The 230,686-nt window shown below is 35.5% G+C and carries 218 protein-coding genes, 1 tRNA gene and 2 pseudogenes (1 of these 221 running past the window's edge); 112 read left to right on the forward strand and 109 right to left on the reverse strand.

The window, feature by feature from the left end; translation table 11 throughout:
• The 7 genes and pseudogenes from ABJ955_RS03750 to ABJ955_RS03780 all read right to left on the reverse strand — a co-directional run.
• A pseudogene (locus tag ABJ955_RS03750) lies at positions 1-1,226 on the reverse strand (hypothetical protein); the annotation flags it as partial.
• 139 nt (positions 1,227-1,365) lie between these two features.
• Positions 1,366-1,824: a hypothetical protein gene (locus ABJ955_RS03755; protein ID WP_347373262.1), complete on the reverse strand. Its 459-nt coding sequence runs from the start codon at positions 1,822-1,824 to the stop codon at positions 1,366-1,368.
• A 158-nt stretch (positions 1,825-1,982) separates the two neighbouring features.
• Positions 1,983-2,615, reverse strand: a complete 633-nt coding sequence (locus ABJ955_RS03760; RefSeq protein ID WP_347373263.1) for a response regulator transcription factor — start codon at positions 2,613-2,615, stop codon at positions 1,983-1,985.
• Positions 2,612-2,959, reverse strand: a complete 348-nt coding sequence (locus ABJ955_RS03765) for an ATP-binding protein (RefSeq protein WP_347373264.1) — start codon at positions 2,957-2,959, stop codon at positions 2,612-2,614. Before ABJ955_RS03765 ends, ABJ955_RS03760 begins: the two co-directional genes overlap by 4 nt.
• Entirely contained in the window at positions 2,908-4,656 is a 1,749-nt protein-coding gene (locus ABJ955_RS03770) for a histidine kinase (protein ID WP_347373265.1), read from the reverse strand. The genes ABJ955_RS03765 and ABJ955_RS03770 overlap by 52 nt, the downstream gene beginning before the upstream one ends.
• 43 nt (positions 4,657-4,699) lie before the next feature.
• Positions 4,700-7,351 carry a hypothetical protein gene (locus ABJ955_RS03775; RefSeq protein ID WP_347373266.1) on the reverse strand — a complete coding sequence of 884 codons (2,652 nt, stop codon included), beginning with the start codon at positions 7,349-7,351 and terminating at the stop codon, positions 4,700-4,702.
• On the reverse strand, positions 7,341-8,114 hold the full coding sequence (locus ABJ955_RS03780; RefSeq protein ID WP_347373267.1) for a DUF805 domain-containing protein: 774 nt from the start codon (positions 8,112-8,114) through the stop codon (positions 7,341-7,343). Before ABJ955_RS03780 ends, ABJ955_RS03775 begins: the two co-directional genes overlap by 11 nt.
• A 200-nt stretch (positions 8,115-8,314) precedes the next feature.
• Here ABJ955_RS03780 and ABJ955_RS03785 point away from each other — a divergent pair, with 200 nt between their 5' ends.
• Positions 8,315-9,952, forward strand: coding sequence for a hypothetical protein (locus ABJ955_RS03785; RefSeq protein ID WP_347373268.1), 1,638 nt, complete (start codon positions 8,315-8,317; stop codon positions 9,950-9,952).
• 108 nt (positions 9,953-10,060) lie between these two features.
• The gene (locus ABJ955_RS03790; RefSeq protein WP_347373269.1) at positions 10,061-12,367 is read left to right on the forward strand and encodes a T9SS type A sorting domain-containing protein; all 2,307 of its coding nucleotides are present in this window, start codon (positions 10,061-10,063) and stop codon (positions 12,365-12,367) included.
• Positions 12,368-12,465: 98 nt separating this feature from the next.
• Here the strand turns inward: ABJ955_RS03790 and ABJ955_RS03795 are convergent, their stop codons facing one another.
• Positions 12,466-13,500 carry a hypothetical protein gene (locus tag ABJ955_RS03795; RefSeq protein WP_347373270.1) on the reverse strand — a complete coding sequence of 345 codons (1,035 nt, stop codon included), beginning with the start codon at positions 13,498-13,500 and terminating at the stop codon, positions 12,466-12,468.
• A 173-nt stretch (positions 13,501-13,673) separates the two neighbouring features.
• Between ABJ955_RS03795 and ABJ955_RS03800 the strand changes: the two genes are divergently transcribed.
• From ABJ955_RS03800 to ABJ955_RS03810, 3 genes are all read left to right on the forward strand, one after another.
• Complete coding sequence (locus ABJ955_RS03800; protein WP_347373271.1) at positions 13,674-14,774, forward strand: DUF4407 domain-containing protein; 1,101 nt, start codon at positions 13,674-13,676, stop codon at positions 14,772-14,774.
• 70 nt (positions 14,775-14,844) lie between these two features.
• The gene (locus ABJ955_RS03805) at positions 14,845-15,552 is read left to right on the forward strand and encodes a peptidoglycan DD-metalloendopeptidase family protein (protein WP_347373272.1); all 708 of its coding nucleotides are present in this window, start codon (positions 14,845-14,847) and stop codon (positions 15,550-15,552) included.
• Between the two features lie 19 nt (positions 15,553-15,571).
• Entirely contained in the window at positions 15,572-16,000 is a 429-nt protein-coding gene (locus ABJ955_RS03810; protein ID WP_347373273.1) for a nuclear transport factor 2 family protein, read from the forward strand.
• On the opposite strand, the gene ABJ955_RS03815 is transcribed toward ABJ955_RS03810, so the two are convergent.
• Genes ABJ955_RS03815 through ruvC form a run of 7 tightly spaced genes read right to left on the reverse strand, consistent with a single transcriptional unit; the run spans position 15,997 to position 22,246 of the window.
• The gene (locus tag ABJ955_RS03815) at positions 15,997-16,992 is read right to left on the reverse strand and encodes a metal-dependent hydrolase (RefSeq protein WP_347373274.1); all 996 of its coding nucleotides are present in this window, start codon (positions 16,990-16,992) and stop codon (positions 15,997-15,999) included. The genes ABJ955_RS03810 and ABJ955_RS03815 overlap by 4 nt on opposite strands.
• 10 nt (positions 16,993-17,002) lie before the next feature.
• The gene (locus ABJ955_RS03820; RefSeq protein WP_347373275.1) at positions 17,003-18,775 is read right to left on the reverse strand and encodes a DNA mismatch repair protein MutS; all 1,773 of its coding nucleotides are present in this window, start codon (positions 18,773-18,775) and stop codon (positions 17,003-17,005) included.
• A gap of 16 nt (positions 18,776-18,791) precedes the next feature.
• Positions 18,792-19,151, reverse strand: coding sequence for an MmcQ/YjbR family DNA-binding protein (locus ABJ955_RS03825; protein WP_347373276.1), 360 nt, complete (start codon positions 19,149-19,151; stop codon positions 18,792-18,794).
• Positions 19,148-19,759: a DUF4230 domain-containing protein gene (locus ABJ955_RS03830; protein WP_347373277.1), complete on the reverse strand. Its 612-nt coding sequence runs from the start codon at positions 19,757-19,759 to the stop codon at positions 19,148-19,150. Before ABJ955_RS03830 ends, ABJ955_RS03825 begins: the two co-directional genes overlap by 4 nt.
• A gap of 31 nt (positions 19,760-19,790) precedes the next feature.
• A complete protein-coding gene (locus tag ABJ955_RS03835) occupies positions 19,791-20,537 on the reverse strand; it encodes a cyclase family protein (protein ID WP_347373278.1) in 747 nt (248 codons plus the stop codon).
• A complete protein-coding gene (gene hemW, locus ABJ955_RS03840; protein ID WP_347373279.1) occupies positions 20,534-21,667 on the reverse strand; it encodes a radical SAM family heme chaperone HemW in 1,134 nt (377 codons plus the stop codon). Before hemW ends, ABJ955_RS03835 begins: the two co-directional genes overlap by 4 nt.
• Before the next feature lie 18 nt (positions 21,668-21,685).
• Positions 21,686-22,246: a crossover junction endodeoxyribonuclease RuvC gene (ruvC, locus tag ABJ955_RS03845; protein ID WP_347373280.1), complete on the reverse strand. Its 561-nt coding sequence runs from the start codon at positions 22,244-22,246 to the stop codon at positions 21,686-21,688.
• Between the two features lie 43 nt (positions 22,247-22,289).
• On the opposite strand from ruvC, the gene ABJ955_RS03850 reads away from it, so the two are divergent.
• The 3 genes from ABJ955_RS03850 to ABJ955_RS03860 are packed head-to-tail and all read left to right on the forward strand — an operon-like array spanning position 22,290 to position 25,310.
• Entirely contained in the window at positions 22,290-23,246 is a 957-nt protein-coding gene (locus tag ABJ955_RS03850; RefSeq protein WP_347373281.1) for a hypothetical protein, read from the forward strand.
• Entirely contained in the window at positions 23,243-24,370 is a 1,128-nt protein-coding gene (locus tag ABJ955_RS03855) for a glycosyltransferase (RefSeq protein WP_347373282.1), read from the forward strand. Before ABJ955_RS03850 ends, ABJ955_RS03855 begins: the two co-directional genes overlap by 4 nt.
• Positions 24,371-24,419: 49 nt before the next feature.
• Positions 24,420-25,310: a hypothetical protein gene (locus ABJ955_RS03860; protein WP_347373283.1), complete on the forward strand. Its 891-nt coding sequence runs from the start codon at positions 24,420-24,422 to the stop codon at positions 25,308-25,310.
• Here the strand turns inward: ABJ955_RS03860 and ABJ955_RS03865 are convergent, their stop codons facing one another.
• The 5 genes and pseudogenes from ABJ955_RS03865 to ABJ955_RS03885 form a co-directional block, all read right to left on the reverse strand.
• A complete protein-coding gene (locus ABJ955_RS03865) occupies positions 25,311-25,790 on the reverse strand; it encodes a hypothetical protein (protein ID WP_347373284.1) in 480 nt (159 codons plus the stop codon).
• A 124-nt stretch (positions 25,791-25,914) separates the two neighbouring features.
• Entirely contained in the window at positions 25,915-27,330 is a 1,416-nt protein-coding gene (locus tag ABJ955_RS03870) for a M56 family metallopeptidase (protein ID WP_347373285.1), read from the reverse strand.
• On the reverse strand, positions 27,327-27,695 hold the full coding sequence (locus ABJ955_RS03875) for a BlaI/MecI/CopY family transcriptional regulator (protein ID WP_347373286.1): 369 nt from the start codon (positions 27,693-27,695) through the stop codon (positions 27,327-27,329). Before ABJ955_RS03875 ends, ABJ955_RS03870 begins: the two co-directional genes overlap by 4 nt.
• Positions 27,696-27,822: 127 nt before the next feature.
• On the reverse strand, positions 27,823-28,377 hold the full coding sequence (locus ABJ955_RS03880) for a nitroreductase (RefSeq protein ID WP_347373287.1): 555 nt from the start codon (positions 28,375-28,377) through the stop codon (positions 27,823-27,825).
• 100 nt (positions 28,378-28,477) lie between these two features.
• Positions 28,478-28,656: pseudogene (locus tag ABJ955_RS03885) on the reverse strand (gliding motility lipoprotein GldJ); the annotation flags it as partial.
• A 77-nt stretch (positions 28,657-28,733) separates the two neighbouring features.
• On the opposite strand from ABJ955_RS03885, the gene ABJ955_RS03890 reads away from it, so the two are divergent.
• The 14 genes from ABJ955_RS03890 (at position 28,734) to cysM (ending at position 39,794) form a co-directional block, all read left to right on the forward strand.
• Positions 28,734-29,147 carry an Rrf2 family transcriptional regulator gene (locus tag ABJ955_RS03890; RefSeq protein ID WP_347373288.1) on the forward strand — a complete coding sequence of 138 codons (414 nt, stop codon included), beginning with the start codon at positions 28,734-28,736 and terminating at the stop codon, positions 29,145-29,147.
• 188 nt (positions 29,148-29,335) lie between these two features.
• A complete protein-coding gene (locus ABJ955_RS03895; protein ID WP_347374358.1) occupies positions 29,336-29,503 on the forward strand; it encodes a DUF2061 domain-containing protein in 168 nt (55 codons plus the stop codon).
• A gap of 6 nt (positions 29,504-29,509) precedes the next feature.
• Complete coding sequence (locus tag ABJ955_RS03900; protein WP_347373289.1) at positions 29,510-30,118, forward strand: phosphoadenosine phosphosulfate reductase family protein; 609 nt, start codon at positions 29,510-29,512, stop codon at positions 30,116-30,118.
• A 6-nt stretch (positions 30,119-30,124) separates the two neighbouring features.
• A complete protein-coding gene (gene cysD, locus ABJ955_RS03905; protein WP_347373290.1) occupies positions 30,125-31,030 on the forward strand; it encodes a sulfate adenylyltransferase subunit CysD in 906 nt (301 codons plus the stop codon).
• Between the two features lie 21 nt (positions 31,031-31,051).
• Complete coding sequence (locus tag ABJ955_RS03910) at positions 31,052-32,299, forward strand: GTP-binding protein (protein WP_347373291.1); 1,248 nt, start codon at positions 31,052-31,054, stop codon at positions 32,297-32,299.
• Between the two features lie 17 nt (positions 32,300-32,316).
• The gene (locus tag ABJ955_RS03915; protein ID WP_347373292.1) at positions 32,317-32,667 is read left to right on the forward strand and encodes a 4Fe-4S dicluster domain-containing protein; all 351 of its coding nucleotides are present in this window, start codon (positions 32,317-32,319) and stop codon (positions 32,665-32,667) included.
• Positions 32,668-32,710: 43 nt separating this feature from the next.
• Positions 32,711-34,795 (forward strand): nitrite reductase, encoded by a 2,085-nt coding sequence (locus ABJ955_RS03920; protein WP_347373293.1) that lies wholly within the window; start codon positions 32,711-32,713, stop codon positions 34,793-34,795.
• A gap of 4 nt (positions 34,796-34,799) precedes the next feature.
• Positions 34,800-35,570, forward strand: coding sequence for a uroporphyrinogen-III C-methyltransferase (cobA, locus tag ABJ955_RS03925; protein ID WP_347373294.1), 771 nt, complete (start codon positions 34,800-34,802; stop codon positions 35,568-35,570).
• 3 nt (positions 35,571-35,573) lie between these two features.
• Positions 35,574-36,170, forward strand: a complete 597-nt coding sequence (locus tag ABJ955_RS03930; RefSeq protein WP_347373295.1) for an HPP family protein — start codon at positions 35,574-35,576, stop codon at positions 36,168-36,170.
• Between the two features lie 10 nt (positions 36,171-36,180).
• Positions 36,181-36,774 carry a bifunctional precorrin-2 dehydrogenase/sirohydrochlorin ferrochelatase gene (locus ABJ955_RS03935; RefSeq protein WP_347374359.1) on the forward strand — a complete coding sequence of 198 codons (594 nt, stop codon included), beginning with the start codon at positions 36,181-36,183 and terminating at the stop codon, positions 36,772-36,774.
• The gene (locus ABJ955_RS03940) at positions 36,771-37,823 is read left to right on the forward strand and encodes an NAD(P)/FAD-dependent oxidoreductase (protein WP_347373296.1); all 1,053 of its coding nucleotides are present in this window, start codon (positions 36,771-36,773) and stop codon (positions 37,821-37,823) included. The genes ABJ955_RS03935 and ABJ955_RS03940 overlap by 4 nt, the downstream gene beginning before the upstream one ends.
• An 8-nt stretch (positions 37,824-37,831) precedes the next feature.
• On the forward strand, positions 37,832-38,149 hold the full coding sequence (locus ABJ955_RS03945; RefSeq protein ID WP_347373297.1) for a 2Fe-2S iron-sulfur cluster-binding protein: 318 nt from the start codon (positions 37,832-37,834) through the stop codon (positions 38,147-38,149).
• Positions 38,150-38,157: 8 nt separating this feature from the next.
• Complete coding sequence (gene epsC, locus ABJ955_RS03950) at positions 38,158-38,907, forward strand: serine O-acetyltransferase EpsC (RefSeq protein ID WP_347373298.1); 750 nt, start codon at positions 38,158-38,160, stop codon at positions 38,905-38,907.
• On the forward strand, positions 38,904-39,794 hold the full coding sequence (gene cysM / locus ABJ955_RS03955) for a cysteine synthase CysM (protein ID WP_347373299.1): 891 nt from the start codon (positions 38,904-38,906) through the stop codon (positions 39,792-39,794). Before epsC ends, cysM begins: the two co-directional genes overlap by 4 nt.
• 471 nt (positions 39,795-40,265) lie before the next feature.
• Here cysM and ABJ955_RS03960 read toward each other — a convergent pair.
• The 7 genes from ABJ955_RS03960 to ABJ955_RS03990 all read right to left on the reverse strand — a co-directional run bounded on the left by ABJ955_RS03960 (position 40,266) and on the right by ABJ955_RS03990 (position 48,512).
• Positions 40,266-40,339 (reverse strand) — tRNA-Asp (locus ABJ955_RS03960).
• 214 nt (positions 40,340-40,553) lie between these two features.
• Positions 40,554-41,483: a DUF58 domain-containing protein gene (locus ABJ955_RS03965; protein ID WP_347373300.1), complete on the reverse strand. Its 930-nt coding sequence runs from the start codon at positions 41,481-41,483 to the stop codon at positions 40,554-40,556.
• 29 nt (positions 41,484-41,512) lie between these two features.
• Positions 41,513-41,977, reverse strand: a complete 465-nt coding sequence (locus tag ABJ955_RS03970; RefSeq protein ID WP_347373301.1) for a copper resistance protein NlpE — start codon at positions 41,975-41,977, stop codon at positions 41,513-41,515.
• A 7-nt stretch (positions 41,978-41,984) separates the two neighbouring features.
• A complete protein-coding gene (locus ABJ955_RS03975; RefSeq protein WP_347373302.1) occupies positions 41,985-42,530 on the reverse strand; it encodes an ATP-dependent Clp protease proteolytic subunit in 546 nt (181 codons plus the stop codon).
• A gap of 155 nt (positions 42,531-42,685) precedes the next feature.
• Complete coding sequence (gene trxA, locus ABJ955_RS03980; protein WP_347373303.1) at positions 42,686-43,003, reverse strand: thioredoxin; 318 nt, start codon at positions 43,001-43,003, stop codon at positions 42,686-42,688.
• Positions 43,004-43,104: 101 nt separating this feature from the next.
• Positions 43,105-47,514 carry a DNA polymerase III subunit alpha gene (gene dnaE / locus ABJ955_RS03985; RefSeq protein WP_347373304.1) on the reverse strand — a complete coding sequence of 1,470 codons (4,410 nt, stop codon included), beginning with the start codon at positions 47,512-47,514 and terminating at the stop codon, positions 43,105-43,107.
• A 200-nt stretch (positions 47,515-47,714) separates the two neighbouring features.
• Positions 47,715-48,512: a DUF6252 family protein gene (locus ABJ955_RS03990; protein ID WP_347373305.1), complete on the reverse strand. Its 798-nt coding sequence runs from the start codon at positions 48,510-48,512 to the stop codon at positions 47,715-47,717.
• Between the two features lie 135 nt (positions 48,513-48,647).
• On the opposite strand from ABJ955_RS03990, the gene ABJ955_RS03995 reads away from it, so the two are divergent.
• From ABJ955_RS03995 to ABJ955_RS04035, 9 genes are all read left to right on the forward strand, one after another.
• A complete protein-coding gene (locus ABJ955_RS03995) occupies positions 48,648-49,220 on the forward strand; it encodes a 30S ribosomal protein S16 (protein WP_347373306.1) in 573 nt (190 codons plus the stop codon).
• An 11-nt stretch (positions 49,221-49,231) separates the two neighbouring features.
• Positions 49,232-49,756, forward strand: coding sequence for a ribosome maturation factor RimM (gene rimM, locus ABJ955_RS04000; protein ID WP_347373307.1), 525 nt, complete (start codon positions 49,232-49,234; stop codon positions 49,754-49,756).
• Positions 49,757-49,823: 67 nt separating this feature from the next.
• Positions 49,824-50,537 (forward strand): methyltransferase, encoded by a 714-nt coding sequence (locus ABJ955_RS04005; RefSeq protein WP_347373308.1) that lies wholly within the window; start codon positions 49,824-49,826, stop codon positions 50,535-50,537.
• Between the two features lie 51 nt (positions 50,538-50,588).
• Positions 50,589-51,767 (forward strand): acyl-CoA dehydrogenase family protein, encoded by a 1,179-nt coding sequence (locus ABJ955_RS04010; RefSeq protein ID WP_347373309.1) that lies wholly within the window; start codon positions 50,589-50,591, stop codon positions 51,765-51,767.
• Between the two features lie 147 nt (positions 51,768-51,914).
• Positions 51,915-52,481: an RNA polymerase sigma factor gene (locus tag ABJ955_RS04015; protein WP_347373310.1), complete on the forward strand. Its 567-nt coding sequence runs from the start codon at positions 51,915-51,917 to the stop codon at positions 52,479-52,481.
• A 6-nt stretch (positions 52,482-52,487) separates the two neighbouring features.
• Positions 52,488-52,667: a hypothetical protein gene (locus ABJ955_RS04020; RefSeq protein ID WP_347373311.1), complete on the forward strand. Its 180-nt coding sequence runs from the start codon at positions 52,488-52,490 to the stop codon at positions 52,665-52,667.
• Between the two features lie 12 nt (positions 52,668-52,679).
• Positions 52,680-53,486 carry a small-conductance mechanosensitive channel gene (locus tag ABJ955_RS04025; RefSeq protein ID WP_347373312.1) on the forward strand — a complete coding sequence of 269 codons (807 nt, stop codon included), beginning with the start codon at positions 52,680-52,682 and terminating at the stop codon, positions 53,484-53,486.
• A 402-nt stretch (positions 53,487-53,888) separates the two neighbouring features.
• Complete coding sequence (locus tag ABJ955_RS04030) at positions 53,889-54,785, forward strand: metallophosphoesterase (RefSeq protein ID WP_347373313.1); 897 nt, start codon at positions 53,889-53,891, stop codon at positions 54,783-54,785.
• A gap of 1 nt (position 54,786) precedes the next feature.
• Positions 54,787-55,488, forward strand: a complete 702-nt coding sequence (locus ABJ955_RS04035; protein ID WP_347373314.1) for an SGNH/GDSL hydrolase family protein — start codon at positions 54,787-54,789, stop codon at positions 55,486-55,488.
• Here the strand turns inward: ABJ955_RS04035 and ABJ955_RS04040 are convergent.
• The 7 genes from ABJ955_RS04040 to trmB all read right to left on the reverse strand — a co-directional run bounded on the left by ABJ955_RS04040 (position 55,485) and on the right by trmB (position 60,217).
• Complete coding sequence (locus ABJ955_RS04040; RefSeq protein WP_347373315.1) at positions 55,485-55,814, reverse strand: 2Fe-2S iron-sulfur cluster-binding protein; 330 nt, start codon at positions 55,812-55,814, stop codon at positions 55,485-55,487. The two genes, ABJ955_RS04035 and ABJ955_RS04040, sit on opposite strands and share 4 nt — an antisense overlap.
• 3 nt (positions 55,815-55,817) lie before the next feature.
• Positions 55,818-56,870, reverse strand: coding sequence for an NAD(P)/FAD-dependent oxidoreductase (locus ABJ955_RS04045; RefSeq protein ID WP_347373316.1), 1,053 nt, complete (start codon positions 56,868-56,870; stop codon positions 55,818-55,820).
• A gap of 74 nt (positions 56,871-56,944) precedes the next feature.
• Positions 56,945-57,187, reverse strand: a complete 243-nt coding sequence (locus tag ABJ955_RS04050; RefSeq protein ID WP_347373317.1) for a NifU family protein — start codon at positions 57,185-57,187, stop codon at positions 56,945-56,947.
• Between the two features lies 1 nt (position 57,188).
• On the reverse strand, positions 57,189-58,328 hold the full coding sequence (locus ABJ955_RS04055; RefSeq protein ID WP_347373318.1) for an Mrp/NBP35 family ATP-binding protein: 1,140 nt from the start codon (positions 58,326-58,328) through the stop codon (positions 57,189-57,191).
• A gap of 221 nt (positions 58,329-58,549) precedes the next feature.
• Complete coding sequence (locus tag ABJ955_RS04060; protein WP_347373319.1) at positions 58,550-58,876, reverse strand: MGMT family protein; 327 nt, start codon at positions 58,874-58,876, stop codon at positions 58,550-58,552.
• A 1-nt stretch (position 58,877) separates the two neighbouring features.
• Entirely contained in the window at positions 58,878-59,504 is a 627-nt protein-coding gene (locus tag ABJ955_RS04065; RefSeq protein ID WP_347373320.1) for a LysE family transporter, read from the reverse strand.
• A gap of 38 nt (positions 59,505-59,542) precedes the next feature.
• Positions 59,543-60,217 (reverse strand): tRNA (guanosine(46)-N7)-methyltransferase TrmB, encoded by a 675-nt coding sequence (gene trmB, locus ABJ955_RS04070; RefSeq protein WP_347373321.1) that lies wholly within the window; start codon positions 60,215-60,217, stop codon positions 59,543-59,545.
• A 12-nt stretch (positions 60,218-60,229) separates the two neighbouring features.
• On the opposite strand from trmB, the gene ABJ955_RS04075 reads away from it, so the two are divergent.
• Positions 60,230-61,351: a glycosyltransferase gene (locus ABJ955_RS04075; protein WP_347373322.1), complete on the forward strand. Its 1,122-nt coding sequence runs from the start codon at positions 60,230-60,232 to the stop codon at positions 61,349-61,351.
• On the opposite strand, the gene ABJ955_RS04080 is transcribed toward ABJ955_RS04075, so the two are convergent.
• Positions 61,325-62,362: an ATP-binding protein gene (locus ABJ955_RS04080; protein WP_347373323.1), complete on the reverse strand. Its 1,038-nt coding sequence runs from the start codon at positions 62,360-62,362 to the stop codon at positions 61,325-61,327. The two genes, ABJ955_RS04075 and ABJ955_RS04080, sit on opposite strands and share 27 nt — an antisense overlap.
• Before the next feature lie 5 nt (positions 62,363-62,367).
• Entirely contained in the window at positions 62,368-63,048 is a 681-nt protein-coding gene (locus ABJ955_RS04085) for a response regulator transcription factor (RefSeq protein ID WP_347373324.1), read from the reverse strand.
• A 302-nt stretch (positions 63,049-63,350) separates the two neighbouring features.
• Between ABJ955_RS04085 and ABJ955_RS04090 the strand changes: the two genes are divergently transcribed.
• Positions 63,351-64,172, forward strand: a complete 822-nt coding sequence (locus tag ABJ955_RS04090) for a T9SS type A sorting domain-containing protein (protein ID WP_347373325.1) — start codon at positions 63,351-63,353, stop codon at positions 64,170-64,172.
• Positions 64,173-64,262: 90 nt separating this feature from the next.
• A complete protein-coding gene (locus ABJ955_RS04095; RefSeq protein WP_347373326.1) occupies positions 64,263-65,237 on the forward strand; it encodes an acyl transferase in 975 nt (324 codons plus the stop codon).
• 167 nt (positions 65,238-65,404) lie between these two features.
• Here the strand turns inward: ABJ955_RS04095 and tyrS are convergent, their stop codons facing one another.
• Positions 65,405-66,703, reverse strand: a complete 1,299-nt coding sequence (gene tyrS / locus ABJ955_RS04100) for a tyrosine--tRNA ligase (protein WP_347373327.1) — start codon at positions 66,701-66,703, stop codon at positions 65,405-65,407.
• Between the two features lie 124 nt (positions 66,704-66,827).
• Here tyrS and ABJ955_RS04105 point away from each other — a divergent pair, with 124 nt between their 5' ends.
• Positions 66,828-67,838 (forward strand): NAD-dependent epimerase/dehydratase family protein, encoded by a 1,011-nt coding sequence (locus tag ABJ955_RS04105; protein WP_347373328.1) that lies wholly within the window; start codon positions 66,828-66,830, stop codon positions 67,836-67,838.
• Here the strand turns inward: ABJ955_RS04105 and ABJ955_RS04110 are convergent.
• From ABJ955_RS04110 to ABJ955_RS04120, 3 genes are read right to left on the reverse strand one after another with little or no spacing between them, the layout of a single operon-like run.
• Positions 67,830-68,261 (reverse strand): DUF4296 domain-containing protein, encoded by a 432-nt coding sequence (locus tag ABJ955_RS04110; RefSeq protein ID WP_347373329.1) that lies wholly within the window; start codon positions 68,259-68,261, stop codon positions 67,830-67,832. The two genes, ABJ955_RS04105 and ABJ955_RS04110, sit on opposite strands and share 9 nt — an antisense overlap.
• Entirely contained in the window at positions 68,261-69,601 is a 1,341-nt protein-coding gene (locus ABJ955_RS04115) for a dihydroorotase (protein ID WP_347373330.1), read from the reverse strand. The genes ABJ955_RS04110 and ABJ955_RS04115 overlap by 1 nt, the downstream gene beginning before the upstream one ends.
• The gene (locus tag ABJ955_RS04120) at positions 69,582-70,331 is read right to left on the reverse strand and encodes a polyprenol monophosphomannose synthase (protein ID WP_347373331.1); all 750 of its coding nucleotides are present in this window, start codon (positions 70,329-70,331) and stop codon (positions 69,582-69,584) included. Before ABJ955_RS04120 ends, ABJ955_RS04115 begins: the two co-directional genes overlap by 20 nt.
• A gap of 114 nt (positions 70,332-70,445) precedes the next feature.
• Between ABJ955_RS04120 and ABJ955_RS04125 the strand changes: the two genes are divergently transcribed.
• Both ABJ955_RS04125 and ABJ955_RS04130 read left to right on the forward strand, forming a co-directional pair.
• Complete coding sequence (locus ABJ955_RS04125; protein ID WP_347373332.1) at positions 70,446-71,099, forward strand: DUF4271 domain-containing protein; 654 nt, start codon at positions 70,446-70,448, stop codon at positions 71,097-71,099.
• A 30-nt stretch (positions 71,100-71,129) separates the two neighbouring features.
• Entirely contained in the window at positions 71,130-71,879 is a 750-nt protein-coding gene (locus ABJ955_RS04130) for a uroporphyrinogen-III synthase (RefSeq protein ID WP_347373333.1), read from the forward strand.
• Between the two features lie 72 nt (positions 71,880-71,951).
• Here ABJ955_RS04130 and pckA read toward each other — a convergent pair whose 3' ends face one another.
• A complete protein-coding gene (pckA, locus tag ABJ955_RS04135; RefSeq protein ID WP_347373334.1) occupies positions 71,952-73,553 on the reverse strand; it encodes a phosphoenolpyruvate carboxykinase (ATP) in 1,602 nt (533 codons plus the stop codon).
• Between the two features lie 69 nt (positions 73,554-73,622).
• On the reverse strand, positions 73,623-74,021 hold the full coding sequence (locus ABJ955_RS04140; protein WP_347373335.1) for a DUF423 domain-containing protein: 399 nt from the start codon (positions 74,019-74,021) through the stop codon (positions 73,623-73,625).
• Positions 74,022-74,086: 65 nt separating this feature from the next.
• Between ABJ955_RS04140 and ABJ955_RS04145 the strand changes: the two genes are divergently transcribed.
• Positions 74,087-75,454: a saccharopine dehydrogenase C-terminal domain-containing protein gene (locus ABJ955_RS04145; RefSeq protein ID WP_347373336.1), complete on the forward strand. Its 1,368-nt coding sequence runs from the start codon at positions 74,087-74,089 to the stop codon at positions 75,452-75,454.
• Positions 75,455-75,564: 110 nt separating this feature from the next.
• Here ABJ955_RS04145 and ABJ955_RS04150 read toward each other — a convergent pair whose 3' ends face one another.
• The 3 genes from ABJ955_RS04150 to ABJ955_RS04160 all read right to left on the reverse strand — a co-directional run bounded on the left by ABJ955_RS04150 (position 75,565) and on the right by ABJ955_RS04160 (position 80,086).
• Positions 75,565-76,254, reverse strand: coding sequence for a zinc metallopeptidase (locus ABJ955_RS04150; RefSeq protein ID WP_347373337.1), 690 nt, complete (start codon positions 76,252-76,254; stop codon positions 75,565-75,567).
• A 54-nt stretch (positions 76,255-76,308) separates the two neighbouring features.
• Complete coding sequence (gene leuS / locus ABJ955_RS04155) at positions 76,309-79,152, reverse strand: leucine--tRNA ligase (protein ID WP_347373338.1); 2,844 nt, start codon at positions 79,150-79,152, stop codon at positions 76,309-76,311.
• Between the two features lie 85 nt (positions 79,153-79,237).
• Positions 79,238-80,086 carry a UbiA family prenyltransferase gene (locus tag ABJ955_RS04160; RefSeq protein WP_347373339.1) on the reverse strand — a complete coding sequence of 283 codons (849 nt, stop codon included), beginning with the start codon at positions 80,084-80,086 and terminating at the stop codon, positions 79,238-79,240.
• A gap of 144 nt (positions 80,087-80,230) precedes the next feature.
• On the opposite strand from ABJ955_RS04160, the gene ABJ955_RS04165 reads away from it, so the two are divergent.
• The 6 genes from ABJ955_RS04165 to ABJ955_RS04190 all read left to right on the forward strand — a co-directional run bounded on the left by ABJ955_RS04165 (position 80,231) and on the right by ABJ955_RS04190 (position 84,324).
• Positions 80,231-81,109, forward strand: coding sequence for a permease-like cell division protein FtsX (locus ABJ955_RS04165; protein WP_347373340.1), 879 nt, complete (start codon positions 80,231-80,233; stop codon positions 81,107-81,109).
• A 56-nt stretch (positions 81,110-81,165) separates the two neighbouring features.
• Complete coding sequence (locus ABJ955_RS04170; protein WP_347373341.1) at positions 81,166-81,429, forward strand: DUF3098 domain-containing protein; 264 nt, start codon at positions 81,166-81,168, stop codon at positions 81,427-81,429.
• Positions 81,429-82,223 (forward strand): undecaprenyl-diphosphate phosphatase, encoded by a 795-nt coding sequence (locus ABJ955_RS04175; protein ID WP_347373342.1) that lies wholly within the window; start codon positions 81,429-81,431, stop codon positions 82,221-82,223. The genes ABJ955_RS04170 and ABJ955_RS04175 overlap by 1 nt, the downstream gene beginning before the upstream one ends.
• Positions 82,223-82,912, forward strand: coding sequence for a tRNA pseudouridine(55) synthase TruB (gene truB / locus ABJ955_RS04180; RefSeq protein WP_347373343.1), 690 nt, complete (start codon positions 82,223-82,225; stop codon positions 82,910-82,912). The genes ABJ955_RS04175 and truB overlap by 1 nt, the downstream gene beginning before the upstream one ends.
• A 72-nt stretch (positions 82,913-82,984) precedes the next feature.
• Positions 82,985-83,707 (forward strand): energy transducer TonB, encoded by a 723-nt coding sequence (locus ABJ955_RS04185; protein ID WP_347373344.1) that lies wholly within the window; start codon positions 82,985-82,987, stop codon positions 83,705-83,707.
• A gap of 47 nt (positions 83,708-83,754) precedes the next feature.
• A complete protein-coding gene (locus tag ABJ955_RS04190; RefSeq protein ID WP_347373345.1) occupies positions 83,755-84,324 on the forward strand; it encodes a DNA-3-methyladenine glycosylase I in 570 nt (189 codons plus the stop codon).
• Between the two features lie 16 nt (positions 84,325-84,340).
• On the opposite strand, the gene ABJ955_RS04195 is transcribed toward ABJ955_RS04190, so the two are convergent.
• The gene (locus ABJ955_RS04195; protein ID WP_347373346.1) at positions 84,341-86,089 is read right to left on the reverse strand and encodes an agmatine deiminase family protein; all 1,749 of its coding nucleotides are present in this window, start codon (positions 86,087-86,089) and stop codon (positions 84,341-84,343) included.
• A 265-nt stretch (positions 86,090-86,354) separates the two neighbouring features.
• On the opposite strand from ABJ955_RS04195, the gene ABJ955_RS04200 reads away from it, so the two are divergent.
• A complete protein-coding gene (locus tag ABJ955_RS04200; RefSeq protein WP_347373347.1) occupies positions 86,355-86,687 on the forward strand; it encodes a lipocalin family protein in 333 nt (110 codons plus the stop codon).
• Positions 86,688-86,835: 148 nt separating this feature from the next.
• On the opposite strand, the gene ABJ955_RS04205 is transcribed toward ABJ955_RS04200, so the two are convergent.
• From ABJ955_RS04205 to ABJ955_RS04220, 4 genes are all read right to left on the reverse strand, one after another.
• Positions 86,836-87,417: a pentapeptide repeat-containing protein gene (locus ABJ955_RS04205; RefSeq protein ID WP_347373348.1), complete on the reverse strand. Its 582-nt coding sequence runs from the start codon at positions 87,415-87,417 to the stop codon at positions 86,836-86,838.
• A gap of 38 nt (positions 87,418-87,455) precedes the next feature.
• Complete coding sequence (gene aat / locus ABJ955_RS04210; RefSeq protein ID WP_347373349.1) at positions 87,456-88,106, reverse strand: leucyl/phenylalanyl-tRNA--protein transferase; 651 nt, start codon at positions 88,104-88,106, stop codon at positions 87,456-87,458.
• 86 nt (positions 88,107-88,192) lie between these two features.
• Positions 88,193-88,573: a DUF3127 domain-containing protein gene (locus ABJ955_RS04215; protein ID WP_347373350.1), complete on the reverse strand. Its 381-nt coding sequence runs from the start codon at positions 88,571-88,573 to the stop codon at positions 88,193-88,195.
• A 79-nt stretch (positions 88,574-88,652) separates the two neighbouring features.
• Positions 88,653-89,525 carry a flavin reductase family protein gene (locus tag ABJ955_RS04220; protein ID WP_347374360.1) on the reverse strand — a complete coding sequence of 291 codons (873 nt, stop codon included), beginning with the start codon at positions 89,523-89,525 and terminating at the stop codon, positions 88,653-88,655.
• Positions 89,526-89,623: 98 nt separating this feature from the next.
• Here ABJ955_RS04220 and ABJ955_RS04225 point away from each other — a divergent pair, with 98 nt between their 5' ends.
• Both ABJ955_RS04225 and ABJ955_RS04230 read left to right on the forward strand, forming a co-directional pair.
• A complete protein-coding gene (locus tag ABJ955_RS04225) occupies positions 89,624-90,769 on the forward strand; it encodes a HAMP domain-containing sensor histidine kinase (RefSeq protein WP_347373351.1) in 1,146 nt (381 codons plus the stop codon).
• The gene (locus ABJ955_RS04230) at positions 90,766-91,113 is read left to right on the forward strand and encodes a hypothetical protein (RefSeq protein ID WP_347373352.1); all 348 of its coding nucleotides are present in this window, start codon (positions 90,766-90,768) and stop codon (positions 91,111-91,113) included. The genes ABJ955_RS04225 and ABJ955_RS04230 overlap by 4 nt, the downstream gene beginning before the upstream one ends.
• Here ABJ955_RS04230 and ABJ955_RS04235 read toward each other — a convergent pair whose 3' ends face one another.
• On the reverse strand, positions 91,114-91,509 hold the full coding sequence (locus tag ABJ955_RS04235; RefSeq protein ID WP_347373353.1) for an HIT family protein: 396 nt from the start codon (positions 91,507-91,509) through the stop codon (positions 91,114-91,116).
• A gap of 2 nt (positions 91,510-91,511) precedes the next feature.
• Positions 91,512-91,988 carry a transcription elongation factor GreA gene (greA, locus tag ABJ955_RS04240; RefSeq protein WP_347373354.1) on the reverse strand — a complete coding sequence of 159 codons (477 nt, stop codon included), beginning with the start codon at positions 91,986-91,988 and terminating at the stop codon, positions 91,512-91,514.
• A gap of 188 nt (positions 91,989-92,176) precedes the next feature.
• Between greA and ABJ955_RS04245 the strand changes: the two genes are divergently transcribed.
• A complete protein-coding gene (locus ABJ955_RS04245) occupies positions 92,177-92,614 on the forward strand; it encodes a hypothetical protein (RefSeq protein WP_347373355.1) in 438 nt (145 codons plus the stop codon).
• 5 nt (positions 92,615-92,619) lie between these two features.
• On the opposite strand, the gene ABJ955_RS04250 is transcribed toward ABJ955_RS04245, so the two are convergent.
• Complete coding sequence (locus ABJ955_RS04250; RefSeq protein WP_347373356.1) at positions 92,620-94,812, reverse strand: TonB-dependent receptor; 2,193 nt, start codon at positions 94,810-94,812, stop codon at positions 92,620-92,622.
• 297 nt (positions 94,813-95,109) lie between these two features.
• Between ABJ955_RS04250 and ABJ955_RS04255 the strand changes: the two genes are divergently transcribed.
• Entirely contained in the window at positions 95,110-97,569 is a 2,460-nt protein-coding gene (locus ABJ955_RS04255) for an ATP-binding protein (RefSeq protein ID WP_347373357.1), read from the forward strand.
• Here ABJ955_RS04255 and ABJ955_RS04260 read toward each other — a convergent pair.
• From ABJ955_RS04260 to ABJ955_RS04300, 9 genes are all read right to left on the reverse strand, one after another.
• Positions 97,566-98,945, reverse strand: coding sequence for a sigma-54 dependent transcriptional regulator (locus tag ABJ955_RS04260; protein WP_347373358.1), 1,380 nt, complete (start codon positions 98,943-98,945; stop codon positions 97,566-97,568). The genes ABJ955_RS04255 and ABJ955_RS04260 overlap by 4 nt on opposite strands.
• A 126-nt stretch (positions 98,946-99,071) precedes the next feature.
• Positions 99,072-99,455, reverse strand: coding sequence for a hypothetical protein (locus tag ABJ955_RS04265; protein ID WP_347373359.1), 384 nt, complete (start codon positions 99,453-99,455; stop codon positions 99,072-99,074).
• Between the two features lie 217 nt (positions 99,456-99,672).
• Positions 99,673-100,077, reverse strand: coding sequence for an alternative ribosome rescue aminoacyl-tRNA hydrolase ArfB (gene arfB / locus ABJ955_RS04270; RefSeq protein ID WP_347373360.1), 405 nt, complete (start codon positions 100,075-100,077; stop codon positions 99,673-99,675).
• Positions 100,074-101,600, reverse strand: a complete 1,527-nt coding sequence (locus tag ABJ955_RS04275; RefSeq protein ID WP_347373361.1) for a DUF4301 family protein — start codon at positions 101,598-101,600, stop codon at positions 100,074-100,076. The genes arfB and ABJ955_RS04275 overlap by 4 nt, the downstream gene beginning before the upstream one ends.
• A gap of 1 nt (position 101,601) precedes the next feature.
• Complete coding sequence (locus tag ABJ955_RS04280) at positions 101,602-102,177, reverse strand: ATP-binding protein (protein ID WP_347373362.1); 576 nt, start codon at positions 102,175-102,177, stop codon at positions 101,602-101,604.
• Positions 102,132-102,770, reverse strand: coding sequence for a nicotinamide riboside transporter PnuC (pnuC, locus tag ABJ955_RS04285; RefSeq protein WP_347373363.1), 639 nt, complete (start codon positions 102,768-102,770; stop codon positions 102,132-102,134). Before pnuC ends, ABJ955_RS04280 begins: the two co-directional genes overlap by 46 nt.
• Entirely contained in the window at positions 102,754-103,014 is a 261-nt protein-coding gene (locus tag ABJ955_RS04290; RefSeq protein WP_347373364.1) for a thiamine-binding protein, read from the reverse strand. The genes pnuC and ABJ955_RS04290 overlap by 17 nt, the downstream gene beginning before the upstream one ends.
• A gap of 75 nt (positions 103,015-103,089) precedes the next feature.
• Complete coding sequence (locus ABJ955_RS04295) at positions 103,090-103,782, reverse strand: geranylgeranylglyceryl/heptaprenylglyceryl phosphate synthase (protein WP_347373365.1); 693 nt, start codon at positions 103,780-103,782, stop codon at positions 103,090-103,092.
• A complete protein-coding gene (locus ABJ955_RS04300; protein ID WP_347373366.1) occupies positions 103,783-104,421 on the reverse strand; it encodes a 4'-phosphopantetheinyl transferase superfamily protein in 639 nt (212 codons plus the stop codon). It lies immediately after the preceding gene.
• 96 nt (positions 104,422-104,517) lie between these two features.
• Here ABJ955_RS04300 and ahcY point away from each other — a divergent pair, with 96 nt between their 5' ends.
• From ahcY to ABJ955_RS04325, 5 genes are all read left to right on the forward strand, one after another.
• Entirely contained in the window at positions 104,518-105,834 is a 1,317-nt protein-coding gene (gene ahcY, locus ABJ955_RS04305; RefSeq protein WP_347373367.1) for an adenosylhomocysteinase, read from the forward strand.
• Between the two features lie 139 nt (positions 105,835-105,973).
• Positions 105,974-107,116: a methionine aminotransferase gene (locus ABJ955_RS04310; protein WP_347373368.1), complete on the forward strand. Its 1,143-nt coding sequence runs from the start codon at positions 105,974-105,976 to the stop codon at positions 107,114-107,116.
• 134 nt (positions 107,117-107,250) lie between these two features.
• A complete protein-coding gene (gene katG, locus ABJ955_RS04315) occupies positions 107,251-109,530 on the forward strand; it encodes a catalase/peroxidase HPI (RefSeq protein WP_347373369.1) in 2,280 nt (759 codons plus the stop codon).
• A 71-nt stretch (positions 109,531-109,601) separates the two neighbouring features.
• Complete coding sequence (locus tag ABJ955_RS04320) at positions 109,602-110,069, forward strand: ankyrin repeat domain-containing protein (protein WP_347373370.1); 468 nt, start codon at positions 109,602-109,604, stop codon at positions 110,067-110,069.
• A gap of 3 nt (positions 110,070-110,072) precedes the next feature.
• Complete coding sequence (locus ABJ955_RS04325) at positions 110,073-110,849, forward strand: amidohydrolase (protein WP_347373371.1); 777 nt, start codon at positions 110,073-110,075, stop codon at positions 110,847-110,849.
• On the opposite strand, the gene ABJ955_RS04330 is transcribed toward ABJ955_RS04325, so the two are convergent.
• Together ABJ955_RS04330 and ABJ955_RS04335 are read right to left on the reverse strand one after the other, a co-directional pair.
• Positions 110,836-112,440: an Ig-like domain-containing protein gene (locus ABJ955_RS04330; protein ID WP_347373372.1), complete on the reverse strand. Its 1,605-nt coding sequence runs from the start codon at positions 112,438-112,440 to the stop codon at positions 110,836-110,838. The genes ABJ955_RS04325 and ABJ955_RS04330 overlap by 14 nt on opposite strands.
• A 75-nt stretch (positions 112,441-112,515) precedes the next feature.
• On the reverse strand, positions 112,516-113,178 hold the full coding sequence (locus ABJ955_RS04335) for a phosphoribosyltransferase family protein (protein ID WP_347373373.1): 663 nt from the start codon (positions 113,176-113,178) through the stop codon (positions 112,516-112,518).
• A 100-nt stretch (positions 113,179-113,278) separates the two neighbouring features.
• Between ABJ955_RS04335 and ABJ955_RS04340 the strand changes: the two genes are divergently transcribed.
• Entirely contained in the window at positions 113,279-114,166 is an 888-nt protein-coding gene (locus ABJ955_RS04340; protein ID WP_347373374.1) for a hypothetical protein, read from the forward strand.
• A 73-nt stretch (positions 114,167-114,239) separates the two neighbouring features.
• Positions 114,240-115,775 carry a glycine--tRNA ligase gene (locus tag ABJ955_RS04345; protein WP_347373375.1) on the forward strand — a complete coding sequence of 512 codons (1,536 nt, stop codon included), beginning with the start codon at positions 114,240-114,242 and terminating at the stop codon, positions 115,773-115,775.
• A gap of 49 nt (positions 115,776-115,824) precedes the next feature.
• On the opposite strand, the gene ABJ955_RS04350 is transcribed toward ABJ955_RS04345, so the two are convergent.
• The 3 genes from ABJ955_RS04350 to ABJ955_RS04360 form a co-directional block, all read right to left on the reverse strand.
• Positions 115,825-116,208, reverse strand: a complete 384-nt coding sequence (locus ABJ955_RS04350; protein WP_347373376.1) for a hypothetical protein — start codon at positions 116,206-116,208, stop codon at positions 115,825-115,827.
• A gap of 105 nt (positions 116,209-116,313) precedes the next feature.
• Positions 116,314-116,718: a hypothetical protein gene (locus ABJ955_RS04355; protein WP_347373377.1), complete on the reverse strand. Its 405-nt coding sequence runs from the start codon at positions 116,716-116,718 to the stop codon at positions 116,314-116,316.
• A 10-nt stretch (positions 116,719-116,728) separates the two neighbouring features.
• Positions 116,729-120,193: a hypothetical protein gene (locus ABJ955_RS04360; protein ID WP_347373378.1), complete on the reverse strand. Its 3,465-nt coding sequence runs from the start codon at positions 120,191-120,193 to the stop codon at positions 116,729-116,731.
• Positions 120,194-120,317: 124 nt separating this feature from the next.
• On the opposite strand from ABJ955_RS04360, the gene ABJ955_RS04365 reads away from it, so the two are divergent.
• Both ABJ955_RS04365 and ABJ955_RS04370 read left to right on the forward strand, forming a co-directional pair.
• Positions 120,318-121,082 carry an exodeoxyribonuclease III gene (locus ABJ955_RS04365; RefSeq protein ID WP_347373379.1) on the forward strand — a complete coding sequence of 255 codons (765 nt, stop codon included), beginning with the start codon at positions 120,318-120,320 and terminating at the stop codon, positions 121,080-121,082.
• Positions 121,083-121,102: 20 nt separating this feature from the next.
• Positions 121,103-122,140 carry an aldo/keto reductase gene (locus tag ABJ955_RS04370; protein ID WP_347373380.1) on the forward strand — a complete coding sequence of 346 codons (1,038 nt, stop codon included), beginning with the start codon at positions 121,103-121,105 and terminating at the stop codon, positions 122,138-122,140.
• Here ABJ955_RS04370 and ABJ955_RS04375 read toward each other — a convergent pair.
• Together ABJ955_RS04375 and radA are read right to left on the reverse strand one after the other, a co-directional pair.
• Positions 122,137-123,501 (reverse strand): acyl-CoA dehydrogenase family protein, encoded by a 1,365-nt coding sequence (locus tag ABJ955_RS04375; protein ID WP_347373381.1) that lies wholly within the window; start codon positions 123,499-123,501, stop codon positions 122,137-122,139. The genes ABJ955_RS04370 and ABJ955_RS04375 overlap by 4 nt on opposite strands.
• A 134-nt stretch (positions 123,502-123,635) precedes the next feature.
• The gene (radA, locus tag ABJ955_RS04380; protein ID WP_347373382.1) at positions 123,636-124,997 is read right to left on the reverse strand and encodes a DNA repair protein RadA; all 1,362 of its coding nucleotides are present in this window, start codon (positions 124,995-124,997) and stop codon (positions 123,636-123,638) included.
• 229 nt (positions 124,998-125,226) lie between these two features.
• Between radA and ABJ955_RS04385 the strand changes: the two genes are divergently transcribed.
• Together ABJ955_RS04385 and ABJ955_RS04390 are read left to right on the forward strand one after the other, a co-directional pair.
• Positions 125,227-127,251, forward strand: coding sequence for an ATP-binding protein (locus ABJ955_RS04385; protein ID WP_347373383.1), 2,025 nt, complete (start codon positions 125,227-125,229; stop codon positions 127,249-127,251).
• On the forward strand, positions 127,244-127,894 hold the full coding sequence (locus tag ABJ955_RS04390; protein WP_347373384.1) for a response regulator transcription factor: 651 nt from the start codon (positions 127,244-127,246) through the stop codon (positions 127,892-127,894). Before ABJ955_RS04385 ends, ABJ955_RS04390 begins: the two co-directional genes overlap by 8 nt.
• Positions 127,895-127,992: 98 nt before the next feature.
• Here the strand turns inward: ABJ955_RS04390 and ABJ955_RS04395 are convergent, their stop codons facing one another.
• Entirely contained in the window at positions 127,993-128,910 is a 918-nt protein-coding gene (locus ABJ955_RS04395) for a T9SS type A sorting domain-containing protein (protein WP_347373385.1), read from the reverse strand.
• A 412-nt stretch (positions 128,911-129,322) separates the two neighbouring features.
• Between ABJ955_RS04395 and ABJ955_RS04400 the strand changes: the two genes are divergently transcribed.
• Positions 129,323-132,094 (forward strand): GEVED domain-containing protein, encoded by a 2,772-nt coding sequence (locus ABJ955_RS04400; protein ID WP_347373386.1) that lies wholly within the window; start codon positions 129,323-129,325, stop codon positions 132,092-132,094.
• 115 nt (positions 132,095-132,209) lie between these two features.
• Here ABJ955_RS04400 and ABJ955_RS04405 read toward each other — a convergent pair whose 3' ends face one another.
• The 4 genes from ABJ955_RS04405 to panC all read right to left on the reverse strand — a co-directional run bounded on the left by ABJ955_RS04405 (position 132,210) and on the right by panC (position 135,619).
• Complete coding sequence (locus tag ABJ955_RS04405; RefSeq protein ID WP_347373387.1) at positions 132,210-133,358, reverse strand: alpha/beta hydrolase-fold protein; 1,149 nt, start codon at positions 133,356-133,358, stop codon at positions 132,210-132,212.
• A gap of 79 nt (positions 133,359-133,437) precedes the next feature.
• Positions 133,438-134,385 carry a lysylphosphatidylglycerol synthase transmembrane domain-containing protein gene (locus ABJ955_RS04410; RefSeq protein ID WP_347373388.1) on the reverse strand — a complete coding sequence of 316 codons (948 nt, stop codon included), beginning with the start codon at positions 134,383-134,385 and terminating at the stop codon, positions 133,438-133,440.
• A gap of 25 nt (positions 134,386-134,410) precedes the next feature.
• A complete protein-coding gene (gene panD / locus ABJ955_RS04415; RefSeq protein WP_347373389.1) occupies positions 134,411-134,761 on the reverse strand; it encodes an aspartate 1-decarboxylase in 351 nt (116 codons plus the stop codon).
• A gap of 12 nt (positions 134,762-134,773) precedes the next feature.
• Positions 134,774-135,619, reverse strand: coding sequence for a pantoate--beta-alanine ligase (gene panC, locus ABJ955_RS04420; protein WP_347373390.1), 846 nt, complete (start codon positions 135,617-135,619; stop codon positions 134,774-134,776).
• A 129-nt stretch (positions 135,620-135,748) separates the two neighbouring features.
• On the opposite strand from panC, the gene ABJ955_RS04425 reads away from it, so the two are divergent.
• The 12 genes from ABJ955_RS04425 to ABJ955_RS04480 all read left to right on the forward strand — a co-directional run bounded on the left by ABJ955_RS04425 (position 135,749) and on the right by ABJ955_RS04480 (position 150,088).
• Entirely contained in the window at positions 135,749-136,558 is an 810-nt protein-coding gene (locus ABJ955_RS04425) for a glycogen/starch synthase (protein WP_347373391.1), read from the forward strand.
• A gap of 55 nt (positions 136,559-136,613) precedes the next feature.
• The gene (locus ABJ955_RS04430; protein ID WP_347373392.1) at positions 136,614-138,155 is read left to right on the forward strand and encodes a DUF4270 domain-containing protein; all 1,542 of its coding nucleotides are present in this window, start codon (positions 136,614-136,616) and stop codon (positions 138,153-138,155) included.
• Between the two features lie 9 nt (positions 138,156-138,164).
• Positions 138,165-140,012, forward strand: a complete 1,848-nt coding sequence (gene glmS, locus ABJ955_RS04435; protein ID WP_347373393.1) for a glutamine--fructose-6-phosphate transaminase (isomerizing) — start codon at positions 138,165-138,167, stop codon at positions 140,010-140,012.
• Between the two features lie 127 nt (positions 140,013-140,139).
• Entirely contained in the window at positions 140,140-140,862 is a 723-nt protein-coding gene (locus tag ABJ955_RS04440) for a sulfotransferase family protein (RefSeq protein ID WP_347373394.1), read from the forward strand.
• A 1-nt stretch (position 140,863) separates the two neighbouring features.
• Entirely contained in the window at positions 140,864-141,757 is an 894-nt protein-coding gene (locus ABJ955_RS04445; protein ID WP_347373395.1) for an aminotransferase class IV, read from the forward strand.
• A gap of 169 nt (positions 141,758-141,926) precedes the next feature.
• Positions 141,927-143,432 carry a F0F1 ATP synthase subunit beta gene (gene atpD, locus ABJ955_RS04450; protein ID WP_347373396.1) on the forward strand — a complete coding sequence of 502 codons (1,506 nt, stop codon included), beginning with the start codon at positions 141,927-141,929 and terminating at the stop codon, positions 143,430-143,432.
• Between the two features lie 77 nt (positions 143,433-143,509).
• On the forward strand, positions 143,510-143,785 hold the full coding sequence (locus ABJ955_RS04455; RefSeq protein ID WP_347373397.1) for a F0F1 ATP synthase subunit epsilon: 276 nt from the start codon (positions 143,510-143,512) through the stop codon (positions 143,783-143,785).
• A gap of 178 nt (positions 143,786-143,963) precedes the next feature.
• Positions 143,964-145,781 carry a TonB-dependent receptor gene (locus tag ABJ955_RS04460; RefSeq protein ID WP_347373398.1) on the forward strand — a complete coding sequence of 606 codons (1,818 nt, stop codon included), beginning with the start codon at positions 143,964-143,966 and terminating at the stop codon, positions 145,779-145,781.
• 318 nt (positions 145,782-146,099) lie between these two features.
• Positions 146,100-147,401 (forward strand): amidohydrolase family protein, encoded by a 1,302-nt coding sequence (locus ABJ955_RS04465; RefSeq protein ID WP_347373399.1) that lies wholly within the window; start codon positions 146,100-146,102, stop codon positions 147,399-147,401.
• 174 nt (positions 147,402-147,575) lie between these two features.
• The gene (locus tag ABJ955_RS04470) at positions 147,576-148,151 is read left to right on the forward strand and encodes a hypothetical protein (protein ID WP_347373400.1); all 576 of its coding nucleotides are present in this window, start codon (positions 147,576-147,578) and stop codon (positions 148,149-148,151) included.
• 2 nt (positions 148,152-148,153) lie between these two features.
• Complete coding sequence (locus tag ABJ955_RS04475; protein ID WP_347373401.1) at positions 148,154-149,569, forward strand: SPFH domain-containing protein; 1,416 nt, start codon at positions 148,154-148,156, stop codon at positions 149,567-149,569.
• Between the two features lie 177 nt (positions 149,570-149,746).
• Positions 149,747-150,088, forward strand: a complete 342-nt coding sequence (locus tag ABJ955_RS04480) for a hypothetical protein (RefSeq protein ID WP_347373402.1) — start codon at positions 149,747-149,749, stop codon at positions 150,086-150,088.
• A 128-nt stretch (positions 150,089-150,216) separates the two neighbouring features.
• Here the strand turns inward: ABJ955_RS04480 and ABJ955_RS04485 are convergent, their stop codons facing one another.
• The 3 genes from ABJ955_RS04485 to ABJ955_RS04495 all read right to left on the reverse strand — a co-directional run bounded on the left by ABJ955_RS04485 (position 150,217) and on the right by ABJ955_RS04495 (position 153,041).
• A complete protein-coding gene (locus ABJ955_RS04485) occupies positions 150,217-150,690 on the reverse strand; it encodes a regulatory protein RecX (protein WP_347373403.1) in 474 nt (157 codons plus the stop codon).
• Positions 150,691-150,838: 148 nt separating this feature from the next.
• A complete protein-coding gene (locus ABJ955_RS04490) occupies positions 150,839-152,383 on the reverse strand; it encodes a ribonuclease E/G (RefSeq protein WP_347373404.1) in 1,545 nt (514 codons plus the stop codon).
• A 367-nt stretch (positions 152,384-152,750) separates the two neighbouring features.
• Positions 152,751-153,041: an HU family DNA-binding protein gene (locus ABJ955_RS04495; RefSeq protein WP_347373405.1), complete on the reverse strand. Its 291-nt coding sequence runs from the start codon at positions 153,039-153,041 to the stop codon at positions 152,751-152,753.
• A gap of 129 nt (positions 153,042-153,170) precedes the next feature.
• Here ABJ955_RS04495 and mutY point away from each other — a divergent pair, with 129 nt between their 5' ends.
• From mutY to rpmA, 7 genes are all read left to right on the forward strand, one after another.
• Entirely contained in the window at positions 153,171-154,235 is a 1,065-nt protein-coding gene (gene mutY, locus ABJ955_RS04500) for an A/G-specific adenine glycosylase (RefSeq protein ID WP_347373406.1), read from the forward strand.
• A 110-nt stretch (positions 154,236-154,345) separates the two neighbouring features.
• On the forward strand, positions 154,346-154,801 hold the full coding sequence (gene ssb, locus ABJ955_RS04505; protein ID WP_347373407.1) for a single-stranded DNA-binding protein: 456 nt from the start codon (positions 154,346-154,348) through the stop codon (positions 154,799-154,801).
• Between the two features lie 21 nt (positions 154,802-154,822).
• Positions 154,823-156,139 (forward strand): gliding motility-associated protein GldE, encoded by a 1,317-nt coding sequence (locus tag ABJ955_RS04510; RefSeq protein ID WP_347373408.1) that lies wholly within the window; start codon positions 154,823-154,825, stop codon positions 156,137-156,139.
• Entirely contained in the window at positions 156,129-156,692 is a 564-nt protein-coding gene (gene gldD, locus ABJ955_RS04515) for a gliding motility lipoprotein GldD (protein WP_347373409.1), read from the forward strand. The genes ABJ955_RS04510 and gldD overlap by 11 nt, the downstream gene beginning before the upstream one ends.
• 91 nt (positions 156,693-156,783) lie before the next feature.
• Entirely contained in the window at positions 156,784-157,239 is a 456-nt protein-coding gene (locus tag ABJ955_RS04520; protein ID WP_347373410.1) for a DUF4199 domain-containing protein, read from the forward strand.
• 106 nt (positions 157,240-157,345) lie between these two features.
• Positions 157,346-158,044 carry a 50S ribosomal protein L21 gene (rplU, locus tag ABJ955_RS04525; protein ID WP_347373411.1) on the forward strand — a complete coding sequence of 233 codons (699 nt, stop codon included), beginning with the start codon at positions 157,346-157,348 and terminating at the stop codon, positions 158,042-158,044.
• Positions 158,045-158,079: 35 nt separating this feature from the next.
• Positions 158,080-158,343 carry a 50S ribosomal protein L27 gene (gene rpmA, locus ABJ955_RS04530; protein ID WP_347373412.1) on the forward strand — a complete coding sequence of 88 codons (264 nt, stop codon included), beginning with the start codon at positions 158,080-158,082 and terminating at the stop codon, positions 158,341-158,343.
• Between the two features lie 58 nt (positions 158,344-158,401).
• Here the strand turns inward: rpmA and ABJ955_RS04535 are convergent, their stop codons facing one another.
• The gene (locus ABJ955_RS04535) at positions 158,402-159,058 is read right to left on the reverse strand and encodes a transglutaminase domain-containing protein (protein WP_347373413.1); all 657 of its coding nucleotides are present in this window, start codon (positions 159,056-159,058) and stop codon (positions 158,402-158,404) included.
• A gap of 66 nt (positions 159,059-159,124) precedes the next feature.
• Positions 159,125-160,105: a DUF1028 domain-containing protein gene (locus ABJ955_RS04540; protein WP_347373414.1), complete on the reverse strand. Its 981-nt coding sequence runs from the start codon at positions 160,103-160,105 to the stop codon at positions 159,125-159,127.
• A gap of 158 nt (positions 160,106-160,263) precedes the next feature.
• Between ABJ955_RS04540 and ABJ955_RS04545 the strand changes: the two genes are divergently transcribed.
• On the forward strand, positions 160,264-162,453 hold the full coding sequence (locus tag ABJ955_RS04545; RefSeq protein ID WP_347373415.1) for a response regulator: 2,190 nt from the start codon (positions 160,264-160,266) through the stop codon (positions 162,451-162,453).
• 52 nt (positions 162,454-162,505) lie between these two features.
• Here ABJ955_RS04545 and ABJ955_RS04550 read toward each other — a convergent pair whose 3' ends face one another.
• The 5 genes from ABJ955_RS04550 to ABJ955_RS04570 all read right to left on the reverse strand — a co-directional run bounded on the left by ABJ955_RS04550 (position 162,506) and on the right by ABJ955_RS04570 (position 169,322).
• Positions 162,506-163,252 (reverse strand): succinate dehydrogenase/fumarate reductase iron-sulfur subunit, encoded by a 747-nt coding sequence (locus tag ABJ955_RS04550; RefSeq protein ID WP_347373416.1) that lies wholly within the window; start codon positions 163,250-163,252, stop codon positions 162,506-162,508.
• Between the two features lie 39 nt (positions 163,253-163,291).
• Positions 163,292-163,510 (reverse strand): four helix bundle protein, encoded by a 219-nt coding sequence (locus ABJ955_RS04555; protein WP_347374361.1) that lies wholly within the window; start codon positions 163,508-163,510, stop codon positions 163,292-163,294.
• A 184-nt stretch (positions 163,511-163,694) separates the two neighbouring features.
• Entirely contained in the window at positions 163,695-165,698 is a 2,004-nt protein-coding gene (locus tag ABJ955_RS04560) for a fumarate reductase/succinate dehydrogenase flavoprotein subunit (protein ID WP_347373417.1), read from the reverse strand.
• 11 nt (positions 165,699-165,709) lie between these two features.
• Positions 165,710-166,372 carry a succinate dehydrogenase cytochrome b subunit gene (locus ABJ955_RS04565; RefSeq protein WP_347373418.1) on the reverse strand — a complete coding sequence of 221 codons (663 nt, stop codon included), beginning with the start codon at positions 166,370-166,372 and terminating at the stop codon, positions 165,710-165,712.
• Between the two features lie 109 nt (positions 166,373-166,481).
• Entirely contained in the window at positions 166,482-169,322 is a 2,841-nt protein-coding gene (locus tag ABJ955_RS04570) for a glycosyl hydrolase (protein WP_347373419.1), read from the reverse strand.
• Between the two features lie 465 nt (positions 169,323-169,787).
• On the opposite strand from ABJ955_RS04570, the gene ABJ955_RS04575 reads away from it, so the two are divergent.
• On the forward strand, positions 169,788-170,168 hold the full coding sequence (locus ABJ955_RS04575) for a hypothetical protein (protein ID WP_347373420.1): 381 nt from the start codon (positions 169,788-169,790) through the stop codon (positions 170,166-170,168).
• Positions 170,169-170,189: 21 nt separating this feature from the next.
• Here the strand turns inward: ABJ955_RS04575 and argH are convergent, their stop codons facing one another.
• From argH to ABJ955_RS04615, 8 genes are read right to left on the reverse strand one after another with little or no spacing between them, the layout of a single operon-like run.
• Complete coding sequence (gene argH, locus ABJ955_RS04580; protein WP_347373421.1) at positions 170,190-171,479, reverse strand: argininosuccinate lyase; 1,290 nt, start codon at positions 171,477-171,479, stop codon at positions 170,190-170,192.
• A 3-nt stretch (positions 171,480-171,482) separates the two neighbouring features.
• Positions 171,483-172,544: a M20 family metallo-hydrolase gene (locus tag ABJ955_RS04585; protein WP_347373422.1), complete on the reverse strand. Its 1,062-nt coding sequence runs from the start codon at positions 172,542-172,544 to the stop codon at positions 171,483-171,485.
• The gene (gene argB / locus ABJ955_RS04590) at positions 172,541-173,320 is read right to left on the reverse strand and encodes an acetylglutamate kinase (RefSeq protein ID WP_347373423.1); all 780 of its coding nucleotides are present in this window, start codon (positions 173,318-173,320) and stop codon (positions 172,541-172,543) included. Before argB ends, ABJ955_RS04585 begins: the two co-directional genes overlap by 4 nt.
• Complete coding sequence (locus ABJ955_RS04595) at positions 173,310-174,260, reverse strand: N-acetylornithine carbamoyltransferase (protein WP_347373424.1); 951 nt, start codon at positions 174,258-174,260, stop codon at positions 173,310-173,312. The genes argB and ABJ955_RS04595 overlap by 11 nt, the downstream gene beginning before the upstream one ends.
• Positions 174,257-175,390, reverse strand: a complete 1,134-nt coding sequence (locus ABJ955_RS04600) for an aminotransferase class III-fold pyridoxal phosphate-dependent enzyme (protein WP_347373425.1) — start codon at positions 175,388-175,390, stop codon at positions 174,257-174,259. The genes ABJ955_RS04595 and ABJ955_RS04600 overlap by 4 nt, the downstream gene beginning before the upstream one ends.
• A 1-nt stretch (position 175,391) precedes the next feature.
• Positions 175,392-176,366 (reverse strand): N-acetyl-gamma-glutamyl-phosphate reductase, encoded by a 975-nt coding sequence (argC, locus tag ABJ955_RS04605; protein ID WP_347373426.1) that lies wholly within the window; start codon positions 176,364-176,366, stop codon positions 175,392-175,394.
• Entirely contained in the window at positions 176,363-177,556 is a 1,194-nt protein-coding gene (locus tag ABJ955_RS04610) for an argininosuccinate synthase domain-containing protein (RefSeq protein WP_347373427.1), read from the reverse strand. Before ABJ955_RS04610 ends, argC begins: the two co-directional genes overlap by 4 nt.
• Positions 177,546-178,214: a GNAT family N-acetyltransferase gene (locus ABJ955_RS04615; RefSeq protein WP_347373428.1), complete on the reverse strand. Its 669-nt coding sequence runs from the start codon at positions 178,212-178,214 to the stop codon at positions 177,546-177,548. Before ABJ955_RS04615 ends, ABJ955_RS04610 begins: the two co-directional genes overlap by 11 nt.
• 18 nt (positions 178,215-178,232) lie before the next feature.
• On the opposite strand from ABJ955_RS04615, the gene ABJ955_RS04620 reads away from it, so the two are divergent.
• From ABJ955_RS04620 to ABJ955_RS04630, 3 genes are all read left to right on the forward strand, one after another.
• Complete coding sequence (locus tag ABJ955_RS04620) at positions 178,233-178,436, forward strand: hypothetical protein (RefSeq protein WP_347373429.1); 204 nt, start codon at positions 178,233-178,235, stop codon at positions 178,434-178,436.
• A gap of 221 nt (positions 178,437-178,657) precedes the next feature.
• Positions 178,658-179,947, forward strand: coding sequence for an aminopeptidase P family protein (locus ABJ955_RS04625; RefSeq protein WP_347373430.1), 1,290 nt, complete (start codon positions 178,658-178,660; stop codon positions 179,945-179,947).
• Between the two features lie 74 nt (positions 179,948-180,021).
• Positions 180,022-180,795, forward strand: coding sequence for an alpha/beta hydrolase (locus tag ABJ955_RS04630; RefSeq protein WP_347373431.1), 774 nt, complete (start codon positions 180,022-180,024; stop codon positions 180,793-180,795).
• A 17-nt stretch (positions 180,796-180,812) separates the two neighbouring features.
• On the opposite strand, the gene thiL is transcribed toward ABJ955_RS04630, so the two are convergent.
• Entirely contained in the window at positions 180,813-181,868 is a 1,056-nt protein-coding gene (thiL, locus tag ABJ955_RS04635) for a thiamine-phosphate kinase (protein WP_347373432.1), read from the reverse strand.
• A gap of 181 nt (positions 181,869-182,049) precedes the next feature.
• Between thiL and ABJ955_RS04640 the strand changes: the two genes are divergently transcribed.
• The 15 genes from ABJ955_RS04640 to ABJ955_RS04710 all read left to right on the forward strand — a co-directional run bounded on the left by ABJ955_RS04640 (position 182,050) and on the right by ABJ955_RS04710 (position 195,369).
• Positions 182,050-183,468 carry a choice-of-anchor B family protein gene (locus ABJ955_RS04640; protein ID WP_347373433.1) on the forward strand — a complete coding sequence of 473 codons (1,419 nt, stop codon included), beginning with the start codon at positions 182,050-182,052 and terminating at the stop codon, positions 183,466-183,468.
• Positions 183,469-183,490: 22 nt separating this feature from the next.
• Entirely contained in the window at positions 183,491-184,858 is a 1,368-nt protein-coding gene (locus ABJ955_RS04645; protein WP_347373434.1) for a hypothetical protein, read from the forward strand.
• Positions 184,859-184,883: 25 nt separating this feature from the next.
• The gene (locus ABJ955_RS04650; protein WP_347373435.1) at positions 184,884-185,720 is read left to right on the forward strand and encodes an MbnP family protein; all 837 of its coding nucleotides are present in this window, start codon (positions 184,884-184,886) and stop codon (positions 185,718-185,720) included.
• A 9-nt stretch (positions 185,721-185,729) separates the two neighbouring features.
• Entirely contained in the window at positions 185,730-186,836 is a 1,107-nt protein-coding gene (locus ABJ955_RS04655; RefSeq protein WP_347373436.1) for a cytochrome c peroxidase, read from the forward strand.
• 129 nt (positions 186,837-186,965) lie between these two features.
• Positions 186,966-187,295 carry an iron-sulfur cluster assembly accessory protein gene (locus ABJ955_RS04660; RefSeq protein WP_347373437.1) on the forward strand — a complete coding sequence of 110 codons (330 nt, stop codon included), beginning with the start codon at positions 186,966-186,968 and terminating at the stop codon, positions 187,293-187,295.
• A 12-nt stretch (positions 187,296-187,307) separates the two neighbouring features.
• On the forward strand, positions 187,308-188,756 hold the full coding sequence (gene sufB / locus ABJ955_RS04665) for a Fe-S cluster assembly protein SufB (protein WP_347373438.1): 1,449 nt from the start codon (positions 187,308-187,310) through the stop codon (positions 188,754-188,756).
• 49 nt (positions 188,757-188,805) lie between these two features.
• Positions 188,806-189,213 carry a hypothetical protein gene (locus ABJ955_RS04670; protein ID WP_347373439.1) on the forward strand — a complete coding sequence of 136 codons (408 nt, stop codon included), beginning with the start codon at positions 188,806-188,808 and terminating at the stop codon, positions 189,211-189,213.
• 1 nt (position 189,214) lies between these two features.
• The gene (sufC, locus tag ABJ955_RS04675; RefSeq protein ID WP_347373440.1) at positions 189,215-189,964 is read left to right on the forward strand and encodes a Fe-S cluster assembly ATPase SufC; all 750 of its coding nucleotides are present in this window, start codon (positions 189,215-189,217) and stop codon (positions 189,962-189,964) included.
• Between the two features lie 38 nt (positions 189,965-190,002).
• Positions 190,003-191,316 carry a Fe-S cluster assembly protein SufD gene (gene sufD, locus ABJ955_RS04680; RefSeq protein ID WP_347373441.1) on the forward strand — a complete coding sequence of 438 codons (1,314 nt, stop codon included), beginning with the start codon at positions 190,003-190,005 and terminating at the stop codon, positions 191,314-191,316.
• 14 nt (positions 191,317-191,330) lie between these two features.
• Positions 191,331-192,548, forward strand: a complete 1,218-nt coding sequence (locus ABJ955_RS04685) for a cysteine desulfurase (RefSeq protein WP_347373442.1) — start codon at positions 191,331-191,333, stop codon at positions 192,546-192,548.
• A gap of 57 nt (positions 192,549-192,605) precedes the next feature.
• Positions 192,606-193,046, forward strand: a complete 441-nt coding sequence (locus ABJ955_RS04690) for an META domain-containing protein (RefSeq protein ID WP_347373443.1) — start codon at positions 192,606-192,608, stop codon at positions 193,044-193,046.
• 3 nt (positions 193,047-193,049) lie between these two features.
• A complete protein-coding gene (locus ABJ955_RS04695; RefSeq protein WP_347373444.1) occupies positions 193,050-193,475 on the forward strand; it encodes a SufE family protein in 426 nt (141 codons plus the stop codon).
• Between the two features lie 4 nt (positions 193,476-193,479).
• Complete coding sequence (locus ABJ955_RS04700; RefSeq protein WP_347373445.1) at positions 193,480-193,803, forward strand: iron-sulfur cluster assembly protein; 324 nt, start codon at positions 193,480-193,482, stop codon at positions 193,801-193,803.
• Positions 193,804-193,849: 46 nt separating this feature from the next.
• Complete coding sequence (locus ABJ955_RS04705; RefSeq protein WP_347373446.1) at positions 193,850-194,356, forward strand: DUF2480 family protein; 507 nt, start codon at positions 193,850-193,852, stop codon at positions 194,354-194,356.
• Between the two features lie 86 nt (positions 194,357-194,442).
• The gene (locus ABJ955_RS04710) at positions 194,443-195,369 is read left to right on the forward strand and encodes a DUF3078 domain-containing protein (RefSeq protein ID WP_347373447.1); all 927 of its coding nucleotides are present in this window, start codon (positions 194,443-194,445) and stop codon (positions 195,367-195,369) included.
• 72 nt (positions 195,370-195,441) lie between these two features.
• Here ABJ955_RS04710 and hflX read toward each other — a convergent pair whose 3' ends face one another.
• The gene (hflX, locus tag ABJ955_RS04715; RefSeq protein ID WP_347373448.1) at positions 195,442-196,653 is read right to left on the reverse strand and encodes a GTPase HflX; all 1,212 of its coding nucleotides are present in this window, start codon (positions 196,651-196,653) and stop codon (positions 195,442-195,444) included.
• 87 nt (positions 196,654-196,740) lie between these two features.
• Between hflX and ABJ955_RS04720 the strand changes: the two genes are divergently transcribed.
• Together ABJ955_RS04720 and ABJ955_RS04725 are read left to right on the forward strand one after the other, a co-directional pair.
• Positions 196,741-197,715, forward strand: coding sequence for an endonuclease (locus tag ABJ955_RS04720; protein ID WP_347373449.1), 975 nt, complete (start codon positions 196,741-196,743; stop codon positions 197,713-197,715).
• A gap of 3 nt (positions 197,716-197,718) precedes the next feature.
• Positions 197,719-198,642, forward strand: a complete 924-nt coding sequence (locus ABJ955_RS04725) for a type IX secretion system membrane protein PorP/SprF (protein ID WP_347373450.1) — start codon at positions 197,719-197,721, stop codon at positions 198,640-198,642.
• Positions 198,643-198,672: 30 nt separating this feature from the next.
• Here the strand turns inward: ABJ955_RS04725 and ABJ955_RS04730 are convergent, their stop codons facing one another.
• Together ABJ955_RS04730 and ABJ955_RS04735 are read right to left on the reverse strand one after the other, a co-directional pair.
• Positions 198,673-200,112: a DUF5689 domain-containing protein gene (locus tag ABJ955_RS04730; RefSeq protein WP_347373451.1), complete on the reverse strand. Its 1,440-nt coding sequence runs from the start codon at positions 200,110-200,112 to the stop codon at positions 198,673-198,675.
• Positions 200,113-200,130: 18 nt separating this feature from the next.
• Positions 200,131-202,965 (reverse strand): carboxypeptidase-like regulatory domain-containing protein, encoded by a 2,835-nt coding sequence (locus tag ABJ955_RS04735; RefSeq protein WP_347373452.1) that lies wholly within the window; start codon positions 202,963-202,965, stop codon positions 200,131-200,133.
• Positions 202,966-203,079: 114 nt separating this feature from the next.
• Between ABJ955_RS04735 and ABJ955_RS04740 the strand changes: the two genes are divergently transcribed.
• Positions 203,080-204,132 carry an endonuclease/exonuclease/phosphatase family protein gene (locus tag ABJ955_RS04740; RefSeq protein ID WP_347373453.1) on the forward strand — a complete coding sequence of 351 codons (1,053 nt, stop codon included), beginning with the start codon at positions 203,080-203,082 and terminating at the stop codon, positions 204,130-204,132.
• Positions 204,133-204,171: 39 nt separating this feature from the next.
• Here ABJ955_RS04740 and ABJ955_RS04745 read toward each other — a convergent pair whose 3' ends face one another.
• The 8 genes from ABJ955_RS04745 to uvrC form a co-directional block, all read right to left on the reverse strand.
• Entirely contained in the window at positions 204,172-204,612 is a 441-nt protein-coding gene (locus ABJ955_RS04745) for a hypothetical protein (protein WP_347373454.1), read from the reverse strand.
• A gap of 97 nt (positions 204,613-204,709) precedes the next feature.
• On the reverse strand, positions 204,710-207,343 hold the full coding sequence (locus ABJ955_RS04750; protein ID WP_347373455.1) for a carboxypeptidase-like regulatory domain-containing protein: 2,634 nt from the start codon (positions 207,341-207,343) through the stop codon (positions 204,710-204,712).
• 184 nt (positions 207,344-207,527) lie between these two features.
• Entirely contained in the window at positions 207,528-208,751 is a 1,224-nt protein-coding gene (locus ABJ955_RS04755) for a peptidoglycan DD-metalloendopeptidase family protein (RefSeq protein ID WP_347373456.1), read from the reverse strand.
• Positions 208,752-208,777: 26 nt separating this feature from the next.
• Entirely contained in the window at positions 208,778-209,551 is a 774-nt protein-coding gene (locus ABJ955_RS04760) for a DUF3108 domain-containing protein (RefSeq protein WP_347373457.1), read from the reverse strand.
• Between the two features lie 101 nt (positions 209,552-209,652).
• On the reverse strand, positions 209,653-210,813 hold the full coding sequence (gene hppD / locus ABJ955_RS04765) for a 4-hydroxyphenylpyruvate dioxygenase (protein WP_347373458.1): 1,161 nt from the start codon (positions 210,811-210,813) through the stop codon (positions 209,653-209,655).
• 18 nt (positions 210,814-210,831) lie between these two features.
• Entirely contained in the window at positions 210,832-211,992 is a 1,161-nt protein-coding gene (locus tag ABJ955_RS04770; protein WP_347373459.1) for a homogentisate 1,2-dioxygenase, read from the reverse strand.
• A gap of 116 nt (positions 211,993-212,108) precedes the next feature.
• Positions 212,109-214,346, reverse strand: a complete 2,238-nt coding sequence (locus ABJ955_RS04775) for a patatin-like phospholipase family protein (protein ID WP_347373460.1) — start codon at positions 214,344-214,346, stop codon at positions 212,109-212,111.
• 49 nt (positions 214,347-214,395) lie between these two features.
• Positions 214,396-216,189, reverse strand: a complete 1,794-nt coding sequence (gene uvrC / locus ABJ955_RS04780) for an excinuclease ABC subunit UvrC (RefSeq protein ID WP_347373461.1) — start codon at positions 216,187-216,189, stop codon at positions 214,396-214,398.
• A gap of 172 nt (positions 216,190-216,361) precedes the next feature.
• On the opposite strand from uvrC, the gene ABJ955_RS04785 reads away from it, so the two are divergent.
• From ABJ955_RS04785 to ABJ955_RS04820, 8 genes are all read left to right on the forward strand, one after another.
• A complete protein-coding gene (locus ABJ955_RS04785; RefSeq protein WP_347373462.1) occupies positions 216,362-216,736 on the forward strand; it encodes a hypothetical protein in 375 nt (124 codons plus the stop codon).
• A 156-nt stretch (positions 216,737-216,892) separates the two neighbouring features.
• On the forward strand, positions 216,893-219,115 hold the full coding sequence (locus tag ABJ955_RS04790; RefSeq protein WP_347373463.1) for a TonB-dependent receptor plug domain-containing protein: 2,223 nt from the start codon (positions 216,893-216,895) through the stop codon (positions 219,113-219,115).
• A gap of 57 nt (positions 219,116-219,172) precedes the next feature.
• Positions 219,173-220,048, forward strand: coding sequence for a RimK family alpha-L-glutamate ligase (locus ABJ955_RS04795; protein WP_347373464.1), 876 nt, complete (start codon positions 219,173-219,175; stop codon positions 220,046-220,048).
• Between the two features lie 129 nt (positions 220,049-220,177).
• Entirely contained in the window at positions 220,178-220,603 is a 426-nt protein-coding gene (locus ABJ955_RS04800) for a RimK/LysX family protein (RefSeq protein ID WP_347373465.1), read from the forward strand.
• A complete protein-coding gene (gene rimK / locus ABJ955_RS04805; RefSeq protein ID WP_347373466.1) occupies positions 220,600-221,472 on the forward strand; it encodes a 30S ribosomal protein S6--L-glutamate ligase in 873 nt (290 codons plus the stop codon). The genes ABJ955_RS04800 and rimK overlap by 4 nt, the downstream gene beginning before the upstream one ends.
• A gap of 2 nt (positions 221,473-221,474) precedes the next feature.
• Positions 221,475-222,476, forward strand: a complete 1,002-nt coding sequence (locus ABJ955_RS04810; RefSeq protein ID WP_347373467.1) for a succinylglutamate desuccinylase/aspartoacylase family protein — start codon at positions 221,475-221,477, stop codon at positions 222,474-222,476.
• 18 nt (positions 222,477-222,494) lie between these two features.
• Positions 222,495-223,058, forward strand: a complete 564-nt coding sequence (locus tag ABJ955_RS04815; protein WP_347373468.1) for a 5-formyltetrahydrofolate cyclo-ligase — start codon at positions 222,495-222,497, stop codon at positions 223,056-223,058.
• Positions 223,059-223,112: 54 nt separating this feature from the next.
• A complete protein-coding gene (locus ABJ955_RS04820) occupies positions 223,113-223,403 on the forward strand; it encodes a CD225/dispanin family protein (RefSeq protein WP_347373469.1) in 291 nt (96 codons plus the stop codon).
• Positions 223,404-223,800: 397 nt separating this feature from the next.
• Here the strand turns inward: ABJ955_RS04820 and ABJ955_RS04825 are convergent, their stop codons facing one another.
• From ABJ955_RS04825 to ABJ955_RS04845, 5 genes are all read right to left on the reverse strand, one after another.
• Positions 223,801-224,418 carry a lipoprotein signal peptidase gene (locus ABJ955_RS04825; RefSeq protein WP_347373470.1) on the reverse strand — a complete coding sequence of 206 codons (618 nt, stop codon included), beginning with the start codon at positions 224,416-224,418 and terminating at the stop codon, positions 223,801-223,803.
• 77 nt (positions 224,419-224,495) lie between these two features.
• Positions 224,496-225,125, reverse strand: coding sequence for a hypothetical protein (locus ABJ955_RS04830; RefSeq protein WP_347373471.1), 630 nt, complete (start codon positions 225,123-225,125; stop codon positions 224,496-224,498).
• Positions 225,126-225,190: 65 nt separating this feature from the next.
• Positions 225,191-225,574 carry a TraR/DksA C4-type zinc finger protein gene (locus tag ABJ955_RS04835; protein ID WP_347373472.1) on the reverse strand — a complete coding sequence of 128 codons (384 nt, stop codon included), beginning with the start codon at positions 225,572-225,574 and terminating at the stop codon, positions 225,191-225,193.
• 2 nt (positions 225,575-225,576) lie between these two features.
• Positions 225,577-228,981 (reverse strand): isoleucine--tRNA ligase, encoded by a 3,405-nt coding sequence (ileS, locus tag ABJ955_RS04840; RefSeq protein WP_347373473.1) that lies wholly within the window; start codon positions 228,979-228,981, stop codon positions 225,577-225,579.
• Positions 228,982-229,138: 157 nt separating this feature from the next.
• On the reverse strand, positions 229,139-229,654 hold the full coding sequence (locus tag ABJ955_RS04845; protein ID WP_347373474.1) for a hypothetical protein: 516 nt from the start codon (positions 229,652-229,654) through the stop codon (positions 229,139-229,141).
• Positions 229,655-229,968: 314 nt separating this feature from the next.
• On the opposite strand from ABJ955_RS04845, the gene ABJ955_RS04850 reads away from it, so the two are divergent.
• On the forward strand, positions 229,969-230,686 hold the 5' end (the start) of the coding sequence (locus tag ABJ955_RS04850) for a cytochrome c biogenesis protein CcdA (protein WP_347373475.1). The gene runs 1,349 nt beyond the window's last position; 718 of the gene's 2,067 nt are visible here — the first part of the coding sequence; it begins with the start codon at positions 229,969-229,971; the stop codon falls past the right edge of the window.

The following is a 230,686-nucleotide window of genomic DNA, read 5'->3' on the forward strand; positions in this document are numbered from 1 at the left end:
GCGTTTCCATTGGCGTCTAGTTGAACCGTAAAGGGTGCGGCACAGTTAGCCACGGGCGCTATATTGTCTTCTACTGTTACTATCGTAGTACAAGTAGCAATGTTTCCATTAATATCAGTCACCGTTAAGGTTACTGTGTTATCACCTATATTGCTACAATCAAAATCTGTTATGTCGATTGATGTACTTGCAATTCCGCAGGCATCAGTAGAACCATTTTCAATATCGGCTACTGTGATACTCGCGTTTCCATTGGCGTCTAGTTGAACCGTAAAGGGTGCGGCACAGTTAGCCACGGGCGCTATATTGTCTTCTACTGTAACCGTAGCGGCACATGAATCTGTAACACCATCACTATCCATAACCGTAAGTGTTACCGTATTTGGCCCTATATTACTACAATCAAACGCATTAATATCTATAGACAAAGTTACAGGTCCTTCAGCATCACTACTACCACCGTCTACATCAGCAGCAACAATAGTTGCATTTCCAGAAGCATCTAACTGTACTGTTATGTTTTGGCATACGGCTGTTGGAGGGGTGTTACAACTACCAAATTCAAAATTTTCAATTAATTCAGCAGCTTTATTAGCGGCCTCGATTTCTATTCTGCCAATAGGTGTATCTGTAATCACTCCAAAGAAGATTTCGGCACTACTACTAGTCGCCAATGTGAATGTGTCGGTTAAAACTCCGCTGGAATCATATACACGAAAATCTGTACTGTCTGCAAAACCCAAAATATCCATACCAACGGAATGTATAGTAGAATCTGTAAAGGTAATTACTGTAAATCTATGGAATTCATTGGCACCAACTGCATTATCTGTAGCTCCTCCAGCTCCTATTCCCAATGCAGCAATTTTACCTGAGGATGCTGTAACAATAAAACCAGGTAAAATCTCATCTGCTGGATAACAATCACTACCAGCACTGCTAATTTCGGAACAATCAATAACATCCCCTGAACTAGGCCCTCCTGCAAAATCTTCTAAGGACAATCCAGCACAAGCTGCTTGAAAGGCAGCTCTAGAAGTAAAACTTGATGTAACAGCTCTGGTCTGTACAGCAATTACTTCGCTTTGCTTATTTAGTGTAGTTTTGTTGTGGGTATTTACTAAGGTTGCTAAATCTGCATTCATAAAGGATGTTGCTTCTTGCGCATTTAATGTGGCTATACAACACATTAATCCGAATAAAAGCAATAAGGTATTTTTCTTCATAATAACTTGATTGTGATTTTGTTATTTGTTTTTAATATTTGATTTTAGTTGTTCTTCTTTAGATTACATTTCGGTTGGCAAACTTCTATCAATTTAATTTTTGTGTAATAAATGCACTACATATAAAGTACGTAGTAAACTACGTGGTAGGTTGGTTTTTTTGATGAGCATTATAAAAAAGATCGCCTGAGGAAATTCCTTCTGGGTAAGAATCAATATTATGTCCAACAAAATAGCCATCGAATGTAATACATTCATTTCTAATTGTATATTGACCCCCGGTTGTGATATTTGCTAAAGAAGCAAATGGAATATATATCTCTCCTCTAGTGGAAATTGTATGCAATGCTGAAGCACCTATTTCTACTACTCCTGCCTCTCCGTCATAGATTCGCAACCTAACATCACCAGACGTAGTTATACTAAAAACATTAACTGAAATACCTTCAATAGGACCCGAACAGCTAGCCTTAAAACTTGTATCACTTAAATTGCTTCCAGACCCACATTGCGCCTGAAATTGCCAAACACAAAATAGTAAAGCGATGGTAAGAAAAATTTTTGTGGTTTTTTCATGGTTTGTTTTATTTAAATTCAAGGGCAACCACTGCTACTTCGATTGAAAATAAAACCTTTAAGGGTTAAGTTATGCAGTTGGTATTTTTAAAAAAAATCCCCACCCAAAATTATAGATCGGTATTCTTAAAAAAAATACGTAGTTCTACGTAATACCACAAACAGTTTGAAATTCTTAAATTATTCTTCGAAAAGATTGCTATTTTGATTTATCCAAACCATAAGGGAATATGGATTATTCTGTAAACCAAGCTTTTTAATAATATTACTTCTATGTTTTTCAACAGTTCGAATTGATATAAAGAGACTCTCTGATATTTCTTGTGAAGAAAAATCTTTTCGTAAATAATGAATTATTTTTAATTCGGATGGAGTTAGTTTTTGTAACTCTTTATGCTTAGAAGTGAATAGATTTTCTGCATCTATTTTTTTGCTTACAAAGGTTTTATTTTCTTGAATTGCTTGCAAGCATTTCAGTAAATCTACAATAGGATCTTCTTTAAGTAGGTACGCATCGATTGTTTTCCCTACTGTTTTAAAAATTTCTTCTCTTTTATAAACTGAAAAAATTACAATTTTTGTTTTTAGTTTTTTTCTTTTACAATTAAGAGCAACTTCCATTCCGCTAAGAATAGGCATGTCCATATCTAAAATGGCTATGTCTGGCTGCATTTTAGAAATGTAATTAAAGGCTTCATTTCCATTGGTGGCGGTATATATCACATCGTAATTATGCCTCTTTAGCAATGTTTTATTTCCTTCTAAAATAACAGGATGATCGTCCGCAATAAGAATTGTGGGCTTTTTAATCATATTTTGGGGATTTTTATACACACGGTAGTTCCTTTACCTCTTATAGAAGTTACAGTCAATTTTGCCTCAATAATTTCAGCACGCTCTTTAAGGGTTTTCATTCCTAAAGAATTGAGTTTATTCTCATTATTTTTTAGGTCGAACCCAATTCCATTATCTAAAATTTTAAATAGAACACAATGAGTTTCAGCATATATTTCTAGTTTACAAGCTTTGGCTTTGGCATGTTTAAGAACATTGTTTAATGCCTCCTGAACCATTCTAAAAATATAAATGTGTTTTTCTTTATGAATCATACTTTCAATGCTTTCCTCATCAGTAATTTCATGTGAAAAGAAAACCATTGAACTTTTTGAAGCGTTTCGATAGTATTTTTAAGGGAATTTATTAAGCCTATGTTTTCAAATTTATAGGGATGTAGATCTTGCGAAATTTCACGCACTTCCTCAAGAGCTTTGTCTACAATAGTGCTATCTTCTATATTCTTATCTGTTAAAAATTTATTTTTAATAATCAGAAGGCTTTGTCCAATACTGTCGTGTAAGTCGCCCGCAATGCGCTTTCGTTCTTTTTCGATAGATTGAATTAAATTTTGGGAATAAATTTTTTGAAGTTTTTGATTTCGTTTTACAAAAGCACGTGTTCTAAATAAATATATTGTCAAAAACAGTAAGATAAACCCAATACCGCCAAATAACATCCATTGTGTTTTAATTCTGTTTTCAGCATTCAGCAAGGCAATGTTTTTTTTCTGTTTGTTAATTTGAAAATCTTTTTTCTCAAGTTCAAATTCATTATGTACATAAACAAACCGTTTTTGTGACCTCGTTTTTTGAATTGAATCCTTTAAATTTATATAATTCTTAAAATGCACAAGTGATTGCTTTGTGTTTCCTAACTCTTCATATGATTGCGCCAGCAAGTGTTCGTAATCCATAATAATCTCTGGCTCCTTAGATTTTTTTACTGCAGCAAGAGAACTTAGAATACTATTTATTGTCTTTAAATAATCTGCATGTGCATAGGCATTTTGAGCTTCAGCTAAGGAGTAATATGTTTTTAAGAAGCTATTGTTTTCAAAACCTACTACCGCACTTTTTAATTGCTTTAAATTTTCATCTGATTTCTTTAAAAAACCTTGCCTGGCATATGTGTATGTGGCACAGGCATTTGCAAGAATTTCAATAATTGGCTTAATATCTGAACTCATTTGGTCTTTTAGCAAAAGTGCCTGCTCTGTATGACACAATTCCGCTTCGGGTAAATCTTGCATCGTTGCTTCAATAGCAGCAGTAATGTGCGCCATTACAACTACATCTATCTGACTTAAGGCATCTTGCCACAAAAAGATAGTTTCACGAGCTTTAACGGCTTCATCAAATAAGCCATAGTTTCCCATTAAGCGACTTAATCCATTCTGAGACCACAAATAGGGAATGGTATCTTTTTGTGCGATATATAACTCTGATGCTTTTTTAAAATAGCCTGCGCTCTTAATAATGTTATTTATTTTTGAACTATTTTCACCCGCAGTAAGATGCATATCTGCATATTGACGGATTTCTGTTCTTGCTTCACTTTCTAGAAACAAAATACCCTCCATCAAAATATCAAGTGATACTTTATACTCTTGCATATACGTAGCCGTTTCAGCGTATATAAGGTAAAAATTGGCAATTTCTTCAATAGAACTTGCCTTGTTAAGATTGCCTTTATAGGCACTTAAAAGGTGGTATGCTTTTTTAGGGTTTGCTGTATCAAAGAGTAGGTAGGTTGCTAATGTATTTTTAAAAACTAATGCATTCTCCCAATCGGAGTTTGCAATAGCTAGAGTAATATAACTTTCTAGAAGCGAAATATACCCCTCGTCTTTTGCAATTTTGTTTTCAGAAATTTTTTTAGCAAAAACAGCAAGCCTTTCACTTTCATCAGAAAAGGTTTGTAAATAGGCTTGTAAAGAATCAGAGGGAGTTGGGTCTTGACCGTGAAAAATCGAGGTAAAACCAATAATAAAGTATAATAAAAGCGTCTTTTTTATCACGCTATAAAGATATTTATTCTAACAAAAAAATCTCTAATAAGCTTTATATTTCTTCTATTGTAATCTCTTCGCCTTGTGCATTGAGTTGTTTTTCTAGATAGAAAAGCCCATTTAGTGTAGGGAAATAAAAGTATTCGGCTATGCCTTGAGAATCCTCTACAAGGTCTCCATCGGCATTGTATAAAGAAATTCGCAGTGTTCTACCGCTTTCATCAATTTGGTATACAAAATCTGCTACACCTTCTTCATTATTCATTAATTTTTGATCTGTACCGTAAGTAGATGTACGCACCACCTCATCCATATCATTATAATGATTTTGCACACTATGAACCCCTTCCGGGCCAATTACTGGGTTTTTATATTTATCGTAATAAGCATAACTGCGTATGTATCCAGAAAAATTTAAATTGATTTCCATAGTCGAAATACCTTCAATATTATTCACTTTTTCACCATTCTTGCCATAATATGAATATCCAGTATACCTATCAAATTTATCATGTTCATAAACAATTTTGTGAACACCCGCTTCATTAAGAATCGCTTGATTATTTCTATTAAAAGAGCGTTCAGAAATAAGAATTTCACGCGGATTATAGTCATATTTTATAATGCCAGCCCCATTAATAATCTGGTTATTCACAGCATACATAATAACAATGGAATCATTCCCAAACCGATTTAAAATGCTTGTTGTTCTATAAGCACCATCAAAAAGGCATGGCTTATTGTTTTTGTCGTAATTGGTACGTTCAATAAAATTATTGTTTTCATCATATGTAAACCCTAGAGTACTCGCTCCTTGCACTGCATTTGCCAGTTCATTGTTTTCTGTGAAATAAATCGTTTTAATTCTATTGTTATTCTTGTCATATTCCCAACGACTGATTGCTACGTCTTCTTCCCAAGCGCGAATTTTTCCAAGGGAATCAAACGCTGTCATTTCTATTTGATTGCCGCGTTCATCATATTTGTATTTGTAAGAAACTACTCCACTTGGTGTTTTCGCCCAAGAGCCTTTAACGTCAAAAAATTGTTCGTCCACAATATTTTTTTGAGCATTTAGAAATTGCTTTGTTAATGAAACCCCTGTATCATCCGGCCCTTCGTCACCATAGGCATCAACATTCTTTATATTAATTATACTATCGCCTTCGTATATGTAAGCGGTAGCACCCACCTTATTTTCAGTGAATTTTAAAACATAACCTGGGTCGTATTTTGCAGAAAATGTAACTCTTTCTAATGAATCAATCAAAACTACAGAATGATGAAAAGCATCCTGTCCTTTTGTAGGAAGCCCCCGAACATTAAACTTTCGCAAATCGGTACAGTTGCCATACTGATCGTAACTATAGGTATATTTTTGAACCCCATTAGCATCCACTGTTTTGTTACCTAATGAATCGAGATAGGCTATAGATTTTATTTTGCCACGGGCATCATAATCATAAACTGAACTATACCCTTCAGCATAAATAGCGTATGCGCCATCTACATCAAACCATTTAGCGGTTGTTATCATTAAATTAGCATCGGTTTCATATTCATAAGTAGAAATAAAATATTTGTCGCGCATGGGTTTACCCCCTTTATCGAAATAGGAAATTCTTTTAGAAAATTTGTTAGATCCCATTTCCCGAAGTTCATAAAAAGCACCCCGGCGTGTTACATGGTTTCCATGTTCATCATAATAGCTAGAATACATACTTTTTTGAGCATCATTCCAAATTCCTTTTTGAGTGAACACACCTTCCTTTGAAATCTGTTTCCCCTTCGCGTCATAATACGTACGAATTAAATTTCCGTCTTTATCGGTAATATTTCGTGTTATTGGAACTTCTGTTTTAGAGGAAAAAGGAGCTCCATTTGAATCAAAAAGATGCACTTCGCGGGTTGCAGTATTTGGAAAAGTAATAATACACAATGGCGCTTCATAATAACCGCCAGCAGTAGGTTTTCCGTTCTTAAAATACTTTATTAGGATACTGTCCTTTTTTCGAGTTATATGATAAACCTCACCAAAACGACTGTTTTTTGTGTTTTCTGGATAAAACGAAAGTAACTCCCCGTCTAGGGTAGTATAAATTTCTCGGTACCATTGAGTTTCTTCTTCCAAAAAATCCTGATAATGATAAAGATTTTCTTCAGCAAAATAAGCGGTTTCACGCAACAAACCTGCTATGTGTAGTTCCCAATAGCGCTGTTTTTGCCATTCTGTATTGTGCTTGGACTCCCTATCATATACATCCTGCATCACGTTTATTTTTTCTAAATATTTTTTCCCTAAACGCTGTAAATCACTATTATTCAGGTTTTCTTCACCAATACTAATGACTTCTTTTCTAAAAAGTCGGGCGTAATATTCTGTTATATTGAAATGATTTTGCTCGTGAATCAGCAATTGCTCCATATCGGTTTCATCTTCAATCACCCTTGCTGATAAGTGAGGAATCATTTGAGCAAAAATACGGAGTGATTTGTCGTCTCGGTTGCCTTCAAATTGTATGTTAGAATAAACCATGGCGTGATAATCACCTGGTATATCGTCAATAATAGGAAAATCGTCCCACCTAAGAAGGCGTTCGCTCCAATGGATGCTTTTAACTACTTCTGATTTTTTTGTATATGCCAAAAGTGCCAAACCGGCAAGCGCAATGCACGAAATTAGTATATGGTATTTAAGCTTCAAGCAAAATAGAATTAGGTTTTTTTAATGTTTTATAGAAATAATAAGGAACATATGTAAGTATAAAAAATGATAGTATGTAAATTATATCTCCTCCAATTGCACTATAATTTATATTAGAAATGTTATTGCTATACATTTCATATAAAGAAATAATTAGATGCAAAACAATACTAAAAATAGCGCGATGCACTACAAAGTAAATTGGTGCTTTTGGAAGCGGTTTAAATTTAAAACTCAAAAGAAGCACTGTGAGATAGCCCGTCATTATTAGGATGCTTTCAATACTAAAATACACCCAGTCGTCGTCATCTAGCAAATAACTAGCTACTGCCAAAACTAAAGCTGTAAGTAATGTGCCACTTACCAATTCGCTACCCATGGTTTCAAAATCCTTTGCTATAGGCAACTTGAAACCAGTTGCATTATCATTTAAAGGGTTTTCTGCATTTTGCAGTTCTTCAAGTTTGGGATCAGGGCCATATTTATTATTTCTATTTTGCCCTTCACTAAAAAGAAGCACAAAAATATAAAAGGGAATGATTTGATAAAAACCGTTATTTCCAAGATCGTGACAACGCTTTGCCCCTTGTGAAAATTGAAACCAATACGCGGCACCTAATATTATAAATAATTGGTATCCACCCATATTCAAAACCTCCATCAGGGCTATAAAACCGTATATAAAAACAAGAAATAAAATATAACTAATACCAAATTCAGTCCTACGAATACGGCCATTAAATGAAAACGAGTTCTTAAACATTTGTTAAAATATACGGTATGCAAGATAGAACAAGGCAAGGCTAATTTCCAAATAGGAGTCGCATAATTTATGAATGCTATTATTTTTACATTTTATTTTAGCGGTAAATAGTTTTAAACAGCTATGTCTAGAAAACAAAAATTCTTTTAAATTATGTCTTCTTTGAGATATAGGCTAACTTCACGCACTTTATAAGTTATATGAAAGTTTTTTTTAGATTATTAATTTTTCTTTTCTCCTCATTTCTAGTTGCTCAAAACACGGCACAACTAGACAGTCTTTTAGTTCAAGGTATAGATGCAAGAAGTAATAAAGAATATACTTTATCACTCGAATTGCTAACTAAAGTACGAACTATTGCTGAAGAAAAACAATTGTATAAACAACAGTTTTTGGCTCTTAATAATATTGGAGCAAATTATTATTCTATGCTAGATTATGGAGAAGCACTCGATACTTATTTAGAAGCATATACTATAGCTTTAAAGCACCTCGATGAAAATGAAGAGATGATTGTGCTTAATAATATTGCCATTTTATACATTAAAGAAGACGAACCGGAGAAAGCTGAAGAATATTTTTCTAAGGCCTATAAATTAGCGCAGGAACATAAAGAACCCATAAAAATAGGGTTATATGCCGTAAACTTAGGCATGTTAGCTAATCAGCAAAACAAACCAAATGTGGCTGCAGCTTATTTGGCAGAAGCCAAAGAAATGCTTAAAAACCAACCTGCTCTACTTATTTTAGTTGAAATAGCTTTAGCAGAAAATTATTATAAACGAGGAGAACTAAAAAAAGCAAAAGTCTTAGCAGACTCGATATTTCCTAAGTTAGAAACTGTTACACATAGTGATGAGCGAATTTCAACCCTTATTTTATTGTCTAATATCGCAACAGATGAAAATGATATATCTAAAGCAATTGGGTATGGTCAAGCAGCTTTAAAAGCAGCTATAAACCCAGAAAATCGAATAAGCGCATACCAGCAATTAGCAGAAATTTACATTAAAAATGGATTGTACACCAATGCAATTGAAGCAAAAGATTCCATTATTTCACTTACAGAATCGTTAAACCAATTAAAAAACGGGCGTTTATTTGAAACAAATAGAGTGAAATTTGAAATAGCCGATTATAGACGAGAGCTACAGCGAAGCTCAGAATTAAGAGCACAAGAACGCAACACTCTTTATAGTCTTTTGGGTGTCTCATTTCTTATAATATGCTTAATTACCTGGGCATTATACAACAGTTTTATAAAGAATAAACAACGAAAAATTTTACACCAGCGCAGTAAAGAATTTATAGAATTGGAACTTCAAAAAAAGGAAAGCGACAACCTTTTATTAGAAAAACAATTACACGCAAAAGAGGCTATGGCTTTGCTTGAACAGGAGCGGCTTAAAAATGAAATTGAAAACAGAAATAGAAAGCTTGCAGCCAAAGCACTACAAATATCTGGTAGAAATGAATTAATTAAAGAGGTAATTAATAGCTTAACAAATCAATCAGAAATTACACGTAATGCTTTTTTAACAAACAAAATAAAGGAACTAAAAAAGTTACTAAAAAACGATTCCGAATGGGATAGTTTTCTCACCCATTTTGAAGAGGTAAACCATGGTTTGCTTACAAAATTGCGTACCAATCATCAGGAATTAACCGCAAATGATATTCGTTTCTTGAGTTATCTGTATATGGACCTTACAATAAAGGAAATTGCATCCCTCTTTAATATTACTGTTGAAGCAACACGCAAACGGAAAGAGCGAATTAGCAACAAAATGGGGCTAGAAGACAGCACAGCGCTATATCGCTACATCACAACGATTTAACAGCACATGTCACGCTTTTTCTGAATCCCGTCGCACTAATTAGGAGACTTTTTTAGTATGCTTCCTTATAATTTTCAGAATATTGGGAGCTACTTAAAACCCTAAATTATGAAAAAAACGATAACTCTTTTTTTATTCACATTACTATTTTCTTTTCAACCTACATTCGCACAATTTGAGGTGACTGGTTCTATTGATTTTGGTCGTATTTACGATCTTACCTATGATGCCGTTGTGCCAAATAAAGTATATGCAGTAACTATGGGAAACCATATTATAGTTTCTGAAGATAATGGCGCTAGCTGGAATATTTTGTATTCGTTACTTATTGGCAAAGGCGCACGCATTAAAGATTTAAAGCTTTCTGCTGATGGAACTGCGCTTACTTTTTCAAGCTACCTTCCAAACACTCCTTTAAATGATATTAGAGTGTATGATATTGCTTCTTCGTCTATAATTAAAACATTTCCCTTACCCAACCAAGCTGATAATAGCTATGTAACATCCTATGATTTTTACGATCAAGATATGGATGTATTACTGGTAGACACTAATTTTCCTGGAGGTATGAATCATGAAGGAAAAACATTTTACACCGCAGATGGAGGTACTACGTGGAGTTTGGTATACCACACTAATGATTATGACACTGTTTTTATTAACGATGTAGCCATAAGCCCAGCCGATCCTGAAAAACTTTTTCTTACACGCGGCCAAGGAAGTACAGGTGTAGAAGGCGGTCTTTTTATTTCTGAAGATGCGGGCCAGACTTGGGAAGAAAGACTACGAGGAATCATTTTGGACCCGATTACATTCGACCCAAGAAACGCCCAAAATATACTTTTAGGTACAGGGATTAGTTTCGGCAGTACAGTTGAAAACTTATATAAATCTATAGATGGCGGTGCTACTTTTACGATTGAACCTATTACGTGGACTAACGGAATTTTGAATTCTATAAATGTAATACGCTATAATGAAGCGAACCCATCACAAATTATTATTTTGGAAGAAAACGAAATTGTAATCTCTGAAGATGGCGGAGTTACTTGGGAAAACTTTGTATATCCAGACGAAAACCCTGAAAGCTATTTTTATGGCTTGAACGCAAGTTACAATCCTAATAATTCAAATGAAGTTTTTATCAGTGCGGATTATGTCCCACTATTTTCTTCAGATGGAGGAAAAACTCTTTCTTGGTCTAAAAGCCCATATTTTACAAGTACAGGAAATATGGATCTTTATAAAAATGGTACTGATTTAAATCTTTATTATGGCGTTCAATTTGGGTATGTACATCGCGATTTAAACGCTGGGACTGATACTCCATACGATATTATGCCTTTAAATATCTTTACTAGCAATCCCGGGCAGACGCAGTATGCAGATAAAGTTACGCCAAATAGAATATACACTTTCACCTCAAGTTTTATGGGGTCAAGTCTTAAAGTAAGTAATGACAATGGCGCGAACAAAACGGAGCTTATATCAATCTTTTCAAATAAATTCACTGCAGTTGCTACTTTCCACCATGCTCCAGAAACGATTCTGGCTGCGTTTGCCGGCTTCGACCCAAGTGAAACGAAACTGAAACAAATAGATTTCAGTGATATAAATAATGTGATTGTTACGGATATAACCTTGCCTAATCTCGATTTTATACACAAAATAATAATTGATGAAACAGATAAGATTACAATCACTGTAGGTATTGAAGTATATACATCAACAGATGGTGGCGCAACTTGGACTAACACAAGTACTGGGCTTGAAGTAATGAATGCAAACGATCTTATTTTTGACCTTCAAAAAGACCCATTAAATGAAAACCGTTTGGCTTTAGCTAGCTCAAAAGGAATTTTTATTTCTGAAGATGGTGGCGCAACCTGGGATAGAAAAACTAGCGAATTGGTGTTTAATGTAGCTTTTTCAACTGAAACAGAAGGTGCTATGACGGCTTCAACCTATAGTTCACAAGTTTCTGAATTTGCCTTGCATTATTCCACAGATAGTGGGGAAACTTGGGAAACCATAAATAATGAGCAATTACTTGCCATAGGCGCTGTTTCCAGTACATATGTGTTTCGTGAAAATGCAGTAAAAGCCTACATTGGCACTTTCGATCTTGGTCTCGTAGAATACACAATCGACCTAACCGTTTTAGGCGCCCCAGGATTTGAAAATAATTTAAATGATATTGCAATCTACCCTAATCCTGCGAGCGATATAGTGAATATTCACCTAAAAAACTCAACGGTAAAACAAGTGGCTGTTTATTCTTTAAATGGGATACAGGTTATGCAAGCAGATACTAGTACGAAGCTAAACCTTGCGGCACTTGAAGCTGGGATTTATTTAGTGCGTATACAAAACAATGCTAATGAAGTGTATTTTAAAAGAATACTAAAACAATAAGTACTTCGAAGTTTTGAATATAAGAACTCCTCAGAAATTAATTTCTGAGGAGTTCTTTTTTAAGTAAAAGATAGAAAAATAACTTCTGTGAAATACTTTTATTCCATGTGAGTAATCAGATGATGAAACGCAAGTGGATCATTTCCTAAGCCCATTTTTCTTTTTAATAGGGTTATTTTTGATTCAATTTCATCTTCGCTCTTTCCCATAAGGGACGCAATTTCTGGAACAGAAACCTGTAATTTTAACATACAACAAAAAGCTATGTCGTTTTCAGATAAACTAGGAAACATTTCACTTAATAAAGAAGCAAAATGGGGATGTACTTCAATAAATTTAACTTTAAAATACTTCCAATAATTCTTTTTATTCAATAATGATTTTAAGTTTTCTACCAACTCTTTAAAATTACCATCTGTTTCCCAGCGGTTTATCTCTTCCATTAATTTATTCTGAAGATCAGCCATTTCTAATGAAACTTCCACCAATTGCTTTTCCTTATTTGCAAAAGTTCTCCCTCTTTCTATATGTAACTTCGCTTCTAATCTTTGTTTATCTTCCAATGCTCTTTTAGACATCTTTAAATTAGCAAGCATTTTCTTTTGAAATCGAATTTTATTTCTATTTGTAATAATAAGCACAATTCCTATTGCTATAACAAGTAAGAAAATGAAAATACTTAAAATTAAAATTTTATCTTTTTTTGTATTGTTTGCTACTAATAAATTTTTTGTTTTCGTCAAATTAAAATGCCTCTCGTTTTTTAAATTATTTAAATTAATCGAATCCGATTCATAAGTTACAAACCGAAGTGAATCTTTTAAAAAACGCATACGAGAATGCAATAAAGGATACTCTTGAGAAGCTATAATGGCTTTACGATAATAAAAATCAGCAGAATCTTTTACTCCTAGTTTGGTATATAAAACACCTAAGTCGCCGTATACTTTAACTTTAACGGTATCTGAAAGCTTATTTGAAGAGGTTAAAAGATGCAACAATTCAATCTTTTCATAATCCGAAAAAGTAGATGCAACACTATTAATCGTATGAGAAGCTGTCTTAGTTTTAGAAGTTTGGCAAACTGAACTAAAAAATATCAATAAAAAAAATCCCTGAAATATTAATTTCATACTAAAGTAAATTCTAAAGTAAATATAGGTTTTTTCCTACATATAGAATCTTTTAATCCCCCTTACCCTACAAGAAAATTAAATGAAATTACATCCATTTAGTAAGTTTTTACAACCAGCCTGTAACAAACTGATTCAAATAGCGTTATATAGTTTCATCAATCTAAATCTTTATGTTACAACGTTTTTTCATCTTCTGCTCTGGCGCAGATACCGCCATTCTAGACGACTGCTCTCCTGGGGAACGCACAAAATACGCGGGTATTGGAGCCACTGTTTTCTTTACAGCACTACTAGCTACAATTGCAGCTGCATATGCACTTTACACTGTTTTTGATACTTATTTTTCAGCCGTATTCTTTGGAATTATTTGGGGATTATTAATATTCAACCTAGACCGATTTATAGTATCAACTATCAAAAAACGCAATAGTTTTTTTGATGAATTATTACAAGCTTCTCCTCGAATTGCATTGGCGATACTCATTGCCATTGTTATTTCAAAACCATTGGAGATGAAAATTTTTGAAAAGGAAATCAATCAAGTTTTACTTACAGAAAAGAATGAAATGACACTCGCCAACAAAGACCAATTGGCACTACAATTTACACCTTCCATTAAGGCTTTGGAAACAGAAATTCAAAACTTGAAGAATGAAATAATAAATAAGGAAAGTGAAGTAAATACACTTTATGAAACCTATATCGCTGAAGCAGAAGGTCGAAAAGGCACTGAAAAGCTTGGAAAAGGACCCGTTTATAAAGAGAAAAGAGAAAAACATGATGCCGAACTCGTTGCCTTAACCGATTTAAAAAAAGTAAATACCGAAAAAATAACTGCAGCCGAAGCTAAAATCGCAACCCTTGCAACCGAATACAACACTAAAGTTGCCAGTAGCCAGCCTGTAATAGATGGGTTTGATGGTTTAATGGCACGAATTGAAGCATTAAATAAACTTCCATGGTTGCCATCACTTTTTATCTTTTTATTGTTTTTAGCCATTGAAACTTCCCCAATTTTAGCAAAATTATTATCCCCAAAAGGGGCTTACGATTTAAAACTCGAAACACAAGAAAGCGCCCTAAAATCTTGGGTAATGCAACAAAAATCGCAGCGTGATATCGTAGTAACTACAGATAGAGACATCAATAACCGCGTCTATGCAGATATTTCTGAAGAACAGGAACTTTACGACTACAAGCGCAAAAAAGCGCGTGAGTTAATGCAATTACAAGCTGATGCCTTTTACAAGAAACAAAAAAGTGTTTTATAAGCGTAAGTGACACCTCTTTTTTGAACTAGAATTGCGATGTTTGTATTGAATAAAACATCGGTTTTTAAAAATGTCAAAAAGCAACTTAATCTCCCTAGTAGAATTTAAGAATATCGCCAAAAGTAAAGCGGTTACGCTTCAAAGCTTATTTCCTGAAATAGCATTTTCAAAGGTGCTTAAAATGGATATGAATACAGAGGTTTTACCCGACTCCAATTACGATACTGTTCTAGAATTAGGTAAAGCAATTGCTACAATACAATTAAAAAATCCAAGGTCGCTGCTAGCAAATGGCTATCTTGAAAAACGGAAATTTTATACCACCGATGCTTATAAAAGAACGCTTGAAAACCAAACCGAATACCGAAATATACACCTTGGAACCGACTTCTGGGTACAAGAAAACACAACTATTTGCGTCCCGTTTGCTGGCAAAATCGTGATTAAACAGGACAACAATTTTCCAAAAGATTACGGTCCTACCTTGGTTTTAGAACACACTTTTAAAGATTTAAAATTCTACACCCTATACGGGCATCTTTCACGAAGCAGCTTGGGTTTTCATAAAGAAGGAGATTTTCTAAAAGCGGGAGATTTTCTTGGCCACATTGGAACTGCTGCAGAAAATGGCGGCTGGGAGCCTCACTTACACTTTCAGGTGATACTGGATTTATTGGGAAACACTAAAAATTTTCCTGGAGTAGCATTTCCATCTGAAATAGAAAAGTGGAAGAGTATATGCCCAGATCCTTCACTACTATTTACTGAGAATTTTTAAAACCCTTAACACGATTTACATGAAAAATACACTGCTTCTTTTTTTACTTATTATTTCATTAAACAGCCTTGCTCAAACTGAAACTCAAGATAAAAAAGCGATTCTTAAGGTATTAAAAACACAAGAAGACGCATGGAATCAAAATAATCTTGAAAACTTTATGCACGGATATTGGAAAAGCGATTCATTAAAATTCTATGGTAGTAACGGAGTAACATTTGGTTGGCAGAATACATTAAACAATTACCTAAAAGGATATCCGACGAAAGAATATACAGGAACACTTTCATTTACCATTGATGCCATCACCAAAATTGAAAATGCTTCTTATTATGTAATGGGACAATATCATTTGGTGCGAAATGCAGGAAATGCAAATGGTGTTTTTCTAATTATTTTCAGAAAAATAGCAGGTGAATGGAAAATTATTGCAGATTTAAGCTGTTAGTTTCCTTGTATCCGCTCCCAAAGGTTTGAAAGTATTTTTTTGGCATCGCGTGTATCCTTAGGCTCTTCCATCACTTTTAGTGCTCCATCCTCTTTTTTAAGTAAAAAACTAAAAGCATATTTAGGTTTAGAAAGATCTGCGCTCAACATTCCAAAACGAAGATCGTTTAAATAAACCCCATCTTCTCTTTCAGTAACAGTATACCATCCTTGTGTAATTTTTATAAGCCGCTGTACTCCCGCTTCATTTCTTAAACCTCCTAAGGCTTCGTGATTTTTAGGATGTACTGAAAACTGGATTGGTTTTGTATCAAAAAAAGAATAATCGCCTATTAAAAAGGCATCATCCGTTTCCACATTTGCCGTCCATAAAATAGTATTCATCGGGCTAGGCTTTGTTTCCAAAGCAGTGTATTCTATATTTTGATTGCTAAGTGCGGCTTCAAATTTATAAAAGGAAACTCCTTTTAAAATTAAGGTAAGTAGCATATAAGCACTACTCACAATTAAACCGAGATTATTAAACTTTCTTCTTTTTAAACTTTCTCTTTTTTGAAACATTGCCAGAAGTAAAAACACCAGAAAAGGCAAGGTGTACAAGGGGTCGATCACAAAAATATTTTTATACGCCAGTCGCAAATCAAAAGGCCAAAATAGTTGTGTTCCCCAAGTGGTATGTGCGTCAAGCAAGGGATGTGTAACAAAGCATAAAAACCAAAACCAAGACCATTCTTTTACAGAAGCCCGTTTATCCCAAAGTGAGAGTAACCAGCCAAAAAGCAATCCAAAAACTACTGCAAAAACGATGGAATGGGTAAAACCCCGATGAATTTCTAATGCTGAAACGGTATCTGTAAAATTAGTCGCAATTACATCTAAATCTGGAATAGTGCCCGCAATAGCACCTAAAACCATCGCTTTATTGCCAATTTTTTTTCCTAAAACTGCTTCACCAACTGCGGCGCCCAATACTATCTGTGTTACTGAATCCATTTTGAGAATTTTAATCTACTATTTCCATTTTTTTTAGTAAAAACGAAGCATTCATATTTTGGCAAATCCCAGGTTTAAACTTATAGTCGAAAAAGAGTTCATCATTTTCAATACGTGCATCAAAATAATAATTTTTAACATCAGAAAGTTCTTCGGAAACTGTACAAAGGCTTAAATCGTGGGTAGCAATAATACCTGTGGAATTACTAGCAACAAGCTTTTCAACAAATTTTTTAGACCCTATTGCTTTATCCGTACTATTTGTTCCTTTTAAAATTTCATCTAAAATTATAAAATAACGCTTGGTTTTTATTTGGTCTACAATAAATTTTAAACGTTTTAATTCACTAAAAAAATACGATTCATCATCCGTTAAACTATCTGTGGTACGCATACTTGTTATTAGTTTAATCGGATTGTATTCTGCAGTTTCAGCACAAACAGGCAATCCCATATTTCCCATTACTATTTGCAGTGAAACAGTTCTTAAAAAAGTACTTTTTCCAGCCATATTAGCTCCAGTTATTATAAAAAATTCCTCCGAATTTATTTGAATATCATTATATACCATCGCAGATTCCTTCAATAAAGGATGCCCAGCGCCTTTCACTTTTAAAACGGGAATAGCATCGTTTATTTGTGGAAAAACATAGTTTTGATGGTTAAAAGTAAAGTTCCCCAAGCTGTTATAGGCATCAAAAAAAGTAATAACATCAAACCAAATTGGAACACTTTCTTTGTGTTTTTCTATCCATAGTTCAATATTGTAGCATTGGCGTAGATCACGCAGCATAAATCCATTTGCCACAATACCAATCAGCATATTACTACGTTGATCTAAGGCATCTAAATGTTTCGCAAATTGCTTTAAAATAGCAGAAGCTTTAGTTGAAGTACCAACTATTAAATTTCGTTTTTCAGTAAGAATTGCTGAAGAAAACTCCTGATTTTCAATTTCTAAAATAAGTTTATGAAACTGCTCGAAAGTGCTTTGAATTTTTGAGGTATGCGATGATAAGTCATTCACATTTTTTAAATAGCGGCCTGAAATAATCAAACCCAAGAAGAACCATCCACCAATTACATAACCAGAAATTAAATCTAGATAATTCAATACAATCAATACTACAGATAGGATTGAAAACACAACTGAAACAGGCTTAATCCACTTAGGAACAAATGTTTTATAATCTTTCAACCACTTTGTTACTTCTAAAGCAGAAACCTCTGTTTTCACTAATGAGGCGGTTGCAGAAAACTGTTGCCGCCAACTTGCAATTTTTGAAAGTTCATTAATTGCGTCTTGCTTTTCTGTGATAGAATCTATTTTATTTTCAGTAAAAAGTTTCGCTAAAAAATCGGAGCCACTTTCTAAAGCGGTTCTATTTAGGTATTGAAAAAAAGAACCTTTACCAAAAAGATCAATATCCTGACTGTAAAAATGAAGCGGATCATTGTATTTTTCGCCAGAAGGTAGCTGATGAAAAACACGATTTAAAACCTGAAGTTCGGTTTCATTTTGCGCGATTAAAACTTTCCTTAAGTCACGTTTGTATTGCAATTCACTATGTTTTGTAACCAAATAAATAAAAGTAGCAATTGCAAGAATTATAATAGGAATGACAATTTGGACGTTGCCAAAGAAAAAGTAAACACCCGCGCACGCAAGAAGAAAAACCACTAGCCGAATGCTACTGGAAACCGCAAGCTTTTGCTTTATTTTTTGTAATTCTTCGGTATGGAATTCAATTTGTTGGGTATAAAAATCTGAAGGAGAATTCATTTAATTTTTTAAGATTTTAAAGTGAGGCAAGGTCAGCTTGAAGTTTTTTTGTGAGGCTTTTTACAACCAAATTATACGAATGGTCTATCAATTCTATAATAAGTTCGTGGGGCAAATTAGTTTCCAAAGCAATCGTATTCCAATGTACTTTACTCATATGGTATCCCGGAATTATCAAGCCATCAAATGTTTCGCGCAGCTCAATGGCACGTTCTGGGTCGCATTTTAAGTTTGCTGCAACGGGATGACGCTCCAAGCTTGTTAACGCAAACATTTTGCCCATTACCTTAAAAACAAGGGTTTTTTCATCAAAAGGGAAAGATTCCGTAACGCCTTTTTTTGAAATGCAATACTCCCGAAATTCTTCTATGTTCATTCTTTTAACTTTGGGCTCTCTATGGAATCAAATAATGCGGTATAATCTAACCTCCAATTTATGGTTTCTACCAATTTTTCAACTAGTTGAATAGTTTCTAATGCCTGTTTTGAAGCTTCGGTATACAAGCCACTTCCTGGAACTTTATCTACAATATGCTTTTTTGCTTCTTGGTTAATTTCTGTAAGATCTGCAGCTGTAAAAGGATTTGCCCAACCTTCACGTTTGTCATAATACTTAAAATCTGTTTCAATAGTAAGTAATTCTGGTTGTGGAAAATTTGTTAAAATGATGGTTTTATTTTTGGTGTCAGCCTCCATTTTCAATTTTGTAAGATCAAAACCAATATGTGCTTTTGCTTCAATTAAAACCAGGGCTTTCTTTTTCCCTAAAAGTAAATTAAGCCATTTATCCTTTACATTTTCATAATAGAATATTTCAGAAAAATCGCCTTCCACAGTAATAAACTTGCAGACACTCCTAATTTTCTCCATCAGGATAACAGACTGGGTATTTGTTTTCTCTTTTTTACCTACACCCCCAAAACGGCCATAAATAAAGTAAGCCAATACAGCTCCTACTGCTAAACCTATAAAAAGTTCTTCCATTTGGTAAAGATAAAACAATTGAAAATGAATTCTATAAAAGTTTATAGAGAACAGGTTTGCTAGGCGATGCATCGTTATGAAACGAAGCCATTTGAAGGTTTAACAGATAGCTACCGTCTTTTATGGAATCTAAAACGAAAATAAATTCCGTAATTGTAGCATCTTTACGCGGTTTTTCGGGGTAATTCCAAAATGCTTTATGCGCTAGCAGCTTGCCTTCGTCGCGTTCTTTATCAACCGAAGGAAGATCAATCAATAAATGTTTTACGCCTATTTCCCTTAAAAACAAAGCTGCCTTTTCGTCAAGAAAAGGCCAGTTTGTATCCGACCAATATTTAGATTTTTTTTTAGAATCATTCGGAAGTGTTCTAATTACAACTGCTTCGGGCGTTTTTCTATTTAATGCTTTTATAATACTTTCCTTTAAAATAATTTCATCCGCCCCTACTTTTTCTGGTATTACAGAAATAACTTCAGCTAAAAAAAAGAAGGTTTTTAATGCTTCATTGACAGCGTAAAATTCTTCTGAAATATGCCCGAAACTTTCGGTATGTGTACCGTGTGCGTGGGGGTTAAAAAAAATATTATTAAAATTTACCGAAGCACCCTCAGCAACTTTCCCCGTCCAATCGCCCATTTTAACAGGTTCTATGGTGGGTTTGTTTAAATACCACGCCAAGGGATTTTTTTCCGTAGCCTGCAATGGAATTGAAATATCCAAAGGTTTGGAAAGATCTACTTGTATGGTCTCGGCATGAATTTGAATCGTTGTTTTCATCCATCTAAATTTACTAAGAATAAATCTGCCGCAATTCCATCACTTAAAAATTTTCCTGCTTTAGAGATTTTCAAGCTTTCATTTTCACGAATCAACAGCCCTTTTTCTATATTATTCTTGGCGTGTTTTAAAATATATTCTAAATAATCGCTTCCAAAATCAATTTCAATTTTCTCTAACGAAATACCCCATTTTGTGCGAAGACCAGTCATTATATATTCGTTATACCTGTTCTCCTTTGAAAGTATTTCACTTTCTGAAGGCAGTATTCCGGCTCCAATACTTTTACTATATTTTGTGTTGTTTGAAACATTCCAACTACGTGATTTTCCAGTATAACTATGTGCCGACGGACCGATTCCCAAATACGTTTTCCCTTGCCAATACGCAGTATTATTACGAGAATGAAAGCCTATTTTTCCGAAATTTGAGAATTCGTAATTTTCATAAGTTGCTTTTTCAGTTTTAGAAAGTAGCAATTCATAATGCTGCTTCGCAACTTCTTCATCTACCGCGGGCACAATTCCTTCAGCGATAAATTTTTTTAAAGCTGTTTTTGGCTCGACTGTTAAAGCATAACACGAAAGGTGTGGCACGTCTAATTTTAAAGCTATTTCAAGATTTTCTTGCCAACGTTCATTGCTCATTCTCGGAATTCCATAAATTAAATCGATGCTAATATTTTCAAAATATTTCTTTGCTTCCTGGATACAATGCAAGGCTTCAGAAGCATTATGGGCGCGATTCATCAGTTTTAAATCCTCTTCAAAGAAGGATTGAACACCAATACTCAGTCGATTTACAGGACTTTTCGACAATTGGAGTATCACTTCTTTGGTTAAATCATCTGGATTGGCTTCAAGAGTGATTTCTGGGTCTTTAGAAACGGAATAATTTAAGAAAATAGTTTTAAAAATCTGATCTAAGTCTTCAGAAGAAAGCAAACTCGGTGTTCCTCCGCCAAAATAAATGGTTTCTACGTCTTCATTTAATTCATTTTTTCGAAGTACTAATTCTTTACAGAGTGAAGCGACCAATTCGCTTTTTTTCTTCAAAGATGTAGAAAAATGAAAATCGCAATAATGGCAAGCTTGCTTGCAAAAGGGAATGTGAATGTAAATTCCGCTCATTTTATTCTAAATTAAACATCATTTCTTGACTCTTGATTCGTTTTGTTTTACAAAAGCTGCCCAGCCAGTGTAATTTTTTCCTGTCTCAACTTTTCCCGAATTATAAAAATGACAAACCGCAGCGGCAAGCCCATCGGTGCTATCCAAGTTTTTAGGTAATTCTTTCAAGTTCAATAAACTTTGAAGCATTTTTGCTACCTGCTCTTTACTGGCATTTCCATTTCCTGTTATTGCCATTTTAATTTTTTTTGGAGAATATTCGGTTATTGGAATTTGACGTGACAACCCCGCTGCCATTGCAACACCTTGAGCTCTTCCAAGTTTTAACATCGATTGAACGTTTTTTCCAAAAAAGGGGGCTTCAATAGCTATTTCGTCTGGATTATGAGTATCTATAAGTTCAATTGTGCGTTCAAAAATTAATTTCAATTTTAAATAATGATCGTCATATTTTTGAAGTTGCAATTCGTTAAGTTGCAAAAACGCCATCTTTTTACCAACCACTCTTATAAGTCCAAACCCCATAATTGTGGTTCCTGGATCTATCCCCAAAATTATTTTTTCTGTTTTTTGCTCCATTCTAAAAAAAATCTGCTTTCAAGGGAATTCGTATTTTAGCACCATGATTACCCTATCCTACAAAGCTAAACAATATCTGCTTGCCGCTGCGAAAGTTTTAGTTCTCGCCATAACTTTTGGGTATATCTATTATAAAATGAATGCTAACCCTGCTTTAAATTTTAAAGAATTTACAACAGCATTTTTTTCTAAAGGAATTACTTCTAGTTATTTGCTTTTATTGTTTACATTTCTCGCCGCCGCAAATTGGTTTTTTGAAATCTTAAAATGGAAAACTTTAGTTTCAAGTTTTGAAACTATTTCGATGCGAACTGCACTAAAACAAAGTTTAGCATCACTCACGGTTTCATTGGCTACGCCAAATAGGGTGGGCGAATATGGTGCAAAAGCGTTGTTTTTTGACCCGCAAAAGCGCAAAAAAATTTTATTGCTAAATTTCTATTCAGGGGCTTTACAAATGTTGGTTACAAGTATTTTTGGCACTGTTGGGTTGTTTTATTTTGTGCAAAAATTCAACATTGCTTTTTCAATAGAAAGTATATTAATTATTGGTTTTATACTCCTTCTACTACTTGGGGTTGCTTATTGTTTTAAGGAAAAAGAGTTGCTTTTAAAAGGTTTTTCAATTGCAAAAACAGTTCGGTTTTTTAAAACCATTGCGGCAGTCATAAAAGTTAAGGCATTTCTTTTTTCCATAGTGCGCTATACTATTTTCAATTTTCTTTTTTATGGACTACTATTATTTTTTGGAGCTCAAATTAATCCTTTTGAAGCCTTTCCACTGCTATTTGCAATGTATTTTTTGGTTTCCATCCTACCTACCCTTTTTATTTTCGACCTAATTATTCGCGGGGGGGTGGCGGTTTGGGTGTTTTCGTATACTGGGATTCCAGAATTGGTAATTGTATCAACTGTATTTACAATGTGGCTTTTAAATTTTGTATTGCCTGCCTTTATTGGAAGTTTTTTCGTACTCACTTATCAACCTACAACCCGATGATGTGGGCTTTGATATTCCTTTTCTCCTGCTATTTTAGTGGTATGATGGCAATCGTTTATGGGTTTAGAAAACTACCTTTATTTTCTTCAGATGCAATAGAACCAATAATACATTTTAGTGTAATAATTCCTTTTCGAAATGAAGCAGAAAATCTTCCAAATTTGTTAAACACCATTGAAGCTTTAAACTATCCTTCAGCACTTTTTGAGGTTATTTTTGTAAATGATGCTTCCGAAGATAATTCTGAAAAAATAGTTGGTGAAGCAATTGAAAAAAGTAAATTTTCATTAAAACTGATTCAAAACAATCGCCTTTCAAATTCTCCAAAAAAAGATGCAATTACAGAAGCTATCCGTATATCAAAAAACCAATGGATGGTTACAACCGACGCAGATTGCGACCTTCCAAAAAATTGGTTAAAAACCTTAGACAATTTCATTCAGAAAAAAAACCCTGTGATGGTCTGCGGCCCAGTTATTTATAAAACATGTGGTAATACTCTTGAAAATTTTCAACAAGTAGATGGGTTTAGTTTACAAGCGATAACTATTGGTAGTTTTGGTCTTAAAAATCCACTGCTTAGCAACGGGGCAAATCTAGCGTACACTAAAGATTGTTTTTTGAAAGTAAATGGATTTACGGCTAACAATCACATAGCGAGTGGCGATGATATTTTCTTGCTTGAGAAGGTAAAAAAAACATTTTCTAAGCAAATACATTTTTTAAAATCTAAAGATTTCATTGTTTCCACCAAACCACAAAAAAAATGGAAAAACACTATAAACCAACGAGTTCGTTGGGCTTCAAAAACATCTAAACAGAAAAGTATCGCTTCACTTATTTTGGGCTTGTTAGTTTTAGTGGTAAATATTATCTTTTTGACACTTCCCTTTTTTATGATTTTTGATTATGAAAATATAGCAATTTATATTCTTTTACTCTACTTCAAAATAATAATAGATTATAGCGTTGTGTATCCATCGGCAAAGTTTTTCAGTAAAGAATTTAAGTTTTGGAGCTTTCAATGGCTGCAAATAGTATATGCTTCAATTATAATTATTATTGTTCTAAAAAGTCTTCGAGGTCGTTATTATTGGAAAGGACGCGCCTTTGTAAATCAGTGATTAATAGATTTAATTTTTTACCTTAGCCATTCCTAAAAACCACGTATTTATGAAATCGTTCCTTTCGCTTTTCATCATTTTTCTTTTATACTCCACAGGAAATATTCAAGCGCAACAACAGTATAAGATTGCTGGAAAAACTTATAGCTTACATACAGAAGTTGAGGGACCGCTAACTTTATTATGGAATTCAATTGAAGGGGAATACCAATATTTTGTACAAAAGGATAACGTTATTGTAGCGCTTAAAAACACCAAAAAAGAAGGCAATTATCAAGAAGAATATAAAGAAACCTTACAGCATTTAACGGATGACGCCATAGTTTCAACTGCAAAAGTGAAATTTACACTCGCTAGTTTGCAAGCTTTTTGTGTGGAATACAACACGAAAAGAGACCCGAGTTTTAATAGTAACGAAAAATCTATTGGCCTTAAACTTCGGCTTGGTGTTTTTGCTGGAGTAACAAATAGTATTTATACTGAAAACCCAACAAATGCCATTCAACCATTGGCTGGAGTAGATTTAGAGTTAATTGATAATGTAAAGCTGAAAAGACACGCCATGGTAGTACGCTTTAAACAGGTTTTTGAGAGTAGCGACTACAGCTATTCTGCATCACAATTATCCTTAAATTATCGTTTTAAATTTATTAAAACATCCAAATTTGATCTATATGTAAATTGCAAGTTTGTATCTTTTACTCACTCAAAAAAAGAAGTCACCTACCTTACTACTGATCAACCTGCCCCACAGGTTTTAATTACAGAGACTCAATCTGGCAGTGATTTTAACACTCCTGTTACCCTCGGAATTGGCGCAGATTATAAGATTGGCAACGGCTTTATAACTTTCAATTACAATGATTTTGTGGGCTTAAGTGTGGAGAGCAATGACGAATTTCCTATAGCTTTTACACTAGGTTACAAATTCAACCTTTAATTAATTGGTCTGGATAACAACAGGCAATACAAACTGTGTTTTCACAGGAATCCCTCTTTTATAGGCCGGAGAAACGGGCTGTAAAGAATCTATACTTTCCAACAACCATTGTTCTAAATTTGGAAATTCTTTTTGTAAAACGGTGTCCATTTTTATTTGAAGAATTGATAATTTACCATTACTACTCACTTCAAAATTTACCATTACAGTATCGTAAACCTCTCGAGCAGCAACCAAGCTTCCGTGACTAATGGACTGATGTATTTGGGTGCGTATTGTATTTATAAAACAATTTTTTTGTTCTGGTTTCTCCAGAGAATCTTCGCAGTTTGAAAAATAGGGGTAGCGATCTACGTCTTTCCAGTTTATAGCTTCAATCTCTTCAGTATAAATTTTTTCCGAAGAAACTCTTTCAGTCTCAAAAAACTGGCAAGAAGTTGCCAGAAACATTAAAAAAAGTAAAAGAAAACTGTGTTTCATTTCAGAAATAATTCGACTTGAAAAGTACAAATTTACAGAAACTTAACGTCTTGCAAACACAAGTAATTATTGATTCTTAAAGCCGAAGAATATCTTCGGCTTTAAGAATGCAATGTTTTATGATTTATTTTACTTCAAAAATAATTGGCAATGAATAAAGTACTCCAACTTTTTCTCCTTTTTGTTCGCCAGCTTCCATTTGTGGAAGCATTTTAATTACACGAATGGCTTCCGCCTCTAATTCTGGTTTTGGTGCTCGCGCACGCACATCTGTAACCCTTCCAGTATTATCAACTTTAAACTGAACAGCAATCCGTTGCTGGCCAGAAAGGTTTAGTTTATCAGCTAGTTTGATGTTAAAATTGGTATTGACAAAAGCTGCAATATTTTCAGAAAAACATTTTTTCATCGCTTCCCTATCGCCTGAACACCCTGGATAAGTCGGCACTTTTTCAATCGCAGAAAAGGGGACATCTAGAGTGTTGGCCTCCTTATTTTCATCTAAGTATTCTTGTACAGAACTGTAAACTTTGTCGCCAGGTTCCGCTTTTGTCGTTAAAAACTTAAGCGCTTTTTCCTCTTCCGCTGTCATATCACCCTTTTTCATAATAGCTTCGGCCAGTTCGTTAATTTTGGTCATCACTTCGGAGTCTGATTGTGAAACAATTTGTGTTTCATCAACTTTAGGGGCATCGCTACAAGCGGTGTAAACTAACATGCCGCAAATAATTGGAAGTATTAATAAATACTTTAATTGGGCGGTTTTTCTTGATTTTGATTTTTGTAACATACGAATTCGTTTTTTGATTAATGATTGATTGAAAAATGTATTGATGAATGAAATTTTTTCTGTTTGAAAAACTTCAGAAAGAAGGTTTTGATAGTATTGTTTTTTGTCCTTTTGTGCAGTCACTTTAGCATCTGCGATATATTCATGAAGTATTGTAATTCTGCTTTGAAACAAATAAATCATTGGGTTGAACCAAACCAAAATGCGAAGTATTTCAAAAAAAAGCAAGTCTAGGGTATGTCTTTCCTCAATATGAATTTTTTCGTGAGCGATAATGCTAACTTTAGTCTCTTTAGAAATATGCTCCCCTAAAAAAATAGTGCTAAAAAATGAAAACGCAGTATCGGTTTTTGGTAAAATGACAACATTAAATCCAGCGCATTTTTCTGTTTTTCCAGTACGTTTCAGTTTTAGTATTTTATATAGTTTCAAAAAAAAAAATAGGGTGCTAACAAACGCGCCCACAATCCAAACGTCTATTAAACTAGGCATCCATAGGTTGTCTACACTTAAAATTGTATCCGAAATATTATTTCCGACGACTACAGCTGGAAGCTGAATTATATATTCTTGCGGAATGTTTTTTTGAATAAAACCTAAGCTAATAAAAGGTAAAACAAATCCAAAAGTGGAAGTTAGTAGCAAGTATATTCTATTGATTCCAAAAAACGTTTCTTTCTTTAGAAAAAGATCATAAACGGCCAAAAACAAGATTTGGAAAACAAGAATTTGGATAATGGAATGTATCATTTTTCAGACTTTTCAGAGTTAATTTCATTCATAATAACCTCCATTTCTTGAATACTGATATCGTTTTTTTTCATAAAAAAAGAAACCATACTCTTAAAGGAACCTTGAAAATAGCCGTCCATCAACTTATTTAAAGATTGGTTGCTATACTCTGTTTTTTTAACTTTTGGAAAATATACGTGTCCGCGACCTTCTTTTCTATAATCTACAAACTCCTTGCTTTCAAGAATCCTGACAATCGTGGAAACGGTATTGTAGGCAGGTTTAGGGTTTGGTAATTCTTCAATTATTGATGCTACATTGGCTTCTTTCAAATCCCAAAGAATCTGCATTATATCCTCTTCTGCTTTTGTTAATTGTTTCATAGTTATTTATAAATGAGTTCAAATATAACTAAAATTTTAGTTTAAACTAGTTTTTTAGTTATACTTTTTAAAAAAAAAACCTCAAAAGCAATAAATAACTTTGAGGTTTTTTTGGTTACGTTTTATTTTAAATCCACGTAGTTTTTTCTTCAATCGTGCTTTTTCGGGTACCTTCAGGGAGTGCTCCGTCATACTTTCCTAAGTATAAAAAACCTAAACATTGTTCCCCTTCTTCCATTTGAATCATTTTATTCATAAATTTTATAATCCCTGGAGATGACCAATACGCGCCAATTTTCAGTTCATGAGCAGTAAGCCACATATTTTGCACTGCCATAGCTGTTGCGGCAACCTCTTCCCATTCTGGGAGAATTCCGTTTGTGTCGCGCTGCATACATATTGCCAGTACACATCCTGCTTTTACAGGATTGTTCGTAAGCTTGTTAAATGTAAATTCTGAATAATTTTCAGTAGTTTCTTTATAGGTCTCAGCGAGAAATTTTCCAAGTTCTATTTGTGCTTCGCCATGAAAAACCTTAAAACGCCAAGGTTCCGTTCGTTTATGAGTAGGAGCCCAATTAGCAGCTTCAAGGATGTTTAAAATCTCTTCTTTCGTAATTTTCTGGTCGTTATACTGTGCCGGAAAAACGGAACGACGGCTTTTAATAAGTTCTAAAATCATTTTATTTTTTGTAGGTGAATATACTAAATGCGCCTTTTATAAAAAATAGTTTTAGTTTAAATTAAGGGTTTAAAATTACTTAGAAAGCCAGTAAATATATCTACCTGCGTGGTGGTTTTTTTTTATCAGCTTTAGACCCAATTTTAGACATAGCACATCTAAAACCAATAAAATCTGTAGCCAGCTATTGTGGCAAAAACGTCTTTATGAAGGATCTAACCAATATTCTTTGTTACACCAAGAACCTTCTTTATAAACACGAGCTTCATCATTACTTAACTAAAGACAGTCAACGCTATTTAGGGAAGTTCAAACTAAGCATTGTGTTGAAAATTAAAAAATAGTATTTTAGCGGCATGCTATCAAAAAAAACAAAATATGGCATTAAAGCCCTTACCTTCCTAGCAAAACAAGAAGGGAGAAAACCTGTTAGAATTGCGGAGATTTCTGAGAGTGAGAACATTTCTTTAAAGTTTTTAGAAAGTATTTTATTAACGCTAAAAAAAAATGGTTTTTTAGGAGCTAAAAAAGGGCAAGGAGGAGGTTATTATCTTCTCAAAGATGCAAAAGACATAAAAATGACAGAAATTATGCGTGTTCTAGAAGGTCCCATTGCAATGGTACCCTGTGTAAGCCTAAATTTTTATGAAAAGTGCAACGACTGCCCTGATGAAAACCTTTGTGCAGTACACAGTCTAATGATTCAAGTACGCGATAGTACCCTAAACATTTTCAGAAACACAAGTCTTGCCGATTTAATTAAATCCTAAAAAGCAATTTTATTACGATTATTTGCAATTAGATTTTGTTAAGTTAATAATTGTATTTATGTTTGTACCCTATTTATCCGATAGGATAAAAAGACTATAAATTAAATACAACAATTATTGCCACTTTAAAGCTAAATAGCACTAAAAATATAGAAGGAGAAAATGTAAAACGTAGTCTTTTAAAAACAATAAGTTGGCGCGTAATTGACATATTGGACACCATAACTATATCCTGGTTAATCACAGGTACATTAGCCTTAGCTTTTTCTATTGGTTTGGTAGAGCTCGCTACAAAAATGGTGCTGTACTACTTTCACGAACGCACTTGGAATAAAATAAAATGGGGAACAAAATAAGATATTATGGATATACAAAAGTTAAACAGTAGATTAAGCAGTGCTACACCTCAAGAAATTATTTCTTGGGCTTTATCTGTAGCTAAAAAACCAATTATCACTACAAATTTTAGTCCGTATTCTGCCTCTATATTGCACGCAGTAGTTACACAAAAACCAACTATTGAAGTGGTTTGGGTAGATACGGGTTATAATACATCACAAACCTATAGCTATGCGTTACGTGTAATTGAGCAATTACAACTCAATGTACACACTTATGTTCCTAGGCAATCTGCTGCGTTTAGAAATGTTCAATTAGGTATTCCGTCTGTAGAGGATCCCAAACACACTTTGTTTACAGAGCAGGTAAAACTAGAGCCTTTTAGAAGAGCAATGAACATACATAAACCAGATGTGTGGTTTACAAACCTTAGAAAAGGGCAAACAGCTTTTAGAGATAGTATCGATGTTTTATCATATTCTAAAGATGGTGTACTTAAAGTGAGTCCTTTCTATAATTTTTCTGATGCAGAATTAGATGTATATCTATCGCAACACAAGTTACCCAATGAGTTCAAATACTTTGACCCAACAAAGCAATTAGCCAACAGAGAATGTGGCTTACATATTTAAAATCCTATGAAAAAAAATACATTGCATATAAATCCGCTAGAGAATGAAGCCCTTTATATTTTAAGAGAAGTGGCTGCGCAATTTGAAAAGCCTGTATTGCTTTTTTCGGGAGGAAAAGACTCTATTACTTTGGTACGTTTAGCTCAAAAAGCATTTTATCCAGCAAATATTCCGTTTCCATTATTGCATATAGACACAGGGCATAATTTTCCAGAAACCATAGAATTTAGAGACCAACTTGTTAAAGAATTAGACCTTAATCTTATTGTAAGACACGTACAAGACACCATTGATAGTGGTAAAGTAAAAGAAGAATCTGGCCGTTATGCCAGTCGTAATAATTTACAAACAATCACATTATTAGATGCTATTGAAGAGTTTAAATTCGATGCCTGCATAGGTGGTGCCAGACGCGACGAAGAAAAAGCAAGAGCCAAAGAACGTGTGTTTTCTGTTCGAGACGATTTTGGACAATGGGACGAAAAAAATCAGCGTCCAGAACTTTTCGATATGCTTAATGGACACATAGAGCTTGGGCAAAATGTGCGTGTATTTCCTATTTCTAATTGGACAGAGCTAGATGTTTGGTCTTACATTCAAAAAGAACAAATAGAAATTCCATCCATCTATTTTGCGCATACCAGAGCCACGTTTCTTAGAGATGGCTTAATATGGTCATCAGACGATTCTATAGTGTATCGCGATAAGAATGAAAAAGTAGAAAACCGATTGGTGCGTTTTAGAACCGTTGGCGATATGAGTTGCACGGCTGCGGTACTTTCTAATGCTACAGACATTGATACTGTAGTAGAGGAGATAAAGGCTTCAACCATTTCAGAACGTGGTGCACGTATAGATGACAAACGCTCGGAAGCTGCAATGGAAAAAAGAAAACAACAAGGGTATTTCTAAAAGACTAAAAAAATAAAAAAAATGAACGTTTTAAAAATAGCAACGGCAGGTAGTGTAGATGATGGGAAAAGCACACTTATTGGGCGATTACTTTACGATACAAAATCTCTTACAACAGATAAGTTACAATCCATAAAATCCAAAAGTGAACAGCTAGGTTACGATTATTTAGATTTTTCTCTTGCTACAGATGGCTTGGTGGCTGAACGCGAACAAGGTATTACCATCGATGTGGCTCATATCTATTTCTCAACCCCAAACAAAAGCTACATTATAGCAGACACGCCTGGGCACATAGAGTACACACGCAATATGGTTACAGGAGCCTCTACTTCGCAGGCGTCTATCATACTAATCGATGCCAGAAAAGGGGTAATTGAGCAAACGTACCGCCACTTTTTTATCAATAATTTATTGCGCATAAAAGAGGTGGTTGTCGCTATTAATAAAATGGATTTGGTCGATTTTTCCGAAAACGTTTTTAACGCCATAAAAGCAGATTTTGAAAAACTTTTAGCAAAACGAGACTACAAAGACCAGAAAATAACCTTTATCCCAATAAGTGCTTTAAATGGAGATAATGTAGTGTCAACATCAAGAAAAACACCTTGGTACAAAGGGCAAAGTGTTTTGGAACATCTCGAAAGTTTAGATAATGGAGACATCTATAATGCTGGGACACCACGTTTTCCTGTCCAGTATATTATAAGACCAAAAACCGAAGACTTTCACGATTTTAGAGGATATGCAGGGAAAATCTATGGTGGAGATTTAAGTGTAGGAGATCAGGTGATAGTGCTACCCTCTAACACCACATCAAAAATTAAAGAAATTTATGTGTACGACCAAAAGTACCAAACCGCGTCACGACGTTCTTCAGTTACCATTACACTAGAAGATGATATTAATATATCGCGAGGCGATATGATTGTTAAGGCAAATGATAAACCCACAATCGATAAACAATGTAACGCCATCATTTCCTGGATGGATACACAGCCTTTACAAGCTGATAATAAATACATAATTCAACACGGCGTTAATAAGGTCTTGGGTAAGGTAGAAAATATAACACATAAAATTAGTCCAGATTATTCGGGTATAGATACGTCGGCATCATTGCTTCATCTCAATGATATAGCGCTAGTCAATTTTAAATTTAATAAACCCTTGTATTATGATGCTTTTAAAAAACACAGAACCAATGGTTCATTTATTCTTATCGATAGCCTGTCTAATAATACCGTAGGAGCAGGATTTATTCAGTAATACAAATGAAGTAGAAAATGGCAATTATTATCACAGACGAATGTATTAACTGCGGTGCTTGCGAACCAGAATGTCCAAATACAGCTATATATGAAGGTTCTGAAACTTGGAAATACAAAGATGGCACCAATCTCGCAGGCAATACCGTGACCCTGCCTAATGGAGAAGTTATCAATGCAGACACAAAACAAGAACCTATCTCCGACGAGGTTTATTTTATTGCGCCTAACAAATGTACAGAATGTATTGGCTTTCATGAAGAGCCACAATGTGCTGCTGTATGTCCAGTAGATTGTTGTGTGCCAGATGAAGACCACGTAGAAACAAGAGAAGAGCTATTGGCAAAACAAGCTTTTCTTCACCAATAAAAATTAAAAAATTACAGTACTGTAGTTATAAGCTAACTAAAAAATGCAAAGTTTTAGAACCGAAATAGAAAACCCTGTTGTAGAGAAAGATATTATTGAATTGGCCAATAAAATCGAATTATTCCAACACGGGAAAATAGACGAAGAAAAATTTAGAAGTCTTCGTTTGGCAAGAGGTGTTTATGGGCAACGACAAGCAGGCGTACAAATGATTCGTATAAAATTACCATACGGAAAAGTTACGACTAAGCAATTGATGCGCATTGCAGATGTCTCTGACGAGTATTCAACAGGTCGCTTGCATATTACCACGCGCCAGGATATTCAAATTCACTATGTAGACCTAAACCGTACACCACAACTTTGGGCAGAGCTTGAAAAAGATGCGGTAACACTTCGTGAAGCTTGCGGTAATACTGTAAGAAATGTAACCGCTTCAGAAACAGCAGGTATTGATATCAAGGAACCTTTTGATGTTTCCCCCTATGCAGAGGCTGTCTTTAAATTCTTTTTACGAAACCCTATCTGCCAAGAAATGGGCAGAAAGTTCAAGGTATCCTTTTCGGCTTCAGATGAAGATACAGGCTTGTCCTATATACACGACCTTGGATTTATTGCCAAAATAAAAGGCAATGTAAGAGGCTTTAAAGTGCTAATTGGTGGTGGCTTGGGTTCACAACCAAGGCACGCAGATGTACTTTACAATTTTTTACCTTCTGAAAAAATAATTCCAGTAATGGAAGGTGTTTTACGCATTTTTGACCGCTATGGAGAACGTAAAAGCCGAGCCAAAGCAAGGCTTAAGTATTTAATAAAAGATATTGGCCTTGAAGCTTTTAGAGACTTAATAAGCCAAGAACAAAAAGCAATTGCGGATGCTATTGTGCCTATAGACCCTGCAACATATAAAGCTTCAATACCTAGAGATGTTGAGGTGCCAAAAGTGGTGCTCGAGAACGCGCTAACTTTTGAAACATGGAAAGCTACAAATACGGTTTCGCAAAAACAAAAAGGCTATGTAGCCATAGGGATAAAAGTGCTTTTAGGTGATTTTTATACTGATAAGGCTCGTGTTCTTGCCAATTTGATTGATACCTATGCTGCAGGCGAACTGCGTTTTACCTTGCGTCAAAATATTCTTATCCCTTTTGTTAAGGAAGCTTTATTGCCTTTTTTTTATCAAGAACTTTCAAAATTAGGTTTTACAGAGTTAGGGTATAATAAAGCGGTAGATATTACAGCCTGCCCAGGCACAGACACCTGTAATTTAGGCATAGCAAGTAGTACAGGTATTGCAGAAGAGTTGGAGCGCGTTATTAAAACTGAATATCCTCAATACCTGAACAACAAAGATTTAGTAATTAAAATTAGTGGCTGTATGAATGCCTGCGGCCAACATAATATGGCTAATATTGGTTTTCAAGGTATGTCAATTCGTACGAAGGATAAATTGATAGCTCCTGCGCTTCAAGTTTTATTAGGCGGAGGTAACTTGGGCAAAGGAACCGGCGTCTTTGCAGATAAAGTAGTAAAAATACCTAGTAAAAGAGGGCCAGAAGCCTTACGCAGAATTTTAAACGATTTTGAAACCAATGCCAACAGATTACCTTTTGTAGCGTATTACCAACAACAAGGCGAAAAATATTTTTACGAGCTTTTAACAGATTTGTCCAATACAGATAATCTCACCCAAGATGATTTTATCGATTGGGGAAATGAGCATATATATGAAAAAGCCATAGGTATTGGCGAATGCGCAGGTGTAATTATAGATTTAGTGGCAACGCTATTTTTAGAAAGTGAAGAAAAAATAGCCAATGCTAAATTAGAGTTAGAGCAGAAATTATTTTCTAATGCTATCTATCTAGCCTATAGTTCAATGGTAAATTCTGCCAAAGCCATTTTAATTTCAGACAATGTAAAAACCAACTCACAAAATAAAATTATCTCAGACCTTGATGAATTGTATATTACTTCTGGCAAGATTAAATTAGGAGTATCCTTTTCAGATTTGGTGTATCAGTTAAAGTTCTTTCCACCTACGGAAGAGTTTGCTGCTAAGTATATAAATAATGCTCAAAGCTTTTTAACAAAAGTAAAAGCATACAGAGCAAACACTAAAAATTAAAGTAATGAAAAAACCTAAATTAACTGTTGTTGGAGCAGGTCCTGGAGATATAGATTTAATTACCATAAAAGCAATAAAAACTTTAAAAACTGCCGATGTAGTTTTATACGATGCTTTGGTAAATGAAAAACTGTTAGAATATATTAACCCAAAAGCAGAAAAAATTTTTGTTGGCAAGCGTAGAGGATGTTATAAATATAAGCAAGAACAAATTAATGAATTGATTGTTGCTCGAGCAAAATCTTATAAACATGTAGTGCGCTTAAAAGGAGGCGATCCTTTTATATTTGGTAGAGGTGCAGAAGAAATGGAGTATGCTGCAAGTTTTGGGTTAGATGTTGCAGTTGTACCAGGAATATCATCGGCATTGGCAGTAGCAGCCTATCAAAACATACCCTTAACAAAACGTGGAAGTTCAGAAAGTTTTTGGGTAATTACCGGAACCACAAAAGAGCATAAAATTTCTAGAGATATTGAGTTGGCAGCAAAGTCTAATGCAACGATAGTTGTTTTAATGGGGATGAGTAAATTACCTCAAATTGTTAAATTATTTCAGGCAGAAGGTAAACATAATTTGCCTGTGGCAATTATTCAAAACGGAACAACATCTAAAGAAAGAATAGGAATTGGTACTGTAGATACTATAGAAAAAGTTGTTGCAGAAAAAGCTTTAGAAAACCCAGCAATAATTGTGTTAGGTGAAGTGGTAAAACATAGAGATTTGTTGCATAAAGTTTTAGAAAAAGAGACTTTAAACGCGGCCTTAGAAGTATAGGTAATGGTAAAAGAAAAAGTTAACAGATCTATAAGGATTACAAAATATGTTGTCTATAAAGAAACTTCATTTAATTACAAAGAAGGATTTTATTCGTTTTTTGGTGCCTTTTTTGGCATCGGTTTAATAGCTTTTATACAATCGTTTTATTTATCTGATGTAGAAAACGTTTTTTTAATAGGATCTTTTGGCGCTTCTTGTGTTTTAATTTATGGTGCAGTTCAAAGTCCGTTAGCCCAACCTAGAAATTTAATTGGTGGCCATGTAATATCAGCATTTGTGGGGGTTACAGTATATAATTTAATGCCAAATATTATTTGGCTTGCAGCTCCGTTGGCAGTTTCATTTTCTATTATTTTAATGCAATGGACAAAAACCTTACATCCACCAGGAGGAGCTACAGCTCTAATAGCTATTATTGGTACAGAAAAAATTAAATCATTAAGCTATATGTATGTTTTTTCGCCAGTGTTAACAGGAACCCTTATTTTGTTTTTAGTAGCTCTTGTTGCTAATAATATGAATAAAAACAGGATTTATCCTGCTAACGGAAAGTATATAAACAAAGTTAGAAAAAGAATGCTAAAAATTGAAAGTTAGATTAAATGATATGAATGAAGATAGAAATAATTTATATCCCATTTTTTTAAAAACATCGCAATTAGAAACATTAATTGTTGGTGGTGGTTATGTAGCATTAGAAAAATTATCTTTTTTGTTAAAGTCTAGTCCCAACTCTAAAGTAACCATGGTTTCTCCTTTTTTTAGAGAGGAAACAATAGTGTTGGCAAACAAGTTTGATGTTAAAATGATTGTTGATGATTACAAAAAATTATACCTATTAAATAAACATATTGTAGTAGCAACTACAGATAAAGTTGATGTTAATGTTAATGTTTATAAAGATTGTAAAGAAAGAAATATATTGGTTAACGTTGCTGATAATCCACCATATTGCGATTTTTATATGGGAGGTATTGTAACCAAAGGTAATGTGAAAATAGCCATTTCTACCAACGGAAAATCACCCACAACTGCCAAACGTCTGCGGCAATTTTTTGAGGATGTTATACCTGAAAATATTGATGATTTAGTTAAAAATTTAAACGTTTACAGAAGAACTATAAAAGGCAACTTTGAACAAAAAGTTGAAAAATTAAATGATTTTACTAAAGGATTAGTAGAAAAAATAGAAATAAAATGATAACGACAGATATTTTAATTATTGGAGCAGGCCCCACAGGATTATTTACGGTATTTGAAGCTGGTTTATTAAAGCTAAAGTGCCATCTTATTGATGCTTTACCACAACCAGGTGGGCAATGTTCAGAGTTGTATCCAAAAAAACCTATTTATGATATTCCAGGTTTTCCAGAAATACTTGCAGGCGATTTAACAAAAAACCTATTAGAACAAAGCAAACAGTTTGAGCCAGGTTTTACTCTGGGGGAACGCGCAGAAACCATTGAAAAGCAAGAAGATGGACGCTTTATTGTGACAACAAATAAAGGCACTCTCCATCAAGCACCAGTTGTTGCCATTGCAGGTGGATTAGGATCTTTTGAACCTAGAAGACCATTAATTGATAACATAACACACTACGAAGACAAGGGAATAGAGTATTTTATTAAAGACCCAGAAAAATACCGAAATAAAAAAGTAGTTATTGCTGGCGGCGGTGACTCTGCATTAGATTGGAGTATATTTTTGAGCGATGTGGCCGATAAAGTAACCTTAATTCATAGAAGAAATGAATTTAGAGGAGCGCTTGATTCCGTTGAAAAAGTGAGTGAACTAAGGCAAGCAGGTAAAATTAATTTAATTACTCCAGCAGAAGTTACAGACATTTTTGGCATCAATAAAGTAGAAGCCATTGTGTTTACCAAAGAAGGAGAAAAACAAGTGATAGAAACAGACTACTTTATCCCTTTGTTTGGGCTTTCGCCAAAATTGGGTTCTATAGGCAATTGGGGGTTAGAAATAGAAAAAAATGCTATTAAAGTAGATAATGCCTTAGACTATCAAACCAATATCCCTGGAATATTTGCCATAGGCGATGTTAATACTTATCCAGGAAAACTAAAGCTAATTTTATGCGGTTTTCATGAAGCTACCTTAATGTGTCAAGCCGCCTATAAAATTATCAACCCTGGTAAAAAATACGTTTTAAAATACACAACCGTTAGTGGTATAAATGGTTTTGACGGAACGAGAAAAGAAGCGCCAAAAGCTGTAGTACAAGCAATTAACTAAAATGTAAAATGGACGTAAACATACATATTAAAGACAGAACCGGAGCGATACATACCGTACAAGCACCTACCGATATGGCAATGAACTTAATGGAAGTTTGTAAAGCTTATGAATTGCCTGTAGAAGGCACTTGTGGTGGTATGGCAATGTGTGCCTCTTGCCAATGCTATGTGCTTTCAGACACTGCATTGCCAGCAATACAAGATGATGAAGAAGCAATGCTGTCTGAAGCTTTTTATGTTAAAGAGAATAGTAGATTAGGATGCCAAATTCCCATTACAGTAGATTTAGAAGGACTTGAAGTGGAATTGGCACCAGAATATTAAATAATATAATGAATGCCATCACTTTAAAAACATACCCAATAAAACTAAAAGGTAAGTCAAAAACTTTCAGCAAACTCTTGTTTGAAGCGTTATTTTCAAATAAAGCACAACAAACACGCTTACTTGAACGTGCTCGTAAAATCATTGAAGATTATGCAGAAGTATTTGGAGAAAAGAAACACATAATTAATGCTTATGAGGTTTTAACAAAAGAGCTCCCATCCACTAGGCAACAGCTCGATTTAGACGCGCTTGCCTTTGAAAAAAATGACCCTGCAGTAAAAAGTATGGAGGAAATTTATTTGGCATATCCAGGCTTTTATGCCATCACTATATACAGATTAGCACACAGGTTAGACCAATTAAATGTAGCTCTTTTACCACGATTAATGACTGAATATGCCCACAGCAAAACAGGCATTGATATACATCCATCTGCGGTTATTGGCCATTCGTTTTTTATAGACCACGGCACTGGGATTGTTATAGGTGAGAGCACCCAAATAGGTAATAACGTAAGTATCTATCAAGGCGTAACATTAGGTGGGATTAAAGTGGTTAAAAGCATGGCAAAAGCAAAAAGACATCCTACTATTGAAGATAATGTTACTATTTATGCCAATGCTACCATTTTAGGTGGAGGTATTACTATTGGTGCTAATAGCACTATAGGTGCTAATGTTTGGATAACAGAATCCATATCACAAAATAGTTTAGTAACCTATAAAACTAGTATTAAAATAAAACGCAAAAGATGAGAAATAACATCGGTATTTTAAAACATATAGGTAATACACCACTTATTGAAATTAGTGGGTTGATTTCAAACCCAAATTTGCGTTTGCTTTTAAAAATGGAAGGACACAATCCAGGAGGAAGTGTTAAAGACCGTCCAGCTTTTAATATGATTTATGAGGCATTACGAAGAGGAACCATTAAAAAAGGGAGTCATTTAGTGGAAGCTACTAGTGGTAATACAGGTATTGCACTAGCCTATGTGGCTAATTTATTAGGCGTTAAAATGACCTTGGTTATGCCTGAAAACTCTACCGATGAACGTATTAAAACAATGCGTGCTTATGGTGCTACTGTTGTATTAACAAGTGCAGAAAAGGGTATTGAAGGGTCGCGAGATAGTGCTCTAGAGTTACAAAAAACAAAAGGCTATGTAATTCTCAATCAATTTGAAAATAAAGATAACTGGAAAGCCCATTACAAAACCACAGGACCAGAAATATGGAAAGATACCAAAGGCACGGTAACGCACTTTGTATCTGCTATGGGCACCACAGGTACGATAATGGGAGTATCTACATTTCTCAAAAAACAAAATAGTGGTATTACAATTGTAGGAGTACAACCCAAGGATGGTTCAAAAATTCCTGGCATTAGAAAATGGTCTCCCGAATATGTACCTAAGATTTTTAATCCAAAAAAAATAGATAAAATTATAGAAGTAAGCGAAAGCGATGCTAAGAAAGTTACTCAAAAATTGGCTAAAGAAGAAGGTATATTTGCGGGTATGAGCAGTGGAGGTTCAGTCTATGCCGCCTTAAAAATCTGTGAAACCCTAAAACAAGGTGTGGTAGTAGCTATTGTATGCGACCGTGGCGATAGATATTTATCATCAGATTTGTTTGAATAAAAAAGAAAATATCAATACTACTGACTTCTTAGATATAAAAGCTTATTTGAAAAAAGGAGCTACACTATTAGATTTAAGAACACATGAAAGAGCATCATGCAGGTCAACATTGAAGGTGCTCTACATATTCTAAGATGATTTAGAATTTGAAATAGAGCAAATAGATAAACCTATTATAACCTGCTCTAGCAATGGTGTACGCAGTGAGCGTGCCAAAGAGCTACTTCTTTCATACATCCAAAATTAGTCATTATCAAACCAAATGTAATCATACAAAAAATGTATGGTTATTTTCATAATTGAGGGTTTTAGTTAATAGATTACATGTGTGGTACACTTCAATTAACAAGTTGACTTTTGGGAGATGACATTAGGAAATACAAAAAAAGCCCATCCATTTGGATAAGCTTCTCATCGGTCTATTTCTAAACCACAAGCCACTTTAAGTGACTCAACACAACATTTTAGTTGCGGTCTGGACGAGACTCGAACTCGCGACCCCCTGCGTGACAGGCAGGTATTCTAACCAACTGAACTACCAGACCAAATTTTCAATCTCTTTTTCAAGAAACCTCAACAACAGTTGAGCATAGTGAAAAATTGTTACCATACATTTTGGAATAAATTCCTTGCCGTATTAAGCGGTGGCAAATATACCACTCCATTTCATTTTCGCAAACTATTTTTTAAAAAAAATATAATTATTATTTAATATTTTTACTTTACGTAATCTGAACATCTAATTTCAACTAATTTGAATTATCCAAACTTCTGACGTTCCACTAAATAAGTAGTCAGAATTTTATTGAAACTTTCATTACTATCTGCCAAAACATATTTAATTCGGTATTGTGCGCAACGTAATTGTAGCTCAAAAAAATAATCCGTCACCGCCTTTTCATAGGCTTCCTTTACATTTTCTGCATAAAGATTGATATGCGCTCCCGTTTCAACATCAACAAATCGCTTTGGACGGTTATTAAAATCGAAACGCATCTCTCGTTTTTTATCGAAAGTATGAAAAAGCACAACTTCGTGTTTGTTATATTTTAAATGTTGAAGTGCCTCAAAAAGCTTTTCTGCCTCTGTATCGTTTTGAAACATATCCGTAAAAAGAAAAACCAAAGAACGTCGTTTTAGCTTTTCAGCAATCAAATGAAGATGTTCGTAGGTGTTTGTTTGAATTTTTTCTTTTGAAGAAAGCAGGGCCTCATTTAACTTTTGCAATATCATTTGGTGATGCCGCTCGCTACCCTTTTCAGAAGTATAAAACTCGTATTCATTGCTATAAATGCTCATCCCAACAGCATCGCGCTGCCGTTTCATCAAATTCATAATTGCCGCGGAAGCCAAGACAGAAAATCCAATTTTATTCAATGAATCAATATGAAACTCTTTCAATTTTGGGTAATGCATCGAACTGCTATTGTCTATAATGAAATGACAGCGCAGGTTTGTTTCTTCCTCATAACGCTTGGTATATAGCTTATCCGTTTTTGCAAAAAGCTTCCAGTCTATATGCTTTGTACTCTCGCCATTATTATAAATTTTATGTTCTGCAAATTCTGCCGAAAAACCATGAAACGGACTTTTATGCAGTCCAGAAATAAAGCCTTCTACCACTTGCTTTGCAAGTAGCTCTAGGTTTTTAAAACCCGTTATCTGGTTTATTTCATTTTCTATATTCATAGTATCATCCTGAGCGTGTCGAAGGGTGGTTAATTTATTTTTTTTAAAACATACATAGCTTCTAGATTGCCTGTAATAATTTCACCTGCATTATCTAATTGCCACAATTGATTTTCGCCAACTTGATACTGAAAGGTTTCATCGCCTGCTTTTAAAAGCACTTTAGTACCCGTTGGATCCCAAACAAAATCTCCCTTTTGAATAAACTCATTCCTGCTTTCTGGCTTTCCTAAGTAGGTTTGTAAAATACTATATGTTTTGTCTTCAGTAAGTGTTACCACGGTTTTAATCCCGTCACAATCTGCACAGGGTGTAGTACCTTCGTATACACCAGCCCAATCTAAAGCATTTTCAGAAGTATGCGAATCTACTACTTGCGGGCTTGTTGTTACAGTCTCCTCAATTTCTTCTGAAGCTACCGCCTTCTTTTCTTGGTTCTTGCAACCTACTACTAGTAAAACAGTGGCAGCACATAGATATATTAGTTTCTTCAAAACCATGTTATTTAGATACCTTATCAACAATTCCGTATGCCACAGACGCTTCTGCATCCATCCAGTGATCGCGGTTAAAATCTTTCATTACTTTTTCAAATGATTGTCCGCAATTTTCAGCTAGAATTCGTGCGCTTATTTCTTTCGTTTTTAGTATTTCTTGAGCGGTTATTTCTATATCGCTGGCTACTCCTCTTGCGCCACCACTAGGCTGGTGTATCATAACACGAGCATGAGGTTGGATAAAACGTTTGCCTTTTTCGCCTGCTGAAAGCAATATACTCCCCATAGAAGCTGCTAAGCCAGTACAAATTGTAGAAACTGGACTTTTAATTTCTTTTAGGGTATCATAGATTGAAAAACCAGAGGTAACATATCCTCCTGGGCTGTTTATATAAAATTTAATTTCGTCGTGGCTCAGGGCATCAAGATACATAAGGCGCTCCACAACGTGACGCGCACTTTTATCATCTACCATTCCCCAGAGAAATACTTTTCGTTCTTCCAGTAATGTGCTGTCAATTTTATCCTGAACTTTATTTGATTTCGTCATAATTTTAAGTCTGTTCTCTTGCGTACAGTCAAGAGTTTTTATGCATACTATTTTATAAAAAGGGACAACTGTACTCGTCCAGAGAATGCTACTAATATAGAAAAAGGCTTAGCAATACGCCAAGCCTTTTATTGTTTAATTTTTTTATAAGTATATTATAATAGTGCATCGATTGCCTCCGCATAAACATTTTTTGGAGCAACGCCTACTTGACGTCCTACTACTTCCCCGTTTTGGAATACCAAAACAGTTGGAATGTTACGCACCCCATATTTTGCAGCAAAATCTTGGTTAGCATCTACATCTACTTTTCCTACAACGGCTTTTCCGTCATATTCTTTACTTATTTCTTCAATGATGGGTCCTACCATTCGGCAAGGTCCGCACCAAGCCGCCCAAAAGTCAACCAATACAGGTTTGTCACTCTTTAATACGGTTTCTTCAAATGTTGCGTCTGTTATTTCTAAAGCCATAATCTTTGTTTTTTAATGATTGTCAAAAATAGTTATTTTTTTTACTATACTGTAGTTGTTAATATTTGTTTAGGATATAAGGGTATTGATTATCTCTATTACTAATTTAATTTATAACTTACCTGTTCGCGTTCAAGCTCGTCCAGCAATTCTTTCGAAATATTAATTTTATGCTTTCGGCTTGGCATGGTTAATTGAATTTTTTCACCTTTTTCATACACCACAAAAAACAATTGTTTTTCACCCTTATGTGTTTTTACTATATTTTTAAGCGAATCAATTCGTCCCTCTTTCAAATCACTTAAAGGAATATGTAGTGTCAGTTTTTTTCCTTGAATTTCCATAACATCGTGGAGCAACTGAATATTGTTATACTGAAGCCGTGGATCGCCTTTCTTACCCGTTTCACGATTTGTCCAGCCTTCTTTCACAAAAACACGCCCATAAATAAAGCTATTTGGAACTAAAAAATGGCGCCATTTTAAATATTCTTCTCCGAAAATTTTAAAATCATAACTGTCTTCATAATCTTCCACCGTAAAAATAGCCCAGCCTTTTCCTGCCTTGGATTCACGGTGTTGTACATCGCTCACTATCCCACCAAAACACATTTCTTTATTAACGAAATTTTCCAGTCGGTTAAAGTCTGAAACCTTACAGTTCATAAAACTTTTCATCTCAATCTTAAAATCATCCAGCGGATGACCCGAAATATACACCCCTACCACTTCCCGCTCCTGCCTCAATTTTTTCATCGTCCCCCATTCTTCACAAGGCGGGACTTCTGGCTCGGGAATCTGCACTTCGCTAGCGTCACCAAATAAACTTACTTGTGAAGAATTCTGCGTTTCCTGGTATTTTGCAGCATAGCGCAGCACTTTCTCAATAAACATTACGCCATCGCCATCATCATGTAGGTATTGCTCGCGGTGGGTATCAAAACTATCAAAACCACCTGCAAGTGCTAGATTTTCAAAAGCCTTTTTATTGGCAGCACGCAAATCAATACGTTTCGCCAGATCGAAAACCGATTTGTATTTCCCATCCTTTCGATGTTCAACTATAGTAGCCACAGCGCTGCTGCCAACGCCTTTTACAGCTCCCATTCCAAAGCGTACAGCACCTTTATCATTTACAGTGAATTTATGAAAAGATTCATTTACATCAGGCCCCAAAACGGTAAGCCCCATGCGTTTGCATTCATCCATAAAAAAGGTTACCTGCTTAATATCACTCATATTATTACTCAATACCGCAGCCATGTATTCCGCAGGGTAATGCGCTTTTAAGTAAGCTGTTTGATATGCAATCCAAGCATAGCAAGTAGAGTGCGATTTGTTAAAAGCATAACTTGCAAACGCCTCCCAATCCTTCCAGATTTTTTCAAGTTTTTCTGGATCATGGCCTCGTTCTGCAGCTTGAGCAACAAATTGCGGTTTCATTTTATCGAGGACTGCTTTTTGCTTTTTTCCCATTGCTTTTCGCAAAACATCGGCTTCACCTTTTGTAAATCCTGCTAGTTTTTGCGATAAAAGCATCACTTGCTCTTGATAAACCGTAATACCGTAGGTTTCTTCCAAATACTCTTCCATTGCTGGAAGGTCATACTCAATTTCTTCCTCACCGTGTTTTCTACGTACAAAACTGGGGATATACTCCATCGGTCCAGGACGATACAATGCGTTCATTGCAATTAAATCTGCAAAAACCGTGGGCTTTAATTCCTTCATATACTTCTGCATTCCAGCAGATTCATACTGAAAAATTCCTACCGTGTCTCCTCTTTGGAAAAGCTGATAGGTTTTTTCATCATCCAATGGAAATTCATCGGGGTCAAGGTCAATATTGTGCTTATGCTTTACAAGTTTTACGGTATCTTTTATCAGCGTTAATGTTTTCAGCCCCAAGAAATCCATCTTCAATAAGCCAGCGCTTTCAACAACAGAGTTATCAAATTGTGTTACATACAAATCTGAATCTTTTGCAGTGGCAACGGGCACGAAATCGGTAATATCACTCGGTGTAATAATTACCCCACAAGCGTGGATTCCAGTATTTCGAACGGAGCCCTCCAAAATCTTTGCCTGATTTATGGTTTGCGCCTCCAGATCACTTCCTTCAGAAAGGTTTAAAAGCTCGTTAACTTTTGGAAGTTCATCACTCCGAAAACGGCTTCGCAATTCCGTATCACTCAAACCAAATATCTTGTTTAGTTTGGTCATATTCGGTATAAGCTTCGAAATTCTATCGGCTTCATTTAATGGCAAGTCTAACACCCGTGCAGTATCGCGAATGGAAGATTTTGCAGCCATGGTTCCGTATGTGATAATTTGTGCTACTTGGTTACTTCCGTATTTATTGATTACATAATCCATAACCCTACTTCGTCCTTCATCATCAAAATCAATATCAATATCGGGCATACTCACACGATCTGGATTCAAGAAACGCTCAAAAAGCAGGTCGTATTTAATAGGACAAATATTGGTAATCCCCAAACAATACGCCACGGCGCTTCCCGCCGCAGAGCCACGCCCTGGACCAACAGAAACGTCCATTTTTCGGGCTTCGGCAATAAAATCCTGTACAATCAAGAAATAACCTGGATAGCCTGTATTCGCAATAACCTCGAGCTCAAAATCAAGGCGTTGCTTTATTTCTTTTATGCGTTCAGAAGCATTTTCTGGCACTTCAGAACCGGTTAAAACCTCATAAGAGACTTCGGTTAATTCTGGATAACGTCTTTTAGCACCTTCATAGGTTAAGTGCCTCAAAAAAGCATTTTCCCCACGCTTGCCGCCGTCTATATCTTCAGCATCTAAAAAAGCTTCAGGAATACCAAAATTAGGAAGTAAGACATCGCGATGTAATGAATAAGGTTCAATTTTTGAAACTACCTCTTCAATGTTTACAATCGCCTCTGGCAGATCTTTAAACAAGGCCTTCATTTCCTCCTGTCCCTTAAAATAATACTGTTGGTTGGGTAGCCCATAGCGGTAACCACGGCCTCTTCCAATTGGTGTCGCCTGCTTTTCACCATCTTTTACACAAAGTAAAATATCGTGTGCATTGGCATCTTCCTCCTTAATATAATAGGTGTTATTACAGGCAACGAGTTTTACATCGTTCCTTTTTGCCATAGCAACCAAGACATCGTTTACACGTTTTTCGTCTTCCTGATCGTGACGCATTATCTCTACATAAAGGTCGTCACCAAACATTTCTTTCCACCAAAGCAATGCTTCTTCAGCTTGCGTTTCTCCAATATTTAGAATTTTTCCCGGCACTTCGCCATAAAGACTTCCCGTTAAAACAATAAGGTCTTCCTTGTATTTTTCAACTATTTTTTTATCAATTCTAGGCACGTAATAAAATCCTTCGGTGTATGCGATGGAAGCCATTTTTGCCAAATTATGATAGCCATTTTTATTTTTGGCAAGCATCACGATCTGATACCCGTTATCCTTATGGCTTTTATTTAGGTGGTCTTCGCAAACAAAAAATTCGCAACCCACGATTGCCTTCAACTCCTTATTTTTATCGTCTTCTGAAAGTGATTTATTATGATTAGCAACCGCTTGCACAAAATGAAAAGCCCCCATCATATTGCCAGAATCGGTTAAAGCAACCGCTGGCATATTATTTTCTACGGCAGCATTCACCAGATCTAATGTACTGGATGTAGACTGTAAAATTGAAAATTGCGAATGATTGTGAAGATGTGAAAACGGGGCATCTTCAAGCGTAGCGATATTTTCTTTAATCGCTTCGGAAGAAATTGTTTCTGTTTCCGAAGCCGCTTGCATTTGCTTACGGATTTTTTCAGAAGCTTTTTTAAGATTGATATGCTCCAGCCCAATCAACTGAATTGTTTGCGGGTTTTCCTTTGAAAAATTTTCAAAATAATCCGGCTGTACATCAAGTGCTTCTTTTGTAAAAATCTGACGACGAACCAATTCAAAGAAACAACGCGTAGTAGCCTCAACATCTGCTGTTGCATTGTGTGCTTCGCCAAAAGCTTCATTAAAAAGGTATTCGTGAAGCTCGGTTAAGGTCGGCAATTTAAATTTTCCACCTCGTCCTCCAGGAATTTGACAAAGTTGGGCAGTTGTTTCGGTACAGGTGTCTAAAACAGGAAGTTCTGGCATGGGGTTTTCGATACCTAGCCTAAAAAATTCTGCCCCCATTATATTTAAGTCAAAACCTACATTTTGACCAACAATAAATTTTGTTTTAGAAAGTGCTATTTTAAATTTCTCACACATTTCTTCCAAGGAAATTCCTTCTGCCATTGCCAATTCGGTAGAAATTCCGTGGATTTTTTCAGCGTCAAAAGGTATGTTAAAACCCTCTGGTTTTATTAAATAATCTTGGTTTTCGATTAAATTTCCCATGGCATCGTGAAGTTGCCAAGCAATCTGGATACAGCGTGGCCAGTTATCGCTATCGCTCACAGGAGCATTGAAACGTTTAGGGAGCCCCGTGGTTTCTGTATCGAAAATTAAATACATTGGTGTTGAAGATTTTAGATTGACACTTGCAGGCTTTAATATTTAATAAAGACCTACTCAGGAAAAATTTTGGAAAAGTAAAAATAGAAAAATCCTCCCCTTTTAAGAAGTTAAATTGTTACGAGTTGTTCACAAAAACTACATTTAAAAGGAATGCTTCAAAAATCAAGAAACTTTAATCGTTTCAACTTTTTATCCAGCTACTTATAGTTAATACTAAACGCACCTTCGGTAATATCAGAACGGCGTGTCATAAAATAGAAATCACCTTTAATAAGCTTATTCGCAATATCGTGTTCTGTAATATTTATTAGGCCTTCTAGCGCATTTTCTAGGTCAGCCCCATTTTGGTAACTCCCATTAAAACCAGCTTTTGGCAAAATATATGCCCCAACTTCAACTGCTAGCGGAACCGAAATAAGCATCTTTGCATTTGCAGTACTCCCTGAAAGCAGTATTCTATTTGCCGTACTCCGACCATTAACGATAAATGGAAGAAATGGAACGCCATCAACCATAGCACGAAACGTACCCTGAGTTGTTGGGTCTGTTACCGCTCCCCCTGCATACGAAACGTTGTAAAACACACCTTTTGAAACATACACTGTGTCTATTCCTGCTAAAAAAGCATTAAACTTAAAAGTTCCACTAAGTGTTTTATTGGTTCTATTGACTTCTGACAGTACTACCACCCCCAAGCCCTCTGGTTTTGTGGAATATATATTTCCGCCCACATCTTCATAAACCGCATAATTTGAGCTTTCTTTAGCAATTTCAAAACTCCCTTCTTCCAAGCTGGAAAGACGCATTGTTATAGATTCCACTTCAGTAAAACCCTGTATAACGATACCTCCATCTTCATTTAGTGAAGCTCTAGCATCAGCAGACAAATACAATCTATCATCAATCTTTGCTTGAAGCGCTATTTCATTCGTCTGTATATCTTCGCATGAAAAAAGTGACAATGCAATTAAAAGTGCAAATAGTATATTTTTCATAAGTCAAAGATTTATAGAGGTTTATACAAATGTAAAAGAAAAACTTTAATTGCTTGAATTTCAAAGAGAAAAAATATTATCTTTGCCCACCTTAAATTATAACCGGGGTCGGGAACCCCAAAAATTAATTAAAACATGCCTGTAAAAATCAGACTACAAAGACACGGAAAGAAAGGAAAGCCTTACTTCTGGATCATCGCGGCAGACAGCCGTAGTAAAAGAGATGGTAAATTTCTTGAAAAATTAGGATTTTACAATCCAACAACCAACCCTGCACAGATTGACCTTAACGTTGACAGCGCTGTAAAATGGCTTCAAAATGGAGCACAACCTACAGATACTGCACGTGCTATTCTTTCTTACAAAGGAGCATTAATGAAAAATCACCTTGCTGGTGGTGTTCGTAAAGGCGCTTTAACGGAAGAACAAGCGGAAGCAAAATTCAACGAATGGTTGGAAAGTAAAAAAGGATCTATTGATCATAAGAAAGCAACCCTTTCTGAAGCACAACAAAAAGCAAAAGCTGAAGCACTTGCTGCTGAAAAAGCGGTAAACGAAAAACGTGCTGCTGATGCTGCCGCTGCCGCAGCTCCTGCTGTTGAAGAGGCTGCTGAAGAAGTTGAAGCTGAAGCTGCTGAAGCAACTGAAACTGCAACAGAGGAAACGCCAGCTGCAGAAACTTCTGCTGAAGAAGAAAAAGAAGCTTAAAATTAAAGACGATGCAAAAGGAGAATTGCTTCTACTTAGGCAAAATCGTTAAAAAATATAGCTTTAAAGGGGAACTGCTCATTAAACTTGATACAGACGAACCTGAACTTTTTACTGAAATGGAATCGGTTTTTGTGGAACGACGCAAAAACTTGATTCCATTTTTTATTGAAGAAAGCTCGCTACATAAAAGCGAATTACTCCGTGTACGTTTTGAAGACGTAGCCAATGAAGAAGATGCAAACGCTTTAATAGGGGCACACCTTTACCTTCCGTTAGAATTTCTCCCCCCCCTTAGCGGTAATAAATTTTATTATCATGAAATTATAGGCTTTACAGCCGAAGACGAACGTTTTGGGAAAATCGGAAAAATTACCGGTGTTAACGATACAACTTCGCAAGCATTATTCGAAATTGACCGCGACGGAAAACAGATCTTGATTCCGATGATAGATCATTTTATTTTAAAAGTAGATCGCCAAAACAAAGCAATATTTTTAAATGTTCCCGAAGGCTTGATTGAAATGTATTTATAAAAAAGGTTCGGAAGTAAGCATAAGGCTCTCTTTATTCTCCACACACTTACCCAACCTTATATCTAAAATGAACCAACCTTTTAAATTTAAAAAATTTACCGTAGCTCAAGACCGCTGTGCTATGAAAATAGGCACAGACGGGGTTTTGCTTGGTGCTTGGACTTCCATAAAACACACTCCTTTTTCTATTTTAGATATTGGCGCTGGCACGGGCATAATTGCCTTGCAGTTAGCACAACGAAGCAATGCTGAGCTCATAGATGCCATAGAAATTGACGAAAATGCCTACGAACAGTGCGTTGATAATTTTGAAAATGCGGCTTGGGGCGATCGCCTTTTTTGTTATCACGCTTCTTTAGATGAATTTGTGGATGAAATTGAAGATAAGTATGACCTTATCGTTTCCAATCCGCCATTTTATTCCGAAGATTATAAAACAACTAGTGAAGCGCGAGATTTAGCACGATTCAATGAGGCGCTTCCATTTGATGAATTAATAACATCCGTATCTCGATTGCTTTCAGACGAAGGAATATTTTCGGTAATTATTCCTAAGAAAGAAGAAGAAAACTTCATTAAAATGGCTGCTAAAGTAAATTTATTTCCAAAAAGAATTTGTAGTGTTCGCGGCACAGAAACTTCCGAAATAAAAAGAAGCATGTTGGAGTTTTCATTCACAGAAACTACTGTTGACTTAGAAAATTTAACCCTCGAAATTTCAAGGCACAAGTATACGGAAGACTACAAAAAGCTGGTAGCGGATTTTTATCTGAAAATGTAGGTGTTTATAGTTGTGATTTCTACATTTGTACTCCTTACTAATTTATAAACTATGAAACCAGATTTATTCGAAGCACCAGATTATTACAATCTTGACGAACTTCTTTCCGACGAACACAAGTTGGTACGCCAAGCGGCCCGAGATTGGGTAAAAAGAGATGTATCACCTATCATAGAAGAATATGCTCAAAAGGCAGAATTTCCTTCACAAATAATAAATGGCCTTGCCGAGATTGGTGCTTTTGGCCCCTATATTCCCGAGCAATACGGTGGCGCTGGGCTTGATCAAATTTCATATGGACTTATAATGCAAGAAATTGAACGTGGCGATAGTGGCGTTCGGAGCACTGCTTCTGTTCAATCTTCATTAGTAATGTACCCCATCTGGAAGTATGGAAATGAGGAACAACGAAAAAAATACTTGCCAAAACTAGCATCTGGCGAATGGATAGGTTGCTTTGGACTTACAGAGCCAGACCACGGTAGTAATCCGGGGGGCATGACCACTAATTTTAAAGACAATGGAGATCATTATCTATTAAATGGTGCTAAAATGTGGATTAGCAACGCGCCTTTTGCACAGATTGCTGTTGTATGGGCTAAAAATGAAGAAGGTAGAATACATGGATTAATCGTTGAGCGTGGCATGGAAGGTTTTAGCACCCCAGAAACTCACAACAAATGGTCACTACGCGCTTCTGCTACAGGTGAACTTATCTTTGATAATGTAAAAGTGCCTAAAGAAAACCTTCTACCTAATAAATCTGGCTTGGGGGCTCCCCTTGGCTGTCTTGATTCTGCACGTTATGGAATTGCATGGGGTGCAATCGGTGCCGCCATGGACTGCTATGATACGGCGCTACGGTATTCAAAAGAGCGAATTCAGTTTGGCAAACCAATTGGACAATTTCAACTGCAGCAGAAAAAACTAGCTGAAATGATTACTGAAATTACCAAAGCACAATTATTAACATGGAGGTTGGGCGTATTGCGAAATGCCGGAACTGCAACTAGCGCTCAGATCTCAATGGCAAAACGAAACAATGTAGACATGGCAATACATATTGCAAGAGAAGCAAGGCAAATGTTAGGCGGAATGGGTATAACCGGCGAATATAGTATTATGCGTCATTCCATGAACCTTGAAAGTGTTATTACCTATGAAGGAACACACGACATACATCTGCTCATTACGGGGCTTGATATTACCGGGCTCAACGCTTTCGGATAACAAAGTACAAAACGGCCAACTTAAAAGTTTGGCCGTTTTTGATTAAGAATATCAATTAAATAGCTTAATTTAATGTTTTTTCTAAAATACATGTGACTTTTAAGTTTTTTTGTGTCCAATGATATGGATATAATACCCAGGCAATAAATGCAGTCCCATAAAAAAGATATTGAATTAGATGATGCAGAGCTGGTCTCAAAAATTGTTGCCAGAAACGACACTCATTTATTTGCAATATTATATGACAGGTATGCGAAAGCTGTATATGGCAAATGCTTTAGTTTTTCAAAATCTGAAGAAGAAGCCCAAGATTTAACCCATGATATTTTTATAAAATTATTTTTGAAACTCCGCACTTTTAAGGGGGATTCGAAATTTTCCACTTGGCTTTACTCCTTTACCTATAATTTTTGCTTGAACTATGTTACACGAGATCAAAAAAAGAAAAAGGATAAATTTACGCCATTACTACACGAAAATTACAACATCCACAATGAAGTTCCCGATGAGGATATATACCAATTAAAAGCAGAAAAGCTTTTACTTTCATTAGAAAGAATAGAACCAAACGATAAAATGATTCTACTAATGAAATATCAGGATGATTTTACAATTCAAGATCTTCAAAAAGGATTAGGAATTGGTGAAAGCGCTGTAAAAATGCGCTTAAAACGAGCAAAAGAAAGATTAATACAGGTTTATAACGAAATATAAGAGATTATGGAAAACCCGTTTAAAACGATAATTGCAGACAATAAACTGCCAGACACCTTAAAAGATAAGGTGCTAAACAATGTTGCAGTTATTAAATTGATTTTGGACATAGCAGACTTAACTTTAATAAAGTATCCATCAACAATTGAAGACTTATATAAAACTACAAAACCTAAAAAGAAATAAATCAACCATACCATGAAAATAGATCTAACTTTATTTGACGATTTACAAGCGTTTATCATGAATAGTCTCCCGCGAATAATTGGAGTTATAGTGTATATAATTTTAGCTTGGCTTATTTTAAAAATCCTTCAAATAACATTTAAAAGGATACTAAAATCATTAAAAATTGAGGCTTTAAACAACAAAATCAATGACAATGATTTTATAAAAGAATTTCGATTTGATATAAACCTCACCAAGATTATTCTATTTTTTATAAAATGGATAACCATATTAGTGCTGATCATTATTGGTGCGGATCTCTTTAATATGGGAAAGGTATCTGAAGGAGTCGGAGAAATTATCAACTTCCTTCCCACCCTATTTTCCGCACTTTTAATAGCTATAGTCGGAATATTTTTAGGGTCATATTTTAAAAAAGGAATAAAATTAATGCTCACTTCTTTTGACATTAATGGATCAAATGCAATAAGCTCGATAATCTTTTATATCATTCTAGTAATCACTTTTATTATCGCTCTAAATCAGTTAGGCGTTAATACCGATATTATTACTAACAACCTTACTATCATTCTCGGTGCTTTATTGGCAGCCTCTACCCTCGCTATTGGCTTAGGTTCTCGGGATGTTATACAAAGATTAATTTTTGGATTTTATTCAAGAAAAAATTTTGAAATAGGTCAAAAAATACGAATCAAAAATCAAGAAGGATATGTTGTTCATATAGACAATATTACGCTTACCCTACAAGCAGAAGACAAGAAAATTGTATATCCTATAAAAACAATCGTCAATCAAAAAATAGAAATTTTAGATTAATTTTTAAAAAATAAGTGACTTTTTAAAAAACCCTGTGTCATACTATATAAATAAGGCAATCTAAACCTCAACTAAAGATTGCATTTAAAAAATTTATATATGATGTTATTTTATCCAATTTTAGCTTTTGGGATAGTTATTTTGATACTATTGATCATATTTTTTATTAAAAGTATTAAAGTAAATAGAGAAATTAGAAAAGCTCCTTATTTCACAGAATATAAGAAAGCAAATAAATAAAAAAACCTTACACTTAAACAGTTATCCCCTGGTTATATAAATATCCATAGATTTATTTAACCTCTCAAGCCCAGTAAAATGGGCTTTTTTTATTTTTATACATTTCATCAATCAGACATTTTTTCAAGATCTTTTCAAATTGTATCTTTAAAAAAAAATGATATGTCTTCAAAATCTAGAATGTACCGCGCTTACAAAACTGCACGGCGTATAACATTCAATAGCGATTCAAAATTTATCATCTTTAGTGATTGCCATCGTGGCGACAACAGTTTTGCGGATGATTTTGCCAACAACCGCAATATTTACTTTCATGCACTTCAAGATTACTATAAGAATGGCTTCACCTATTGTGAATTAGGAGATGGTGATGAGCTTTGGGAAAATCTTTTCTTTAAAGACATTTTTGAAGCACACCAAAATGTTTTTGAATTAATGAAGCTTTTCTTTGTAGAAAACAGACTCTATCGATTAGTCGGAAATCACGATATGATTTATTCCAATAAAAAATATGTAGAAAAGAATCTCTATACCTATTTTGATAAAGTTACTGGAAAAGAGGCCCCTCTTTTTCCTGGTATTGAACTTACAGAAGGTTTGATTTTAGAACATGAAGAAACTGGACAAGAAGTTTTTATGATGCATGGTCATCAAGCAGACTGGATGAATTATGTAGGTTGGAAATTGAATCGGTTTATGGTTCGCGCAGTTTGGCGACAACTCCAAATATTTGGTATTAGCGACCCCACAAGTCCTGCGAAAAATTACAAAGAACTCATTAAAGTAGAAAAACGTACTAAGAGATGGATTGTTGAAAATAAAAACCTCTTTACAATAATTGGCCATACCCATCGCCCGCGCTTTCCGGAACCGGGTGATATCGCGTTGTTCAATGATGGGAGTTGTGTTCACCCACGAAGCATTACGGGATTAGAGATTGAAAACAATGAAATTTCATTAATTAAATGGCAAATTTCAACAACAGAAGAAGGCGTCCTAAAAGTTTCGAAAGTGCTACTTGAAGGTCCTCAAAAATTAATTGATTATAAAACTGGATAGTATGATGCACCCAATATACTTCAAAATCGCGCTTATTATAGGCCTGTTTATTCCTCTTTCGTGTGCTGTTTCAAAAAAGAACATTTCTTCGGAAAAAGCAGCCTATAGCTACTTAGCGCTCGGCGATAGTTATACCATTGGTGAAAGCGTATGCGTTGATGGCAATTATCCGACACAGTTAGCAGCTAGTTTGAATAAAACTTTAAAAGAAAAAACTTCAGTAAAAATAATTGCAAAAACAGGCTGGACAACTACCAATTTACTTTCCGCAATTGCGCATGAAAATCCTACAACAAACTACAACTTGGTTAGCTTGCTTATAGGCGTAAACAATCAATACCAAGAAAAACCATTTTCAATCTATGAAAAAGAGTTTCCAAAACTTGTTGATATGGCAATAAATTTTGCCGGTGGAAACCCTAAAAATGTAATTATCCTTTCTATTCCAGATTATGGTTTTACGCCTTTCGGACAGGAATCTGGGAAAGCCGAAAAAACTACAGCAGAACTAAAGCGTTATAATAACTTTGCAAATAAAATTGCTAGTGAAAAAGGCGTACAGTTTAAAAACATAACTCCAATAACTCAAAACGGATTGGCAAACCCTGAGTTAGTTGCTTCAGATGGTTTGCACCCCTCTGAAATTGCTTATAAAAAATTTGTTGAAATAATTTTTAAGAGTGCTTTAAAAATAATCCGTTAAGCTTCAGGAGCTAGTGCCACCCGCAATCCAGCAAGTTCTTCCTTTATAAAAATTTGACACCCAAGACGGCTATTTTCTTTAACATGAAACGCTTCAGCAAGCATTAAATCTTCATCATAACTTAGCGCTGGCAATTCATGATCACTTAAAATATAGCATTGGCAAGAGGCACACATTGCCATTCCTCCACAAATACCAATAGTTCCTTCTGCTGCCAATTCATAAGAACGCACCACCTCCATCAAGTTCATATTCATATCGGTGGGAGCATCTACTTGGTGTTCCACACCTTGACGGTCTATGATTGTAATTTTAATGTCGCTCATTTTTTAATTAATTGACTTAACAACTGCTTTTGGGGCTTCTTTTTTACTGCCATCAAATCCTTCAATCCCACCAACGGTTGTGTATTTCATTACATAACGTTTGTCTGGAAAAATGCGCTGATAGGCACCTTGACACATTAAGGTAGCCTCATGAAAACCGCAAAGAATGAGTTTTAATTTTCCAGGATATGTATTTACATCTCCTATTGCGTAGATGCCAGGAATATTTGTTTGGTAGTCTAAGGTATTATCTACTTTAATTGCATTTTTTTCAATTTCAAGTCCCCAATCTGCAATCGGTCCAAGTTTTGGTGCTAATCCGAAAAGAGGAATAAAATGGTCACATTCCCGATTAATAACAGTTTCCCCTTGTTTTATAACAACTTCCTCTAAGACATTGCTTCCAACTAAGCCAACAACCTCAGCAGGGGTAATTAATTCAATCTTTCCAAGATTTTTTAGTTCTTGTACTTTATCTACACTATCCAACGCACCTCGAAATTCATTTCTTCTATGCACTAAGGTTACGCTTTTAGCAACATCCGTTAAAAATATACTCCAATCTAAGGCAGAATCGCCTCCTCCAGAAATAACTACATTTTTATTTCTATATAATTCAGGATCCCGGATTATGTATTCAACCCCTTTATCCTCAAAATTTGAAATATTAGTAAGTGGTGGTTTGCGAGGTTCAAAACTTCCTAATCCACCAGCAATTGCAACAATTGGCGCATGGTGTTTTGTACCTTTATCAGTTGTAACTATAAAAGAGCCATCCTCTAGTTTTTCGATGGTATCAGCGCGTTCACCCAAGGTAAAACCTGGTTGAAAAGGCTCGATTTGTTTCATCAAATTTTTCACCAAATCGCCCGCAAGAACTTCTGGGAAGCCTGGAATATCGTAAATAGGTTTTTTGGGATATATTTCAGAACACTGTCCGCCAGCTTGGGGAAGTGCGTCAATTAAATGACATTTTAGTTTAAGTAATCCTGCTTCAAAAACAGCGAAAAGACCAGTGGGTCCAGCGCCTATAATGAGAATATCTGTTTTTATCATAAAAGACTATCTCTTAAATTTTATATCAGAAAGTTAGTTGAATGAACATTGTTCAACAAAATCATTACCAATCATTATTCCGATACATTTATCACTTTTTCAATTTGCGGCGCGAATTTTTTAATGGTCATTTCCACACCACTTTTCAGCGTCATTTGGTTTACGGAACAGCCAACACAAGCACCTTGTAATTGTACGTTTACTATTTTCCCATCTTCAATGGAAATAAGCGAAATATCGCCTCCATCATTTTGCAAAAATGGACGGATTTCGTCTAAAGCTTCTTCTACTTTTGTGTTTAGTTCCTGCGTTGTCATATTATTTTTTTACGGCGCTGCAACCTGCCATGGTTGTAATTTTAATTGCTTCTGTAGGAGGAAGGTTTTCGTTTCTACGAACCGTTTCTTCCACTACATTTCTTGTTATTTCCTCAAAAGCTTCCTCCGTTGGGGTTGCCGTTTGCAATGCGGCAGGTCTACCTACATCGCCTGCTTCACGAATGCTTTGCACCAATGGTATTTCTCCCAAAAACGGAACATCTAAATCTTCAGCTAGATGTTTAGCGCCTTCTTTTCCAAAGATATAATATTTATTTTCAGGAAGCTCAGCTGGCGTAAAGTATGCCATGTTTTCAATAATTCCTAAAACAGGAACATCTATATTTTCTTGCTGAAACATAGCCACACCTTTCCGTGCATCAGCCAAAGCAACATTCTGAGGCGTACTAACCACAACGGCCCCCGTAATAGGCAGGGATTGCATAATACTTAAATGAATATCTCCAGTACCGGGCGGAAGGTCTAACAACATAAAGTCTAATTCACCCCATGCTGCATCAAATATTAACTGGTTTAATGCTTTTGCAGCCATAGGCCCTCGCCAAATTACGGCTTGATCCGGTTGTGTAAAAAACCCGATTGAAAGAATTTTTACTCCGTAATTTTCAATAGGTTTCATTTTGCTTTTCCCTTCAACATTTATTGAAAGTGGCTTTTCCATGGCAACATCAAACATAATTGGGATTGAAGGACCGTAGATATCTGCATCTAGGATTCCAACTTTGAAACCCATTTTAGTTAGCGTTACAGCCAAGTTTGCAGTAACGGTAGATTTACCAACTCCTCCTTTTCCGGAGGCCACCGCTATAATATTTTGAATTCCCGGGATTGGTTTTCCTTTAATTAGATTTGGGTTTTGTGGTTTTGCAGGAGCCTCAACTTTAATATTTACTTGCACTTTCGCGCTTGCATTCACTTTTTCATGAATTGTTTTTACAACATCTGCTTCTGCTCTTTTTTTTATGTGAAGTGCTGGTGTGGATAATTTTAAATCCACAATAATTTCATCGGCAAAAGTTACTACATTTTGCACGGCACCGCTCTCCACCATATTTTTTCCTTCACCTGAAACAGTTATAGTTTCAAGGGCTTTAAGGATCTCTTGTTTTGAAATGCTCATTTATTTTCTCCTAATATTTAGATTGATTCTAAAGTGCAAATATACTAAAATAAGTTGGCAGTAATCAGTGACAGTTAGCAGTAAATTTTATTGAAATTATCCCCTATTGTTTGTAAGTCTTTCAAAAATCAGAAATTCAAAATTTTAGATGCTTTAACCCTTCCAGCATTTATAATGTGGGAAGGGTTTGGTTGAAATGTGATGTTTGTAAGGTGTATTTTTCAGCTAAGCTCCTTTATAGGATCCCAAAAAAGCGTCTCAAAATTTTGAATTTTATTGTCAACAACTTCAATGCCCTCATTTTCCAAAAGCTGTTGCATCAAGTTTGTTCCTTGAAAATGATGTTTTCCGGTAAGCATCCCATTTCGGTTCACAACTCTGTGTGCAGGAACTTCTTTTTTCTTACTTCCGTTCATGGCCCAACCAACCATTCGTGCACTTTTGGAGGCTCCTAAGTAGTTCGCAATTGCGCCATAAGATGTAACCCTTCCGTAAGGAATGCGCATTGCTACTTGATATACTTTATCAAAAAAACCTTCGTTGGCCATTTTAAAATTCCTTTACTATTTTTAAAAAAGTAAATAAAGAAATAATAGCGGTAACTAAACCAATAACGTAATTCATATTAAGTTTTAGCTTACGCGAATGTTCTTTGGGTCTAAAAAACTGAACGTACAAAGCTAAACTTGCATAAGTACCTATTCCTGCAGCTAAAACAGCCATATATATTTCAGGAGAAGAAAACGAAAAAATACCAAAAGCTGAAAAGGTTATCCCCAGATACATCCAATAAGGCAGTGGTAATAGGTTAAGCAAAGCGATAAAAATTCCTAAAAAAAATCGATTGGTTTTCGATGGCGCTTCTCGATCGTGCAATTCCCGTCGCGTATCCTTTGCAATAAAGAAAAAGTAAATGGTAAGGCTAATAAAAATGCCTAAGGCTACTTTCTGAAGAATATTAACAATCTCGGGATGTTTTCCGATATAGCCTGCAAAAAGCAACGCAATAAAGGTTTGAATCATCACGGTTATGCATACACCAACAGAAAAAAGCATCCCGTTTTTACGGCCATCTTTCATACTTATTTTGGCGGCATACATATTAATTAACCCCGGAGGAAGCACTCCAATAAACGAGCCAAAAAAACCTATAAGTAAATTGTAAATTATTGCCATTCAGGGCTAATATTTATGTGAATATACCAATTTTATCCCTAACGGAACTTAAAACGGATATAGGTTATTTTTTTTCCTTGCTCTAAATATTGGTTTTCATAAAACGTTTGAATATTGGTTACAGCCTCAGGCGCACCATGACTTCCATAAACATCGTGATGTGCGTATTCAATATTTTCGCCCAAGCCATGAAGGAGGCCAAGGGTATACCCATGCATAAATTCGCTATCCGTTTTTAGGTGCATTACGCCATCTGGTTTAAGTACTTTTTTGTATTTCTGAAGAAATTCTTCATTGGTCAAACGGTGTTTTGTTCGTTTGTATTTAATTTGAGGGTCGGGAAAAGTAATCCATATTTCATCTACCTCATTTTCGTCAAAAATATCGGCTACAAGTTCTATCTGAGTTCGCAGAAAGCCTACATTCGTTAGCTTTTCTTCTAAAGCAATTTTTGCTCCCCGCCAAAAACGAGCACCTTTAATATCTATTCCTAAAAAATTTACATCAGGATATGCTTTTGCAAGGTTCACTGAATACTCCCCTTTGCCACACCCTAATTCTAAAACCAAGGGGTTTTCATTTTTGAAGAAATTTTTTCGCCAATTTCCTTTTAGCTTAAGTGAATCGCTCATCACCTCTTCACGTGTAGGTTGCACAACATTGGCAAATGTTTCATTCTCCCTAAAACGTCTCAATTTATTTTTACTACCCAAAATTTTAATTTTTTGGTAAAATTAAGGAAATATACCTCTGCAGCAATTATAGCTACCTTTGTTTTTATGTCTAAAAAGAAAACAATCCTTGTTGCACCTTTACATTGGGGCTTAGGGCATGCTACCCGATGCATTCCTATCATCAAAGCACTGTTAGCGCATAACTTTAATGTTTTGTTGGCATCAGATGGGGGCGCACTTTTACTACTTCAAAAAGAATTTCCAGAATTGGAATCTATTGAATTACCTTCTTACAATATTACCTACCCTAAAAAGGGAAGTCATTTTAAGTGGAAAATCTTACTGAAGTTACCTCACATAAAACAAACGATGGATGCTGAAAAGGATGTTGTAAAAAAACTTGTAACAACTGGAAAAATTCACGGGATTATCAGCGATAATAGGTTTGGTGTAAGGAATAAAGCGGTTCCATCTGTTTTTATCACCCATCAATTAAATGTTTTAACGGGCAGCACAACAGTTGCAACTAGCAAAATGCATCAAAAAATCATTAAAAAATTTGATGTGTGTTGGGTGCCTGATGTTGAAGCTAAAACGCTAAACTTAAGCGGAAAACTTGGTCATATTAAAGGAGAACCTTTTCCTATAAAATACCTAGGTGTGTTAAGCAGAATGAAAAAAAAAGACCTTCCTAAAACAATTGATATTCTCGTTTTACTTTCTGGACCTGAACCCCAACGTTCCATTTTAGAAGAAAAACTCAAAGAGTCATTAAAAAACAATAAAAAGGAAGTTTTAATTATTCAAGGAATTGTTGAGAAGGAACAAAAATGGCGGCAATTTAAAAATATTAAAATTGTAAACTTTATGCAGAGTGCAGAGCTGGAAACAACCATAAATAAAAGTGAAATTGTGGTTTCTCGTTCAGGTTATACCACCCTTATGGATTTGACTGTACTTGAAAAAAAGGCATTCTTTATACCTACACCAGGGCAGTATGAACAGGAGTATATAGCAAAACGACTTAAGAAGCTATCGATTGTACCTTCGTGCAAACAGGAAAAATTCACGGAAAAGAAACTTAATAAAATTGCTGATTATAACGGATTAAAAACAGTAGCGACGCCAGAGTTAGATTTTTCAGCCTTATTCGCCCTTTTCCAAGGTAAATGAAAACTCTGAACCAATTCCGAATTGACTTTCAACATATATTTTTTCATTATGGGCTTCCACGATATGTTTAACAATTGAAAGCCCCAGGCCACTCCCACCTTCTTTGCGAGAGCCACTTTTATCTACTCGGTAAAAACGCTCAAAAATACGCGGCATATTTTCTTTTGAAATCCCTTCGCCATTATCGGTAACACGGACAAGAAATTTATTCTTTACAATGCTTTCAATACTAACTTCAGTTGTACCGTCTTGTTTTCCATATTTCAAGGAATTAACAATCAGGTTTGTCAGTACTTGCTCAATACGCTCGCGATCTGCTTTTACAATAATACTTTCGTTGTATTTTTTATCAAAAACCAACGAAATATTTTTCTTCGCGGCTTTCATTTCAAGAAGGTCAAACACATTTTGAACCAGTTCCAAAATATTAAAACTTTCAGTATTTAACACAAGACCCCCAACTTCCAGTCTTGTAATCATATCTAAATCTTTAATAATGTAAATTAAGCGCTCTACTCCTTTATTTGCACGCTGTAAGTATTTTTTTCTAACGCGTTTATCTTTCATTGCGCCGTCTAGCAGGGTTAAAATATACCCTTGAACAGTAAAAAGCGGCGTTTTTAGTTCGTGTGAAATATTTCCCATAAACTCTTTTCGATAATTTTCGCGAACATTTAAGGTTTCTATCTCAAGTTTTTTATCATTTACATAACGTTCCACTTCACGCGTAAGCACGTCCATATCTGTAGTTACAGAGAGTTTTGGAAAATCTTGTTCGTTTAATACCCGAACGTCTTGATAAATTTTTTGTATTCTAAAATAGATGAACTTTTCAACACGATACTGAAGAATAAAAAACGAAAGAATAAAGGAAACTAAGAAAAATGGCAGCAACCATATAGATATAATTTTTAAAAAAGCATACAAAAATATGCCTGCTGCAATTGTTAAAAACAAAGCAATGAGCAACGAAGTAGATGCTGCAAAGTTGTATTTTGTAGAAAGTTTCATTTATGCTAAACTACAAACTTATAGCCAACTCCTTTCACTGTTTTAAATTTATCGTCTCCAATTTTCTCGCGAAGCTTTCTAATATGGACATCTATGGTACGGCCGCCAACAATTACTTCATTCCCCCAAATACTGTCTAGAATATCTTCTCGTTTAAAGACTTTCCCTGGTTTTGAAGCTAAAAGTGCTAGTAATTCAAACTCTTTACGAGGCAGCACCATTTCTTCTTTGCCGAGTAAAATTTTATACTCTTCCCGATTGATGGTCAAATTTCCTAGCTTAATTTTTTCATCCTCTTCTTCTTCTTTAAACCTTCGTAATAATGCCTTTACTTTACTCACTAAAACCTTTGGTTTTATGGGTTTTGTAATATAATCGTCCGCCCCAGCCTCAAAACCAGCCATTTGCGAATAATCTTCTCCACGTGCAGTTAAAAAAGTAATTACTGTTTCCGAAAGTTCTGGAATGTTTCTTATTTTTTCACAGGCTTCAATGCCATCCATTTTTGGCATCATTACATCCATGATAATAAGGTGGGGCTTTATTTTTTTTGCTTGTGCAATGGCTTCAACTCCATTTTCGGCAGTTTCAACATTATAGCCTTCAGAATTAAGGTTATATCGTATTATTTCTAGAATATCTGGTTCATCATCTACCAATAATATTGTTATTTCCTTTTTTCTCATTTGTAGGTTTTTAGTTTTAATGCAGTATTCTTATACTTTATATTCCCCTGAAGACTATTATAATAGTAGTTTTTTAAGGAAGAAATTTTACATTTTTTGATGTGCCAAAGATACTCTTAATTAATCTTAGTAATGTTTAGCTCATTTATTTTTAATGTTTTGATAACGATTTAGTAATATCAACTCACGATTATCGGCATTAATCTCAGGCTTAAATTACAATTTTTAAAATACTTTATATTTAATTTTTTTTCTAAATAATTAACGCCTAACTTTAATAAGAAACTTAAAAACAGGCAGTTATGAAAAAACTTATTTTACTTACAAGTGTACTATTCTATGCCTTTTCTTTTTCACAAATACAGATTAATGAAGTAGATGTAGATCAAACAGGAACAGACACCACAGAATTTATCGAAATTAGCTCCGATACTCCAAATTTTCCTTTAGATGGGTACCTCGTTGTACTCTATAATGGAACTGACGACCAAAGTTACAAAACAATAAATCTAGCTGGTTACACAACAGACCCAAATGGGTTTTTTATTATTGGAAGCAACAATATCCCAAACGCCGATATTACTATAGGTAATAGCAATATTATACAAAATGGCCCAGACGCCATTGCTATTTACCAAGATGATGCTGCTAATTTTCCAAACGGAACAGCTGTTACAAGCACTAATTTGATTGATGCAATCGTATACGGCACAGATGACGATGATGATATTGGGCTTTTAGACGGGCTACTTCAAACTATTCAGTACGATGAAGATTTAAATGGAAATAAAGATGCAGAATCTATTCAGAATGATGGCTTCGATAGCTTTTGTGTCGATCTACCCACATTGCGAAGCCCTAATTCTTGTGTTTTAGGAGTCCCTGAAATGCAGTCCGAGTCTATCAAAATATATCCAAATCCAGTGACCAAAGGCTTTGTAAATATTACTTCAAATGTAAGGGGGATTAAAAACATTTCTATTTATGATGTGCTTGGGAAGCAAATTATAAACATTCTAATGCATGGTGAAAAGTTAGATATTTCAGCTTTAAGAAGCGGCATCTATATTCTCAAAATTGAACAAGGAAAAACGACTACTTCTAAAAAATTAATCGTCAAATAATTTAAGTTTAAAATTAAGTTTAAAGCTTCTGTATCTGCAGAAGCTTTTTTATTTAACTATTTTTGAAGTCAAAATAGTATTCTAAAAACTATGCTCGAAAAGGAAATCTTTACTATCAATTCTTCTGAAGATTTTAACCGTCTTGCTTTAAAGGTATTCCACTTTCAATATGAAAATGTGTCTGTATATAGAAACTTCTGTGATTATTTGAAAACAGATATTTCTAAAGTAAAAAACATTGAAGACATCCCTTTTCTACCAATACAATTTTTTAAGAATCAGAAAATAATTGCGAAAAATTTAACCGAACAAATAATTTTCACTAGCAGTGGAACTACTGCTAGTATAAGTAGTACACACTTTGTAGCAAGCATAAAAGTTTATGAAAAAAGTTTTTATAAAGCTTTTAAAAACTACTATGGCAACCCAGAAGAGTATACAATTTTAGCCCTTTTACCTTCCTATTTGGAGCGTGAAGGCTCTTCTTTAATTTATATGGTTGAACATTTAATTAAAAAAAGCAACAATCCAAATAGTGGTTTTTATTTATATGAAACTGAAAAATTGATTGAAAAATTGATTTTTTTAGAGAAAAACAATCAAAAAACAATCCTCATTGGTGTTTCCTATGCGCTTTTAGATTTAATTGAAAAAAGAAAGTTTCAGCTTAAAAATACCATAGTAATGGAAACTGGCGGTATGAAAGGTCGCCGAAAAGAAATGATAAAACAGGAATTACACGAAATTCTAAAAAAGGGATTTGGAGTTTCAAAAATTCATAGTGAATACGGAATGACCGAATTATTATCACAGGCATATTCTATGGGTGATGGAATTTTTACTTGCCCGCCATGGATGAAAATCTTGACACGCGACCCAGAAGACGCATTAAGCTATAATTATGGGAAAACGGGCGGCATAAATGTTATTGATCTTGCAAATCTTTATTCCTGTGCTTTTATAGCAACTCAAGATCTTGGAAAAACACATAAAAACAACACTTTCGAAATTATGGGGCGTTTTGACTCCAGCGATATTCGCGGCTGTAATTTAATGGTTTTATAGGGAAATATTTAACACAATTACAACAGAAAGGCACGTAAGCTTAACGGTAATGCTACGTCTGAATTGGTATGGGAAAGTGATTTTTCATAATTTAGTTGGTTGGTTAATTAAGAAATCCCCGTGCAAAAACTTGCCGGGGATTTTTTTATTGAAAGTTTTCAAAAAAACTAAGCCACTTTAATAATAAAATAATTTTTTTTTCCGCGTTGCAATAACACAAACTGGCCACTAATTAAATCGTTTTCAGTTACTGTAAAATCAGCCGCAACCTTTTCTTTATTTACTGAAATTGAATTTTCTTTTAATGCTCTTCGCGCTTCCCCATTAGATTTTAAAAAACCGGTTTTTTCAGCAAGTGCACCAATTATATCTATTCCATATTTTAAATCTTCTTTGGAAACAGTTGCTTGAGGCACACCATCAAATACTTCCAGAAAAGTTTTTTCATTTAGCATTTTTAAGTCTTCTGAAGTAGAGTTGCCAAACAATATTTCTGAAGCTTTTACAGCGTTTTCATACTCTTCAGCACTATGAACCGTCGTTGTTACTTCCTGCGCCAAACGTTTCTGAAGCAAACGCATATGCGGGGCTTCTTTATGCTCAGAGACTATGTTTTCAATAGTTTCTTTATCTAAAAAAGTAAAAATTTTAATATACTTTTCAGCATCATCGTCACTGGTATTCAGCCAATATTGGTAAAATTTATACGGAGAAGTTCTATTTGCGTCAAGCCAAATATTACCGCCTTCACTTTTACCAAATTTACTGCCATCGCTTTTAGTAATCAGTGGACAGGTTAAGGCGTAGCCTTTTCCACCACCAATTCTTCTTATTAGTTCAGTTCCAGTAGTAATATTTCCCCATTGGTCGCTCCCGCCCATTTGCAGTGTGCAGTCTAAATTTTTATATAAATGAAGAAAATCGTAGCCTTGGATCATTTGGTATGTAAACTCTGTAAACGAAAGTCCTTCCGCACTCTCACCACTCAATCTGGTTTTTACAGAATCTTTCGCCATCATATAATTTACGGTGATATGCTTCCCTACATTTCTGATGAAATCAAGAAAAGAAAATTCTTTCATCCAGTCGTAATTATTAACCAAAACAGCTTGATTCTCTGCTCCTGAAGTAAAATCTAAAAATTGTGAAAGTTGATTTTTCACACATTCTTGGTTATGACGCAAGGTATCTTCATTTAATAAATTTCGTTCTGCACTTTTACCTGATGGGTCACCAATCATTCCAGTAGCACCACCAACCAACGCAACAGGTTTATGTCCACAGCGTTGATAAAAAGACAAAAGCATAATAGGAACCAAGTTGCCAATGTGTAAAGAATCTGCAGTTGGGTCAAAACCAACATACGCAGCTCTCATTGTTTCCATAAGATGGGTTTCTGTATCGGGCATCACATCGTGTACCATCCCGCGCCATTGTAGTTCTTCAACGAAATTTTTCAGCTTCATTTTATAAATTTTGTGCAAAGATAGGGTTCTCACTTAAAGATTCAAGACTCTAAGCTCAAAAATGGAAAGAAAACAGCTGCCTTTTCGCTTTTAATTTTGATTTCATTTTGAGTATTTTCGCTATATGATTTTAGTAACTGGCGGAACGGGCATGGTGGGATCTCACCTTTTGTATTTTCTAACCATGGAAAACACAAAAGTGCGAGCTATACACAGAAAGAATAGCGATATAGCATCAGTTAAAAAAGTGTTTGCACATTACAGTTCAGATGCAGCCACACTTTTCAATAAAATTGAGTGGACGGAGGCTAACATCACAGACATTCCCGCACTTACCGATGCTTTTAAAAATATTACACAAGTGTATCATTGCGCCGCAATTATCAACTTTGATCCTTCAAAATACGAGATTCTTAAAAAAGCAAATGTAGAAGGAACTGCGAATATTGTAAATTTATGCCTCGCAAAAAAGGTTAAAAAAATCTGTTACGTAAGTTCGGTCGCCACGTTTGGAGTTACCCGTAACGAGCAGCTAATTACCGAAAAAACACCTTGGAATCCAGATGAAAAAAACAGCGTGTATGGCATTACAAAATACGGAGCTGAAATGGAGGTTTGGCGCGGCACACAAGAAGGTTTGAATGCAATAATAGTTAATCCTGGGGTTATTTTTGGAGCTTCTCCAACTAGTGGCGGAAGTGGCGCTCTAATTTCAGTTGGTGCAACTGGAATTCCTTTTTACCCTTCTGGAGCAATGGGCGTTATTGACGTAAAAGATGTAGTAAAAGCAATGCTTAGCTTGATGAAAACTAATATAAAAAACGAACAGTTTATATTGGTGGCAGAGAATATTTCGTATAAAAAATTCTTTACCATCTTAGCGCCTTTGTTTGGGAAAAAAATTCCTACTAAAAAACTTCCGAAAAAAATAATGTTCTTTTTAAGTACTGTAGATGGGGTATTACATACACTTTTCGGAATGAGAAGAAAATTACCAAAAGCAACAGTACGATCTATGTTTACAACATCGCTTTATGATGCTTCTAAAATAAAAAATGTAATTGGATTACAATTTACTCCCATACAAGAAACGTTAACACGAGTAGTAGAGGAAAATAAAAAAAGATCAAATTAGACTGTCTTTTTCAATTTCAGCAAACTTCTTTCTTTTTAGTAATCTAGCATCAGTGCTATCTTTTGTAGCTTCTTTTAAATCTTGAATGCTATCCATTCTTTTTTGCATTGCCGTAAGTCTAATTTCAATTTTTTTAAGAATATCCATATAAGTATTTACATCTGACGCATAAAAAGCATTGCTTTTTGCAAATTGTAAACTATCCACTCCAAAGTTTTTATAAATCAATGAATCCATCTTTACTCCTTTCGAAATAATCGACCTATTATCTACACTACGAGCAGCATTTGCCAAATAAGCTTCAGTAAGTATATCGACCATTTTGTCGGTACCTATTAGGTTTTCAGGCTTTTCAGGCTGCTTAACATCTTGGCAACCAAGCAACCCTAAACTAAGTATTAAAAGAGCTATAAACTGTTTCATTATCTATTAAAGCTAAGTCTTTCTGGATTGCTTTTATTGGGGAATTTAGCGTTTTCATAAACCAAAACCCCATTTACAAAGGTATGGGTAACCCGCGATTTAAAGATTGTACCTTCAAAAGGAGACCACTCACATTTGTATAAAATATTCTCCTTTTTAACAGTCCAAGGAGCGTTTAGATCTACCAAAACCAAATCTGCCTTATATCCTTTTCGAATGTAACCACGTTCTTTTATTTGAAATAAAATGGCGGGATTATGCGCCGTTTTTTCTACAATTTTTTCCAAAGAAATTTTTCCTTTATGATACATTTCTAGCAAAGCAACCAACGCATGTTGCACCAATGGCCCCCCAGATGGCGCATTTAAATAGGTGTTGTTTTTTTCTTCCAGCGTATGTGGCGCATGGTCTGTAGCAATAACATCAATACGATCGTCTAGCAATGCTTTTAACAAACCATCTTTATCCTTTTGAGTTTTTACAGCTGGATTCCACTTAATTTTAGTGCCTTTTGTTTTGTAATCGTCATCGGTAAACCACAAGTGATGAATACACACCTCAGCGGTGATTTTCTTTTCAGAAAGTGGTTTTTTATTGTCAAAAAGATGGGTTTCTTTTTCTGTAGACACATGAAAAACGTGGAGACGTGCACCCGTTTTTTTTGCAAGTTGTATAGCGTTTGAAGAAGAAATATAACAGGCTTCTTCGCTACGTATTTTTGGGTGTAGGGCTATTGGGATATCTTCCCCATATTCCGTTTTATACGTTTCTAAATTTTGCTTTATCGTTGTTTCATCTTCACAATGTGCAGAAATAAGCAACTTCGTTTTACTAAAAATTTCTTCTAAGGTTTTTGGATTATCAACCAACATATTTCCAGTTGAAGAACCTAAAAATAATTTCAATCCAGCAACTTTCTGTGGGTCTACTTTTAAAATTTCATCCAAATTGTCGTTTGTTCCTCCAAACATAAAAGAGTAATTGGCCCAAGAAGTTTTTGATGCGATATCAAATTTCTCCTCTAGCAACTCAATAGTAGTAGCTTGCGGAACCGTATTTGGCATTTCAATAAAGGTGGTAATCCCACCTGCCACAGCAGCTTTAGACTCAGTTTCAATAGTTGCTTTATGCGTTAGCCCAGGCTCACGAAAATGCACTTGATCATCAATCATTCCTGGCAACAAATAATAACCGTCTGCGTCTATTATCTTGGTGTCAGCAGATTTCATGCTAATGGTTTCAGATATTTCTGCAATACGACCATCTTGAATAAGAACATCAGCTTTTATGATTTTCCCTTCATTTACAATATTTGCATTCTTAATTAAAACTACTTTCATTAAATTTTTTTCTGTTAAATGCACTTTTAAATTTCATTGCTATCACCCCAAAAATAGCTTCAGAAATAATCCCTGAACTCATTTTGGACTCTCCTTTTGTTCGATCTGTAAATATTACAGGCACTTCTTTTATTTTAAATTTACTGATATGTGCTTTAAATTTCATTTCAATCTGAAACGCATAGCCCACAAAACGAATGTTATCGAGGTTTATTTTCTGTAAAACATTTCTTTTATAGCAAATAAAACCCGCGGTGGTATCATATACCTTCATCCCCATTACAAACCGCACATATTTAGAAGCCAACCAAGACAGTAAAACCCTACTCATTGGCCAGTTTACCACGTTTACACCTGTTACATATCGCGATCCAATTGCCAAATCATTCCCGTCTTTTTGGCAGGCATTATACAACCGAATAAGGTCGTTTGGGTTGTGAGAAAAATCTGCATCCATCTCAAAAATATAATCGTAATTATTCTCCAGCGCCCATTTGAAACCCGCAATGTAAGCTGTACCCAGCCCGCATTTTTGAGGTCGATTTAGTAAAAAAAGCTTGTTTTCGTATTTTTCGAAATTTGCCGTTACTACAGCTGCAGTGCCGTCCGGGGAATTATCATCAACAACTAAAACATGAAACTCACGTTGCAGTGAAAAAATGGTACGGAGCAAGCGCTCTATGTTTTCAATCTCATTGTAGGTTGGCACCACCACTACCGCCTTAGACATACTGCAAGTTTAAGGCAAATGTACCTTTTTTTGAATAAATAAATGTGAAGGAAAATCTAATTGATAGCATGAACAGGAAATTAATTTTGCTTTACCTTTACAAAAAAAACAAAAGTGGATTTCAGTGAAAGACTTATCGAATCAAACGATTGGGCTACTTTTTTATTAGGAGGCTGCTTTGTTCTTTTTGCACTTTCTAAATATTTCTACCCAAAACGATTTCACGAATTTTCGTTATTGCCAATAACCAATCAATATTTCTTTGTTCATGGAAAAAATGATGAATTAAATCATCCCTTCAACATGCTTCTTTTTGTTGCTCAAATAATTAGTGTTTCTATTTTTGTTTTTTTGCTTTTTGAAGTTTTTAATCCCACTAAAGTAAAACAAAATGAGTGGTTATTCATTCAAATTTGTACCGCTTACACCGCCTTCATTTTAATTAAATATTCGTTAGAAAAAATTGTTGGAACTATTTTTTCTTTAGATGAAATGATCAACCAATATCTTTATCAAAAATTGAGTTATCGCAATTTTCTCGGAATATTATTCTTTATAAGCAACCTATTTTTTCTTTACATTGTTACTCCAACAGCCACAACCTTACTCGTTTTTTCTTGTTGTATTGTGCTTTTAAACGCTATTGCATTGCTTTACAGCTATAAAAAAAGCGGAAATTTAATATTGCGCAATTTCTTCTATTTTATTTTGTATCTTTGCGCACTTGAAATTTCACCTTATATTATCCTCTACAAAACGTTTGTTTAAGAAGATAATATTTAAAAAATCAGGACATCTATGAAAGTGAAAACTATTTTGGTTTCCCAGCCCGAGCCTAAAATTGAAAATTCTCCTTATTTTGATCTTATTGAAAAACAAAAAGTCAAAATAGACTTCCGCCCTTTTATTCATGTTGAGGGGGTTTCTGGCAAAGATGTTCGTTCCCAAAAAGTTGATCTTTCAAAGTATACAGCTATAATTCTTACTAGCCGAAATTCTGTAGATCATTATTTTCGAATTGCGGAGGAGCTTCGTTTTAAGGTGCCAGACACCATGAAGTATTTTTGTTTAAGTGAAGCTGTTGCTTACTATCTACAGAAATATGTGGTGTATCGAAAAAGAAAAATTTATGTTGGGAAAAGAACCTTTCCTGAATTAGCTCCTTTGATAAAAAAATATAAGAACGAAAAGTTTTTACTCCCTACATCAGATAAGCTTAAACCGGAAGTACCTCTTGTTCTTAATGAGCTTAAAGTAGATTGGAAAGAAGCCACTTTTTACAAAACCGTAATTAGCGATCTTTCTAGCCTTCGCGATGTTTATTATGATATTTTGGTGTTTTTCAGCCCTAGCGGAATTGAATCGCTATTTGAAAACTTTCCAGACTTTAAACAAAACGATACGCGTATAGCCGTTTTTGGAAATACTACAGTCAAAGCAGCCAACGAACAAGGTTTACGGGTGGATATTCAAGCACCAACCCCTGAAACACCATCCATGACGATGGCTTTAGAAAAATACATTAAAGAGGTTAACCATAAAAAATAAACTTCATTAATTGCAATAAAAAAGGCTTGCCAGATTTGGCAAGCCTTTTTTGTATATTACATTTTTAAAATCTTATCCTAAAGCCGGTGCTCCTGAAAGAATTTCTTCATTTGCATATGCTTCAAACTTAGCAAAATTCTCTTTAAAAGAGTTTGCCAATTCTTTTGCTTGAATGTCATACGCTTTTTGATTCTTCCAAGTATCCTTTGGGTTTAAAACTTCCGTTGGTACACCTGGACATTCCTTGGGCATCATTAAATTGAAGATGGGGTGTTTCTCAAACGCCACATCTTTCAACTTACCTTCAAGGGCAGCTCCAATCATTGCGCGGGTAAACTTTAACTTCATTCTACTCCCCACGCCGTAAGGACCGCCAGTCCATCCAGTATTTATCAACCAAACGTTTACGCCAGCATCTTTCATCTTTTTGCTTAACATTTCAGCATATTTAGTTGGGTGAAGCGGCATAAATGGGGCTCCAAAACACGCTGAAAAGCTAGGTGTTGGCTCATTAATCCCTTCTTCGGTACCAGCTACTTTTGCAGTATATCCACTAATAAAATGATATGCTGCCTGCCCTGGAGTTAACTTTGAAATAGGAGGCAAGACACCAAATGCATCTGCAGTCAGGAAGAAAATATTCTTCGGATTCTGACCAATTGATGGCTCTTGGATGTTGTTAATATGATAAATTGGGTAGCTTACTCGTGTATTTTGTGTAATTGAAGTATTCGTAAAATCTACCGCTCCTTTTTCATCCATTATTACATTTTCCAATATTGCACCTGGCTTTATTGCATTGTAAATATCTGGTTCGTGTTCTTCAGTAAGGTTTATCACTTTTGCATAACATCCTCCTTCAAAATTAAAAATAGTGTTATCTGGAGTCCAAGCGTGCTCATCATCACCAATAAGTTTACGATCTGGATCTGCAGAAAGAGTTGTTTTTCCTGTCCCTGAAAGTCCGAAGAAAATTGCTGTTTCGCCATTTTCGCCAACATTTGCAGAACAGTGCATAGGCAAGGTATTTTTATCTACCGGCATAATGAAGTTTAGCGCAGAAAAAATACCTTTTTTAATTTCACCAGTATATCCAGTACCACCAATTAAAGCAATCTTTTTTGTAAAGTTTAAGATTGCAAAATTGTGCTGACGAGTTCCATCAACTTTTGGATCTGCCATAAAGCCTGGCGCATTTATTACTAGCCAGTCTGGCGCAAAGTTTTCCAACTCGCTATCTGTTGGCCTTAAAAACATATTGTGGGCAAAGAGATTAGACCAGGGTGTTTCGGTAATTACACGGATGTTAAGCTTGTAGTTTTTATCTGCACAAGCATAGCTGTCGCGAACATAAATTTCTTTCTCAGAAAGATAAGCTACAACTTTGTCATATAGCGCAGTAAACATGTCTGGCGGAAAAGGAATGTTTATATTTCCCCACCACACTTTATCGCGCGTAATGTCGTCTTTTACAATAAACCTGTCTTTTGGGGACCTGCCCGTAAATTCTCCTGTGTTTATAGCTAAAGCTCCGTTGTTTGCTTCTTCACCCTGCCCCTTATTTAGGGTTTCGCGGTGAAGCTCTTCTGAAGAAAGTTGATATTTAACTTTTGCATTTTTAATTCCGTATTTGTCAACCGAAATCGTTTTCATAGCTTGGTTTTTATCGACCATACATAATTTAATTTTGTAGAGTACAAAAGTAGGAAATCTTAAAGAAATTGAGGAAAATATAAAAATATTTTACTGCTTCTTTGATTTTAGCAGTGAATACGCGAGCCTAAGCCATCCAATTATAAATAACAACCCTCCTATTGGGGTTATAAATCCAATTTTTGCAGTATTAAAAGGCAAAATACTATTCAATGCAAGAAGATAAATAGACCCTGAGAAAAAGAGGATTCCTAGTATAAAAAGCCAAAAAATAGTTTTCTTAATTGGTATAGAAATGCTAGGCGTAAGGCCAAGGGCAAAAATAGCGAGACAATGATACACTTGATACCGTATTCCAGTTTCAAAAGTATGGAGTGCTGCTGCAGCTACCATATTTTTTAAACCATGAGCGCCAAATGCACCCACAGCAATAGTAATAGCCATAAGAAAAGAAGCTGTTACAAGTATATTTTTATCGAAAACAGTCATTTTTAATATTTGGAATTAGTAATTTCGTTCTTTACTCCAATCCTCAAAGTTAACAAAAATCTTCCATGAGAAACATATTAATTATAGGCGCAGGGCGATCCGCAACAAGTTTAATTCGGTATTTATTAGACAAAAGTGAAGCCGAAGAACTCTTTATTACCATTGGTGATATTTCGATACAAGCCGCGCAAAAATTTACACAAGAACATCCCAATGCCCGTGGAATTATGCTTGATGTTTTTAACGATATTCAACGTAAAAAAGCTGTTGAAAATAGCGATTTGGTAATTTCGATGCTGCCAGCGCGCTATCATATTGATGTAGCAAAAGATTGCCTTGAATTTGGCAAACACATGGTTACAGCCTCCTATGTAAGCGAACAAATGCAAGCCTTAAACCACAAAGCACAATCTAAAGGCTTGGTTTTTATGAATGAAATTGGTCTAGACCCAGGTATAGACCATATGAGCGCCATGCAAGTTATTGATAGAATTCGTGCCAAAGGGGGTAAAATGCTCCTTTTTGAATCTTTCTGTGGCGGTTTAATTGCTCCAGAAAGTGACGATAATCTCTGGAATTATAAATTTACGTGGAACCCTCGAAATGTGGTTTTAGCCGGTCAAGGTGGCGCTGCTGAATTTATTCAAGAAGGGAAATACAAATACATTCCATACCACCGTCTTTTTAGAAGAACTGAGTTTATAAATATAGAAGGCTACGGAAAATTTGAAGTATACGCCAACCGAAATTCACTAAAATATCAATCCATCTATGGGCTTGAAAACATTCTAACTTTATACCGCGGAACCATTCGCCGGGTAGGTTTTAGCCGTGCTTGGAATATGTTTGTACAGCTTGGTATGACCGACGACAGCTATACAATTCCAAATTCTGAAGCTATGAGCTATCGAGAATACATAAACCTTTTTCTTCCCTATTCCCCTTCAGACACTGTAGAATTAAAACTTCGCCACGCTTTAAAGATAGATCAAGACGACCTTATGTGGGAAAAATTGGAAGAGCTGGATCTTTTTACAAATGATAAAAAGCTAGGTATAAAAGATGCCACACCAGCAATGGGGCTTCAAAAAATACTGGAAGACAAATGGACACTTGCTCCAAAAGATAAAGATATGATCGTAATGTATCATAAATTTGGATATGAAATTGATGGGAAACAATACCAAATTGACAGTCACATGGCATTAATTGGGGAAGACCAAACCCATACTGCAATGGCCAAAACAGTTGGATTGCCCGTTGCAATTGCGGCTATAAAAATTCTTAATGAAGAAATAACAACTCCAGGAGTGCAACTACCAATGACCAAAGAAGTATACGAACCCATCTTAAAAGAATTGGAAGCACACGGAATAATCTTTCACGAAGAAGAAGTGAAATACGCAGGCTATAATCCTGAAAGTGTACACTAAGTTAATGAGGAATGAGGAATGAGGAATGAGGAATGAGGAATGAGGAAAAGTTAGTTATAAAAAATAAGCCCGCATGATGCGGGCTTATTTTTTATAAAATTACAAATTCTTTATCTTCTTCCTAGAAAAATAGAGATAAAATAAAGCAATGTTGCTAAAGATCCAAGTGCAGCCACAACATAAGTTCTTGCCGCCCATTTTAAAGCATCTTTTGCGCCTGCGTGTTCCTGTGGCGTAACCATATTACTGCTTTCTAACCACACCAAAGCGCGCTTACTTGCATCAAATTCTACCGGAAGTGTTATAAAAGTGAAAGCTGTTGTTACAGCAAATAGCAAAATTCCAATTCCAAAAACCCACGTTCCAAATGCTGTTCCCATTGCGAATAGCACAAGTCCCGCCATTATCACAAAATTAGATAATTTACTAGAAACACTTACCGCAGGAACGATTGTAGAACGTAATTTCAACCAACTATACGCAGTTGCATGTTGTATTGCGTGCCCACATTCATGAGCAGCAACCGCAGCTGCCGCAGCATTACGTTGCATATACACTGGTTCACTTAGGTTAACCGTTTTCTTTGTAGGATCGTAATGATCCGTTAACTGACCAGCCACCGAAATAACCTGTACATCAGTAATGCCGTTATCAGCAAGCATTTTTTCGGCTATTTCTTTCCCACTCATTCCATTTTGAAGGTGGATTTTGCTGTACTCTTTAAATTTACTTTTAAGCTTGTTGCTTACATACCAACTTACTAAAAAAATTAATCCTGCAATTATATAATATCCAAACATTGTTTTTATTTTTTAATTTCCTACTTCAAATTTAAGCAAAAAGCGTGCAATTTTTTAACCAACAATATTTACAATTTTTCCAGGTACGATTATCACCTTTTTCGGCCTTCTTCCCTCTAAATACTGAGCTGTTTTCGCATGTGCCATTACGGCAGATTCTATCTGATCTTTAGTTAAATCTAACGGCAACTCCAATGTAAATCGCATTTTTCCATTAAAAGAGATCGGATATTTCTTATTCGCTTCCACCAAATACATTTTTTCAAATGTTGGAAACGGTGCTGTTGAAATACTTTCCGTATGCCCTAATTTCTCCCAAAGCTCTTCCGCAATATGAGGTGCATAGGGTGAAATAAGAATCGCCAATGGCTCCAACACCTCACGGGAGTTGCATTTTTGAGACAAAAGTTCATTCACCGCAATCATAAAGGAGGAAACTGAGGTGTTAAAACTGAAATTTTCTATGTCTTCCTGAACTTTTTTAATGGTTTTATGAAGCGTCTTTAAACTGTCTTTTGAGGCAGCTTCATCGGTAACATAAAAACTTTCGTTTTCACCAGAATGGTATAATTTCCAAAGTTTTTTTAGGAATCCATGCACACCAGTAATTCCAGCAGTGTTCCATGGTTTTGCTTGTTCTAATGGGCCAAGGAACATCTCGTACATACGCAAAGTATCAGCGCCATACTGCTCGCAAATATCATCTGGGTTTACCACATTGTATTTGCTTTTGGACATTTTTTCTACTTCGCGGGAAACTTTAAATGTGCCGTCCTCTTCAGTTATAAACGCGGCATTTTTATATTCTTCACGCCAGTTTTTAAAAGCTTCAATGTCTAGCTCATTACTAATATTAACAAACGAAACGTCTGCATGTATTGGTTGGGTAGTTTTATTTTTTACCAATGAAGTCGAAACAAATGTATTTTCACCTTCTATTCTATGAGCAAACGCACTCTCCCCCAAAATCATCCCTTGGTTTATCAGCTTTTTAAAAGGCTCCTCCACAGGCACCAAGCCGCGATCGTGCATAAACTTCACCCAAAAACGACTGTATAGTAAATGCCCGGTGGCATGTTCGCTTCCGCCAATGTATAAATCCACATTTTGCCAATAATCCAATGCTTCTTTTGAAGCAAAAACTTCATCGCGCTTTGCAGCTTCCATATATCGGAAAAAATACCAACTGCTTCCTGCCCAACCTGGCATGGTATTTAATTCTAAAGGATATATCCCGTTATCATCGCCTTCGACTGCGCTCAGGCTGACATTAGCAACAATTTTTTGATTTTTTTCATCCCAACTCCAATTGTCGGCACGACCTAAAGGTGGTTCCCCTTCTTCCGTTGGTAAATATTTTTCAACTTCGGGAAGATGCAGCGGCAAACATTCCGTTGGTACGGCTTGTGGCATACCATCTTTGTAATAAATCGGGAACGGCTCCCCCCAATAACGCTGGCGGCTAAAAACAGCATCGCGCAAACGGTAATTTATCTTGCCTTCGCCAACTCCTTTTTCTTCTAAGGCAGCGATAATTTTTTCGGTAGCTTGCTTATAATTTAAGTCGTTTAAAAAATCGCTATTCGTAATAACGGTATTTTCCTTATCTGAATACGCTTCTTTAGCAATATCCGCATCCTTAAATATATTTGGAATTGGGATATTGAAATGTTTTGCGAAATCATAATCACGCTGATCGCCACAAGGCACGCTCATTACAGCGCCTGTGCCATAGCCGGCCAAAACGTAATCACCTATCCAAACGGGAATTTCTTCACCAGAAAAAGGATGCACGGCATACGCGCCTGTAAAAACCCCCGTAATGGTTTTTACATCTGCCATACGCTCCCGTTCACTTCGTTTTGCAGTGGCTTCAATATAGTTTTCTACAGCTTCTTTTTGTTCTAAAGTGGTGATTTTTGAAACCAAATCGTGTTCTGGTGCCAAAACCATAAAGCTCACTCCAAAAATGGTGTCGGGTCTTGTGGTGAATACGTCAATTTTGGCATCGTGCTCCTTAACATTAAAACGTACACTCGCTCCTTTACTTCTTCCTATCCAATTGGTTTGTGAATCTTTAAGGGGTTGTGGCCAATCAATTTTATCAAGTCCGTCAAGCAAACGTTGGGCGTACGCGGAAATTCGCATACTCCATTGTTTCATTTTTTTTCGGATTACAGGATAACCACCACGTTCAGAAACACCGTTTACTATTTCGTCATTTGCTAAAACAGTACCCAGCTGTGGGCACCAGTTTACTTCAGTTTCAGCCAAGTAAGTAAGGCGGTATTTTAAAAGTATTTCTTGTTTTTTAACTTCTGAAAACTCCAACCATTCGGAAGCAGTAAAATGCTCAATTTCGTCATCGCAAACTGCATTAGTTTTTAGATTTCCTTCGGATGAAAAAACAACCTGAAGCTCTTCAATAGCACGTGCTTTATCTAAATTTTTATCGTACCAGCTTTCAAAAAGCTGAAGAAAAATCCATTGCGTCCACTTGTAATATTCAGGATTACTAGTGCGCACTTCTCGGCTCCAATCGAATGAAAAGCCAATTTTATCGAGTTGTTCGCGATAACGCGTAATATTTACTTCGGTAGTTGTTGCAGGGTGTTGCCCTGTTTGTATTGCGTATTGTTCTGCTGGAAGCCCAAACGAATCATACCCTTGCGGATGCAACACATTAAACCCTTGATGGCGTTTGTAACGCGCATAAATATCGCTGGCTATATACCCAAGCGGGTGCCCCACGTGTAAACCCGCCCCAGATGGATAAGGAAACATATCCAAAACATAATATTTTGGTTTTTCGCTATTATTTTCTGCCTTAAAAGTCTTTTTTTCGCGCCAGATTTCCTGCCACTTACCTTCTATATCGTTAAAATGATATTTGCTCATCCGCTTTACTTTCTTTTCAAAATTATGCCCGATAGGGAAACAGCTGCAAATTTAAGGTTTATTAGAAGAAGTAAAACCCTATAATTTAAAAATTTGGATGTAAAAGATTTCCGGAATAAAGGACCCAAATTAGAGAAAGAATGGCAGCGATATTAATTGCATAGCCAAAAAATTTCATTTGTTTAATAGTATAGGGGTTATCTTTAAAAAAGATAAACACATCTAAAATTAACCACAATGTAACTAATGCTAAAAATGATGAAAGCACCCAGTCATCAAACCAAAATTTTAAAATATACGCTTCAAAAGCCAAAAGAGAAATCATTAAAAATTTTGACTTTTTTCTTCCTATTAAAACTGCAGTAGTTTTCTTTTTCGCCAAAATATCTGGCTCAATATCCATAATCTCTCCCGCAATATGTGCTTGATAAGCGAAAAGCGTCAAGTAAAGTATGGTTTGCCAAGAAAGCATATCTAGATTGTTTAGATGAATGCTAAAAAGCGCTGTAAAAACATATCCTACTTGGAAAAAAATTTCGAATGGCGGGCGTTCTTTAATTCGAAAGGGCTTGTAGTTATAAGTGATATATACAACAATCATAAACAGCAATAAAATAAAAAGCTGCGTACCGCCTACATATGAAAAATAGCATAGAAACGGCACAATGATAAAAAACAAGGACCTAGGGACACTTGCTAATTCTTCTTTACTGAATTTAGCGCCAAACAAATAATTACCTTTTCTTGGATTTAAAAAATCTGCTTTGCCATCTGTAAAATCGTTGAGCCCATAAAGCATACAGTTTAATGGAAAAGTAACAAAAATTAAACCAGACCAAAATAAAGGCTTCTCCCAAAAATTTGAAGATAAATTAAAAGGAACAAGATAAATCCAAACGGTTGAAAACCAAAGACCTGGTCTAGAGATTTTCAATAAATTAAGTAACTTAGGTATAATTATCAAAAAGATTTAGAAACTTCAAATAAAATGTTAGTATAACAAAACTGAAACTTTCAGCGTTGTTTAACACAAGATACAAAATTACTTGTATTTTTACAGCAAAATTAATAAAACTCTATGAGTTCTTCTTTTGAAAAATATCAAAAACGCAGGTTGATTTCCTCTTATTTTTCAGTGGTAATCAGTATTTCATTAGTGCTTTTTCTTTTGGGCCTGTTAGGCTTACTCGTTTTGAATTCAAAAAAAGTAGCCGATTACTTTAAAGAACAAATTGCTATAACTGTTTTCTTAAAAGACAGCGCAAAAGAAGTTGAAATCACCCAACTTAAACAAAGTCTCGCCTTAGCAGAATACACAAAAAGCGCAGATTTTGTTTCTAAAGAAGCTGCTGCAAAGGAACATCAAGAAACTTTAGGCGAAAATTTTATAGAATATCTAGGTGAAAATCCACTTCAAAACAGTTTAGATGTTTACATTTTGGCAGATTATGTTACGCCACAGAAAATGGAGGAAATCACAAACGAGCTAAAAAGCAAAGATTTTGTGGACGATGTAATTTACGACAAACCTTTGATTGCACAGCTTACTGAAAACGTAAAACGCATTAGTTTTTGGGTTTTGGTAATTAGTGGAATCTTTACTTTTATTGCGGTATTACTTATTAACAGCAGTATTCGCCTTTCAATCTACGCAAAAAGATTTACCATAAAAACCATGCAAATGGTGGGAGCAACCAAAAAATTTATCCGCAAACCTTTTGTCTGGAAAAGTGTTCGATTTGGAATTATTGGGGCGCTTGTAGCAATGACAGGCATGGGCTTGGTGCTCTATTACCTCAACCAAAGTTTTCCACAATTACAATTATTGAGCGACCCAATTTTGCTTTCCATACTCTTTGCTTTTATCCTTTTAATGGGTATACTAATCACCTGGTTAAGCACCTTTATTGCCACACAACGATTTTTGAACCTTCGCACAGATGATTTATATTATTAATTACGGTAGCCTAAAAGGCTAAAACTTGTAACTTTGAACCTGAAATCTTATTAATAATGGGAGAAAAAAAACGTAAAGAAGAAGTAAAAGCAGAATTTGTTTTTGAAAGAAAAAATTACAAATTCATGCTTATTGGCATTGCCTTTATCGCTTTTGGTTTTATATTGATGACGGGGGGCGGAAGTGATGACCCGAACGTGTTTAATCCTGCTATTTACAACTGGCAACGCATCCGTTTAGCTCCTGCATTGGTTCTTTTAGGATTTGCAATTGAAGTATATGCCATTTTATTGAAACCAGATAGCAAAAAAGACAACTAGTGGATTATTTAGACGCAATTATACTCGGTGTAATTCAAGGTTTTACCGAATTTTTACCCGTATCATCTAGTGGTCATCTTGAAATAGGAAAAGCAATTTTAGGTGACACTTCAGTGCCCGAAGAAAGTTTACTTTTTACGGTAATCTTACATTTCGCTACTGCTTTAAGCACCTTGGTAGTTTTCAGAAAAGACATCATTGAAATATTCAGTTCCATCTTTAAATTTCAATGGAATGAAGAAACACAATTCGCTTTAAAGATTATACTTTCAATGATTCCAGCCGTACTTATTGGGCTGTTTTTTGAAGAAGAGCTCGAGTCATTTTTTGGAGGTAACATTGCCTTTGTTGGTGCTATGCTTATTGTAACCGCCTTACTTCTCTGGATGGCAGATCGCTCAAAAAACACTGGAAAACCAGTAACCATAAAAGACGCAATCATTATCGGGATTGCCCAAGCTTTAGCAATGTTACCTGGAATTTCCAGAAGTGGCGCCACAATATCTACTAGCGTATTGTTAGGAAACGATAAAACCAAAGCCGCACGATTTTCATTTTTAATGGTAGTTCCATTAATATTTGGGAAAATAGCAAAAGACCTTTTAAGTGGTGAAATTTCGATGCACAACACTCATATGGGAGTTATGGGAGTAGGATTTGTTGCTGCTTTTATCTGTGGCCTTATTGCTTGTACTTGGATGATTTCATTAGTCAAAAAAAGCAAGCTACGCTACTTTTCAATCTATTGTGTTCTTATAGGTGTTGCTGCAATAATTACAAGTTTTTATAGTTAATGACTGCTGAAGACTACAAAGAAGGTCAAGTAATTTTGATAGATAAACCGCTGGAATGGACCTCTTTTCAGGCAGTTAATAAAGTACGGTGGTTAATCCGGAAAGCCTTTGAAATAAAAAAAATTAAAGTTGGTCATGCAGGAACACTCGATCCGTTAGCAACAGGACTTTTAATAATCTGCACAGGCAAATTCACAAAAAAAATAGACACGTTTCAAGCACAAGAAAAAGAATACACGGGAACTTTTACTTTGGGAGCAACCACGCCAAGTTATGATTTGGAAACTGAAATTGACAACACTTTTAATATTTCAGAAATTACTTCAGAAAAAATTTATGAGGCTACCAAACAGTTTTTGGGGGAAATACAACAACAACCGCCTATTTTTTCAGCTTTAAAAAAAGAGGGAAAACGCTTGTATGAATTTGCCCGTAATGGGGAAGAAGTTGAAATTCCATTTAGAACTATTACCATTTCAGAATTTGAAATAACAAAAATAGCGTTGCCTAGAATAGATTTTCGTGTCGTTTGTAGCAAAGGAACTTACATACGCTCATTAGCACACGATTTTGGAAAAGCATTAAACAATGGCGCCCACCTTTCTGCACTTCGAAGAACTAAAATTGGAACTTTTTCTGTTAAAGACGGAATTGGAATTGAAGAATTTGAAGCTGCTTTGCCAAGTTAAAATATCGCCAATATCTCTTAATATTTAAGTGTTTATGTGGATTTTTGTTCAAAAATTCAGTACTTGCAACAAATGAATTTTAAGTATTCATATAGGGCTTTTCTTATAACTTCTCTGCTTACCGGCAGCTTGGTATTATTTCTATTTAGTGTCTCGCTTTCTAAAGTACAAGAAGAAAACAATGAAGAAACTTATGATGTGGTTATGGCTCCCGAAGAAATAATCCCTGAAGAACTTGCTATTGCTGAACGTACTCCGGAGAAAGTAAAAATAGAAACCAACCGCGCCTACAATGAAGCTGAAAAATTTATTTCTTCCATAGAAAATGAAAACCAAGAATTAACAGAAACCACAGAAGGCAAGCTGCAACAAATGAGTGATGCTATAGAAGAAGCTAACAATAGTTGGAGCAAAGGAATGTCTTTTACAGAAAAACCTAAAAAAGAAAAAAAAACTAAATTTTCTAATAGTGAAAGTGCTAAAAAAAACGAAGCTGTTGTAAAAGGCGGAAATAGAAATACGACAATTAGTTATCAGCTTGTAAAAAGAACGGCAATGGATTTACCTAACCCAGTGTATACATGCTACGGTTCAGGAAAAATTGTTATAAATATTGAAGTGAATAGTCTAGGGAAAGTTGTAAAAAACTCTTACAATAAAACGGCTTCTACCACCGGCAATAGTTGTTTGATTGATGCTGCATTGGACTATTCTAAACACGCGCGCTTTAATACAGTTGCTTCCAAAGCAAGTCAATTAGGAACCATTACCTTTAATTTTCCGGGGCAACAGTAAAAAACAAATAGTGGCTGTTATCCGTTTTTTTTAAATAAGTATAAATTATGAATTCAGAAAAAAAACGTTGTGCTTGGTGTGGAACAGACCCTCTTTATGTAAAGTACCACGATGAGGAATGGGGCACCCCTGTAAAAGATGACGAAACACTTTTTGAATTTTTAGTTTTAGAAACATTTCAAGCGGGATTGAGTTGGATTACAATTCTTCGAAAGCGAGAAAATTTTAGAACTGCATTTGACGATTTCAACTACAAAAAAATTGCTAAGTACGACCAATCAAAAATTGATTCGTTACTTCAAAACGAAGGGATAATTCGCAACAAGCTAAAGGTGCATTCAGCTGTTTCGAACGCGCAGGCTTTTATGGAAATTCAAAAAGAATTTGGGACTTTTAGCAACTATATTTGGGACTTTGTAAATCATAAACCTATAAAAAACGTTTTAAAATCACATAAAGATGGCCCCGCAACCACTCCATTAAGCGATGCTTTAAGCAAGGATTTAAAAAAACACGGCTTTAAGTTTGTTGGCAGTACCGTTATGTATGCGTTTATGCAGGCCACAGGAATGGTTAATGACCATATTGACAGTTGCTTCCGTTATAATGAAGTTTGATTATTTCAGTTGAGAATTATAGTTTAATTACTTTTTTATAAATTTTCCCAAAATCGCCTTCAAAAGTTATAAGTAAGGTTCCTTGCCAATTTTGATTAAGACTTAAGGTAATCTTTCCATTTCCGTTTTCAACTTTAGCTTCGTATAATTTTTGCCCTAAAAGGTTATGAATTTTTACATTTATTGGTCCTGGAATAGCATTCATATTAAAAGAAACTTTTTCTGTCGTTGGGTTTGGATATGCCGCTGAAATATTATTCTGCGCCCACTCGTCTACAGAAAGCAATTGTGCTTCAAGGGTCCAGTATCCTTCTGGCGCAACGATTGGACGATTTAATTCTTTTCCTGAATTTGCTTTAGCCCATATGTAATATTCAATATTCACAGGATGGCCTGGAATGGTTAAATCTGCTGCCCAATTATCGCCAGTTGTGGGAGCCATTGCAATTTCATTATAGGTACTAGCACCTTCTTCTCTCCAAAAAACTTTTGCTTGTGCCACTCCTGAAATATGTTTTATCATAGCTTCAATAGTAACGGTGCTGCCTGTGCTGGCGTTATCAATGGGTTGATGTACAATCCAGAGTGGTTCTGCAACCCCAATAGTATGTGTTATACAGTGTATTGCTCCAGATAAATTAATGAGGTTTTCCCCAGGATTATCCACATCTATACCCACCACATTATACCCGGGCAATAGCTCTTGGTATTTTGCCAATGCAGGCGCATCTACAGCGGCACGGTACGTTGGCACCATAATGGTTTTATTTACAAAAACGGCATTACTAAATGTATTATAAGGTCCGCCAGAATCTGGATAATTACCGTTTATACTTGGCGGAGAATCTATCCATTCAATAGTATATGGAGTACCAAAAGGAGATTGAAAATTATCCAAAACGTATTGGATATTTTCTTCAATTTGTGGCCCATCTGCAACTCCAGGAGGGTATTTACTAACTAAAATAGTTTCTTCATCCAGCAATTTCATATGCATATCTATATGATGAATCTGATCATAAGGAAGGGTCGTCATCTTTATAAACCGATTAATACCCATATACTCTTGCATAATTCCATCTATTTGAGCCTCCGTTTTTACACTTACACCATATGGATTTCCAGGAGCATTTTCTTCTAAAATTAATTCAGATGCAAAGGCATTTCCCATACCATCACTCATATAATTTCCGCCGGTATTTACCAAATCATTGGTGCCAGAATTGGTCGTATACAGTGGAATTCCCGCTTCATTGGCATGTGCAATTGGCATAACATCGTCGTTAGGGCGCGGACGATTGTATATCCAATCTGTTAAAGCAAGCTCCCCAACATCGTTAGAATAAATTGTATTTCCCGCATAATCGCGAATCCAAATACTATCCCAAGGAACATTAATAAACGACACATTTGTTAAATCTACCCCATTGGCAGTTAGATAATTTGCTACAGAAGTTTCATTTTGAGTGGTGATTATCACCTTACATTCCTCCACTCCAGCCTGTACTATTTGCCGAAGAATATTTGGGTATGAAGGCATCCAAGTTACCAATAAATATTCTACCTCCTCCCACTCTGCTGCAGCTCTAACAGGCCCTGAAGGGGGTAATGTAAGCTGCGGATTCTTAAATTGAAAATCCGAAATAAGGGCTTTCTCTGATGCCGTTAGCTTATGGGAAAGAATTGGTTTCTCTTGTGAAATAGCAAATGTTGTTTGCAATACCATCAGTAGAACCAATAGGTATTTTGGGTAGTTATTTTTCATTGTATTAATAAATAGTGGATTACGAAGATAAGGCTTTAAGGTATTTGTTAAAAACAGTTTGTAATATTTAAATGAAACCATTACTATTTTTGAATGCTAAACACCGTTAATCGTTGATTCCGTATGTTCATCGAAAATATTGCATTTTTTTATTAAAACAAATCCACAGACAACTAACTATCTTATTTTTATAGCTTCAAAATAATTAACCTTAATAAAATATAATATGCAAGCTAGAAAGCTTCTAAGACCTTTCATTTTAATTTTGGCAGTAACTTCCATACTCTCTTGTAGCAAAGATGATACTACCATAGAGCCAACCGCTACAATAATTGGCGAATGGCAAAGAAGTGATGTTAATGAAGCATTTGAAAACAAACTAACTTTTAATGATGACAATACAGGTGCCGAGGTTAATTGGGAATCAACTTTAGAAGGTCAAATTTCTAGTCTTAGAGCATTTAATTGGACATTAAACGAGAGTACTATAAATATTAATTTTGACGGAGAAATAATTACAAGCAAGTTTTATATTAATTCTGATGGCCAGCTATATTTAAATGAAATTACGAATTTATATTTTATCAGACTCAAGTAATTTAATAACAGTATAAAAACAAATCCTTCTAAAGTTAAACTCTTAGAAGGATTTGTTGTGAAAATAAGATAGGGCTTCATATTATTTTAATAACTAAAAAGCTGTTACCCATACAAAGGAATAAAAAGCGTATATTTTTCACTTTATTTTACCCTTCCACATCAATTGTAATATTGTATTTGGTTAATAAACCCGCAACTGTCGAAAAGGAAAATTTAGCTCCATTTATATTATTATTTTCCGGATCTATCGAAAACTCATAAGAACTTCTAAAATCAACATCTTTTAAACTTGTGTTGCTGAATACTGCATTCTGTAGGTTGCAATCATTAAAATTTGCTAAATGTAAATTACATTCAGAGAAATCAACTTCTAAAAATTTGCAGTTGTTAAACTTCGTTTTAGGTAATTTAAGTCCATAAAAGCTGGAATAATTTAACTGAGAGTTATCAACTTCTATTGAAAACCCAAAAGTATCGCATTTCTCAAAATGAAGTCCAAACATTTTACAATCTATAAAAACCACTGATTGAAATCCAGTTTTATTTAATTTTGCTGAGCTCAAATTGCAATTTTTAAACTCACATTCTATAAATCTTATTAGGGATAAATCAATATTTGAGAAATTACAGTTTAAAAAAACACATAATTCGTAATCCCCTTTTTCAAGGCTGTCCTTGGAAAAATCGACACCTTCAAAAGTCTGTTCTTCAATAAATTGACGCTCCATTTGTTATCTTTAAATTTAATTAAAACGTGCTCCGAATCTTAATTATTAGTTGGAAGAAGTACGTTTAAAAACTCCGCTCTTTCAATCTCCTCCGCCCCCAAACTCTCCAAATGTTTATTATGAATTTGACAATCAATAAGCTTATACTTATTAGCTTTTGCGTATTCTGAAAGCTGATAAAATGCTACTTTTGATGCATCACTCACCAAACTAAACATACTTTCACCACAAAATACTTTTTTCTGCGGAAGATCAACACCGTAAAGTCCGCCAACCAATTTATCATTTTCCCAGACCTCAACAGAAATAGCATGAGCTGCTTTGTGTAAAGAAATATATGCAGCTTGCATTTCCGAGGTTATCCAAGTACCTGCCTCGCCCTTTCGTGGAACACTAGCGCAAAATTTAATAACCTCCGCAAAATTTTGATTGAACGTAATTTTAAACTTCTTGCTTTTTATAGTTTTTTGTAGACTTTTAGAAACCTTGAATTTTGTAGGAAACAGAACCATGCGTGGGTTTGGGCTCCACCAAAGTATAGCTTCTCCAGTTTCATACCACGGAAATATTCCTGAGTTATAGGCTAGCATTAATCGCTCAACAGATAAATCGCCTCCAATTGCCAGCAAACCCTCTTCAGTGGCTTCTTCTGGATTTGGAAACCCTATTTTTTCAGTTAAAAAATGCATCTTTCAAAATTGCTAAAAAATTCTTCATAAAAAAACCTCGAAAAGACGCTAAATCTCCTCGAGGTTTTTCCTTTATATATAATTAATTAAAACGGAAGATCGTCGTGATCTTCTTCTTTAAAATCATTTGCTGGCTCAAAAGCTTCAGCTGGTGGCATAGGTGGCATTCCAGCATTACCTGCTGCTGCTTGCGATAAATTTTCAATACGCCATCCTTGAATGCTATTAAAATATTTTGTTTCTCCTTGTGGATTCACCCACTCACGCCCACGAACATTGATGCTAACTTTTACGTCTTGCCCAACCTTATAACTATTTAATAAGTCTGTTTTATCCTGTACAAATTCAATCATTATTGTTTGTGGATACTGCTCCTCGGTGGTAATTACCAGCTCTCTTTTTCTAAACCCATTACTACCATACGTTTTAGTTTCATCTATCACTTTAATTTTTCCTTGTAGTTCCATCTTTTTTAATATTTATTCTTTAATTTTTATGTGCTTAATTATTTTATTGAAAAGAGCATCCTATCTAATGGTTGGGCTTCTACTTTCCTAGCAAAATTTTCCACGCTTCCTCAACTTTTCCATCGCATAAATAGCTTTGTGCCTTCTGGTGAATTGCTTCAATATTTTTACTTGCGCAAAGGTTTTTTAGTTCTGCTGAAGTATTTATAAAGGTATCAATTTCTTTTGAACTCGGAAGCCTTTCTACATTGCCCAACATTCCTAAATCGTTGCCTGTTAGTGTTTTGCTATTTTTAATTTCATCCGGCAGTAAATCCACGCCAATACCCAAAGTTGATAAAGGTTTTGGTACTTCAAAAAGCCCAGCTTTAGCGCGGCTGTACCAATTGCCACCAAGCCTTGAAACAGCATCGATTTTAATAGGGTCTATATTGCCCGCTGCATCAAGAATTTCTTCTTTTATATGAATTTTTACAACTTCACAGATGACCAAATTACCTGCTCCGCCTTCGGTTCCAAGGGCAATAACATCATTCACTTTACATTCTAATTGTACAGGAGCTTCTGCAACGCGTGGGGGTTTTACAATATCGGAGGCCAATTCTGTAAATCCTGCTTTTTCAAATTCATTTACACCTTTAGCATATTCGGTTGAAGAGAGAGACATTTGTTGCACCATCTCAAAACTTACAATGTTTATTACCACTTCGGGCAGCTCTAAAACATTTTCGTAGGTGTGCTTTGTAGTATTATCGCGGCCACGCCTAGCTGGTGAAAATATTAAAATTGGCGGTTTTGCGCTAAAAACATTAAAAAAACTAAAAGGTGAAAGATTCACCTTTCCTTCTTTGTCAATAGTACTTGCAAAGGCAATTGGTCTTGGTGCTACAGCCCCTAATAGGTAACCGTGCAACTTTCCTGTGGTTAATTCGTGTGGTTCAATAGAAATCATTGCTTGCAAATGTACCCAAAGATTATAGCTTGTAAAAACTTGATTGTACAATAATATCAACATATTTGCTTTATATTTAAACAGGAAAAAAAATCTTTATGTTGAGTAACAAAACGCTGTCTCGTTGGGGTTTTATTATAGCCTCCCTACTTATTATAAGTCTGATTTTGTGGAATACGTATATTTTCTTTAACCAATTAAAGGAAAATGAGCGTACTAAAATGGAGATTTGGGCAGCTGCATATAATGATTTGCTTCAAAATTCGACGGTTGGCGAAATGATTTTAACAGTTATACAGAGCAATACTAGTACGCCAATGATTCTCTATACTGAAAAAGAAAAAGTCTATACCCATCGAAATATTGACTCTTTAGATATAAATTCTATCGAAAAAAACCAGAAGCTGATAGCACAATTTTCATCAGAATACACCCCTATTGAAATTAGAACCGAAGATGAATTATTGTCAACAATATATTATGGGAACTCCCCCTTAATTAACAAACTAAAGTACTATCCTGCATTTTTAATTTTAATAATTTTTCTTTTCATTTTAGCTGTATATCTTTTTTATAAAACTTCAAAATCTTCCGAACAAAACCGCCTTTGGGCAGGAATGGCTAAGGAAACAGCGCATCAAATTGGTACGCCCTTATCTTCCTTAGTGGGGTGGGCAGAAATTTTGAAAACGGAAAATGTGAATCCAGAATATATTTTGGAAATGGAGAAAGATATTACCCGTTTGGAAACCATAACCGATCGTTTTTCAAAAATTGGTTCTATTCCAAAATTGGAACGTTGTGATTTAGTTTCGGAAACAAAAGCTACTTTTCATTATTTAAAAAAACGCAGTTCGAAGCTTATTGAATTTCAACTCCATATTCCTGAAGACCCGATTTACGTTCAAATGAATCCACAACTTTTTAGCTGGACACTCGAAAATTTAGTAAAAAATGGCATCGATGCCATGAAGGGAAAAGGGGCAATACATATTGCAATTGAAAAAAATTCAAAATTTGCATTGGTACACGTTACCGATACTGGAAAAGGACTTACAAAAAGTGAATTTCGGAAAATATTTACGCCTGGCCATACCACAAAAAAAAGAGGTTGGGGCTTGGGGCTTTCATTAGCAAAGCGTATTATTGAGGAATATCATAATGGGAAAATTCGTGTTTTAAAAAGCATTCCCAACCAAGGCACTACAATGGAAATTGCCTTAAAGACTGAAAATTCAATATGAAAAAAAAGCTGCTAACACTTCATACTGCCCGTTTAAACAACAATTGCCCTACTTGTTTTGGAACAGATGGGTTAGAGTTTACGTTTGTTCAAGAAAAAACAGAAACCCTTTTTTTTAAAAAACCAGCAAAACAGATAGATAAAAAACTGTATTGCCATACGTGTAAAAATATAATTTACCCCGTAAATTGGACGGAAGATATTGAACGTGTATATGCGTACAACAAAAAAATAGCGGAAACCAATAAACACTATTTAAAGGTAAAACCGCTATTTTATATTTTAATTATCACAGCACTTATTGTGGTTGCTGCAATTGCCTATATTTTAATCTCTAATCTCTAATTAAGATTTCAATTTTTCAGAAATCAATTCTGCTAAAGCTTCAAATTCTTCTGAAGACATTTTTACCTTTTTAGTAAAGCGCATATCATCCATTTCATTTAAAGGAATAAGGTGAACGTGTACATGTGGCACTTCTAGGCCAACAACCGCCATTCCAACACGTTTACAGGGAACGGTTTTTTCGAGTGTGCGAGCAACTTTTCGTGAAAACTGCATTAATTGTAAATACATATGCTCTCCCATATCAAAAACCTTGTCTATTTCCTGCTTTGGAACACAGAGTGTATGCCCCTTTGCATTTGGGTTTATATCCAAAAAGGCGATGAAATTATCATCTTCAGCAATTTTATAACACGGTATTTCTCCTTCAATTATTTGTGTGAAAATAGAAGCCATAATTAATCTCTTGATATTTCTAGGATTTCAAATTTAAGAACCCCATTTGGCACATTTATTTCAGCCACTTGTCCAACTTTTTTTCCTAACAATCCATGACCAATAGGGGAATCGACAGAGATTTTCCCTGTTTTCAAATCAGCTTCACTCTGAGCAACTAGTTTATAAGTCATTTCCATGCCGTTGGTTTGATTTTTAATCTTTACGGTAGAATGCACTAAAACCTTACTCAAATCTAGTTGAGATTCGTCTATTAAACGGGCGTTTGCAAGAACTTCTTCAAGTTTTGAAATTCGCATTTCTAGCATTCCTTGAGCTTCTTTCGCGGCATCATATTCAGCATTTTCACTTAAATCTCCTTTATCGCGGGCTTCAGCAATTGCATTAGAAGCTTTAGGTCGCTCTACGTCACGTAGGTAATCTACCTCTTCTCGCAATTTTTTTAATCCCTCAGCAGTGTAATAAGATACTTTACTCATAACTTCGTCGTTTGTGTATGCAGAACATACATATTCTTTAATATAATAAAATCCCGACTATAGACGGGACTAACTTTAATAAACTGAAAAAATCCCATGCGATGACGGGATTGTTTTCAACAAATATACTAAAAATTTACTTGTTCTATTATTTGTTGTAATTTCGGTCTTAAAATTTAATAGTTTCCATGAAAAAAATAACGTTCCTTCTTCTAATTAGTATGCTTACACTTTCTTGTTCAAAAAATGATGACAAACAAGAACGCAATCCATTTTTAACAGATCCACTAGTCAGTTTAAATTTAAATTTAAACCTCCCTGAATACAATGCCTTAAAGTTTCCTGGTAGTTCAATTACTACCAGTCAAGGTATAAAAGGTATTGTTGTTTTTTGCGTTAGTGAAACACAGTATTTTGCTTTCGATCTTACAGACCCAAACCACATTCCAAGCGATTGTTCGCGCATGGAAGTGGATGGTCCAATTGCCACTTGCACTTGCCAAGATGACGATAATGAATACAATATCGTCAATTTAGGAAGGCATACTACCGAACCGGATGCTAAATACCCAATGCAGCAATACCGTGCCGTACGGAGTGGCAATAGTATTTTAATTAGCAACTAATAATTTTAAAATTTTACTGTAGCTCCAACTAAGAAGTTAATTGTTGCCTGCGGATAATATCCAGCTCCTTCAACTGTAGTAACAGTTCCTGGGTTGCTAAAATCATCATCGTAGGTGTAAAAATAGCCGTTAGAGATATATTCCACATTAAAAATATTGTTCACCAAAGCCGAAAAAACAACTTCCTTTATCCACGGAAGACCATCAACTGTATAGGCAATATTTAGGTCGTTGATAAAGTAACTTTCCAGTTTCGAAGCTTCACTATCAATATTACCCATATACTGCTCTCCTACAAATTTTGAAAGAAAACCTAGCTGTAATTTCTTTATCGGTGAATACTCTAGCATATTTCCAGCAACTACGGAAGGTGAAAACGAAGTATTTGTGTTCCCTAAATTCACCAATTCCCCATCACGTGATGTAACAAAATCTACATTTTTATTAGTGCTTAAAGCAATGTTAGGAAGCGCTCTCAAGTTTTTTAATAGCTGTATTTCGGCATCTACCTCTACCCCTAACCTATAACTTTTTCCCGTACTGGTTCGCAAGGCAGCTCCTACATCGTTTAATTCGCCAGAAAGCACTAACTGATCTGTATAATTCATATAGAAAACATTGGTATTAACTTTCGCTTTTTCTGAAGCAAAACGCCAACCAAGTTCAAAATCATCTAATTTTTCTGGCGTAATTATGCCTTGTTCATAATCGTTTCGAGAAGGTTCACGATGTGCTTTTCCATATGAAAAATAAAATTGATTTGCAGGGTTCAATTTATAAGTTAATCCCGCTTTTGGATTAAAGAAAGAGTAGCTTTCATCAACATTCATTGCTTCCAAATCTGAAGTAATTCCAGAAGTTTTATAATTTAAAAACCTAGCTTGTAAATCTCCAAAAAAGCTCCATTTTTCATTCACTCTATACGTTGCTTTTGAAAAAACGGTAAATTCACTTTTTGTTCCATTTCCTTCATAATAACGATCTCTAATTTCTGAATTACTTGCATAACGTGCCCAGATTACTTCACCATAATGGTCGCCAGTGTAATAACTGTAAAAAGCGCCACCGGTAAAATCAATTGTATTGTTTTTATAATTTACGTTCGCATTTGCAGCATAAAAATCGTTATCTAACCATCTACGACGAATCAAATCTGTTGTATTTATTATGTCTCCACCCATTTCTATTGGATCAAAACCATAGGTTTCAAAATCCTCATCTTCTTTATATTGTTCAAAATACCCACGCCCTTTTGTATAATTAAAAGAAAGATTGGTACTCCAAGAGGTATTAAAGCGCTGATTCCATAGCAATTGATAATGATCTTGCGCATAATCATCTACTTCATTATCATAAAACTGTGTATTCCCGTTTTCATCCGTGTACTCTCCCACAGTATTATAGGTACGGTCATTTTTAAGTTTTTCGGGATCTTCCAAGCCATTCCATGACTGATATGTTATTTCATGACCCCCAAAAGCAAGCGCTTTAATCAAGGTATTTCTATTTACATAAGCTCCTTGCAAAAAATAGGATTTTAAGTCTGAACTGGCTCTGTCAATATATCCATCAGACTGAATAGTAGACACCCTTCCTGCTAATTCAAAATGATTGGAAAGCAAGCCAGTGCTGAACTTTACATTATGTTTGTGTGTATTATAACTTCCGAAGGAGTTTGCAATTTCGCCATAACTTTCATTTGAAACGGCATCACTCAACAAGTTTAAACTCGCCCCAAAAGCACCAGAACCATTTGTAGAAGTACCAACCCCACGTTGTAATTGCAGGCTTTGCACAGAGGAGGTGAAATCGGGTAAATTAACCCAAAAGGACCCTTGACTTTCAGAGTCATTATACGGAATACCATTAAGTGTAACATTCACCCTAGAGGCATCACTTCCGCGAACCCTCATCGCTGTGTAACCCACACCAGCACCCGCATCACTTGTGGTAACCACCGATGGCAAATAATTGAGCATATACGGAATATCTTGCCCAAGATTTCGTTTTTCTAGCTCTTCCTTGTCTAGATTTGAGTGTGTAATTGGAGAATCGGCATTCACGCGGACGGCATGTACCAAAACTTCGTCCAAGGTTTCTGCTTTGGTGGAATCTTGAATCTTTTCTGGGAGTGTTTCCTGCGCAGAAACAGAAAGAAACAGTGCAGTAAATACTGCGGAAATCAATAACTTTTTCATTCGTAATATTTTAAATTTTACGAATAAAAGGGGCGTTATTCTTGTTAGTTAAATGGTTATAAAAAAAATCCCTGATAATAGTGCGTCGCGCATTATTACAGGGGGTTCCTATTTAGTATCCCTTGGCAGCATTACCCGCCCAGGTTCTTTGGGTATAATCTCAGCTTTCATAATTAAAAATTATTCCAGCACCCCTTTGAGATGTCCGGCAAAGATACAATTCATTTTATTTATTCAAGCTAAATTTTTATCATATCCTTAATACTTCGCTTTTTTATTACTCTTTACATTTGAAACATGGCAACATCCAAAAATAAGTTTACCTTAAAGATAATTCTCAGCTACCTCATTCTGGTAGCCTTAGCTTTTCTTGTTGGTGCTTTTTTGTATTCTGAATTTAAAAAATACAATACCGAAGCAAATGAAAAGCAAGGTGAAAAAAAATTTATTGAAACCGGAATGCTTATCAATTTAGTGTACGAAACCGATGGTTTTTCTAGGCTCGCACTTTTAACTGAAAGTGATGCTGATTTTGAAAAGTATATGTCTAAAACCGATTCTCTTTTTAGTAAAATTGAAGAAATAAAATTACTTAGTACCAATACTTTTCAGGTAAAACAATTGGATAGTGTAAAAAAATTAGTTGCAGAAAAAAATCGAAATATTGAGCAATTACGGATTCTTCGATTGACCAATAAAAAAGACACTTCCTTGGATGATATTATGCGTGAAGTGCGAAAACTAGAAGCTTCTATTGGTTTAAACTCGGTTGAATCAATGGTAAAAAACCCATCAAATCTTAGCAATCGAGATCGAAAAATTTGGCAAGCCTATGCCGAATATCTCAATAGCAGTTCGTTACGAGACACATCTACTGTAAAATCTAAAACTGTCGATTCCATGCTTACTGCTTCACGCTATATTGTTGCCGAAGCAAAAAAAGAAAACTCAAGAATTCGAGAATCTTTAATGCAAAAAGAAAATGAGTTAATTAAAAATGATCTTAATATCTCGGAACGTCTGCGGGAAATAATTGCCAGCTTTGACCGTGAAATTGCAAAAAATAATAACCTTGAAAAAAAACAACGGGCAGCCACTATTTCACGAACTAGTGAAATTTTAAAATTTGCAGGCATTCTGGGAGGGATTGTAGTGCTGCTATTTTCTTACTTTATATTATCAGATTTTTTTAAGGCGGAACGCTTTAAAAAAAATCTAGAAGAATCAAAAAACTATGCCGAATCCTTACTTAAAAGCCGTGAACAATTAATTTCAACAGTAAGCCACGATTTAAAAACACCCTTAAATACCATTAGCGGTTATTCTGAATTATTTGAAAATTCAAATTTATCTGCAAAACAAAAATATTATTTATCACAAATTACATCTAGCTCTCATTTTATTTCACATTTGGTTGATGATTTATTGGATTATTCAAAACTTGAAGCGGGCAAATTACCTATTGAAAGCATCCCTTTTTCACTAGAAAACATAATAGCCGATGCGGCAAATGCCGTTAAACAGCTCTACCTTCAAAAGCCAATTTCTTTAAAAATTTCATTTCCAGACGAATTAAAAGGAGCCTTTTTTGAAAGTGATCCATTACGCATTCGGCAAATACTAAACAATTTAGTTGGGAATGCATTTAAATTTACAGAAGCTGGAACGATTGAAATAAAAGTGGAAGAAATTGAAAAGCTTGACACACTTTCAAAATTAAAAATCGCTGTAATTGATACAGGAATTGGTATTTCACAAGAAAAGCAAGAACTTATCTTCAATGAGTTTACACAAGCTGAAACAGACACAGCTGCTAAATTTGGGGGGAGCGGCTTAGGATTAGCGATTTCTAAAAAACTCACCAATCTGCTTGGCGGAACACTTCAAGTTGAAAGCGAACTTAATAAAGGAAGCGCCTTTATACTTGTGCTTCCAATGAAAAAAACCACACGGATTTTATCTAAAAACACATCTGAAAAAGCTCAAACTTTACCCAGTTTAAAAGCAGTTATTATTGATGATGATGCTGCAATGCGCTCCCTTTTAACTGAATTTTTTGAGCAACTGAATATTTCTTCAAATACTTTTAGCAGTTTTTACAATTTCGCCAATTCCAAAGTAATTGACGATTTTGATTTTTTATTAACCGACATACAAATGCCAAATACTGATGGTTTCACTGTCTTGAAAAAATTAAAAAATGGAGAAGTTACTTTCTATAACGATCAACCTATTATAGCAATGACTGGAAGCAGAGAGCACAATAGTGACTTTTATTATGAAAAAGGATTTGCTGAAATGCTGTCTAAACCTTTTTCAAAAAAAGAGCTTCTCAGCGTTTTAGAAAAACTATTTTCTGCTAAAATAAATTCCTCAGCAGCACAAAATTGGAGTGAAAAAAGTCGAAAAAGTTCGGTGCAAACAGAAAAATATGACCTTTCTCTTTTAATTTCTTTTTTAAACACCCCGCAGGCGCTCGAAGAAGTTCTTGAAATATTTAGCAGTCAGTCTGAAAAGGATTTACAACACATAAAAAAATACATTTCAGAAAAAAACATTCAAGAAATCCAAGAAATAACTCATCGAATGCTAACTATGTTTCGTCAATTAAAAGCAAAAGAAGTAATTCCTATTTTAGAAAAAATGGAACATTACTCATCACAAAACACAGATGTTGTTAGCATGAAGATGGATTTTGAAAAGCTATCTATGAATGTTAGCGCTTTACAAAAAGCACTTGAAGTTAGAAAATATTAAAGCTCTATTTGGTACTGTTCAAGTTTATTATAAAGTGTTTTCCGAGTAATATTAAGCAATTTCGCAGCTTTAGTCTTGTTAAAATCTGCTTGTTTTAAGGCATTTAAAATAAGTCGTTTTTCATTACTTTCTTTTGAAAAATCTACCATTTGCTTTTCTTCCTTCTTCGCAAAAAGCACCTCTCTAGGAATCACTTCTAAAGGGATCATGGTTGCATTGGTTAATAAAACAGAACGTTTAATTACGTTTTTTAACTCCCGTAAATTACCAGGCCAGTTATAATTTTTAAAAGCTTCCTCAACTTCTTTAGACAGCCCCATTACCTCTTTCCCTAAAGCGGTATTTGCTTCGTTTAAAAAATATTCAATAAACAGAAAAAAATCTTCTTTTCGTTCCTGAAGCGAAGGAATATGGATAGAAAACTCGTTTAAACGGTGGTATAAATCTTCGCGAAATTTACCTTCAGCAACAGCCTTTAACAAGTCTTCATTTGTTGCTGAAAGGATGCGTACATCTACATCAATTTCAGTATTGCTTCCCACTGGTTTTATTCTTCGCTCCTGCAAGGCACGCAATAATTGAATTTGATTTTCATAGGAAAGGTTTCCAACTTCATCTAAAAAAAGTGTGCCGCCATCAGCTGCTTCAAAATGCCCTTTCTTATCATTTACAGCTCCTGTAAAACTTCCTTTACTATGGCCAAAAAATTCACTGGCCGCAATCTCTTTCGGAATTGCCCCACAATCTACTGCAACAAAATTTTTATCTTTTCTGTCACTATAATTATGAATAGCTTTTGCAGCAACCTCTTTTCCAGTTCCACTTTCACCCTGAATTAGCACACACATAGTTGTAGGGCCAACGAGTTTAATATAGTCATTAAACTTTTTAGAAGACTCACTAATTCCAACTACAAAATGTGGTTTCTCGTTATTGACATTCGCTGAGGGGCTTTGTTTTGTTTGTATCGGATTTAAAGCAGCATTATGTGAAAATTTTTTCTCAGAAGTTTCTGTTTTATGCGTATTTTCTTCAATAATCATAAGTAATTCTTCTGGACGAAAAGGCTTCGAAATATAATCTAATGCGCCTTTTTTAATAGCTTTAACAGCAGTATCTACTTCAGCGTAACCAGTCATTAAAATCACTTTAGTATTCGGCGAGGTTTTGTAAGTATACTCTAACAGATCTAAACCTGAATCATCCGGTAGTTTTAAATCTGTTATTAAAAATTCAAATGTATTTTGACTGATAGTCTTTCTAGCATTTTCACCTGTAAGGGAAACCGTAACCAGAAATCCTTGTCGTTCTAAAAAAGACGTAAGCATTTTACCAAAGGCTACGTCATCTTCAACTATATGTATTTTCTGCACCATTCCGTTTTATATGAACGTAAAAATAGTAAGGAAATAAGTGGGCAAACTTTAAAATTATCATAAAAAAAAGGTGTCCAAAATATGGACACCTTTTTCAGAAGTATTGAATCTAAAAATACCTACAGCTTACTGCTTCTTTGTTTCATTTTTAATCCACTCACCACTTGCATTTGCGTATGCAGTTGCAGCTTTTTTACCAGCTGTTGTAAGTTCGATTTTATATTCCCCATTGGCATTCACATAAGCTTTAGAGATGGTTGCACCGTTAAAATCTTTAGCTACTGCGTCTTTAACAGCTTGTGGTACTTCAGAAGTGTTTACTTCTTTATAATCTTGAACAGGTTCAGCAATTATAGCAGCATCTTGAGCAGCGTCCAAATTGCTTTCAACTTGTGCTTCAACAGCTGTTTGCTTTTGCTCATTCATTGCTGTTGGGTTCTTCTCTGTTTGCGCTGTTGCTGCGGTTAAACCTCCTAATACGATTGCTGTACTTAAAATTAACTTTTTCATAATGTTTGTTTTTGTTTTTAAAAAATATTTATTCGTTTCTAAGTTTGTTTGTTGCTCTGTATATAGAAAAAGTAATGCCATAGAACTTAAGCAGTATAACAATCAGTTAAAACGCTAAAAAACAGGATTTTAAAATTTTAAAGTTTTTTAAACTAAATAGAAAAGTGTGTAAAATGTAGGACAAGTGTGTAAAAAATACACACTAACTGTATAAAAGCTACTCAATTTTTGGGGGTTTCCGATTGGATTTTTTAAAAGCGTGCTCTTTTTTTGATTTTAAACGTCTTTCGATAGCGCCTTTTGAAGGTTTTGTTTTTTTGCGTGGTTTTACCACTTTTAGATTTTGATGCAGTAAAGCAATCAATCGCTCTATAACAATTGTTTTATTGCGGTGCTGGCTTCGAGTTTCGCCACATTGTAGGACTAGAATTCCTTCGGAAGAAATTTTATTAGAAAGTTTATGGAGTAGTCTTTCTTTTTCATTTTCTGAAAGTGCATCTGAAGATTCTAAATGAAAAGCAACCTCAACTTTTGAAGCCGTTTTATTAACGTGCTGCCCGCCAGGCCCACTACTGCGGATGGCTTTAAAGGTTAGTTCAGAAATTAAAATAGCGGTATTCATTTTGGCTGGTGTACATCATTCAACAAATCATTCACCGTTTTTACAGGATTAAAGGTACAAAGTGGTACTTCCACAAAAACAGTATTCCAATTAGCCATAGCTCCATTCCAAAGTCCAGGCATTTCCAGAGCTTTTATTGTTTTCCCTTGAAATGATTTTTCTGAAATAAATCCTGAGTCAGGATCGGAAAACTCCAAAAGATTAAATTTTTCACCCTTATAATTACGGACCCCACACACCAAATCTACAGGATTAAAATGCGTAGCCTTTTCAACCAAACTTTTTTGAGCAGGGTTTTTTATATCAATTTGAGACATTTCAACAATTTGATACGATTGGTTTCCATTTTTATTTTTAATCAAAAAAGGACCGCCACCAGGAGCTCCCGTATTTTCAACCACGCCACAAATACGTGTTGGACGTTCCAATATTTTTAGAATTGCTTCTTTATTACTAGGAGTATTTTTTAATTTTAATTCTTTAGAAATAAAATCTGCTGCTTCTTGTAATAGATTTTCTGAAGCATTTTCTAAAGAGAGTTTTTCTACAAAATTAAAGGTTTTCTGCTGTAATGAAAGTAATTTTCCTGCAAGTACTTTTTTCTGAAAAGCAACGGTTTCAATATATTTTTCTGAAACCACGTTGTCTATATTTTTTATAAAAATAACATCCGCATTTACATCATTCAAATTTTCTAATAAGGCGCCATGACCAGAAGGACGAAAAATCAAATTTCCATTTTCATCAATAAAAGCTTTGTTTTCAGGGGTTGCGGCAATAGTATCTGTTTCTTTTTTCTGAAAAGAGTAGGAAATATTATACTTCACTCCTGTTTTATTTTCAACAGAATGCTTTATTTCGTCAAATCGCTTTTTAAATTTTTCTTCGTGTTTCGCAGAAACCGTAAAGTGCAAATTTGCACGCGCTTTTGAGGTAGCATAAAAAGCCGCTTCATATAATTGCTCTCCAAAAGCGGTTATATAATTCGCTCCATATTTATGAAATGGAACAAGTCCTTTTGGCGTATTGCTATAATTTAAACCAGATTCTTCCAGCATTTCTTGAACAAAATAATAGTATTTCTTTTCCAGCGAGAGTTCTTGATAATCGGGGTATTTAGTTTCTAATTGTTTAATTATCAAGTCTGAAAAGGCAAATTTTTCAATTGAACTAAAAAATGTATTTAAATTTTTGTTTTCTTCTTTTTCTAGAAAAACAGCTATTGCATCAGTTTCTGGATTAAAATTCTCTAAAAATTGATGTAAAAATTTAAACATTCGTGTTGCAGCTCCAGAAGCTGGAACAAATTTTACTATTTCAAGCTTCTCTTTTTCCTTTTCAAACAAAGAAGCATAATGCTGTTGTTCTTTCTCTGAGAATTTTTCAATTCCACTTCCAACTCCAGCGGGTTCAACTATATTGGTGAAGGGAATTCCTTTTTTAAAAATAGTAAGTTGATGGGTTACTGTTGCTGCCGTAAGTCCGTGATTCTTTATTTGGTGAAGGTTTTTTTCAGTGAGCATATTATTTTTTCTTCAGCAATGTGTCAATAATTTTGACTGCTTTTTCAAATCTTTCTTTTTCGTTTCCTATTAAAATTTGATACGGAAATTCATTTTTAATTAATTCATTTTCAAAAATATAAAACATCTCTTCGCGATTATTTGGTCTGTCACGCAAATCGTCTGCTTCCCATGGGGTATCAATATAGGTTAAAAGGTAGATGCTATAATTGTGTTTGGTTGCTTCGTTTTTTATTTCAGGAGGGCAAAACCCGTTGTAATAATATTCAGAATACACTTTCAACTCCAGCAAATTTGTATCGCAAATTAGCAAGTTATCAACCTCTTGTGCGGTTTTATTTTCAAATTTTAATTGTCCTTTTGCAATAGGAATTAAATCCTCCTTTTCAACTAATTTTTTTTTAAAATCCCACTTTTCTTGAAGGTATTCGCGCATAAACTCGGGCACCCAAAGTGTTTTGTAATGTGCCGCCAAATGTTTAGCCAAGGTCGTTTTTCCAGTAGATTCTGGGCCGTAAAGCACTACTTTGATTAATGTATCAAGCTGGTTTCGGGTTTGTTTATGTTTTTCTTCCACGCGCGGTATCCGTAAATTGAAATAATAACAAATAATATAAATTGAAAGGATGTAAAAATCAATCCTTTGTAAAAATACAGCGGGATTGAAATTACATTCCCGAGTAGCAAAAATATCCAGTTTTCTAGTTTTTTTCGAGCTAAAAGCCACATTGCTACAAAAAATATAGCAGTAGTTAGTGTGTCAACATATGCGGTCCAACTCGTCCATTTATCGAAAACTTCGTAGATTATATATATAAAAACTAAGGTGGCAATAAATATAGAAAGTGCTATTTTCTTTTCTTTTGAATTCGTTGTGGTTATCGGTGTATAATGGTCTGCATCAACCTTTCGCGTCCAAACATACCATCCATAAATACTCATTGAAAAATAATAGGCATTTATAACCAAATCGCCTAAAAGTTCATAATAAGCAAGGATGTACACGAAAATAGCCGTGCTCAAAATTCCTGTTGGATAGATCAGAATATTGTTTTGTTTAGAAAACCAAGCACTCAATATGCCGAATCCTATTCCAAGAAGCTCAAGAACTATAATAAATGTTGGAACGGCATTGTATTGTGCAAAAAACCAATCAAAAATGTGGCTCATAATCGCTTCTATCAGATTTTACAATTTTTATATAAAGCAAGCCTCTCTCAACAGCTTCTAAAGCAATTTTCATTTCTTTTTGAAGTAAATTCATAACCGCATCATACTCGCCATAAACTTGTGTGCTTAAAGGATTTTCCAACACTGTAAGGCCAGAATTACGTAGGTTTTTTATAAAATTGATAATTGCAGGTTCAAAATCGTCTTGCAATGGGCTAAGGGTCAGTTCTACTGAGATATTCATTTTCATTAAATTTTCATTCAAAGTTACAATTATAAAAGTATTCCGGCAGCAATGGCAGCTGGCAGGTTTCGAATTTCATTCATATGCCGTTCCCATTACAACCATGGTCGCCCCCGCGCTGTATGCTGTCTCTTTTTGCTCTTCTGTTTTTATCCCGCCACCTACAATTAATGGAATGTTGATTGCCTTATTTACTTCGGAAATAATTTGAGGATTTACGGGAAATTTAGCACCGCTACCTGCTTCCAAATAAATTAATTTAGCGCCCATAAATTGTCCCGCAAGTGCCGTATGTACAATCTGTTCTATATTTTGCTGTGAAAGTGGTTCGGTATTGGTAACCTTTGAAACTGCTGAAACATTTCCGCCATCAATTAAAATATAGCCTGTCGGAATTATTTCCAATGCAGAATTTTTTAATTTCGAAATTGATTTAAGCTGCTGCCCTATCAAATATTCAGGATTTTTTCCAGAAAGCAAACTTAAAAATAACAGCGCATCTGCAAGTGTCGTAATTTGTGAATAATCTCCCGGAAACAAAAAAACAGGAAGATTTGTTGCAGCTTTTAATGCGCTTACCGTTTGTGCAGTCACACCATTTGCAACGGTACTTCCTCCTACAAAAAGATGTGTGGTTTCTTTAGGGGTTTTCTTTAAAAAAAATGTCGTTTCAGAAGAAGAAAACTTGTCTGGGTCAATTAGAATAGCAAGTTGTCTTTCTTTTTTAGTAACAGCTTTTAAAATGGAGTTGTAATAAATTCCTTCCATTTACTGCTTTTCAGAAATAAGAGCATATGCACAAGTAAAGCCATCAAACTCTAAGAAATCCACATCGTATTTTTCGTGTTTGTTATCAAAAGTAACAGCAGCAGTAGTTCTAGAATCATCAAGCATAAACTCTTCCACATAAATATTTTCTAAAAAACTCACTCCTTTTTCGGCAAAACATTTATAAAGTGATTCCTTAGCGCACCAAACTATGGTAAGTTTGCGCATCATTGCATCTTCATTTGCAATGGTTCTGTATTCTTCAATAGGCGTAAATTTATGTGCAATTCGAAGAATTTTATTTCGCTGCATTTCTATATCAATTCCTACTTCGGTATCGCTAATAATTATTGCTGAATAATTAAAAGAATGGGTTATCGAAATATGCTTTTCATCTTTTAAATGTGGCTTCCCATTTTCGTCATAATACAAATCAAAATCGGTATAACCTTCCAAAGCCAACAAATGCCGAATACTCATAAATCCACGCCGATGTAAATCGCTTTTCATAGAATCTACCCTGTTTGCACAGTTTAGGGTAAGATTTATACCTTCTGAAAGAAATTCAAAAGATTCTTCAATCTTCCAAATGAAGACTTTAGTGTGTTCGTTAACTGTTATAGTTTTGTAAAGTGCCATAGACTTTCAAAGGATATTTCGTATTTTTGCAGACTTAAAACTAGAAAAATAAATTTTTAATACATGCCTGCCTTAGCGGGTATAAATATAACAAATATGTCAACGAAAACTGTGCCTTACACGGCGTTTAAAGTAAAAGATATTGCCCTGGCAGATTGGGGAAGAAAAGAAATTGAGCTTGCCGAAGCAGAAATGCCAGGACTTATGTCGCTTCGTGAGGAATATGGAGCAGAACAACCTTTAAAAGGTGCGCGAATTGCTGGATGTCTTCATATGACGATTCAAACCGCAGTTCTTATTGAGACTTTAAAGGCTTTGGGAGCAGAAGTTACTTGGAGTTCGTGCAATATCTTTTCAACTCAAGACCATGCTGCTGCGGCAATTGCTGCTGCTGGAATTCCAGTATATGCTTGGAAAGGAATGACTGAAGAAGAATTTGACTGGTGTATTGAGCAAACACTTTTCTTTGGTGAAGAACGTAAACCCTTAAACATGATTCTTGATGATGGAGGCGACCTTACCAATATGGTTTTAGACAAATATCCAGAGCTTGCCGCTGCTGTGAAAGGTATTTCTGAAGAAACAACTACGGGTGTTCACCGTCTTTATGAGCGTGTAAAAAAAGGAAGCTTACCAATGCCAGCTATCAATATTAACGATAGCGTTACCAAAAGTAAATTCGATAATAAATACGGATGCCGTGAAAGTGCTGTAGATGCAATTCGCCGTGCTACTGATATTATGCTAGCTGGAAAACGCGTTGTGGTTTGTGGTTATGGGGATGTTGGTAAAGGAACTGCCGCTTCTTTTAAAGGTGCTGGAAGTATTGTTACCGTTACTGAAATCGACCCAATTTGTGCACTACAAGCCGCAATGGACGGTTTTGAAGTAAAAAAATTAGAAACAGTTATTGGCAATGCAGACATCGTAATTACTACCACAGGAAATAAAGATATTGTACGTGGAGAGCATTTTGAAGCGATGAAAGACAAAACCATCGTTTGTAATATTGGGCATTTTGACAACGAAATTGCCGTTGCTTGGTTAAAAACAAACCACGGAAAAACGCATGTGGAGATTAAACCTCAGGTTGACAAATACACTATAAACGGGAAAGACATTATTCTTCTTGCTGAAGGTCGTTTGGTAAACCTTGGTTGTGCTACTGGCCACCCAAGTTTTGTAATGAGTAATAGCTTTACCAACCAAACATTAGCGCAAATTGAACTTTGGAAGAACGGTGAAAATTATGAAAATGAAGTGTATATGCTTCCAAAACATTTGGATGAAAAAGTAGCCAAACTTCACCTTGAGAAAATTGGAGTAGAACTTACAGAGCTTCGCCCAGATCAAGCAGAATATATTGGCGTTGCCGTAGAAGGACCTTTCAAACCTGAATATTACAGATACTAGTGATTAACGATTGTAGATTTTAAGTCTGCGATTTTTTAAACTTGAAACCCTTGCTCCCGATACCTATCGGGATCGTGAGGGTTTTTTTGTTGAAAATACTTACCTTTTACCAAACAAATATTATCACTGTTTTAATAAAATGAGTAAAAGCACAAAACTCCCAAACATCCCACAATCCATTTTCTCCGTAATGAGTAAAATGGCTGCAGAATACAACGCTATAAACCTTTCGCAAGGATTTCCAAATTTTCCTAGCGATCCTGCTTTAAATGTTTTGGTAGAGCAAGCGATGAAAGACGGTTTTAATCAATATGCCCCCATGCCAGGCGCTATTGGACTGCGGATGGAAATTTCAAAAAAAATTGAAACACTCCATAATCACTTTTACAATCCAGAAACCGAAATTACAATCACCGCGGGTGCAACACAGGCAATTTTCACGATAATTGCAACAATAATAAGCAAAGGTGACGAAGTGATAATCTTTACCCCTGCCTATGATTGTTATTCCCCTACCGTCGAATTATTTGGCGGAAAAATAATTCCCGTACAACTAAAACCTCCTCTTTATAAAATAGATTGGCAGGAAGTTGCAGCTAAAATTTCTTCACAAACAAAAATGATACTCATTAACAGTCCGCACAACCCAACTGGGATGCTTTTCTCTAAGGAAGATATGCTCCAAATACAGGATTTGGCAGAGAAAAATGATTTGTTGGTTTTAAGTGATGAAGTTTATGAACATATTATTTTTGATAAAAATACCCACCAAAGTGCCTCAAAATTTGAGGCTTTAGCTGGACGAAGTTTTATTATAGCTTCCTTCGGAAAAACATTTCATAATACTGGATGGAAAATGGGATATTGTGCTGCTCCAGAAAAATTGATGAAAGAATTTCAAAAAGTACATCAATATGTCGTTTTTTGCGTGAATCATCCTATTCAAAAAGCATTATCCACTTATCTAAAAAATCCGGAACACTATTTAAAGCTTTCACATTTTTATCAGCAGAAAAGAGATTTCTTTCTTCAATTAATGAAAGGTTCCAATTTTAAAATTATCCCTTCAAAAGGAACCTACTTTCAATTGTTAGATTTTTCTGAAATTTCAGATGAAAGTGATATTGCTTTTGCGGAAAGACTTACTAAGGATCTTAAGGTTGCCACCATTCCAACTTCCGTTTTTAATATAGGCAAAACAGATTTCAAACAAATTCGTGTATGCTTTGCAAAAAATGATACAACCTTATTGGAAGCAGCTACTATTTTGAAACAATTGTAATTTCTAAAAACTATTAAAAACCACATAAGCATAAATTTTATTGATTAAAATATTAAAACATACAATTGTTAATTACCTGAAAGAGAAATTAAAAGCTGTATTTTCGTATGCATACCTCTTAAAATCAAAAAGTAATGGAAAATAACAAAGACAAAAATTATCATAAAAGTGGAAATCCTAGTGGAAATCCAAGCGATGTTTGGGAAATAAATGCTGCTGCTAGCGCAGGAGAATGCCCCTATTTTGGAGGAACTCAAAATCACGTTGCAGGCGGCGGAACCACTAATAGTGATTGGTGGCCCAATAAATTAAGGTTGAACGTACTACGCCAACAAAGTAAAAAGTCTGACCCAATGGACCCCAACTTTAATTATCAAAAAGAATTTAAAACCTTAGATTATGCGTCTTTGAAAAAAGATCTTGTAGCCTTAATGACAGATTCGCAAGATTGGTGGCCAGCAGATTATGGACATTACGGAGGATTATTTATTAGAATGGCTTGGCATAGCGCAGGAACGTACCGTGTGACTGATGGACGCGGTGGTGGAAATACCGGAAATCAACGTTTTGCGCCCCTAAATAGCTGGCCAGATAATGGTAACCTTGACAAGGCACGTTTATTATTATGGCCCATCAAACAAAAATATGGCAAGAAAATTTCTTGGGCAGATTTAATGATTCTAGCTGGAAACTGTGCTCTAGAATCTATGGGATTCAAAACTTTTGGATTTGCAGGTGGGCGTGAAGACTTTTGGGAACCAGAACAAGATATTTATTGGGGTTCAGAAACGCAATGGCTGGGAAATGATGAACGCTATAAAGAGGAGGGAAAATTAGAAAAACCTTTGGGCGCAGCACATATGGGGTTAATTTATGTAAACCCTGAAGGCCCAAACGGTGTGCCAGACCCATTAGGATCTGCACACGATATTAGAGAAACGTTTGGACGTATGGCAATGGACGATTATGAAACAGTAGCCTTAATCGCTGGCGGGCATACGTTTGGGAAAGCCCATGGAGCTGCAGATCCTGAAAAATATGTGGGTGCAGAGCCAGAAGGCGCTGCAATTGAACATTTGGGGAAAGGCTGGATAAACAGCTACAAATCTGGGTTTGGTGATGATACTATTACAAGTGGTATTGAAGGCGCTTGGACTCCTGTTCCTAATAAATGGGATCACGATTATTTTAGAGTATTATTCGATTATGATTGGGAACTAACAAAAAGCCCAGCTGGAGCACACCAATGGAAACCTACGGAAGCTTCCAAGGCACATAAAGCTCCGATGGCACATGATGCTTCAAAAACACAGGATTTAATGATGTCTACGGCAGATATGGCACTCAAAATGGATCCGATTTATAAAAAAATATCATTAAACTTCCGTGAAAACCCAGCAGAATTTGAAAATGCGTTTGCCCGCGCATGGTATAAATTAACACATCGAGATATGGGACCAATTTCACGATATTTAGGCCCAGAAGTGCCAAAAGAAGAATTGCTTTGGCAAGACCCTATTCCGGAAGTTAATTATACTTTAATAAATGAGAATGATATTGCCTCATTGAAAAAAACAATCCTTGCCTCTCATTTAACTATTTCACAATTAGTTTCTACCGCTTGGGCTGCTGCTTCAACCTACCGCGGTTCTGATATGCGTGGCGGTGCAAATGGCGCAAGAATCCGTTTAGAACCCCAGAAAAATTGGGAAGTAAACAAGCCTTCAGCATTAGCTAAAGTTATAAACACCCTTGAAGAAATCCAAAAAGATTTCAATAACCAAGACAGTGAAAAGAATGCCTCTCTGGCAGATTTAATCGTTCTTGGTGGATGCGCTGCAATTGAAAAAGCTGCAAAAAATGCTGGCCAAGATCTAACAGTTCCTTTTACTCCAGGGAGAGGGGATGCTTCACAAGAACAGACCGATATAGCATCATTTGCTCACTTAGAGCCTGTTGCTGATGGGTTTAGAAATTATTTAAAACCAAATCAACACGCTTCTTTTGAAGAATTATTGGTTGACAAAGCACAGTTATTAACGCTAACTGTTCCTGAAATGACGGTTCTTGTAGGTGGAATGCGCGTTTTGAAAACTAATTTCGATGGTTCAGACCACGGAGTTTTTACAGAAAATCCAGAGGCATTGACTACTGATTTCTTTGTGAATGTTTTAGATTTAGGAACAACTTGGAAAGCTATTTCTAATGACGATAGAATCTTTGAAGGCCGCCATCGCGCAACAAATACTTTTAAATGGACAGGTACCCGAGTGGATCTTATTTTTGGTTCTAACGCAGAGTTAAGAGCAATTTCAGAAGTTTATGCTTCTCAAGATTCTCAAGAAAAATTTGTAAATGATTTTGTGGCAGCTTGGAATAAGGTGATGAATCTGGATCGTTTTGACTTAAAATAATTTAATTTTTTAACTACAATTTAAACAGAGTTGCAAAATTATGTGACTCTGTTTTTTTACTTTTATACCTTATGAAAGAAAGTCTTTTTAATGCCATACGCCTAAAGGAAACTTCGGAAGTAGAAAAAATTTTGAAACGCAATCCAAAGTTAGTGTCTCAGAAGGATACTCGGGGTTCCACGCCGCTACTTTTGGCTACTTATTATGGTCTTTTTGATATTTCAGAAGTTATTTTGAGATACCCACAAAATATAGACGCACAAGATGCTTCTGGAAATACAGCATTGATGGGGGTGTGTTTTAAAGGTTATGATACACTCGCAAAGCTTTTATTACAAAAAGGTGCAAATCCAAACATCACAAACTTTAATGGCGCATCACCGCTTATTTTCGCCGCTACATTTGGTAAAAAAGAAATTGCACAAATGCTTTTAGAAAACGGAGCTGATAAAACCCTAAAAGACGATCGTGATTTTACTGCAGCCGATCATGCTAAAATGCAGGGAATACGCGAAATAATTGAATTGCTTGAAAATTAATTTTTGGAAAAAAATCTTAAAATAACAATAGTTCAAAGTGAATTACACTGGGAAAACGCAGTTGCAAATCGAACTATGTTTTCTAAGAAAATTCAAAATAGTGAAGAAAAAACAGACTTGTTTGTGCTTCCTGAAATGTTTACTACGGGTTTTTCTATGCATGCCGAAAAGCTCGCAGAACCGAATGATGGTGAAACATTGCAATGGATGATTTCTGAAGCAAAAAAGCACAATACAGCTATTACCGGCAGTGTTATTATTTCTGAAAACAATATTTTTTACAATCGTTTATTTTTCGTTTTTCCCGATGGTAGTTATAAAAAATATGACAAAAAACACACTTTTACCTTAGCGAAGGAAAACGAAACATATTCCGCAGGAAAAAAACGTTTAATCGTTGATTATAAAGGTTGGAAAATTTGCCCGTTAATTTGTTATGACCTTCGTTTTCCCGTTTGGGCAAGAAATACAGACAATTATGATGTTTTAATCTATGTTGCCAACTGGCCAAAAGCACGTATTTTAGCTTGGAACACCTTGCTTCGTGCTCGTGCAATAGAAAACATGGCATATTGCGTTGGCGTAAACAGAACAGGTTTTGACGAGAATAATCATGAATATAACGGTCATTCTGCCCTGTATGATGTTTTAGGAAAACAGATTTCCAACTCACATACTGGGGAATTTATTGAAACTATTTCTTTAGACAAAGAACATATTCAAAACAACCGAAAGCAGCTTCAATTTTTGAATGACCGAGACGAATTTACTTTAAAATAAAAGTTTCATTCAAACTCCAATTGGCACGAACTTCTATCTGAGTAGGATAATAAATAATTTTTTCAGGCTGCAAACGGTTTAAGAAACTTCCTGAATCCCATTTATGATTTTGGTTATCATCATAAATAATTCGTAAGAAATATTTATTTGGCGAAAGTGCATCAAAAAACACATTTTTAGCTTCAGACAGGTATTCTTCCCCCACAATCCTATACTTATTGTCCAGAATTTGTACAATAATAGGATATTGAACTACATTTTTTATAGTGAGGCTCAATGTTCCATAATCTGAGACAACACGAGTGTTTACATTAAATTGAAGTGTGTCGTTTGTACTGTCAAAAAAATCTGTAACTGCTCCAGGCAATAATTTTATAGTATATCGTTGATCTTCTTCTTTCGGAAAAAACACTTCAGCCCAGTTATATTCTTTATTTAGTTTTACAGCTGGCTGAATAAATGAAGAATCTTTTCGCATCACCTGGAATTTTTCAGCATCAAGAGAAACCAAAGGAATATTTGCTCTTAGTTTAAAAGTGTCTTTTAGCTTAATAGTTCCTGATTTTAAAGCCGAAATATTTAATGAATCTTGGTAAAACTCGCGAATACGTACCCTGGTTGTATCGATACTATTTTTGTTTGCAACTTTAAAAACAAGTGAATCGGTTTCAATTACAGGTTTAAACCAATAGTGAAGTGTATCTTTTACTTCGTCTTTAAAAATTGTTGAAGTATAATCTTCTGAAACCTCTGAAAGCACCGAAATATCAAGGCTGTCAGCAACACCAGTATACCCAAACACAATATGATTGCTCCCCATATGGCTCGGTCTTGCAAGTTTATAATCGGGTGTTTCTTTAAAAAGAGTTAGTGAAAAAGTAGAATCAGTAGGTATTGAAATTAATTCTTTTACAAAACCTATTTTATCAGTTTGCGGTTGAAAAGTGTAATTGCTATTTGTTTCTTTCAAGGCTAAAAGCAAATATTTACCTTCTTTAAGATTACTTAACTCAAAAACCCCTGTGCTATCTTTCGTTACAGTTATATAAGTAGGTTTTTCAGTATATATAAGCGAATCGGCAAATGTTTCATTTGCTTCATAAAGCATTACCGTCGTTGGAATTTCGGGGGCTATAAGTTGCGCGTCTTTTACTTTTCCAGAAATTTTTAGACTATCAATATAGCTGCCAGTAGCAAAAATATATTTAAAATATTCAAACTCATTCCCTTCATTATTGTCTACGATACTTTTCCCAAAGTTGAAGGAATATGTGGTATTGGGCTTTAAGGTATCGAGTATTTTTATTTTTAAACTTTTGGAAGTACTAAGAGGTGTAATTACCGGAGCATATTTCATTGGGGGTGAAATTATAAGCTCTGTATTTATATCTTTTAGCTTAATATATTCATCAAAGCGAATTTCAATTTCAGTTTCCGTAAAATTTGTAGTGTAATTTTCGGGAGTACTTTTTAAAATTATTGGCGGAATGGTATCACTTGGTCCACCAGAAGGGGTTCCTTTTTTTGCACAATCCACAAAGGAGAGCATAAACAAAAATGCAATGGGTATATAAAGTAAGCGGTGCTTCACGGATTGATTTTAAAAAATTACTCGTGTTTGAGTTTTCAAAAATAAACAATAACCAAATACTATTTAGAAATAACTTTAGCTTGTTGCAATTGTAGCAATGCTAAAGCTAACATTTTCTCCCTTTAGCAGTTGTATTGCACATTTTTCAAGGGTTGCGCCGGTAGTTATTATATCGTCGACCAACAGTATGTGTTTGTTTTCAATCAACTCCAAGTTTTGGACGGTAAAAACTTCTTCGGTCTCAAAACGAAGCACTCGCGTTTTAAATACCTGCGAACCCGTTTTGGATACTTTTATTAAAATAGCATCACAATAGGGAATATTTAAAGCCAGCGCAATCGCTTTCCCAAACCCTTCAACTTGATTATAACCCCGTATTTTTAGTTTCTGCTTGTGCAAGGGGACGGGAATTACCATTTCTATTTTGCTATAGGAAATGTTTTCAGCCAATTCTGCTCCCAACCATTTTCCAAAGAAAGCGCTTATTTCTCTGCTTCCACGATATTTCAAATTATGTAATAAGGCTTGGGTTATTCCTCTTTTCTGAAAATAAATAAGAGCTGTGGCGTTTTCCAAAGCAAATCTTCCATAAAATTTATCCTTTAATATTTCACTATTATTCCTGTGAAATGAAGCGATAGGAAGTTCGTGAATGCATTGCAAACAAAGCACTTCTTCGTATTTCAGGAGTTGCTGTTGGCAGCCTGCGCAGACTCTAGGAAAAAGTAGATTTAACATACTTTAAGAATTTTTACCATTTTATAAACGTTTGTTAAAGAAATACCTACCTACATTTACCCCCACAATCATCAACTAAATATAACTTAACTTATTAACTATGAGTACAGAAAATGAAAATAACAGCGGCAAGTTTAAGATCCTTATTGGAGTTCTTTCTGTTTTGCTAATTGCATTAGCGGTTTATACCGTTACACTATTTAACGATAGTAAAAATGAAGTTTCGAGCTTAGAATCTCAAAAAGCGGTTATTCAAGAAGAATTGGAAGGCCTTATTGCAAATTATGACGAAGTAATTAAAGATAATGAATTAAAGGATAAAGACCTTCTTTCTGCACGCGAACGAATTACAGTTCTTTTAGATTCTGTAAAAGATGCCAAAGCTAATGTTGGATTAATTGAAAGGTATAAAGTTGAAGTAGGAAAACTTAAATTAGAGCGTAAAATGCTATTTAAAAGAGCAGACAGCCTAATTGCTGCCAATAAGCAACTCGCAATGGAACGCGATAGTACCTACAATGAGCTAAGCAATACTCGAATGGTAGTAGATTCTGTAAATCAAGAAAACATGGCCATGAACCAAACTATTAAAAAAGGTTCTATCGTTAAAGCTACAGACCTTCGTGGAGAAGCTGTAATTATTAGAAATAGCGGTAAAGTTGTTGACACAAAACGCTCTAGTAGAGCCGATAAGATTAGAACTTGTTTTACATTAACCTCTAATGCTATTGCCCAAAAAGGTGATAGAATCCTTTATGTACAAGTTATTAATCCAAAAAATAAAATGATGGGCGATAATGTAGTAAAGCAATTTGAAGACAAAAACCTTAATTATAGTGCATCAACAAATGTTTTTTATGAAAACGATGAATTGGATGTTTGTATTTTGGTAAATGCATCAGAATCTGACCTTGTGGAAGGTAGATATACAATCAATCTTTTTGATGGCGCTAACCAAGTGGCAACTTCTACAATGGAACTTAAATAAATTTATTTTTTTTAATTTCAAAATAATTGAAACCGTCGTGAACTTATCACGGCGGTTTTTTTATTTTTGCGCTATGGCAAACAATGATGATCAATTTAAAAAAGTAGTCTCTCACGCAAAAGAGTACGGTTATATTTTCGCTTCAAGTGAAATTTATGACGGTCTTAGTGCCGTATACGATTACGCCCAAAATGGGGTTGAGTTAAAGAAAAATATTCGTGAATATTGGTGGCGAAGTATGGTATACATGCACCAAAATATTGTAGGTATCGACTCCGCAATATTAATGCACCCCACAACCTGGAAAGCTTCTGGCCACGTTGATGCATTTAACGACCCCTTAATAGACAACAAAGATTCTAAAAAAAGGTATCGTGCAGATGTGCTGATTGAAGATTATGCCGAAAAACTTTACCAGAAAGCGCAAAAAGAAATTGTAAAAGCAAAAAAGCGTTTTGGTGATAGTTTTGACGAAGAACAATTTATTGCCACAAACCCTCGTGTTGTAAAGTATTTGGAAGAACAACGTACTGTTTTAGAACGAATGGCGCGTTCACTCGAAAATGAAGACTTAGCAGATGTAAAAGCGCTGATTGAAGAACTTGGTATTGCAGATCCTGACACAGGTTCTAAAAACTGGACAGAAGTACGTCAGTTCAACTTAATGTTTGGCACAAAACTCGGTGCTTCAGCAGATAGCGCTATGGATCTTTACCTTCGTCCAGAAACCGCGCAAGGTATATTCGTTAACTTTCTAAACGTTCAAAAAAGCGGAAGAATGAAAATTCCTTTTGGAATTGCTCAAACAGGAAAAGCGTTTAGGAATGAAATCGTTGCACGTCAGTTTATTTTCCGTATGCGGGAATTTGAACAAATGGAAATGCAATTTTTTGTGCGTCCTGGCGATGAACTAAAATGGTATGAATACTGGAAAGAGACACGTATAAAATGGCATTATTCTCTTGGTATGGGGGAAGAAAACTATCGTTTCCACGACCATGAAAAACTAGCACATTACGCCAATGCCGCTTCCGATATTGAGTTTAATTTTCCCTTTGGTTTTAAAGAATTGGAAGGAATACATTCCCGTACCGATTTCGATTTAAAAGCACACGAAAAATTTTCTGGAAAAAAACTACAGTTTTTCGATCCAGAATTAAACGAAAGCTATGTGCCGTATGTAGTTGAAACCTCTATTGGCCTTGACAGAATGTTCCTTGCTGTTTTAAGCAACTCCCTTCAAGACGAAACATTGGAAGATGGAAGTGTGCGTACCGTACTTAAAATCCCCGCAATTTTGGCTCCAGTGAAAGCAGCCGTGCTTCCATTAATAAAAAGAGATGGCTTACCAGAACTAGCACATAAAATAATTGAAGACCTTAAGTGGGATTATAACGTAATTTATGACGAAAAAGATGCTGTTGGTAGACGTTATCGTCGTCAAGATGCTGCCGGAACACCTTTCTGCATCACAGTAGATCACCAAACTATTGAAGACAATACCGTAACAATACGCTATCGCGACACCATGAAACAAGAGCGTATTAAAATTGAAGAAATTTCAGAAAAAATGAAAGAAACCATTTCATTCCAAAGCTGGCTTTCGTAACTTTTTTTAAGTAGTTAATTCTATTATTTATAAGGAGGAGGATCGTAGGTTATCCTCCTTTTTTTATGTCAAGTATTTCAGCTGGTGTTGCTTTATCACAACGATTCATTCTTCGTAAACCAGCAAATTTTAGCCATACTTTTTGCCCATCTTTTTTATAGTTTTCTTCTAGGTTTATAGGGTCCAAATAGTAATATTCCATTTTATCTCCTGGCATTTGTATCGTGTATTCACAATCACCCTCTTTGTCAGAATAAACAACTGTTCCCAGTAAATACCCAGCTTGAGCCATTTTCTCTGGATTTACACTTCCTGTATTGGTAGTTGTTTCTGAAGGTGTAGTGGATACGGCTGTAGTAATAGTTTGGTTTTCTGTTGTACCACAGGAAAGAATTACTACTGAAAAAGCTAACAGACTTATTTTTAAAAGCATTTTAATTTGTTTTAAAGTGAATACTGAAGTTACAAAAACTAGAGGTTTTCAATTTGATTTTAGCATTATTTTGTGAGCCAACCCTTTTTATCTAATAAATACTTTTTATTCGTCTCTATTTTCAATTTCAATAATACTTACGGGAGCTGCTTTTTCGCAACGATTCATTCTTCCAAGACCTCCATATTTTACCCAAACAGTTTGCCCATGTGTATGAAATTTGTCACTTAGATTGATGGGATCTACGTAATAAAAACCCCGCACCCCATCGTTAAGCTGAATTGTATATTCGCAATCTCCTTCCAAATCTGAATAAATAATGCGCCCTGGAATATATCCGGCAGCCATTTTTTCTGCTGCGGCAATTTTTTTAGCCTCAATTTCTTCAGGGCTATTTGTTTCAATATTTTCGGGTAGGTTTTGAGTGGAAACACAGGAAATCATTGCCAACATAAAAGAAATAAAAATAATCTTTAGGAACATGGTTTTTGAGGTTTTATGAAGTTTCAAGATACAAATTTTAAAAATACGCCCGCAATTGAATGCTTCCTGTATGCACTGTTTTAGTGGTTTCACTTTTTCTACCAAAATAAGACAGATTGGCGTCCAAATATTTTGTTATTCGCTTTTGAAAAAGTAAACGCCAGGTATAGTTTGTGCCTGGTTGCAATCCTTCCAGCATTTGGTATGCCACAGGCGAAAACGGACTTCCTTCAAATTGGTTGGCTATATAATTGAATTCTCCATTAACTGAAATTTTTTCAGCATTGGTATATGCAAAAGAAAAACCGATGGTTTGCTGTTTCAATTTCTCCATTTCGCCTAATTGATTGTCTTGGTTTGCAAATTCATAAAACACATCAAAACGAGTCTGCTGGTTAAGTAAATATGAAATTTTTGGGTTAAATTCATAGGAATCTAACAGATAATTTCTGGTGGCAAAACTCTCCGAAAGGCTTTCATTACTGCTTTTAGCTCCTTTAAAATTCAACAACCAACTTTCCCAACATTTATGGTTAAAATTAAATTGGTGACTTTTAAGCTCGTTACGCTGTAAGCCCACGGCAAGCAAATTATCACTTGATGTAGCAATAAAAGTATAGCTAGTGGTAAAGTGCTGTTTCCCGCGATTAAAGAATAATGCATTTCGAAAATTAAGTGTCAAGCCTAACTGATCGTCGCCGCCATCCTCAAACGGGTTTATGTTAAAACCATCATTTTTACGCTTCACTTTCCGATCCAAAACATACGAAGTCTGATTGTAAAAATGTGAAAGCAACTTTTTAAAACCTTCTTTTTTCGACCAACTTTGAGGATTCAATGTAAGGATTTGACTAAATTTATTCTGACGAATTTTTAAAAATATTTGATTGGGAAGCAAAATCCGAATATACTCCGCTTGGTCTTGAAACTGCGCAATTTCAAACTCTTCCAGCTCCTGAATTCCGTTGCCATTATAATCTATCCATGTATAAACGCCTTGCCCAGCATCGGTTTTTACATATGTAAACTCCTGTTGCGGAATTACTCCGTTGTTAGACTCCAAAGTAGTATTCCACCGAATACCGTTATCAAACAACGATTGGTTATAAATGATTCTTGAATTTAAGGAACGTTCCATTTCCCGTTTGTCTATAAAGGAAGGAAGCGTGTCATTAGGGTCAAAACCAGTTTCAGACTTAGGTTCATATTTTAAAGTTCTATAATTTGCAAAAGCAGAAAGCTCCGTATTTTCAGTACTTATAAGTTTTGACTTAATAAAATAAGTATTGGACGAATTTACTTTTTGAAGCAAATTATCCCGCACACTATCGTTAACTCGAAATTGATATCCCGCTTCCACAAATACTTTGGTACTGTCGCCAATGCCTGAAAACACTTCATACGAGCTAAATTTCTGGCTTATAGGTGAAATACTATCACGATCCACATCCCTTATTTGGTTGTCTTCCACAGCTATTTTTCCGCCTACCCAAGTTTTATCAAAAGAATAGGTTGTGGTGTTATTCAATCGTAAAAATTTGGAAGAAATAGAATCCGCTTTACTGTTCAAATAACTTCCGTAGGTTACAAATTTGAGTTTTTTAAGTTTTAAAGCTGAAGCAACAACATGCCGTATTCCATTGAAATTTTCCGAATAATTTAAATTTTGAAACTCATAGCGTCCACCCCCAATTTTAGGATGTGAAACTTCAACCCCCGAAATAACAAAACGTTGATTCCCCAATGGATCTGTAAGGTTCCAGTCTCTATTAAATTCAATGTTATAAAGTCTTTCAATAGTTTTAAAATCTTTCTGCACAAAATCTAACGACCCAAAAGCGTCCACTTTAAGAGTATCTGCCGTGGTTAAAACTCGTTGCTTGAAAGCCAATCTTCCTGCAAAACCATCATTATTAGAATCGTCAATATTGCTAAAAAGGTTGAGGTCATTTTTACTCCCTGCAACTTCAAAACCAACACGTGTTTTTTCTGAAGGATGGAAGCTTCCATTAAGGCCACCAACCTGTAGTTTTAAAGGTGCGTTCAGCCTAATAACGGGAGCATAATTTCCTTGTGGCAATCCATTTATTGGCGCTACATATTCAAAAATTCGGCTTATAGCATTATTATCACTAAGTACATAATTTCCGTTATTATTCCCAACAAGCGAAAAGCGAACACTAAAAAGCTCATCTTCGGGATTGCTTGAAAACACAAATATTTCTGCCCCATTTAACACTTCTTTTTTATAGAGAATTTTATTTTCAGAATAGGTGTCAGGAACTGCAGAAGGTGCATTCATCAAATCACTATCATCGCCGGCCGCTTGTAAAATAGCCACTTGTTCTTCGGTAAGATTTTGTTGAAGGGGTTGGTTTTTTGCGTCATTTTCAGAATAAACATACACGCCCAAATCCAGATTTTCGCTTGTATAATTTCCACCACCATAACCAATGAAACGCGTATAACTCCTATCGGTATATTGATATTCCACCGAAATACGCATATTGCTATTTATAGGATACGTAGGATTGAACTTTATTTCGCCCGCATTGTAATCAATTACATAATCTTCGTTTTCCCCCCGTTTTAAAAGCAATCCGTTTACATATACACGTTCACTGCCCGAAACAACCAGAATATACAGTTCGCCATTGGGGCCAACCAATTTATACGGCCCTTGATTACCTTCTTGACCTAAAAATTCACTTTTAGAAAAAACGCCCCGCACCAAGGCGCCAGATGCAAAGGCAGAAATTTTTGAACCATCGGCATTATTAAACCTTCCGCCGAGTGAAATTCCTTGAACTTTTTTTGTAAATCTTCCGAAGTAACTGTTGTTGTTTTCCAAATCGATATCTCCCGCACGAATGTTCCAATTTTCACCAAAAAGTTCAATAAAAATCTGGTCAAATTCATTTAAACTTTGCGAATAACCCCCTTCTTGAGTAGGAATATTTGCATCTTGAATGGACGCACGAATAGAAACCTTATCGCTTAACTTTCCGGTAATTTGAAGGTCCAATTCGCTATTTACCACGGCATTTTGATTGTTTCCAATTGTAATCCCGCGCGAAATACTTCCTGAAGTGTTTAACCCATCAAAAGGGGTGAACATATTTTGATTATTATTTTCTTGTAGCGAATAAAGTTTGTCTATTTCACCCGTATTTTCAACAATTATCTTTGGGTCGAGAGCAAAATAAGCTCTTGTTAAAAAATCAGGATACCGTAAATATTGAATTGTTAAGGAATCTTTTTCTTGCTGTAATTCTTTAGAAAAAATAATTATTCCCTTTTTAAAATCTATTCGATAACTAAAAGGATTCGGAGCATTTCCATCTTTATCGAGGACTGCAAACCGTTTTGGGTTAATACTTACACTATCCAAAACCACGGTATCCTGCACCGCCACTTTCTTTTCACGATAGTTTGAAGAAACGTCCTGCGCATAGCCAATGGCCATAAAAAAGAACAAAAAAGCAGAGAGGTATAACTTCATTATCAATATAACTTACTATAGCGTTTTATATTTTGTGAATATATTATGAAAATCTTTAGGCGCACAAGTCCTGTAAAAATACAATGTTAATTAACTTAGTACCCTATAATAAACGCTACTTACAATGAAAATAATATCGTACAACGTAAACGGAATACGCGCTGCAATGCGAAAAGGCTTTATTGATTGGCTAAAGGCCGCAGATCCAGATGTGGTCTGCCTTCAAGAAACCAAAGCTACTTTTGACCAAGTAGAAGTGGAAGAAATAGAAAAAGCTGGGTATCCATTTCATTATTGGTATAGTGCAGAAAAAAAAGGATATAGTGGCGTTGCAATATTTTCAAAAGTAAAACCAAATCATATTGCATATGGAACGGGGATTGATTATATGGATTTTGAAGGCCGTAATATTCGCGTAGATTTTGACACTGTTTCGGTGATGAGTTTGTATTTGCCAAGTGGAACAAATAGTAATCGTTTGGAACATAAACTCACTTATATGGCCGATTTTCAGAAATATATTGATACTTTAAAAAAGGAAATTCCAAACTTGGTTATTTGTGGTGATTATAATATTTGTCACAAAGCGATTGATATTCACGACCCCGTAAGAAATAAAAATGTTTCTGGGTTTTTACCAGTAGAACGGGAATGGTTGGATGGATTTATGAAAAGTGGCTTTATAGATAGTTTCCGTCATTTTAACAAAGAACCACACAATTACACTTGGTGGAGCTACCGCGCGAATGCTCGAAATAATAATAAAGGATGGCGAATAGACTATAATTTGGTTTCTGAACCGCTTCAGAAAAATTTAAAACGAGCCGTTATTTTACCAGACGCAATGCACAGTGATCATTGTCCGCATTTGGTGGAATTGGAATTTTAAATTAAGGCTATTAATTACTCATGAAATATACAATCTTTCCAAACACAGATTTAAAAATCAGCAAACTCTGCCTTGGCACCATGACTTGGGGGCAGCAAAATACAGAAGCCGAAGCCCACGAACAACTTGATTTCGCAATTGAAAAAGGAATCAATTTTATAGATTGCGCCGAAATGTATCCCGTTCCGGCAAACCAAAACACGCAAGGAAGAACGGAAACCTATATTGGTAATTGGTTCGCAAAAAAGAAGAATCGAGAAGATTTAGTTTTGGCTACAAAAATTGCTGGTCCAAGCCGAAGTATGGATCATATTCGGCAGCCGTTAGATTTCAGCAAAAAATCTTTGGAAGACGCCATCAATAAAAGTTTAACACGCTTGCAAACCGATTATATTGATTTATACCAATTGCATTGGCCAGAACGGAGCACAAATTATTTTGGGCAACGTGATTATACTAGAAATGAAGCTGAAAATTGGGAAGACAATTTTTCGGAAGTATTGCAACATTTAGAAGGCTTTGTAAAAGCAGGAAAAATACGCCACATAGGGCTTTCAAACGAAACTCCTTTTGGCGCGATGCGGTGTATGGAAGAAGCGCGAAAGGGAAAATTGAAGATGGTTTCCATTCAAAATCCTTATAATTTATTGAATAGAAAAGATGAAATAGGGCTTTCAGAAATTCTTCATCGTGAAAATATTGGCTATTTGCCTTATTCCCCTTTAGGTTTTGGGACACTTACCGGTAAATATTTAAATGGAAAAGCGGATGAAAATTCGCGTTTAAACCAGTTTAGGCAATACAATCGCTATAGCAATAAGTCTGCCATTGAAGCCACAGAAAAATATTTTGAGATTGCCAAAAAACATAATTTAACTTTTACACATTTGGCTTTGGCTTTTATACTTCAGAAGAAATTTGTGACAGCACCAATAATTGGAGGTACGTCTATAGTACAACTTTCAGAAAATATTGAAAGCATCGATGTGGTTCTTTCCAAAGAAATTTTAAAAGAAATTGATGAAATTCACAATCAAATTCCGAATCCTGCGCCTTAAACAAATGCGCTATAGCCAGTAATTGCACGACCCACAATTAAGGAATTAATTTCTTTGGTGCCTTCATAACTATAAATTGCTTCGGCATCAGCAACAAAACGCGCCACATCATACTCTAATAAAATACCGTTTCCACCCATAACTTCACGAGCTTGGCTAACAACATCTCGGGTTCGCATGCTGCAAAATACTTTCGCCAAAGATGCGTGTTCGTCGGTTAACAAGCCTTCATCTTGCAATTCAGATAAACGAAAACACATCGTTTGCATGGCGGTTAAATTTGCTACCATTTCTACCAAATGATTTTGCACCAATTGAAAGGATGCAATTGGTTTTCCAAATTGTTCGCGTTTTTTAGCGTATTTAAGTGCTGCCTCATAAGCGCCGCGAGCACAACCCACGGCTTGCCAAGCTACACCTGCGCGAGTCATTCTTAATACTTTTGCTGTATCTTTAAACGAATCACATTTCTGAAGCCTATCGCTTTCCGGAACACGGCAATCAGCTAGGGTTATCAACGCATTTTGCACGGTACGAAGGGCCATTTTATTTTCAATTTTTTCCGCTTTAAATCCAGGATTCCCTTTTCGAACTAAAAATCCCTTTACCTGATTGGTAGCTTCATCACGGGCCCAAATAACGGTAACATCTGCAAATGTTGCATTGCCAATCCATTTTTTTTGTCCGTTTAAAACCCAAGTGTCGCCATCTTGTCTACACGTTGTTCCTAACCCCCCTGCGACAGCAGAACCTACTTCGGGCTCGGTTAAACCAAAGGCTCCAATTAATTCCATACGTTGCATTTTTGGCAGCCATTCTTGCTTCTGTGCTTCACTTCCGCAAACGTAAATTGAGCCCATCGCCAACCCACTATGCACTCCAAAAAAGGTGGAAATAGAAACATCTACTCGCGCCAATTCCATCGCTATAATTCCTTCCATTAAAAATGGCTGTTTGTATTTCCCGATGCCTTCGTATGAAATACCACAAATATCTAACTCCGCCATTTTAGGAATTATATGAAAAGGAAACTCGGCTTTATTCCAATATTCATTGGCTATTGGCTTAATTTCGTCTTCCATGAAATTTCTAACCTTTATTTGTAGTTCGCGTTGTTCGGGACTCAGCTTTAAAGCCAAGTTATAAAAATCACCATCGATTGGCGGTAATTTATGTTGTCCTTTTTTTCCGCTTTTATGCTTTAGCATTTTCATTAAACCAGCCAATTGGCGTTCATCGAGCTCACCAACGGTTTTCATTATTTCAGAAAGATCTACTTTTTGTGAAAGTTTCCCCAGCGCATCAAGATCGATGTCCTTCATTAAGTGAATGGTTTGTTTGATTTTTGAAAATATAGACATCCTGATGTTTTTTAGAATTGAATCCTAAAGATACCATTAAGGAATTTTCCTTTTGACTAAAAAAAAGTTAATTTGAAGGGAGTGGTTATATAAAAGCTTCAACAATCAGCTTTTTTGTTGAACTAAAATCAAAATTACCCAAAAAGATGATGCACCACATCATGAACTTTTGCCACTTTTATAATAGTAATATGAAAATCGTTCTTTGGAATTTTACAATATTTTGAAATTACAATTGAAGTAAAACCAAGTTTTTCTGCTTCCAAAATACGCTGTTCAACTCTAGTAACGGGGCGCACTTCGCCAGCAAGACCAACCTCAGCGGCAAAACAAAGGCGTTTATCAATAGCAATGTCAATATTTGAAGAAAGCACAGCTGCAACAACAGCCAAATCTATTGCGGGATCGTCTACCGTAATTCCTCCTGTTACGTTTAGGAAAACATCTTTTGCGCCCAGTTTAAAACCTGCTCTTTTCTCCAAAACGGCAAGAATCATATTTAAGCGTTTGGCATTGTAGCCTGTTGCACTTCTTTGTGGCGTACCGTAAACCGCACTACTTACCAACGCTTGGATTTCAATCATTAAAGGACGCATGCCTTCTAAAGTTGCAGAAATTGCGGTGCCGCTTAAATCTTCTTCGTTTTTTGAAATTAATATTTCAGAAGGGTTTGAAACTTCACGAAGACCGCTGCCTTGCATTTCGTAGATGCCAATTTCATTTGTGCTTCCAAAACGGTTTTTGTTGGCACGCAGAATTCTATAAATATGATTTCTATCGCCTTCAAATTGAAGTACGGTATCTACCATATGCTCCAAAATTTTAGGTCCAGCGATGTTTCCATCTTTGGTAATATGACCAATTAAGATAACAGGTGTCGCAGTTTCTTTAGCAAATTTTATAAGCTCTGCAGTAGTCTCTCGAATTTGCGAAATACTTCCTGCGGTGCTTTCAATATAATCTGTATGTAGGGTTTGAATGGAATCTATAACAACAATATCTGGTTTAATTTCTTCAATATTCCTAAAGATATTTTGGGTTTTTGTTTCTGTAAGAATAAAACAATTTTCTGAAATAGGCTGGATACGTTCCGCACGCATTTTTATTTGCTGAGCACTCTCTTCACCAGAAACATAAAGCGTTTTATAAGGGAGTTGAAGGGCAATTTGAAGCATCAGTGTACTTTTCCCGATTCCAGGCTCTCCGCCTAAAAGTGTTAAAGAGCCTGGCACTAACCCACCGCCAAGCACACGATTAAGCTCATTATTTTTGGTGTTTAAACGGGCTTCTGCTTGGGTAGATATTTCTGAAATTCGTTGGGGTTTTGCTACTCTTTTCGATGTATTTTCAGGAGATTTCCAACTTACCTTTTCGGCTTTCTGGATTACTTCTTCAGCAATTGTATTCCATTGCTTACACGAATTACACTGCCCTTGCCATTTGGCATATTGTGCCCCGCAATTTTGACAGAAAAAAGTGGTTTTTGTTTTGGCCATAATTAGAAGGGTAAAGATACATTATTTTCTGTGCTCGTTATTTTTGAAAAATTCTATCATCTATAAATATATTTAAAATCGATAATATTAAAATGGCTTATATTTAATCGAGAATACATGGCTTACAGTCACTATTCCAATAAAGTTAATTGTATTTCACTGTATACTTAAACCTAAATTTAGCTTAATATTTTTTAAATAATATCTTTACCCGTACAATCATTAATAAATGAAAAAACTCCTATTCATTTTCTTCTGCGTTATTTCAATAATTACTACTTCAGCTCAAAAAACTGAACAAGTAATTATTGAAATAACACAGAAGGTTAATGTTGCTTCTGAAAAAGGAGAAAAGCTTAAGTGGTTGGATAGTCTTTCAACTTATATTAGGGAAGAAACTAATTTTCAAAGTGATTCAATTGCGAAAATAGCTTTACAGTATGCTCTAGATTTAGATTCAATAAATATTGCTACTAAAAACACTGCTTATTTAATTTATTTTCAAAACAATATTACTGGAAATTTAAAAGAAGGGAATAAGATTTTTTTAAATTTTTTAGATAATGCCAAAGTTTGTCGTAATCATTTAATTCTCTCAAAATTTTATTTGGAAGGTGCTGATACATATTTTTATCTAGAAGATCAAAAAAAAGCTATTGACTATTATACACTTAGTGAGAGAGAAGCAAATCTTGCTAATGATGATTTGCAAATTGGTCTTGCAAAAATGTATAAAGGAAACGCTTTAAGTTATATGGGAGAGTTTTCTGAAGCCTCGAAAGAACTCCAGGATGCTATTCAAATATTTCAAAAAGAGGATAACACATATTATATTATTAGCGCTAGAAATTTACTATCTATATTATACAGTCAGAATTCATTTTTTGAAGAAGCTAAAAAAGAAAGAGATGAAGCTATTTTACTTGCAAAAAAAATTAATAGTTATGGGCATTTAAGTGCTTTTTATTATAATGCTGCTGCAGACAATAGTAGTCAAGGAAACTTAATTGAAGGAGTTGAAAATTTAAAAATGGCATTGGCAGCTTGTAAAAAAACAGACAATCCTAAATTTTATGAATCTACAATGCTAGTAGGGTTGATTATAGCTTATTCTAAAATAGATAGTATTCCTCAGGCCAGTTTTTATTTAAAAGAGTTTGAAGAAACTTATAAGGATAGAATTGAAAATGTAAAAGAACCCTACCTAGATGCTTTAAAAAATTTAGCATTTGCAAAGAAAGAATATACTTTAGCATTAAAATATGGAAAAGAACATTTAGACATAAAACTAAAAGGAACACACTATGGAAATATCCAAAATGCAGAGTTATTTATGGCAGATGTTTATGAAGCCTTAGGAGACTTAAAAGAAGCATACGTACATTTTAAAAAATATTCAGATATAAATGACTCCATAGGTAGAATAAAAAAAATAAAGACTCTTTCATATTATCAAACCGTTTATGAAACAAGAAAAAGGGATTTAAAAATAAAAGAACAACAAAACAATATTGTTCTTTTGGACACAAAAAATAAACTTTACAATCAGTTATTACTTTTTGGCGGACTTGGATTATTATTAATTTTTGGTTTTATAATCATGATACGTTCACGAAATGCGGCAAATCGAAGACAAAAAATGCAAACAGCTTTCTCACAAAGCTTAATTAATGCTCAAGAAGAAGAAAGAATAAGAATTGCCAGAGAGCTACATGATAGTGTTGGACAAAAAATAATGTTACTTACCAAACAAACAAAAAAGTATGGGAATCTAAATATGGAATTACTTGCAGCTGATACTCTTGATGAATTAAGAACAATATCCCGTGGATTACACCCAGCTACTTTAGATAAATTAGGCACAACCGCTGCTATTGTAGGAATGGTAAATGAAGTAGATGCAAATACAAATATTTTTTTCACAAATGAAATAGAATATATTGACAAATATTTATCTAAAGATGAATCATTACATTTATATCGTATTCTTCAAGAAATACTTAGTAATATGGTAAAACATGCAAATGCTAATGTAGCTTCGGTTAAAGTTAAGGTTAAAAAAAAGAATATTAAAGTTGTAGTAAAAGACAACGGAAAGGGATTTGAATATTCAGAGAAGTTAAAACTTAATGCTAATTTAGGCATGAGAACCTTAATGGAGCGGGCAAGTATATTAAATTCAAGTTTAGATATTAAATCTAAGATAAATTTTGGAACAACAGTAATATTAATAATACCTTATAAAAATGTTTAACAAAAAAGACATATCTATTGTAATTGCTGATGACCACCCAATGTTATTGAGAGGCTTGCTCGATGAATTTGAAGCTAATGGCTACAATGTAATTGGCAATTCAGCAAACGGAACACAGGCTTTGGAGCAAATACTAAATTTACAACCAACTATTGCTATACTAGACATTGATATGCCATTATTGAGTGGTTTTGAGATTGTTAAAATGGCAAAGGAAAAATATGTTAAGACAAAGTTTATTATCTTTTCATATCATAGAGAAGCAGAATTTGTTATCCAAGCAAAATCTCTTCAAATTGATGGGTATTTATTAAAAGAAGACCCATTCATTGAAATAGAAAAATGCATGGATGCCGTTCTAAATGACAAAGTGTATTTCAGCTCATCTTTTAATTCCCAAAATTTAAATGATGTTTCAAATGAAATAAAAAAATTGAATTGGTTAACGCCTTCCGAAATAACCATATTAAAATTAATTGCTCAAGAAAAAACCAATACTGAAATAGCTGATATATTAAGTATTTCTGTAAGAACAGTAGAGAAACACCGAAGTAATATAATTTCAAAAATTTGGAATAACAAAACCAGCAAAACATTGAGTGCATGGGCGATTACCCACAAAAACCTCATTATTAATTATTAATAAGTACAACGTGTTCTGAATGTTAATAAAAAAGGGACTAACTTATACCATGTATAGAGTTAGCCCCGCATTGTTAAAATTAACTATAATCCCAAATTTTAATTTTTAATGATTTTTTTATTTAGTGTCCCTTCTGAAGTTTCAATATTCAATAAATAAACACCTTTTGATAATAACGAAATATCTAATATTCCATTTTCTAATTGAATATCATTCATTTGTTTTCCAGTAATATCCATTAAAGTCGTTTTAAATATTTCAATTGTTTTAGGAATAATAACATTTATAAAATCTGAACTTGGATTTGGATATATTACTATTTTTGAAATCGAATTGTTTTCAGTGCCTAAAATTTGTTCTTCTCTCATAGTCCAAGAAAAACTTTCGTATAACACTCCAGAAATAGATTGAATATCCGTCCATACTGTCCAAGGTCCTCCTAAAACATTGCCCGGATCTATAAAGTGAGGAGGGTGAGGAGATGCTGTAGATTCCTCCCTACATGGTCGCCAAACCCACAAACCATTTCCATCTGGTTCTCCAACAACAGTTGGAAAAGCAGAAACCCAATAAGTACCAGGAGGCAGTACTACTTGCTCTCCGCCATTTGCATCTGTAATTCGAATATTGCTAAAGTCTGAGTGACGCCCACGCTCATATTCAATTAAAGAATAATGAACAGGGTCTATATTAGATAACTCAACGACTCCAGCGCCAGATTGTGAAGGATTTCCCGATGGCTTACCATTGTCATCAACATAAATAAAAACATTAAAAGCCACTTCTAAAGAACCTAAATTTGAAACATAACCATTTCCTCCATAAAAATCTAATTCTCCAATTGCTGTCACTTCATCTAATATAAAAGAATCTGCAGTATAAAAACCTGTTCCATCGGTACCTTGTGTAGAATAAACCCAATTGTCAGGATCAGGAGGAGTTCTATCTATAATTATATTTTGAGATATACAAGTAAAGCTTATTAGTAAAAAAATAAAGAGTGTAATTTTTTTCATATTTATAATAATTTAAAAGTTTAAATAAGGATTATTTTTAATTAAAGAAAACACTGTTTAGATTTCCTTTTTCATTTTACAAAGTATATTATTAATTTGACAAATTAAAATACGTAGTGTCACGTATATACTACGTAGACAAACGTATGATTTTGAATATTTAGCAACTTTATTACCTCAATAAAATAAATATTATTAATCACCAATATTTAAATCACAGATTAATCAAGTTGTTTATTAAAATTAATATAGTGTTGTTGTTGTTTAATTAAACAAATATATCTTCTTGAATTATTTTAATTAAAAAAATAATGGTAGTAGTTCTGCGTAGTATATACGTGATACCACGTATATTTCCAAAGATTTTTACGCCATATATTGCATTGAATAAAAATTAAATAAAAATCAATCAATGATGAAAAAAATTACATTAGTAGTCACTATTCTTATAGGGATAGTAAATAATTTACAAGCACAAATAAATTTGAACCTGAATGGAGAAAAAAATTTAATTGAAAATACAAACACCTCCTCAGATGAAGAGTTATTTGAAAGATTTAAGGGAAGTAATAATATTGATAAAAATCAATTTACAACAGTTGAACAGTTCCGTTTATCTAATTACCTGAAAACGAAATTCCAAAATCGGCATCTATCCCCGACAAAGAATAATTCAAAAAACCCTGAAGGAACAAATGCATATTGCGGACCTCTCGTTTTTCCGACTGCTGTTGAGCCAATTACTTTGGTAGATTTTGCAGGGATTAATAATGCTACCAATGCAACAATTAATGGCACGCCATCTAACGAAGACTTTACCGCAATTATTGGAAATGTGTATAAAGAAACGAACTATACTATTACTTTAGAAGGCAATACAAATGGCAATAACACCAATAGATTTGTAGTGTTTATAGATTGGAACCAAAATGAGATATTTGACGATCCAGGAGAAGTCTATGAAATTTCAGAGACTATTACAAATTCTACAGGTTCTGATGGTATTCAGGCAACAGGGGATATTTATGTTCCTTATGAGTCTGAATATGGACCTACTAGAATGCGGATTAAAAAAATATTGGGAACTACAGATTATTTAAACCCATGTTTAGGAGCAGATAATGGGCAGGCAGAAGACTATACCATAAATGTGAATTTTATTTCTGAAACTAGATTATATACCGTTAGTAATAGAGACCATATAATTTCTAATATAAAACCTAATTTTCCAAATTTTTTGATAGATTCAGGTTCTTCATCCCTAACCAATGAAAATGCAGGCGCTATTGACCCTAATGAGACAAATTTCGGATATGTATTTAATGACGCAGGAGATTTTTATAAAGTAGACATGGAAACCATAACCTATACTCAAATAGGAAACATCCCCGGTAATTGGGTGGGTGCAGAGTTTGATACCTCAACAGGCGTTTTATATGCCATAACTACCACGGAATTGTATGTAATTGACCCCATCGCTGTAACAGCCTCACTAGTTGGCCCTTTGGGTTTTACAAATGGAGAAAAACCTGTTGCTTTAGGAATTGATGGAGGGAGTGTTGGCTATACTTTTGATGTAGAAGGAGATAACTCTTATTCAATTGATTTGAATACCGGTACAGCTTCTTTAATAGGACCTATGCAAAGAGAAGGCTCTTATGAGGGCGGCATGGCGTATGATATAGAGTTTGATGTTTTGTTCATAATAATGCAATATGCTGGAACAAATAAACCAATGTTAGGTCAGTTCAATAAAACTACTGGAAAAATAGAACCTTTATATCCTTTAGATGTAGTAGGTCGAAAACCAAGTCACGGTTGGCTTTCTGCCGGTATTTCATATCCTCCAGCGGCTTGCGCTCCTCCAGAAGCAGTTCAACTAGATACTGCCAGTGACACTGTTGCATATATTAGCTGGATTGACTGGTATTACTGGAGAGCTGTAAATGGATATTCTTGGGAACTTTATTATCAAAACGATGACCCCGCAACAGCCACTCCAGTACAAACAGGGCAGACAGGAATTTTTGAATGGGGAGCTACTATTGAAGGATTAGAGGAAGGTTACAATTACGATTTTTATGTAAGTGTAAATTGTGCTGATGGAGTAGGCAACCCATCTCATAGACTTTCTTTTCAAACCAATAGATATATACCACAGAATTGTGCAGATGGGCGTAAATATCTAGATGAGGGTGGTGCCAATGGCAATTATCATGTTAATGAAAGTCAACATCTAAGCGTATTTCCTGAAAATTCTGGTGAGGGGGCAGTAGTTACCTTTTTAGATTTTGATGTATTACCAGATGAAGATGCATTATATATATATAATGGCCCCAATGAATTTGCTCCACAATTCGATAGCGGAAATCCAGCTACCTCCAGTGGTTTTCCAGCAGGGGGCTTTTACGGAACTGATCTTCCTGGGACTTTCAAATCAACTCACCCTACTGGTAGATTGACTTTTATATTTAGAAGTGACGCAGAAGGTACGGCAAGAGGATGGGAAGCCGAATTCAGCTGCTATCAGTTAAGACCGGAAAACGATTTAATAGAAAACGCTATTGATGTTGACGAAATGGGCTTTCCTTATAGAGATCCTCAAAACATATTACAATGGGCTACAGAAGAATTGGAAAACCCTATTGGGTGTAGCATTTTTAACAAAAAAGGTGTTTGGTATAAATTTATTGAAAATGAAAATAGTTCAGTAACGGCATCGGTTATTAATAATGCAGGTGAGACAAATATAACTTTTTATACAGCTCCAAATGAAAATGCTTCTATTACTGATTTAACTTTTGTTGATCAGCCAACCAATTATTGTGATCCAAGTAATACTTCAACAATAACCACAGTAGCTGGGCAAGCATATTATGTGTATGCTGTAAATACAGGAGGACCAACAGATGTTTTATTTAACAAATCAACTTTAAGTATATTAGACAATAATATAGAAGGGTTTAATTACTATCCTAATCCAACAACTGGGTTATTATATTTAAAAGCTATAGATAACATTAATAATGTAAGCATATATAACCTTTTAGGTCAAAAAGTAATAACTAAGGAAGTTCAATCCATGAATACTCAGATAGATCTTTCTGGATTAACTTCAAGTATTTATTTAATGCAAGTAGAAGTAAATGGGCAAACAGGAACTTATAAAATAGTAAAAGAGTAGATTATATAAGTTGATTTTTTTAGTTAGTAAAAAAGCCACCTATACTATTTATAGATGGCTTTTTTATTAATACTCTGGGTGATTTTAGAGAAAGAATGCTCAAAATGACATCAAGTTAATACCCAAAATCATTCTTTATTTTGTCTGCTCTATCCAATAATTTATCTATTGTTATAAAGTCAACTTCCTCTTTATCATAGGCCCCTTGAAAAGTTTTCATTGCTTTTTTTGGTTCGCCCATTTCTTCAAAATAGCGCCCTAAATAATAATCTCCAAGAACTGTATTTGGGTATTGTCTTTTTGCTAAGGTTGCAATTTCACGTAGGGAATCCCATTCTTTTTTCTTTTCTGCTGCAGTGGCAGTAGCGATAAAATCGTTTACCCGAATGTTATTTGTAATTCCAAAAAGATCTTCAATAACCTTATACTTATCTAAGAGATATTGGCTAACTGGGGTTTCCATTTTTAGCAAAACATCTGAAAATTCTTTTTTACTGATAGGCCTATAAACTGAAAATATTTTTTCTAATGCATTCGGAATTCCACGGCCTCCCAATGAATAATGCGTAGCACCTTCAAAATTATCAAAGTAATAATTAAATTTTGGACTTCTTAACCCGCTTAATTGCGTGTCTAAATCTTGGGTAGACTCCATTAAGCCTTTAATATCGTCGGTTCCTGTTGCCAAATAATAGAATAATTTTTCAGAAATATTTGGAATTCTTTCAATAAGTCGTTGATCCATCAAAGGGGCCAAATCGGGACTCAAGTTTATATATCCGTTTAATAGAGGTGGGTCTTTAAAAAGATAATAGTTTAAAAAATTGGCTGTAAAGTCATGCCCTACACCAATTATAAATTTTGCTGTTCTATATTTTTTATCAATATACGGTATTAATTCAAGGCCAATAAACTCAAAAAACTGAGCACCTGTATCGCCTGGCATAAAAGTATTATCATCGTATGCGCAATCATCATAACGAGAATCTCCCTGCATGATACCTACCACGATAGACTCTGGCATATCTTCCCAATAGCTGAAATAATCTACATTTCCAGCAACAGGCTCAAAAAGGTAATCTGCATCCAGCACTAAAACGATTGGGTATTTTTTTTCGACATTCGCTTCGTAATTTCTAGGAAGTTGAATTTTCAACCTTCGGGTTTCACCGAGTTTACTAGAGTTGAATTCTTCATAAATTATTTGGGAAAATGAGGCGTAATTAATCAAAACGCAAATTGCGAATAGGATGATTTTTTTCATTGCTTAGGTTTTTTTTGCTTCGGAAAGATAGCAAATTTTGAATGTTTCCCTTTTTTCGGAAGAAGAAAAAATGTGAAAATTATAATTTTAGACGTTTTCTATTATAGATGGGAAGCAATACCAATGAAAGCACCCCAAATAAGACAATAGAACTCATATTTGAAATCCAAACAATCCAACCAAATGCAACACCTACGGTCTTTGCAATTCCAAACACGCTTAAAATTCCTGCAACGGCAGCGGGGTATGTTCCAAAACCGCTATTTGTAAACGCAAACGTAAAACTTCCAACCACAAATGTGATTATAATTGTACCAAATGGAATGTTTGCCGTTTCGGGGAGTGCGTGAAGTGCGGTATAAAAAGAAAGCAAATAAAGTCCCCAAATTATAAATGTATGAAAAATAAAAGCACCTTTTCTCCGCATTTTTAAGATACTAAAAACCCCTTCTTTTAAACCAATTACAAAATCTTTTAGCTTTTTATTTATATTCGATTTTGAAAATTTTATATAAAGCGGAATCATTATTAAAGCTGCAATAATCCCGATAACCAGCACATAAAGTGCAGATTTTGGGATGCTTTCAATAACATATCCATAAAGCGCATCAAACTTTATGATTAGCGCTGCAATTGTAAAGATGAGTAGAAAAATAAGGTCTACAACTCTTTCAGAAATAATGGTTCCAAATCCTTTTTGAAAAGGAACGCCTTCATATTTGTCTAAAATAATTCCTCGGGAAACCTCTCCGCTTTTTGGAATAAAAACATTCATTAAATAAGCGACAGAAATCGCCATAAAATTATTAGCTAATTTGGTTTTATACCCCAAAGGATCCAACATAAAATTCCAACGATACGATCGTGATAGGTGACTCAGAACACTAAATATTACAGAAAGCAATACAAACCCATAATTAGCATCGGCAAAATATTTTTGCGTTTCAGCTAGTTGTTGCGGTGAGAAAGATTGATACACATACCATATCAAGAAAACACCCAAACCCAGGGGGATTGCAATCTGCAAAAACTTTGAAAGAGACCGATTCAAATTAACGAAGCAGGTTAGTTGCTTCGTCTGGGAACACCAAAGCAGGCTTAAACGTTTTAGCTACTTCCAATTCCATCAAAGCATAGGTAATTAGAATAAGAATATCACCTGGAGCTACACGTCTTGCTGCAGCACCATTTAAGGTTATTTCACCGCTATTGCGTGGCCCAGGAATAGCATACGTTTCCAAACGTTCGCCATTATTATTATTTACTATTTGAACTTTTTCGCCTTCAATAATATTGGCGGCATCCATTAAATCTTCATCAATGGTAATACTACCGATGTAATTTAAATCAGCACCGGTAACTTTTACTCTATGAATTTTAGATTTTACTACGTGTATTTGCATGGTGCAAAGGTATTAATTTAAAGGCATATTATCTATCAATCTAATATTGCCAGCAAAAGCGGCGATAAAAGCCCTGTATTTAGAACTCTTATTTTTTCGCTTTGCAGTTTTCAATGTTTTTTCGTTGGCAATCTCAAAATACTCTAATTCTAAATGAGGATTTTGCAAAAACCGTTCCGCAACTAAAGCGTTTAAATCTGCAATGGAAGTTGTCCTAAATTTTGCCTGCACCTCTTCTAAGGTTTTATAGATTAGTGTTGCTTCATCAAATTGCTTTGGGCTTAGTCGTTTATTTCTTGAGCTCATTGCAAGACCATTGGGTTCTCTTAAAATAGGGCATCCAATTATTTTTACTGGAAGCTTCTCTATGGCAGTTAGTTTTTTAACGATTTGCAGTTGTTGAAAATCTTTTTCGCCAAAATAAGCGGTATCGGGATTTACAATTCTAAAGAATTTATCGAGAATTGTCCCTACGCCATCAAAATGTCCGCTTCTGTGTTTTCCTTCCATTTCATTTTCAAGTCCACCATAATTATAGCTTTTAGCTAAAACTGAACCTTCGTATAGGTCTGAAATTTCTGGTAAATAAATAATTATATCGTTATTTAATTCTTTTAAGAGCGAAATATCATCCTCGGGAGTGCGTGGATATTTTTCCAGATCTGCACTGTTATTAAACTGTGTAGGGTTCACAAAAATACTTACAACCACAAGGGTGTTTTCTTCTAATGCTTTTGCCACCAAAGAGATATGCCCTTTATGTAATGCCCCCATAGTTGGCACAAAACCTATTTTTTCATTTTTATTTCTGAAAGACAGAGCCTTTACCAATGTTTCTTTCTGGGTGTGTATTACCATAAAATTGGGTTACGAGCAGGCAAAATTAATATATTAAAGACAATCTACATAAATTTTCGTAATTTTGCGTGTTTTTAAAATCCACACTATTTTGTGGTTAATTACAACTAATACCTAAAAACCTTATAGATGAAAGATAAAAGAGTCTTGTATGTGTCTTCAGAAGTAATACCCTACCTTCCTGAGACCGAGATTTCTTCGATGTCGTTTGAAGCTCCGCGAATGATCAACAATAACGATGGTCAAATACGCATCTTCATGCCCCGCTACGGCAACATTAATGAAAGAAGACACCAATTACACGAAGTGATCCGCCTTTCTGGAATGAACCTTGTAATAAATGATCTAGATATGCCTTTAATTATTAAGGTAGCCTCTATTCCGAAAGAGCGTATTCAGGTTTATTTTATTGATAATGAGGATTATTTTAAACGAAAAGCAACCTACGCAGATGAAGAGGGAAACTTCTATAAAGATAATGATGAACGTGCCATTTTCTTCGCAAAAGGAGTTATTGAAACCGTAAAAAAATTGAATTGGGCGCCAGATATTATTCATGTGCATGGCTGGCTGGCATCTTTTTTACCATTATACTTAAGAAACTACTATGGCAATGAGCCATTATTTGAAAACAGTAAAATAGTTACCTCTGTATACAATCAAGGCTTTGATGGAACGTTAGCTAAAAATACAATCGATAAAGTACGGTTTGATGCTATTGACGATGAAGCTATTACAGAACTTGAAGATCCAAGCTATGTAAACCTAATGAAAATCGCGATTAATAACTCTGACGCTATTATCGTGGGTTCTGAAGAAATACCTAGTGAGCTTCAAGAATATCTTAACACTCTTGACAAACCAGTGTTAAAGTATCACAATATGGAAAGTTTTTCGCAAGCATATTTAGATTTTTACCGCACAAAAGTTCTAAATTAAAATTTTGTGGAAATGTGTCCCCAACTTTTCACTCTAAAAACAATTAAATAAACTGATGAAAATTAAAAATTTACTGCCTATTGCTGGCACTATTTTGTTTATCATAATTGCACTATCTTCCTGTCAAGAAGATATAAGTACAATTGGATCTGAAATTTTGGGAGACGAAACCCCAACTGGTATTTTAGATGAGTCGCAAACTATTATTTCGTACAGTAGAAAATTAGGCCCAGTGCAGAGCAATAGGTTGCCTGCGTATCAGCTTGGTATATACAACGACCCTGTTTATGGAAAATCAACTGTAAATTTACTTTCACAACTTACCCTATCAAGCAGCAATCCAACCTTTGGTGAAAATGCAAAAGTTGATAGCGTATATGTATACTTACCGTATTTTAGTACGGGTACAACTGTAGATACAATTACAACCTACACGCTGGATTCAATTTATGGATCTACGCATGTTAATCTTAATATATACGCTTCAAATTACTTTTTAAGAGAATACGACCCAAGTACTGGCTTTGAAGAATTTCAAAGTTATTATACAACCCAAGGTCCAACTTTTGAAGATTATTTGGATGTAGAACTAGCAGCTGTTGAAAATTTTATACCTACCACAAATAGCTATGAATTTTATAGTGGAACAGATGATGAAGAAACCCTAACGCCAGGATTACGTGTAAAATTAGATTCTGATTTTTTCCAAACTAAAGTTTTAGATATGGAAGGAACAGAAGAATTGCGAAATAGCAATAACTTCAAAAACTTTGTTAGAGGGCTTTATTTCAAGGTAAGCTCTCCACAAAATGACGGAAACTTGTTTATTTTTGACGCAACGAAAGGACATGTTTCCATATTTTATAGTTTTGACGATGAAGATGATCCAGATGAAAGAGACAATTCTGTTTTTAAATTAAATTTTGGCGGTATTAATGTAAATACATTTGAAAACAATTTACCATCACATATACAAACCGCAGTAGACAACCCAAACATCCAAACTGGAAATGAAAACCTCTACCTACGAGGTGGCGATGGAATAATTTCAGTTGTGGAACTCTTTGGAAAAGACAATGACAACAACGGGGTTGCAGACGAACTTCAAGTACTACGTGATAAAAAATGGATTGTTAACGAAGCAAATCTAATCTTTTATGTTAACCAAGATTTAATGGTGGGCGGTACAACAGAACCAGAAAGAATTGTAATTTACGACCTCAAAAATAGTAATGTTTTGGCAGATTACAACCTAGACCCAACAAATGGTCTTGAAGCTATAGATGCTTTAACCAACCACTACGGTAGGTTGCAAAAAGGAAGTGATGACAATGGCGAATATTACAAATTGAAAATAACGAATCACGTAAGTAATTTGATTAATAAAGACAGTACAAATGTACCTTTAGGTATTGTAGTTTCACATAATGTATTAATTCAGACTACTTCCAAATTATTAAACCCAATGGAACCAGAAATTGAAGAAGTTCCTGCAGGTAGTGTTATATCGCCAGAAGGAACGATTCTTTATGGAAATGCAACACCAAATCAAGAAAAAAGATTAAAGCTCCAAATTTATTATACTGAACCCAAATAAACACCGCTTATGTGTGGAATTGTAGGCTATATTGGCAAAAGAGAAGCATACCCAATTATACTCAACGGATTAAAACGCTTAGAATACAGAGGATACGATAGTGCTGGAATAGCACTTTTTGACGGTACCAACATTCAACTTTGTAAAACAAAAGGGAAGGTTGTAAATCTCGAAGAAAAAGCAGAAAAAGAGATTTCTCGCAATGGAAATCTTGGTATTGGCCATACTCGCTGGGCAACACATGGCGTTCCCAACGATGTTAATAGCCACCCTCACTACTCCAACAGTGGCGATTTGGTTATTATCCACAACGGTATCATAGAAAATTATGACGCCTTAAAAAAAGAATTAATTAAGCGTGGTTACACCTTCAAGTCTGATACCGATACTGAAGTTCTTGTAAATCTAATTGAAGAAATTCAGAAAACTGAAAAGGTAAAACTAGGAAAAGCAGTTCAAATAGCGTTAAACCAAGTGGTAGGCGCATATGCAATTGCTCTTTTCGACAGAAAAAAACCAGATGAAATTGTTGTTGCAAAATTAGGCAGCCCTTTAGCTATAGGTATTGGTGACGACGAATTTTTTGTAGCAAGTGATGCGTCCCCTTTTATTGAATTCACTAATAATGCTATTTATCTTGAAGACGAAGAAATGGCTATTATCCGTCTTGGACGCGATGTAAAAGTACGTAAAATAAAAGGCGATAAACCCGTTGCCCTCTCTATCCAAGAGCTTCAACTTAACCTTGAGCAAATTGAAAAAGGTGGTTATGACCATTTTATGCTAAAGGAAATTTACGAACAACCCGCAGTTATTAAAGATACCTATCGCGGAAGACTTCTTGCTGAAAAAGGAATTGTAAAGCTTGGCGGACTGGAAGAATACATTGAAAAATTCATCAATGCAGACCGTATAATCATTGTTGCTTGCGGAACCTCTTGGCATGCAGGATTAGTGGCTGAATATATTTTTGAGGAAATGGTTCGTATTCCCGTTGAGGTGGAATACGCTTCCGAATTCCGCTATAGAAATCCAATTATTTCTGAAAAAGATGTTGTTATCGCTATTTCTCAAAGTGGGGAAACCGCAGATACACTTGCCGCAATAAAACTTGCAAAATCTAAAGGTGCTTTTGTTTACGGCATTTGCAATGTTGTTGGCTCTACTATTTCAAGAGAAACGCATAGCGGTACTTATACGCATGCTGGCCCAGAAATTGGTGTTGCTTCAACCAAAGCATTTACAACACAAATCACTGTTTTGGCAATGATTGCGCTTCGTTTGGCTAAGGCAAAAGGAACTATTTCGCAAAGAGACTTTATGCTTTACTTACGTGAATTGGAACTTATCCCCAACCATATTGAAGAAGCATTAAAAACAGAAGATAAAATTAAAGAAATAGCGGCTGTCTTTAAAGATGTTCGCAATTTCCTTTACTTAGGAAGAGGGTATAACTTTCCGGTTGCTTTAGAAGGCGCATTAAAATTAAAAGAAATTTCATACATCCACGCAGAAGGGTATCCTGCTGCTGAAATGAAACACGGTCCAATTGCCTTGATTGATGAGCATATGCCTGTTGTGGTTATTGCTATAAAAAGTGATCATTACGACAAAGTAGTGAGTAATATTCAAGAAATAAAAGCAAGAAAAGGAAAAATAATCGCTGTAGTCTCTAAAGGCGACACCGCGGTTAGAGAAATGGCAGATTATGTTATGGAGGTACCACAAACTCCTGAAGCTTTAACCCCTTTAGTGACTACCATTCCATTGCAATTATTATCGTACCATATAGCCGTAATGCTGGGTAGAAACGTAGATCAGCCACGTAATTTGGCAAAATCTGTTACCGTAGAATAAGGGAAAAAGTATACTTTTCTAAAGAAAAATTTAACGATTAGCATTGCTAACCTATTTAGTAGGACAGTAATGCTAATTTTTTTTGTGCTAGAATCATTGTAAACTTAAAAATCTTTATTTTTAGGAAATGAAAATTATCAATCTCATTTCTGGGCCTCGAAACCTCTCTACAGCACTTATGTATTCCTTTGCGCAGCGTGAAGAAATGACGGTTTTAGACGAACCTTTTTACGGCTATTACCTTCATAATGCTACGATAGAAACCGAGCACCCTTCTCAAAAAGAAATTCTTCAAACAATGGATTTGAAGAGAGAAAATATAGTGAATACTATAAATTCACTATCCGAAAAGAAAAATGTTTTTGTAAAAGGGATGGCACATCATTATTTGACAGCTACACCTACATTTATCCTACAGTGGAAAAATGTAATTTTAATTCGTCATCCAAAAAAATTAATTGCCTCCTTTTCAAAAGTAATTCACACACCAACTTTAAATGATATTGGCATCAAAAAAGCTGCAGAATTATTTTTATTTTTAGAAGAAAGCGGACAAACACCAATTGTGATTGATAGTGATGAACTTCTTAAAAACCCTGAAACCTATCTCAAAAAACTCTGCTCCTTACTAAACCTTCCTTTTTCAAAAAAAATGCTTCAATGGGAAAAAGGCGGCATTCCAGAAGATGGCATATGGGCGGAGCATTGGTATACAAATGTTCATAATTCTAAAGGGTTTGCCCTACAAAAAAGCAGTTCCCAGCCTTTACCAGAACATTTAGAACCAGTACTAAAAGAGGCTTTACCTTATTATGAAACACTAAAAAATAATATTTTAATCAACGATTAATATGCTCCAAAAATCCAATCCTAAAAACGACAACATTCAAGTATTTATAAAAGACACGCTATATCCACGAAGCGAAGCCAAGGTTTCGGTTTTTGACAGCTCCGTACAAGGCGGCGATGCCGTTTGGGAGGGATTGCGCGTTTATCCTGAAGGCGTAGTTTGCTTAGACAAACACTTAACCAGACTTCATGAATCTGCAAAAACTTTGGCGTTTACAGATATTCCTTCTAAAGAATTCATCAAAAAAGCTATTAAACAAACGCTTGACGCAAATGGCATGACAGACGACACACACATTCGCCTCACATTAACACGGGGCGAGAAAATAACCAGCGGCATGGATCCGCGCTTAAACCAAAATGGTTCATGCCTAATTGTTTTGGCAGAATGGAAACCTTTGGTTTATGACAATAGCCATGGTATAAAAGTAATTAGCACCAGCCAACGCAGAAATTCGCCACAATTTTTAGATAGTAAAATTCATCACAACAATCTACTCAATAATATAATTGCAAAAATTCAGGCAAATATTGCTGGGAAAGATGCGGGCTTAATGCTAGACGATCGCGGTTTTATAGCCGAATTAAATGGTAGTAATCTTTTTATGGTAAAAAATGGAAAAGTTTTTACTCCATACGGTCATGCTTGTTTACCCGGAATAACACGCAATTCCGTAATGGAAATATGTAAAAAAAACAATATAGAAATTGTTGAAGCAGACATTACTCTTTCGCAATGTTATAATGCAGACGGCGTTTTCGCAACAGGCACAATGGGTGAATTAACGCCAATTGTTGAGATTGATGGTCGAATTATTTCAAAAGACGATACCCTTCAGCAAAAAATTATTGCCCTTTTTGCAAAAGAGGTTCGTAGTCTTTGTGAAAAGCTTTGATTTTATCGGGTTTTACAAGGTTTAGCCCTCAGAACTACATTTTTATTAAAAACTACAAATTTTTTAAATCGTGACGTTGCAATTTTAATTTAGAAAAAACTATCTTTGCACCGTTCAAAACAAGGGTGTTTTTATCGCCCTTAGATAACTATAAAATAAACAGTTACTCATGTCACAAAGTACAGGAAAAGTTGCACAGATTATTGGCCCGGTGGTTGACGTTGCGTTTGATAGCGGATCGGAACTTCCAAAAATATACGACTCGTTAGAGGTAAACAACCACGGAAACCTATTGGTTCTTGAGGTTCAATCTCACATTGGTGAAAATATGGTACGCACCATATCAATGGATTCTACTGATGGTTTAAGCCGCGGTGTAGAAGCCGTTGCTACAGGAGCGCCAATTCAAATGCCAATTGGCGATGATGTTTACGGTCGACTTTTCAACGTAATTGGCGATGCTATTGACGGTATTGGAAACTTGCCAAAAGCGGGCGACAAAGGCCTTCCAATTCACCGTGATGCTCCAAAATTTGAAGATCTTTCAACTTCTACTGAAGTTCTTTATACCGGTATTAAAGTAATTGACCTTATCGAGCCTTATGCAAAAGGTGGTAAAATTGGTCTTTTCGGGGGTGCTGGTGTTGGTAAAACAGTACTTATTCAAGAGTTAATTAACAATATCGCAAAAGGACACGGAGGACTTTCAGTTTTCGCTGGTGTAGGGGAACGTACTCGTGAAGGGAACGATTTGCTTCGCGAAATGTTGGAGTCTGGTATTATAAAATACGGTGATGACTTTATGCACTCTATGGAAAATGGTGGATGGGACCTTTCAAAAGTTGATAAAACTGCAATGAAAGATTCTAAAGCTACTTTCGTGTTCGGACAGATGAACGAACCACCTGGAGCACGTGCACGTGTTGCGCTTTCAGGACTAACAATTGCTGAGTATTTCCGTGATGGCGCAGGCGATGGACAAGGAAAAGACGTACTTTTCTTCGTTGATAACATTTTCCGTTTTACACAAGCAGGTTCTGAGGTTTCTGCACTTCTAGGGCGTATGCCTTCAGCGGTAGGTTACCAACCAACTTTGGCAACAGAGATGGGTGCAATGCAAGAACGAATTACTTCAACAAAAAGAGGGTCTATTACTTCTGTACAAGCGGTTTACGTACCTGCAGATGACCTTACGGATCCAGCACCAGCAACAACATTTGCTCACCTGGATGCGACAACCGTACTTTCACGTAAAATTGCCGAGCTTGGTATTTACCCAGCAGTAGATCCATTAGACTCAACTTCTCGTATTCTTTCTGAATCTATTCTTGGAAAAGAACACTACGGTTGTGCACAGCGCGTAAAAGAGCTTCTACAACGTTATAAAGAATTACAAGATATTATCGCCATTCTTGGGATGGAAGAACTTTCTGAAGAAGATAAAATGGCTGTAGGTCGCGCACGTCGTGTACAGCGTTTCCTTTCTCAACCCTTCCACGTAGCTGAACAATTTACAGGTATTCCAGGGGTTTTGGTTGATATTAAAGAAACAATTAAAGGTTTCAACATGATTATGGATGGCGAATTAGACCACCTTCCAGAAGCCGCCTTTAACTTAAAAGGAACAATTGAAGAAGCTATCGCAGCTGGTGATAAAATGCTTGCTGAAGCTTAAAATAGTAATTAGAAGTTAGTATTGAGCATCCCTTTGCATATTCAATACTAACTTCTCAATACGCAATACTACAAAATATGTACTTAGAAATAGTAACCCCCGAAGCATCTTTAGTTGCTGGAGAAGTAGAAAGCATAACCGTTCCAGGTGTTGAAGGAGAATTTCAATTACTGAATAACCACGCTCCTATTGTTTCTGTTTTACAAGAAGGAAAAGTGAAATTTAAAGGAAATCCAACCATCGCGGAAGGTTTTCAAAACAAATTCACCAAAGAAGATGGTAAATGGGTGCTGCAAATTTCTGGAGGAACCATTGAATGTAACAACAATCGTGTGATGGTTTTAGCTGATTAAGCTACCCACAACAACAATAAAGTATAAAGTCCCAAATTCCTAAATAATGGAATTTGGGACTTTTTTTGATAAATTAGATTAACATCAAGTAGTTAATTTCTTGAAAACCATTGCGATATAAATTACTTTTCACTAGTTCTTTCCGCAAGACTTAACTAAGTTTGCTAGCATAAAAAAAATGAAAACAAAGCTTCTAATAGTATTCAGTTTTATTTCAGCAATTAATTTTGCACAAGAAGTTCCTCCAAAAGAAGAACAATTGGATGAAATAATTGTTTCGGCATCTAGAATAGAAATTCCATTTTCTAAAGATTCTCGAACTATTACCGTTATTACTTCTAAAGAAATTCAAAAAAGTGCAGCATTAACTGTTTCGGACATTCTAAAACAAGTAGCTGGTGTAGATGTAAGAAGTAGAGGCGCCTATGGAACGCAAGCCGATTTGTATATTCGTGGTGGTGGCTTTGATCAAACACTTTTATTAATTGATGGCATAAAAGTAGACGATTCCCAAACTGGTCATCATACTCTCAATATGGCCTTACCTCTGGATGTAATTGAACGAATAGAAATCATAAAAGGTCCTGCAGCTAGAATTTATGGTCAAAATGCTTTTACAGGAGCTATAAATATTATCACTAAAAAGAAAGCTTCAGCATTCGTTTCTGTTGGTGCAAGAGGCGGTTCAAACCAAAGTTTGAGCGGCGAAGTGACCGCAAATACCAATTTTGAAAACTCTTCACATTTGGTGCATTATTCTAGGAATACGTCTAAAGGGTATCGTTATAATACGGATTATGATACTCAAAATTATTTTTTAAAAAGTACTATTAATTCTGAAATAATTCCATTTGAGATATTAGCAACTCATTCAGAAAGAAAATTTGGAGCGAACGGTTTTTATGCTACAGCTTCCGCAAAAGATCAATACGAAGAAACACAAACCAGTTTAATAGGGTTTTCATCCCAGTTTAAAATAGCCAATTTAAAGCTTTCCCCAAGACTATATTGGAGACGCAATCAAGATAAATATGTGTTTTTACGCCACGATCCTTCTGTTTATAGGAACCTACACATTACCAATAAAATTGGGGCTGAAATAAACGCAAGCTATACATCAAATATTGGAGTTAGTGGTTTTGGAGTAGACATAGCAAAAGTTTTTATCGCCAGTAATAATTTGGGAAATCACAATCGATTTATGACCACCTTATTTTTGGAACATCGCTTTCAATTTTTAAATAACAAACTAGACGTTACTCCTGGAATTGCCGCAACTTATTTTTCAGATTTTAAACTACATGCCTTTCCAGGGGTAGACATAGGCTATGCATTTTCTAAACAATGGAAAATATACGCCAATGCAGGATATACCTATAGAATTCCAACGTATACCGATTTATATTACAGCGATCCAACTTCATTGGGGAATGAAAACTTAGCCCCTGAGGAAGCTATTTCAGAAGAGATAGGAATTAAGTTTCATCAAAAAAAAATAAATATAAATATCGCTTTATTTAATAGGGATTCTAAAAACCTTATTGATTATGTAAAAAACATCGAAACAAATCCTTTTGTAGCAACAAATATCCGAACGCTTAATACCAAAGGATTTGAAGCCAACTTAGACTATCAGTTTTCGTTTGCTGGTTATACGCAATTTTTAAAAACAGGATACACTTTTATTAATGATGAAGTGAAAAGCTTAGACATTAATTTTTCTCGATATGCTATTAATTCTTTAAAGCATCAAGTTACAGGAAGTTTTAGATCACAATTTTTAAAAAATCTCTCACAAACTTTAGTATACAAATATGCTGAAAAAACTGCTGGTGAAAGTTATAGCATAGTGGATGCTTCAGCGATATTTCAAGTTGTAAAATTTGAAATTTCTGTAACCGCCCAAAATATTTTTAATAAAGAATATACTGAAACAAACTTAGTCCCCATGCCGAAAGGCAATCTAATTTTTGGGCTTAAATATACTTTTGATTAAAATTCATCTTGATCGCATCTCCACTATAGGCTTAACTAAAAAAAAAATTGCGAAAGCCCTGTATTTTTAAACAGGTTTTTTAATCTACGCAACTACAACGAATAGATTGAGTAAAATCCATTACCAAAGAAGATGGTAAATGGGTGCTACAGCTTTTTGGCGGAACCAGTGAATATAACAACAATCGTGTGATGGTTTTGGCTGATTTAGCTACCCAAAAAAACAATAAAGTATAAAGTTCCAAATTCCATTATTTAGGAATTTGGAACTTTTTTCATAAATTTTAAATAACTTTCCTTGTTTTAAAATTTTCAAATTATGCAAAAAAATAGCTTCCTTACTTTTCTTTTTGTGTTTTGCGGACTTTCAATACTGCTAGCACAACAAAAAGAGGTTTATATAAAAGCAGGTTTTCTATATGATAGCGAAGAAAACACCTTATTAAAAAACCAATCAATTCATATAGAAGGAAACAAAATAATAGCTGTTGGAGGTTTTAATTTAATACCCGCAGATGCAAAGGTTATTGATTTATCTGAATACACAGTCCTACCAGGGCTTATTGACGCACATACACATGTGCTTTTTTCACAAGAAGCCAAAGATGATTTTTCTGAACATAGCATTCACTCACTCACCATGGAAAGTGATGCGTTACGTACACTGCGTGGCGCTAAAAGAGCCAAATCATACCTCGATGTAGGCATAACTAGTATTAAAGACCTTGGAAACTCTGGTTTATATCTAGATGTTGCACTTCGTGATGCAATAAATGAAGGTACCATTGAAGGTCCACGAATTTTTGCTTCCGGTCCTATTTTAGCTGCTATTGGAGGTCAAATGTATGGCGTTTCACCTAAACATCAAGACTTAATCGACCTCGAATACAGAATTATTAAAACAGTAGAAGATGCTAAAAATGCTGTTCGCGAACATCAAAATCAGCAGGTAGATTTAATTAAAATATGTGCAGACAACATTCCAAACAACACACGCTTAACAATCGAAGAAATTAAAGCTATTGTGGAAACTGCGCATTCATATAATCTTACAGTAACCGCACACTCCACAAACAATCAATCCGCATGGAATGCCATAAAAGCAGGCGTAGATGGCATAGAGCACGGTTTTAACTTGGCAGATTCTACATTAGTTTTAATGGCTAAAAATAAAGTATTTCTTGTTCCTACAGAAAATAGTAGTAATTATATGGATACCTACAATAAACTTGCTGGCTATGATACAGAAAATACAGATTGGGTAAAACAGTATTTATCGAAAATGAAAAGTAGGCTACAAAGAGCTATAGCCAATGGCGTTACTATCGTTGCGGGTTCTGACAATTACACCGCTCTTGGTATGCCTCGCGGAAATTCTTCAAAAGACATGCTTCGCACTTATTTTGAATCAGATATGAAACCGCTAAATATTTTACGATCTGCAACCTATCTTTCAGCCCTTCATTTAAACAAAGAAACTAAAATTGGCGTTATTAAACCCAACGCATACGCAGATATAATAGCCGTAAAAGGAAACCTATTAAATGATTTCCTCCATACCATGGAAAATGTGATTTTTGTAATGAAAGATGGCGAAACATATATTGAAAATTTCAATTAAACAAGCTCATACGAATCCCACAATTCACATCACATTAAAATTATTCAACTTAAAAAAACACTAAGACCTTTGAATTTTAAACAATTGAAAAACAATAATATTTTTTTCGAATTATTGCACTCTGTCTATAAAGTTCCTATCTTACCAAGATTAACCAAAAAATAATTTCAACTAATGAACGAATGGTATGCAGCTTTTGAATCTTTTGAAAAGGTTTATTGGACTATCGCTTTAATCGCTTCGGTAATATTTGTAATCTTAATAATTCTAACCTTTGTCGGTGGTGAATTTGACGATACGGGCGATGTAGATTCAGACATAGAGGGGGACACTGGGATTCACTTTCAATTTCTTTCTTTCAAAAATTTAATCGGCTTTTTTACTATTTTCGGGTGGACGGGTATTGCGTGTATCGGTGAAGGGCTTTCTAAAGGCTTAACCATTTTAATCTCTACCGTTTGCGGCCTATTGATGATGTTTATCATGGCTTCCTTATTTTACTATTTAGGAAAATTAAACAGCAGCGGCTCTTTAAAAATTAACAATGCCCTAAACCAGATTGGCGAAGTTTACCATACCATAGGCGCCAAACGTTCAAAAATTGGTAAAGTACATATCAACATTCAAGGAGGTATGCGCGAACTAGAAGCACTTACAGACGAAGCTACAGACCTTCACCAAGGAGATATAATAACCGTAACCCAAGTTACAGGAACAGGAATTTTAATCGTAAACAAACACACCGCCTAATCATGTTTTTACCACTTCAAATAGAATCTTTCGCACCATTGTTAGCCATAGGATTCGCAATTTTATTTGTTTTTATTATTCTTATCACCTTTATAAGAAGGTATAAACGATGTCCTTCAGACCGTATTTTAGTAATTTACGGTAAGGTAGGCACAGGAAACTCGGCACGTTGTATTCACGGGGGTGCTTCATTTATATGGCCTGTAATTCAGGATTACGAATACTTAGATCTAACCCCTATTTCTATTGAAGTAAACCTGGTAAACGCCTTAAGTAAGCAAAACATCCGTGTTAATGTACCTTCTCGTTTTACCATTGGTATCTCTACAGAACCTGGCATTATGCAAAATGCCGCAGAGCGTTTATTAGGTCAAGGTTTAGAGCAAATTCAAGAACTCGCTAAAGAAATTATTTTTGGCCAGCTGCGTTTGGTTGTGGCTTCAATGGATATTGAAGAAATAAACAACGATAGAGATAAATTTTTAACCAATATTTCAAACTCTGTAGAATCTGAACTTAAGAAAGTAGGTTTAAAGCTTATCAACGTAAACATAACAGATATAGTAGACGAATCTGGTTATATTGAAGCCTTAGGTAAAGAAGCAGCAGCTCACGCAATTAATGCAGCTCGTAAATCTGTAGCTGAGAAAAACAGAGATGGTTCTATTGGGGAAGCAAATGCAAAACAAGATGAACGTACCCAAGTAGCCGCAGCAAATGCACAAGCTGTAGAAGGTGAAAACATCGCAAAAATAAATGTTGCCAACTCAGATTCCTTACGTCGTCAACGCGAAGCAGAAGCAGAAAGAGTAGCAATTGCTGCCGAAAAAGTACAATCGGCAAAAGCGCTTGAAGAATCGTATATAGCAGAAAAAGAAGCCGAAATTACGCGTGCTGAAAGAGAACGAAGCACTCAACTTGCAGATATTATTGTACCTGCAGAAATTGATAAAAAGAAGGTTGAGATTGATGCCGAAGCCGAAGCCGAAAAAATAAGACGTCGTGCAAAAGGTGAAGCGGATGCTATCTTGTTTAAAGCCGAAGCTGAAGCAAAAGGTATTTTTGAAATCCTTACCAAACAAGCCGAAGGTTTTGACAGAATTGTAAAAGCTGCCGGCGACAGCTCTAAAGATGCAGTGCTTTTATTAATAGCAGACAAACTTCCAGAATTGGTTAAGCTTCAAGCTGAAGCCATTAAAAATATTAAGATAGACAAAATTACTGTTTGGGAAAACGGGGCTTCAAAAGACGGGAAAACAGCTACTTCAAACTTTATTTCGGGTATGTATGGCTCTGTACCGCCACTTCAAGAAATGTTTAATATGGCCGGTATGGAATTGCCAGAATATCTAAAGGGAAAAAAGGTTGAAGATAAAGATGATGATGCCTCAACAGACAATGGCAAGTCATTGAATTAGTAACTTTTAATTAAAACTTATAGAATTTCGTTTCACTTGTTTTTTTTTAACAAAAGACAACTGCATTTTACAAACGGAAATCCTTAGAAAATAGCGACAATACTTTTTAAAATAGCCCCTTTTATTTTTAAGGGGCATACACTAATATAATCCCTCACTGCTCACCCAACTTACAATATGGAACAATCTGAATTCTTAGAAAAAAATGTGTTTACTGATTTAAAAAACCTGAACAATGGTTCTGACAAAGAGAGTGTTCAACATTTTTCTGAATCAGATTTTGAGCTTGTTCTCCAGCGAGTAGAATATTTCGGGATAGGAATTTATGGAATTGAAACTTGGCTTAATGGCAAAAATACCGATGTTACAACAAATGAAGCTTTTAGAAAAAAGGCTACAGACCCACAATGGTATAAAAAAGCATTTTTATCATTTAAACATCGCCAGGTTGGAGCTACTTATTCTGCGACTTACAAAGTTTCAAATAAGCTTTTAGCACGAGAAAATACTAGCGAATAACAAATTATTATTAAAGTTAGAACTTATTAAGGCATTAACGAATGCTATACGCTGTAAAAATACTGGCTTTCAGAATTAGTGTAAACTTTGAATTATAAAGCAATCTTTTCCATTTATAATTTTGAACGCTACTTTACTTCACTTACCTTGCTATAAACCAATTCTGGCTCCCAACCTCTATAAAATAGATAATCTGCCAATTTTTTTCGCTTTTTTTGTAAATTTTTTTCTGAATCTAATTGTTGCAAACGTTTTTCTGCCAAGGCATCAAATGTTTTGTAATACTCAGCAGCTGGAATTTCTTTTAAGGCTATCTGAAGGTTGTATTTAGAAATTTCACGTTGCTTTAGCTCAGCGACAATTCGACGTTTGCCCCATTTTTTTGTTCTAAATTTTCCACGAGCAAAAGCTTGTGCAAAACGAGTTTCGTTCAAAAAATTATGTTGAAGTAAGTGACTAAATATTTGATCTACTGCATCGGGAATCATACGCATCTCATAGAGTTTTTTACTCACTTCCTTATGGCAACGTTCCTGATACGCACAATAACGTTCCATTCGCCTTATAGCTTCTGCTACGGTATATGTTTTATATGTATTCAATGATCAATCTTAATTTTAAAGTGAAGATAAAACTTTTTAATTAGGCAGAAAAGAGCCTAGGCACTAGCAACAACAGCATCCACAACTATTAAAAAAATAACGCACAAAAAAACCCCTGATGAAGTAAACCTTCAAAAGGGGTTTTTGGTTATTTTATCAATTCACCATCTTTATCGTGAAAATGATATTCGAGATATGTATAGGCATCTCGAGGTTGAATTTTTACCCATTTTTTGTGTTCTAAAAACCATTTGGTTCGCACACTCGGGAATCCTTTTGTTAAAAAGGCCGCTATAAAAGGATGTGTATTAAGTGTTATCTTTTTATAGTCTTTTTTGAAAAGGCGTTTCACCTCATCATTAATTCTATTTATAACGATAATAGGCGCTTCTATTTCACCGTTGATCACATTACTTGGATCTTCTTCACGGGTTTTAATATTCATTTCTGGCCTAACGCGTTGGCGGGTTATCTGTATTAACCCAAATTTACTTGGGGGTAAAATCTTGTGTTTTGCTCTATCGTCCTTCATTTCATCACGAAGGTGATTATAAAGCTCTTTGCGATGATTGGCGTTTGCCAAATCTATAAAATCGACCACAATAATTCCTCCCATATCGCGTAACCTTAGTTGTCTTGCTACCTCAGTAGCTGCAATCAAATTCACCTCCAGCGCTGTGCCTTCTTGTGTTTTTTGTTTGTTGCTTCGGTTACCGCTGTTCACGTCAATTACGTGCATTGCTTCGGTGTGTTCAATAACAAGGTAAGCTCCTTTGCTCCCTGATACTGTTTTTCCGAAGGAAGTTTTAATCTGCCGCTCAATGCCGAACTTTTCGAACATTGGCACATTAGAATCATAAAACTTTACGATATTGTCTTTTTTAGGTGCAATTTCCTGCACATAATCTTTTATTTGCAAGTATAGGTTTTCGTCGTCAATATGTATCGCAGAGAATGAGTCGTTAAACATATCGCGAATAATTGAGGCTCCCCTATTTAGCTCGCTTAGCACTTTTGAAGGGTGGTGCGCCCCTTGTAGCTTCTTACACATCGCCGTCCAGCGATCCATAAGGGTCTGTAAATCTTTGTCCAGTTCTGCTACTTTTTTGCCCTCGGCTACAGTGCGTATAATTACGCCAAATCCTTTTGGTTTTATACTTGTTATCAAGCGTTTTAACCTGTCTTTTTCTTCATTGCTATCTATTTTTTGCGAAACAGAAACACGATCCGAAAACGGAACCAACACAATGTATCTTCCGGCTATCGAAAGCTCGGAGCTAATACGTGGTCCTTTGGTGGATATGGGTTCTTTTACAATTTGAACCAAGATGGATTGATTGCTCTTTAAGGCATCATTTAAGTTACCGTGCTTATCAATCTCTTTTTCAAATGGAAAATTAGTTAAGGAATAATCCTTCAATTTACCACTGCTTACATTTTTCACAAATTTTAATTGTGAAAGTATCTTTGGACCAAGATCATGATAGTGTAAAAAACCATCTTTTTCGTAGCCCACATTCACAAAGGCGGCGTTTAAACCAGGAACTGTTTTACGTATTTTAGCGAGAAAAACATCGCCTACCGTAAAATTGTTCCCCTCTTCCTCTTTGTGAAGCTCTAGTAGCTTTCCATCTTTTAAAAGGGCAAAATCAACTTCTTGTGAACCGGACCTTATAAATAATTCGTAGTTCACGTTACATTAATTTTGTTGCCCCGAAATAAATGTCGGGACGTATTAAACAATATTTTTCACAGGTTTTATTAAAAAACCCGGCGAAATTACACCAAATCCAAAAGCAGGATGTTGCAATTTCATTTTCAAAGAACGATTTTTATTTGTTCCTTCCTATTAAATAGCACCCATTGGCTACGTTTAGGAAACACTTTTAAAACAGAAAAAGTAGTTGAGAAACTACTTTTTCTTTTTGTGGCGGTTAGCGCGTCTTCTTTTTTTGCGCTTGTGAGTCGCTACCTTATGTCTTTTTCTTTTTTTACCGCTTGGCATACTAAAGTTGTTATTATGTTCAATCCCGAAAATTATAAGATCGAACGGATTATTACTATTTTACGTCCACGTTGGTTTTTACACCTTCAACAAAAACTTTTGCTGGTTTAAAAGCCGGAATATTGTGGGCAGGGATTTTTATTGTTGTATTTTTTGAAATGTTTCTTCCTGTTTTTTCAGCTCTAGTTTTAATAATAAAGCTTCCAAAACCTCTTAAATAAACATTATCTCCACCTTCCAAAGAATTTTTTACTTCGTCCATAAAGGTTTCGACAGTAGCTTGTACTTCATTCTTTTCCATTCCTAATTTTTCTGAAATCTTCGCTACGATATCTGCTTTCGTCATTACTTATAAATTTTAATTAATTATTCTTTACCAGGTTTTTTTTTAGAACCGCAAATATACATATTTTAAAATCAATAAATCAAACCTTAATCCTTTAAAATTTAAAGGGATATAGATTAATTTTACCCCATGCCAAAAATAACCACATCCTTTTCCAACAAGCTTATATACTGGTATTTGCAAAACAAACGCGAACTTCCCTGGAGAAATACAATAGCCCCATACCCTATCTGGCTATCAGAAATTATGCTGCAACAAACCCGTGTTTTGCAAGGTTTACCCTACTTTTTAAAATTTATAGAAGCCTATCCAAAAGTTGAAAATCTAGCAAATGCTTCCGAAAGTGATGTTTTAAAACTTTGGCAAGGCCTTGGGTATTATTCCCGAGCTAGAAACCTTCACGCAACCGCAAAAAAGGTAACTAAAGAAATGAATGGCCGTTTCCCAAACAACTACAAAGACTTATTAAAGCTTAAAGGTGTTGGCGATTATACCGCCAGTGCAATAGCCAGTATCTGTTTTAATCAAGCTGAAGCTGTTGTAGACGGAAACGTATACCGTGTGCTTTCCCGCTTTTTTGGAATTGCTACACCTATTAATACAACTACTGGACAAAAAGAATTTAAGCAACTTGCCCAAAAGTTGATAGACAAAACCCAACCAGGCACATTTAACCAAGCAATTATGGAGTTTGGCGCCCGCTATTGTGTGCCTCAAAACCCAGATTGCGATCAGTGCATTTTTAATGATAAATGCACTGCTTTTCAACAGAAAAAAGTTTTAGAATTTCCCGTAAAAATAAAGGCGAAACCAATTAAAAAGAGGTATTTTAATTATATGGTTGTTCTTTCTAAAAACGAACATACATTGCTTCAACAGCGCACAGAAAAAGGAATCTGGCAAAAACTATATGAGTTTCCGTTACTTGAAACTTCAAAAGAAACAGATCTTTCTACCTTAAAAAAACTTCCTCAGTTTCAAGCATTTTCTAAAACATTAAAAATTGAATCTATTACTCTCTTTAATGAAAAACCAGTGCTTCATAAACTTTCGCACCAGCATTTACACACACGTTTTTGGCTTATTGAAACTTTTGATGAAACTAAAAACTCGATTCCAATTTCAAAAATAAATAGCTACGCAGTTCCAGTTTTAATAGCAAATTTTGTTTCAGAATTCTTTGAAAATTATTGATTCGTATTTTCACAATCGTTTATGTACAAATCAATTCATATAAAAATTTAAAAAATCCTTATATTTAAAACGCAAAATCTACCTTTGCATAAATTGAAAAAGTAATAATTATGAGTGGAACATTAAACAAAGTGATGTTGATTGGGCATACAGGCGATGATGTAAAAATGCATTATTTTGAAGGAGGAAACAGCTTGGGCCGTTTTCCACTTGCCACCAATGAAACATACACCAACAAAACTACAAACGAGCGCGTTACCAATACCGAATGGCACAACATTGTCGTGCGAAATAAAGCTGCGGAAATCTGTGAAAAATATTTGAAAAAAGGTGATATGGTATACATCGAAGGGCGCTTAAAAACCCGCAAGTGGCAAGACGACAAAGGCTTGGATAGATACAGCACCGAAATACATTGTACAGATTTTACATTCCTTACTCCAAAAGGAGAAAGCAATCCCTCTGGCAACAATCAAAATACACAAAACGCTCAAAGCACTCAATCTTCAGCTACATCGCAAAACAACAATGCAGTTGCTGATGAAGGAGACGACTTACCGTTTTAATGTTTAACTAAAATCTTCAAATTGGACACGGAGCCCCCTGGTTTATTTTTATTTACCGCTTTGGATTTTACCCAGATAACAAGTGGCGTTATCTTGTTTATTTTATTGTTTTGCTCTGCCTTAATTTCTGGTGCCGAAGTAGCTTTCTTTTCATTAACACCTTCAGATTTTGAAACCAATGAAGAAAAAACAATCGCAAAAAAGCTAGGAATCGCACAACGTTTATTAGCAAAGCCAAAAAAATTGCTCGCAACAATTTTAGTCGCAAATAATTTTATAAACATTGCTATTATTTTACTTTTTGACTCTTTGAGCGATGTTCTTTTCTCGAGCATTAAATCGAATTTTTACGGAATTGACGTACGTTTTATTGTTGAAGTAGGAGTTGTTACCTTTTTTATATTGCTTTTTGGCGAAATTCTTCCAAAGATTTATGCAAACCGCAACCGTATTTCGTTTGCAGTTTTTATGGCGCAGCCACTTAATATATTGGATACTTTACTCGCGCCAATAAGCTTACCCATGCGTTCTGCCACACTATTTTTGCACGCACGCTATGGAAAACAGAAATCTAATATTAGCGTCGACCATCTCTCTCAAGCCTTAGAACTTTCAAATAAAGACACCACACACGAGGAACAAAAAATTCTTCAAGGCATTGTAACCTTCGGAAATACAGATACCAAACAGGTAATGAAAAACCGAATGGATATTTTTGCACTTAATGAAGACCAGACTTTTAAAGAAATTCTACCCGAAATAATCCAACGTGGCTATTCACGAATCCCTGTATACAAAGACAGCATGGATCATATTACTGGTATTCTTTACGTGAAAGATTTGATTCCGTATACAGACCGGAAAATATTAGACTGGAAAACATTAAAACGCCAAGCTTATTTTGTGCCTGAAAACAAAAAGCTGGACGATTTATTAAACGAATTTAAAGAAATGAAAATGCACCTCGCAATAGTGGTTGATGAATATGGCGGCACGAGCGGACTTATTTCTTTAGAAGATATTATTGAAGAAATAGTTGGTGAAATTAGCGATGAGTTTGACGATGAAGACCTAATATTTTCAAAACTAGACGACAACACCTTTGTTTTTGAAGGAAAAACACCCTTAAAAGATTTTTATAAAGTAATTAAACCTGAAAATCTAGAAATTTTTGAAGATGAAAAAGGCGAAGCAGAAACACTAGCTGGTTTCCTTTTGGAAATTTCTAAAGGTTTTCCGAAGAAGAACGAAGTACTATCTTTCCACAATTATGCGTTTACCATTGAGGCCTTTGAAGGCAAACGTATCAAACAAATAAAACTTACCATTGAAAATTAAAAGCTTCTTTCTCCTAGTATTTGCATCACTCTTTATCCTTACATCCTGTAAAGATGACGCTTTGGTAAAACCATCCGCACTACTTCGTTTGGACTACCCCCAACCCGTATATAAAACTGTTGATACAGATTGCCCCTATACTTTTTCAATGAATGAAATTGCTACATTAATCAAAAAAAAACAGTGCGGCATGAATATAACGTATCCAAATATGAAGGCTACGCTATATTTAACTTACCAAGACATACGAAATAATAATTTAGATTCATTGCTGCAAGATGCTCAAAAACTAGCGTATGATCATACTATAAAAGCAAATAGCATCCCGGAACAACCCTTTATAAATCCAGAAAAAAAAGTGTACGGTATGTTTTATATGATTAATGGTAATGCTGCGAGTCAAACCCAATTTTATGTTACTGATAGCGTAAACCACTTTTTAAACGGTGCTTTATATTTTGAAGCAAAACCAAACTTTGATTCTATTTATCCAGCAGTAGTATACCTTCGTGAAGATATCCGTAAATTAATGGAAACAATTTCTTGGAAATAATCTATTTCTAGCAAACGGCTAAAAAAGTTAACAAAGCATTTGCAAAAGGTTCCGTAAGATTTCGTAACTTTTGACTGTAAAACAAGCTATTATGGTCAAAGTATATTCTCGTTTCGGCATTTATATTGCAATCCTCTTGATTGCATATTTTCTACTTTTAAAATTAATTGGCTTGCACCAATACCCAGTTTTAAGTGCAGTAAATGGATTAATTTTCGGCTTCGGAATCTATATGGCTCTGAAGAGTTATGCTTCCCGGAAAAATAAATTTAAATACGAAAAAGCGTTTGAAGTAGGCTTACTCTCTGGTGGAATTGCCACCATACTTTTTACAGCGTTTATGGCTGTTTATATGTACCAAATAGACATGGAGTTTGCAGCCGCTATAATGGATAGGTGGAACCTAGAATACAACTTGGGCACCCTTATGCTGCTATTGTCTATTCTGCTTATGGGCTTTTCAACCAGCTTGGTTTTAACACTCACATTTATGCAACTTCTAAAAAAATCTTGGAACACTCAAGATGGAAACAGGAATACCCTGTAAATTAACAAGAAAAGACTTTGTTGTTTGATTTTTAAAAATTATATTTGCACCCGCTTTTACCGGACGGTAAGAGCATTTTGTTTAACTAATTAATAAACGATTCGCTATGTACGCAATTGTAGAGATAGCAGGGCAGCAAGTAAAAGTTGCGAAAGACCAAAAGGTTTTTGTTAATCGTTTGCCAGTTGAAGAAGGAGAAAAAGTGTCTTTTGACAATGTACTTCTTATTGGTGACGGAGACAATATTACCATTGGCGCCCCGGCTATAGACGGAGCTCAAATAGGAGCAAAAGTCGTAAAACACCTAAAAGGTGACAAGGTTATAGTTTTCAAAAAGAAAAGAAGAAAAGGTTTCCGTAAGAAAAACGGTCACCGTCAGTATCTTTCTGAAATTGTAATTGAGAGCATTGTAGCTTCAGGAGCTACACCTGCTAAAAAGGAAGAAGCTAAGAAAGCTGCTCCTAAAAAAGAAACGAAAGCTGCTGCTCCAAAAGCAAAAGCTGAAACTAAAGCACCTGCTAAAAAAGCCGCTCCTAAAAAAGCAGCGAAAGCAGATGATCTTAAAAAGATTGAAGGTGTTGGACCAAAAGCCGCTGAGGCTATGGTTGCTGCTGGATTAGATACTTTTGCTAAAGTTGCAAAAGCAAAACCAGAAGCTATCGCCACTATTCTTTCTGAAGCTAGTTCAAATTTAGCACATTTAGTTACAGACACTTGGCCAAAACAAGCCAAATTAGCTGCTGACGGGAAATGGGATGAACTAAAAGAATTGCAAGACAATTTAGACGGTGGGATCGAGAAATAATCCTGCTTAAGTATAATATTTAAAACCGAAACAAAATGGCTCACAAAAAAGGAGTTGGTAGTTCCAAAAACGGTCGCGAATCAGAATCGAAACGTCTAGGCGTTAAGATTTTTGGTGGACAGGCTGCTATCGCTGGAAATATCATTGTAAGACAAAGAGGAAATACGCATCACCCAGGTGAAAACGTATATGGTGGTAAAGATCACACCTTGCACGCGCAAGTTGACGGCCTTGTAAAATTCACTAAGAAGAAAGACAACAAGAGCTACGTTTCTATCGTTCCTAACGCTGAAGCATAGTAATTACTTTCTATCCTGAAAACAAAACCTTCGCATTATTTGTGAAGGTTTTTTGTTTTTAAGGATTTCCTATTCTTTGAAATTCTTCAAAAGATTGCGGATACTTTAAAAGTGTCCATCTTGAATTTTTGGGGTAATGTGAATACATAAAATCGGTAGGAGTTGTTAAAAACCAAAAATTATCTGGATTTTTACCATCGCCATTACTAATAGCCCAAGTTATATCTAGCAAGAACCATTTATTATTCAGTTTTACGGCATTCCAAGTATGCTTCGGTTTTTCATCTATTTGAGTTTTACTGGAATAATTTTTAGTGAATCCATGAATCACCTCAACAGCAATGCCAACTTCAGCACAAAGTTGCTTGTATAAAAAAGCAAACCCTCCACAAAGTGCCATTTTTCGTTCCAAAACTTTTTTAATTACATTTTCTTCGGAAGTATAAAATTGCTTTTGAAGCATTTCACTGTGCATTAACTCGTGATCGTAAGCGATATTTGAAACAATCCAGCTGTAAATTGCAGTTGCTTTATCTGTGTCGGAAATTGCATTTTTTGTAATTGTAAAAGCGAGCTTTGCCGTTGAAAAAGCGGGCTTAGTTTGCTGGGAAATAGGCCTACTATAAGCGGTTTCAGCTCCAATTATAGAACCTATCTGCCCATAGGACCCTACCCAAGCACATATAAAAAATAAAAAAACAGATTGTTTTCGCATAAACCTTAAGTGATTCAATTGAAAACGTGAATTATTAAATAATATTGAAAATGAAGCTGTTAAAACTTACTTGAGTAGCATTTTTAAATCTTTTTCTAAAACATTTAGCAAGCCAACTTTAGGCAGTCGTCTTGTAAGTTCGCGCCAATTAGCATCTTTCTTATAAATACTTTGAAGCATTTTTGAAGCCGCTTCCAGTTGCTTATCATTCGCTAGCGTTATTGCCGTCCAGTATTGCATCTCCAAATTTTCTGGAAACATCTTCATAGCAGCATTATAGGCGTCCATAGCACTTTTCATTTCATTCTTTTCAACATAAAGATCTCCTTGATTCATATACTCATATGCGCGAAAAACGGTTAGTAACCGCTCTAATTCCCTTATTGGATTTTCTGAGTCATCTACTCGCAAATCTAAAACTTTGTCGTTCCACGGCTCCTTGGTGGCTTCGGCAGCAACAATCATTAATGCAGCTGATTGCTTTCCACGAATATCGCCGCCAGCATTCTGAGCCGCCTGTAACACAGCAACCATTCTTTCCGCTAAGCGCATTTCGTTATTTGCTTTCCATGCAAGTTCCATTGCTGAAACCACTTTGTCATTAAGCATCATATTCGCCTGAACTGAAAAATTTTCCCCATTTGCATGCCCTGCAAAATCAATACAACTTGAACCAGTGTGCGTAGCAACTCTTCCTTGGTTGTCTAAAATGGCAACTTGCCTAAATTCTCTTCCTTCATCTTCATTTAATAAAATGTTTAAGGCTTGTTGTGGAGATTTTTCTTGTTTTAATAATTCCAAACCACGGATGCCAAAAGATTTATTTACAAAACTTTGCGTGGCAACAACCCCAACTCCAGCTTCTCCCCAAGAAACGGCTGTGCCCACACTAAACCAATGACTTTGTACAGCAACAGCCATTTCTCCAGTTTTAGCATCACGTGCTACTATAGAAAAAGTATGTGCTAGCGGAGCATTGGGCTTTAAAGTTTGTGCCATAGTTGTAAATATTGAAAATATGCTAAAAATTACGAAGGTATATTTCATTGTATTATGATTTACACTTAAAGATAGCTAATTAATACACCTAAAAGCTATTAAGTAATTTAATTACATTAATTTAGTATGCCTTAAAATCTTTTTTTTTGAACTATTTCGCACTTATAATATTTATTATTTCTTATTTAGGCCATTCGCAAAACAGCTTGAACACGACATCAGTCCAAAAAAGTGCGGCGCATGCTGCTCTTAAAGACTCCTTACGAGCTATGGTTGCCAAGACTGATGATTATTGGTTTAAGGGGAAATACGACAAAGCTATTTCACACTCCATTACCAATATTAAGTTTGCTGAGAAAATTGGAGACAGTGCCTTAGCTTATTATTCAAGATATGTAATGGCGGCTGTATTTATGCATCTAGAAGATTATAAAAACGCCCACGATTACGCCAAAATTTACACGGATTATGCCGAACGAGAAAAAAATGCTTTTATAATCTCGCGTGCGTATAATTTATTGGGAGTGCTCTATACTATGGAGAAGAAATATGATATGGCTTTGCCTTATCTAGAAAAAGCACTTCCTTTATCTATAAAACAAGGCGATACTGTTGAAACATCAATAATCTACTACAACTTATCTGAAATATATTTAAATAAAAAAGACACAAAAAAGGCAAATATTTATATTGAAAAAGCAAAAAAAGACTTAGCAGCAATTAATCATAAAGCCTATGAACCTGATTTATATCTGCTTGAAGGAAAAATAAACCTTGAAGAAAACAATCCAAAAACAGCTGCAGAAAACCTAAAGTTGGCTATAACTATTTTTGAAAAAGGGAATTATAGCGACGTCCGTCTAATAGAATCATATAAAGAGTACAGCAACGCGCTATATACAAGTGGCGACTTTAAAGAAGCTTTTCTAGCACGAAAAACATTCGATAGCCTTAGTGCCATCCAGTTTAAGAAAGAAAAAGTGATGTCAATCCAAAATGCGAATGCGCAATTTGGTGTAAATCAATATAAAAAACAAGCAAAACAAGCTGAACTTGAAAAAGAGCTAATTATAGAAAAAGCGAAACGCAGCACTATATTACTTTACTTTTTTATTGGTGCCGCAATCTTTTTAGGCGTATTTATTATATTCCTTTATCGTGGCAATAAAAGAAAAAAAATACTAACACAAACCTTAAAGGAAAAAAACATAGAGTACCTAAAGGCGAAAGAAGAATCAGAGCAACTAGCTAAAGCCAAAAGTAAATTTTTCTCTACGGTAAGTCATGAATTAAGAACCCCGCTCTATGGTGTAATTGGGTTAACGTCGATACTATTAGAAGACAAAACACTTAAAAACCATCGCACAGACTTAAAAAGCCTTAAATTTTCAGCAGATTATTTATTAGCACTTATAAATGATGTACTACATATTAGCAAACTAGAGTCAAAAACCATCGAAGACATTCAAATACCTTTTAACCTTCATGAGCTTATAAAATCTATTACTTCTTCCTTTCAATATGTTTTAATTCAAAATAAAAACAAGTTGGTGCTGGATATTTCTAAAGAAATTCCAAAGACCATTATCGGAAACCATGTTGTTCTTTCACAAATTATAATGAATTTATTAGGAAATGCATCCAAATTTACCAATAACGGAGAAATTCGTATTTCTGCCAAAAAAGAAGCTTTAACAGAGGAAGACATTACCGTTACATTTAACATTCAAGATACAGGCGTTGGGATACCAAAAGAAAAGCAATTACACGTTTTTGAAGAATTTCAACAAGTAGATTCACAGCGTCATAAACAACAAGGCACTGGTCTTGGACTCCCAATAGTAAAAAAACTACTAGAAGCCTCAAATGCCACCATTCAGTTAGAAAGTGAAGTTGGCAAAGGATCTACCTTTACTTTTACACTAAAATTTAAAAACTCAAAAGAATTACATACAGAAAAATTAATTCAAAATAACAAAGGGTTTCTAGAAGGGAAAACAATTTTAATTGTTGATGACAACCGAATTAACCAAATTGTTACAAAGAAAATTCTTGAAAAGCACAAACTGAATTGCTTTATAGCTGAAAATGGTGACCAGGCGATAGAAAAAATTAAAGAAGTGCCTTGCGACCTCATTTTAATGGATATTAACATGCCTGGAAAAAATGGAATTGAAACAACAAAAGAGATTAGAGAATTTAATAAAACCACTCCTATTCTTGCATTAACAGCTATTGAAGCGGAAGAAATACGCGAAAAAATTAAAAATGCAGGGATGAATGGTATAATTATAAAACCATATAATGTAGATCAATTTTTAAACATTATTCTACGTACCCTAACCAACAGTCCAGAAACACTAAATACGGAAGAATACGTTTATTATTCCCAATAAAAAAAACCCTACACATGCAGGGTTTTTTTGACTATTATAAAATTTTAAAATATTATCCTTTCAAGCTTGCGCCTAAATATTCACGATTCATACGCGCTATATTTTCAAGTGAAATACCTTTTGGACATTCTATTTCGCAAGCACCCGTATTACTACAGTTTCCGAAACCTTCTTTGTCCATTTGCGCAACCATATTTAAAACACGCTCAGTAGCTTCTATCCTTCCTTGTGGAAGCAAAGCAAACTGACTTACCTTAGCTGATGTAAAAAGCATTGCGCTTGCATTTTTACATGCCGCTACACACGCCCCACAACCAATGCAGGTTGCTGCGTTGAATGAATCATCCGCATCGTGTTTGTTTACAGGAATTGAATTAGCATCAATGGTATTTCCTGAAGTATTTACAGAAATAAATCCTCCAGCCTGTTGAATTCTATCGAAAGAGCTTCTATCTACCACTAAATCTTTTATTACTGGAAATGCCTTAGCGCGGAACGGTTCAATAACAATAGTATCGCCATCGTTAAACATTCGCATATGCAGTTGGCAGGTAGTAACCAAACGGTCTGGACCATGAGGTTCGCCATTTATTTGCAGCGAACAACTTCCGCAAATACCTTCACGGCAATCGTGATCAAAAACTACAGGTTCTTCACCGTTGTTTATTAAACCCTCATTGAGAACGTCTAGCATTTCTAAAAAAGACATATCCCCTTCTACTCCGTCAATAGGATATGTTTTTAGTTCTCCTTTTGTAGCTGCGTTTTTCTGACGCCAAATTTTTAAAGTAAGTTTCATTTTATAAAGGATTTAGCGATTAGCGAAAAGTGAAGCGAATCATTCTTTTTCATTTAAGCTTTTTATCAAAGCATTCAACATTTTGCTAATTTCAACTATTAAACTTTCAATATTTTCGTTTCTAGTATTATACTTTAAATCAATTGATCTAATAATTTGTGTTTCCAATTCATACAAAGAGCCTCTGGCAATTCTAAGGAATTGAATGTAATTGTTTTTTGATATTCTACCCCAAGCTTCTGCAATGTTTGAAGAAATTGAAAATAGATGAACACCTCATTTGCGAAATCAATCCAAATTTTTCCTCTTCAGGGAATGCACCTTTAAAAACAAAAATCTCCTTTACAAGAAGTATTGCTTTTTGCCAAACAAGTAATTCTTTATACGACTTCAAAGAGTCCTATTTAAAAATCCCTCACTCCTCATCCTTCTTCGCTCTTTATTATTTATATGATCTCGATTTAACTTCAATATTTTCGTACTCCAATGCTTCTTTATGTAGCACTTCATTTCCTGGATCTCCAGTGTATTCCCATGCGGCAACGTACATAAAGTTTTCGTCATCGCGAAGGGCTTCTCCTTCTTCAGTTTGGTATTCTTCTCGGAAGTGACCTCCGCAAGATTCGTTTCTATGAAGCGCATCTTTCGCAAATAATTCACCCAACTCTAAGAAATCTGCTACACGTGTTGCTTTTTCAAGCTCTGCATTCATTTCGTCCATACCCCCTGGAATTTTTACATCTTTCCAGAATTCTTCACGAAGCGCTCTAATTTCTGTCATTGCAGATTTTAAGTCTTCCGCATTACGTGCCATCCCACACTTATCCCACATAATGTGGCCTAATTTTTTATGGAAATAATCTACAGAATGTGTCCCATTATTATTAACCAACTTTGCTAAAAGTTCACGAACTTTATTTTCAGCCTCGTCAAATTCTTTGCTGTCGGTAGGTATTTTTCCTGTTTTAATATCCTTTGAAAGGTAATCACCAATTGTATATGGTAAAACAAAGTAACCATCTGCCAAACCTTGCATCAATGCCGAAGCTCCCAAACGGTTAGCACCGTGATCGCTAAAATTAGCTTCACCAGTAACATAACAGCCTGGAATGGTAGATTGCAAGTTGTAATCCACCCAAATACCGCCCATGGTATAATGCACCGCAGGGTATATCATCATTGGACTTTCGTATGGATTTTCATCTACGATCTTTTCGTACATCTGGAATAGGTTTCCGTATTTATTTTCGATAACCTGTTTTCCTAATTTTGTTATTTCTTCTGAACTCGGGTTGTGGTTTCCGTGAATTGCAGCTTGTTCTTTTCCGTAACGTTCAATTGCAGAAGCAAAATCAAGAAAAACAGCTTGTCCAGTTTTATTTACTCCATAGCCTGCATCACATCTTTCTTTTGCAGCACGCGACGCAACATCACGCGGCACCAAGTTTCCAAACGATGGATATCTTCGTTCTAAGTAGTAATCCCTTTCATCTGCAGAAAGATCGTTTGGTTTTTTACTCCCATTTCTAATGGCTTCAACGTCTTTTTTATGTTTAGGCACCCATATTCTACCATCATTTCGAAGCGATTCAGACATTAAAGTCAATTTACTTTGGTGATCACCAGAAACAGGAATACAGGTTGGGTGAATTTGTGTGTAGCAAGGATTTGCGAAATACGCCCCTCTTTTATGAATTTTCCACGATGCAGTAACGTTACTTCCCATGGCGTTGGTTGAAAGGAAAAATACATTTCCATAACCTCCAGAAGCAATAACCACAGCATGTGCGGAATGCCTTTCAATTTTTCCAGAAACTAAATCGCGGGCAATAATCCCTCTTGCTTTACCATCTATGATCACTAAATCGAGCATTTCATGACGGTTATAAGGGGTAATTTTTCCACGGTTAATCTGACGGTTCATTGCAGAATACGCGCCAAGAAGTAATTGCTGACCTGTTTGTCCTTTGGCATAAAAGGTACGGGAAACTAAAACCCCTCCAAAAGAGCGGTTGTCTAGCATACCACCATATTCACGTGCAAAAGGAACACCTTGGGCTACGCATTGGTCAATAATATTTGCTGAAACCTCAGCAAGACGGTATACGTTTCCTTCACGGGAACGGTAATCGCCCCCTTTTACGGTATCGTAAAACAACCTATAGTTTGAATCGCCATCGCCTTGATAATTTTTCGCGGCATTAATACCTCCTTGCGCGGCAATAGAGTGCGCGCGACGTGGAGAGTCTTGATAGCAAAAGGTTTTTACGTTATAGCCTAATTCGGCAAGTGTTGCTGCGGCACTTCCACCGGCAAGACCTGTTCCCACAACAATTATATCTATACTACGCTTGTTGGCAGGGTTAACTAGATTAATATCATTTTTATGATTTGTCCACTTCTCTGCTAAGGGTCCTTTTGGAATTTTGGAATCTAATTTCGACATCGCTTTTTCTTTTAGTGGATTTGATTAAAGTGAAGGTAAAGGGCAATGAAAATAAACCCTAACGGAATAAATACTGCGTAAAACTGTGTAAACCTTCTAAGTCCTTTTGAATATTTATTGTTCCAGCCCATACTTTGGAAAGACGATGAAAAGCCATGCCAAAGGTGAAGCATTAATAAAACGAAAGACAAACAATAAAGACCCGTACGCACTGGGCTTTCAAATTTATGAACCAACTCAGGGTAATAACGTGTTGCGTCCATCGGGTTACTTTCTATGTATTTATGAACTATTTCTGGAAACCAGAAATCGTAAAAATGAAGCCCTAAAAACGCTAAAATCACCAAGCCACTAATAATCATATTTCGCGAAGCCCACGTTGAGTTTTTATGCCCTTTGAAGGATTTATACTTTATCTGTCTTGCATTATTGTTTCTAATTTCAAGAACAATCCCCATTACAAAGTGAAAAATTACTCCTATAATTAATACGGGTTGTAATATGCTCTGCACCAAAAAATTGTGTCCCATAAAATGCGACAAGCTATTAAAGGTGTCCGGATCAATGACCGAAGTGATGTTAATTACAAAGTGTTGTGCTAAAAAGAAGACAAGAAACAGGCCGGAAAGTGCCATTGCTACTTTTCGTGCAATTGTTGAAGTTAGTATTGCCATTTTGGTTATAGTTCTAGAATAGTTACACAAAAATACACCTCTATCGCTTTGTCGCCAAACATTCTTTTGTTTTTGAAAACTATTTAGAATAAGTTTAAATACATCCTCCTTATTTAAGCTCTAATTCTGTAGCCGCATTTTTGTCTTTAATTGCTACTGTTATTGTGTATTTCCCTTTTGGAAGATAGTACGCCCCATTTTCAGCCTTAGTAACGTTCGCTTCCGTTTTATCAAACAGTTTCCTGGATTTCTCTGAAATAGAAAGATTATAACCTACTGTATTAATGCCCTTTGAAGCATTTACTGTAAATTTATGCACTTCTTTTTTAGCTTCGTGTTGGATGCTAATTAGTGCTTCTCCAGCATTAGGAGTGTAAAATTGCAAGGTTGTTTTGGACTCGTACACATCTCTCCACGTACTAAATTTACTTCCCCAGCGCGGTGAAAAATGTATGGGCGCTAGTTCTGAAACCAATATTTCATCCATGGTGTTTTTTGTTATTTTTTGAAGCAACGAAATGTCAGCACGATAAAGTGAGCGCCCATGGGTTCCTAAAATTAAGTGTTTCGCTTCTGGCTGTATCACTAAATCGTGTACCGCCACATTTGGCAACTCATTAGAGAAAGCCTCCCAACTTTCGCCACGATTAAAAGAAACATATGCCCCATTATCAGTCCCTAAATACAATAGATCTTCATTAACAGGGTCTTCTTTTATAACATTTACGGGAGAAGCTGGCAAATTGCTGCTAATGTCTTTCCAGGTAGCACCATAATTATCGCTTACATACACATACGGCTTAAAATCGTCCCAACGGTAGCCGTTTAAGGTAACATAAACCGTTTCTTTTTTATGGGAAGAAGCAATCACGCGGCTTACCCAAAGGTCTTTCGGAAACGATTCCGAAATAGCCGTCCAAGTACCGCCGCCATTTTTTGAAATATGCACCAAACCATCATCGCTACCCGTATAAAGCAACCCAAACTGAAAAGGAGATTCGCTAATGCTTGTTAATGTGCCATAAGCTACATTGCCGGGTTTTCCACCCTTGGTTAAATCATCAGAAATAGCTACCCAATCATCTCCTTGATTCATGCTACGCATCAATTTATTTCCACCTAGATATAAAATGTCTTGATTATGCTCACTTAAAAGTATGGGCGTTTGCCAATTAAAACGATACGGGCTTTCACCCAACTCATGTTTTGGTTGAATATAGACTGGTGCGCCTCCATTTCTATGCAACCTAAAATAATTTCCAAATTGATAGCCTGTATAAACAATATTACTATTCCTACTGTCTATCTGCACGTGCATGCCATCCCCTCCAAAAAGAAACTCATATGGATATTTTCCGGTTTGGCGCCACCCTGGACTTTTTTCGTAGGTATGTGGGCCAACCCAAACTCCGTTGTCCTGCAACCCGCCATACACACTGTAATTTTTTTCAAGATCTACGTTTACAGCATAAAACTGACCCACGGCTGGCGCATTATTTTTAATCCACGTTTTACCGTCATCATAACTAATGTTAACCCCGCCATCATTTCCGTTAATTAAATGACCGGGTTTTTTGGGGTTTATCCAAAGTGCATGGTGGTCTACGTGTAGGTTATCGGCATCTATGCTTTCAAAGGTTTTTCCACCGTCTGCAGATTTTAAAATTGGCACGCCATACACATAGATTTTATTGGAATTGTTAGGGTCAACGTGAATTTTTCCGAAATAATATCCATACGAATAATACAAATCATCTAAATACCCTTCATGTGTTTTCTGCCACGTTTTTCCGCCATTAGTGCTTTTATAAACTTCTGCGCCAATAACAGGGGTGTCAAACAATTGGCTGTTTGCATTTTCTAGATATTTCGCCAAATCTTCAGGTTTTACAGTACCTACCCGAATCATTTGTTTTATGTTTTCAGCACGGTATTTTTCCTGAAAGCCATTCATTTTTAAAAATTGATTTAGCTTTTTATCCTCTAAATCTAGAAAATCTGCCACCGCCATTGTTTTAAAATCGTCTTTGGTAAGGATGTCTGTTTCTTCCTTTTTCGGCTCCTCTTTTCGATGAAATTGGTTGTCTACAATTAAATACACCGTATTATCATCCACAACGGCAGTACCCATACGGCCCATGCCTTTTCCTATAGGTAACCCACTGGTTTCGGTAGCAACTTTTATCCAACTACTTCCTGCATCGGTGCTTTTATAAATCCCACTACCCGCGCCACTACCATCAAAATTCCATGCCTTACGGTCTTTATCCCACGCAGCTGCATAGAGCGTCTTAAAATTTTTAGGGTTGCTAGAAATTTCAATAATCCCCGTTTCATCATTTATAAAAAGTGTTTTATTCCACGTTTTTCCGCCATCAATGGTTTTAAAAACCCCGCGTTCTTCATTATCAGAATACAAATGCCCCACGACTCCTACTATAATTTCATTGGCGTTTTCAGGGTTTATAAGAATACTGCTTATATGATGGCTGTCTTTAAGCCCCATGTTTTGCCATGTTTTGCCTTTATCATCACTTTTTAGCAATCCAATACCAGCGTAGGAAGAACGCGACGCATTAACCTCGCCTGTACCAACCCAGATGGTGCCATTTTTCCAGTTTACCGCAACACAACCCACATTTTGTGTAGGACTACTATCCATTACAGGTGTAAAGGAAGTGCCGTTATTATTGGTATACCAAAGCCCACCGCTAGCATAACCCACATAAAACTCTGTAGGGTTATCGGGGTTTACCGCAAAATCGACCACACGACCACTCATAATTGTAGGCCCAATACTTTTGAAAGGTAGATTTTTTACTGTAGCATTTTGAGCTAACCCATTTTTTTGTTGCAGTCCATTTTGAACTGTAGCTGCAGGTGTAGCTGGTTGTTGTGAAAAAACTACTGCAGTAGTAAGAAAGAGGACGGTACCTAAAAGGTTTTTCATGGCTTTAATTTTTAAAAAGCTGAAAGTAATTAAATGTGATGGCTTTTGCAAGGGTAAACGTATGAAGAAGGATATAGCTTCAAAAGACTTTTTGGCTATCCCTTTTTTCACCCACTTTTACCACCAACACCCCCGTTACAAACCCGCAATGCCCAACTGGAAGAAGAAAACAAAATGCTACTTGTTAAAGTAGAAACATTTATAGCAGTAGTGCGAAAAAATTAATTTGGTATATTAGCGAGGGATTGGGGAGGAGATAATTAGGTGATTGTGATTAAAATCAGAACGTAAATGAGTTTCTTAAAAGCCAGATTCTATAATGCTTGCAGAAGGTTCAGAAATAACAGTTGAAAATAAAAAAACAATAACAACAACACCTCAACAATGGCTCTAAGTAATTGCTTGTTCTCACCTACAAACTAGCCCTAAAACTTCAGCATGGTTTAAATTAATTACTAATACCTTATGAAAAACCTTCTACTTCTAGCAGTACTTTTTACTTTCGCGACGCTTTCTGCTCAAGAAAACTGTGACAATTTTAAAACAGGAAATTTCAGAATGAGTGACCCCGCCATAAGTTTTGAATGCACCATAACCCGAAATGATTCCATACAAGTTGAAAAAATTGTTGGCACCAACGAGCTATCTACCTATAAAGTGGCGTGGCTCACCCCTTGCGAATACACCTTACAACTAATTGATGGCCCGCCAGAAGCAGTTGCCTTTTACAAAGACAGGTTTTTAAAGGTTAAAATAACTTCAACCCATGAAGACAGCTATACTTTTGAAGCAAAAATGGACGGGATGGATTTTGTTGCCACCCAAACAATTTATAAAGTGGAATAAGCCGTTTGGCTTCTGCATGGGCTAGTCCCACTTTTTATAGTTTTCAAATTTTAGCTGTATTGCTTCCAAGCATAAATTGCCGATACTTCCTTCATGGGTATGGTTTAAGGTTCTATCTGCCAAAAACTCGTCTTCCATAATTTGTTTTCCAACCGCTTGGTACGCATCTCTAAAAGAAACGCCCTGCATTACTAATTTATTTACTGCTTCAACAGTATATAGGTGATTGTACTTTGGGTCCTCCACGATGGATGGGTTTACTTCAATATGCTGCAACATAAAGGCTGTTACTTCCAAAACATCTTTTAGCAAATCGATGCTCTGTATAAAATTTTCCTTGAGCAACTGAAAATCTCTATGATACCCGCTAGGCAGGTTGTTGGTAATCATCATAATCTCTGAAGGCAATTGCTGAATTTTATTCGCTTTAGCACGAATTAGTTCAAATACATCTGGATTTTTTTTGTGAGGCATAATGCTGGAACCCGTTGTTAACTCCTTCGGAAAACTGACAAACCCAAAGTTCTGATTGCTGTACAGGCAAACGTCTGTAGCAAATTTTGCTAAGGTTCCCGCCACCGCTGCCATTGCAAAAGCAGTTGTTTTTTCTAGCTTCCCCCTACTCATTTGTGCAGCTGTAACATTGTATTTTAAAGTACTAAACCCTAATAATTCTGTGGTCATTGTACGATCTATTGGAAATGAGCTTCCATAACCCGCAGCCGATCCTAAGGGATTTTGATCTGCAATTTTATAGGCAGCCTGCAACATAATAACATCGTCTATCAAGCTTTCCGCAAAGCCAGAAAACCACAAACCGAATGACGACGGCATGGCAACCTGCATATGTGTATAGCCTGGAATGATAATGCTTTTATGTTTTTCGGCTAACTTTAAAAGGGTGTCGAAAAGCTGTTGGGTTAGCTCTTTTAAAACCACTAATTCTGCTTTGGCATACAGATGTAATGCCACCAAAACTTGGTCGTTCCTAGAACGAGCCGTATGAATTTTTTTTCCAACGGCTCCTGTTTTTTTAATCAGTTCGAATTCTATTTTACTGTGTACATCTTCAAAATTTTCTTCTATTTCAAATGCGCCAGAAGCAATCGTGGTTTCAATTTCACTTAAAGCAGTTAGCAGTTTTTGAAGTTCTTCTTCTGTAATAATCCCTATTTTTTGCAACATCTGCGCATGTGCTTTACTGCCTTGCACATCATATTTTGCTAGGTGTAAATCTAAGATACGGTCGTTGCCAACAGTAAATTTATCTACAATATTATTTACGGTATATCCTTTATCCCAAAGTTTCATCTGTTATAGTATTTTGTTGAATAGATTAATATAAATTTCAATGCCTTCTTTTATTTCATCCATATAGATAAACTCATCCGCGCTATGTGAACGGGTAGAATCGCCAGGCCCCATTTTTAGGGAAGGACAACTTAAAACCGCTTGGTCAGAAAGCGTTGGCGACCCATAGGTGTTTCTTCCTAAAGCGATACCGGCCTTCACAATTGGATGGTTTAATGGAATGGCAGATGAATTCAGCCGAAAAGACCGCGCCTTTAGTTCTGACTTGGTATTAGCTTGTAAAAAATTAAAAACCTCACGGTTGGTATAGGCGTCCGTTATACGAATATCTACTACAAAATGACATGTGGCTGGAACCACGTTGTGTTGTTCTCCAGCCTCAATTTGTGTGACATTCATTTTTATCTTCCCCAATGCTTCAGAATGCTTTGGGAAGTTGTAATTTTTAATCCATAAAATATCTTCCAAAGCATTATAAATAGCGTTTTCGGTATTGTCGTGTGCCGCATGGCCTGCAATTCCGGGGGCATAAGCATCCACAACCAAAAGTCCTTTTTCAGCTACAGCCAGTTGCATTTGCGTAGGCTCGCCAACTACAGCAAAATCAATTTCTGGGAGTTTGGGCAATATACTATTTAAACCGTGGTTGCCAGAATTTTCTTCCTCCGCACTCGCTACAATAATTAGGTTATACTTTAAATCTTTTTTATCATAAAAATAAACAAACAAGGCCATCAATGAAACCAAGCAGCCACCCGCATCATTACTACCAAGACCGTATAATTTACCATCTTTCACAAATGCCTTAAATGGGTCGTTGGTATAGGCTTTGTTTGGCTTAACAGTGTCGTGATGTGAATTTAGTAATACAGTCGGTTTTTTGGAATCGAACATTTTATTCTGCGCCCAAATATTATTTTTATACCGCTGCGTAGGTATATTATAGTGTTGAAGCCAAGTTGTAATACGTATTGCTGTTTGGTCTTCTTCCTCCGAAAAAGAAGGGGTTTCAATTAACGAATGAAGCAAGCTTATCGCTTCGTTTTGTAATGCTACTATCTTCATAATTTTAATGTTGTAAATTGTTTGTGGGTTTCATTTAAAACTTCTGGTCCTCCAATAATTACTTTTGAAACATTATTATTTAGGGCGTGAAAACAGTTCTGCACCTTGGGAAGCATTCCTCCTTTAATTGTTCCAGCCGCCTTTAAGGTTTCATATTTAGCGGTGTCTATGGTTGCTATTACAGCGTTTTCATCTTCAACATTTTCCAAAACACCTTGCTTTTCAAAACAGTAAAAAAGTTCAACTTCATAAAAGAAGCTCATGGCAATCGCAATTTCTGAAGCTACGCTATCGGCATTGGTATTGAGTAATTGCCCTTTATTATTATGACTTACCGCACAAAACACAGGTGTTAAATCTGCCTTTAAAAGCTTTTGTATTAAAGCTGAATTAATTGCTTCAACATCTCCCACCAGTCCAAAATCTATAGGCTTTTTAGGACGAATAGTTGCTAAAATAGTATTGCCGTCAGCGCCAGAAAGACCTATAGCATCGCAGGCTAACGCTTGCAAACTTGCCACCATGTTTTTATTGATTAAGCCTGCATAAACCATCGTGATTACTTGAATCTCTTCTGCTGAAGTAATTCTTCTTCCATCGATTAAACGACTTTCAATTCCGAGTTTTTTACTTGTTTCAGTAGCAATTTTTCCCCCGCCATGCACCAGAATTTTAGGTTGTGGTAGTTTGGCAAAAGCGTTTAAAAAAGACCTCAGCTTTTTAGGATCATCAATCAGGTTTCCTCCTACTTTTAGTACACGTAGCTTAGTTTTCATAGCCTAAAAGTTTTAGTAAAACTGTTTGCGCGGCAAACGTTCTGTTATTCGCTTGTTGAATTACCAAGGAGGAATCACCGTCCAAAACCGAATCGGCAACCACCACATTTCTTCGAATAGGCAAGCAATGCATAAATTTTGCTTGATTGGATAGTTGCATCTTTTCAGAAGTTATTTTCCAATGCTTGAATTGAGCAGTTGTTTTTCCATACGTGTCATATGCAGACCAGTTTTTGGCATACACAAAATCTGCGTTTTTTAAAGCTTCATCCTGATTGTGATAAACCGTTACATTTTCTGTAAATTTTTCTGAGAGATCAAAACCTTTAGGGTTTGCAATAACAAACTCATAGTCTGTAGCACGCATCCATTGCGCAAAAGAATTTGGCACCGCTTGCGGAAGCGCTTTTGGATGCGGAGCCCAAGTCAAAACAACTTTTGGCTTATTGGTTTTTTTATGTTCTTCAATCGTTAAATAATCTGCGAAAGACTGCAAAGGATGCAAAGTGGCGCTTTCTAAGGAAACCACAGGCACCAATGAATGCTTCATAAATTTATTAAGGAAGGTTTCTGAATAATCTTCTTCTTTATTCGTTAGCCCTGCGAATGTTCGTACCCCTATAACATCACAATACTGCGAAATTACTGCAGCAGCCTCCTTAATATGCTCCTGTTTTCCTTGGTTCATTACAGTTCCGTCTTCCATTTCTAACGCCCAGCCGTCTTTATCGATATTCATAACCATTACATTCATACCAATATTAAAGGCAGCCTTTTGCGTGCTTAACCGCGTACGTAAACTGGGATTGAAAAACAAAAGACCCAAGGTTTTATTTTTCCCATACTTCTTATAGGCGAATGGATTTTGCTTTACATGTAACGCCAAGTTTTTAAGTTGGTCTAAATAATTAACATCGTTTAGGCTTATAAAATTTTTCATGATAGTAGACTTTTAAGGGCTTGGGTAAATTTTTGAAGTTCTTCTTTCTGAATTGATAATGGGGGAAGAATTCGCAACACATTTGGATTGGCGGAAGAACCTGTAAAAATATACTGTTCGTTCAATAAGCTGTTTCGCAATTCTTTAATGGGGAAATCAAATTCAAGCCCCAACATCAAGCCTTTTCCTTTAATCTGTTTTACTTTTGGAATCGCCGCAAACTCCTGAATAGCAAAGGAGCCCATTTCTTGTGCATGCACCACCAAGTTTTCTTTTTCAATAACCTCTACTACGGCAAGAGCAGCTGCACAAGCCAAATGATTTCCGCCAAAAGTAGTGCCTAGCATCCCTGATTTGGCTTTAACTTTTGGGTGAATTAGCACGCCACCAATTGGAAAGCCATTCCCCATTCCCTTGGCCATTGTTATAATATCTGGTGTGATATTAGCGTATTGATGTGCGAAAAATTTACCGCTTCTACCATAGCCACTTTGAATTTCATCGAGGATTAGCAATGCATGGTGCGACGAACAATTTTTTTCAAGAAATTTTAAAAACGCTTCCGAAGGCATATCTAAACCTCCTACACCCTGAATACCTTCAATAATTACGGCACAAACATCTTTTAGTTTTAAAGCCTCCAAAAGCTTCACTTCATCGTTTAAATCTATAAATACAACCTCAAAATTATGCAGGTTTAAAGAAGCCGAAAGTTTTGGATTATCAGTTACATTTAAAGCTGCGGCGGTTCTTCCGTGGAAACTGTTTTTAAAGGCTATTACCTTCTTTTTTCCCGTATGAAAAGATGCAAGCTTCAATGCATTTTCATTGGCTTCTGTACCACTGTTACAAAAAAATAATTGATGCGTATTACAACCACTAAGCTGCTGTATTTTCACTGCCAATGCTTCCTGTAAAGGCATTTGAACAGCATTGGAATAAAAACCAATTTTCTCAAGCTGCTGCTGTATTTTTTCAACATAATAGGGATGCGAATGACCGATAGAAATAACGCCATGCCCTCCGTATAAATCCAGGTACTTCTGGTTATTTTCATCAAACACATACACCCCCTTTGCAAAAGTGGGTGTTATATTGAATCTTGGGTACACATTAAATAAACTACTCATATTAAAAATAATTAGCTTTAAATTGAAGTCCCATGGTTTCGGGAAATCCAAATAATAAATTCATATTCTGAATGGCCTGCCCAGCGGCGCCTTTCAATAAATTATCAATCACTGAAGTGATCAAAACTTTTCCTTCAACTTTTTGAATCTGCAAAAAGGCATTATTTGTATTTACCACCTGTTTTAAATGCACAACCGCATCGGTTACAAATACAAAAGGGGCTTCCTTATAATAGGTTTTGTACAGTTGTAGCAATGCGGCTTCATCGAGGTCTGTTTTCATATATACAGAAGCAAAAATACCTCGTGTAAAATCACCCCGTAGCGGTAAAAAATTGAGAGGTGTCTGCCAATCGTTCTGCAAGCTTTTTAAGGTTTCATGTATCTCCCCCAAGTGCTGATGCTGAAAAGCTTTATAAATAGAAATATTTTGATTTCGCCAACTAAAATGAGACGTTTCCGTTAAGCTTTGTCCCGCCCCCGTGGAGCCAGTAAGCGCATGAACATGAACCTCTTCCTTTAAATGTTTCGCTTCTGCCAACGGAAGCAATGCTAACTGAATTGCAGTTGCAAAACATCCTGGATTTGCAATGCAATCTGCTTTCTGAATGATTTCTTTCTGAGCTTCTATAAGTCCATAAACAAATTTTTTATTTTGAAAAACAGCGTCTTTTTCGAGCCTAAAATCATTGCTGAGGTCTATAATTTTTGTGGTGAGTGAAAACGAATGTTTTTCTAAAAATTTTTTTGAATTTCCATGTCCTAAACAAAGAAAAAGCACATCAATTTCTGAGTTTATTGTGTCGGTATATTTAAGCGCCACATTTGCTAAATCCTGATGTACTTTTCCAATAGCTTCTCCGGCTTGGGAGTGGCTGTAGAGAAAATCAATTTTCACATTAGGGTGCTGAAGCAAACATCTAATTAATTCACCTGCAACGTAACCGCTGCTTCCTATAATTCCTATTGTTATCATTTTTTTTGATTTACGTGTGTATGAATCTGCATGGCATTGGCTAGAATTTTTGTAAATCCTTTTACGTCATCACCAGACCAATTTTTGTTCATTTCCCCATAGTGCCCAAAATCTGAAGTCATTAAATCATGTGAAGATTCAATTCCTAAAATATTAAAACGGTATGGGTGAAGTTCAATAAAAACGGTGCCACTTACAGTGGTTTGTGTATCCTGAAGAAAGCTTTCAATGTTTCGCATTACAGGTTCAAAATATTGGGATTCGTGGATAAACATACCATACCAATTTGCCAATTGCTCTTTCCAATGCAACTGCCATTTAGAGAGCGTATGTTTCTCTAAAGTATGGTGGGCTTTAATAATAATGGTGGCTGCTGCTGCTTCAAAACCAACCCTCCCTTTAATCCCAATAATGGTATCGCCAACGTGAATACCTCTCCCGATGGCATATTTATTCGCAATTTCTTCTAAGGTTTGAATTGCTGCAACTGGGTTCATTCTCTCGCTATTAATGCCACATATTTCCCCTTTTTCAAATAACAAAGAAAGTTTTTGAGGATGCTTAGCTTGCAACTGACTTGGATAGGCTTCTTCCGGAAGTGCTTCATGAGATGTTAAGGTTTCAACACCCCCCACACTAGTTCCCCAAAGCCCTTTATTAATGGAATACTGTGCTTTTTTCCAATCTATTTTATAGCCACTTTTGGTCAAATAGTCAATTTCCTGTTTTCGGGAGAGCTGTTGGTCGCGAATGGGAGTAATAATAGTAATGTTTGGAGCTAGCAATTGAAAAATTAGGTCAAAACGAATTTGATCATTTCCAGCGCCTGTACTTCCGTGGGCAATATAGGAAGCATTAATACTTTTGGCGTATTTAGCCAAGGCAATAGCCTGGTAGATTCGTTCGGCGCTTACCGAAAGTGGATAGGTATTATTTTTTAGCACATTTCCAAAAATCAAATACTTGATAATGTGCTGGTAATAAGCTTCTGTCTCTTCTAAGGTGCTATGACTTTCTACGCCTAAAAGGATGGCTTTTTCTGCAATGCTTTTTAATTCATCTAATGAAAAACCACCCGTGTTTACAACCGCAGAATAAACGTCCAACTGGTTTTCATTTTTTAAATATTTTACACAATATGAAGTGTCGAGGCCTCCGCTAAAGGCCAATACAACTTTATTATTTTTCATTTTTATTTGGTTTTTTTTGAAATTGAAAGAGACTGGCTTTCTTCTGAAGCCTAATTTTTCGTTCCTGCATAAATTCTTTGAAATTATTCCAAGCTTTTTTCTTGTTCGTTTCGGTTTGCACTTGCGTTATTTTACTCAAGTCGCAAACCATTCCGGTACACAGGCACATTTTTCGTTCGGTTCGCTGTAATATATCATGGTTTTTACACCCTTGACACCCTTTCCAAAAAGTTTCATCTTGGGTTAATTCTGAAAAAGTTACAGGCTTATAACCTAAATCGGAGTTGATTTTCATGACCGCCATACTGGTTGTGATACCAAAGAGTTTGGCATTCGGGAATTTTTGTTTTGAAAGATCAAAAATTGCTTTTTTTATAGCACGTGCTAATCCGGAATTTCTAAAATCTGGGTGAACAATTAATCCAGAATTAGCGACATATTTTTCACCTTCCCAGTTTTCTATATAGCAAAAGCCAATAACGCGATCGTCATATAATGCGATTACTGCTTTTCCTTCAGCCATTTTTTGCTGAATGTATTCCGGTTTACGTCTTGCGATACCAGTTCCACGAATTTTGGCAGCATCTTCCATAATTTCAGTGATGGTTTGAGCATACTGAAAATGGCTGCTATTGGCCACAGTTAATGTAAGTTCCATTGTAAAATGAGTTGAAAATTGTTAGAGAATAAAATAGGAGATATAGAGCTGGGTACGGAACCCGCTAAACTAAGCTACGCCCTAAGGCGACGGAAACGTAGAACTTCTCTAGAAATAGAACGCACGATTGCACTATTAAAAGCCGTAGCTTTTATAGCAAATGAAGTAGTATGTGCGTTTTCAATTTTCATTAGTGATGGTAAAAGTAATTTATTTTTTTAAAAACAAGCCTTTTTATAAAAAAACTTGCTTTTTTTAGAGTTTTATTCTAAATCTGATAAAAAAATTAGCTTAAATTCCTTTTTAATTTTTTTGAAATCACACTGTTTCAGTCAACTCGTGTTCAATAAATAATTTGCTTCATTTAATACACTTTTAACCCTTTACTTCACACAGATAACTTTGAAATAATTAATTTTGAAAAAATTCACAAAAAACACATCATGAAGTACGATCAGATAGATAGCAAACTCTTTATAAAAAACCGTAAAAACTTTATGGCACAGTTAAAGCCTAAGAGTGTCGCGGTATTTAATAGTAACGATATTTACCCAATTGGTGCAGATAGCACGATGCCTTTTCAGCAAGCCCGCGATATTTTTTACCTCAGTGGGGTAGATCAAGAAGAAAGTATTTTGGTGCTTTTTCCTGATGCACCTAATAAGGACCATCGCGAAATGCTTTTTGTGCGTGAAACAAACGATCATATTGCTGTTTGGGAAGGCGAAAAACTCACTAAGGAAAAAGCCTTCGAAGTATCCGGAATACAAGCTGTTTTTTGGTTAAAAGAATTTGATAAAATTTTCTTTGAAGTAATGACGCAAGCCGAGCGTATTTACTTTAACACCAACGAACATTACCGCCAAAGTGTGGAAACTGAAACTCGTGAAGATCGTTTTATAAAAACCACAAAACAAAAATTTCCTGCACATAGCTGGGAACGAAGCAACCCAATATTGCAAGGCTTGCGCTCCGTGAAAGATAAAATTGAACTTGATTTACTTCAACAAGCTTGTAACATTACAGAAAAAGGCTTTAAAAGAATCTTAAATTTTGTAAAACCAGGTGTTTGGGAATATGAAATTGAAGCCGAATTTATGCACGAATTCTTGAGAAACCGTTCTCGTGGTTTTGCATATACTCCTATTATTGCAAGTGGTAACAACGCCAATGTACTACATTATGTAGAGAACAACCAACAGTGTAAAGAGGGCGGTTTATTACTTTTAGATGTTGGGGCAGAATACGCTAATTACTCCAGCGATATGACACGAACTATCCCTGTGAACGGAAGATTTACCAAGCGTCAACGTGAGGTATATGATGCTGTAAACCGTGTAAAAAACGATGCTACAAAAATGTTGGTACCAGGAAATTACTGGAAAGAATACCACGAAGAAGTAGGAAAATTAATGACTAGGGAGCTTCTAAACTTAAAACTTATTGATAAAGTTGATGTAAAAAACGAAGATCCTAATTGGCCAGCGTATAAAAAGTACTTTATGCATGGAACAAGCCATCACATTGGGTTGGATACGCACGATTACGGGGTTTTATGGGAAAAAATGACCGAAAACATGGTTTTCACCGTTGAACCTGGTATTTATATTCCCCAAGAAGGTTTTGGAATCCGTTTGGAAGACGATGTCGTTATTCAAAAAACTGGAGAGCCCTTCAATTTAATGCGCAATATTCCTATTGAAGCCGAAGAGATTGAAAATATTATGAACTAATAGGAAACGAATAAATACATAAACAAAAATTAGTTGACCTGTAGGGTTTTTTACCTTGCAGGTCTTTTTTAAATATGATTTTTCAATACAAAACTACTCCAATATATTACGAAACCTTCGGAAAGGGTTCAGCGATTGTACTTTTACATGGCTTTTTGGAAAGCACTACCATGTGGAAATCTTTGATTCCACAATTGTCTAAAAACAATACTGTTATTACGATTGATTTGCCTGGGCATGGAAAAAGTGAGGTTATTTCTGAAATACACACCATGGAATTAATGGCAGAAGTTGTGGCCCAAATACTTCAGCAATTGCAAATTTCGAAAGCCTCATTTATTGGGCATTCCATGGGCGGATATGTTGCCCTAGCCTATACCGAATTATTTTCAGAAAAAGTTGTGCAATTAATTCTTTTAAATTCTACTTCAATCGCAGATTCTGAGGAACGAAAAGAAAATCGCAACCGAGCCATTGCTATTATGGACCAAAATCCAAAGGCTTTTATAAGCATGGCCATTGGAAATCTATTTGCTGAAACCTCTCGGAAAAAATTTTCTAAAGAAATTGAAGCCTTAAAAGCGGAGGCTTATTCGTTTCCTGTGGAAGGCATAAAAGCAGCAGCAAAAGGCATGCGTGACCGAAAAGACCGAACCGCAGTTTTTAAAAATTTTGAAAATGAAAAACATCTAATTTTAGCCGAAGATGATCCAATTCTTACAATAGAAGAAGGCAGAAGGCTTGCAGAAAACTGTAATGTCTCACTTAAAATTATAGCTGGTGGGCATATGAGTGTAATTGAAAACCAAGAAGCTGTTTTAGCCTTTTTTCAAGATGTATTTAATTAAAATTTGATTTTTACACACTATTCATTGTTTTTCAATGCGTTCCAACCTCTTGCTATCAAAGGTATTTTTGTGCCCACGCGGCTTATTAGGTGGACCCCTTCTTTTTTATGAGTTATATGCCCAATTACTGTAAGATGTGGGTTTGCTTTTATTTTTGGGTAATCTTCAGTTTTAATAGTGAAAAGCAGTTCATAATCTTCCCCTCCACTCAAGGCAATTGTGGTACTGTCTAAGTTAAACTCTTCGCATACAGAAATAACTTGCGGATCGAGTGGTATTTTTTCTTCAAACAGATTACAACCCACGTTTGAATTTTTACAGATATGAATAATTTCAGAAGACAACCCATCACTTATATCAATCATGGCAGTAGGTTTTACGTCCAATTCGCTTAATAGCGCTTGAATATCTTTTCGTGCCTCAGGCTTCAATTGTCTTTCCACCAAATAGGAATATGGTTCTAAATCTGGCTGTGAATTCGGGTTTACCTTAAACACTTCTTTTTCGCGTTCTAAAACCTGAAGCCCCATATACGCTGCGCCAAGATCGCCTGTTACAACCAATAAATCGTTTTCCTTTGCCCCAGATCTATAAACTGCTTCCCCTTTATTTACAACTCCAATTGCGGTAATACTAATCAATAAACCTGTTGTAGACGAAGTGGTATCGCCACCAATTACATCTATAGTATAGCTTTGTGCAGCAGCTTGAATCCCTGCATATAATTCTTCCAAGGCTTCTACAGGAAATCTATTAGAAACTGCAATGCTAATTGTAAGCTGTGTAGGTGTTGCGTTCATAGCATAAATGTCTGAAAGATTTACCATTACAGCTTTGTAACCTAAATGCTTTAAAGGCATATAACTTAAATCGAAATGCACTCCTTCCAAAAGCAAATCTGTGGAAACAACTAATTCCTTATCTGAATCGCAAGCAATAACCGCAGCATCATCGCCGATACCTTTAACGGTTGATTTTTGTTTTAGCTTAAAATTTTTGGTTAGGTGGTCAATAAGTCCAAATTCACCTAAATTATCTATTCCTGTTTTAGAATTTTCTTTATTATCAAACATCTTGTAGTATATTGCAATTTTTAGCAAAAATACACTATCAAATTTCAAAAAACGAAAATGAAAGTCATTTTCACTAAAACTGTTAAATATTCACTAGCATACTAATATTTAAACCATTGCGTTTGTTTATTAGAATAAAATATAGTTACATTTACGCTTATCCCTAACAAAACATATAAACATGAGAAAAATACTACAAATTTTAACATTATTAATCACTTCAGTTATAATTGCACAAACACCATGTGAAAATGGCATGGCTGGACCGTATCCATGTAAAGGCATGGATCTTTTATCAAATATTGGTTTAAATACATTTACATCTGATAGAGGAAATGACTCTTGGGGATGGACAGACCCTCAAGATGGAAAAGAATATGCAATAATGGGCTTGGGAAATGGAACTGCTTTTGTAGATATTTCTGACCCTATAAACCCTGTTTACCTTGGTAAATTACCAACACATACAGGAACTAGTACATGGAGAGATATAAAAGTTTATAAAGACCACGCATTTGTTGTGAGCGATATAAATAGTGGTAGTCATGGAATGCAAGTTTTTGACCTTACCAGACTTAGAAGTGTTGCAACCCCCCCAGAAACGTTTACGGAAGATGCACATTTTAATGGTTTTGGAAACTGCCATAATATTGTTATCAATGAAGAAACCGGGTATGCGTATGCGGTAGGTGCCCGTGATGCAAATGGCGGTGGTCCAATCTTTATAAATATTCAAGATCCACTTAATCCTGTGCAAGAAGGAGAATTTACAGACGATAACTACTGTCACGATGCACAAGTAGTAATATATGACGGCCCAGACACAGATTATACAGGGCAAGAAATTTTATTTGGAAGTAATGCAGATAGGCTTTCTATTGTTGATGTTACAGATAAAGCAAATCCAATTGGAATATCCACAGGATTGTATGGTAGTACTTCATATACACATCAAGCATGGCTTACCGACGACAAACGTTACTTAATTCTTGGAGACGAGACAGATGAAACAGATCTTGGATTTAACACCAGAACCATTATTTTTGATGTTAGTGACCTTGATAACCCAGTAGTACACTTTGAGTATGAAGCTGATGTTGCAGCAATAGACCACAACGGCTATGTTTTAGGAAATGAATTTTATCTTTCTAGTTACCGTGCCGGTTTACGAATTTTTGATATTAGCGACATTGCCGGTGAAACCATGGTAGAAACTAAGTATTTTGACACCTACCCTGGAAGTGATTCTGCAAACTTTGACGGCGCCTGGAGTGTTTACCCTTATTTTGCAAGTGGAAACATTGTGATTAGTGATATAAACAGAGGGCTTTTCATCGTTAGGGATTCAACATTAGGACTTAACGATACTTCTGCAGCAACATTTGCAGTATTTCCAAACCCAGCAGAAGATTTAGTAAATATAACTTCAAAATCAGAGCCTATCACTAACGTTCAAATTTATAATGTTCTTGGACAAAAAGTGTTAGATAAAAACTTTACAGAAAGTTTTTCAGAAAACATCAATATTACCACCCTTCAAGCTGGAACGTATGTATTGAAAATTAATTCAACTACAGCCAAAAGACTGATAATAAAATAAATACAAACTTATTTCCTCACTTATGCAATCTATTGAAATACCTAGATTAAAAACACTTGCCGTATTGTTATCATTTACATTTGTGTTTTTTTCTTGCGGAAAAGATGACGAAATAAACCCCGATCCTGATCCAGATACCGAAATTATGGGGGAAATTGAACTCGTAAAAACCTATGGCGGTAGCGGAATAGATGAAGCAGTTTCAATAGTAGAAGCAACAGACGGAAACTATGTTATTCTTGGAACTACACGAAGTAGCGATGGCGATATTGTTGATAAAAAAACCAGTAAAGATTCTGACTTTTGGCTAATTAAAATTTCAAAGGCCGGAGAGCTACTCTGGAGTAAAACCTACGGGGGAAGCGCTGATGATAACGCAGCCTCCATATCAAAAACAAACGATGGCGGCTATTTGTTAAGTGGATTTACCACAAGTAATGATGGCGATGTTTCTGGAAACGAAGGCTTTCAAGACTTTTGGATTGTAAAAGTTGATGCCTCCGGAAATAAAGTATGGGATAAAAACTTTGGTTTTTCAGGAAGCGACCAAGCATTTAAAGCCTTTCAAACATCAGATGGCGGTTATTTTATAACTGGATATTTCGATGTTTCTGCAAGTGGAGGAGCTGGGAACGATCTTCAAAAAGGAGCATTACATGGAGTCGGGGAATATTGGGGAATAAAACTTGATAGCAACGGAAACAAAGAGTGGCGTAGGTTTTTTGGCGGTAGCAATAACGACCGTAGCTATGATGCCTTAGAAACAGAAGATGGCGGATTTTTAATGACAGGTACCTCTGAAAGTATTGATTTTGATAAAACTGACCCAAAAGGAAGTTATGACTATTGGGCAGTTAGAATTACTTCAACTGGCGATTTGCTCTGGACAAAATCTTTTGGAGGTAGCGAAATAGACAATAGCTACGCCTCCACCCAGACCAAAGACGGTAATTTTATTATGGTTGGCGACTCTCGAAGTGAAGATCAGGATATAACAACTCCAAAAGGAAATGCAGACGCTTGGATCGTTAAATTTGATAAAAACGGAAATAAAATTTGGCAAAAATCTATTGGAGGGTCCCTCTTTGACACCGCAAGAAGCATTGTGGAAAGAAGTAATGGAAATTTTATTCTTTCTGGTCACAGCCGAAGTAGTGATGGCGATTTAGACAACAATAAAGGTGTTAACGACGCCTGGGTATTTATAATAGATAACGATGGAAATTTAAAATTTCAGAAAAATATTGGAGGATCCAGGTTAGATTATGCCAATGAAGCTATTGAAACTTCCGAAAATAAAATAATAGTAGTAGGAAATAGCGAAAGCAGCGACCATGACATTCCTTCAAACAAAGGGTTTAAAGACGCCTTAATCATTAAATTAAAATAAACAAAAAATAAATTTTTTTTTACAAATGAAAAAAATAACCTTCTTATTAATCTTGGCTATAAGTGCCATAGGCTGTGGTAGTGATGATGATGATGCAATAGAAATTCCTGGATGTATAGACCCAGAGTCTACCAATTACAATCCACTTGCCACGACCGATGATGGCTCATGTATTTACAATCAAAATGTTACTTTCAACTTTACCCAAGATTGGGATGGAAAACCCGTAACAGCTGCTGATTTTAACACAACGGTTTATACCAATGAAGCTGGAAACGAATTAAAAATTTCTAAACTTCGTTATTTAATTTCTAGAATATCACTTCACAAAGCAGATGGAACCTCAGTTGATTTTGAAGATTATAGTTTAATTGATTTAACAGATTCAACAACATTAAACCTTAGCCCAGAAACAAAACTTACCACTGGCGATTATACAGGTATTTCATTTGTGTATGGTTTTAATGAACAAGACAATGAAAGTGGTGCTTATCCAGACCTAAATGCAGCCACTTGGAACTGGCCTGAAATGCTTGGAGGCGGCTACCATTTTATGCAAATGGAAGGTACTTTTGAAGATAATACAGCCACTACACAACCCTATGCATACCACAATGGTACTGCGCGTGAAAGCGTAGGAGTATTTGAACAAAATTTTATCGCTTTTAGCTTCGATAAAAATTTTACAATTAGTAGTGATGCAACAATCGAAATAAAAATGAATATTGCTGAATGGTACAAAAACCCATTGGTTTGGGACTTGAACGACAGAAGTACAGACCTAATGATGAACTATACAGCCCAAAAAGACATGAATAAAAACGGAGAAAGCGTTTTTAGTATTGGAGACATCACAGATTAATATTTTTAAATGAAGGAACGGTCAGAAAAAAAACATCTATTATTCATTGGCTTTCTGGCTCTCAGTCTTTTGTTTGCTTGTTCATCAAATGATTCGGAGCCTGTTGAGCCATCATCAGAGGCGTATATACCCACCCCAAAACCACTGACCGTTCCTTCTATTTTCAAACGTCTTTTACCCCCACCCTATATTCCAGCAGACAATCCACAAACTGAAGAAGGCGTAGCCTTAGGAAGAAAACTATTTTTTGACCCAATACTTTCAGGCGATGGAACTCAAGCCTGTGCATCCTGCCATAAACCAAAAAATGCCTTTACAGACGATACCCGTTTAAGCGTGGGCATTGATGGTATTCAAGGCACTAGAAATTCTATGCCACTGTATAATATGGCTTGGAATACCAATCAGAAATTATTCTGGGATGGTCGTGCAAATAGCATCGAAAGTCAAGCTCTTGAACCTGTAGCGAACCCCATAGAAATGCATAATACTTGGGAAAATGCCGTTGCAAGTTTGCAAAGCCATAGTATATATCCAGAACTTTTCAACAAAGCATTTGGCACTTCCAATATTACAAAAGAACTAACCGCAAAAGCCATTGCTCAGTTTGAACGAACACTTATCTCTGCCAATGCGCCATTTGATAAATATTTGTTAGGTGAAGGATCATTAACGCCTCAAGAAATAAACGGTTTTGAAATTTTTATGGACGAAGAGCGTGGTGACTGTTTTCACTGCCACGGAAACGAAAACAGCCCATTATGGACCGACAATATTTTTCACAACAATGGCTTAGATGCTATCATAACAGACAAAGGCCTTGGAAACATCACTGGAGATCCTAATGACGATGGAAAATTCAAATCCCCTTCGTTACGAAATCTAGCCTATACCGCACCCTATATGCACGATGGACGTTTTGCTACCTTAGATGAAGTAATAAACCATTATAGTGAAGGCTTAGTATACTCACCAACTATAGACCCACTCATGAAAGCTATCTCGGTGGGAGGCGTGCATTTAACCGAATCAGATAAAGCAGACTTAAAGGCATTCCTGCTTTCCCTTTCAGACCCCTCCTTTATAAACAATCCAGATTTTCAAGATCCAAATTAAAAACCAGCCTACTACACCGATTTTAATTATTACTTAAAACTATGAAACTATAGTTTTAAATACTACCATTACTATGGTTAAAAGTACTATTTAATGTATCTTTGCGGTCTAATTTAGAATTAATCTAATATGATTAAGGTAAGTGAAAATGCAAAGACAAAAATAGCCCAATTAATGGCTGAAGAGGGTTTTAATATAATCCAAGATTTTGTGCGTGTTGGTGTAAAAAGCGGCGGGTGCTCAGGCTTGAGTTATGAGTTAAAATTTGACCACAGTTTAGGCGAAAATGATAAACTTTTTGAAGAAGAAGATGTGAAAATTGCGGTGGACAAAAAAAGCTTTTTGTATCTCGTTGGTACCACACTTGAATACAGTGGCGGCCTTAACGGAAAAGGATTCGTTTTTAACAATCCGAATGCAAACCGTACTTGCGGATGTGGAGAAAGTTTTTCACTTTAAAAAACAACAAAGATGGCGAAGTTTACTGAAGATGATTTAAAAAAAGAATTAGAAACCAAAGAATATGAATATGGTTTCTACACAGATATAGAATCTGACACCTTTCCTGTTGGGCTTAATGAAGAAATAGTGCGTGCTATTTCTCTAAAAAAAGAAGAACCAGAATGGATGACGCAATGGCGTTTGGAAGCATTCCGCTACTGGCAAGAAATGGTAGAGCCAGAATGGGCGAATGTACATTATACTAAACCTGATTTTCAGAATATATCGTATTATTCTGCTCCAAACAAAAAACCAAAATACAACAGCATAGACGAGGTAGACCCTGAACTTTTAGATACTTTTAAAAGATTGGGAATATCGCTAGACGAGCAAAAGAAACTTGCTGGCGTTGCCGTAGATATTGTAATGGATTCCGTTTCTGTTGCAACTACTTTCAAAAAAACATTAGCAGAAAAAGGAATCATTTTCTGTTCTATTTCTGAAGCAATAAAAGAGCATCCAGAATTAGTGAAAAAATATTTAGGAACTGTGGTGCCACAACGCGATAATTATTACGCCGCTTTAAACAGCGCCGTTTTTAGTGATGGCTCCTTCTGTTACATTCCAAAAGGCGTACGTTGCCCAATGGAACTTTCTACGTATTTTAGAATAAATCAAGCAGGAACTGGGCAGTTTGAAAGAACACTCGTTATTGCAGATCAAGGAAGCTACGTGAGTTACCTTGAAGGTTGTACGGCGCCAAGCCGTGATGAAAACCAACTTCACGCAGCAGTTGTAGAGTTAATTGCCTTAGATGATGCTGAAATAAAATACTCCACGGTTCAAAACTGGTTTCCGGGTGATAAAAACGGAAAAGGTGGTGTTTATAATTTTGTTACAAAAAGAGGACTTTGCGAAAAAAATGCAAAAATATCGTGGACCCAAGTTGAAACAGGAAGTGCTGTAACATGGAAATACCCAAGTTGCGTGCTAAAAGGCGATAATTCCATAGGCGAATTTTATTCCATTGCGGTTACCAATAATTTTCAACAAGCCGATACGGGAACAAAAATGATTCACATTGGTAAGAACACAAAAAGCACGATTATTTCAAAAGGTATTTCTGCAGGAAAATCACAAAATAGTTATCGTGGATTAGTGAAAATTATGCCAAATGCAGACAATGCAAGAAATTTTTCACAATGCGATTCTTTATTGATGGGTAATAGCTGTGGCGCACACACCTTCCCATATATAGAAGCAAAAAACAAAACCGCTCAAATAGAACACGAAGCAACCACCAGTAAAATTGGTGAAGACCAAATATTTTATTGCAACCAACGGGGTATCAATACAGAAAAGGCGATTGCATTAATCGTTAATGGTTTTAGCAAAGAAGTACTAAATAAGCTTCCCATGGAGTTTGCTGTTGAAGCACAAAAATTATTGGAAATAAGCTTAGAAGGTTCTGTTGGTTAATAATTCATAAAAAAATTCATTATTTTAAATAACTAAATATCCATTAATTATGAAAAAAATCATTTTGATGCTTATGTTTTCAATTGCCGTTTTATCCTGCAAAAATTCTGAAGAAAAAAACAAAGAATCTGAGGAAGTTACTGTTGAAAACTCAGAAAATACAAAAATTTATAGTGGTGATTTTATTAATTCAGAAGACGCACTTGTACTGATGGGCCCCACTTATATTTATGGTGTTAAACGTGATGCAATGGCAAAAGAGCTTACCGAAAAAGTAGCTTCGGTAAAAACAAATGATTTCGATATGGTTAAAGTAACCGTTCGAGGGATTGTTTCAAAAAATACAGATGGGGAAAACGAATGGGAAGAAACCCTAACAATCAAAGAAATTTTGATGGTTAGCGACAAAGCTTCAGAAGCAGATATTAAATTAGAAGAAACAGCTAAGAAAAAGTAAAATGTTAAAAATAAAAGATTTATACGCAGGCCTTGAAGGAAAAGATATATTGCAAGGTATCAACCTAGAAGTTAAGGCAGGTGAAGTTCACGCAATAATGGGCCCGAACGGTTCTGGAAAAAGCACGTTGGCATCTGTAGTGGCAGGAAAAGAGGAATTTGATGTTACAAGAGGCTACATCACTTTCGACAATGAAGATATTTCGGAATTGGATCCCGAAGAAAGAGCGCACAAAGGTATTTTCCTTTCGTTTCAATATCCTGTTGAAATTCCAGGTGTTTCGGTAACCAATTTTATAAAAACAGCTATCAATGAAACCCGTAAGTCTAAAGGACAAGAGGATATGCCTGCTGCAGCAATGTTGAAAATGATAAAGGAAAAAGCAGCAATGTTAGAGATTGACCGTAAATTTCTTTCACGCTCTTTAAACGAAGGCTTTTCTGGTGGGGAAAAGAAACGTAACGAAATCTTCCAAATGGCAATGTTGGAACCTAAACTTGCTATTCTTGACGAAACAGATTCTGGATTAGATATAGATGCCTTAAAAATTGTAGCTAACGGTGTAAACAAACTTAAAAGTGAAGCCAATGCCGTAGTTGTAATAACCCATTATCAGCGACTTTTAGATTATATAGTTCCAGATTTTGTACACGTACTTATGAATGGCAAAATTGTAAAATCTGGCACCAAAGAACTAGCTTACGAGCTAGAAGAAAAAGGATACGACTGGATTAAGGAAGAATTGGTTTAAAAAAAAACCAAAAACAAAAACTTGAAACAAAATTTTTCATGAGTTTTAAAGACAAATTATTATCATCATATATCGCTTTTGAAGACCATTTGGAAGAAGATTCTCCATTGCATGATCTTCGCAATGCGGCAATAAAAACTTTTGAGGAAAAAGGATTTCCGACAAAAAAAGAGGAAGCTTGGAAATATACTTCCCTAAATTCTCTGTTGAAAAACGATTATAACATCTTTTCAAACAAGGAAAGAAATATCGAATTGAAAAACGTTCGTAAATATTTTCTTCATGAAATAGATACCTATAAAATAGTTTTTGTAGATGGCGTTTACAGTTCTTTTCTTTCAGAAACAACACACGACACTCTAGATGTTTGCTTAATGTCTTCTGCCTTAAACAAAAGCAAATACAAGCCTGTAATTGAAGCTTATTTTAACAAAGTAGCAAAAAGTGACAGCCTAACAGCATTAAATACAGCTTTCACTAAAGAAGGCGCATACATTCACATTCCAGCGCATAAGGAAGTTGAAAAACCTATAGAAATAATCAATTTTTCAACAGGAAACGAAGCAGCTATATTTCTTCAGCCAAGAAATCTAATTGTGGTTGGTGAAAATGCACATGTTCAAATTATTGAGCGTCACCAAAGTCTTTCAAGCAATGCAGTTTTAACCAATTCCGTTACTGAAATTTTCGCTGAAAAACGCGCCTATGTAGATTATTATAAAATTCAGAACGATGTTGAAACAGCTTCGTTAATTGACAACACATACATTTCACAAGAACGCGATACTGTTTGCCGAGTGCATACGTTTGCGTTTGGAGGAAATATAGTTCGTAACAACCTCAACTATTATCAAAATGGGGAGCATTGCGATTCTACACTAAAGGGTATTACCATTCTGGAAGGTAAGCAACACATAGATCACAATACATTGGTACACCATATTGCACCTAATTGTGAAAGTCACCAAGATTATAAAGGTCTTTTTGCGGAATCATCTACTGGAGTTTTCAATGGAAAAATTATTGTTGAGAAAGACGCTCAAAAAACGGACGCTTTTCAGCAGAACAATAATATTTTGATTGACGACAAAGCAACAATAAACGCAAAACCACAGTTAGAGATTTTTGCAGATGACGTAAAATGTTCGCACGGCTGCACCATTGGTCAGTTTGATGAAGATGCACTTTTCTACCTGCGTAGCCGCGGAATTGGATTAAAAGAAGCACGCGCTTTATTGATGTATGCTTTTGCTAATACCGTTTTGGAAAGTGTAAAAATTCCAGAATTAAAAGTGCGCATCAACAAGCTTATTGCCAATAAAATTGGAGTGAGTTTGGGGTTTGAGCTTTAAAACAATTCCTTTTTATGAGTTTTGATATCCAAAAAATACGCAACGATTTCCCAATCCTAAAACGGAAGGTAAACGGCTATCCGCTGGTGTATTTGGATAATGCCGCAACATCTCAAAAACCGCAGCAGGTTATCGATTGTATCGTAGATTATTACAGCAATTACAACGCAAACATTCACCGTGGCGTACATACACTTTCGCAAGAAGCAACGGATGCGTATGAAGCTGCTCGCAAAAAAATACAAACTCATTTTAATGCGAAAGAGGCTTATGAAATCCTCTTTACCTCCGGAACTACACACGGTATAAATTTGGTTGCAAATGGCTTTTCTGAAATTCTGGAAAGAGGTGACGAAATAATAGTTTCAGCAATGGAGCACCATAGCAATATTGTGCCTTGGCAAATGCTTTGTGAACGTACCGGCGCAGTTTTAAAAGTAATCCCGATGAATCAGGAAGGTGCTTTAATTTTTTCAGAATATAAAAAATTGCTTTCCGAAAAAACAAAACTTGTCTTTGTAAACCATATTTCGAATGCTTTGGGAACAATAAATCCAATTGCAGAGATTATAAAAAAAGCACATGAAGTGGGAGCTGCTGTCCTTGTGGACGGCGCACAATCTTGTTCACATATAAAACCAGATCTTCAAAAACTGGATGTAGATTTCTACGTAACATCTGCTCACAAAATGTGCGGCCCAACAGGCATTGGGATTCTTTATATGAAAGAAAAATGGGGCAATACGCTTCCGCCATATCAAGGTGGTGGCGAGATGATTGCCGAAGTTACTTTTGAAAAAACTACCTATGCAGGGCTGCCGCATAAATTTGAAGCGGGAACACCAAACATTTGTGGTGGAATTGCTTTTGGAGCTGCAATTGATTACTTAAACGCCATTGGTTTTGAAGCGATTGAAAATCATGAAAATGAATTGCTTGCATATGCCACAAAAAAACTTTTAGAGATTGAGGGCTTAAAAATTTACGGCACTGGTTCTGAAAAAACTTCTGTAGTTTCTTTTAATATTGAAGGAATTCACCCCTACGACATTGGAACGATTGTTGACAAATTAGGCATTGCAGTACGTACTGGCCACCATTGCGCACAACCCATAATGGATTTTTATAAAATACTAGGAACCGTACGGGCTTCCTTTGCTTTTTATAATACTTTAGAGGAAGTGGATGCGCTTGTAGCAGCTGTAAAAAAAGCTAAAATGATGTTAAGTTAGCTAATCACCGCTAATAAAACTTGAACTTTGATAATTCAACTTTAAAACATACCAATTATGAAAACATTGGCCACCATGTCCCTTTTAATCTTCACGGTACTATTTACAAGCTGTGACGAAACAAAAAAAGTAATAGACGTTGCTGGAAGTGTTCAGCTTACAGGAAACTATAATGTTACTGCTTTGAATGGAAAAAAATTATCCGAGAGCACCATCAGCCCAACTTTTAGTCTTTCTGCTTTAAATAATTCAATACAAGGCAACACTGGCTGCAACTCCGTATTTGGCAATTACACTATTGATCTTTACGCAATAAATTTTAGCGATCTTGCTGTAAGTGAAAAAATGTGTACTGATAAAAATATTATGAAAACAGAACGCGATTTCTTGAATGCATTGCATAATACTGGAAGTTATGCACTGCAAAATGGGGTTTTAACGCTTTATTCTAACATGGACAGAAGTATCCTTCTTTCAGCTACAAAAAATACACAATAGACTATGACGATTGAAGCAATACAAGAAGAGTTGATTGACGAATTTTCATTGTTCGACGACTGGTTACAGCGTTATGAATACATGATAGACTTGGGGAAAACCCTCCCATTGATTGATGAAAACTTGAAAAGCGACGACAAGCTTATTAAAGGCTGTCAAAGCAAAGTATGGCTTAATTCTGAATTAAAAAACGATAAAGTAATTTTTACAGCAGATAGTGATGCAATAATCACCAAAGGAATTGTTGCAATACTAGTTCGCGTTTTTTCAAACCAAAAACCTCAGGCTATACTTGATGCAAATACTAATTTTATTGATGAAATTGGCCTAAAAGAACACCTTTCACCTACCCGTGCAAACGGCTTGGTCTCAATGATAAAACAGATGAAAATGTATGCTTTAGCATATCAAACACAACTAAAAAACTAAACAAATGGAACCAGATATAGACATGGCCGAATTGGGTGAGAAAATTGTAAAAGTTTTAAAAACTATATACGACCCTGAAATACCAGTAGATATTTATGAGCTTGGGCTTATTTATGATGTTTTTGTAAATGAAGATCTAGAGGTAAAAATATTGATGACCCTAACTACCCCTAATTGTCCCGTGGCAGAAAGTTTACCATTGGAAGTTGAAGACAAGGTAAAATCAATGAAAATAATAAAAGACGCTGAAGTAGAAATAACCTTCGATCCGCCTTGGAGTCAAGAACTAATGAGTGAAGAAGCCAAGCTAGAATTGGGAATGCTATAAAAACATTCCGTAACAGGTAACAGTACGATACTAAACTTATTTAAAAGTGTCTAAAGAAATAATAAATCGCGTAGCGAATAGTAAACTTAAAACCTTCGACCTTGAGGAAATTTATCCAAAAGGGGAACGGGTTTCTTTTGATATTTCCCAATGGCTATTAGAAGGTATCATCCTTCGTGAAACAGAATTTCGAGAAAAAGCAAAAGCGCATGCTTGGAGTCAATATCAAGACAAATACATAGCGCTTTATTGCAGTACAGATGCCATTATTCCTGGTTGGGCATATTTACTTTTATCAATGCACGTAGCTCCATATGCAAAAAAAGTAACCGTCGGTAACTTGGAAGAATTAGAAAGCATCCTTTTTGCTGAATTACTGCAGCAAATTGACATTTCAGAATATAAAGACAAGCCTGTTATTATTAAAGGATGTGCACATAAGCCCATCCCACAAAACGCTTATGTTTTGCTAGCACAAAAACTTCAACCTATTGCTAAAAGTATTATGTATGGTGAAGCATGCTCCTCAGTTCCACTATTTAAAAAAATCTAAAACTTTAATAAATAATTATTTTTTAAGCATCTTTTTAAGAAATGTTTAAAAGAGTGATTACTTTTGCACGCATAAAACCTCGAACAATGAAAAAAATTATTTTTATTACACTTTTTTTTGCTTTCCCTTTAGCGCTAATTGCTCAAGAAGAAGCTCCTAAAGATACTATTCCTAACGGGTGGACTCGTGCAGGTAATATTTCTTTATTATTTAATCAAGCCGCATTTAACCATGAATGGACAGGGGGTGGAACATCTAATTATTCAGGAAATATCTCTCTTACTTATGATTTTAATTATAAACACGATAAAATTTCTTGGAACAACCGTCTAATTGGTGAATATGGTATATCTAAAAATAAAGATGATAAATACTCGCGCAAAACCAATGATCGGTTAGAATTAAACTCAATTTTAGGGAGACAGATAAAAGAAAGTAACTGGTACTTATCTCTATTTTTCAACTTCAAGACTCAGTTTGCACCTGGTTATACCTTCAATGAAGATTTAACCCCAAGCGATGCTGGATACCGTACGGAGACAACTCACTTTTTATCTCCTGCATACATCCAGTTTGGACCTGGTATCCTTTGGAAAAAAAGCGATAATCTATATGTGAATGTTTCTCCAGCAACGGCTAAATTTATCCTAGTTGACAAAGAATATACTACTGTTAATGAATCTATTCCTGGTGCTTTAGACGCCTATAACGAAAGTAAATATTTTGGTGTAGCGGCTAATGAAGGCAACCGTTTTGAATTTGGCGCTTCACTTTCTGCATATGCAAAGTTTGATATTATGGCGAATATTTCTGCAGAGAATATTTTAAACCTTTACTCAAATTACCTTGAGGATCCACAAAACGTAGATTTAGATTATACATTCAACCTTGTTATGAAAGTTAATAAGTATATTTCTACTAATGTAACTTTCCAAGCCATTTATGATGACAATGCTGTTGAAGGCTTCCAAATTCGTGAAGCGTTAGGTGTTGGTGTAACATATGGTTTCTAAAAAATATATTTTAAAAACTGAAAGCCGATTCAAAGTATTTGAATCGGCTTTTTTATGCTCTTTTAAATATACTTAATCTTCCTCTGTATATTCGTCATATAGAAAGTTGTTATACGGAAAACGAGTGGTGTGGATTTCCTTTACTTTTTCATATACCACTTTTCTAAACTCATTGAAATTCTCTTTATTCAGTGCTGAAATAAAAATGGCTTCCCCATTTAATTTTGCCATCCACGTTTGTTTCCATTCTTCTAAGGTATAATGTGCAGTAGTTTTTTCTGTCATTAAATCATCCTCTTCAATTTCTTCTGGGTGATAGGCATCAATTTTATTAAAAACCATAACAGTTGGTTTATCTGCGCTTCCTATTTCTTCAAGAATTTTATCAACAGAGTCTATATGGTGCTCAAAAGAAGGATGGCTTATATCTACCACATGCAGCAATAAATCTGCTTCGCGAACCTCATCCAAGGTACTTTTAAAAGATTCTACCAGTTGCGTTGGTAGCTTTCGTATAAAACCTACGGTATCGGTAAGTAGAAAAGGAAGGTTTCCAATTACTACTTTCCGCACAGTAGTATCGAGTGTTGCAAAAAGTTTATTTTCGGCAAATACATCGCTTTTGCTAATTACATTCATCAATGTAGATTTTCCCACGTTAGTATAACCTACTAAAGCCACACGTATCAACGCGCCACGATTGCCACGTTGCACTTCCATCTGGCGGTCAATTTTTTTCAATTTATCCTTTAACAATGCAATTCTATCCCGAACAATACGTCTATCTGTTTCAATCTCTGTTTCCCCAGGACCACGCATTCCAATACCCCCACGCTGGCGTTCCAAGTGAGTCCACATACCGGCAAGGCGTGGTAAAAGATATTGATATTGTGCCAATTCTACCTGTGTGCGCGCATAGCTGGTTTGTGCCCGTTGTGCAAAAATATCCAGAATCAAATTAGTCCTGTCTATAATTTTACATTGTAATATTTTTTCAATATTTTTTTGTTGTGCTGGTGAAAGCTCATCATCAAAAATAGCGACTCCCACCTCGTGTTCTTCTACAAAATTTTTAACTTCATCCAGCTTTCCTGTACCAATAAAAGTTTTTGGATTCGGTACATCCATTTTCTGCGTGAAACGTTTTAATACTTCACCACCAGCGGTATATGCCAAAAACTCAAGCTCATCTAAATATTCTTGAGATTTTTCTTCGTCTTGATATTGTGTCACCAATCCGATAAGTACTGTTTTTTCGTAAGAAATGTCCGTCTGCTCTATCATAAAATAATTTATACTACAAATGTACAAAACACTTAGCTCGATTTTTTTGTACTTTACAAGCAATTAACATCTATTCATCCATAAAGAATGAAAAATCTTTATTCTGTTGCTTTTTATAATCTCGAAAACCTTTTTGATACCGTCAATGACTCAAAAGTTATGGATGATGATTTTACGCCTGGCACACAAATGGATTGGAGTGCTGCACGTTATTCTAAAAAACTAAATGAATTAGGGCGTATTATTTCGCAGATTGGGTATAAAGAAACCAATCATCCACCTGTAATAATTGGCGTTGCGGAAGTGGAAAACGAGACTGTACTTAAAGACTTGGTTTCTACAAAATTCTTAAAAAGTGAGGGGTATGGGTATATACATTTCGATTCGCCAGACGAGCGAGGCATTGACACAGCATTGATTTACCGAAAAAAATATTTTAAAATACTTTATAAAGAAGCCATTACTTTACTCGTTTATAATGAAGAAGGCATTCGCGATTATACACGAGATATCCTGTACGTAAAGGGTAAACTTGAAGATGAAATAATCCATATTCTTATAAATCATTGGCCCTCACGAAGAGAAGGAACGGAAATAACAACCCCCAAACGAATGGCAGCAGCACTTAAAAACAGAGAAATTATTTCAAAAATTAAAGCTGAAAATCCGTTGGAAAAAATAATAGTGATGGGCGATTTTAATGACAATCCAACTAATGAAAGCTTAAAAACTTTAGCTGACACAGATTTTTACAATCCGATGGAAATGTTACTTACCAAATATTCAGGAAGTTTAAACTATCAGAGCACTTGGAATCTTTTTGACCAGATTATTATATCAAATAGTTTTTTGCAGCAGTATAAAAATTCTTTTCAGTTTGAAAAAGCACGTATTTTTAACCCTAAAGAACTCAAGGAACACGAAGGTAAATTTAAAGGAAACCCTTTTAGAACTTACGCTGGACCCCATTATTTGGGTGGAGTGAGTGATCATTTTCCAGTTTTTGCTGTTTTTTCAGTTAAAAAAAATAATACATTAAATTCCGAAAAATCCTTAGCCTAAGTTATGACCAAAAAGTTATACATATTCACCTTTCTTTTAGTGATAATTGTATTGCCTTTCCAAAAAATACAAGCGCAACAAGACCCACAGTACACACAATATATGTACAATATGAATGTGGTAAACCCTGCTTATACAGGGTCTAAAGAAAGTCTTTCGCTTACGGCACTTTATAGAAACCAATGGTCTGGTTTGGAAGGAAACCCCGTTACTTTTACTTTTTCTGCTCATTCTCCAGTTAGTGAAAAAGTGGGTTTAGGGCTTTCTATTATAAAAGATAAATTAGGTCCTGTACATGAGACTAATGCGTATGCAGATTTTTCATACACTATTAAGGTGGCAAAATATATACAGCTTGCATTTGGGTTTAAAGCTGGTGCTACTTTTCATGATGTTGGCTTGGCTACTTTAGAAGTACAGGATGCTAACGATCCATTTTTTTCGCAAGATATAAACAATACATATCCAAATATTGGAGCTGGCGCTTTTCTGTATGGGGATAAATTTTATGTGGGAGTATCAGTTCCGAATTTGCTGAAATCAGTTCATTTGGATGAAAACGGCATTAAATACGGTTCCGAAACCAATCATTATTTTATAACATCGGGTTATGTTTTTCAGCTTTCAGAAGTTTTTAAATTAAAGCCTTCCGTAATGGTGAAATCTGCTTTTAATGCACCCGTTTCTTTCGATGCAAACATTAATGCATTGTTTTATAACAAATTTGAACTTGGTGCATCTTATAGATTAGACGATTCTTTTAGCGGTTTGGTTGGGTTCCAGATAACGCCAAACATTCGTGTGGGCTATGCTTACGATCATATAATTTCAGATTTAAAAGCTGTAGGTCCTGCGTCTCACGAGGTAATTATTAGTTTTGATGTTTTCTTTACTAGAACTGCAATCATTACCCCAAGGTTTTTTTAATACGTAAGAAGTTTCAAAATAGCAACTCCATTAGTCTGAATTAATCTCGATTTCATCTAATTCATAAGTTCCATCAAAAGCTTCTTTTCCACTTCCTAAATACCTAAAGGCAATGTATCCGTTTCCTTTTAAACATGCTAAGGAAACGTTTCCTGAAGGATACCAACTACCAAAAGAATCATCATCTTGTGTTATGTATGCCGCAGAAAGAATACTCCAAGTGGCGGAAGTGATAGTGTCAGGGGTTCCATCCCAATTATTCGAGAAATATAGTTCCAATATACTTCCGTCAGCAAAACTATTTGAGGTTTTAAAATTAAGTGTTTCGCCTTGTTGCGCATCAAAATTAATTTGTGGAGTTATTAGCCACGCAATATTGCTATCGTCGCCAGAACTAAAGGCTTGCATTTTTGCAGAAATACCAAGAGAGGGATTGCTGCCAGTGGCAGTATAAGCCTCCCAAAGTTCAGAACCCGCTTCAATATAATTGGTCCAACCATTTCCAGCTATAGGTTTTCCATTGGTTTGTGTTTCGAAGAATTCTTTAAATAATACTGTATTTCCTGTGGTTGCAAGCTCACCACAGTCAATTTCTGCTGGATCACAACGTGCTTCACTGTCAAAATGTATTGAAGAAGGGTCGTTAATATTTAAATTAAATTTTTCTCCAAAGAAATCATAAACTAAAATAGCATCCATAGAACCGCTACCCGTGGGAAGAAGTACCGCTTTAAAATCAGCGTAAGTACTTGTACTAAAAACTATAGCGTATTTTGAAACACAGCTTTCCAGCACACGCTCTCCATCAAATTTATCTAAGGGCTCTGCAGCATAGGTTTTACGGTTTTCTCCCAAAGCATCATAGCGATTAAACTGCACGTCTGTTAGCTGAATAAGTAGATTAGTTTTGCTGTCTGAAAATTCTAAAATAGACATTGGTAAAGGTTCAATCTCTTCCACTGTCACATCTCGAATTACAAAATCGAACATCTGCGATTCCGCTATTTTATCAATATTATTTCCTCTTCTAATTCCTAAGGTAAGCACACCGCTATTTATACCTACGGTTAATTCATCGAGCTTTATATATACTTTTCTTCCGAATTCAAAAGTGGTGAAAAGTGGATTTGCATCAATCAAAATTTTTACACCTGAATTGGGGTTTGAAGTGCTATTTTGAATAATAAGCTCTTCAAAAAAGTTACCTCCTTCATCACTCGAAATTACATAGCCGGTAATATATTTAGTTGTTTCTTGAAAAGATAAAACGGCATCAGGGTTTCCAGTAGACGCTTGTTCTTGTTCTAGCAAATCGCGTAAGGATGAAATTTCAATTAGATCATTTTGGTCAATGTTTGGCGCAATAAGTTCCGTATTTGGCACTTCATAATCATCACTCTTTACGCAAGAAATAATCAGTAGTAAAATAAAAAATAATGTGCCAATTTTATTGAATTTTTCTGTTTTCATCGCTTAAGTATTTTGCTGTTAAAATCTTACATAAACATTTACATAATATGTGGTTCCGTATCCAAAAAAGTAGCGGTTACCAAAAATGGGGGAATTTCTATTTTGATCTTCTTGCACTTTTTTATAATCCGCCAAACGCGAATCTTCAAAACCTCCCGTTTTGTATTCTTGATTAAGCACATTGCTTACAGTTGCAAAAAAACCAACGTAATATTTTTTAATTCTCCACGATTTTCCACCTACTGCATTAATAAGTATATACGCTCCAAATTCTTCTTGCTTTAAAAGTGCTTTAGCTATTTCAGGATCATAATTAGCATCTGTTTGACCGTCACCACCGAAGGTAAATGCGTCTGATCTTCTTAAAGCACTTACATCTATATAAGCATTTGAAAAATAATTTGCCGTTATACCAACCCACCAAAAAGTAGGATCTCGATATTCAAAACCTAATTGATAAGCTCTTTCTGGCCCTGCTGCTAGGTGATAATTTTTTAGCTTCGTGGTTTTATCGCCAAATGTTAGCAAATCAAAATCGTCGCTTGTTAAATATTGATTTGGATTGTTTGTATACACATTTTGGCCAAAAGAAAGCGCGGTTTTTAGCTTAAGCGTTGGCGTTACCTGAGCTTCAACACCCAATTCTACACCCATTTTTTGGGTGTTAATCCCAGTAATTACTTCCTGCACAAAAGCATATCCATCTTTATACCCTTGTGCAGATTCGGTGAAAAAGAAATTGATGTCGGTTTGGTTGTTTATCGTGTTGTAATATCCTGTTAACCTAGCCTTGAGGATGGGTGAGCGAAAAACGTAACTTAAATCAACGTTTTGAATTTTTTCAGATTGAAGATCAACAACAGTTGCATTGCGCTGTCGTGAATTACTAAAAGTATTGCGAAGCGTAGGCGCTTTGGTGAAATACCCAAGGTTTAAATCGACCAAGTGTCTCCCTGTAATTTTGTACAAAAAACCTGCTTTGCCACCATAATCAGTGAAGTTTAGTTTTTCACTTTCACCAAAAGAAAGCGCTCCAGGAAAGTTCCCGTTTTCGAATAGACCATTGCGCTGATAACTCGTTTGCGAAGCAGTTGCAGCCACATAAAAATCCATTCGAGTATACTTAAATTGTCCTTGTACAAAGCCTGAAATTACATTGGCTTTCAGTTCAAAATTATATTTATAACGCTCGCCTACACCAACAATACGGTTTCTGTTTTGTAAATCGCTTTGAGCCACATCGCCAACTATTGTATTGTTTGCTCCTTCAGCAAAATAATCGATATCTAAATAGCCTGTTCCTCCCAAAAGATCATTTAATGCTGCATAATTTTCACTTTTAAGGTTGCGGTAATTTAAGCTTCCATTTATAGTAACAAACTCATTAATGTGGCTATTTAGAATTGTGTTTGCCATTAATTGGGTATCGTCTTGTCTATCTTCCTGAAGGGCATAAATAGCATTTCCCCCGTTATTTTTTGCAATTTTATTGGCGTTATAAAGTATATTCCAATCTAACTGACCATCATTTATAAACTTCTTTTCAGCTAAATATGCAAGTTCATAATCATATGAAGTGAGATTTTCAAACCGAAGAAAATAACTGGGCATGCGTTGGTAATAATTAGGATACGGATTTCGCGCACCACCAATATATGTTTCTTGTCCATTCACTTCAACCAATCGAGTCCCGCCATAATCGATTCGTGTAGTTCCCATTTTTCCAAATTGATAGCCCATATTTGTATTCAAAGAAGTGGAAGGGTTTATATTCCAAAAATGGTTAAGCATAAGTGTTGGTGCTTCCACTGCTTTTGTTTTTGAATTGCGTACTTCGCCATTTTGATACCCCCAATTTGGATTGTAGGCTAATCCTTTTAGGTTTTCAACCTCATCGGTTAATGCTCCAGATTTCCCTCTAGCATTTGGTGTAAAAAAAGCGGTAAAATTGATGCTATTGGATTCGTTTAACTTTTTTTCTACGGAAGTAAAAAATGAATTTGCCTCATATACAGTCCCTTCTTGAAACCCGCCATCGCCATAACGTCGCGAGAGTAAAACGGAATAAGACCATCCATTTTTGCCTTGCCCACTATGATAGGAACCCATCACTCTTCCGCGATAACTTCTGTTGGAAGTTGCGTAGGAAACCCTTCCGCCTTTGCGGTACAAGGATGCCCGCATACTAATATTTGTGGTTCCCGCAACATCCCCAAAAGTAACATCGTTGGCGTGCAAGCCTCTAGAAAAAACTTGATTGCGTTGCACATCATTTAATCCGCCCCAGGCTGCCCATTGTGGGCGACCATCATACTGTTTGTTCATTTCTAAACCATTAATTAGCAATTTTCCATTAGCATTATCAAAACCCCGAGGATTAAAATAAGTCGCGCTAAAATCATAGGCCGCAGCATTAAGAAAAACATCATTAGAAGCTTGCAACACTCCCGAAAGGCTATAAGATGTTCCTTCATCATTATCCAATTCAGCATCAGAAAGACTTATAACTCCTATTTGCTGCTCCATTTCGCGCAAATCTATTTCCATCAAAATAGGGTCTAGATTTATTGGTGTATCATTACTAATTAGTATGGGAATATTTAAAGTGATATTTCCTAATTTTGAAATAATAAGTATTTGTGGCCCTTGTGGAAGATTTTTTTGAAAGAAAGAAAATTCACCTAAAGTATTTGTAACAGTGTAAAAAGTGCTGGTTTTAATACTTATTTCAGCATTGCTAACGGGTTGAGAAGAATTGGTTTCAAGCACCCTCCCCTTTAAAATAGCATCTTGAGAAAATGAAGTAATTCCTCCAAATAGAAGCACAAAACAGATAAAAATGAGACGTTTCATTTTTGGATGTGTTACTAACTGGGAAGAACTATTTAATAGAATACATAAATTTAACTAAATAAATACCATATTCATATAAAAAACGCTAACTTTTTATAAATTTTCGTTTTTGTTATGAGCTATTATAAATACCCTCTTCTGGCAAGCTTATTTTGTTTTACATTTTTATTCTCCCAAACAGAAAAAGAATATAAAATAAACACCATCGCTTTTTACAATCTCGAAAATCTTTTTGACTTTGAAGATGCTCCCTTCATTTTTGATGAAGACCGTACGCCAGATGGCAAAGACCACTGGACTCAAGAAATTTATGAGGCTAAATTAGCAAACATGGCTAAGGTAATTTCTGAAATTGGAGTAGACGTTACAGGAACTTTACCCGCTATAATTGGTGTAAGTGAGATTGAAAATCGGCGTGTGCTTGAAGACCTTTTAAACCAAGAACCTTTAGTAAAAATGGATTATGGGATTGTACATTTCGATAGCCCCGACCGTCGTGGAATAGATGTGGCACTCCTTTATCAGAAAAAATTATTTACACCTACCAACTATAAAGCGTATGAACTTTTAATTTATGACGATCAAGATAGAAGCAAACGTGTATATACCCGCGATCAACTTTTAGTTAGCGGTATGCTAGATGGCGAAAAAATTAGCATTATCGTAAATCACTGGCCATCACGTAGTGGTGGAGAGCAACGAAGTCGGCTCAAGCGTATTCATGCCGCGAAGCTAAACATACAGATTATAGATTCATTATTTAGTGAAAACCCATATGCCAAAATAATTACCATGGGAGATTTTAACGATGACCCTACAAGCCCAAGTATAAAAAAGGTGTTAAAAACCAAAAGTGCAAGGGAAAAAATGAGCCTAAAAGAACTTTACAACCCAATGGAAAAAATGCATAAAAAAGGAATGGGAACTCTTGCCTATCGGGATGCTTGGAATCTTTTCGACCAAATAATAATTTCAACAGAATTGGCGAAAAAAGATTTTACATCTTATAGGTTTTATAAAGCAGGAATCTTTAATAAAAACTATTTACAAACACCAAATGGACAATATAAAGGGTATCCTTTTAGAAGTTTTGTAAATGGATACACCGGTGGGTATAGCGACCATTTTCCTGTTTATATCTATTTAATAAAAGAAAAAGGGCTCTAAAATAGAACCCTTTTTCTTTTATTTATAACTAGTGTTTTTTTAAAACCATTGGCTCCATGGTATTCTACTCAGCATTAATACCAATGCAATAGTGTAGAATATTGCCAAGGTTTTAAATTTTCCATGGGAAAGTAGTTTCTTTTTGTGTTTTGAATATCCTATCGTTATAAAAACAACTGTTAAAATCATTACCATTGGATGCTCTACTGCGTAGAGTCTAGCAGTAGCATCTTTCATTACGACTCCCATTCCATTGGTTGTAATGTTCTGTACTCCTAAAGGTGAAACAAAATAAAGTACCAATCCTATAAGCAATTGAATATGAGTAACAATAAGGGCAAAGAGGGAAATTCTGAAGTCTTTGGCACCGTATTCTTTTTTCGAAAATAATCCTGCCAATGCATTTATTGTTGCCAGCACTACGATAAGAAGCACTAAATAAGCCCAATAAGAATGAATAAATTGAATAGTTGTGTACATATGTTTATGATTTTTTGAAGTGTTCCAAAGATAAGATTTATTAATAAAAAAAATGCCCCAAAAGATTGGGGCATTTTAAAATTAAACGAATCGTTTATTAGAAATCGTAACGAATACTTGCGTTCCAAGTTCTTCCATTACCATAGTAATACCCGTAAGAATCTTTTTGACCTAAGTATGTTTCGTTAGTAACGTTATAGCAATTTCCTCTGATAGTAAAATCATTACCACCAAAATCAAATTTGTAAGTGATTCCTGCATCTAACAAGCTATAAGGCGACAAACGCTCTGCTTGATAAACTTCGTTAACCAAAGAGGCATCTACCACATCTTCAGCATCTACGAAACCATATAAATCTGTATAGATATTGTAATCTGCATCTACACTAAGACCACCAAAAATGGTGTATTTGAAAGCAAAACCGAATGAAGTTTGAGGTGCATTACCTACTTTAGTACCGCTTAAGTTAACAGTACCGTCTTCTAACAAGGCATTTGTTTCATTATCTCTCGTTTGGAAAGGTGTTTCTCCATCATACTTCCAGTTCCCGATGCTTCCGAATGCTCTAAACATTAAGTCGCTTGAGAAACGGTATTTACCTTCAAATTCAAATCCTTTGTGAACCTGTGTTATGTCAGTAAATCTTTGGTAACGATCTGTTTGTTCAATAATAGTACCAGCTGATGGGTCTCCTTCAATAAACCCTCCTTGAAGGAATCTATTACCCCAAGATGTGTAATACCCATTCAAGTCTAAACTGAATTTTCCAGCGCGAATTCTATAACCAACTTCAACCCCTAAAACTTCTTCGTTTTCTACTTCATTATCTCCTTCAAGAATGTAGTTAGAGTTTCTAATATCATCAAAAATATTATCTAAGAAAGGCTGTCTTGAATAGTATCCTGCGTTTGCAAAAACAGTGCTCGTTTCAGCAAATGAATATCCCATTCCACCTTTAACATTATATCCTAATTTGCTTATTTTTTCAGATTTTCCTAGCCCATTTACGCCTTCTATTTCACTTCCTTCAGCGCGACCTTCTCTTTGGTAGCTCTGTGTAGAAACTGCTCCTTGAATAAATGCAGAGAAATTATCTGTTTTGTATTCTGCTTGTCCAAAACCACCAATGTAGTTGATAGTTTCTGAGTAGTCATAATTGAAACGCTGTGCTTCATCTGCAGAGTTAAATAACGCTGACCATGGATCTGCTTCAAAAGTTTCGCTAATTACATAATCGCTATCTCTTTGATCTCCGTAACCAAAGTTATCAGCATATCCTTGAAGACCTAGAAGGTTGTTCATTTGGTACCAGTGGCTTCCTTTGTAGAAACGTGTATCTGCACCTACGTTTACAGTAAAATTATCGCTTATTTCACTTTCAAGATTTGTAAGAAATCCGAACCAGTTATGGTTGTTTACAGACATTCTTCTTGCAAGTGATCCAGCGCCATAGCTACCAATTCCATTGTCAGCTCCAGCGATGTTGTTTTCTTCAATAGCGTTAAAATCTATTTCACCGTTTTCATCTTCAATAATATTTCTAGAGCTTCCTGCAGGTCCTGTTCCACCACCACGGCCGAAAGATGCATAGGCTACAGAAGATAGGTTTGTTTTTTCACTCAATACCCAATCCCAGTTAAGGTTTACAATCGGTTTGTGGTAGTAGTTTCTTCTAGTCGTGAATCTCTCACCATTATAAAAACCTGAATTGTTGTTATAGCGTGTTCCATACTGATCGTAATCATCTAAAGATTTAGAGAAGTTTTGATCGTGCCATTGTGGTGCTCCTGTTAATAAGAAGTTGAAAGAGTGCTTATCGTTAGGTACATATCCTATGCCAATAAAATAGTTCTGTCCTTGTCCAGCAGTACCGTCAGAATATTTTCTGTGTGCTTGCCAGTGGTCAAGTAAAAATGAGTACGCCCATTTTCCCTTAAGACCAGAGTCATAGCTAATTGTTCCTTTAAGGTAGCTATCATTCCCAGTCATAAAACGAGCAAAACCACCTTCTTTTCTTCCTGCAGCACGAGAAACAATGTTTACCGTTCCACCTACTGAAGAAATAGCCAGTTTAGAAGAACCTAAACCACGTTGTACCTGAATAGCGTTTGCTACATCAGACATACCAGACCAGTTAGACCAGTACATTCTACCGTCTTCCATACCATTAATTGGTTGTCCGTTTAATAAGAATGCAGTGTTTGTTTGGTCAAAACCACGTAAAAACATTTGTGAGTCACCAAAACCACCTGCTTGGTTAGAAACATAGACACTAGGAGTACTTTTTACAGCCTCTGGAAATTCTACGTTACCCACTGCCTTCGCTTGAATTTCTGCAGATGTAATTGTTGAAACAGCAATTGGGGTTTGGCGGTCTTTTGCCAAATCTATAATTCCCTTTCCTACAATTACTACTTCTTCAAGAGCATCAGAGTCTACAGTAATTTTAACACTACCAAGATTTGCTGCTCCGTTTACTATTTGAAAAGGAACGTTCTCAATAGTATACCCAATGTAAGAAATAGTAAGCGTTCCTTTTTTAGCAGAAGTTTCAAGGGTGAAATTTCCGTCAAAATCGGTAATGGCGCCATTTGATGTGCCAGTCTCAACAACATTGGCACCAGCCAAAGGGTCGTTGGATTCAGAATCAATCACAGTACCAGTAACGGTTGACTGTGAAAAAGCGGCAAAACCGCCCATTAAAAAAATAAGAAGTAATAATTTTCTCATAGATTTGAGTTTTAGTTTAAAATTTCGGCAAAAATACAATCTTAAATAGGTTCTAACCAACAAATATGATTAAGAAATCTTTAAGAAATACCGGCTGAAATAAAGGTAGAATTTAATAGCTAAAGCTTTGAAGACTCGATAATTAATTACCAACAGGGTTATTAACATGTTAAATTAATAACAATTAAAAGGAAATACAATCCAATTCTTCCTTCAAAGGAAGCAGATTTTCGAAGTATTGTTTATGAAATTCTTTAGGAAGTGGTTTTGAGAAAGGGACGTCTTCTTTAAATGGATCTACTTCTTTTCCATTTTTCCAAAAACGATAACATACATGCGGCCCCCCCGTATTTCCCGTCATCCCAATCCAGCCTATAACATCGCCTTGATTTACATAGTCACCAACTTTCACATTTCGCGCCTTCATATGAAGGTATTGGGTTTCATACGTGCCATTATGCCTTATTTTAACGTAGTTTCCATTGCCGCCTCTTCTTTCAGATTTGGTAACAACCCCATCGGCTGTGGCCAAAATTGGGGTTCCAATAGGCGCAGCAAAGTCTGTTCCTCGGTGCGGACGAAGCTTAAAGCCATAATATTTTATTCTTCTATTTAAGTTATAACGGGAAGATATACGGCTAAATTTAACCGGGGCTTTTAAAAATGCTCGTTTTAAATTATTTGCAAGTTCATCATAATACCCTGATACATTTTCAATGGAATCTGAATTAAATTTAAAAGCGTATAATGGCTTTCCGTGATGCTCAAAATAAGCAGCTTTTATTTCCTGAAGCCCCGCAGGAATCGTATCATCTATAAACTTCTCGGTGTAAATCACTTTAAAGCGATCTCCTGGCTGCAATTTAAAAAAGTTGATAGTCCATGCATAAATATTTGCCAGTTGGTCTGTCATATAAGGGCTTAAATTCTGCTCTTCCATCGTTGCTGAAAGTGAGCTACTTATAACGCCAGCTGCCTCACGAATTTCGTAACGCACAGGTTTTTGATTGTTAAAAATAGTGAGCGTATCTCGAAAATCGACTACAGCGTAATCAATTCGGTTGGTTTCGTATATAAATACTTGCGTTTTGTTTAAGGAATCTTTTGAATTGAGCAGGACATAAGGTTTTCCAATCACAATTTTTCGCACATCAAAACTGTCACGAAATTTAGTAGCTACTTCCATAATTTTATCTTGTGACACCCCATTAGCAAAGAGAATATCACCAAAGGTATCGCCTGAACGTATGGTATCGCGTACCACATTAAAATCGTTAAGATTGTATCCGTATTGTTGAATTACTATTTCTTCAACAACCTCATTTTCTTTGATTGAATTGTCTTCTTTATTATTACAGGAAGCTGTAAGCAGGATAAGCGTTAGTGTGGCTAAAATTAATTTCTTCAATTGGGGCGATTTTCGGTATTATCTATTTAATCTGCTAGTATTTTAAAAGAATGCTGTAAGCCTTTAAACTCGGTTAAAGTAGCTTTTAAAGAGCCTACAGCCAAATCTGCTTTTATAAGTAATGGAATTTTATTCTTATCGTCACTTATCCAAACAGTTAGACTTTCCTTTTCTTTAAAGACTCTACCTGATTGAACGTAGGGTCTAAATATTAAAGTTTTAACACGGCCAAAATTAGTGTCTAAAGTTTCTTTTCCAAGGAATTTTAGCCTGAATTTATAATTTTCTTTATCAAAAAACATATTCATTTCGAAAACATCACCTTCCTTAATGTTTTCGGTATCTAATTTATTTCGAAGGTAGTAAAAAGCAGAAATCATATCCTGTGTCTCTGCAGGGAATGCAAACGTAGTGATTTCGTTATTTTTTTTGTCGTTTACAGTTGCTTTGTTTGTGGTGTGGTTAAAATCAATCTGAATATCTTTAGTATAACCGCCTTCATCTATTTTTCTAATAAAACGGTACGGGACATTGTGGTCTTTATCAATATAGGACTGATAGTCATCATTAACTTTAAAAAACCATTTTGAGACACCAACAGTTTCGCCATAGCCACGCACGTGAAAAACACTTTTCCCATTTATTGAAGTGCTTTTAACTCCAAGGGTAGCGTATCCAGCTGTTACAAAACCATAATGTACCCGAAATTTGAAAAATTCTCCATTGCCATACGCCCTTTCTTGGGCTGAAAGAAAAATAATATTTCCTGTGAGGAATAAAAGCGTGAGCAACTTTTTCATAAGGTATACTTAAGGGGTTACATTTTTTTAAAAACAACTTCCGTTCCAAAAAAAAAATTAACCCCTATTATATAGACGATGCAGTTTATATAAAGTTACATTTATAAAGTCCCTCTTTGCTCTTGCTCTCTTTCAATAGATTCAAAAAGTGCTTTGAAATTTCCTGCTCCAAATCCTTTAGCTCCCATACGCTGTATAATTTCGAAGAAAAGTGTTGGTCTGTCTTCTAAAGGTTTTGTGAAAATTTGAAGTAAATATCCTTCCTCATCTGCGTCAATCATAATGGAAAGATTTTTAAGTTCGTTAATATCTTCTTTCATCATTTCCATATGACTTCCTAATCGTCTCGGAATATCATCGTAATACGCTTGTGGTGGTGGTGGTAAAAATTCTATCCCACGTGCCTTCAATTGGCTTACTGTTTTTATAATATCGTCTGTTGCTACGGCTAAATGTTGTACACCCGAATCTTCATAAAAATCAAGATATTCTTCAATTTGCGATCTCTTTATTCCTTTAGCTGGTTCGTTTATAGGAAATTTAATACGCCCATTGCCGTTGCTCATCACTTTACTCATCAAAGCAGAGTATTCTGTATGAATTTGTTTGTCGTCAAAGGAAAGAAAATTCACAAAGCCCATAACTTCCTCGTACCATTTTACCCACTTGTCCATTTGCCCCCAGCCTACATTTCCAACCATGTGGTCTATGTACTTTAATCCTGTTGGCTCTGGATTATAATCACTTTTCCATTCACGGAAGCCTGGTAAAAATGTTCCATTATAATTTTTACGCTCTACAAACATATGCACGGTTTCTCCATAGGTATAGATTCCGCTTCGTACTACTTCGCCCTGTTCGTCTTTTTCAACGGTTGGCTCCATATAAGGTTTTGCGCCACGTTTTGTAGTTTCGTTAAACGCACTTGTAGCATCATCTACCCAAAGCGCGATTACTTTTACACCATCACCATGTTTAACTATATGGTCGTTTATTGGCGATTTACTATTTAATGGCGTAGTAAGCACAAGTCTGATTTTGTCTTGTTTTAACACATAGCTTACAGAATCTCTTGAGCCGGTTTCTAAACCTTTGTAAGCATACGATTGAAAACCGAACGCAGTTTTATAAAAATGCGCCGACTGTTTTGCATTTCCTACGTAAAATTCTACATAATCAGTACCTAATAACGGTAGAAAATCCGCTGCGCCTTCAAAAATTTTTTCCAGCCCATAATCGACTGATTTTACTTCTTTACTCATACTATTATATTCTAAATTTTAATGATCTAACCAACTTTGATAATACGTTCCATCTGCTAATTTCATTCCATCTTCGGTTACTTGTAATGGTTTAAAAGTATCTACCATTACAGCAAGCTCGTCTGTTTTAGTTTTTCCAATGCTTCTTTCCGTAGCACCAGGGTGTGGCCCGTGTGGAATACCTGCTGGATGTAATGATATATGGCCAGCTGCAATATCGTTTCTACTCATAAAATCGCCATCTACGTAATATAACACCTCATCGCTATCAATATTGCTATGATTGTAGGGAGCAGGAATACTATCTGGATGATAATCATAAAGTCGTGGTACAAAACTACAAACTACAAATGCATCTGTTTCAAAAGTTTGATGCACTGGTGGCGGCTGATGAATTCTTCCAGTAATAGGTTCAAAATCGTGGATTGAAAAGGCATACGGAAAATTATATCCATCATAGCCAACCACATCAAAGGGATGCGTAGCGTATATCATTTCAAAAATATCGTCTCCTTTTTTTACTTTTATAAGAAATTCGCCTTTTTCATCATAGGTTTCTAGCTCTTGTGGTTTGCGTATATCGCGTTCACAATAAGGGGAATGTTCTAACAACTGTCCGAACCAGTTTCTATATCTTTTGGGAGTATAAATGGGTCTTCGCGATTCAACAATAAAAAGACGATTATCTTCCGTGTCAAAATCCATTTTATAAATAATACCGCGGGGAACCAATAAATAATCTCCGTATTTAAAATCTAAATTTCCTAAAAAAGTACGGAGTTTCCCACTGCCTTTATGAATGAAAATTAATTCGTCAGCATCGGTGTTTTTATAAAAATAATCTCGTTGAGATTCCTGAGGCGCAGCTAAAATTATACTACAATCGCTATTGGTAAGCACCGTTTTCCGGCTTTCTAAATAATCTTTTTCAGGTTTTACCTCAAAACCCTTTAAACGAAGTGATTGCATATTATTGCTTTTTGCAATTTTTGGCGCAACACTGTATTGTTTTTTTATTTCTTTTACTTGTGTGGGTCTATTTTCGTGATAACTATTACTGTACATACCATCAAAACCAATGGTTCCAAAAAGTTGCTCAGCATATAAACTTCCATCTGGTTTGCGGAATTGCGTATGGCGTTTGGGTGGTATTTTGCCCAATTTATGATAGAAAGGCATAAATTATTTTAGATTTTAGATCAACGATTTTAGACTATTCCTGCCCAACATATAGCGCGGACAGTCATTACCACACAAATATCGGAAAAATATACTGGTTTCAGTTATAAGAAAAACTAAAATCTATATCCCACATTTACATACCATTCATCTGTCCGTGTTTCGGGAGAAAAGGAATATTTAAGTTCTATTGGGCCAAAGAAAGTTTCCAACCCATAGCCAAGTGCAATCCCCGTATAATCCACTGCATCTATCCATTGTTCATGAGAAAATAAATCGTCACCTATATTGGCAATATTAGCGGCGATATTAATGTGGTTTTTACGGAAAATTTCATAATCTAAACTCAAAGTAGTTTTTAAATAAGTATCGCCACGCAAACTCAAGGTTTCATAGCCATAAAATGGAATAATATTGTTTATTTCATTAAAACCGTAACCCCCTAACGAAAAGTCTAAGGACCGTGTTTCTTTTCCGCCTATTTTAAAACCTCCTTCAGATACAATTTGGGCTGAAAATTTTTTCAGAAAAGATTTTGCGTATCCTACTCTTGCTTTGGCAATTGAAAATTGGCTAAAGTCTTTATTTCGGCCATGTGCAAAAAGGTACAAATGAAAATCGCCTTCTAAGTAGATTCCTTTATTAGGAAAAAAACTATTGTCGTATGTATCGTATTTTAAAAACCCAAATGTGCTGTAATAATTAGTGCTTTCAAACACCGTTCGCGGTAAATTTTTATTGTCAATACCAATAGTTTCGGATAAATACCTAATGTACTTATGTTCAGCGCCCACTCCAACAGTAAAAATTCTTTGGAAAAGTGTTTCTACATAAATTTGATTTGTAAAGTCGCTATAGTTCAAAAGAATTTTATTCAATTGTACGGCTCCTTCTGAAGAATCTCTATCAAAAGAAACATACTCTAAGCCAACATTATTTTCAAAATAATTATAACTACTATTAAAGCCCACACTCCAATAAAATCCTTTATCGATGTAATAATTGAAGTTATACCGTAGGTTATCACCCACTATCAAATCTAATGAAGCGATGTCATTATTGGTAAAAAGGCGTTTGCGGGTTATATTAATTAAAGCAGCTGCATTGTACAAATCGTCATAATGCGCTCCAAACCGAAGCAACATTCGCGAATTATTTTCTCGAAGTTGAAGCTGCAGTATGTTTTCATTCTGCGCTCCTTTTATAAGATGGTAGTTGATGTCTTGAAAATTACCCGTTGCGGAAAGATTATTAATGCCTTTATTAAAATCTTCATAGGTGATTATGGCGGGAGTTCGCAATTTCAATTTCCCTAAAACATAACTTCTGGAGTAATTTTCATTGCCTTCAATTCTAACTTCGCTTATAAATATATCGTTATGTGGTTCAAACTTTAATTTCTTTTTTTCAGTATGTTTTTGCTGCGATGCTAACTTTGTTAGTTCTTCTCTAAATGAATTTGCTGCATGTTCACCGGCTTCCACAATATTTTTACCTTCATCAAAAGAAACAACTGTAAAATCTTCAATATTTGGGTGAATGTAGATATCCGTTTTTTTACGTTTATCTTCCATGTCTCTAATGGTGCGGTAGTTATTAATTTGCGCTAAAACATCAAGCGCAGATTTTAGGTTTTTTCGACTTTTAAGGCTGTCCTGCACATCTACACCAATAATTATATCCATTCCTTTGGCACGCACTTCATTTATAGGGTAGTTATTTACAACTCCACCATCAATTAAAACCTGATTGTCTATAATAACGGGACTAAAAAGAGAGGGTAAAGCACCACTGGCGGTAACGGCCCTTGAAAGAAACCCATTGTCTAAAATAACCTCTTTGCCATTTTCAACATTTGTGGCAATACAGAAAAAAGGAATGGGTAGCTTGCTGAAGTCTGAAATTGTATCCACATGACCAGTTAATTTTGAAAGCAAATTATAAATATTTTGCCCTTTTGAAAGTCCGGAAGGAAAACCAACTTTAAATTTATCAAATGGAAGAACTAGCGCGTACTTTTCAGATTCTTCTTTTTCATAAAAAGTTTTGGCACTTCTCGGAATTTCATCTTGAATTAATGTGCTAAAATCTGTTTGATTAAAAATACTATCTAATTGTTTTGCTGAATATCCTGAAGCATACAAAGCTCCAATGATAGCACCCATACTCGTGCCGCCAATATAATCTATGCGTACCCCAGCCTCTTCAATAACTTTAAGGGCACCAATATGCGCCAACCCTTTTGCACCTCCACCACTCAAAACCAGACCAACCTTTATGTCCTGTTGTTCCTTTTCCTGCGAAAAGGAAAAAGTTGAAATTAATATGAATAGTATAAAAAGGACTTTCTTCATTAATGTGGTTTCAGATTATTGGATTTTTAAAAGCAACATTCATTTTTCATTACTCAGTACTATAATATGTAATCAATTTCTTCGCTCTATTGTTACCCACAACTTCTGAAAGTTCTTCAAAAGTTGCTGAGGCAATTCGTTTTGTACTTTTAAAATGTTTTAAAAGCTCAACAACTGTTTTTTCGCCAATTCCTGGAATTGTTTCCAACTCTGTATTTAACGCTTGTTTGCTTCGTTTACTTCTGTGAAAAGTAATTCCAAAGCGGTGCGCTTCGTTACGCAATTGCTGAATTATTTTTAAAGTTTCACTCTTTTTGTCTAAATAAAGTGGAATTGGATCGTTTGGATAGAATAATTCTTCAAGACGTTTTGCAATTCCTACAATAGCAATTTTTCCACGCAATTCTAATTTATCTAAACTTTTTAAAGCCGAAGAAAGTTGCCCCTTTCCTCCATCTATGATGATGAGTTGTGGCAATGGTTGCTCCTCTTCCAGCAATCTTTTATAGCGGCGATAAACCACTTCTTCCATAGATGCATAATCATCCGGACCTTCCACGGTTTTAATATTAAACTTACGGTATTCTTTCTTGCTTGGTTTTCCGTTTTTAAAAACTACGCAAGCCGCCACAGGGTTGGTTCCTTGAATATTACTATTATCGAAACACTCTATATGCTTTGGTTCTTCTGAAAGGCGAAGGTCTTTTTTCATCTGTGCCATTATCCGTTTTTCATGGCGTTCGGGATCTACAATTTTAGCTTGTTTAAATTTCTCCATCCGGAAATATTTTGCATTCCTTTCAGAAAGATCTAGAATTGCTTTTTTATCGCCTAGCTTCGGAATATGTACTTTTACTTCCTCGCCCATTTCCACTTCAAAAGGAACATAAATTTCTTTTGAAAGTGAATTAAACCGCTGTCGAAGTTCCACAATTGCTAGTTGCAGTAATTCTTCATTCGTCTCATCGAGTTTTTTCTTTATTTCTAAGGTATGCGAACGAATAATCGCGCCATGGGAAAGTTGTAAAAAATTGACGTACGCATAACTTTCGTCTGAAATTATTGAAAAAACATCTACATTATTAATCTTTGGGTTTACCACGGTAGATTTAGACTGATAATTCTCTAAAACAGTAATTTTTTCCTTTACTCGCTGTGCTTCTTCAAATTTTAAATCTGCAGCAAACGCCTTCATTTGGTTTTTAAATTTGTACAGCGAGTCTTTAAAATTTCCCTTTACAATATTCCGAATTGCTTCAATGTTTTCGTGGTATTCTTTTTCAGAATAAAAGCCTTCGCACGGGCCAGCGCAATTTCCTAAATGGTATTCTAGGCATACTTTATATTTATCTGCCCTAATTTTTTCTTCGGAAAGATCATAATTACAAGTACGCAATTGATACAAACCTTTAATTAAATCGAGTAAGGTATGCACGGTTTTCATGCTTGTGTAAGGGCCAAAATACTCGGAACCATCTTTAATCATTCTCCGTGTAGGAAAAACCCTTGGAAACCGTTCGTTTTTTATACAAATCCACGGGTAGCTTTTATCGTCTTTAAGCAATACATTATAACGTGGTTGGTAATTTTTTATCAAATTATTTTCCAGCAATAACGCGTCCGTTTCTGTTTTGACGACGATATGCTTTATGGTATCAATTTTTTTTACAAGAATTCGGGTTTTACCATTATCTTGCGTTTTGTTAAAGTAAGACGAAACTCTTTTTTTTAAATTTTTCGCCTTTCCCACATACAGCAGCTTCCCGTCTTTATCGTAGTATTGATAAACGCCAGGTGAATCGGGAAGTGTAGAAATTTGGAGTGTTACCGAAGCATTAGCCATAGGCTCAAAGATACTTGATGTTTTGTTTTATACGGAATTTTTATCGCATCAAAATAGTTAATAAAGGGTTAAATACAGATTTTTAAAAAACCTTTCTACCCAACTTTACGTAGGTATAGAAACCAACTAAATATAAATGCCCAAAAGCCATTTTTATTTTAAAAAGTATTTCGTGCTTTTTATATCAGCGATATACCTGCTCAATCCCTTGCAGCAATACCTCGTTGAATCGATGCATTCTTTGTCTCATTTACTAATCCATTCCGAAAATTTACATCATGAAAAGCACCACCATATGGGTCATGAGCACACTCATGAACACAAGGTAATTTCGTTTTTTTCAAAAATATTTTCTTCCAATGAAAAGACTAGTGATCATGATAGCACACATTTTAATTACACCTTCGACACTCATTTTGCACAAGCCTATCCAAAAATTGACTTCCACTTTAAAATTCCAATAAAACATTTTTTTTCATACACCTTCCACTACCATACAAGTGTAAAAATTATCCCCACACCGCCTCCAGAAGTGTTTTTTTCATAAACAAGCCGGGGTTTATTAAAAAAAAATTTAGCATTATGTATTGTAGAACATAGCTGCCTTCAAAAAACGGGCGTTTCTATAGTATTTCTAGATACATGCAATTCATTTTTTAGATAAACTCACATTTTAGAATCAATCATTTTTAACCAATACCCTATGAAAAGAATAATATTAGGGGTCTTACTGCTATGCTTTAGTTTTGCGACATCGCAATCTCTAAAAGGAAACGTAGTTGACCCAAATAACATCCCACTAGAAAATGTAGCTGTTTTTGACCGTACTTCTGGCAACCATACCCATACCGATGCAGCAGGAAATTTTTCACTTGAAAACACTGCGGAAAACGACCAAATACGGTTTTCAATTTTAGGTTTTACAACTACTGAATACACTGTTTCAGCAGACAGTTTCAAAGAACCAATATCCATAACTTTATATGTGGCTGCAGTTTCTTTAGCACAAGTTACCATCACTCCTGAAGTTAATACGTTGAGTCAAATCTTAGCGGTCGATTTAAAAACCGCGCCTGTTAAATCCTCTCAGGAAATACTACGAAAAGTTCCTGGACTTCATATTGGGCAACACGCGGGTGGAGGAAAAGCAGAGCAATTGTTTTTGCGTGGTTTTGACATTGACCACGGAACAGACATCAATCTTTCTGTTGATGGAATGCCCGTAAATATGGTGTCACATGCACATGGGCAAGGCTATAGTGATTTACATTTTTTAATTCCTGAAACTATTGAAGCAATTTCATTTGGGAAAGGCCCCTACAATGCTGCTTATGGCGATTTTGCCACTGCAGGTTTTGTGAATTTTAAAACGCTAAACAAGCTTAAAAAAAGCTCTGTATCTATTGAATATGGTGATTTTGATTCGTTTAGAACTGTAGGTCTTTTTAATATCCTAAATACTCCTACTAACGATGCGTATGTTGCAGCATCCTTAAATACTTTTAATGGCCCGTTTGAATCGCCTCAAAATTTTAATCGATTCAATATAATGGCAAAATACAATTTGAATCTTCCAGACCAACAAAAATTTAGTTTTACAGCATCGCATTTTCAAAGCAAATGGGACGCTTCAGGGCAAGTACCTCAACGCGCTATAGACTCTGGAGCAATTACCCGTTTTGGCGCCATAGACGCTACTGAAGGTGGGACTACAAGCCGTACGAATTTGCTTATTAAGCATTCGAAAATGCTTTCAGATAATGAAAAATTAGAAACCCGTACTTACGTTACAAAGTATGATTTCGAGCTATTTTCAAACTTTACTTTTTTCTTAGATGATGCAATTAATGGTGACCAAATTGCCCAACAAGAGGACCGCACCATCTTAGGTTTTCAAACTGCATACACAAACAAAAACAGCGATAGCAAACTAAATTTTGAATACACTGCAGGCTTGGGAATGCGTTATGACGATGTTAATGAAATAGCACTTTCACACACTAAAAACAGGTATGAGCTTTTAGACCGATTGGCATACGGAAATGTAGATCAGATAAACACTTATGCTTTTTTAAATACCTCATTTAAGTTTGGCGATTTAAAAATTAACCCAGCACTTCGCCTTGATTATTTTAAGTTTGATTATGAAAATAAACTATCCACGGTTTATGATAATAAAAGTGAAGCTAAGGTTTTTGCAAGCCCAAAATTAAATTTTATTTATAGTCCAAACCGGGATTTTCAACTCTTTCTTAAAACTGGAATTGGTTTTCACTCAAACGATACCCGCGTAGTAGTTGCTAATAACGGCAAAACAATTTTACCTGCTGCTTATGGTGCAGATTTGGGCGGAATTTATAAATTAACCGACAACCTTATTGTAAACACTGCTTTTTGGGCATTATTCTTAGAACAAGAATTTGTGTATGTTGGCGATGCTGGAATTGTAGAGCCAAGTGGTAAAACAAAAAGGCTAGGAGTAGATTTTGGCCTTCGATATGAAGCTATGCCATGGTTGTATTTTTATGGAGATGTAAATTATACCTATGCGCGAAGTACAGAAGAAACTAGTGGAATGAACTACATCCCGCTTGCACCAGATTTAACCACTACAGGAGGAATTGCAGTAGAAAATATTGGTAATTTTTCTGGCGGATTAAATTACCGTTATCTAAATGATAGAGCGGCAAATGAAGACAATAGTATTATTGCTGAAGGTTATTTTGTAACCGATTTCAATATAAACTATACGTATAGAAATTTTGTTTTTGGGATAATTATTGAAAACATACTAGATACCGAGTGGAATGAAACCCAATTTGCTACGGAAAGTAGACTGTTTAATGAAGTTGATGCTGTTGAAGAAATACATTTTACACCTGGAACTCCATTTTTCCTTAGAGGAAAGGTAACCGTAAATTTTTAACGAATGGCTTTATAGGCAATGTTCTTTTTGGTTAAATTGCACTACCAATAGCCAACTATGAACATTGCCATTTTATCGCGTGGAGAAACATTATATTCCACTAAAAGTCTTTTAAATGCAGGGGAAGCACGAAACCATAGCATGGAAATTTTAGACCCTTCTCTTTGTTCCCTTGCCATTGAAAACGGGAAAGCTGCTTTGTATTTTCAAGGGGAATTGGTTGATGATCTAGACGCAATTATTCCGCGTATTGGTGCTTCCAACACCTATTTTGGAACCACAGTTGTTCGTCATTTTGAAGCCATGAAAGTTTTTTCAGTAGTTTCTTCGGAAGGGATTGCAAACAGCCGCAATAAATGGACTTGCTTTCAAGTACTTTCCAAGCATACCATCCCCATTCCAAGGACACTTTATGCTTCTTTTTATGAATTTGAAGAACAGTTAAAAACATTTAAAGGCAAGCCCATAATCATAAAACTTTTGGAAGGCACGCACGGTGAAGGTGTTATTCTTTCTGAAAACCCTCAAAATGCTTTAGCTACCATTGAAACCTTAAATGCTGCGGGTGTAAAATTTATATTGCAAGAGTATATTGAAGAAGCTAATGGCGCAGACATTCGTGCTCTTGTGGTTGATGGTGTTGTTGTTGCAGCCATGAAAAGAAAATCTAAAGCGGGGGAATTTAGAAGTAATCTGCATCGTGGTGGTACTTCAGAACTAATTGAACTTACTGCAACCGAAGAAAAAATTGCGCTAAAAGCTGCAAAAGCAATGGGTCTTGGTTTTTGTGGTATTGATATGCTTCAATCAAAAAACGGACCCTTGGTTTTAGAAATTAACAGCACTCCAGGACTGGAAGGTATTGAGAATACTTCGGGAAGAAATGTGTCAAAAAGTGTAATTGGATATATTGAAAGGAATCGTAAAAAGTAGCTATTTTTAGTTGCAGTTGGGAGGTTTAGCACACTACTCATTACACACCAATTAATAATTTGAAATATCTAATTTGTAATTTCGATTTCAATTTCGATTTCATACCTTGCATTTACAAATTCCTAAACATTGAAAAGAAACATCGGCAGAATAGACAAAGCAGATTTCCCTTTGCTTAATTTATTCGATATTGAAGTGAAAATTGATACTGGAGCGTATACATCTTCCATACATTGCAAAAACATGACCGTTGAGGACAACTATTTGAAATGTATTTTTTTGGACGAAGAACATCCCAATTATCACGAAAAAGAAATTATTTTTGACGAATATGATGTAAAAGTTGTGAAAAGTAGCAACGGACAATCAGAAGCGCGTTATAGAATAAAAACCGAGATTTTACTTTTCGGCGAAACACAAGAAATATATTTAACATTGAGCGATCGCGAAGAAATGCGTTTTCCAGTACTTTTGGGAAGAAGCTTCTTAAGCAAGAAATATATCGTAGATATAAACAAAACAAATCTTTCCTTTAAATTAAAAACTAAAAAATGAATATCAAGATTTTATCGGCAAACGCAAATTTATATTCTACAAAACGTCTTATAGAAGCTGCAAAGAGCAGAAAGCACAATGTGGAGGTTATAAACCATGCAAAATGTGATATTGTAATCGAAAAGAAAAATCCGGTAATTTATTATAAAGGTCACAAATTAGACCATACCGATGCTGTAATCCCACGCATAGGAGCTTCCGTTACTTTTTATGGCACCGCCGTAGTGCGCCAGTTTGAAATGATGCGTGTTTTTACCACAACAGAATCTCAAGCCTTGGTCCGCTCTCGCGACAAGCTGCGTAGCTTACAGGTATTATCACGAGCGGGATTGGGATTGCCAAAAACTGTTTTTACCAATTATTCTAAAAACGTAAAGGAGATAGTAGACCAAGCGGGTGGAGCACCAGTAATCATTAAACTTTTGGAAGGCACACAAGGTATTGGCGTTATTTTGGCAGAAACACGAAAAGCTGCAGAATCCGTAATTGAAGCCTTCAATAATTTACAAGCGCGTGTAATTGTTCAAGAGTTTATTAAAGAAGCTGGCGGAGCAGATATTCGTGCTTTTATTGTTGACGGACAGGTAATTGGCGCAATGAAACGACAGGGAAAGGAAGGGGAGTTTAGAAGTAATTTACACCGTGGCGGCACCGCTACCGTTATAAAGCTTACCGACGAAGAAGAAACTGCAGCCCTAAAAGCTGCAAAAGCAATGGGCCTTGGTATTGCTGGAGTCGATATGCTACAATCTGCACGTGGCCCGCTTATTCTGGAAGTAAATTCCTCTCCGGGTTTGGAAGGAATTGAACAAGCCACAGGAAAAGACATCGCAAACTCCATCATAAAATACATTGAACGCAACATATAACTATGGCTAAAAAAGAAGAACGTGATATTATAATTTTAAATGAGCGCATTGCGCTGGGTGAAAGCAAAACGATAGCTTTTAGTATCGCGAAGCTATATACATCTACAAATGTTGAAATTCCAATTATTATTGAACGCGCTTCAATTCCAGGGCCAACTATTCTAATTACCGCTGCTATTCATGGAGATGAAATAAACGGCGTGGAAATAGTTAGGCAACTCATAGCCCGTAAATTAAATAAACCCAAACGGGGAACCATCATTTGCATCCCTATCCTGAATGTTTTTGGTTTTCTAAACGGGGATCGGTCATTCCCTGACGGAAGGGATTTAAACAGGGTTTTTCCCGGGACCAAAACAGGCTCCTTAGCAAGTAGGGTTGCGTATTATTTCACCAAAAAAATATTGCCACACGCGGATTATTGCCTCGATTTTCATACGGGTGGCGCAAGCAGATTCAATGCCGCGCAGATTAGAATAAAACCCGGTGATGAAAAATTACTTGAACTCGCAAAAGTATTTAATGCCCCATTTACTGTTTATTCTAATACCATTGAAAAATCCTACCGAAAAACATGTCAAAAAATGGGGATTCCCATTCTCCTTTTTGAAGGTGGAAAAAGCCGTGAAAGTAATAAAAATATAGTAAAAGAAGGTGTTGATGGAATCCTTCGGGTGTTAAGGCATTTAGATATGTTGGGCATAAAACACAGTGCTCCAGAATCGCAAACTAAAACGGTTATTATTGAAAAAAGCAAATGGATACGCGCTTTTAAAAGTGGGTTACTTCATGTAAAAATAGAGTGTAACAAACATGTTGAAAAAGGAGAATTTCTCGCTACAATTACCGACCCTTACGGCAAAATGAGGTTTAAGGTTACTGCTCCAAATGAAGGCTATATTATTAATGTAAATCAATCTCCAATTGTAAATCAAGGGGATGCTATTTTTCATATTTCAACCATAAATACCATGAATGTTGAAGATGAAGAAAGAGAAGACTAAAAAGATTTTTGATGTGATATGGCAGAGAAGCAGACACTCCGTTTAAAATATAAAAAGCTACGCGAAAATCTTTCTAAAGAAGCTATTGAAGAAATGAGCCTTCAGATTGCAAACCAAGCTTTAAAACTTCCTATTTGGGAAAAAACCTATTACCATATTTTCCTCCCTATTTCAACTAAAAAAGAGGTAAACACAGACTATCTGATGCATATTTTACAAGGAAAAGATAAGAGCATTGTGGTTTCAAAAGCAGATTTTAATTCGGGAGAAATGCTTCATTTTTTATTACAAGAAAATACCTTTTTAAAAACTTCAGAATATGGAATTCCTGAACCCGTTTCAGGAATTGAAATTGCTCCAGAAATGATAGATGTCGTTTTTGTACCACTCTTAGCATATAGCCAAAGGGGACAGCGTGTGGGTTATGGAAAAGGATTTTACGATCGTTTTTTAGAAAAATGCAATCCAAATAGCTTATTCATAGGACTTTCATTCTTTGAGCCAGAGCCAGAGATTGTTACTCAGCAAACGGATATTCCTTTAAATTTCTGTATCACTCCAAAAAAAATAATGTCTTTTTAAAATATCCCCTTATCTTTATGAAATCTAAAACAGTATTAACCAATCAAATAAAAAATGGAAACATCTAACAATCAACCAATGGGAACCCCACCAGACAATAATTTGGTCTGGGCAATTCTGTGTACAGTTTTATGCTGTCTACCTTTAGGAATCGTATCTATAATTAAAGCGACTAAAGTAAAAGAGCTATGGGCTCTTGGCGATACTGTTGGCGCTCAAAAAGCAGCCGATGATGCTAAAAAATGGGCACTTTGGGGTGCTGGAATTTCGGTAATTGGAATAGTACTTTATATAATATTGGTTGTAGTTATTGGATTAGGTGGTGCTTTCGCAGGAAACTATTAAATTTTTAAAAATAGCCCTCATAGCAGCTTTGCTTGGGGGTTTTGTTTTTGTTTACTACCACTACAATCCTTCCTCTACCTTATTTATTCCTTGCCCGTTTCATTATCTAACCGGGTTTCACTGCCCTGGTTGCGGGTCTCAACGCGCAATACATTTGTTGCTACACGGAGATATTATAGGAGCTTTTCGGTTTAACCCACTAATGGTGCTCACTTTACCCATACTAATTTATGGATTGGTTCTTACCGTTGCCAATTGGATATTTGGCACCAGCTATAGGTGTATGCTTTATTATAGCAAAGTTTTTATTTTCGGGTATTTCGGCTTGGCAATTTTGTATTGGATATTCCGGAATATACCGCTATATCCTTTTAATTTACTTGCGCCTACGGGTTAGTTATTCGGTGGCAACTTCTTCTTTCTTCGGAAATGCTTTTTTATTAAAAATAAGCAGTAAAATAACTCCAATACTAATGGAAGAATCAGCAATATTAAAAACAGGGTCGAAAAAGGTAAAATGTTCTCCTCCCCAAAAAGGAATCCAATCGGGTAATATTCCGTCATACAGCGGAAAGTAGAGCATATCCACAACTTTCCCATGAAATAAAGTTCCATAACCCCCTGCATCTGGAAATAAGGTGGCTACTTGGTGGTGGCTATCATTAAAAATCATTCCATAAAATACAGAATCTATAATATTACCTAGGGCACCCGCAAAAATTAAAGCAACACAAAGGATTAAAATACGTGGAGAATTTTTTCGAATCGAATCCCAAAGCCAATACCCAATACCGCCAATTGCTACAATTCTAAAAAGCGTTAAAAAAAGTTTTCCGTAGGTGCCGGGAATTTTTGCACCCCAAGCCATACCTTCGTTTTCAACAAAAAGTATTTTAAACCAATCAAAAACTGGAATATCTTCGCCTAAAACAAAGTGTGTTTTAATATAATATTTTGAAATCTGATCTAGCAACAAGACCAAAACAATAATAAGTGTAGCTTTTTTTAGGCTCATAATTTTTTCTACAGAGACCGAAACCTCATTAATTCATTAAACAAAAGGCTTTGTAGAGCGTCGCAAAAATAGCAATATTATTTGGTTTGCAGTAGCCAAATATTTCCATTGATGCTTTCGGCTTCAATAATATATTCTCCGTTTTTTAAAAGTAAATTTTCAACCGTTCCATTTTCTGAAATTGCACTGCCAGAAACAGTTTTCTGAGCATGAACAGTTATATTTCCGTTTCTAGTTTTAAGATGTGCGTTTCCGCTATAATCTATAAGCGTACAATTTCCATCTTGTAAAAAAACTGCTAGATCTTTTATTGCCCCCTTGGTTTCTAAAGATGCCAGTTTCGATTTTAATACTACTGAAATAGTTTTTGGTACAGTTAATTTTATTTCAATAGCCATTACTTTATGAGCGGCGAGTTTATCGTTTTCTAAAGTAAAAAAAGGCATAAAACCCGTGTTTAGTGCTAAGGTTCCGTCAGAAAGTCTTTCTTCAATTACCACACTCTCGGAATGTTCTCCCGAAATATAAACGGCAAGCAGCACCGTTTTACGTTCAGTAGCTTCAACATTAATAGAATAAATGGCATCATCTTTTATTGAAATAGCATGTATTTCGTTCGAAGAAAATTCTTTTTGAATCACCTTCTGGGCGGCACAAAAGGAACTTCCAAAAATAAGAAATAGGATTGTATAAAAAGTTTTAGCCATAAAAAAAGCTCCAATCTATGAAAGGAGCTGTGTTTTATTTTCCCTTCTGGGAAGTAATCAAAATATTACTTTTGTAAATTTTTCGCTTCAATACTCAAGGTAGCGTGCGGAACGAGCTTTAAACGCTCTTTGTTAATTAATTTTCCGGTAACACGACATACGCCATAGGTTTTGTTTTCAATACGAACCAAGGCATTTTTAAGGTCGCGGATAAATTTTTCCTGACGAATTGCAAGCTGTGAATTTGCTTCTTTGCTCATTACTTCACTTCCTTCATCAAAAGCTTTGAATGTAGGTGAAGTATCGTCTGTACCGTTATTACTATCGTTTTTATAAGAACTCTGGATTAACTCCAATTGTTCTTGTGCCTTTTTTATTTTATCATTTAAAAGTGCTCTAAATTCTTCCAGCTCGGCATCTGAATATCTGGTTCTGTCTGTGTCTGTCATGATTAATGTTTTTTAATACTTATTCGTGTTTCAATATCATCAAATGCAATTTCTGTTCCTGTTTCTACTTTGGCTTGAAATTGCAAAACCGCTGTCAATGTTTCTTCCTTAATATACGCTAAATTTTTATTAACCGCATCAATTAATCTTTCATTTTCTTGAAGTGTAACCTCAACCTTGTCTGTTACTTCAAAACCACTGTCTTTTCGAAGGTTTTGTATTCTGTTTACCAATTCTCTTGCAATTCCTTCGTTTTTTAAATCTGGTGTAATCGTAACATCCAGAGCGACAGTAACTCCGTTGGAGTTTGCAACCAGCCATCCTTCAATATCTTGAGAACTTATAATTACATCAGCGAGTGCCAAATTAGTATTTTTTTCATTAATAGATACCGTTATTTCCCCTTCTTTTTCAAGTGCGGCAATTTGCTTCTGATCAAAGTTTGAAATTGCCGCTGCCACTGCTTTCATATCTTTTCCGAAACGTGGGCCAAGGGCCTTAAAATCTGGTTTTATTTGTTTTACCAACATTCCAGAACCTTCATCAATCAGTTCTATTTCTTTTACGTTTACTTCGCTTTTAATTAAATCTGAAACTGCTAAAATTTCTTCTTTTTCAGATTCTTCCAAAACTGGAATCATTATTTTTTGAAGTGGCTGACGTACTTTTATTTTTTCACGCTGACGTAACGATAACACCAAAGATGATATTGTTTGCGCCTTTTGCATTTTATGCTCCAATTTTTTATCAATGAACGAAGTGTCTGCTTTTGGAAAATCGGTCAAATGTACCGAAGCTTTACCTTCTTTTGTTGTTCCTTGAGTTAAATCTATGTAAAGTCTGTCCATAAAAAATGGGGCTACTGGCGCGCCCAATTTTGCAATGGTTTCTAAACATGTATAAAGCGTTTGGTATGCTGAAATTTTATCGTCCTTATAACTACCTTTCCAATATCTTCTTCTACTTAAACGAACAAACCAGTTGCTCAAATTTTCTTGTACAAATTCTGAAATGGCCCGTGTTGCCTTGGTAGGCTCATAATCTGCATAATAAGCATCCACTTTTTGAATAAGGGTATGTAATTCTGAAAGAATCCAACGGTCTATTTCTGGGCGTTTTGCTAGCGGCAGGTCTTCTTCAAGATATTGAAAGTTATCCAGATTCGCATATAAACTAAAGAAACTATAGGTATTGTAAAGTGTTCCGAAGAATTTATTACGCACTTCAGAAATGCCGTCTTGATCAAACTTTAAGTTGTCCCAAGGGTTGGCATTACTAATCATATACCAACGCGTGGCATCTGGCCCAAAAACATCTAGGGTTTCAAATGGGTCTACGGCATTGCCAAGACGCTTGCTCATTTTCTGCCCGTTTTTATCTAAAACAAGTCCGTTTGAAACTACATTTTTATAGGCAACATCATCAAAAATCATGGTTGCTATTGCGTGTAATGTATAAAACCAACCCCGTGTTTGGTCTACACCTTCGGCTATAAAATCTGCTTTGCGCCACGTATTTTCAACCTTTTCCTTATTTTCGAAAGGATAATGCCATTGGGCATACGGCATGCTTCCGCTGTCAAACCACACATCAATCAAATCGGCTTCCCGCTTCATTGGTTTTCCACTAGGTGAAACAAGTGTTATTTGGTCTACAATATTTTTATGAAGATCTACTTTTGAATAGTTTTCTTCTGAAAAATCTCCAGGTTTGAAATCTTCAAAAATGACATTTTCCATTACTCCAGCGGCAACAGATTTGTGCATTTCGGTCATTAATTCTTCTACTGAACCAATGATTAGTTCTTCTTTTCCATCGTCCGTTCTCCAAATTGGCAACGGAATTCCCCAATAGCGGGAACGTGAAAGATTCCAATCGTTTGCATTTGCAAGCCAGTTACCAAAACGGCCTTCGCCTGTGGCTTTTGGTTTCCAATTTACTTCTTTGTTCAAATCGAACATTCTATCGCGGAAATCGGTCACTTTAATAAACCAAGAATCTAACGGATAATATAAAATTGGTTTGTCGGTTCGCCAGCAATTTGGGTAGCTGTGAACGTATTTTTCAACTTTAAAAGCTTTGTTTTCAGTTTTTAATCTAATGGCAATTTCTACATCCACTGATTTCTCAGGAACATCGGCAGCGTCATAATATTCATTTTTTACATATTTGCCAGCAAGATCCTTCATTTCTGGGCGGAATTTTCCTTGAAGATCTACCAAAGGAACTAAGTTTCCGTTTTCATCTTTTACAAGCATTGGCGGTACTTCTGGAACTGCTTCTTTTGCAACCTTTGCATCGTCAGCACCAAATGTTGGCGCGGTATGAACAATTCCTGTTCCGTCTTCAGTGGTTACAAAATCTCCAGAAATTATTCTAAAGGCATTTTCAGGATTTTCAAAAGGAAGGGTATAATCTAGTAATTGTTCATAACGAATGCCTAGTAAATCTGCACCTTTAAATTCTTTTGAAACATAATATGGAATCAATTTATCGCCTTGAGTAAACGCTTCTAATGATTCTTCGTTTGGTTTTTCTTCGTATTTATTGGCAAATTGACTAGCAACCAAATTTTTCGCCAAAATCACATTGATGGGTTGAAACGTGTATTGGTTAAAGGTTTTCACCAACACATAATCAATTTTCGCACCTACAGTTAGTGCTGTATTGCTGGGTAAAGTCCAAGGGGTTGTTGTCCAAGCAAGAAACCAAATGTTGTTTGATTCTACTGCAAGAAAATCTGGCAACGTTTCTGCCATTGCCTTAAACTGAGCGACTACTGTTGTGTCTGTAGTATCTTGATAGGTTCCTGGCTGGTTAAGCTCGTGTGAGCTTAGTCCTGTTCCCGCTTTTGGAGAATAGGGTTGAATTGTATAGCCTTTGTAAATTAATTTTTTAGTGTAAATTTCTTTTAGCAACCACCAAACAGTTTCCATGTATTTTGGCTCATAAGTAACATAGGGATCTTCCATATCTACCCAATATCCATAGCTTTCGGTTACTTTGTTCCAAACGTCTGTGTAACGCATTACAGCTTTTTTACAAGCGGCGTTATATTCTTCAACAGAGATTTTTTTACCGATATCTTCTTTGGTAATGCCGAGTTCTTTTTCTACGCCCAATTCAATAGGCAAACCATGCGTATCCCACCCTGCTTTTCGATCTACTTTAAATCCTTTTTGGGTTTTATAGCGACAAAAAATATCTTTTATAGCGCGCGCCATAACGTGATGAATTCCCGGAAGCCCATTGGCAGATGGAGGTCCTTCAAAAAATACAAATGGTGCGGCCTCTTTACGAATGGAAATACTCTGCTCAAAGATGTTTTCATCTTTCCAGAAATTGAGTACTTCTTCCGCCATTTTAGGGAGGTCTAGCCCTTTGTATTCTTTAAATTTTGTGCTCATAGCTATGTGTGTTGCAATAAAGTGTGCAAAAGTAAGGTTTTTTGAAGAAAAAGTACCTTGCTCTTTCGTTTGAGTTTGCGAAGAAAATTACAGCTGCTTATATAATAAAAAAGCCACCTTCAGGGAAGGTAGCTTTAATGTAGTATTTATATGCTATTTACTCCTTTGTGAATCTAAGCTCCTCAGTATAAACAGTATTATCCCCATTAGGCTCTGTAGTAGTTTCAGAAAGGTTTAGTTGAAACCCAGTAGGGCTAAAATTACTCACTTGATACGTATCACCATCAAGGGTTAATTCAGAAGTAGCTGAATTCACAACATACCCACCTGTTTCATTATTTACCACAACGATGTATGTATCAGATGATGTCTGATTCCCCTGTGTTACAGTTTCTGAAATTCTATAGGTTCCATTTACCGTTAAAGTATTATTAGAGGCAAAAACAGCTGAAAAATCAAAAGTATCCCCAATAGAAGTTGTTGTAGTAACAACATCAAATCCACTAACATTTACTGTTTCTACTTCTTTACTTTGGAAAGAAACAATCGCATAAGTACCCGTAAGGTTGTCTTTGTTATACTCGTATGGAGCTGGCCCACCATCATCGTCACTACTACAGCTAAATGCTACCACAGAAAGAGCAAAAAGGAAAATCAATTTTGTTAATTTCATAATCAAAAGTTTTTAAAATTTTCGGCGAATATAATACCATTTTACCAACAAAACCCAAAACAAAACCATTTATTCTATTTTAGTTTCACACAATATAATGATTGACACTCACCTTATTAGAATGCAAAAATAGGGATTATAAACTTTCAACAGTTATTATATGTTTTGTTTCTATTAAATTACCATCGTGTATATCTATATTTGTTAAGGTTTTTTTAATTTTTTTACTTAAAACCACATGATAATTTTGAATACTCCATTTTTTCCCTCAAATTTGATGTCCTTTAAAGACCTCTATAAAATTATTTTCACTAATGAAAAAATTATTACTATCCCTACTTGTAGCATTAATTTCATTTACTGCCCTTCAATCTCAAATCCTTGATCCCGTAAAATGGTCAACGAGCATTAAAAAAATATCGGAGACTGAATACGATTTAATTTCAAAAGCAACCATAGAAGATAAATGGCACTTGTATTCGCAAGTTGTTCCTGAAAATGGACCCTTGCCTACTGTTTTTACTTTTGAAGAAAACGATGCCTATCAATCTGTAGGAAAAATAAAAGAAAGTAAAGGAACTACTGAACTCGATCCTGTGTTCGATATGGTAATTACCTTCTTCTCAAACACAGCAACATTCACTAAAAGAATAAAGCTAACTGGGACTAAAGGAACCACTATAAAAGGTGAAGTTGAGTTTATGGTATGTGATGACACCCGCTGTCTGCCGCCTAATTATGTAGATTTAGTCTTTAAGATTCCTGCCCCAGAACAAAATACTGAAACAGCAGTAATTCCAGATGATGCTAATACTTCTGACACTGATATTACTGAAGTAATTGAAGACACAACAGCCCTTGAAACTTCACAAACGGAAGCTGTAATCGATACAATTCAAACTGACACAAAAAATTCCCTTACTGCGGTTGAACAAAACAAAAAAGAAGAAAATAAAGGACTTTGGACTATCTTTTTTATTGCTTTCCTATCAGGTTTCGCTGCTTTATTAACGCCTTGTGTTTTCCCGATGA

Source organism: Aequorivita sp. Q41 (genome assembly GCF_039831855.1).
GTDB lineage: Bacteria > Bacteroidota > Bacteroidia > Flavobacteriales > Flavobacteriaceae > Aequorivita.

Excerpts from the sequence above, each read along its gene's own strand:
- ABJ955_RS03760 (WP_347373263.1), bottom strand. The coding sequence starts at position 2,615 with ATGATTAAAAAGCCCACAATTCTTATTGCGGACGATCATCCTGTTATT.
- ABJ955_RS03765 (WP_347373264.1), bottom strand. The coding sequence starts at position 2,959 with ATGGTTTTCTTTTCACATGAAATTACTGATGAGGAAAGCATTGAAAGT.
- ABJ955_RS03780 (WP_347373267.1), bottom strand. The coding sequence starts at position 8,114 with ATGTTTAAGAACTCGTTTTCATTTAATGGCCGTATTCGTAGGACTGAA.
- ABJ955_RS03785 (WP_347373268.1), top strand. The coding sequence starts at position 8,315 with ATGAAAGTTTTTTTTAGATTATTAATTTTTCTTTTCTCCTCATTTCTA.
- ABJ955_RS03790 (WP_347373269.1), top strand. The coding sequence starts at position 10,061 with ATGAAAAAAACGATAACTCTTTTTTTATTCACATTACTATTTTCTTTT.
- ABJ955_RS03795 (WP_347373270.1), bottom strand. The coding sequence starts at position 13,500 with ATGAAATTAATATTTCAGGGATTTTTTTTATTGATATTTTTTAGTTCA.
- ABJ955_RS03800 (WP_347373271.1), top strand. The coding sequence starts at position 13,674 with ATGTTACAACGTTTTTTCATCTTCTGCTCTGGCGCAGATACCGCCATT.
- ABJ955_RS03805 (WP_347373272.1), top strand. The coding sequence starts at position 14,845 with ATGTCAAAAAGCAACTTAATCTCCCTAGTAGAATTTAAGAATATCGCC.
- ABJ955_RS03810 (WP_347373273.1), top strand. The coding sequence starts at position 15,572 with ATGAAAAATACACTGCTTCTTTTTTTACTTATTATTTCATTAAACAGC.
- ABJ955_RS03815 (WP_347373274.1), bottom strand. The coding sequence starts at position 16,992 with ATGGATTCAGTAACACAGATAGTATTGGGCGCCGCAGTTGGTGAAGCA.
- ABJ955_RS03820 (WP_347373275.1), bottom strand. The coding sequence starts at position 18,775 with ATGAATTCTCCTTCAGATTTTTATACCCAACAAATTGAATTCCATACC.
- ABJ955_RS03825 (WP_347373276.1), bottom strand. The coding sequence starts at position 19,151 with ATGAACATAGAAGAATTTCGGGAGTATTGCATTTCAAAAAAAGGCGTT.
- ABJ955_RS03830 (WP_347373277.1), bottom strand. The coding sequence starts at position 19,759 with ATGGAAGAACTTTTTATAGGTTTAGCAGTAGGAGCTGTATTGGCTTAC.
- ABJ955_RS03835 (WP_347373278.1), bottom strand. The coding sequence starts at position 20,537 with ATGAAAACAACGATTCAAATTCATGCCGAGACCATACAAGTAGATCTT.
- hemW (WP_347373279.1), bottom strand. The coding sequence starts at position 21,667 with ATGAGCGGAATTTACATTCACATTCCCTTTTGCAAGCAAGCTTGCCAT.
- ruvC (WP_347373280.1), bottom strand. The coding sequence starts at position 22,246 with ATGGAGCAAAAAACAGAAAAAATAATTTTGGGGATAGATCCAGGAACC.
- ABJ955_RS03850 (WP_347373281.1), top strand. The coding sequence starts at position 22,290 with ATGATTACCCTATCCTACAAAGCTAAACAATATCTGCTTGCCGCTGCG.
- ABJ955_RS03855 (WP_347373282.1), top strand. The coding sequence starts at position 23,243 with ATGATGTGGGCTTTGATATTCCTTTTCTCCTGCTATTTTAGTGGTATG.
- ABJ955_RS03860 (WP_347373283.1), top strand. The coding sequence starts at position 24,420 with ATGAAATCGTTCCTTTCGCTTTTCATCATTTTTCTTTTATACTCCACA.
- ABJ955_RS03865 (WP_347373284.1), bottom strand. The coding sequence starts at position 25,790 with ATGAAACACAGTTTTCTTTTACTTTTTTTAATGTTTCTGGCAACTTCT.
- ABJ955_RS03870 (WP_347373285.1), bottom strand. The coding sequence starts at position 27,330 with ATGATACATTCCATTATCCAAATTCTTGTTTTCCAAATCTTGTTTTTG.
- ABJ955_RS03875 (WP_347373286.1), bottom strand. The coding sequence starts at position 27,695 with ATGAAACAATTAACAAAAGCAGAAGAGGATATAATGCAGATTCTTTGG.
- ABJ955_RS03880 (WP_347373287.1), bottom strand. The coding sequence starts at position 28,377 with ATGATTTTAGAACTTATTAAAAGCCGTCGTTCCGTTTTTCCGGCACAG.
- ABJ955_RS03890 (WP_347373288.1), top strand. The coding sequence starts at position 28,734 with ATGCTATCAAAAAAAACAAAATATGGCATTAAAGCCCTTACCTTCCTA.
- ABJ955_RS03900 (WP_347373289.1), top strand. The coding sequence starts at position 29,510 with ATGGATATACAAAAGTTAAACAGTAGATTAAGCAGTGCTACACCTCAA.
- cysD (WP_347373290.1), top strand. The coding sequence starts at position 30,125 with ATGAAAAAAAATACATTGCATATAAATCCGCTAGAGAATGAAGCCCTT.
- ABJ955_RS03910 (WP_347373291.1), top strand. The coding sequence starts at position 31,052 with ATGAACGTTTTAAAAATAGCAACGGCAGGTAGTGTAGATGATGGGAAA.
- ABJ955_RS03915 (WP_347373292.1), top strand. The coding sequence starts at position 32,317 with ATGGCAATTATTATCACAGACGAATGTATTAACTGCGGTGCTTGCGAA.
- ABJ955_RS03920 (WP_347373293.1), top strand. The coding sequence starts at position 32,711 with ATGCAAAGTTTTAGAACCGAAATAGAAAACCCTGTTGTAGAGAAAGAT.
- cobA (WP_347373294.1), top strand. The coding sequence starts at position 34,800 with ATGAAAAAACCTAAATTAACTGTTGTTGGAGCAGGTCCTGGAGATATA.
- ABJ955_RS03930 (WP_347373295.1), top strand. The coding sequence starts at position 35,574 with ATGGTAAAAGAAAAAGTTAACAGATCTATAAGGATTACAAAATATGTT.
- ABJ955_RS03935 (WP_347374359.1), top strand. The coding sequence starts at position 36,181 with ATGAATGAAGATAGAAATAATTTATATCCCATTTTTTTAAAAACATCG.
- ABJ955_RS03940 (WP_347373296.1), top strand. The coding sequence starts at position 36,771 with ATGATAACGACAGATATTTTAATTATTGGAGCAGGCCCCACAGGATTA.
- ABJ955_RS03945 (WP_347373297.1), top strand. The coding sequence starts at position 37,832 with ATGGACGTAAACATACATATTAAAGACAGAACCGGAGCGATACATACC.
- epsC (WP_347373298.1), top strand. The coding sequence starts at position 38,158 with ATGAATGCCATCACTTTAAAAACATACCCAATAAAACTAAAAGGTAAG.
- cysM (WP_347373299.1), top strand. The coding sequence starts at position 38,904 with ATGAGAAATAACATCGGTATTTTAAAACATATAGGTAATACACCACTT.
- ABJ955_RS03965 (WP_347373300.1), bottom strand. The coding sequence starts at position 41,483 with ATGAATATAGAAAATGAAATAAACCAGATAACGGGTTTTAAAAACCTA.
- ABJ955_RS03975 (WP_347373302.1), bottom strand. The coding sequence starts at position 42,530 with ATGACGAAATCAAATAAAGTTCAGGATAAAATTGACAGCACATTACTG.
- trxA (WP_347373303.1), bottom strand. The coding sequence starts at position 43,003 with ATGGCTTTAGAAATAACAGACGCAACATTTGAAGAAACCGTATTAAAG.
- dnaE (WP_347373304.1), bottom strand. The coding sequence starts at position 47,514 with ATGTATTTAATTTTCGATACAGAAACCACGGGGCTCCCTAAACGTTTC.
- ABJ955_RS03990 (WP_347373305.1), bottom strand. The coding sequence starts at position 48,512 with ATGAAAAATATACTATTTGCACTTTTAATTGCATTGTCACTTTTTTCA.
- ABJ955_RS03995 (WP_347373306.1), top strand. The coding sequence starts at position 48,648 with ATGCCTGTAAAAATCAGACTACAAAGACACGGAAAGAAAGGAAAGCCT.
- rimM (WP_347373307.1), top strand. The coding sequence starts at position 49,232 with ATGCAAAAGGAGAATTGCTTCTACTTAGGCAAAATCGTTAAAAAATAT.
- ABJ955_RS04005 (WP_347373308.1), top strand. The coding sequence starts at position 49,824 with ATGAACCAACCTTTTAAATTTAAAAAATTTACCGTAGCTCAAGACCGC.
- ABJ955_RS04010 (WP_347373309.1), top strand. The coding sequence starts at position 50,589 with ATGAAACCAGATTTATTCGAAGCACCAGATTATTACAATCTTGACGAA.
- ABJ955_RS04015 (WP_347373310.1), top strand. The coding sequence starts at position 51,915 with ATGCAGTCCCATAAAAAAGATATTGAATTAGATGATGCAGAGCTGGTC.
- ABJ955_RS04020 (WP_347373311.1), top strand. The coding sequence starts at position 52,488 with ATGGAAAACCCGTTTAAAACGATAATTGCAGACAATAAACTGCCAGAC.
- ABJ955_RS04025 (WP_347373312.1), top strand. The coding sequence starts at position 52,680 with ATGAAAATAGATCTAACTTTATTTGACGATTTACAAGCGTTTATCATG.
- ABJ955_RS04030 (WP_347373313.1), top strand. The coding sequence starts at position 53,889 with ATGTCTTCAAAATCTAGAATGTACCGCGCTTACAAAACTGCACGGCGT.
- ABJ955_RS04035 (WP_347373314.1), top strand. The coding sequence starts at position 54,787 with ATGATGCACCCAATATACTTCAAAATCGCGCTTATTATAGGCCTGTTT.
- ABJ955_RS04040 (WP_347373315.1), bottom strand. The coding sequence starts at position 55,814 with ATGAGCGACATTAAAATTACAATCATAGACCGTCAAGGTGTGGAACAC.
- ABJ955_RS04045 (WP_347373316.1), bottom strand. The coding sequence starts at position 56,870 with ATGATAAAAACAGATATTCTCATTATAGGCGCTGGACCCACTGGTCTT.
- ABJ955_RS04050 (WP_347373317.1), bottom strand. The coding sequence starts at position 57,187 with ATGACAACGCAGGAACTAAACACAAAAGTAGAAGAAGCTTTAGACGAA.
- ABJ955_RS04055 (WP_347373318.1), bottom strand. The coding sequence starts at position 58,328 with ATGAGCATTTCAAAACAAGAGATCCTTAAAGCCCTTGAAACTATAACT.
- ABJ955_RS04060 (WP_347373319.1), bottom strand. The coding sequence starts at position 58,876 with ATGGCCAACGAAGGTTTTTTTGATAAAGTATATCAAGTAGCAATGCGC.
- ABJ955_RS04065 (WP_347373320.1), bottom strand. The coding sequence starts at position 59,504 with ATGGCAATAATTTACAATTTACTTATAGGTTTTTTTGGCTCGTTTATT.
- ABJ955_RS04080 (WP_347373323.1), bottom strand. The coding sequence starts at position 62,362 with ATGAAACTTTCTACAAAATACAACTTTGCAGCATCTACTTCGTTGCTC.
- ABJ955_RS04085 (WP_347373324.1), bottom strand. The coding sequence starts at position 63,048 with ATGAGAAAAAAGGAAATAACAATATTATTGGTAGATGATGAACCAGAT.
- ABJ955_RS04090 (WP_347373325.1), top strand. The coding sequence starts at position 63,351 with ATGAAAAAACTTATTTTACTTACAAGTGTACTATTCTATGCCTTTTCT.
- ABJ955_RS04095 (WP_347373326.1), top strand. The coding sequence starts at position 64,263 with ATGCTCGAAAAGGAAATCTTTACTATCAATTCTTCTGAAGATTTTAAC.
- tyrS (WP_347373327.1), bottom strand. The coding sequence starts at position 66,703 with ATGAAGCTGAAAAATTTCGTTGAAGAACTACAATGGCGCGGGATGGTA.
- ABJ955_RS04105 (WP_347373328.1), top strand. The coding sequence starts at position 66,828 with ATGATTTTAGTAACTGGCGGAACGGGCATGGTGGGATCTCACCTTTTG.
- ABJ955_RS04110 (WP_347373329.1), bottom strand. The coding sequence starts at position 68,261 with ATGAAACAGTTTATAGCTCTTTTAATACTTAGTTTAGGGTTGCTTGGT.
- ABJ955_RS04115 (WP_347373330.1), bottom strand. The coding sequence starts at position 69,601 with ATGAAAGTAGTTTTAATTAAGAATGCAAATATTGTAAATGAAGGGAAA.
- ABJ955_RS04120 (WP_347373331.1), bottom strand. The coding sequence starts at position 70,331 with ATGTCTAAGGCGGTAGTGGTGGTGCCAACCTACAATGAGATTGAAAAC.
- ABJ955_RS04130 (WP_347373333.1), top strand. The coding sequence starts at position 71,130 with ATGAAAGTGAAAACTATTTTGGTTTCCCAGCCCGAGCCTAAAATTGAA.
- pckA (WP_347373334.1), bottom strand. The coding sequence starts at position 73,553 with ATGGTCGATAAAAACCAAGCTATGAAAACGATTTCGGTTGACAAATAC.
- ABJ955_RS04140 (WP_347373335.1), bottom strand. The coding sequence starts at position 74,021 with ATGACTGTTTTCGATAAAAATATACTTGTAACAGCTTCTTTTCTTATG.
- ABJ955_RS04145 (WP_347373336.1), top strand. The coding sequence starts at position 74,087 with ATGAGAAACATATTAATTATAGGCGCAGGGCGATCCGCAACAAGTTTA.
- ABJ955_RS04150 (WP_347373337.1), bottom strand. The coding sequence starts at position 76,254 with ATGTTTGGATATTATATAATTGCAGGATTAATTTTTTTAGTAAGTTGG.
- leuS (WP_347373338.1), bottom strand. The coding sequence starts at position 79,152 with ATGAGCAAATATCATTTTAACGATATAGAAGGTAAGTGGCAGGAAATC.
- ABJ955_RS04165 (WP_347373340.1), top strand. The coding sequence starts at position 80,231 with ATGAGTTCTTCTTTTGAAAAATATCAAAAACGCAGGTTGATTTCCTCT.
- ABJ955_RS04170 (WP_347373341.1), top strand. The coding sequence starts at position 81,166 with ATGGGAGAAAAAAAACGTAAAGAAGAAGTAAAAGCAGAATTTGTTTTT.
- truB (WP_347373343.1), top strand. The coding sequence starts at position 82,223 with ATGACTGCTGAAGACTACAAAGAAGGTCAAGTAATTTTGATAGATAAA.
- ABJ955_RS04185 (WP_347373344.1), top strand. The coding sequence starts at position 82,985 with ATGAATTTTAAGTATTCATATAGGGCTTTTCTTATAACTTCTCTGCTT.
- ABJ955_RS04190 (WP_347373345.1), top strand. The coding sequence starts at position 83,755 with ATGAATTCAGAAAAAAAACGTTGTGCTTGGTGTGGAACAGACCCTCTT.
- ABJ955_RS04195 (WP_347373346.1), bottom strand. The coding sequence starts at position 86,089 with ATGAAAAATAACTACCCAAAATACCTATTGGTTCTACTGATGGTATTG.
- ABJ955_RS04205 (WP_347373348.1), bottom strand. The coding sequence starts at position 87,417 with ATGGAGCGTCAATTTATTGAAGAACAGACTTTTGAAGGTGTCGATTTT.
- aat (WP_347373349.1), bottom strand. The coding sequence starts at position 88,106 with ATGCATTTTTTAACTGAAAAAATAGGGTTTCCAAATCCAGAAGAAGCC.
- ABJ955_RS04215 (WP_347373350.1), bottom strand. The coding sequence starts at position 88,573 with ATGGAACTACAAGGAAAAATTAAAGTGATAGATGAAACTAAAACGTAT.
- ABJ955_RS04220 (WP_347374360.1), bottom strand. The coding sequence starts at position 89,525 with ATGATTTCTATTGAACCACACGAATTAACCACAGGAAAGTTGCACGGT.
- ABJ955_RS04225 (WP_347373351.1), top strand. The coding sequence starts at position 89,624 with ATGTTGAGTAACAAAACGCTGTCTCGTTGGGGTTTTATTATAGCCTCC.
- ABJ955_RS04230 (WP_347373352.1), top strand. The coding sequence starts at position 90,766 with ATGAAAAAAAAGCTGCTAACACTTCATACTGCCCGTTTAAACAACAAT.
- ABJ955_RS04235 (WP_347373353.1), bottom strand. The coding sequence starts at position 91,509 with ATGGCTTCTATTTTCACACAAATAATTGAAGGAGAAATACCGTGTTAT.
- greA (WP_347373354.1), bottom strand. The coding sequence starts at position 91,988 with ATGAGTAAAGTATCTTATTACACTGCTGAGGGATTAAAAAAATTGCGA.
- ABJ955_RS04245 (WP_347373355.1), top strand. The coding sequence starts at position 92,177 with ATGAAAAAAATAACGTTCCTTCTTCTAATTAGTATGCTTACACTTTCT.
- ABJ955_RS04250 (WP_347373356.1), bottom strand. The coding sequence starts at position 94,812 with ATGAAAAAGTTATTGATTTCCGCAGTATTTACTGCACTGTTTCTTTCT.
- ABJ955_RS04255 (WP_347373357.1), top strand. The coding sequence starts at position 95,110 with ATGGCAACATCCAAAAATAAGTTTACCTTAAAGATAATTCTCAGCTAC.
- ABJ955_RS04260 (WP_347373358.1), bottom strand. The coding sequence starts at position 98,945 with ATGGTGCAGAAAATACATATAGTTGAAGATGACGTAGCCTTTGGTAAA.
- ABJ955_RS04265 (WP_347373359.1), bottom strand. The coding sequence starts at position 99,455 with ATGAAAAAGTTAATTTTAAGTACAGCAATCGTATTAGGAGGTTTAACC.
- arfB (WP_347373360.1), bottom strand. The coding sequence starts at position 100,077 with ATGAATACCGCTATTTTAATTTCTGAACTAACCTTTAAAGCCATCCGC.
- ABJ955_RS04275 (WP_347373361.1), bottom strand. The coding sequence starts at position 101,600 with ATGCTCACTGAAAAAAACCTTCACCAAATAAAGAATCACGGACTTACG.
- pnuC (WP_347373363.1), bottom strand. The coding sequence starts at position 102,770 with ATGAGCCACATTTTTGATTGGTTTTTTGCACAATACAATGCCGTTCCA.
- ABJ955_RS04290 (WP_347373364.1), bottom strand. The coding sequence starts at position 103,014 with ATGAATATCTCAGTAGAACTGACCCTTAGCCCATTGCAAGACGATTTT.
- ABJ955_RS04295 (WP_347373365.1), bottom strand. The coding sequence starts at position 103,782 with ATGGAAGGAATTTATTACAACTCCATTTTAAAAGCTGTTACTAAAAAA.
- ABJ955_RS04300 (WP_347373366.1), bottom strand. The coding sequence starts at position 104,421 with ATGGCACTTTACAAAACTATAACAGTTAACGAACACACTAAAGTCTTC.
- ahcY (WP_347373367.1), top strand. The coding sequence starts at position 104,518 with ATGTCAACGAAAACTGTGCCTTACACGGCGTTTAAAGTAAAAGATATT.
- ABJ955_RS04310 (WP_347373368.1), top strand. The coding sequence starts at position 105,974 with ATGAGTAAAAGCACAAAACTCCCAAACATCCCACAATCCATTTTCTCC.
- katG (WP_347373369.1), top strand. The coding sequence starts at position 107,251 with ATGGAAAATAACAAAGACAAAAATTATCATAAAAGTGGAAATCCTAGT.
- ABJ955_RS04320 (WP_347373370.1), top strand. The coding sequence starts at position 109,602 with ATGAAAGAAAGTCTTTTTAATGCCATACGCCTAAAGGAAACTTCGGAA.
- ABJ955_RS04335 (WP_347373373.1), bottom strand. The coding sequence starts at position 113,178 with ATGTTAAATCTACTTTTTCCTAGAGTCTGCGCAGGCTGCCAACAGCAA.
- ABJ955_RS04340 (WP_347373374.1), top strand. The coding sequence starts at position 113,279 with ATGAGTACAGAAAATGAAAATAACAGCGGCAAGTTTAAGATCCTTATT.
- ABJ955_RS04345 (WP_347373375.1), top strand. The coding sequence starts at position 114,240 with ATGGCAAACAATGATGATCAATTTAAAAAAGTAGTCTCTCACGCAAAA.
- ABJ955_RS04350 (WP_347373376.1), bottom strand. The coding sequence starts at position 116,208 with ATGCTTTTAAAAATAAGTCTGTTAGCTTTTTCAGTAGTAATTCTTTCC.
- ABJ955_RS04360 (WP_347373378.1), bottom strand. The coding sequence starts at position 120,193 with ATGAAGTTATACCTCTCTGCTTTTTTGTTCTTTTTTATGGCCATTGGC.
- ABJ955_RS04365 (WP_347373379.1), top strand. The coding sequence starts at position 120,318 with ATGAAAATAATATCGTACAACGTAAACGGAATACGCGCTGCAATGCGA.
- ABJ955_RS04370 (WP_347373380.1), top strand. The coding sequence starts at position 121,103 with ATGAAATATACAATCTTTCCAAACACAGATTTAAAAATCAGCAAACTC.
- ABJ955_RS04375 (WP_347373381.1), bottom strand. The coding sequence starts at position 123,501 with ATGTCTATATTTTCAAAAATCAAACAAACCATTCACTTAATGAAGGAC.
- radA (WP_347373382.1), bottom strand. The coding sequence starts at position 124,997 with ATGGCCAAAACAAAAACCACTTTTTTCTGTCAAAATTGCGGGGCACAA.
- ABJ955_RS04385 (WP_347373383.1), top strand. The coding sequence starts at position 125,227 with ATGAAAAAACTCCTATTCATTTTCTTCTGCGTTATTTCAATAATTACT.
- ABJ955_RS04390 (WP_347373384.1), top strand. The coding sequence starts at position 127,244 with ATGTTTAACAAAAAAGACATATCTATTGTAATTGCTGATGACCACCCA.
- ABJ955_RS04395 (WP_347373385.1), bottom strand. The coding sequence starts at position 128,910 with ATGAAAAAAATTACACTCTTTATTTTTTTACTAATAAGCTTTACTTGT.
- ABJ955_RS04400 (WP_347373386.1), top strand. The coding sequence starts at position 129,323 with ATGATGAAAAAAATTACATTAGTAGTCACTATTCTTATAGGGATAGTA.
- ABJ955_RS04405 (WP_347373387.1), bottom strand. The coding sequence starts at position 133,358 with ATGAAAAAAATCATCCTATTCGCAATTTGCGTTTTGATTAATTACGCC.
- panD (WP_347373389.1), bottom strand. The coding sequence starts at position 134,761 with ATGCAAATACACGTAGTAAAATCTAAAATTCATAGAGTAAAAGTTACC.
- panC (WP_347373390.1), bottom strand. The coding sequence starts at position 135,619 with ATGGTAATACACACCCAGAAAGAAACATTGGTAAAGGCTCTGTCTTTC.
- ABJ955_RS04425 (WP_347373391.1), top strand. The coding sequence starts at position 135,749 with ATGAAAGATAAAAGAGTCTTGTATGTGTCTTCAGAAGTAATACCCTAC.
- ABJ955_RS04430 (WP_347373392.1), top strand. The coding sequence starts at position 136,614 with ATGAAAATTAAAAATTTACTGCCTATTGCTGGCACTATTTTGTTTATC.
- glmS (WP_347373393.1), top strand. The coding sequence starts at position 138,165 with ATGTGTGGAATTGTAGGCTATATTGGCAAAAGAGAAGCATACCCAATT.
- ABJ955_RS04440 (WP_347373394.1), top strand. The coding sequence starts at position 140,140 with ATGAAAATTATCAATCTCATTTCTGGGCCTCGAAACCTCTCTACAGCA.
- ABJ955_RS04445 (WP_347373395.1), top strand. The coding sequence starts at position 140,864 with ATGCTCCAAAAATCCAATCCTAAAAACGACAACATTCAAGTATTTATA.
- atpD (WP_347373396.1), top strand. The coding sequence starts at position 141,927 with ATGTCACAAAGTACAGGAAAAGTTGCACAGATTATTGGCCCGGTGGTT.
- ABJ955_RS04455 (WP_347373397.1), top strand. The coding sequence starts at position 143,510 with ATGTACTTAGAAATAGTAACCCCCGAAGCATCTTTAGTTGCTGGAGAA.
- ABJ955_RS04460 (WP_347373398.1), top strand. The coding sequence starts at position 143,964 with ATGAAAACAAAGCTTCTAATAGTATTCAGTTTTATTTCAGCAATTAAT.
- ABJ955_RS04465 (WP_347373399.1), top strand. The coding sequence starts at position 146,100 with ATGCAAAAAAATAGCTTCCTTACTTTTCTTTTTGTGTTTTGCGGACTT.
- ABJ955_RS04470 (WP_347373400.1), top strand. The coding sequence starts at position 147,576 with ATGAACGAATGGTATGCAGCTTTTGAATCTTTTGAAAAGGTTTATTGG.
- ABJ955_RS04475 (WP_347373401.1), top strand. The coding sequence starts at position 148,154 with ATGTTTTTACCACTTCAAATAGAATCTTTCGCACCATTGTTAGCCATA.
- ABJ955_RS04480 (WP_347373402.1), top strand. The coding sequence starts at position 149,747 with ATGGAACAATCTGAATTCTTAGAAAAAAATGTGTTTACTGATTTAAAA.
- ABJ955_RS04495 (WP_347373405.1), bottom strand. The coding sequence starts at position 153,041 with ATGACGAAAGCAGATATCGTAGCGAAGATTTCAGAAAAATTAGGAATG.
- mutY (WP_347373406.1), top strand. The coding sequence starts at position 153,171 with ATGCCAAAAATAACCACATCCTTTTCCAACAAGCTTATATACTGGTAT.
- ssb (WP_347373407.1), top strand. The coding sequence starts at position 154,346 with ATGAGTGGAACATTAAACAAAGTGATGTTGATTGGGCATACAGGCGAT.
- ABJ955_RS04520 (WP_347373410.1), top strand. The coding sequence starts at position 156,784 with ATGGTCAAAGTATATTCTCGTTTCGGCATTTATATTGCAATCCTCTTG.
- rplU (WP_347373411.1), top strand. The coding sequence starts at position 157,346 with ATGTACGCAATTGTAGAGATAGCAGGGCAGCAAGTAAAAGTTGCGAAA.
- rpmA (WP_347373412.1), top strand. The coding sequence starts at position 158,080 with ATGGCTCACAAAAAAGGAGTTGGTAGTTCCAAAAACGGTCGCGAATCA.
- ABJ955_RS04535 (WP_347373413.1), bottom strand. The coding sequence starts at position 159,058 with ATGCGAAAACAATCTGTTTTTTTATTTTTTATATGTGCTTGGGTAGGG.
- ABJ955_RS04540 (WP_347373414.1), bottom strand. The coding sequence starts at position 160,105 with ATGAAATATACCTTCGTAATTTTTAGCATATTTTCAATATTTACAACT.
- ABJ955_RS04550 (WP_347373416.1), bottom strand. The coding sequence starts at position 163,252 with ATGAAACTTACTTTAAAAATTTGGCGTCAGAAAAACGCAGCTACAAAA.
- ABJ955_RS04560 (WP_347373417.1), bottom strand. The coding sequence starts at position 165,698 with ATGTCGAAATTAGATTCCAAAATTCCAAAAGGACCCTTAGCAGAGAAG.
- ABJ955_RS04565 (WP_347373418.1), bottom strand. The coding sequence starts at position 166,372 with ATGGCAATACTAACTTCAACAATTGCACGAAAAGTAGCAATGGCACTT.
- ABJ955_RS04570 (WP_347373419.1), bottom strand. The coding sequence starts at position 169,322 with ATGAAAAACCTTTTAGGTACCGTCCTCTTTCTTACTACTGCAGTAGTT.
- ABJ955_RS04575 (WP_347373420.1), top strand. The coding sequence starts at position 169,788 with ATGAAAAACCTTCTACTTCTAGCAGTACTTTTTACTTTCGCGACGCTT.
- argH (WP_347373421.1), bottom strand. The coding sequence starts at position 171,479 with ATGAAACTTTGGGATAAAGGATATACCGTAAATAATATTGTAGATAAA.
- ABJ955_RS04585 (WP_347373422.1), bottom strand. The coding sequence starts at position 172,544 with ATGAAGATAGTAGCATTACAAAACGAAGCGATAAGCTTGCTTCATTCG.
- argB (WP_347373423.1), bottom strand. The coding sequence starts at position 173,320 with ATGAAAACTAAGCTACGTGTACTAAAAGTAGGAGGAAACCTGATTGAT.
- ABJ955_RS04595 (WP_347373424.1), bottom strand. The coding sequence starts at position 174,260 with ATGAAAAATTTTATAAGCCTAAACGATGTTAATTATTTAGACCAACTT.
- ABJ955_RS04600 (WP_347373425.1), bottom strand. The coding sequence starts at position 175,390 with ATGAGTAGTTTATTTAATGTGTACCCAAGATTCAATATAACACCCACT.
- argC (WP_347373426.1), bottom strand. The coding sequence starts at position 176,366 with ATGATAACAATAGGAATTATAGGAAGCAGCGGTTACGTTGCAGGTGAA.
- ABJ955_RS04610 (WP_347373427.1), bottom strand. The coding sequence starts at position 177,556 with ATGAAAAATAATAAAGTTGTATTGGCCTTTAGCGGAGGCCTCGACACT.
- ABJ955_RS04615 (WP_347373428.1), bottom strand. The coding sequence starts at position 178,214 with ATGGAACTTACATTAACTGTGGCCAATAGCAGCCATTTTCAGTATGCT.
- ABJ955_RS04625 (WP_347373430.1), top strand. The coding sequence starts at position 178,658 with ATGAAGTACGATCAGATAGATAGCAAACTCTTTATAAAAAACCGTAAA.
- ABJ955_RS04630 (WP_347373431.1), top strand. The coding sequence starts at position 180,022 with ATGATTTTTCAATACAAAACTACTCCAATATATTACGAAACCTTCGGA.
- thiL (WP_347373432.1), bottom strand. The coding sequence starts at position 181,868 with ATGTTTGATAATAAAGAAAATTCTAAAACAGGAATAGATAATTTAGGT.
- ABJ955_RS04640 (WP_347373433.1), top strand. The coding sequence starts at position 182,050 with ATGAGAAAAATACTACAAATTTTAACATTATTAATCACTTCAGTTATA.
- ABJ955_RS04645 (WP_347373434.1), top strand. The coding sequence starts at position 183,491 with ATGCAATCTATTGAAATACCTAGATTAAAAACACTTGCCGTATTGTTA.
- ABJ955_RS04650 (WP_347373435.1), top strand. The coding sequence starts at position 184,884 with ATGAAAAAAATAACCTTCTTATTAATCTTGGCTATAAGTGCCATAGGC.
- ABJ955_RS04655 (WP_347373436.1), top strand. The coding sequence starts at position 185,730 with ATGAAGGAACGGTCAGAAAAAAAACATCTATTATTCATTGGCTTTCTG.
- ABJ955_RS04660 (WP_347373437.1), top strand. The coding sequence starts at position 186,966 with ATGATTAAGGTAAGTGAAAATGCAAAGACAAAAATAGCCCAATTAATG.
- sufB (WP_347373438.1), top strand. The coding sequence starts at position 187,308 with ATGGCGAAGTTTACTGAAGATGATTTAAAAAAAGAATTAGAAACCAAA.
- ABJ955_RS04670 (WP_347373439.1), top strand. The coding sequence starts at position 188,806 with ATGAAAAAAATCATTTTGATGCTTATGTTTTCAATTGCCGTTTTATCC.
- sufC (WP_347373440.1), top strand. The coding sequence starts at position 189,215 with ATGTTAAAAATAAAAGATTTATACGCAGGCCTTGAAGGAAAAGATATA.
- sufD (WP_347373441.1), top strand. The coding sequence starts at position 190,003 with ATGAGTTTTAAAGACAAATTATTATCATCATATATCGCTTTTGAAGAC.
- ABJ955_RS04685 (WP_347373442.1), top strand. The coding sequence starts at position 191,331 with ATGAGTTTTGATATCCAAAAAATACGCAACGATTTCCCAATCCTAAAA.
- ABJ955_RS04690 (WP_347373443.1), top strand. The coding sequence starts at position 192,606 with ATGAAAACATTGGCCACCATGTCCCTTTTAATCTTCACGGTACTATTT.
- ABJ955_RS04695 (WP_347373444.1), top strand. The coding sequence starts at position 193,050 with ATGACGATTGAAGCAATACAAGAAGAGTTGATTGACGAATTTTCATTG.
- ABJ955_RS04700 (WP_347373445.1), top strand. The coding sequence starts at position 193,480 with ATGGAACCAGATATAGACATGGCCGAATTGGGTGAGAAAATTGTAAAA.
- ABJ955_RS04710 (WP_347373447.1), top strand. The coding sequence starts at position 194,443 with ATGAAAAAAATTATTTTTATTACACTTTTTTTTGCTTTCCCTTTAGCG.
- hflX (WP_347373448.1), bottom strand. The coding sequence starts at position 196,653 with ATGATAGAGCAGACGGACATTTCTTACGAAAAAACAGTACTTATCGGA.
- ABJ955_RS04720 (WP_347373449.1), top strand. The coding sequence starts at position 196,741 with ATGAAAAATCTTTATTCTGTTGCTTTTTATAATCTCGAAAACCTTTTT.
- ABJ955_RS04725 (WP_347373450.1), top strand. The coding sequence starts at position 197,719 with ATGACCAAAAAGTTATACATATTCACCTTTCTTTTAGTGATAATTGTA.
- ABJ955_RS04730 (WP_347373451.1), bottom strand. The coding sequence starts at position 200,112 with ATGAAAACAGAAAAATTCAATAAAATTGGCACATTATTTTTTATTTTA.
- ABJ955_RS04735 (WP_347373452.1), bottom strand. The coding sequence starts at position 202,965 with ATGAAACGTCTCATTTTTATCTGTTTTGTGCTTCTATTTGGAGGAATT.
- ABJ955_RS04740 (WP_347373453.1), top strand. The coding sequence starts at position 203,080 with ATGAGCTATTATAAATACCCTCTTCTGGCAAGCTTATTTTGTTTTACA.
- ABJ955_RS04745 (WP_347373454.1), bottom strand. The coding sequence starts at position 204,612 with ATGTACACAACTATTCAATTTATTCATTCTTATTGGGCTTATTTAGTG.
- ABJ955_RS04750 (WP_347373455.1), bottom strand. The coding sequence starts at position 207,343 with ATGAGAAAATTATTACTTCTTATTTTTTTAATGGGCGGTTTTGCCGCT.
- ABJ955_RS04760 (WP_347373457.1), bottom strand. The coding sequence starts at position 209,551 with ATGAAAAAGTTGCTCACGCTTTTATTCCTCACAGGAAATATTATTTTT.
- hppD (WP_347373458.1), bottom strand. The coding sequence starts at position 210,813 with ATGAGTAAAGAAGTAAAATCAGTCGATTATGGGCTGGAAAAAATTTTT.
- ABJ955_RS04770 (WP_347373459.1), bottom strand. The coding sequence starts at position 211,992 with ATGCCTTTCTATCATAAATTGGGCAAAATACCACCCAAACGCCATACG.
- ABJ955_RS04775 (WP_347373460.1), bottom strand. The coding sequence starts at position 214,346 with ATGAAGAAAGTCCTTTTTATACTATTCATATTAATTTCAACTTTTTCC.
- uvrC (WP_347373461.1), bottom strand. The coding sequence starts at position 216,189 with ATGGCTAATGCTTCGGTAACACTCCAAATTTCTACACTTCCCGATTCA.
- ABJ955_RS04790 (WP_347373463.1), top strand. The coding sequence starts at position 216,893 with ATGAAAAGAATAATATTAGGGGTCTTACTGCTATGCTTTAGTTTTGCG.
- ABJ955_RS04795 (WP_347373464.1), top strand. The coding sequence starts at position 219,173 with ATGAACATTGCCATTTTATCGCGTGGAGAAACATTATATTCCACTAAA.
- rimK (WP_347373466.1), top strand. The coding sequence starts at position 220,600 with ATGAATATCAAGATTTTATCGGCAAACGCAAATTTATATTCTACAAAA.
- ABJ955_RS04810 (WP_347373467.1), top strand. The coding sequence starts at position 221,475 with ATGGCTAAAAAAGAAGAACGTGATATTATAATTTTAAATGAGCGCATT.
- ABJ955_RS04815 (WP_347373468.1), top strand. The coding sequence starts at position 222,495 with ATGGCAGAGAAGCAGACACTCCGTTTAAAATATAAAAAGCTACGCGAA.
- ABJ955_RS04820 (WP_347373469.1), top strand. The coding sequence starts at position 223,113 with ATGGAAACATCTAACAATCAACCAATGGGAACCCCACCAGACAATAAT.
- ABJ955_RS04825 (WP_347373470.1), bottom strand. The coding sequence starts at position 224,418 with ATGAGCCTAAAAAAAGCTACACTTATTATTGTTTTGGTCTTGTTGCTA.
- ABJ955_RS04830 (WP_347373471.1), bottom strand. The coding sequence starts at position 225,125 with ATGGCTAAAACTTTTTATACAATCCTATTTCTTATTTTTGGAAGTTCC.
- ABJ955_RS04835 (WP_347373472.1), bottom strand. The coding sequence starts at position 225,574 with ATGACAGACACAGACAGAACCAGATATTCAGATGCCGAGCTGGAAGAA.
- ileS (WP_347373473.1), bottom strand. The coding sequence starts at position 228,981 with ATGAGCACAAAATTTAAAGAATACAAAGGGCTAGACCTCCCTAAAATG.
- ABJ955_RS04845 (WP_347373474.1), bottom strand. The coding sequence starts at position 229,654 with ATGAAATTAACAAAATTGATTTTCCTTTTTGCTCTTTCTGTGGTAGCA.